Raw genomic sequence first — 230,686 nt, 5'->3', positions numbered from 1 at the left:
TCCATCATTTCAGAAGGAAGGCCGACAGCGACAACGCGACCACCAGCACGAACTGAGTCAACAGCCTGGTTGAAGGCAACTTTAGATACAGCAGTTACGACAGCTGAATGAGCTCCACCATCAGTTTTTTCCTTGATGAGTCCAGGTACATCTTCAACTTCTAGGCCGTTAATAACAATGTCAGCACCTACTTCTTTTGCAAGGGCAAGTTTGTCATTGTTGATATCAACTGCGATAACATGAGCATTGAATACTTTTTTAGCGTATTGAACAGCTAGGTTACCAAGCCCACCAGCACCATAAAGGACAACCCATTGGCCTGGTTCAACTTTGGCCTCTTTAATAGCTTTATAGGTTGTTACGCCAGCACATGTGATAGAAGAAGCTTGGGCTGGATCAAGTCCGTCAGGAACTTTGACGGCATAGTCAGCAGTTACGATACATTGTTCAGCCATACCACCATCTACTGAGTAGCCAGCATTTTTCACTGTACGGCAAAGGGTTTCGCGACCAGTTGTACAGTATTCGCAAGTGCCACATCCTTCAAAGAACCAAGCAACGCTGACGCGGTCACCGACTTTAAGGCTTTTCACATCTGGAGCAATTTCTTTAACGATACCAACACCTTCGTGGCCAAGGACACGTCCTGGTACCTGACCGAAGTCACCATGAGCAACGTGGAGGTCAGTGTGGCAGACACCGCAGTATTCAATTTCTACAAGTGCTTCTCCAGTTTCAAGTGGACGGAGTACTTTTTCTTCAACAGCAACACCAGTGCTTTCTGGATTTACAACAACAGCTTTCATAGCTATCCTCCTTTATATTGACCGAGAACAGGGACAACGGGACTGGATTGATTTTTTCAACAGAGTCGAGTGTGACGAGCTCTCTTGTATTTATATGTGAAGTATATCACAAAAGAAAGCCTTTTCCAAGGTTTTGGAGGCAAAAAGTAGAACAATCGATTAACTGGTTGATGAGACTGTGAAAAGAGCACAAAGACCAGCTCGCAAGCTGGTCAGAATGGACTATAAGAATAAGTCTTGTAGGGTTTTGGCAACACCGTCTTGGTCATTGGTCAGAGAAATTTGCTCATCTGCATAAGGGAGTAGCTCTGGATTGGCATTTTTCATGGCATAGCCCTTCCCAGCAAAAGCTAGCATTTCGGTATCATTGTGTTCATCTCCAAAGGCAATCAAATCCTTTTTATCGCGGTTCATTACCTTGAGCAAGTAGTCCAAGGCAAAGGCTTTGTTGACACCTTTTGGGGTACACTCAAGGATATTGAGCGGACCTCCCCAGGTATTGATAGACAGTTGATGCTGGTAGAAGGCGTTCATTTCTTTTGCCAAGGCATATTTGTCGCTGGCTCTGGTCTGCAGCAGAATACAGTTAGGATCCTTGGTCACCAATTCAGGCTGGAATTGATTTTCAGGCTGGAAAGCTTCTACACCAAATAGTTTGGGATTGGCAATTTCTTCATTGGGATTTGTAATGTAGAATTTTTTACGATATTCTCCAGCGATAAAATCGGCTTGAATGTCCTCTGAACGTCGAACCATATCTAAAAGATATTTTTTGTCTACCGTCAAACACTTTTCAAAATCCCAAACTTGGTCTGGTAAATGAGTAAGGGATCCGTTGAAGTTAATCATAGGAGTGTCTAAGCCCAGTTCACGGTAAAAATCTTTTGACATACGGTAAGGGCGACCTGTCGTAATAATAACCTGATGGCCTTTTTCAGCAACTTTTTTGATGGTTTTTTTGGTAAAGTCAGAAATTTGACTGTCTGAGTTGAGTAGGGTTCCATCCAGATCTAGTGCAATAATTTTTTTCGTCATATGAACCTTTCTAGTGTCTTTCCAGATAAGATGTCTTCTATTATAACAAAAAGCAGACAGAAAAGCAGATTCCAAACAAAAAATGAAATTCCATCAAATTCTTAAATAAATTAAACAAAGATATTGAAAAAGTGAATGATAAATGATATAATTCTATTATTGTTCGTAAAAATTAAAAGGAGATTGATAATGGACAAATTATTTAAACTAAAAGAGAACGGTACAGACGTTCGTACAGAGGTTCTCGCTGGTTTAACGACTTTCTTCGCAATGAGTTATATTCTCTTTGTAAACCCACAAATTCTTTCGCAAACAGGAATGCCTGCTCAGGGTGTATTCCTCGCAACGATTATCGGTGCAGTTGCTGGTACCCTGATGATGGCCTTCTACGCCAACTTACCATATGCTCAAGCGCCAGGTATGGGACTCAATGCCTTCTTTACCTTTACAGTTGTATTCGGGCTTGGTTATTCATGGCAAGAAGCCCTAGCTATGGTCTTCATCTGTGGAATTATCTCATTGATTATTACCTTGACAAATGTTCGTAAAATGATCATTGAATCGATTCCCAATGCTCTTCGCTCAGCTATTTCAGCTGGTATCGGTGTCTTCCTTGCCTATGTAGGGATTAAGAATGCTGGACTTTTGAAATTCACGATTGATCCAGGAAACTATATTGTTGTAGGAGAAGGGGCTGACAAAGCCCAAGCAACGATTGCAGCAAACTCTTCAGCGGTTCCAGGATTGGTCAGCTTTAATAATCCAGCTGTTTTGGTGGCTCTTGCAGGACTTGCCATTACTATCTTCTTTGTTATCAAAGGAATTAAAGGGGGAATTATTCTCTCTATCTTGACAACAACTGTTCTTGCTATTGCAGTTGGTTTGGTAGATTTGTCTAGCATCGATTTTGCTAATAACCATGTTGGTGCAGCCTTTGAAGACTTGAAGACAGTCTTTGGTGCAGCTCTTGGTTCAGAAGGTTTGGGAGCTTTGGTTTCAGATACAGCTCGCTTGCCTGAAACTCTGATGGCCATTCTTGCCTTCTCATTGACAGATATTTTTGATACAATTGGTACCTTGATTGGTACAGGTGAAAAAGTTGGTATCGTAGCGACAAATGGTGAAAATCACCAATCAGCTAAGTTGGACAAGGCTCTTTACTCTGACTTGATTGGTACTTCAATTGGTGCCATCGCTGGTACTTCGAACGTAACGACTTATGTTGAGTCTGCTGCTGGTATCGGTGCAGGTGGACGTACTGGTTTGACAGCTTTGGTTGTAGCTATCTGTTTTGCGATCTCAAGCTTCTTTAGCCCACTTCTAGCGATTGTACCAACAGCCGCTACAGCTCCAATCTTGATTATCGTTGGGATTATGATGTTGGCTAGCTTGAAAAATATCCATTGGGACGATATGTCTGAAGCGGTTCCTGCTTTCTTCACATCTATCTTTATGGGATTCAGCTACTCTATCACTCAAGGGATTGCAGTTGGTTTCTTGACTTACACTTTGACTAAGCTTGTCAAAGGTCAAGCTAAAGATGTTCACGTCATGATTTGGATTTTGGATGCCTTGTTTATCCTTAACTACATCAGTATGGCACTATAAATGCTATAATATAAAAAGGGGTTCTCCCCTTTTTATATTATAGTTACTTGAAAATTGCTTCAAACTAGGTAGGTGATTTTGATTGAATGGTAGGAGTATGATTGATGATAAAAAAGAATATTTGGGATGAAGTATTAAACAGGGGGAAGTGGTTAATAATCTTTCTAGTAGGGCTTTTGTTTTCTCAGTTTCCTTTAGCCCTAGCAACTTTTTTAACTAGCAGAAAATTTCCACTGCTTCAAACGGGACTATTAGTAGGGGCCTTATCTCTTGTGGTTTTAACTGTATTTATAATAGGTGCTAGGAAAACACAGTTGGCTAGTTTTGGTTTATCGTTTTTCAAGGCTAAGGATTTGGCTAGATTGGCCTTAAGCTATCTAGTGATTCTTGCCTTTAATATTCTTGGTGTGGTCTTGCTGCGTTTGATGAATGAAACAACAACCAGCAATCAATCAAATATTAATGATTTGGTCCAGAATAGTTCCTTAATTTCCAGTTTTTTCTTACTGGTTCTAATAGCTCCTATTTGTGAGGAGATTTTATGTCGAGGAGTGATTCCTAAAAAACTCTTTCGTGGTAAAGAAAATGTGGGTTATATAGTCGGTGCTATTATCTTTGCCTTGCTTCATTTACCGACAAATCTACCTTCTCTTCTTATCTATGGAGGTATGTCGATCGTTCTGTCTTGGACAGCCTACAAGACCCAACGTTTGGAAATGTCTATCTTACTTCACATGATTGTGAATGGAGTTTTTTTCTGTTTGTTGGCTCTTGTGGTGATCATGAGTCGGACATTAGGGATTTCTGTTTAATACTCAATGAAAATCAAAGAGCAAACTAGGAAACTAGCCGCAGGCTGCTCAAAACACTGTTTTGAGGTTGTAGATAAGACTGACGAAGTCAGTCACATATATACGGCAAGGCGACGTTGACGCGGTTTGAAGAGATTTTCGAAGAGTATAAGATTATTGACAATTGCTTACTTGTTTCTACTGGGAAAAAGATGAATGCAATCGTGTCCATCTTTTTCTTTTTATGGTAAAATAGAGAAATAATATGGTGAAAAGCCTTGAGGGAGTGACCGATATGTCAAGTAAAGCCAATCATGCAAAGACAGCTATTTGCGGAATTATCAATGTAACCCCAGATTCCTTTTCGGATGGTGGTCAATTTTTTGCGCTTGAGCAGGCGCTCCAGCAGGCTCGTAAATTGATAGCAGAAGGAGCCAGCATACTAGATATCGGTGGAGAATCAACTCGGCCGGGAAGAAGTAGCTATGTTGAGATAGAAGAGGAAATCCAGCGTGTTGTTCCAGTGATTAAGGCTATTCGCAAGGAAAGTGATGTCCTCATCTCTATTGATACTTGGAAGAGTCAGGTGGCAGAGGCTGCTTTGGCTGCTGGTGCCAATCTAGTCAATGATATCACTGGTCTCATGGGTGATGAAAAAATGGCCTATGTGGTTGCTAAGGCTGGAGCGAAGGTGATCATCATGTTTAATCCCGTTATGGTTCGACCTCAGCATCCTAGCTCGCTCATATTTCCTCATTTTGGCTTTGGTCAAGCTTTTACAGAGGAAGAGTTAGCTGACTTTGAAAAAATGCCAATCGAAGAGTTGATGGAGACTTTCTTTGAACGAGCACTAGCGAGAGCAGAGGAAGCTGGGATTGCACAAGAAAATATCCTGTTGGATCCAGGAATCGGCTTTGGTCTGACCAAGAAAGAAAATCTGCTTCTTTTACGGGACCTGGATAAACTACATCAGAAGGGCTATCCAATCTTTCTTGGAGTGTCGCGCAAGCGGTTTGTCATCAATATCCTTGAAGAAAATGGTTTTGAAGTCAATCCTGAGACAGAACTTGGTTTCCGCAATCGAGACACAGCTTCGGCTCATGTAACTAGTATCGCTGCGAGACAGGGTGTGGAAGTGGTGCGCGTGCATGACGTAGCTAGTCACAAAATGGCAGTTGAAATTGCCTCCGCCATTCGTCTGGCTGATGAAGCGGAAAATCTAGATTTAAAACAATATAAATAAGATGAAAGAAATTGAAAATAATCAGTGGATTGCTAACTACGGGGCGGATCAGCCGCATTTTGGCTTGGAACGAATGGTGGAACTGTTAGCTTTGCGTGGCAATCCCCATCTCAAACTCAAGGTCATCCATATCGGAGGGACCAATGGCAAGGGTTCGACCATTGCTTTTTTGAAAAAGATGCTAGAAAAGCTAGGGATGAGAGTTGGTGTTTTCAACTCCCCCTATCTCATTCATTACACAGACCAGATTAGCATCAATGGGGAATCTATCCCAGAAGCGAAGCTAGAAACTCTCATGGCAGACTATCAGTCTTTGCTGGAGGGAGAAGCGGCCGCTAATTTACAGGGCACAACCGAGTTTGAGATTATCACAGCCATAGCCTATGATTACTTTGCCGCAGAGCAAGTAGATGTGACCATTATGGAAGTGGGCATGGGAGGACTTTTGGATAGTACCAATGTCTGCCAGCCTATTTTGACAGGAATTACAACTATTGGCTTGGATCATGTGGTCCTACTTGGTGACACCTTGGAGGCCATAGCAGAGCAGAAGGCTGGTATTATCAAACAAGCTATTCCCTTGGTGACAGGTCGTATCGCTCCAGAAGCTTTGGCTGTGATTGACCGCATTGCGGAAGGGAAAGATGCGCCGAGACTTGCCTATGGGAAAGATTATCAAGTTAGTCATCAAAAGAGTGTGGTTACAGGCGAAGTCTTTGACTATACAAGTGTTGTCAGACAAGGTCGCTTCCAGACTGGTTTGCTTGGTTTGCACCAGATAGAGAATGCTGGGATGGCCATAGCTTTACTTGATACTTTTTGTCAAGAAGATGGTCGAGAGCTAGCAAGCAATGACCTGCTTGCTCAAGCTTTGGAAGAAGCAAGTTGGCCAGGGCGTTTGGAAGTTGTGTCGAGAGACCCCCTGATGATTTTGGATGGGGCCCACAATCCCCATGCTATCAAAGCTTTATTAGCAACCTTGCAAGAACGCTTTGCGGATTATCGTAAGGAAATCCTCTTTACTTGTATCAAAACCAAGGCCTTGGAGGATATGTTGGACTTGCTGGGGGCCATGCCAGATACCGAGCTTACTCTGACACATTTTGACGATAGTCGGGCGACTGATGAAAAAGTGCTTGAAGAGGCAGCTAAGTCTAGAAATCTCAGCTACCAAGGTTGGCAGGATTTTCTAGAGCAGAAATTGACAGATAAAAAAGAAGAGAAACAAACAGTTAGGATTGTCACGGGTTCCTTGTATTTCTTGAGCCAAGTGAGAGCCTATCTGATGGAGAGGAAGAACGAAAATGGATACACAAAAGATTGAAGCAGCTGTAAAAATGATTATCGAGGCTGTAGGAGAAGACGTTAATCGCGAGGGCTTGCAGGAAACACCTGCTCGTGTTGCTCGTATGTACCAAGAGATTTTTTCAGGTCTTGGTCAAACAGCGGAGGAACATTTGTCAAAATCCTTTGAGATTATTGACGATAATATGGTGGTAGAAAAGGATATCTTTTTCCATACTATGTGTGAACACCACTTTCTACCATTTTATGGGAGAGCGCATATTGCCTACATTCCAGATGGTCGTGTGGCAGGTTTGTCTAAGCTAGCCCGTACGGTTGAAGTTTATTCGAAAAAACCACAAATTCAAGAACGTTTGAATATCGAGGTGGCTGATGCCTTGATGGACTATCTAGGTGCTAAAGGAGCCTTTGTTGTCATTGAGGCGGAACATATGTGTATGAGCATGCGTGGTGTCAGAAAACCAGGCACTGCAACCTTGACGACAGTAGCTCGTGGTCTATTTGAAACAGATAAGGACCTTCGAGATCAGGCTTATCGTTTAATGGGACTATAATACTCTTCGAAAATCAAATTCAAACCACGTCAGCTTCCATCTGCAACCTCAAAACAGTGTTTTGAGCAGCCTGCGGCTAGCTCCTTAGTTTACACTTTGATTTTCATTGAGTATAAAAAGAATCCGCTTTGGGCAGATTTTTCTAGAAAGGAATCATTATGGATCAACTGCAGATTAAGGATTTGGAAATTTTTGCCTATCATGGCCTCTTTCCAAGTGAGAAAGAATTGGGGCAAAAGTTTGTCATTTCAGCGACCTTATCTTATGATATGACCAAGGCGGCTACAGACTTGGATTTAACGGCTTCTGTCCATTATGGAGAACTATGTCAGCAGTGGACGACTTGGTTTCAGGAAACGAGTGAGGACTTGATTGAAACGGTAGCCTACAAACTGGTGGAACGTACTTTTGAGGCCTATCCTCTTGTCCAAGAAATTAAGTTGGAACTGAAAAAACCTTGGGCGCCGGTTCATTTGCCATTAGATACTTGCTCGGTAACCATTCATCGTCGCAAGCAACGAGCCTTTATCGCCCTAGGAAGCAATATGGGAGATAAACAAGCAACCTTGAAACAAGCCATTGAGAAAATGCGAAATCGAGGTATCCAAATTCTCAAAGAGTCCAGTGTCTTGACGACGGAGCCTTGGGGTGGTGTGGAGCAAGATAGCTTTGCTAATCAAGTGGTTGAAGTAGAAACATGGTTGCCTGCTCCAGTGCTATTAGAGACCTTGTTAGCCATTGAGTCAGAGATGGGACGGGTGAGAGAAGTGCATTGGGGACCTCGTTTGATTGATTTGGACTTGCTCTTTGTGGAGGACCAGATCCTTTATACAGCCGACCTCATATTGCCTCATCCTTACATAGCGGAACGCCTTTTTGTCCTTGAATCTCTACAAGAAATTGCGCCTCATTTTATCCATCCTACATTAAAGCAACCGATCCGCAACTTGTATAATGCTTTGAAAAAATAGAAAAAACTCTAGTTTTCAGTAGTTTATAACTGAAGGCTAGAGTTTTTAAAATAGGTCATTTTCTTCTGGGAGGAGGATAGTCTCTCTACCGTCCATGTCTAAAACTAGGACTCTGGGGGGATAAAGAGGGTCGAAAGGGTGGTTGAAGTCAAAATCAATAGCTGTAGGGAGGTGTTGACTTGAGAAATGGAAGGTAATTTTTCCTTGGTTATTAAGCAATTGAAACTCAAGTTCTTCTTCCAATTCAAAGACATTTTTTAAGAAATGGTCGATGATATACCAAAAAGAGTCAATAACGTCATCAGGCAAACTGGTAACAATGCCAAAACTAGCAGACCGCATGTGGGTATTGGTAAAAGCCATATCTCTGCTCCCTTTCTTTTCCCTTATCATACAGCAAATAGGATTAAAAATCAAGAAAAGATGATTTTTTGAAAAGGATTTTAGCTACAGGGAAAAAATCCCAAAAATATCCCGAAATTAATAGGTAAATTCCCAAATTAACTTGATTATATGACTTTCAGTTACTTTGAGAAGTTACGGTTTAGAAAAATATTTTTCATATCTATTGACTTTTAGGGGTGAAATTTGGTATTATAGTAGGCGGTATTGTTTACCCCATTTGAAAGGCCCCGGAACCTTCCAAATACTTTTCGATGGGAAGGAACACCCATCACCGTAAACAAAAATCGAACTATATATAGGAGAAATCATGAACAAAACAACATTTATGGCTAAACCAGGCCAAGTTGAACGTAAATGGTACGTAGTTGACGCAACTGATGTACCACTTGGACGTCTTTCTGCAGTAGTTGCTAGCGTACTTCGCGGAAAAAACAAACCAACATTTACACCACACACTGATACAGGTGACTTTGTGATTGTTATCAATGCTGAAAAAGTTAAATTGACTGGTAAAAAAGCAACTGATAAAATCTACTACACTCACTCAAACCACCCAGGTGGATTGAAACAAATCTCTGCAGGTGAACTTCGTTCTAAAAATGCAGTACGTTTGATCGAGAAATCAGTTAAAGGTATGCTTCCACACAATACTCTTGGACGCGCTCAAGGTATGAAGTTGAAAGTATTTGTTGGAGCTGAACACACTCACGCTGCACAACAACCAGAAGTTCTTGACATTTCAGGACTTATCTAAGGAAAGGAACAATAAAGTATGTCACAAGCACAATATGCAGGTACTGGACGTCGTAAAAACGCTGTTGCACGCGTTCGCCTTGTTCCAGGAACTGGTAAAATCACTGTTAACAAAAAAGATGTTGAAGAGTACATCCCACACGCTGACCTTCGTCTTGTCATCAACCAACCATTCGCAGTTACTTCAACTGCAGGTTCATACGACGTTTTCGTTAACGTTGTAGGTGGTGGATACGCTGGTCAATCAGGAGCTATCCGTCACGGTATCGCTCGTGCCCTTCTTCAAGTAGACCCAGACTTCCGCGATTCATTGAAACGCGCAGGACTTCTTACACGTGACTCACGTAAAGTTGAACGTAAGAAACCAGGTCTTAAGAAAGCTCGTAAAGCTAGCCAGTTCTCAAAACGTTAAGAACCAGCTACAATACAGCATTTACAACGCTTCATGGTTCACACCATGGGGTGTTTTTTTGATGATTTTTAGCAAAATTCACACCACTTTTCACACCATTACTTTTTAAGATTACGATAGGCAATCTCTCCAACAGCCATTGGAATGACATTTGAAGTGTTGACATAAGTCTTAGTTGTAATAGTATCACTATGGGTTAGAGCTTCAGAAATAGCTTCAAGTGAAGTTCCTGCTTGTTTAGCTAGAGTTGCGCCTGTATGGCGTAATTTGTGAGGTGTAGCGTGTGTCAGCTCTTTATGTCGCTTTCTAATGCTTTTCATTTTATTGTTCAGATAGTCAGCATGTAAAGGCTTGTTGGTGTTTCCTTTTGTGTCGATATATGTAAAAACAAATTGTTATGGATTACTGATGATGCCAAACTTTGCTAGTTCATATCTTTGTTGTTTTTCCCAAGAGATAAGAAGTTGAAGTAAATCATTAGAAATAGAGAAAAATAGGATAGCAAAAGCTCTATTCAGGAGAAAATGAAGCAAATATTTCCATAATAAAACGCATATTATCAAGGTTGTTCATTTCAATACCTGATAGTATGCGTTTTTAGGATTTTAAAGCCTGATTGCTCAGTCTCTTTTTCATTATAGTTCCGTTTGATTTATAGTTTCATTAATTCTATGGAGATTCATCATTTTGAGTAATAATAGTGCTTCCAGAAGTTATAGATCCCATTACATTCCCAATTTCTATCTTCAAGTGTCTGTATTATATAGTGTGGTCTAAATTCCTCATATCCTGTTAGGATTTGGGTAGAATCATTGATAAGAGACTGTTACAAATCTAGTTAGCTGTATGATTTATGATTATCTACTTTTCTAGCAACCAATCTATGATATTTTTCTTCTCAATTCCATTGTAATTTGCTGTTGGCTGAATCATATCCATTGTTAATAGATATTTTGGGAATTGATCTTTAATGGCTTCTAGTGGTCTGAGTTCTCTTTCTAGTGTTTCTGGAGCAAGGGTTGTTTCACTGACCTGATAATAAGCGTAGTGACCAAGATCTGTTACAACAACAAAATCAACCTCATATTTATCTAAATTACCAACATATACTTGTGAATATCTACGTCTCAATTCCAAATATACAATATTTTCCAAGATATGACCAATGTCTTCTTTGTGGTCTGGTAATAAGAGATGTCGTAAACCTAAATCAACGGGATAATATTTTTCTAAGCGTTGTAATAATGCTCTACCTTTTAAATCAAAACGTGGAACGGAATAAAAAAGTAAACTATCTGTCAAAGTTGTCAAATAATTTTCCAAAGTATTATGGGATATTGAAACATTTTGGCTGACTAGGGTATTGCGAATCTTATTTGTTGATATTAAGCTACCTGTACTACTGAGAAGGGTTCGGACAATACGCTCAATAATAGTAGGATTTGGATTTCCCAATCTAGTTACAATATCATTTAACAGTATTGAGTTATATATTCCTCTGAGATAGTCAATGTTTTCAGCATAAGATGATGTTTGCAATAAGTAAGGGAAAGCACTAAAGAGATAATTGTTAAAAATTTCTGTTGTATTCCGATTCTCTGAGAGAGATTGGCCTGATAGATATTCTTCAAATGACAAAGGAAGAACCTCTATCTCAACATACCGACCAGTCAAGTTTGTTGTTAATTGGCTACTCATAAAGTAGGCGTTAGATCCAGTCAAATAGAGGTCTACATTTGCTAAGATGAATAGACTATCTGCTACCAGTTCAAATTTTTCAACATGTTGAATTTCATCTAAAAAGATATAGTATGTTTTCTCCCCAACTAACTGCTTTTTTATATAAGCGAATAATGTTTGAAAATGTCGCAGGTCATAGTAACTCAAATCTTCGAAATTGATGGATATGATTTGATCTTCGTCTACCCCAGTTGCTAGTAACTCTTCTTTATAGAGTTGAAAGAGAACAGATTTACCAGCTCGTCTAACTCCACTCACAACCTTAATGATTTGTCGGTCACGATGTCTTCTTAGAAAGTATAAATAATGTGGTCTTTTGATATAGTTCATAATAGATACCTCAAAGATAGTATAATACAAATAGAAATTATTTTCAAATATTTAGAAATAATCTGATATTTATTTTATTATTTTTAAATATTTAGAAATAATATCTTTAGAATAGAAAATGACGATAATAAAATCATTTGAACTGACATGAAGTAGCTGTGCGTTTGTTGTTAAACTATTACATCATCTTTGTGATACAGTAGTTCGTATTTTTCGCCTACTTTTTATGATTATGATAAGTGAACCACCAACAGCCATTGGATATAAATTAGAAATGATTATGTTCTCATTTCGGGGAAATGCCCCTGAAAGTTAGTTCTATCAGCCAAATCAAGATTATAATTATCCTTAATAAAACTCTAAGGCTTTTATTCCATCCTTTGGCAATTTGGGCTTCTAGCCTCGGTGCAAACCACCCGTTAGATGGGTGTTATGATTTAAAAACGTCCTAAATTTTTTTGATTGACTAAAATTATTTTATAAAATAGTTTGTTAGATAGTTTTATCTTGAATACTAATAATCAAATGAAAGAAAAAGATAAGAGATACATAAATTCCTTATGTCGGGAAACTTCTCACTAATTTGCTACTTATCCCAACTTTTCAATACATCTCCCGAAATGCTTATAACATCTTGTGTTAAGCGTTTTCGTGTTTTATAATTCTATCATAACTAAAAAAAAGGAGAAGCTATATGTCAGTAGTATTAGCGAGAATTGATCAACGCATGATTCATGGTATTGTGGTAACACAATGGGCGGGGGCTACAAATGCCAAAAGGTTGATGGTAGTAGATAATGAAGTAAGTAAGGACGAAGTCCAAAAGGCTGCTATGAGGATGAGTAAACCTGCAGGAACTGGAATGTCAATTATTGATACAGATACTGCGATTACAAATTTTGCAGATGGCAAGTATGATAATCATAATGTTTTACTAATTGTTCGAGAACCTGAAACATTGGTGGCATTGGTTGAAGGTGGAGTAAAGATACCAAAAGTTAACGTTGGAATAATGTTTGATGGTGAAGGAAAAAAAACAGTCAAGAAGATGGTATCTGTCAATGAAAAAGAAATTGCTGATTTGAAAAGATTAAAAACACTTGGTGTTGAGGTAACATTCCATTTTGTTCCTTCTGATCCAGAGGAAAATTTAGAAAAGTATATTAAATAGGAGATGATACTATGGAAGTGATTCAAGGTTTACTTATTATTTTATTGTCGTTTTGGGTAGTACTAGATCAACAAGGATTGGTACTAAGTACTTGGTTTCCTATAATGGTTTCATTATTTGTTGGAATTATTATGGGAGATATGAAAACAGCAATGATTATTGGTGGAACATTCCAATTGATGGCATTAGGTGTTGCAAACATTGGTGGTTCATCAGTACCAAACTGGGGACTAGCAGCATTAGTAGGTGGTTTTATTGCGATTAAAACAACAAGTAATGTAGAGTCTGCAAAAGCTGTAGCTTTAGCAGTAGGAGTTCCTGTTGGAATGCTTGGGATTCAGTTGGATGTTTTAGCAAAAATACTTAATACATATGTAACCCACGCAGCTCAGAAGGCAGCTAATGAGAAAAAGTTTACTAAGATGAATCGAATTTTTTGGATTGGACCGGTTATTTTTGGTTTATCAACAGCAATTCCGACAGCTCTTTGTGTCATTTTTGGAGATAAAATTGTAAATGTAATTTTGAATAGTGTACCAGAATGGTTCACTAATGGTTTATCTATTGCAGGTAGTATCCTACCTGTTGTCGGAATCGCGATTCTATTACAGGTGATGCCTACTAAAAAATATTTAAGCATGCTTATTGTTGGCTTTATCCTTGCAGCATATTTGAATTTACCAATTTTAGGAATTTCTCTTGCTGGTTTTGCCATTGCATATTACTATTTCACTATGAATAAAAATGTATCAACTGTTGTCTCTTCAACAGTTGCCGGAGCTGAAGAATTTGGAGATGACTTTGATGAATGATGTACAACAAAAAATAACAAAAAAAGATATTCGTAATGCCGCGTTCAGATATATGTTTATGGCATGTAATACTTTTAATTATGAGAATCAACAGGGACCAGCAGTTGTTTATGGATTAAATAAAGTTTTAAGAAAAATCTATCCAAATGATGATGAATATGTTGCATCATTGAATAATCATTTTAAGTATTTTAATACTACTACTTGGATGGCTAATATCTTATTAGGTGCAAGTATAGCAATGGAAGAAAAAGATGGTATTGAATCTTTAGATACGGTACAAAATTTTAAAACTGGTATGATGGGACCACTTGCTGGTGTAGGTGATACCTTAATTTGGGTATTATATCCAACAATCATGGGCTCAATTGCAGCATATATGGGATTAGAAGGGAATCCAATTGGTGCAATAATTTGGTTAGTTTTGAATGTTTTCTTCCTATTTTTCCGATTTAAATTATTTGATATCGGATATGATTCTGGTTTGAAGTTGATAACCGGATTAGGTGAAAAATTAAATATTTTTACTGAATCTGCTTCAATCATGGGTTTAACGGTTGTTGGAGCTTTAATCCCATCTGTAGTTAAAATGAAGATTTCGACAGTATTTACTACAGGAGATGTTAAACTAGTAATTCAAGACGATATTCTTGATAAAATCATGCCAGCGCTATTACCTGCAGTGATGACTTATTTAGTTTACAAATTGTTAGCGAATAAGAAGTTATCCGTAATTCAAATTATTTTTGGAATTATTATTCTATCTTTAATTCTGTCTTACTTTGGCATTTTATCAGTTAATTAAAAGGAGAAAATATGACAAAAGTTATTATTGCAAGTCATCATCATCTTGCAACTGGGATGAAGGATACTATAGAGTACTTAATCCCATCCATTGGAAAAATTGATGTAATTGCAGCTTATATTAATAATGAGCCAATTGAAGACGAAATTTCAAAACTTTTAGAAAGTTATCCCGTTGACGAAAAAGTTCTGATTTTTACAGATTTGCTTGGTGGATCGGTGAACCAAACTTTTATTAGGTATATGAGCAAAAGAAATTTGTTTCTTGTAACAGGGATGAATTTACCAATTATTATGACGCTTTTGTTATCTATTGAGAGCGAAGATTTATCTGAAGATTTAATTAGAAAGTCTATTGATGAAGCAAAGAATCAATTACTTTTTGTGAATGATATATATAATCAAGTGACTGACGAGGATGATGAGTGATGGCAGATGCTTGGTGGAAAAATAGTGTTGTTTATCAAATTTATCCTCAAAGTTTTAAGGATTCAAATGGAGATGGTGTAGGTGACTTGAATGGAATAAAAGAAAAATTACCGTATCTCCATAAGTTAGGAATTGATGTTATTTGGCTTAATCCTATCTATGAATCACCATTGGTGGATAATGGATACGATATCAGTGATTATGAAAGAATCCTATCAATTTATGGGACAATGGAAGATTTTCAAGAATTATTAGCAGAAGCTCATAAATTAGAAATAAAGATTATTCTTGACTTGGTTGTGAATCATACCAGTGATAAGCATTCATGGTTTATTGAATCTAGAAAAAATAAAAATAATCCATATTCTGATTACTATATTTGGAAAGATCCTAAGCCAGATGGTAGCGAACCTAATAATTGGGGTTCCACTTTTGGTGGATCTGCATGGGAGTATGTTCCAGAACGAAATCAATATTATTTACATTGTTTTGCCAAGGAACAACCAGATTTAAATTGGGAAAATCCAACGGTACGTCAAGAAATTCAAAAAATGATGACCAAATGGTTTGATTTAGGAATTGATGGTTTCAGGATGGATGTCATTACATTGATAAGTAAAAGGCAGGACTATCCTGACGCACCGGATGGAGTTCCATACACTAAATCTTATTATGTAGGAGCTTCAAATGGCCCACGAGTTCATGAGTTTTTACATGAACTAAATCAGGAAGTTCTAAGCCGATATAATGTAATGACAGTTGGTGAAGCTCCAAATACAAACAGTGATCAAGCTTTGCAGTATACTCTGCCCGAAAATGAAGAATTGAATATGGTGTTTCATTTTGATCACATGCACTTGGATTATGGTAGATATGGTAAGTTCTCAGATATACGCTTTAAAGTAAGTGATTTAAAATCAGTTTTAACAGAGTGGCAATTGAAGTTAGAAAAAGGGTGGAATTCATTATACTGGAGTAATCACGATCAACCAAGAGCTGTCACTCGATTTGGTGATGATGGTGAATTTAGGGTACAGTCAGCAAAGATGTTAGCTACCTTATTGCATATGATGAAGGGAACTCCGTATGTTTTTCAAGGTGAAGAGTTGGGGATGAAGAATGTTCATTTTGATTCTGTAGAGAATTACAAAGATATCGAGACTAAATATTTTTATGAACTTATGAAGGAAAATGGTGAATCTTCATCTTATATAAATAATTCAATTTATTTAAAATCTAGAGATAATGCGAGAACACCGTTCCCATGGAATGGAAATAAAGAAGAAGGATATGGTTTTTCAAGTGGAAACCCTTGGATACAGTATTCTCCAGACAATTCTTCTATAAATGCAGAAGCCTGTCTTGAAGATTCAAACTCAATTTTTTATTATTATCAAAAATTAATCAGCTTGAGGCGCGATTACCCAATTATAATTCATGGGAAGTATGAATTGATAAACGAAGAAGATAGTGATGTTTTTAGTTATGTACGGGAATATAATAAACAAATTTTATTAATTGTGTGTTCATTCTCTAAAAAACCTACTACCTCGCAAGTGCCATCGAAACTGATTGGTCGTCAAGTAAAACATTTAATTGGAAATTATGAATCAGAACTTAAACAGCTTCCAAAATTTTTTGAATTGAAACCTTTTGAAGGTCAAGTTTTCTTAATAGAACAATAAGGTTGCTTTTGTAAAACGATGAATAGAATCTATTTGACAGTTGTAGTGAGAGTTAATAGTATTAAGATTAGATACTAGATTAAACCCTAATTTTAATAGGGAATTTATAGAATCTATTCACGAGGAACGTATGATATCAAATTTTTCTAAACTTGATATTGTGCGTTTTTTTGATTTGTCTCTTCTATTAATCTATTTATTGAAGACTAATTCAATCAATCATGAGTTCTGTTGTACATAATCTAAAGTGAGAATGTTTTATCTTTAATTCCATGTTTGTTTATGATAGAATTAAATTGTTTTATAGGATTTTCAAATGGATATGCACTTTTAATAACAACACCGATTTTGAAAATAATGATGTAAATAAAAAGGATGAAAAAATGAATTTTGAACAGCATGTTGAAGTTAACTATGATAGTTTAACAATGAGTGAAAAAGAGATGTTGCAGTTCATTGTTCAACATAAAGAATTAATTGTATCAAAAACGATAGTAGAAGTAGGAGAACTTTTATTAACTTCAAAAAGCACTGTTTTGAGATTAGCGAAGAAGATTGGTTTTAGAGGTTTTACAGATATGAGATATTCGATTCAAGATTCAATCTCTAAAACAAAATCAGTGGATAAAATAGACTTGTTATCTCAATTACAAATGGATATACAGAAAACATTTCGATTTGCTACAGAATTAGATTTTTTGCCCATTTTAAAAAAAATTTATGAAGCTTCCCAAGTAATATTGTATGCCACTGGTTTCACTCAAAACAATTTTACGAAAGAGTTGTCAAATGAATTATTCTTAAGTCATCGTCCAAATTATCTTGTTTCAGGGGAAACGAATTTTTCCATGCTAGCTGATAATTTGAATAAAGATGATTTAGTGATAATTACATCATTGAGTGGAAATACTAAAGGGATACAAACAACTATAAATAAATTAAATGCAAAGGGAGTTACTATTATTGGTGTAACGGAGTTTAGCGATAATTTTCTAAAGAATAATTCAACGTATCAATTGTTTTATGAAATTAGTAGAATAGACGAAAATCCAGACCTTGATAGTCGCTCTATGTCTTGCTTATATATTGTATTAATGATTTTGGCAAGAAAGTATAGAGAATTTGTAAATAAGTTAGGTGATTAAAGCTGATCATTCCTGATGTTTTTTATAGCTTAAAATAAAATTATGATTAACCTAAAAAATTTTAAAACGTTTTTAAAATGACTAAAATGATTACAGTACATTAGTTAAAAATGAAAAAGAAATTACATAGAAACATGGTATAATGTAACTAAAGGAGGTAGTATATGTCCTTAGATATAGATAAAGAAAAGATGACAATCATGGGAGTCGCTTTTGAAAATCGGTCCGTTTTTAAGAGTGTTTGGTATGCTTTAAGTACAAATATGATTGAAGGATGGCGACCTACGGTTAGTGATGTTGAAAAATTACGAGATGAAGCTCTTGCTCTGGGGATGGCTTAATGAAGCGTAAATGTTATGATTCTTATGACTATATTGATCCGAATAATTTATATACCTATCCAGATTCTTCAGTTCTAAGAAATAAGCAGGAAGAACGAGATGAACAAAAAGCACGTGAGCTTGAATATCGTATGGTTGCTAGTAAGAGTTTGAAATTATTTATCAATCCTATCCCAGTTTATAGTGTAGAAGATATATTGAAAATTCATCAATTTTTGTTTGAAGATATGTATCATTGGGCAGGTGAATTTAGAAAAGTCAATATTTCAAAAAGTGGTAATGCTTTTATGCCGATTCAGTCTTTCGATACAGCACTTACTTACCTTAATAATTTGATAGATAGATTTCATGACAATGCCAATAGTAGAAAAGAAGTCGTTCACTTATTGGTCGAAATTTTAGATAATCTCAATTATTTTCATCCATTCCGTGAAGGAAACGGTAGAACGCAGAGGGAGGTTATTCGTTCTTTAGCTTTGATGAAAGGTTTTGAATGTGAAATATCAATTGGTGATGATGATGAGATTTATCATTTATATATGGATGGTACAGTTTATGGAGACAAAACTAAATTAACGAAGTTATTTGAAAAAATTCTTTTCAAGTTATGAGTTTATACATTCGACTACCCTGGATAAGAATGCTCTATTGTACTAGAATATTTTATGTAATCTGCACCTTAAAAGTTAGATTTTTTCTATTTAACTTTTAGGTTGCAGTCCATTTTGGTATGGCATGATAGTAAATCTTGTGAGGTTTTGTAGCAAGTATTCAAATAAAAAAGCGCATACTATCAGGAGTGTAAAAAGCTTGATAGTATACGTTTTATCCTATGAAATATTTACTGGATTTTCTTCTCAAACTGACTTTTTAAGAAGTTGCCTTATCAACAATTTCAAATAAGTTTATGGAGCTATCTTTGGAAAAACTGTAGAATTTCAAAAATTACTACAGACCTTGAATTTTACTTATCATTTCAATGATTCAGATTGCTTACATTTTATTTTGATAAGTTTTACGGTAATCTCCAGGAGAAAGTCCAGTCCTTTGTTTAAAAATTTTAGTAAAGTAAGAATAATTATCATACCCCACTTGACAAGATACCTGTGATATCGAGATATTTGTTTGAGATAGAAGAGATTTAGCAGCATTAATGCGCTTATCCGTTATATATTTAACAAGAGTTTCTCCAGTTTCTTTTTTAAAAATTCTAGCTAAATGATCTGCACTGAGATAAACCATATCTGCTAATATAGAACGATTTATATCTTCATAGTAGTGATGATCTATGTATTCGACGATGCGTTGAATACTATTTTTCTGGTTTTCAATGTTTGTTGCAAATTTCTTAGCATGTGACCAGTAATAATCAAAGTAATCCTGAAAAGATTCAATTGAATGAAAGCGTCGTTGGAATAGGAAATCATGAGTGCTATTTTGGAACAGTTTATGTGCCGAAATTCCATTTTGATCTAGATATATTCCTATTTGTTGAGTCCAATCTAGTAAAATTTGTTGTAGCGTGAAAGTAGGAATTTGAGAATTATAGGCAAGTGAATTAATTTTTTCTCTTAATTCATATTCGCTTAAGCTATCTAAAAACGTAATTGAAAGAGTTTCTGTTTTGAAAGAAGTTGGGAAACTATGTGGAACACATGTAATAGTATTCCAATAAGAAACATACTGTTCATTATAAGTGTAGAGTTCTTTGGTATGAAATAAAATATCTGATATTTTATGGCAACTCTTATATATAATATTTGAGTATTTACTAAAATTATTAGAAATTTGAGAATGAATCTCATATGCCAATTTGTCACTACGTTTGGACGAGTCTACTCTAAAGAGACAAACATATTGATCAACCTGGCTTTCCATTTTGAATAGACTTATCAGATTATAAGAAGGTTGTGAAATTCTTTGAAGTTCTCTTTTTAGTTGAGAAGTCCATGATGGAGTTTCTGCAGAATAATCTTCTTCATTAAGATTGATTGTTAAAACTGCAAGGAAAAAATATTTGTGTTTTTGAAGAATAAAAGCTTGTTTGCTTGCTATGTTTTCTAGCTCATCAATGCGAGAAATTTGAGGTTTTCTAAGGTAATCATACCAGAAATTATCTTCTATTTGTAAAAGTGCATCATTTTTCCCGTTTGAGTTATGATTCTCAATTTTACTAATGGCTTTTTGAATAATAAATTCTAATCTTTCAAAATTAATAGGTTTTAGATAGTATTCGAAACTTTGCAATTCAATTGCTTTTTGAGCATAGTTGAAGTCGGCGTAATTGGTTAAGAAAATTGTTTTTATATCATATTTTTCATTTCTAATCCACGATAAGAGTTCGAGACCGCTGCCTTGAGGCATTTCTATATCGCTTATCATGAGATCAATAGGATGTTCGCTAATAATATTTTGAGCTTGAGTGAGGCTATAGGCAACATAAACAGTGTCAATGTGTAGTTTAGCCCAATTTATTTTCTCTCGTAAAGCTTCAATGATAAAACGATCGTCATCAACTAATAAGATGTTCATTATAACCTCCGTCTATAATTTTGTATGGAATAAGTAAAAGAATTTTAGCCCCACCTTCTTCATTATTTTCAAATGTAATAGTATAGTCGTTGGGATATAGAAGATTTAAACGTTCTATGGTGTTCGTTATCCCAATATGATGCCCATCTTCTGTTATTAGAGACTGTTTCTGATTTAGTTTTGATAAAATTTCTTCAGAGAAACCTGGACCATTATCTTCGATACAAATCTGAATATAATCTGAGTTCTCAGTTTTTACTTTTTTTATTGATAGCAAAATTGTAAATAAATCCTGAAATGAAAAACCGTGTTTGATTGTATTTTCAATAAATGTTTGTAAAAGTAATGATGGGACAAGAGTATTTTGTAGGTCATCAGTGTAGTTTAGTGAAAAGTAGATGCTATTTCCATATCGAATTCGTTGTATTTCTAAATAATCTTTAATATGCTGAACTTCATCTTTAAGTTCTGAAAAATCTTGATTAGCCATAAATAAATGACGGAGATAATTTGAAGTTAAGATAGTTAACTCTTCAATTTCCTTATAGTTTTTTGTTTGGAGCATACTATGAATCATTGATAACATGTTTAAGTAGAAATGTGGACGGATTTGGTTCTTAAGATAATTAAGTTCGATCTTCTTAAGTTCTAGTTGTGAATGGTATTCCCGTATTTTTAATTCTTGCATGTCAAATATTACTTTATTAAGTTTATCATTTGCCTTATCAATTTCTAGTATACCTTCAGATATAAAAAATTCAGAAGGGGGGATGGAGTCCCCAAGTTGAGAGAGTCGTTCAGTGAGTCTTGTTATCGGTTTAATCATCCACTGACGAATATACAGGATAATGATGATTGATAAAATGGTGATAATGATAGGAACGGCTGACAAAAATACTTCTAAGAGTGTGATATTTCTAAAGACTTCGGCATAATCGACTAAAACATAAATATCGAAAGGTAAATGCGTTTTTTCATTTTGAGCATGAATCAGGTAGTTTTCGGAGGGTATATTGTTAGGCTCTTTTAGGGAAAGTTTACCATTATTTCCAATATTGAGTTTTCTGAGAGGTTTTAGGATATCTTCTGAAGATATGACGGCATAAATGATTTTTCCTTCGTAATGAACAGATTTAACTAAGTATTCGCTGTTTTTAGTAGTTACATTTTTCCATTTACGGTCACTTATATCACTACGCAATGATTTTAGATTTGATTTTAACAGTAGATAATCTTCATATGGAATATAAAGATTGGAGACATTTATAAAATAATCAGTACTATCGGTTTCTAATAAGAATGTCATATGAGTTTCATTTTGATATTCAAACTCTGCAAAGCTAGTTTGAACTTTTTTGAGATCTTCTTGATAGTCAAGAAACGTTTGTACATGATTTAATTTCTCTAAAGATTCATTATGCGTTATTGTTGAGTACATAAAGCGTTCTACAGAATGCAATTTCTCATTAACAGAGTCAGCATAAATTTCAATTGAACTACGTAGGTGTACTATATTTTGGTTTTTAATAAAATTTCTGGTTATGTCACTCATAGCAATATTGATTAAAATATTTATCAATAGTAGTACAAGTAGGAGTTTAAAGAAAAAATGAATAGAATGTTTTTTTGATAAGTCGTGATTTAATTTCATATACTAGTCTCCTATTAAAATTATAGCACTTTGAAAATATGATATCATGTAACAAAACAGATATGTTTTATTAAGATGTCGGAAAAGTAATAGTTTTTAAAATTAAAAAACTGAAAAATTGATAAACCTAGTCCAAAAAGTTCTATTAAGGGAATTCTATATGGTGTAAAATAATCGTAGAAAATCAGATGGGAGGAAAAACATGAAAGTAGCATCTCAACTTCATAAAATAAAATTAAAGCATAGTATTCCGTTATATATATTACTTTTTCCTTCAATATTGCTATTAATTTTATTTTCCTATATTCCCATGTTGGGACTAATTATTGCATTTAAAGACTATTCACCAGCCAATGGTATCTTTGCTAGTCAGTGGGTAGGATTTAAGTACTTTACTCAATTTTTCTCATCATTCCAATTCGGGACAACTATGTTCAATACATTAAAAATTTCACTTTATAGTATTGTAGTAGGATTCCCCTTACCTATTATACTAGCTATCATTAGTAATCAGTTAAGAGTTGGGAAATTTAGAAAAATATTTCAAGTGACAACTTACTTACCTCATTTTATCTCTACAATGGTTATGTGTGGGATGATCATCTTATTTTTATCTCCTACTAGTGGTTTGTTAGCGAATGTATTTAAGTCTATTGGAATCACTATTCCAGATTTTTTATCAAAACCTAGTCATTTTGCAGGTGTTTATGTTTGGAGTGATGTATGGCAACATATTGGTTGGGATAGTATTATTTATCTAGCAGCGCTTTCTGCAATTGATCCTACATATTATGAGGCTGCAACTATGGATGGTGCTTCTAGGTTACAAAAAATTCGGCATATAGAATTACCATTGCTTTTGCCGACTGCTATGATTTTATTAATATTAAGAGCAGGTAGTTTATTAAGTGTAGGTTTTGAGAAAGTGTTACTACTACAGAATCCACTTAATTTAGCAGGAAGTGAGATAATTTCGACCTATGTTTATAAAGTTGGTATGGTGAATTTTCAGTATAGTTATTCGACAGCTATAGGGTTATTTAACACCGTAGTCAATCTAATAATTTTGTTATCTGTTAACTGGTTCTCAAAAAGATATACTAGAACGGGTCTTTTTTAAAGGAAGGAGTGCTCAAGGTGAAATGGTTTCATAAATCAAGAAAAACAAACTCTGAATTATTATTTGATATAGTTACCTATGGTTTAGCAATTTTCCTTATCCTGTTAATTGTTTATCCGTTATGGTTTGTAGTGATTGCATCTTTTAGTAATCCTTCAGATGTTGCAAACGGGAAGGTATGGTTTATTCCAAGAGAATGGAAATTAGATGGATATTTACGTCTTATTCAACAACCTTTATTTTTGCGTAGCTATTTAAATACAATTTTATATACTGTTGTTGGTACCTTAGTTGCTTTAGTAGTCAATATTCCAGCTGGTTATGCTTTATCTAGAAAAGAATTAGTTGGTAGAAAGTGGATGAGTATTCTATACATAATCCCTATGTTTGTATCAGGTGGCTTGATTCCTACCTACTTAACAGTAAAGAATGTAGGCTTGATTGATACATTTTGGGTAATGGTAATACCTTTTGCAGTTTCATCATACAATATTATTGTTGCTAGAACTTTCTTTAATAATAGTATTCCAGACGGAATGTGGGAGGCTGCACAAATTGATGGATGTGGTACAATTCGTTATTTTATTAAGATAGTCGTTCCTTTATCAAAAGCTATTATAGCAGTTATTGGACTTTGGACTGCAGTTGGTATTTGGAATTCGTGGTTTAATGCTTTAATTTATTTAACGAATGAAAATTTACAACCATTGCAATTAATTTTACGACGTTTACTAATTAGTAACCAAATGTTACAATCGCAAGCAACAGGAGAAGTGGCATCAGATCTTCGTATCAAGGCAGATATGATGAAATATGCAGCAATTGTTATTTCAACCGCTCCGATTATGTTGTTGTATCCCTTTGTTCAAAAATATTTTAATCAAGGCGTAATGATTGGCGCCTTGAAAGAATAGGAGAAAAACATGAAAAATAAATCATTTACATATTTGTTCTTAGGAACAGTTACACTTGCTGGCTTAACAGCCTGTGCAAATTCCAATAATGCGAATAAGGACGATAAGTCTGGAGAAGATTCTTATAAAATCACAACTGTTCGTTGGTCTGACTGGGGAGAAGATTATCATAAAGGTTTTCTAACAGATTCTGCCAAGGAAGCAGGTATTGATGTTAAATGGGACACACTTGTAGCTGCAGATTGGGCAGATAAGAAATCTGTTTTGGTTGCTAGCGGAGATTTACCAGATGCATTTTTAGGTTCAAATGCTTTTACAGATTCAGAAATTGCTCAGAACCAATCTTTGTTTATTCCATTGGAAGATTTAATCAAGGAAAACATGCCTAATTTAACTAAGGCTATGGAGAAAGAACCTAAGATTAAAGCTATGATTACTTCACCAGATGGTCATATCTACAGCCTGCCTAAAAAATTACCAATGCGTCCTACAGTAGCTAATCAGCTATTTATTAATAAAAAGTGGCTAGATAATTTAGGGTTAAAGGTTCCAGAAACTTATGATGATTTAGTAAAAGTACTACAAGAATTTAAGGATAAAGATGCGAACGGAAATGGAGACGCTTCTGATGAAATTCCATTCGGAGCAGGAAACTTTGATCCAACATTCTCATATATTCTACCGTTCAATAATCGTTTAGGTGCAGATAATACGTATGAAATGTCTGTAAAAGATGGAAAACCAGTCTACCTTCGCACAGAAGAAAGTTATAAACAAGGGATTGCAGCAATGCACGAATCTTATAAAAAAGGTTTGATTGATCCGGAAATCTTTACAGAAGATACCTCTATGAGTGTAGCGAAACGTATGGATAAGGGAGTATCTAGAGTAGGTGTTTCTAGTGGTTGGACAGCAGATGCAACGTTTGGCTTACATTCAAGTGAATATATTGCTCTACCTGCTTTAAAAGGTATGGATGGTAAACAATATGTCTTTTCTGATCCAGATCATTACAACTATGGTCGAAATGAAATTTTGATTACAAATAAGAGCAAAAACCCTGCTAAATTATTGAAATGGTTGGATAAATTATATACAGATGAAGCAAGTATTCAGAATTTCTATGGATCATTTGGAATAGCTACTGAAAAGAATGGTGATAAGCTTAAAGTGTTACCTCCTAAAGATGGTAAATCAGCTGATGAATGGGCATGGATTAATTCACTTCGAGATTTTGGTCCTAAATACGTAAGCGATGATATCAATAGTCGCGTAGAAATCGATCAAACACAAGGTGATGGATTGAAATTGAAGATGGACCAAGATTTGAAACAATTTGCGTTGCCAGCTTACCCTAATGTGATTTATTCACAAGAAGAGCTTAACAAATTATCATCAATCTATGTGAGTATTGAATCTTATGTCAAACAACAAGCATCTAAATGGGTAGTTGAAGGTGGCATAGAAAAAGAATGGGACTCATACAAAGAAACTCTTAAGAATATGGGATTGGACGAATTTATGAAGATTCAACAGGAAGCATATAATCGTTACCAAAAAGAAGTAAAAGAGTAATACTTTATATGAACTCTTGGTTGTATAAACAAGGGACTAGCTAATTACAGGAAGCGAGACTGATAACATCAAATTATCTCGCTTCCTTTATTCTAATTTTTAAAGAAATTTGGAAATGTTTTTTAAATAATTTAGGTAATATTTTTGTGCAACTGACATTCTAAAATATAGAGTTAAGACGATTGATTTTATGGAGAATATATTATGCAAAAATTATTTTCATTAGATGGAAAAGTGGTTAGAATTTTAACTTTTTTGACAGATTTAATTATTTTAAATACTCTATTTATTGTTAGTTGTATTCCAATAGTTACAATTGGGGCATCATTAACTTCTCTTACGACAATGTGGTATCGTATTTTAAAAGGTAAAGATACCGATATTGCTTATCATTATTTTCGGATCTTTAGACGAAATTTTAAACAGTCAACTTTTATTTGGTTGTTTATCCTCCTAATAGAATTACTTTTATATGTGAACTATTGTCTTTGGGGCTATTCAAGTTTATTTTCAGAGTATAGTTTATTGTTAGTGTTGCCCTTTTTATTTGTTATAATACTTTTGATGAGTGTTATTTTTCCCTATATTGGTTTATTTAAAGATAATCTAAAAAATAGTATTGTAAATAGCGTATTAATTTGTATGTTAAATCCAATACAAGCTATCATGTTGGTTTTATTTAATATTTCTGTACTGTATATGAGTTTTAGTAGTCCAGAACGAGTTTTAACAGCTATTTACGTATTTACATTTGGGGGATTTGCTTTTTGCGGATTGATGAATGTAACGATAACAAATAAAATGTTTGATAAGGTAAAGAAATTTACTAAAAGGAGGACAACAAATTGAAAATTTTTAAGGGAGAGTTTTATCGAATTTCTGTATTAACAGACAAGCTAGTAAGGCTAGAATACTCTCAAACTGGAAGTTTTGAGGGTAGGACTACACAACTTATCTATAATAGAGATTTTGGCCAAGTTTCGTTAGATTATATCGAGACACCAAACGTACTAGATATTATGACGGAATATTTTCATTTGCATTTTAATAAAGGAGAATTTAACGCCGAAAATTTATTTATAGAATTAAAAGGAAATTTTGCTGTATATGGTAGTCGCTGGTATTTTGGTGAATCTATTGAAACGTTAAAAGGAACAGCTCGGACTCTGGATGAGGCAGATGGAGCCATCCCATTAGAAGATGGAATTATTAGCCGAAATGGTATAGCCTTATTGGATGATTCTCAAGGATTGATTTGGGATGAACAGTCTGGTTATATTGAGAGAGAAAATCAAATTGACCTGTATTTCTTTGCCTATGGGCATGATTATAGAGGAGCAATCAGAGACTTTTACCATTTGACTGGTTCAACACCCTTGTTGCCAAGATATGCTTTAGGAAATTGGTGGAGTAGGTATTGGCCTTATACGTCGGATGAATACTTGGATTTAATAGACAGATTTGAAACAGAGAAAATTCCATTATCTATCGGTGTTTTAGATATGGATTGGCATATAACTGAAATTCCAGCCCGTTTTGGAAGTGGGTGGACAGGATATAGTTGGAATAGAAACTTAATACCTAATCCAGAACAGTTATTGCAACAACTTCATGATAGAAAGTTAAAACTCTCCTTAAATGTCCATCCTGCTGATGGTATACGGGCTTATGAAGAAGCTTATCCTCGAGTTGCCAAACGATTGGGGTTAAATGTAGAACTAGAAGAACCTGCTATTTTTGATTTTTTTAATCCCTCTTTTAGGGAAGCCTACTTTAAAGATGTTCATTATAAGCTAGAAAAGCAGGGAGTAGATTTTTGGTGGATTGACTGGCAACAAGGGACTCAAGGCATGTTGGATCCACTGTGGCTTTTAAACCATTATCACTATCAGGATAGTTGTAAAAATGAAGAAGGTGGCTTGATTTTATCAAGGTATGCAGGTCCTGGAAGTCACCGATACCCTGTTGGTTTTTCAGGGGACACCATTATTAGTTGGAATTCCTTAAGATTTCAACCTTATTTTACAGCGACAGCATCAAATATCGGTTATAGTTGGTGGAGTCATGATATCGGTGGACACATGTTGGGGGATTATGACGAAGAGTTACAAACTAGATGGCTACAGTTTGGTGTTTTTAGTCCGATTACTCGATTACATAGTTCTAGAAGTCCCTTCAATAGTAAAGAACCTTGGTTTTTTTCAGAAACAACATCTAAGATTATGAAGAAATACCTTCGTTTGAGACATCAGATGATTCCATATCTATATACCATGAATGTAAAGACACATGAGGAAGGTGCCCCTTTAATCAGCCCAATCTATTATTTCTACCCAGAGAATGATGAGAGCTATAATGTTCCAAATCAATACTTTTTTGGAACAGAACTGATGGTGGCTCCCATTGTAGAAAAGATGGATTTGGCATTCCAATCTGCAAAAGTGGATGTATGGTTCCCTGAAGGTGAATGGTATGACTTCTTTTCAGAGAAAAAATATACAGGTGGTGTGAAATTAAGTGTTTATAGGGACATTTCGACTATACCTGTGTTTGCTAAAAGTGGTGCAATCATTCCCTTGGTTGGTTCTGAGATAGATATGGGTGTTGATTTACCTGAAGTTGTAGATTGGTATGTATTCCCAGGCAAACAACATTCTTTTGAAATGATTGAAGATCAAAATGGTCAAAGATATAAAACAAGATTATCGATTGATTGGGAAAAGGGAATGGTAGAGTTAGCATTACAAGGAGATCCTAGTATCGTTCCAAGTAATAGAAGACATAGAATTCATTTTAAAGGAACGAATGTGTCTATAATTGAATGGCCAAATAAGAATGATACAGCTAGATTTGAATGCAAAGAAAATAAAATGCCATCTCTAAATGATGAAGTTTTTAGACTACTAAAGACGGCTTCTCTTCCATATGAATTAAAAGATAGATTGTTAAATCAATTCATCAATGCCAAAAATTCTCATGACTTAATGAATATCTTGCATCATCAGAATAAGGAATTGAGAGGACGTTTGTTGGAAATGATATTTACTAGCCAAAACTAATTGAGAAATTTCGTACACAATTTCTATTATTTAATGTGTAATAGTTTTACATCTCTATGCTTATTGACTTGTATTTTAGTAATTACAAGTTTTGCATAGGGATTTTTTTGTTTACTGAAGAGGAAAGGATAAGATAAGTAAGTTTCAAGTTTTGAAATATTTTTTAAACTAAACAAGAGCAAATTTTTAAAGGTGATTTCTCAAAGTAACTTCCACTTGCCTGACCGAAGTAAAAGTTAGTCTGAAATGGATTTTTATGGTGAAATTAAGTATGAGACGTGTGATTTTTTCAGAAAATTTTCTAAAAAAACAGGATTTGTTTGACATTTGTTTGAAAATTCTGTAAAATGAATTATTACATCGCTAAAGGAGAATATATATGGAAAAACAGAAAACATTTTTTGGACATCCTATGGGCTTGTCCACCCTCTTCTTTACAGAGATGTGGGAACGCTTTTCTTACTATGGGATGCGAGCTATCCTACTTTACTATATGTACTATAGTGTGCAAGATGGTGGGTTGGGGATGGATAAGACCACGGCTGCATCGGTTATGGCGATTTATGGCTCACTGGTATTTTTGTCCTCGGTTGTCGGTGGTTTTGTCAGTGACCGTATTTTAGGAAGCCGTAAGACTGTCTTTTACGGTGGGATTCTGATTATGCTAGGGCATATTGCTTTGGCAACACCTTTTGGACAAGTGGCTCTCTATCTTTCTATTGCCTTGATTATCTTTGGAACTGGATTTTTAAAACCCAATATCTCAGATATGGTGGGGGGAATTTATGAGAAAGAGGATGATAGACGGGATGCAGGTTTTAGTATCTTTGTCTTTGGTATTAACTTAGGTGCCTTCGTTGCCCCTTATTTAGTAGGTTATCTAGGTCAGGAAGTCAATTTCCATCTAGGTTTCTCATTAGCTGCCATTGGGATGTTCTTTGGTCTGGTGAAGTATGTTTTAGATGGGAAGAAATACCTGCCTGAATCAAGTCTTTACCCTACTGATCCACTTTCACAGAAGGACCGGCAGACCTTGATTAAACGCTTGCTGATTACACTTGTCATGGTTATTCTTGTGGTTATAGGTTTAGTCTTTACTCACCAGTTTAACGTGGATATGATTGTTAATATCTTTACAGTAATTGCGGTAATCATTCCAATCTACTATTTCTTTAAAATTTTATCTAGTCAGAAAATAACTGCTACTGAGAGATCCCAAGTATTTGCCTACATTCCTTTATTTATCGCTGGAGTACTCTTCTGGTCTATTGAGGAGCAGGGGTCTGTTGTTCTCGCTCTATTTGCGGATGATCAAACTCGACTTTACTTTAATGTATTTGGAAATCAGCTTCATTTTCCATCTAGCTTTTTCCAAAGTATCAACCCACTTTTCATTATGATTTATGTGCCAATTTTTGCTTGGCTGTGGGGGAAAATGGGTAAAAAGCAACCGTCCTCTTCTAAGAAATTTGCTTACGGTTTATTTGCTGCAGGTTTATCCTTCTTGTGGATGATGTTACCAGGGATGCTCTTTGGGACAGATGTTAAGGTCAGTCCTTTCTGGTTGATTATGAGTTGGGCTATTGTGATTGTGGGGGAAATGTTGATTTCGCCTATTGGTCTATCAGTCACTAATAAGCTAGCACCAAAATCCTTCCAAGCACAAATGATGTCTATCTGGTTCTTGAGTAATGCAGCTGCCCAAGCTATCAATGCTCAAATTGTAAAATTTTATACAAGTGAAACTGAAGTGGCTTACTATGGAATTGTTGGAGGAATTACGATTGTATTCGGTATTATCTTACTCTTCTACGTTCCACGTATTGAAAAACTAATGTCTGGTATCAAATAGAGAAAAACTGGAATTTCTGTAGGGATTCTAAAAGTTAGATCAATTATTTATTCAAAGGATTTAGTTCTGTATTGCATAGAGCTAAGTCTTTTTGTTTGATGAAAATTCATGATGTTTATGATATTCCTAGTAGACATTTATTCATTTTTTCTATTTAATACTCAATGAAAATCAAAGAGCAAACTAGGAAACTAGCCACAGGCTTCTCAAAACACTGTTTTGAGTTTGTAGATGAAACTGACGAAGTCAGTAACCATACATATGGCAAGGCGACGTTGACGCGGTTTGAAGAGATTTTCGAAGAGTATAAGTCAAAGCTAATCAAAAAATCTCACTATTCATTAGGTTAAAGGAGACCTAATCAAAGTGAGATTGTAAAATTATAGTAGATTTTGTATTGCCTCTTCAATTTGTTTTGGGTCTGTTTTTGAAGAGAAGCGTTCAAAGACCTGCCCATCACGACCGATGAGGAACTTAGCGAAATTCCATTCGATTCGTTTTCCTAGTGGTCCAGATTTCTGGTCTTTCAACCAAACATAGAGGGGATCTGCCTCCTTACCGTTGACCTTGATCTTGGCAAAACGTGGGAAAGTGGTTTGATAATGTAGGCTACAGAAGGCGTTGATTTCCTCTGCGCTGCCTGGTGCTTGTCCCATAAACTGATTGCAAGGGAAGTCTAAAATCTCAAAACCTTGTTCTTGATAGCGATCATAGAGTTCTTGGAGTCCTTGGTACTGGGGCGTTAAACCACATCCAGTAGCAGTGTTGACAATCAAGAGTACCTTACCACGATAGGCATCTAGTGAGATTTCTTGATGGTCTTGGTTCAAGACTGAAAAATCGTATAGTGAAGTCATTGATTGCTTTTCTCCTTCTGTTTGGTATTTTTAGGAGTCTTCTCCTCTTGTAGTGATAGAAATCCGTAGGTCAGGGTTCCAAAAATGCTTCCGATAATCAGGCCATACATCAGGAAAGGAACACTTTTATCGAATTGCATGAGCAACTTCCCAAAATCTGAAAGAGACATCTGCTGAACGAAGACTTTATGAAAGATGAGTAAGGTAAAGAGGCCAATCTGAAGACCGATAAACACAATCCAGCTTCGGAATTTGATTTGGGCTTTGCTGTAGGTTTTGAGGATGATTTCTGACTTGTCATCTTTTTCCAGATGGAGTTCTTTGACGGCTCTTTGGGTTTTTAAAGTAATGAAAAAAATGAGTCCAGAGTAAATGTAGGGCATGGCATAGCGAACCACATCTATGAAGCGTCCAAAGAACAGATAAAACAAGAAGAGAAAGAAGGAAGAATAAACGATTTGGACCATAGAACGGGCACAAGCCTTGTAGATAATCTCTTGTCGGCATTCATCAAAAGGACCTTGGATGTGAAAGAGATTTCGAAGTAGGCGAGTGGTGAAGTCTTCTTTTTTCATGCTGATAACCTCCTAAATGAGTGGTTTTACTGACTTTCTTTTACGAATTGATAGAGATAATAAAGATAAGTGATAGAAGAAAGGATAGCGATAGTCAGCAGTAAATAATAGTTCCAATTGCCTGAGACGAGCATCAGTTGTGGAAAAGATAGAATTATAAAGTATAGTGCTAAGTTGAGTGTGCGCGTTTTTGGGGAGTTAATCTTTAGATAAGTCAGTCCTTTATTAAGTCCTGGAAAAAAGACTAGCACGAGGAATATCTCTCTGATTGGCAAGTCCCCTGAAACGATGATGAAGATGAGCAGAGAACTGAACAAAAGATGATAGGTAAGTAAAGTTAGTAATGATTTCATAGGGCACCTCTTAATCCTGGTCTTTTTTAGCTCTTGTAATACGAAGTGAGTCGACAATATGTATCATCACTCCGAAAAAGAAAGCTCCCAGTATAGTTTTAAAAATATGTTTTGTATTTAGAAGAGAAGTGATAAAATTTGGATTTTCACTTGTTAGGGTATCAATGAGTGGAATTATAAAAAATATCACTGTTCCATAAATCGAACCTGCTTTCAGACCAGGATAACGTAACTGTTTCTTTTCTTTTTTCATAGTTTCCTCCTAATCCTCATCCGGATCTTTCTTAGTTTTTGCAATGCGACGGGAGATGAGAATCTGTATAACCACTCCAAAGAAGACAGACTGGAGGATACTTGAAAAAATATTTTTAAAAGCGAGAAGTGACTGAAGATAGTCCTGACTCTCACCTAGCAGTATATGGAGAAGAGGGGTTGTAAAAAAACTCATTAATCCATAGACTATCCCAGCTTTCAGACCTGGGTAATGTAGTTGCTTACTTTCTTTCTCACTTAGCATATCTGGTTCAATAGTTGTAATCCCTGTTTTTTGCATTTGGTAGGTGAGATATCCAGCAACGATGAGGGCAATCACTAAAATCAGAGGAGGATAGATTAGAGCCACTAGTTGAGGATATTTATAGGCCAGAAGGAGTGGAATAAGATTTCCGAAAATCATCAGATAAAAGAGGATGATAAAGACTTGGTTACCGATACGATCGGCCTCGCGCCGTTTGTATTCGTCAAGGGGATCAGAAATGCCGTATGTGCGTTTGATCAGTTTTTCAGTAAAGGTTTCTTTTTTCATGAGTTGGCTCCTTTTTTAAAAATCTTCCTCCCAAAAGAGACTGTTGAGGTCAGTTTGGAGGCTGCGGGCGAGATTGAGACAGAGTTCCAGCGTTGGATTGTACTTGTCGTTTTCAATCATATTGATGGTCTGTCTCGAGACACCGATATCCTTGGCGAGTTCGAGCTGGGAAATACCCAATTCCTTGCGAAATTCTTTCACACGATTCATCTGGTCTCCTTTCTGAAGTGTGTCGTATATATTTGACTATATTATATTCTTCTATAGAACGAATGTCAAGCATATTTGACATATTTCTTAAAGAAATCTTACTTGTTTTTGGCCTATTTGTCTGACTAGTGCAAGCTGGTCGGATTTGTGGTAAAATAGATAAGATATGACAAAAGAATTTCATCATGTAACGGTCTTACTCCACGAAACGATTGATATGCTTGACGTAAAGCCCGACGGTATCTACGTTGATGCGACTTTGGGTGGAGCAGGCCATAGCGAATATTTATTAAGTAAATTAAGTGAAAAAGGACATCTCTATGCCTTTGACCAGGACCAGAATGCCATTGACAATGCGCAAAAACGCTTGGCACCCTACATTGAAAAGGGGATGGTGACCTTTATCAAGGACAACTTCCGTCATTTACAGGCACGTTTGCGCGAAGCTGGTGTTCAGGAAATTGATGGAATTTGTTATGACTTAGGAGTGTCTAGTCCTCAATTGGATCAGCGTGAGCGTGGTTTTTCTTATAAAAAGGATGCGCCACTAGACATGCGCATGAATCAGGATGCTAGTCTGACAGCCTATGAAGTGGTGAACCACTATGACTATCATGACTTGGTTCGTATTTTCTTCAAGTATGGCGAGGATAAATTCTCTAAACAGATCGCTCGTAAGATTGAACAAGCTCGGGAAGTCAAGCCGATTGAGACAACGACTGAGTTAGCAGAGATTATCAAGTCGGCCAAACCTGCCAAGGAACTCAAGAAGAAGGGCCATCCTGCTAAGCAGATTTTCCAGGCTATTCGAATTGAAGTCAATGATGAACTGGGAGCGGCAGATGAGTCCATCCAGCAGGCTATGGAGATGTTGGCTCTAGATGGTAGAATCTCAGTGATTACTTTCCATTCCTTGGAAGACCGCTTGACCAAGCAATTGTTCAAGGAAGCTTCAACAGTGGAAGTTCCAAAAGGTTTGCCTTTCATCCCAGATGATCTTAAGCCCAAGATGGAATTGGTATCCCGTAAGCCAATCTTGCCAAGTGCAGAGGAGTTAGAAGCCAATAACCGCTCGCACTCAGCTAAGTTGCGCGTGGCCAGAAAAATTCACAAGTAAGAGGAAAAAATGGTAGATAAGAAAGAAACAACCAGTCAATTCTTGCAGAATCGTATAAAAAAATTCTCACGTGTGGAGAAGGCTTTTTATCTTTCCATCGCTTTTACGGCTCTCGTTTTAGCAGTGAGTATCATCTTTATGCAGACACGACTCTTGCAAGTGCAAAGTGATTTAACAAAAATCAATGCGCAGATAGAGGAAAAGAAGACAGAGCTGGATGATGCTAAGCAGGAAGTGAATGAATTGATTCGTTCCGAGCGCTTGAAAGAAATTGCAGATAAAAAAGATTTGAAATTGAATAATGAAAATATCCGAACAGCGGAGTAAGATATGAAATGGACAGAAAAAATAACCCGATTTGCGATAAAAAATCGTAAATCTCCAGCAAAAAACCGTAGGATAGTTGGCAAGTATCTCAGCTTTTTAGCTGTTGCCCTTTTCGGCCTCTTTTTGGCCAATTTTGCTGTTATTATCGGGAGTGGTAGTAAATTTGGAACGGATCTAGTCAAAGAGGCCAAGAAAGTTCACCAAATAACCCGTACAGTCCCTGCCAAACGTGGGACTATTTATGACCGAAATGGAGTCCCGATTGCTGAGGACGCAACCTCCTATAATGTCTATGCTGTTATTGATAAAAAATACAAATCAGCAACTGGTAAAATTCTTTATGTAGAAGATGCCCAGTTTAATAAGGTAGCAGAGGTTTTCCATAAGTATCTGGACATGGAAGAATCCTATGTAAGAGAGCAACTCTCGCAACCTAATCTCAAGCAAGTTTCCTTTGGTTCGAAGGGCAATGGGATTACATATGCCAATATGATGGCTATTAAAAAAGATTTGAAAGATGCTAGTGTGGAAGGGATTGACTTTACAACTAGCCCTAACAGAAGCTATCCAAATGGACAATTCGCTTCTAGTTTTATTGGTTTGGCCCAACTCCATGAAAATGAGGATGGTAGCAAGAGTTTGCTGGGAACTTCTGGGATGGAGAGTTCCTTGAACAGTATTCTTGCAGGGAAAGACGGTATTATTACCTATGAAAAAGATCGTCTGGGTAATATTGTCCCTGGAACAGAACAAGTTTCCCAACAAACGGTAGATGGCAAGGATGTTTATACAACATTGTCTAGTCCGCTACAATCTTTCATGGAAACTCAGATGGATGCCTTTCTAGAAAAAGTAAAAGGTAAGTATATGACCGCGACCTTGGTCAGTGCAAAGACCGGTGAAATCCTCGCTACCACCCAACGACCTACCTTTAATGCAGATACTAAAGAAGGAATCACTGAGGACTTTGTTTGGCGTGATATTCTTTATCAAAGTAACTATGAACCAGGATCAGCCATGAAGGTTATGACGTTAGCTTCTTCTATTGATAATAATACCTTCCCAAGTGGAGAATACTTCAATAGCAGTGAATTCAAAATAGCGGATGCGACGACTCGAGATTGGGATGTTAATGAAGGTTTGACTACTGGTGGGATGATGACTTTCTTACAAGGTTTCGCTCACTCCAGTAATGTTGGAATGAGTCTACTTGAACAAAAAATGGGAGATGCTACTTGGTTGGATTATCTAAAACGCTTTAAATTTGGGGTTCCAACTCGCTTTGGCTTGACAGATGAATACGCTGGTCAACTTCCAGCTGATAATATTGTTAGTATTGCTCAAAGCTCATTTGGGCAAGGAATTTCAGTGACACAAACACAAATGCTTCGTGCCTTTACAGCTATTGCTAATGATGGAGTTATGCTGGAGCCAAAATTTATAAGTGCTATTTATGATACTAACAATCAGTCTGTACGTAAGTCACAAAAAGAAATAGTAGGAAATCCTGTTTCCAAAGAGGCAGCAAGCACAACTCGAAATCACATGATCTTAGTTGGGACGGACCCTCTATATGGAACTATGTATAATCACTACACAGGAAAGCCAATTATAACAGTTCCTGGACAAAATGTAGCAGTTAAATCCGGTACGGCTCAAATCGCTGATGAGAAAAATGGAGGATACTTGGTTGGTTCTACCAATTATATTTTCTCAGCTGTGACTATGAATCCTGCTGAAAATCCTGATTTTATCTTGTATGTAACGGTTCAACAGCCTGAGCATTATTCAGGTATCCAGTTGGGAGAATTTGCCACCCCAATCTTGGAGCGGGCTTCAGCTATGAAAGAATCTCTCAATCTTCAATCTCCAGCCAAAAATTTAGATAAAGTTACGACAGAATCTTCTTATGCAATGCCTAGCATCAAGGATATTTCACCTGGTGAGTTGGCGGAAGCCTTACGCCGAAATATTGTGCAACCAATCGTTGTAGGTACTGGAACAAAGATTAAAGAGACTTCTGTAGAAGAAGGGACCAATCTTGCACCAAACCAACAAGTTCTCCTTTTATCGGATAAGGTAGAAGAAATTCCAGACATGTATGGCTGGAAAAAAGAGACTGCCGAGACCTTTGCTAAATGGTTGGATATTGAACTGGAATTTGAAGGTTCAGGTTCCGTTGTTCAGAAGCAAGATGTTCGGACTAATACAGCTATCAAAAACATTAAAAAAATTAAATTAACTTTAGGAGACTAATATGTTTATTTCTATTAGTGCTGGAATTGTGACATTTTTACTAACTTTAGTAGGAATTCCGGCCTTTATCCAATTTTATAGAAAGGCGCAAATTACAGGCCAGCAGATGCATGAGGATGTTAAACAGCACCAGGCAAAAGCTGGGACTCCTACAATGGGGGGACTTGTTTTCCTCATTGCTGCAGTTGTGGTGAGTTTCCTCGTCGCTCTTTTTTCGAAACAATTGACCAATAATGTTGGTATGATTTTGTTTATTTTGGTCTTGTATGGCTTGGTTGGTTTTTTAGATGACTTTCTCAAGGTCTTCCGAAAGATCAATGAGGGGCTAAACCCCAAACAGAAATTGGCTCTTCAGCTGCTAGGTGGCGTCATTTTCTACCTTTTTTATGAGCGTGGGGGCGATATGCTCTCTGTCTTTGGCTACCAAGTGCATTTAGGGATTTTCTATATTATCTTCGCTCTTTTCTGGCTAGTTGGTTTTTCAAACGCAGTCAACTTGACAGATGGTATTGACGGTCTAGCTAGTATTTCCGTTGTGATTAGCTTGTCAGCTTATGGAGTTATTGCCTATGTGCAAGGTCAGATGGATATTCTTATGGTGATTCTGGCCATGATTGGTGGTTTACTCGGTTTCTTTGTCTTTAACCATAAGCCTGCCAAGGTCTTTATGGGGGATGTGGGAAGTTTGGCTCTCGGTGGAATGTTGGCAGCTATCTCTATGGCCCTCCACCAAGAATGGACTCTCTTGATTATCGGAATTGTTTATGTTTTTGAAACAACTTCGGTTATGATGCAAGTAAGTTATTTCAAAATGACTGGTGGCAAACGTATTTTTCGTATGACGCCTGTGCATCACCATTTTGAGCTTGGAGGATTGTCTGGTAAAGGAAATCCTTGGAGCGAGTGGAAGGTTGACTTCTTCTTTTGGGGAGTGGGACTTCTAGCAAGTCTCCTGACGCTAGCAATTTTGTATTTGATGTAAGAATGGCACCCTGATGTTTCAGGGTGTTTTTGCATTCTAAAAAATATTGGTCAATTAAAGTCAAATACCTTGACCTTTTCTGACTAATGTAGTATATTATGAACGTAAGGTAAATGAAAGCCTTACTCGAACGCTTATACTCAATAAAAATCAAAGAGCAAACTAGGAAGCTAGCTGCAGGTTGCTCAAAATACTGTTTTGAGGTTGCAGATAGAGTTGACGTGGTTTGAAGAGATTTTCGAAGAGTATTCTTTAAAGTAAAATAGAAAGAGGTGTGTCTATGTTTAATCTAGAAATCTTCAGAAGTAAAGATAGTCTACTCCTGCTTGAAAAAGAAAAACCAGAAATAGTACCTAGAGTAGCCATTTAGCTAGTCTAAATTTTTTAAAACAAAGGTCAAAGATAGTCAATATCGGTAATCATAACTAAGTAAACAAAAAGAGGTAAAGAATATGAACAACAACTTTAATAAATTTAACAACATGGATGATTTATTTAACCAATTGATGGGTGGCATGCGAGGATATAGTTCTGAAAATCGTCGTTACTTGATTAATGGACGTGAAGTGACACCTGAGGAATTCGCTCACTATCGTGCAACTGGTCAATTGCCAGGAAATGTAGAAATCGATGGAGAAATGCAACAACAGGCTTCAGGTATGAAACAAGACGGTGTTCTTGCTAAACTAGGTCGAAACTTGACAGCGGAAGCTCGTGAGGGCAAGTTGGATCCTGTTATCGGACGAAATAAGGAAATTCAAGAAACATCTGAAATCCTTTCACGCCGTACCAAAAATAATCCTGTACTTGTTGGAGATGCAGGTGTTGGTAAGACAGCTGTTGTCGAAGGCCTAGCGCAAGCCATTGTGAATGGCGATGTTCCAGCTGCTATCAAGAACAAGGAAATTATTTCCATTGACATCTCAGGTCTTGAGGCTGGTACTCAATATCGTGGTAGTTTTGAAGAAAACGTTCAAAACTTAGTCAATGAAGTGAAAGAAGCAGGGAATATTATCCTCTTCTTTGATGAAATTCACCAAATTCTCGGTGCTGGTAGCACTGGTGGAGACAGTGGTTCTAAAGGACTTGCGGATATTCTCAAGCCAGCTCTTTCTCGTGGTGAATTGACAGTGATTGGGGCAACAACTCAAGACGAATACCGTAACACCATTTTGAAGAATGCCGCTCTTGCTCGTCGTTTCAACGAAGTCAAGGTAAATGCTCCTTCAGCAGAGGATACATATAAAATTCTTCAAGGAATTCGTGACCTCTATCAACAACACCATAATGTCATCTTGCCAGACGAAGTTTTGAAAGCAGCAGTGGATTATTCTGTCCAATACATTCCACAACGTAGCTTGCCAGATAAGGCTATTGACCTTGTCGATGTAACGGCTGCTCACTTGGCGGCTCAACATCCAGTAACAGATGTGCATGCTGTTGAACGTGAAATTGAGGCAGAAAAAGACAAGCAAGAAAAAGCAGTTGAGGCAGAAGATTTTGAAGCAGCCCTAAACTATAAAACACGTATCGCAGAATTGGAAAAGAAAATCGAAAACCACACAGAAGATATGAAAGTGACTGCAAGTGTCAACGATGTGGCTGAATCTGTAGAACGAATGACGGGTATCCCAGTTTCACAAATGGGAGCATCAGACATCGAACGTTTGAAAGATATGGCTCATCGCTTGGAACACAAGGTGATCGGTCAAGACAAGGCAGTTGAAGCAGTGGCTCGTGCTATCCGTCGTAACCGTGCTGGTTTCGATGAAGGCAATCGCCCAATCGGTAGTTTCCTCTTTGTAGGACCAACTGGGGTCGGTAAGACAGAGCTTGCTAAGCAATTGGCGCTGGATATGTTTGGGACCAAGGATGCAATCATCCGTTTGGATATGTCTGAATACAGTGACCGCACAGCCGTATCTAAGCTAATCGGTACAACAGCCGGATATGTAGGATATGATGACAATAGCAATACCTTGACAGAACGTGTTCGTCGTAATCCATACTCTATCATTCTCTTGGACGAAATTGAAAAGGCTGATCCTCAAGTGATCACTCTTCTCCTCCAAGTCTTGGATGATGGTCGTTTGACAGATGGTCAAGGAAATACAGTGAACTTCAAGAATACGGTGATTATCGCAACTTCAAACGCAGGCTTTGGTTACGAAGCTAACTTGACAGAAGATGCTGATAAACCAGAATTGATGGATCGTTTGAAACCTTACTTCCGTCCAGAATTCCTTAACCGTTTCAATGCTGTCATCGAATTCTCACACTTGAGCAAAGAAGATCTTTCTAAGATTGTAGACCGTATGTTGGTTGAAGTTAACAAGACGCTTTCTAAGAAAGACATTGACTTGGCAGTGAGCGAAGCTGCTAAAGAATACATGACTGAGGAAGGCTACGATGAAGTCATGGGTGTTCGTCCACTCCGTCGTGTGGTTGAACAACAAATCCGTGACAAAGTCACAGACTTCCACTTGGATCACCTAGATGCTAAACACCTAGAAGCTGACATGGAAGATGGTGTTTTGGTCATTCGTGAAAAAGCCTAAGACAAAATTTTGAGAATAAAAAGAAGAGACTGGATAAAAGATTTTGGATTTTATACTCAATAAAAACAAAATAAGAACTAGAGAGTGACTCCATTATAGAAATTTCAACTTTCGATAATATTGATAAATCCAGTAACAAATCTGAGGTGAGATATTGTCTATGTAGATTGATATTTGAATTTAGAAGAGTATTTGGAATTCTTTGTTATGAATTCTGAGAATAAATAGATGAAACAAAAAAGCGAATAAAACAGAACTCTGATTTTCAGAAAACTAGTTTATTCGTTTTTTTATTTACTATTATCTATCTTGGCTTAATTCGAGTATTTCCATCACCTTATGAACAATCATCTTATGCTGTGGGTGTTTCTGAATCTTCAATAACAGTTCCATCATCTCTGTATCTTGTGGGACAGAATGTAGAATAACTCCCATAGCTTTAACCTCTGTGATAAGTCTCGCTATTTATCTTATGGGTTAAGGGGATATATTTTTATTTACTTTAGTTAAAAATAATTTAAAAAAGATTAACAAAAGTATATTTATTTGTGGTATAATTAGGGTAGTGTTTAACAATATTTTAAACATAAATATAAAACAGGAGGCTTTTTATGAATAAAAAGAAAATATTGGGAGTTATATTATTGTCTATTCTTTTTGTGTTGGCTGGTTGTAGCAAGAAAGAATTAAGTAAAATCGAAATGATTGAGGGAAGCTATAATACAGATTTAGGACTTATAACCATAGATAAAGATAAAAAACTAGTTGGTTTTGAGGGGTTTGGTTATATATATTTCAAAGAAGACGCTGACAAATTTGATAAAAGTAAGCTGGAGTATTATTTCGTAAACAATGCTGATAAAAATGAATTAAAAGAAAATGAAGCTATTGTTGCTATTGGTATTGAAGATAAATCTATTTACAAGATACAATGGACAGCTAGTGATAAAACTAAAAAAGTTGACTCTATAACTATTACTATGACTTATACATTAAACAAGAGTCATAGAAAATCACTATATAAAGAGTATTCAGGAGTTAGAATACAAAATAAATAATGTTAGTACAGTTAGGAAAAGCTAAGAGGTTATTAAAATTTCTTTTAGTAATCACATTTCTTATTTTGCTGTCAGGATGTAGAAGTTCTCTAAACCGTATTGAAATTGGAGATGAAATCTATTTTTGGACTGTAGAACAGAATTTAGATACTGAAGAATTTGAATCTGTTAAGGTTACAGGGATAGTCTCACAGGTAGTTGAATATGAAGATTATTATATAGTGAGACTACAAGGAGATATAAGACCTTACCAGATAGATAAAGACAAATTTCACTGATAAAAGGTAAAGTATGAATAAAGGAAAAATTTTAAAGATAACTGAGAACACAGTGTACATAGGTTATGAAGATGGAAGTTTAAAGGAAATTCCTATTGAATCTTGTGACTTTGAGCCTAAAATGGGTGATTATGTAGAGGTTTATGGTGATATTGCTATAAAGGTTGAAGTAAGTAATGAAAGTACCCCAGTTAAAAAATCAGAGGCTAAAGAAATATCATTAGTTAGCAAGATAAACCTGATTTTATTTGTAGTTTTGGCTATGATAATCCTAAGTGCTGCTTTCTATGTGGGAGAAAGCATGTTGAAAGCTACAGCAATATTGTTTTTTGTAGTTTCGGTATTGATGATAGTATTAAATCTTATATTTATTATTATTTCATCTATTAAGAAGAGTGAAGTTAATAAAGAAAGTTCTATCAAGTATTTTATTGTAGGTATTTTAACTGTTATTTTATCCATTGCTTTTGCTCAGTATGTAAATAATACCCCTTCAAATTCAAAGAAGACTACATCACAGAGCACTTCTAAGTCCTCCACGTCGTCATCTAAGAATAGTTCTAGCTCTTCATCATCTTCAAAGGCAAGTAGCTCTACTACACCTTCCTCATCTAAAGAGAGTAGCTCTAGTTCATCTTCCTCAGTACCATCAAAACCTAAGATTACTGTAGACAATGATAAAGCAAATTATGGTGAAGTGGATTATAATAGTTGGAATCATGATGAAGTAGCCGTAAATACTAAAGTAAGAGTATATGGGAAAGTTTTACAAGCTATGGAAGATAGGAAAGCCTATACTCTTCGTGTAGCTATAAATGATGACTATGATAAAATTATCTTAGTTTCTATTCCTTCGGAGTACAATAATAGAGTTATAGCTGAAGATGACCATATAACATTGTACGGACTAGCACAAGGAAGACAAAGTTATGAAACGGTCTTTAAAGCTACAAAAACACTGCCTTATATGGTGGCTTACATGTATGACAATTAGGAGAAGTTATGAATACTTATAAAGTTATTAAAATCGAAGAAACTCTAATCTATTTAGGTAAAGATGATGGAACTTTGCTAAAAGTTGAACACACTTCTTTTAATTTTGTACCACAACTAGGGGATATAGTAGAGGTATATCAATCTGAAGGAACCTATATTATAACTAAAAAGTCTAGTGAAGTTCACACAGAAAAGAAAGAAGAAGAAAAAGGATTTCTGACAGTTAGCAATATTAAGATTTATGCATGGCTTGGAGTTTTTGCTATATTGATATGGCACCCTGTTTTTGCTGTTATCCCCTCAGTAATGTATCGACTTCTAAAAGAAAAAGGAGAGAAAGATAGTGCTACTTTGATATTAGGAGCAACAATATTTGCGACAATCTTAGCAATAATCGTTAGAGTACTTCTAACGCTCTGATAATAGGTAACACGTTTTTTAAGGTAATAGATAAGCACTGGATACTCAGATTCAGTGCTTTCTTTTTTCTTTTTGTTTTTTAATCGACTTCTTCAACAAAGAAAAACATTCTAAAATTACAACCTATACCTCATTCCTTATCTGAATAACGTAACCGTCTACGATTAGATAGATTTAGTATAAATTACACTTTAGGTGCTTTTTAATTTATCACTAGCTATCTTGGCTTAATTCAAGTATTTCTATTACCTTATGAACAATCATCTTATGCTGTGGATGTTTCTGAATCTTCAATAACAGTTCCATCATCTCTGTATCTTGCACCACAGAATAAGGTAAGAAAAAATCACTCAACGGAACTTCCAAGGCATCAACAATCTTCACAAAAGTTTCCAAAGAGATATTTCTGTGGTTATTCTCTATCTGACTGATATAAGGAACACTTAGATTTGTTCTTTCTGCTAGTTCTTGCTGTGTAATCTTCTTTGAAACTCGTAAGTCTCGTATCTGATTACTTATAGTTTCTAATATATCATCCATTCCTTCACCCTCTATGTTAAATCTACTATCTATCTTATAGATTAAACAATCAGGTTTACATTCTCTATGATTTAATATTTGTCAAAAATATATTCTATTGTTAAAGTTTGTGTGATATAATTATAACTGTTAGGAAATATTTCTTTTATTTCATTAAATAAAGTTAAACATCAGGAGGATATATATGCTTAAAAAGCTTAAGGAATTAAGCAAAGAACAAAAGATTATAGGTAGTATTGTACTATTGCTTATCCTCATTTTGTTCTTCACACTATTAACTAGCGGTAGCACTAAACACTCACAAGTTCAAACTAAGGCTAATGATTCCGTCAAACAGTCTTCACAAGTTAAACAGTCTAGTTCTTCTTCCTCTACTTCATCATCCAGTAGTGAAACTAGCTCTAAAATAGAGAAATGGTCTCCAACTGGACATATAGCTGTAGACGCTTATCTAAATACACCACAAATTAAAATCATACTACGAGCCAAAGCAGTGAGAGAGATAGCACACAAACTCTCTAACACAGATAAACTCTACGAAGTTGAAGCTGAGGTAATTGGGATTGAAGAAAAAGATGAATACCGTGAGTACAACATAACAGGTAAGAAGCTTCTGATCCGTACACCTGAATCACTAGCTGTGAAAATAAATGAACTTATGGTCTATACAGGAAACACAGTATCTATAGAGAAATATGATTCAATTGGTAAAGGCTCGTTAGCAATCAGTGAAGTAAGAAAAACAGAGAAAGCACAAGAAGAGGAAAAAGCAAGTATCGAAGCCTCCAAATCAAAAGAGGAGGAAAAGAAAGCATCTTCACGAGAAAAAGAGCAAGAACAAGCTTCATCTCACACTACAACTACTCCTACACAATCGTCTACGCCTGCTACACAATCAAATTTAAGACCGTTCAAAAACTGTAAGGAAGCACGCAAAGCAGGACGTGTAAACATACCTGCTAGTGACCCACAATACGGTCCATGGTTAGATAGAGACAAAGACGGATACGGATGTGATGAATAGTAAAAAAGTTCTTATTCTACTGTCACTACTACTTATTATAATTGTCACATTCACAGCATGCTTAACCACTCAGCCACAAACAGACTACCAGATAGCTGTAAATAGACTTCAAAAGATAAGTTTAGAGGCTGTAGAACAGAAAATACAACATCAAGAAAGCTTTTACCTATACACAGGGAGAGAAAGTTGTCCATACTGTCAAGAATTTGCTCCAAAGCTAGCAAAAGCAGTAGATGAAACCAAGATAACTGTGTATTACTTGGATAGTGAGCATATAGATAAGACAAGTTGGAATAACTTTAAAACAACCGTAGGATTCAAAACAATACCCAATCTCACTTACTTCACAAATGGTACAGTATATGACAGATTACCGAATGCAAGTCAAGCTAATGTTGAAGGGATTGAATTATTTGTAAGTAAGTACAAATATCTAAGGCAAAAATGAGAAGCGATGGACATATAGATTTTAGTGTGAGATCAGGACCTACAGGATATGGTATGAGTGTTTATCCAATTGGCATTACTATAAAATGGGTTGATTCTGATTTAATCAAAAATAGAATCATAGCTGGACAAAGTGCTCCGAATAGCTCCGAACAGGTATTTTACAAAATAGATTAAATCAAAATTAACTTTGATTGAAAATAATGGCATAAAAGAGGATTAGATGAAGTGGTTTAGATTTGTTTAGTTCCTATTTAGAAAATCTTCCTATAATAAAACGCATAATATCAAGATTTTTTAACACTTGATACTATGCGTTTTTCTGGTTTTAAAGCCTTTTTTCCAGCATCTTTTTTACGTTTAAATCACATGGCGTTCAAAGGCATCATCTGAAATCCCTTGTTCAAGGATGAGTTTTGCCCATTCTTTAGCAGAAAAGAGGCTGTGATCCTTGTAGTTTCCGCAAGATTCGATGGTTGTTCCAGGGACATCTTCCCAAGTAGTAGTCTCAGCGATTTCCTTGAGCGAATCCTTGATAACAGCCGCAATTTCAGCGCTGGTATGACGCCCCCACATAATCATGTGGAAGCCTGTGCGACAACCAAATGGTGAACAGTCAATCATACCGTCAATGCGGGTACGGATGAGTTTTGCTAAGAGGTGCTCGATAGTGTGAAGGCCAGCGGTAGGGATTGAGTCTTCGTTTGGTTGCACCAAGCGAATATCATAATTGGAGATGATGTCTCCTTTTGGTCCTGTTTCTTCCCCAATCAAGCGGACATAAGGTGCTTTAACAATAGTGTGGTCAAGTTCAAAACTTTCAACAATAACTTCTTTTGACATGGTAAATCCTTTCAGTTTTCTAATTTCATTATAACACAAAGCTGGCTCCTGAGGCAGAGAGAAAACCTCTCCGAGAGTGGAGAGGTTGAAATATTTATTTACGATACAAGCGGTCGTATTGGTAGTAAGGGTCAAAGGTTACGTTGATACCCAGTTTACGAAGGACATTCTTGTCTTCATCAGTCAAGATGATAGTTGAGTGGGCTTCGCTTCCTTTGAGGTTGCCAAGTTCTTCCATAGCACGAGCAGCATCAGGATTTTCTGTAGCTGTGATAGCAAGTGCAATCAAAATTTCATTTGAATGCAGGCGTGGATTGCGACTACCGAGATGATCGATTTTAAGACCTTGGATCGGTTTGACAACTTCAGGTTCGATTAGTTTTACTTCTTTAGCGATGTCAGCTGATTTCTTGATAGCGTTGATCAAGGCAGCTGCTGTAGGGCCAAAGAGTTCTGAGTTCTTACCTGTGACGATTTCCCCAGTTGGCAATTCAAGGGCTAGGGCTGGTCCGCCAGTTTCTTCTGCTTTTTGGCGTGCAGCAACAGCAACCTTACGGTCTGCAGGTGTGATACTAAGGTCGTTCATAAGCAACTCAATTTTCTTGACAGCAGATTCGCCAACTTTTTCGGCTTTGAAATCAAGAACAGTCTGATAGTAGCGACGAATGATTTCTTGTTTAGAAGCTTCGACAGCAGCCTCATTGTCTGTAATAGCAAAACCAACCATGTTGACACCCATATCTGTTGGAGAAGCATATGGAGATTCACCAAGGATACGTTCCAACATGCGTTTGAGCACTGGGAAAATTTCAATATCACGGTTGTAGTTGACAGTGGTTTCTCCGTAGGTTTGGAGATGGAAGGGGTCAATCATGTTGACATCATCAAGGTCTGCTGTGGCAGCCTCGTAGGCCAAGTTGACTGGGTGATGAAGGGGCAGGTTCCAGACTGGGAAGGTTTCAAATTTAGCGTAGCCAGACTTGATGCCATTGATTTGGTCGTGGTACATATTGGACATACAGGTTGCCAATTTTCCAGAACCAGGTCCAGGAGCAGTTACAACAATCAAGTTTCGACTGGTTTTGATGTAGTCGTTCTTCCCCATACCTTCTGGAGAAATGATGTGATCCATATCTGTCGGATATCCCTTGATTGGATAATGAAGATAAGAATCAATTCCGTTTTTCTCAAGTTGGTTGCGGAAGGCATCTGCAGCGGGTTGGCCAGCGTACTGTGTAATGACCACTGAGCCAACAAAAATTCTCAATTCATTGAATTTATCAATCAAACGAAGAACTTCTTGGTCATAAGAAATGCCTAAGTCACCACGTGCTTTAGAATGTTCGATATTGCTAGCATTAATGGCAATCACAACCTCAACCTGCTCTTTCAATTCTTGCAAGAGCTTGATTTTGTTGTCAGGCTCATAACCAGGAAGAACACGAGCAGCGTGGAAATCTTCTAACATTTTGCCACCAAACTCCAAGTAGAGTTTTCCGTCAAATTGGTTAATGCGCTCCAAAATGTGGTCGCGTTGTAGATTCAAATATTGTTCAGAACTAAAAGCTTGTTTTTTCATTTTTTTACCTCTGACCTCTATTATAATAAAAAATTGGAAGTTAGGAAACTATGGAGTCAAAAAAGAAATTAAAAAGATTAGGCAAACGCTTGCACAAAATTCTAAAAAGCGCTATCATAGACTATAGATTATTAAAATAATGAGGTAAGAAGATGCAAGAAAAATGGTGGCACAATGCCGTAGTCTATCAAGTTTATCCTAAGAGCTTTATGGATAGCAACGGAGATGGAATTGGCGATTTGCCAGGAATTACCAGTAAGTTAGACTATCTAGCCAAGTTAGGAATCACAGCGATCTGGCTTTCTCCCGTTTATGACAGCCCTATGGATGATAATGGCTACGATATTGCTGATTATCAAGCGATTGCAGCTATTTTCGGAACCATGGAGGATATGGACCAACTAATCGAGGAAGCTAAGAAGCGTGATATTCGTATCATCATGGACTTGGTGGTTAATCATACCTCAGATGAACATGCATGGTTTGTCGAGGCCTGTGAAAATCCTGACAGCCCTGAGCGAGACTACTATGTCTGGCGGGATGAACCCAACGACCTAGATTCTATCTTTAGCGGATCTGCTTGGGAATACGATGAAAAGTCAGGTCAATACTATCTCCACTTTTTCAGTAAGAAACAGCCTGATCTCAATTGGGAAAATGAAAAACTTCGCCAGAAAATTTATGAGATGATGAACTTCTGGATTGATAAAGGCATTGGCGGTTTCCGTATGGATGTTATTGACATGATTGGGAAAATTCCTGACGAGAAAGTAGTCAATAATGGTCCGATGCTCCATCCCTATCTTAAGGAGATGAATCAAGCGACCTTTGGAGATAAGAATCTCTTAACAGTAGGGGAAACATGGGGAGCAACGCCAGAGATTGCCAAGCTCTACTCTGATCCAAAGGGGCAAGAATTGTCTATGGTTTTCCAGTTCGAACACATCGGTCTTCAGTATCAGGAAGGTCAGCCTAAATGGCACTATCAAAAAGAGCTGAATATTGCTAAGTTAAAAGAGATTTTCAACAAATGGCAGACAGAATTAGGAGTTGAGGAAGGCTGGAATTCGCTCTTCTGGAACAATCATGACCTTCCTCGTATCGTCTCAATCTGGGGAAATGACCAGGAATACCGCGAAAAATCTGCCAAAACCTTTGCAATCTTGCTTCATCTCATGAGAGGAACTCCTTATATCTACCAAGGTGAGGAGATTGGGATGACCAACTATCCGTTTGAAACACTGGACCAAGTAGAAGATATTGAATCCCTCAACTATGCGCGTGAGGCTCTTGAAAAAGGCGTTCCGATGGAAGAAATCATGGACAGCATCCGTGTCATTGGTCGCGACAATGCTCGTACTCCAATGCAATGGGATGAAAGCCAAAACGCTGGTTTCTCAACAGGTCAACCTTGGTTGGCAGTTAATCCAAACTATCAGGTAATCAACGTTCAAGAAGCGCTGGCAAATCCAGATTCTATTTTCTATACCTATCAGAAGTTGGTTCAAATCCGTAAGGCGAACAGCTGGCTGATTCGAGCTGATTTTGAATTGCTTGAAACGGCTGACAAGGTCTTTGCCTATATTCGTAAAGATGGAGACCGTCGTTTCTTAGTTGTGGCTAACTTGTCCAATGAAGAGCAAGACCTGGCAGTAGAAGGAAAAGTCAAATCTGTCTTGATTGAAAACACCATGGCTCAAGAAGCATTTGAAAAACAGATCTTAGCTCCATGGGATGCTTTCTGTGTGGAATTACTATAAATATTTTTTACAGAAAAATTTAAAATTGAAATCGTATAAAAACAAGGGAGGACTGTATGAAAGACAGAAATCCTTTGTTTTTTTATGACTAAAGTTTATAAACTTTCATTCTCAAAATTTAATTAACTTTACAAATTCCCACTATTTTGGTAAAATAAATCTATGTTACAAAAACTAACATAAAGGAGAAAGAAGATGACTACAAAAAAGCGTATCCTTAGTGCAGGCCTGACTTTTGCGGCTGCTTTGCTTTTAGCTGCTTGCGGACAATCAGGTTCAGATACAAAAACTTACTCATCAACCTTTAGTGGAAATCCAACTACATTTAACTATCTATTAGACTACTACGCTGATAATACGGCTATCATTACCAACCTAGTTGATGGTTTGCTTGAAAATGACAACCATGGAAACCTAGTTCCATCTTTGGCAGAAGACTGGTCTGTTTCGAGCGACGGTCTGACTTATACCTACAAATTGAGAAAAGATGCCAAATGGTTCACAGCTGACGGTGAAGAGTATGCCCCAGTCAAGGCACAAGATTTTGTGACAGGTATTAAGTATGCAGTGGATAATAAATCACAGGCCATTGACTTGGTTCAAAACTCGATCAAGGGCTTGAATGATTATATTACAGGAGCGGATTCTGACTTTTCTAAGGTTGGGGTGAAGGCCATTGACGACCAGACTGTCGAGTATACTTTGACACGCCCAGAACCTTACTGGAATTCAAAAACAACCAATAGTATTCTTTTCCCAGTAAATGAAGAGTTTCTAAATTCAAAAGGGAAAGATTTTGGAACCCTATCTCCAGATAGTATTCTCTACAGCGGACCTTATTTGTTAAAAGATTTTACATCAAAATCATCAATCGAGTATGTGAAAAATCCGCATTACTATGATCATGACAAAGTATCAATTGAACATGTGAAATTGGCTTACTTTGATGGCTCAGACCAAGAATTGACCATCCGTAACTTTGAAAGTGGAGCCTATTCAATCGCTGGGGTTTATCCAAATAGTTCTAACTTCGCCAAGACCAAGGAAAAATATAAGGATAATATCGTTTATAGCTTGCAGGACAAGACTTCTTGGTACTTCAATTTCAACGTCAACCGTAAGGCTTACAACCATACGTCTAAAACGACAGATGAGCAGAAAAAATCAACTGAGACTGCTGTCTTGAATAAGAACTTCCGCCAAGCGGTGAACTTTGCCTTGGACCGCACAGCCTATTCTGCCCAGTCAAATGGGGAAGAAGCAGCTAGCAAGACCCTTCGTAACACCCTAGTACCTCCTACATTTGTCCAAGTTGGAGACAAGACCTTTGGAGAAGTAGTCGCTTCTAAATTGGTCAACTATGGCACAGAATGGTCAGGTATTAACCTGGCAGATGCTCAGGATGCCTATTTTAACAAAGAAAAAGCCCAAGCAAAATTTGTGGAAGCTAAAAAAGAATTGGCAAGTCAAGGTGTGACCTTCCCAATACACTTGGATGTTGCAGTTGATCAGACAAGTAAGAATGCCGTGACAGGTATGAACTCAGTTAAGCAGACCCTTGAGTCAGTTTTGGGTGCTGATAACATTGTCATTGATGTTCAGCAACTTTCAACAGATGATTTTAATAATGTAGCCTTCTTAGCACCGACAGCAGCTGATCGTGACTATGATTTGAACTTTGATGGTTGGGTAGGTGACTACCAAGATCCATCAACTTATCTCAATCCTTTCAATGCAGAGGATGGATTCTACCTCAAGATTTTTGGACTAGATGCCAAGGAAGACAAGGAAAAAATCACTAGCCTAGGTCTGGATACCTACACCAAGATGCTCAAAGATGCAGATCGTGAAAATAAAGATGTAGCCAAACGCTATGAAAAATATGCTGAAGCACAGGCTTGGATGATTGACAATTCTCTGATTATGTCAGCCATGTCAAGTGGTGGTACAGCATCTGTAACCAAAGTAACGCCATTTACAAGAGGGTATTCACTGGTCGGCATCAAGGGTGATGGCAATAACTACAAGTACATGAAACTGCAAAAAGATACTGTGACAACCAAACAGTATGAAGAAGCCAAGGCCAAATGGGAGCAAGAAAGCAAAAAAGCAATCGAAAAAGCCCAAAAAGAAGCAGAAAAACATGTTAAATAGTTAGAAATAGCCTTTTCAAGCAAAATCCTAAAGACAAACATCAGTTTTGGTGCTTGTCTTTTTAAATCACTCGGCTATTGAAAACTGAGAAATGATTTGTTTTGTGCTAAAATAGATTGAAACGAATACTCAATAAAAATCAAAGAGTAACTGGGAAGTTAGCTCAAAGTACAGCTTTGAGGTGGTAGATAGAACTGACGAAGTCAGTTCAAAATACTGTTTTGAGGTTGCAGATGGACGCTGACGTGCTTTGAAGAGATTTTCGAAGAGTATAAAGATCCTCTCTTTTGCTATAGTTAAGGAGATGAGAGGTAAATGATAAGGAAGAGACTATGTACGACTATCTAATCGTTGGTGCTGGTTTGTCGGGAGCAATTTTTGCTTATGAGGCGACTAAGCGTGGAAAAAAAGTAAAAGTTATTGATAAACGTGACCACATTGGTGGAAATATCTACTGTGAGAATGTAGAAGGAGTTAATGTTCATAAATACGGTGCTCATATCTTCCATACTTCTAGTAAAAAAGTTTGGGATTATGTGAATCAATTTGCTGAGTTTAACAATTATATCAACTCGCCTCTAGCTAATTACAAGGGTAGCCTTTATAATCTACCTTTCAATATGAATACTTTCTATGCTATATGGGGGACAAAAACTCCTCAAGAGGTCAAAGATAAGATTGCTGAGCAAACGGCTCACATGAAGGACGTTGAACCTAAAAACTTGGAAGAACAGGCTATCAAGTTGATCGGTCCAGATATTTATGAAAAGTTGATTAAAGGATACACTGAAAAGCAATGGGGGCGTTCTGCGACTGACCTTCCACCCTTTATCATCAAACGTCTACCAGTTCGTTTGACTTTTGATAATAACTACTTTAATGACCGTTACCAAGGAATTCCAATCGGTGGCTATAATGTCATTATCGAAAATATGCTCAAGGATGTGGAAGTAGAACTTGGAGTTGACTTTTTTGCCAATCGTGAGGAATTAGAAGCTTCTGCTGAAAAAGTTGTCTTTACGGGGATGATTGACCAATACTTTGATTATAAATATGGTGAGTTAGAATACCGTAGTCTTCGTTTTGAGCATGAAGTTCTTGATGAAGAGAACTATCAAGGAAATGCAGTTGTAAACTATACAGAGCGAGAAATTCCTTATACTCGTATTATTGAGCATAAACATTTTGAGTACGGAGCACAAGCTAAAACGGTCATTACTCGTGAATACCCAGCTGATTGGAAACGAGGAGATGAACCATATTACCCAATCAATGATGGGAGAAACAATGTCCTGTTTGCTAAATATCAAGAAGAAGCAGCACAGAATGATAAGGTGATTTTCTGTGGACGTTTGGCTGATTATAAATACTACGACATGCATGTGGTCATTGAACGAGCTTTGGAAGTGGTCGAGGAAGAGTTGGGACAATAATGCAAGGATTCCGTTATTTTAGAATCTTTGCTACTTAAGATTTTTAGAAGTAAGGTCAACAAGATTCTTTTCTGCTTATCAGAAGAGAACCTATGTTGGCTTTTTTAGCATAAATGAACAATTTTATTTTTCAGAATATATCAAATATAACAAATAACTCTTAAAATTCAGAAAATTCTATTGACAGGACTTGAAAAAGAGTCTATAATGAATAAAAAAACAAAGGAGAATACTATGAAAACAAGAAAAGTATTGGCTCTTGCGGGAGTAACCTTATTAGCAGCTGGTGTTTTAGCTGCTTGTTCTGGGGGTTCAGGCGCTCAAGGTGAAAAGACCTTTGCATTTACCTACGAGACACATCCAGATAATCTCAACTATTTGACAACTGGTAAGGCAGCAACTTCTGAGATTACTAGTAATGTGATCGATGGACTACTTGAAAATGATAAATACGGGAACCTTGTTCCTTCATTGGCAGAAGACTGGTCAGTCTCTAAGGATGGCTTGACTTATACTTATAAGATTCGTCAGGATGCCAAGTGGTATACATCTGAGGGAGAAGAGTACGCTCCTGTTAAGGCTCAGGACTTTGTAACAGGACTTAAATATGCAACAGATAAGAAAGCAGAAGCCCTTTACTTGGTACAGGATTCAATCAAAGGTCTGGATGCCTATGCCAAAGGTGAAATCACAGACTTCGCTCAAGTCGGGATTAAAGCCCTTGACGACCAAACAATCCAATACACCTTGAACAAACCTGAAACTTTTTGGAACTCAAAAACAACCATGGGTGTGCTTGCGCCAGTCAATGAAGAGTTTTTGAACTCAAAAGGGGATGATTTTGCCAAAGCTACGGATCCAAGTAGTCTCTTGTATAACGGCCCTTATTTGTTGAAATCCATTGTGACTAAATCCTCTGTTGAATTTGCGAAAAATCCGAACTACTGGGATAAGGACAATGTGCATATTGACAAGGTCAAATTGTCATTCTGGGATGGGCAAGATACCAGCAAACCAGCAGAAAACTTTAAAGATGGTAGCCTTACAGCAGCTCGTCTTTATCCAACAAGTGCAAGTTTCGCAGAGCTTGAGAAGAGTATGAAAGACAATATCGTCTATACGCAACAAGACTCTACGACTTATCTAGTAGGGACAAATATTGACCGTCAATCTTATAAACACACATCTAAGACTAGCGAAGAACAAAAGACTTCAACTAAAAAGGCTCTCTTAAACAAGGATTTCCGTCAGGCTATTGCCTTTGGTTTTGACCGTACAGCCTATGCCTCTCAGTTGAATGGAGAAACTGGAGCAAGCAAAATCTTGCGTAATCTCTTTGTTCCACCAACATTTGTTCAAGCAGATGGGAAGAACTTTGGCGATATAGTCAAAGAAAAATTAGTGACTTATGGGGATGAATGGAAGGATGTCAATCTTGCAGATTCACAAGATGGTCTTTACAATCCAGAAAAAGCTAAAGCAGAATTTGCCAAAGCCAAATCAGCCCTACAAGCTGAGGGAGTACAATTCCCAATTCACCTAGATATGCCTGTTGACCAGACAGCAACTACAAAAGTTCAACGTGTCCAATCTATGAAACAATCCTTGGAAGCAACTTTAGGAACTGATAATGTCGTTATTGATATCCAACAATTGCAAAAAGATGAATTGCTTAATGTAACTCTATTTGCCGAAAATGCTGCTGGCGAAGACTGGGATTTATCAGATAATGTCGGTTGGGGTCCAGACTTTGCCGATCCATCAACCTACCTTGATATTATCAAACCTTCTGTAGGAGAAAGTACTAAAACATATTTAGGATTTGACTCAGGGGAAGATAATGTAGCTGCTAAAAAAGTAGGTCTATATGACTACGAAAAATTGGTTACTGAAGCTGGTGATGAGACTACAGATGTTGCTAAACGATATGATAAATACGCAGCAGCCCAAGCTTGGTTGACAGATAGTGCCTTGATCATCCCAACAACTTCTAAAACTGGTCGTCCAATCTTGTCTAAGATGGTACCATTTACAATACCATTTGCATTGTCAGGAAATAAAGGTACAAGTGACCCAGTCTTGTATAAATACCTTGAACTTCAAGACAAGGCAGTTACTGCAGATGAATATCAAAAAGCTCAAGAAAAATGGATGAAAGAAAAAGCAGAATCCAATAAAAAAGCGCAAGAAGAACTCGCAAAACATGTGAAATAAGATAAAAAGAAGTTAGTTGTAAGCTAACTTCTTTTGGTTTATTGAAAATGAGTTGAAACCTCTCTTCACTTTCAAAGATTATGAAGCTAATTTTTTTGTAGAAAAAATCCTGAGTTTTTATTCTCAGGATTTTCTTTCATCTCACTGTTGTGGTTGTTGAACTTGTGGATTTTGTGGCGTTGGTTGTACTGGTTGTGTCGGTTGACCAGCTTGACCAGCTTGTCCTTGGTTAGGATCAGTTGCTGGAGCATTATTGGGTTGTTGTCCAACCGTCGAACTTGCCTGTGTAGTTGTACTTTCAGCTGTTGTAGAGGAATTCTCTACTATTTGCGTTTGTTGTGAACTTTGTTGTGTAGTTTGATTATTCCAAGTATTTTTTGTACTATTTTTGAAGATAAATTCGCCATTTCGGAACAGGCCATCTGGCATCGTCCAATCTTCAGGTTGCTCATCTTCTGATAAATACGATATCATTGAGCGATAAACCTTGGCAGCAACTAGGAAACCATCTCCAACTATTGGAGTAAAACGGTTTGAGTATCCAGTCCATACAGCCATAGAATACTTAGGAGTATATCCTACAAACGATTCATCTGGAGCTACGTAACCAGTGTTTTTGACATATTTTTCGATTTCTTCATCAGTATAGTTAGAAGTACCAGTCTTACCAGCTTGTGGAAGCCATGGTAGGTAGGCACCACGTCCGATACCATAAACTAAGACTGTTTTCATCATTTCGGTCATCATATAGGCTGTAGTCTCTTTCATAGCTCGTGTACCGGCATCAGAAAATTCTTTTTCACTACCATCACTGAAGACTATTTTATTGATATACATTGGTTTATGGTAAATACCACCATTAGCAAAGGCTGCGTAGGCAACTGCCATTTTTTCACTACTTGCACCGTACTGTTTGTTGGATTCAGTTGTGTTACTTGAAATGGCGTTTGCATAATACATGCTTGGATAGTCGATACCAAGACCATTAAGGAAGGTTTTAGCTCTATCTAGACCGACCTTATTCAAAGTCTCAACGGCTGTGACATTTCGTGATTGTTGAAGAGCATACTGGATTGTAATGTTTCCAAAGTAGCCATGATCCCAGTTGTAGAGTGGAGTATCAGTGCCAGGATAGTTATAAGGAACATCATGTACAATAGACGCAGTAGAGTCATAGACTCCATATTCTAAAGCGGGAGCATAGTCAGTGATTGGTTTCATACTAGAACCCCAGTCACGATTGGTTTCAACGGCTTGGTTGATTCCGAAAGATACATTACTTGATTGGTGACGGGCACCTAACTGAGCAATGACTTTACCATTTGTTACATCCACGACCGTAGATGCGACTTGCAAATCATCGTCAGGGTAAGAGACGTATTGATCGGAGTTGTAGATATCCCACAGACGTTTTTGAGCCTCTTGGTCTACATTTGTGTAGACATCCATCCCAGTAGTTAGAAGGTTATAGCCAGTTTCTTGTTCGACTTGGTCGATTACTTCTTTGAGGTAGTTGTCCATATAGGCTGGATAACTATTGGCTGATTTCAAGCTCTGGAGACCATCAGTGATAGGAGTATTAATTGCTTTTTCATACTGTTCTGCACTGATATACTTCTGTCCCTTCATTTCTGAAAGTACCAAGTTACGACGCTCTAGAGCAGCTTCTGGATGGGAATATGGATCATATTGGTTTGGTGCTTGAGGCATTCCGGCTAGGAGTGCTAACTGTGGCAAGCTTAAATCCTTCAAGTCTTTTCCATAGTAATTTTCGGCTGCGGTTTGCATTCCATAGTTACCGTTAGACATGTAGACTTTGTTGATGTAGTAGGTCAGGATTTCTTGCTTGGTTGCTTTTTGCTCTAATTGAACGGCTAGCCAAGCTTCTTGGGCTTTACGTGACAAGGTTTGATCGGCAGTTGAAGTAGAGAAATAAGTTAATTTAATCAATTGCTGAGTCAAGGTTGAAGCCCCTTGGAGCCCTCCTTTCCCTTGGAGGTTTCTCAATGCCGCCCCCATGATACGGATGGTATCAATCCCCCTGTGGTCGAAGAAGCGATGGTCTTCGATAGAAACGATTGCCTTAACCAAATCTGTGGGAATATCATTAGCTTGGGCATTGACGCGGCGTTCAGAACCCAAGTCAGCAATGAGTTGATTTTTATTGTCGTAGATTTTACTAGAGGTTGTTGCAACTAGTTTACTCTCGGATAGGCTAGGAGCCTTGCTAACGTAGTAGAAAAAAACTCCTCCGCCTAAGACAATGGCTGCGATAACCAAGCTTAAGAAGCTAATGCTCAGATACTTGATTAGGCGCAGAATCGTTGGTTTGTTCATCTTGTTTTACCACCTAATAAATGTTCTTTGATAACATTGAGATAGGGAATTTGAGGGAAGGCACCAGCCTTGATTTCATATCCATATTCTCGAATATATCCAAGTGGCATTGATTTTTGTCCCTTATCTTGATGATAGAAGCGAATCAAATCGAATGCCGGCAATAAGTAGGTTTCTTGCTGGGAAGAAAAGTGAAGAAGGACAAAGCAGATTCCTTGTTGGGCAAGGACTTGTTCCATATGCTGAATCTGATGTGGATGAAAATTTTTCATCGGAATCGCACGTTTTTGTTTTGTTTCCTTGGCTTCAAAGTCGATGTAATATCCATTATAAACGCCAGAATAGTCCGTCGTTGAAGCTTGTCGAAAATAGGCTTCAACAATCTTGGCACGACTTCGTTGTGGATAGTCCACTCGTACGATTTGAATAGGGGTTGGTTTCTTATGTATAACAGCCAAGCCCTGAGACAAATAGTAGTCGTTGGTAGCATTGATCATCTTTTCAAAAGACATTCCTCGATTTGCGAAATTTTTGGGTTGAGAAAGAGATGTTTGTCTTTTTTGTGATGAAATTTTATGAGGATAGTTGACCATAATTCTCCTTATTGGTACAATAACATCACTCTATTATATCATAAATTTGCACAGAAAGGGTTAAAAATGACTACAGCTTTGGTTTTGGGCTATTCTGCTTTTGATTTGGGTTTATTTTCAGACAAGGATCCTCGTCTGAAATTGATTAAAAAAGCGATACGTAAAGATTTAGAGGCTATGGCAGCAGATGGGGTGACTTGGCTTGTATTTACAGGGACTTTGGGTTTTGAATATTGGGTTTTAGAGGTTGCTCAGGAAATGAAGACCGAATACGGTTTCCAGTTGGCCACCATTTTTGCTTTTGAAACCCATGGGGAAAATTGGAATGAAGGCAATCAGATGAAACTGAGTCGTTTTAAGCAGGTAGACTTTGTCAAATATGCCTATCCTCGCTATGAACACAAAGGTCAGTTAAGAGATTACCAGCAGTTTTTACTGGAAAATACGAATAGTTCTTATCTTTTTTATGATGAAGAAAATCAAACGAAACTAGCTTATTTTTACCAAAAGATGAAAAATCAAGAGGACTATTTTATAAAGAGATTAACATTTGATCAGCTAAATGAACTTGCTGAAAATTTTTCCGAAAATTGAAGCTTTGACCTTGATTTTTGTTTGGCTTTTTTTATATAATAATACTAGCAAGCGAGAATGGAGAGAGACATGGCAAGTATTATTTTTTCAGCGAAAGATATTTTTGAACAAGAGTTTGGGCGTGAAGTCCGTGGGTATAGCAAGGTAGAAGTTGATGAGTTTTTAGACGATGTCATTAAGGATTATGAAACCTATGCTGCCTTGGTCAAGTCACTTCGTCAGGAAATTGCGGATTTGAAGGAAGAATTAGCTCGTAAACCGCAAGTGAGTTCGGCTCCAAGTCCTAGTCACCCAGATCCAATTGATGTGTCTGCTTCATCTTCTATGACGAATTTTGATATTTTGAAACGCTTGAATCGTCTTGAAAAAGAAGTTTTTGGTAAACAAATTTTAGACAATACTGATTTGTAATTCAGGTCTTGTTACATGCAATTTTTGGATAATCGCGTGAGGAGAATTGCTTCTCATGAGGAAAGTCCATGCTAGCACAGGCTGTGATGCCTGTAGTGTTTGTGCTAGGCGAAACCATAAGCCTAGGGACGAGAAATCGTTACGGCAGTTGAAATGGCTAAGTCCTTGGATAGGCCAGAGTAGGCTTGAAAGTGCCACAGTGACGGAGTCTTTCTGGAAACGGAGAGAGTGGAACGCGGTAAACCCCTCAAGCTAGCAACCCAAATTTTGGTCGGGGCATGGAGTACGCGGAAACGAACGTAGTATTCTGACTGCTATCAGCTAGAGCTGTTAGTGGTAGACAGATGATTATCGAAGGAAGTGGTCCTAGTCACTTCTGGAACAAAACATGGCTTATAGAAAATTGCATATAGGTTGGGGCTGAGAAATTTTCTCAACCTCATTTTTTAAAGTGGACATATAGAAAGGTCTTGCAAGACTGTAACATGAAAAAAGAATTTAATTTAATTGCAACTGTGGCAGCAGGTCTTGAAGCTGTTGTAGGACGAGAAGTACGAGAGCTGGGCTACGATTGTCAGGTTGAAAATGGACGTGTTCGTTTTCAAGGAGACGTGAGAGCTATTATCGAAACCAACCTTTGGCTTCGGGCAGCAGATCGTATCAAAATTATCGTAGGAACCTTCCCAGCTAAGACTTTTGAAGAGCTGTTTCAGGGAGTTTTCGCTTTAGATTGGGAAAATTATTTACCACTCGGAGCTCGGTTCCCGATTTCCAAGGCCAAATGTGTTAAATCTAAACTTCACAATGAACCCAGTGTTCAGGCTATTTCTAAGAAAGCTGTTGTCAAGAAATTGCAGAAACACTACGCCCGTCCAGAAGGGGTTCCTTTGATGGAGAATGGCCCAGAGTTTAAGATTGAGGTCTCTATTCTCAAAGATGTGGCAACTGTCATGATTGATACGACAGGATCCAGTCTCTTTAAACGTGGCTATCGTACGGAAAAGGGTGGGGCTCCTATCAAGGAAAATATGGCAGCAGCTATTTTGCAACTTTCTAACTGGTACCCAGATAAGCCTTTGATTGATCCGACCTGTGGTTCAGGAACTTTCTGTATCGAGGCGGTCATGATTGCTAGAAAGATGGCTCCAGGTCTGCGTCGCTCTTTTGCATTTGAGGAATGGAACTGGGTTAGCGATCGCTTGATTCAAGATGTTCGCACAGAGGCGGCTCAAAAAGTGGATCGTGAGCTGGAACTGGATATCATGGGCTGTGATATTGATGCTCGCATGGTAGAAATTGCTAAAGCCAATGCTCAGGCAGCTGGTGTTGCAGGAGATATTACCTTTAAGCAGATGCGCGTGCAGGATTTACGTTCTGATAAAATCAATGGTGTGATTATCTCCAATCCGCCTTACGGGGAGCGTTTATCAGATGATGCAGGGGTGACCAAGCTCTATGCTGAAATGGGTCAAGTATTTGCACCACTGAAAACTTGGAGCAAATTTATCCTGACTAGTGATGAAGCCTTTGAAAGCAAGTATGGTAGTCAAGCAGATAAGAAGCGTAAGTTATACAACGGAACCTTGAAAGTGGATCTGTATCAATATTTTGGTCAGCGTGTCAAACGGCAAGAGGTAAAATAGAAAGGGATACTCATGAGTAAAAAAAGACGAAATCGTCATAAAAAAGAAGGTCAAGAACCGCAATTTGATTTTGATGAGGCAAAAGAGCTAACAGTTGGTCAAGCTATTCGTAAAAATGAAGAAGTGGAAGCAGGAGTCTTGCCTGAGGATTCCATTTTGGACAAGTATGTTAAACAACACAAAGATGAAATCGAAGCAGATAAGTTTGCGACTCGTCAATACAAAAAAGAGGAGTTAGTTGAAACGCAGAGTCTGGATGATTTAATTCAAGAGATGCGTGAGGCTGTAGAAGAGTCAGAAGCTTCTTCGGAGGAAGTTCCATCTTCTGAAGACATCTTACCATCCTTGCCTCTGGACGATGAGGAGCAAGGCTTGGATCCTCTATTGCTAGAGGATGAAAATCCAACAGAAATGACTGAAGAAGTGGAAGAGGAGCAAAACCTTTCTCGTCTGGAACAAGAAGACTCAGAAAAGAAAAGCAAAAAAGGCTTTGTTTTAACCGCTTTGGCGCTTGTATCAATAATTATCTGTGTCAGTGCTTATTATGTCTATCGTCAAGTGAATCGCTCGACCAAGGAAATTGAAACTTCTCAATCAACTACAGCCAATCAATCAGATGTGGATGATTTTAATACACTTTATGACGCCTTTTACACAGACAGCAATAAAACGGCTTTGAAAAATAGCCAGTTTGATAAACTAAGTCAACTCAAGACCTTACTTGATAAGCTGGAAGGTAGTCGTGAACATACGCTTGCCAAATCGAAGTATGATAGTCTAGCAACGCAAATCAAGGCCATTCAAGATGTCAATGCACAATTTGAGAAGCCAGCTATTGTGGATGGTGTCTTGGATACCAATGCCAAAGCCAAATCGGACGCTAAATTTACAGATATTAAAACTGGGAATACGGAGCTTGATAAAGTGCTAGATAAGGCTATCAGCCTTGGTAAGAGCCAGCAAACAAATGCTTCCAGCTCAAGTTCAAGTCAAACTAGTAGCTCAAGCTCAAGTCAAACAAGCTCAAATACGACCAGTGAGACAAGCCCAAGTAGTTCAAATGCTGCCTCCAATGAGACTAGAAGTTCTCGTAGCGAAGTCAATATGGGCGTATCAAGTGCGGGTGTTGCTGTTCAAAGAAGTGCTAGTCGTGTTGCCTATAATCAGTCTGCTATTGATGATAGTAACAACTCTGCTTGGGATTTTGCGGATGGTGTCTTGGAACAAATTCTAGCGACTTCACGTTCGCGTGGCTATATCACTGGAGACCAATATATCCTTGAACGCGTCAATATCGTTAACGGCAATGGTTATTACAACCTCTACAAGCCAGATGGAACCTATCTCTTTACCCTTAACTGTAAGACAGGCTACTTTGTCGGAAATGGCGCTGGTCATGCGGATGACTTGGACTACTAAGCAGTCGTTACAAAATTCTTTCTTTTCAAAAGTAAAAATGATAAAATAAAACAAATCAAACAAGAGGAGTGTCAAATGACAAAAGCTAACTTTGGTGTCGTAGGTATGGCCGTAATGGGTCGTAACCTTGCCCTTAATATTGAATCTCGTGGTTACACAGTTGCTATCTACAACCGTAGTAAAGAAAAAACTGAAGATGTAATTGCTTGCCATCCTGAAAAGAACTTTGTGCCAAGCTATGATGTTGAAAGTTTTGTAAACTCAATCGAAAAACCTCGTCGTATCATGCTGATGGTTCAAGCTGGACCTGGTACAGATGCTACTATCCAAGCCCTTCTTCCACACCTTGACAAAGGTGATATCTTGATCGACGGTGGAAATACTTTCTACAAAGATACAATCCGTCGTAATGAAGAATTGGCAAACTCAGGTATCAACTTTATCGGTACTGGGGTTTCTGGTGGTGAAAAAGGTGCCCTTGAAGGTCCTTCTATCATGCCTGGTGGACAAAAAGAAGCCTATGAATTGGTTGCGGATGTTCTTGAAGAAATCTCAGCTAAAGCACCAGAAGATGGCAAACCATGTGTGACTTACATCGGTCCTGATGGAGCTGGTCACTATGTGAAAATGGTTCATAACGGTATTGAGTATGGTGACATGCAATTGATCGCAGAAAGCTATGATTTGATGCAACACTTGTTAGGCCTTTCTGCAGAAGACATGGCTGAAATCTTTACTGAGTGGAACAAGGGGGAATTGGACAGCTACTTGATTGAGATCACAGCTGATATCTTGAGCCGTAAAGACGATGAAGGCCAAGATGGACCAATCGTAGACTACATCCTTGATGCCGCAGGTAATAAGGGAACTGGTAAATGGACTAGCCAATCATCACTTGACCTTGGTGTGCCATTGTCACTCATCACTGAGTCAGTATTTGCCCGTTACATTTCAACTTACAAAGAAGAACGTGTACATGCTAGCAAGGTTCTTCCAAAACCAGCTGCCTTCAAATTTGAAGGAGACAAGGCTGAGTTGATTGAAAAGATCCGTCAAGCCCTTTACTTCTCAAAAATCATTTCATATGCACAAGGTTTTGCTCAATTGCGTGTAGCTTCTAAAGAAAACAACTGGAACTTGCCATTTGCAGACATCGCATCTATCTGGCGTGATGGCTGTATCATCCGTTCTCGTTTCTTGCAAAAGATTACAGATGCTTACAACCGTGATGCAGACCTCGCTAACCTTCTTTTGGATGAGTACTTCTTGGATGTTACTGCTAAGTATCAACAAGCAGTGCGTGACATTGTAGCTCTTGCTGTTCAAGCTGGTGTACCAGTGCCAACTTTCTCAGCAGCTATTACTTACTTTGATAGCTACCGTTCAGCTGACCTTCCAGCTAACTTGATTCAAGCGCAACGTGATTACTTTGGTGCCCACACTTACCAACGTAAAGACAAAGAAGGAACATTCCACTACTCTTGGTATGACGAAAAATAAGTAGGTCTGCCATGGGGAAACGGATTTTATTACTTGAGAAAGAACGAAATCTAGCTCATTTTTTAAGTTTGGAACTCCAAAAAGAGCAATACCGAGTTGATCAGGTTGAGGAGGGGCAAAAAGCCCTCTCCATGGCTCTTCAGACAGACTATGACTTGATTTTATTGAATGCTCGTCTGGGGGATATGACAGCCCAGGATTTTGCAGACAAGCTGAGTCGGACTAAGCCAGCTTCGGTCATCATGGTCTTGGACCATCGTGAAGAATTGCAAGATCAGATTGAGACAATCCAACGCTTTGCCGTTTCTTACATCTATAAGCCAGTTATTATTGAGAATCTGGTAGCTCGTATTTCAGCGATTTTCCGAGGTCGGGACTTCATCGATCAACACTGTAGTCAGATGAAGGTTCCAACGTCTTATCGCAATCTGCGTATGGATGTAGAACATCATACCGTTTATCGTGGCGAAGAGATGATTGCTCTGACCCGTCGTGAGTATGACCTTTTGGCTACTCTTATGGGAAGCAAGAAAGTTCTGACTCGTGAGCAGTTGTTGGAAAGTGTCTGGAAGTATGAAAGTGCAACCGAAACGAATATCGTGGATGTCTATATCCGTTATCTACGTAGCAAGCTTGATGTAAAAGGTCAAAAAAGCTACATTAAAACCGTGCGTGGTGTCGGTTACACCATGCAAGAATAGAAAGCAGTTGCAGTTATGTAACTGCTTTTTTGAGGGGTGTTCTATATATTGACATGCAGTTTGGCCTTTGCTATAATCAGTTATGGAGGATAGGTCTAATGAAAATAATAAAAAAATTGATGCAAATCGCATTAGCAGTCTTTTTCTTTGGTTTGCTAGCGACAAGTGCAGTATTGGCGGATGATGCTGATTCAGAAGGTTGGCAATTTGTCAAAGAAAATGGTAGAACCTACTACAAGAAGGGGGAACTCAAAGAAACCTACTGGCGAGTGATTGATGGTAAGTACTATTATTTTGATCCTTTATCTGGAGAGATGGTTGTCGGCTGGCAATATATACCTGCTCCACACGAAGGGGTTACGATTGGTTCTTCTATAAGGCAAGATATTGCTTTTAGACCAGATTGGTTTTACTTTGGTCAAGATGGGGTACTACAAGAATTTGTTGGTAAGCAAGTTTTAGAAGCAAAAACAGCTACAAATGTCAACAAGCATCATGGGGAACAATATAATAGTCCAGCAGAGAAACGAGTCTATTATTTTGAAGATCAACGTAGTTATCACACCTTAAAAACTGGTTGGATTTATGATGAGGGGCACTGGTATTATTTACTGAAGGATGGTGGCTTTGATTCTCGCATCAACAGATTGACTGTTGGGGAGCTAGCACGTGGTTGGGTTAAGGATTTTCCTCTTACATATGATGAAGATAAGCTAAAAGCTGCTCCATGGTATTATCTAGATCCAACAACTGGTATTATGCAAACTGGTTGGCAATATCTTGGTAACAAGTGGTACTACCTCCGTTCATCAGGTGCAATGGCAACTGGCTGGTATCAAGAAGGCTCAACTTGGTATTATCTTGATGCTGAAAATGGTGATATGCAAACTGGCTGGCAATATCTTGGTAACAAGTGGTACTATCTTCGTTCATCAGGAGCTATGGCAACTGGTTGGTTCCAGGTCGGTAGTAAATGGTACTACGCTTATAGCTCAGGTACTTTGGCAGTGAATACCACTGTAGAAGGCTATTCTGTCAATTATAATGGCGAATGGGTTCAATAATGAAAGAGGCGATTGTAAAGGAAACAATCGCTTTTTTTGTGAAAATATAATAAAATAGATAGGAGAGAATAAATACTTGTATGAGAAGATGAGACGGCTTTTTCGTCTAGCAAAAGGAAAAAATGACAAAAAAAGTTGGTGTCGGTCAGGCACATAGTAAGATTATTTTAATAGGGGAGCATGCGGTCGTTTACGGTTATCCTGCCATTTCCCTGCCTCTTTTGGAGGTAGAGGTGACTTGTAAGGTAGTTCCTGCAGCGAGTCCTTGGCGCCTTTATGAGGAGGATACCTTATCCATGGCGGTGTATGCTTCACTTGAACATCTAAATATCAAGGATGCTTGTATTCGCTGTGAGATTGACTCGGCTATTCCTGAAAAACGAGGAATGGGTTCATCAGCAGCTATCAGCATAGCGGCCATTCGTGCGGTATTTGACTACTATCAGGCAGAACTGCCTCATGATGTACTAGAAGTTTTGGTCAATCGGGCTGAGATGATTGCCCATATGAATCCGAGTGGTTTGGATGCTAAGACCTGTCTCAGTGACCAGCCTATTCGCTTTATTAAGAATGTAGGATTTACAGAGCTTGAGATGGATTTATCTGCCTATTTGGTAATTGCCGATACGGGCGTTTATGGTCATACTCGTGAAGCCATCCAAGTGGTTCAAAACAAGGGCAAGGATGCCCTACCGTTTTTGCATGCTTTGGGAGAATTGACCCAGCAGGCAGAAGAAGAGATTTCACGAAAAGATGCTGAGGGGCTGGGGCAAATCCTCAGTCAAGCGCATTTACATTTAAAAGAAATTGGGGTCAGTAGTCCTGAGTCAGATTCTTTGGTTGAAACGGCTCTTAGCCACGGTGCTCTGGGTGCCAAGATGAGCGGTGGTGGGCTTGGAGGCTGTATCATAGCCTTGGCAACCAATTTGACTCAAGCTCAAGAACTAGCAGAAAGATTAGAAGAGAAAGGAGCTGTTCAGACATGGATAGAGAGCCTGTAACAGTACGTTCCTATGCAAATATTGCTATTATCAAATATTGGGGAAAGAAAAAAGAAAAAGAGATGGTGCCTGCTACTAGCAGTATTTCTTTGACTTTGGAAAATATGTATACAGAGACGACTTTGTCACCTCTACCAGCCCATACGACAGCTGATGCTTTTTATATCAACGGTCAGCTACAAAATGAGGTGGAGCATGCCAAGATGAGCAAGATTATTGACCGCTACCGTCCAGTTGGAGAAGGATTTGTCCGTATCGATACTCAAAACAATATGCCTACGGCAGCGGGTCTGTCCTCAAGTTCTAGTGGTTTGTCTGCCTTGGTCAAGGCTTGTAATGCTTATTTTCAGCTTGGATTGACTCGGAGCCAGTTGGCACAGGAGGCTAAGTTTGCCTCAGGATCTTCCTCTCGGAGTTTTTATGGACCACTCGGTGCTTGGGATAAGGATAGCGGGGAAATTTACCCTGTAGAGACAGACTTGAAGCTAGCTATGATTATGTTGGTGCTAGAGGACAAGAAAAAACCAATCTCTAGTCGTGATGGGATGAAACTTTGTGTGGAAACTTCGACGACCTTTGATGACTGGGTGCGTCAGTCTGAGAAGGATTATCAGGATATGCTGGTTTACCTTAAGGAAAATGACTTTGCCAAGGTTGGGGAATTAACGGAGAAAAATGCCCTTGCTATGCACGCTACGACCAAAACTGCGTCACCAGCCTTTTCTTATCTGACGGATGCAAGCTATGAAGCCATGGACTTTGTCCGCCAGCTTCGTGAGCAAGGAGAATCCTGCTACTTTACCATGGATGCTGGTCCCAATGTCAAGGTCCTCTGTCAGAAGAAAGACTTGGAGCATTTATCAGAAATCTTCGGTCAACGTTATCGCTTGATTGTGTCAAAAACAAAGGATTTGAGTCAAGATGATTGCTGTTAAAACTTGCGGAAAACTCTATTGGGCAGGTGAATATGCTATTTTAGAGCCAGGGCAGTTGGCCTTGATAAAGGCCATTCCCATCTATATGAAGGGCGAGATTACTTTTTCTGATAGTTACCGTATCTACTCAGATATGTTTGATTTCGCAGTGGATTTGACGCCAAATCCTGACTATAGCTTGATTCAAGAAACAATTGCTTTAGTGCAAGATTTCCTCGTTTATCGTGAGCAAACCTTGCGACCTTTTTCTCTAGAAATTCGTGGGAAAATGGAACGAGAAGGGAAAAAGTTTGGTCTAGGTTCTAGCGGTAGCATCGTTGTCTTGGTTATCAAGGCTCTGCTTGCTCTATATGATCTTTCGGTTAATCAAGATCTCTTGTTTAAGCTGGCTAGTGCTGTCTTGCTCAAGCGAGGAGACAATGGTTCCATGGGCGACCTTGCCTGTATTGTAGCAGAGGATTTGGTTCTCTACCAGTCATTTAATCGCCAGAAGGTGGCTGCTTGGTTGGAAGAAGAAAACTTGACGACAGTTTTGGAGCGTGAGTGGGGATTTTCCATCTCACAAGTGAAACCAAATCTAGAATGTGATTTCCTAGTGGGATGGACCAAGGAAGTAGCTGTGTCTAGTAACATGGTCCAGCAAATCAAGCAAAATATCAATCAGAATTTTTTAACTTCCTCAAAAGCAACAGTGGCTGCTTTGGTAGAAGCCTTGGAGCAGGAGAAATCAGAAAAAATCATCGAGCAGGTGGAAACAGCAAGTCAGCTTTTAGAAGGTTTGAGCGCAGATATTTACACGCCATCGCTGAGACAGCTGAAAGAAGCCAGTCAAGATTTGCAGGCTGTTGCCAAGAGTAGCGGTGCGGGTGGTGGCGACTGTGGTATTGCCTTGAGTTTTGATGTGCAGTCAACTGAAACCTTAAAAACTCGCTGGGCCGATCTGGGGATTGAGCTCTTATACCAAGAAAGGATAGGACATGACGACAAATCGTAAGGACGAGCATATCCGCTATGCCCTTGAGCAGAAAAATTCCTATAATAGCTTTGATGAGGTGGAGTTGATTCATTCTTCCTTACCTCTTTATGACCTGGATGAAATCGATCTGTCCACAGAGTTTGCTGGTCGAAAGTGGGCTTTTCCTTTTTATATCAATGCCATGACAGGTGGGAGTGAAAAAGGTAAAGAAATCAATCAAAAACTAGCTCAGGTGGCGGAAGCCTGTGGTATTTTATTTGTGACAGGCTCTTATAGTGCGGCTCTCAAAGATCCATCAGATGCCTCTTTTTCTGTCAAGTCTAGTCATCCAAATCTCCTTCTTGGAACCAATATTGGATTAGACAAGCCTGTCGAGTTAGGACTTCAGACGGTAGAAGAAATGAATCCTCTTCTCCTACAAGTGCATGTCAATGTCATGCAGGAATTACTCATGCCTGAGGGAGAAAGGAAGTTCAGAAGCTGGCAATCGAATCTAGCAGACTATAGCAAGCAAATCCCTGTTCCGATTGCCCTCAAGGAAGTGGGCTTTGGAATGGATGCCAAGACCATCGAAAGAGCCTATGAACTAGGCGTTCGAACTGTTGATCTATCAGGTCGTGGTGGCACCAGCTTTGCTTATATCGAAAACCGTCGCAGTGGTCAGCGTGATTATCTTAATCAATGGGGCCAGTCCACCATGCAGGCCCTTCTCAATGCCCAAGAATGGAAAGACAAGGTCGAACTCTTAGTTAGTGGAGGGGTTCGGAATCCGCTGGATATGATTAAGTGCTTGGTCTTTGGTGCTAAGGCTGTAGGACTGTCTCGAACAGTTCTAGAATTGGTTGAAAGCTACACAGTCGAAGAAGTGATTGGCATTGTCCAAGGCTGGAAAGCAGATCTACGCTTGATTATGTGTGCTCTTAATTGTGCCACCATAGCAGATCTGCAAAAAGTAGACTATCTTCTTTATGGAAAATTAAAAGAAGCAAAGGATCAGATGAAAAAGGCGTAACCACCGCCTTTTTTCCATCTTTAGACTGAGGTGACTTTTTTGAATTGTGATAAAATAGAAAGCAGAGGATGAACTTATGAGAAAATTTAAAATCTTTTTATTTATCGAAACCTGTCTTTTGACAGGAGCTCTGATTTTGATGGTTTCAGAGCATTTTTCGCGTTTTCTGCTGATTTTATTCCTCTTTTTGCTTTTGATTCGTTATTACACTGGTAAAGAGGGCAATAATCTTCTTTTAGTGGTGGCAACCATTCTTTTCTTTTTCATCGTCATGCTCAATCCTTTTGTGATTTTAGCTATTTTTGTTGCGGTCATCTACAGCCTCTTTCTTCTTTATCCGATGATGAACCAGGAAAAAGAGCAGACCAATTTGGTTTTTGAAGAGGTGGTAACGGTTAAGAAGGAGAAAAATCGTTGGTTTGGAAATCTCCATCATTTTTCAAGCTACCAGACTTGCCAGTTTGATGATATCAATCTCTTTCGCCTCATGGGCAAGGACACTATTCATCTGGAGAGGGTCATCCTAACCAATCATGACAATGTCATTATCCTCAGAAAGATGGTAGGAACGACCAAAATCATTGTACCTGTAGATGTGGAAGTCAGCCTTAGCGTTAACTGTCTCTATGGTGATTTGACTTTTTTCAACCAGCCCAAGCGAGCCCTCCGCAATGAACACTATCATCAAGAAACAAGAGACTATCTCAAGAGTAACAAGAGTGTCAAGATTTTCTTGACTACTATGATTGGGGATGTGGAGGTGGTCAGAGGATGAAAAAACAAGCTTATGTAATCATTGTCCTCACCTCCTTCCTGTTTGTCTTGTTTTTCTCCCACAGCTTGCTGGAAATCCTTGACTTTGACTGGTCTATCTTTCTGCACGATGTCGAAAAAACAGAAAAATTTATCTTTTTGTTGTTGGTATTCAGCATGTCCATGACCTGTCTCTTAGCCCTGTTTTGGAGAGGTATCGAAGAGCTTTCTCTAAGAAAAATGCAGACTAATCTCAAGCGTTTATTGGCAGGGCAAGAAGTGGTTCAGGTTGCAGATCCAGATTTGGATGCCAGTTTCAAGTCCTTGTCAGGTAAACTTAACCTTTTGACAGAGGCTCTTCAAAAAGCTGAAAATCATAGCCTTGCTCAGGAAGAGGAAATCATCGAGAAGGAACGGAAGCGAATTGCTCGGGATTTGCACGATACAGTCAGTCAGGAGTTGTTTGCGGCCCACATGATTTTATCGGGTATCAGTCAGCAGGCTTTGAAATTGGATAGAGAAAAGATGCAGCCCCAGTTGCAGAGTGTCACAGCTATTTTAGAAACAGCCCAGAAGGATTTGCGGGTCTTGCTCTTGCATTTGCGACCAGTTGAGCTGGAGCAGAAGAATCTGGTTGAGGGAATCCAAATCCTCTTAAAAGAGCTTGAGGACAAGAGTGATCTCAAGGTTGGTTTCAAGCATAATGTAACGAAATTGCCCAAGAAAATTGAGGAGCATATTTTCCGTATCCTGCAAGAGTTGATCAGCAATACCCTTCGCCATGCCCAGGCCTCTTGTTTAGATGTCTATCTCTATCAGACAGATGTTGAATTGCAACTGAAGGTGGTGGACAATGGAATTGGTTTTCAGTTAGGGAGTTTAGACGACTTGAGTTATGGACTGCGAAATATCAAGGAGCGGGTTGAAGATATGGCAGGGACGGTTCAGTTATTAACAGCTCCCAAGCAAGGGATGGCAATTGATATTCGTATTCCCCTGCTAGATAAGGAATGATAAAGGAGTAAAGATGAAAATTTTACTAGTAGATGACCATGAAATGGTCCGCTTGGGCTTGAAAAGCTACTTTGACCTCCAAGATGATGTAGAAGTTGTGGGCGAGGCGTCCAACGGGTCTCAAGGAATTGACTTGGCCTTGGAACTGCGTCCAGATGTCATTGTCATGGATATTGTCATGCCTGAGATGAATGGAATTGACGCGACCTTGGCTATCCTCAAAGAATGGCCTGAAGCCAAGATTTTGATTGTGACTTCTTACTTGGACAATGAAAAAATCATGCCTGTCTTAAATGCAGGTGCTAGGGGCTATATGCTCAAGACTTCTAGTGCAGACGAACTACTCCATGCCGTCCGTAAGGTGGCTGCTGGTGAGCTGGCCATTGAGCAAGAGGTCAGCAAGAAGGTTGAATACCACCGCAATCACATGGAACTACATGAGGATTTGACTGCGCGTGAGCGAGATGTTCTCCAACTGATTGCCAAGGGCTACGAAAATCAGCGTATCGCAGACGAACTTTTTATCTCTCTCAAGACGGTCAAGACCCATGTGTCCAATATCCTTGCCAAACTTGAAGTCAGTGATCGTACCCAGGCGGCAGTCTATGCCTTTCAGCATCGTTTGGTAGGGCGTGAGGAGTTTTAGATGAGCCTAACAGATTTACTTGAGGAGCTAGAAGCAGCAAAAGATCCTAAAAAAGCAGGGCCTATGGAGGCCTATATGCGCCATCAATTTTCCTTTCTAGGTGTTGCGGCGCCAGAAAGAAATAAACTCTATAAAAAATACTTTCCAGAAGCGAAAAAAACAAAGATTATCGATTGGGATTTTGTAGATACTTGCTGGGAAAAAGAGTCTAGAGAATACCAGTATGTGGCCGCCAATTATTTGAAAGCAATGCAGTCTTATCTAAAGGACAGCGATTTGCCTAAGCTAGAGCAGTTGGTTGTTACAAAGTCTTGGTGGGATACGGTGGATATCCTAGATCGAGTAGTAGGGAGTTTGGTGTATGAGAAGCAGGAACTGGAAAAAATAATCCTCCAATGGAGCCTGTCAGACAATATCTGGTTGAGACGCGTCGCTATTGACCACCAGCTGTTAAGAAAAGAGAAGACCAATGTTCAATTACTGGAAAAGATTCTGCTTCATAATTTAAATCAAACAGAATTCTTTATCAATAAAGCCATTGGCTGGGCTCTGAGAGACTACTCCAAAACGAATCCAGCTTGGGTAGCATGCTTCATTGAGAAAAACAAGGAAAGAATGACTGAACTTAGTATCAAAGAAGCGAGCAAGTACCTCTAGCATGATTGAAAAGCGCATTCGTTACTTGAAAAAAGTCGCTCATTTATGTTATAATAGACTGTATTTAAAAAATTTTAAGGAGAAATGACAGAATGTCTGTATCATTTGAAAACAAAGAAACAAACCGTGGTGTCTTGACTTTCACTATCTCTCAAGACCAAATCAAACCAGAATTGGATCGTGTCTTCAACTCAGTGAAGAAATCTCTTAATGTTCCAGGTTTCCGTAAAGGCCACCTTCCACGTCCTATCTTCGACAAAAAATTTGGTGAAGAGTCACTTTACCAAGATGTTATGAACGCTCTTTTGGCAAATGCTTATGAAGCAGCTGTAAAAGAAGCTGGTCTTGAAGTGGTTGCTCAACCAAAAATTGATGTAACTTCAATGGAAAAAGGTCAAGACTGGGTTATCACTGCTGAAGTCGTTACAAAACCTGAAGTAAAATTGGGTGACTACAAAAACCTTGAAGTATCAATTGATGTAGAAAAAGAAGTAACTGACGCTGATGTTGAAGAGCGTATCGAACGCGAACGCAATAACTTGGCTGAATTGGTTATCAAGGAAGCTGCTGCTGAAAACGGTGATACTGTTGTGATTGACTTTGTTGGTTCTATCGACGGTGTTGAATTTGATGGTGGAAAAGGTGAAAACTTCTCACTTGGACTTGGTTCAGGTCAATTCATCCCTGGTTTCGAAGACCAATTGGTAGGTCACTCAGCTGGTGAAACTGTTGATGTTATCGTAACATTCCCAGAAGACTACCAAGCAGAAGACCTTGCAGGTAAAGAAGCTAAATTCGTGACAACTATCCACGAAGTAAAAGCTAAAGAAGTTCCAGCTCTTGACGATGAGCTTGCAAAAGACATCGACGAAGAAGTTGAAACACTTGCTGAATTGAAAGAAAAATACCGTAATGAATTGGCTGCTGCTAAAGAAGAAGCTTACAAAGATGCAGTTGAAGGTGCAGCAATTGATAAAGCTGTAGAAAACGCTGAAATCGTAGAACTTCCAGAAGAAATGATTCACGAAGAAGTTCACCGTTCAGTAAACGAATTCCTTGGAAACTTGCAACGTCAAGGTATCAACCCTGATATGTACTTCCAAATCACTGGAACTACTCAAGAAGACCTTCACAACCAATACCAAGCAGAAGCTGAGTCACGTACTAAGACTAACCTTGTTATCGAAGCAGTTGCCAAAGCTGAAGGATTTGATGCTTCAGAAGAAGAAATCCAAAAAGAAGTTGAGCAATTGGCAGCAGACTACAACATGGAAGTTGCTCAAGTACAAAGCTTGCTTTCAGCTGATATGTTGAAACACGATATCACAATCAAAAAAGCTGTTGAATTGATTACAAGCACAGCAACAGTTAAATAATATTAATAAACAAAAATCCCACCTGATTAGGTGGGTTTTCTTATGCACTATTTTCCAAAAATCTCTTTGAGGTCTGCGTCTGTAATCCCAATCATAGCCGGGATGCTGTCCCAATTTTCTTCGGTCAGGATGTAGGATTGTTCAGTTGCACTTGATGTGGCAGTTTCAGAGATAGCTGGTTGCTTTTCTTCAACATTCTCCAATAAATCACTGAAGCGTTCAATCAGATAGGTTTTTCGGGCAGTTCCGATGTGTTGGGTAGCATAGTCAAAGGCCTGTAATTCGCCTAGTAAGATAAGCTTGCTTTTGGCGCGTGTAATGGCTGTATAGATGAGATTGCGCTCCAACATACGTCGGCTAGCACTGGTAATCGGTAGGATGACAACAGGGAACTCACTTCCCTGAGACTTATGGATACTCATGGCATAGGCCAAACGAATCTTGTACCATTCGTTACGTGGGTAAGAGACCTCGTTGCCATCAAAATCAATGACAATCTCATCTTGCTTCGACTCTGTGTATTTACCAGGGATCAGGTCTGTAATAGCTCCCAAATCTCCATTAAAGACATTAATTTCAGCATCGTTGACCAAATGAATGACCTTGTCGCCCTTACGATAATGGCACTGGGGAGCTTCAAAACTAAGTTGGTCTTTTTGTGGTGGGTTAAGGAGGTCTTGCATGAGCTGGTTGATGGCATCAATCCCTGCCGTCCCTCTGTACATGGGAGCCAGAACTTGGATATCACGGGCAGGAATACCACTTCTGAGGGCAGCGCCTAAGATTTTTTCAATCGTAGCTGGAATATGGCCACTAGCAATTTCAAAGTAGGAACGGTCTGCTTTTTTCTGGGTGAAATCAGCTGGCAAGATACCCTGTCGAATCTGACTAGCTAGGGTGACGATGGTTGATTCTTCGCTTTGCCGGTAAATTTTTTCCAAGCGAGTCTGAGGAATCAAAGGAATATGAAGCAGATCCGCTAGAACCTGTCCAGGACTGACAGAAGGTAACTGGTCGCTGTCTCCCACGATGAGGATTTTACTGTTAGAAGAGATGTTGGAGAAGAGTTGGTTGGCCAGCCAAGTATCCACCATAGAAAATTCATCCACGATGATAAAGTCAGCATCCAGATAATCTTCCAGATGGATGGTATCATCGTCACCTGTCATTCCTAAGTGGCGATGTATGGTAGCGCTAGGCAAGCCTGTCAATTCATTCATGCGTCGAGCGGCTCGTCCAGTTGGAGCAGCAAGAAGAATCGGTAAGTTGCTTTTTTTCCTGAGGTCAAGTCCTTCTAAAAGGGCATAAACAGCGATGATCCCATTGATAACAGTGGTCTTACCAGTACCAGGCCCACCTGTCAGGATAAAGACCTTGTTTTGGATAGCGTCGCAGATCGCCTGTTTTTGAATGTTATCATACTCAATCCCCAGATCTTCTTCGACAGTAGCGATATGTTTTTGAATGGTTTCTAAATCTTGGCTCTTCTGTTTTCCTTTTTCAAGGATACGAACCAAGTGACTGCGGATGCCTTCCTCCGCGAAAAAGAGACTATTATCAAAGATTTTGGTATCAATTTGCTGAACCTTGTCTTCTTCAATCAGGTAGGAGAGTTCTTGGGCAACTTGACTGGGATCCAGTTCTACGGGGCGGGAAGACTCAAGGAGAGTAAGTGTTTGTTCCAGCAAATCCTGTGCTTCAACATAGGTGTCCCCTGTTTCCATACAGGCCTGAAAAAGACTATGAACTAGCCCGGCGCGGAAGCGTTCAGGAGCCTGACTTTCGATGCCTAGTTCCTCCGCTAATTGGTCAGCAATGGTAAAGCCCAAACCCTTGATATCCTCAACCAGCTGGTAGGGATAATTTTCAACCACATCAAGGGTTTCTTCCTTGTAAAAGTCTTGAATCTGAAAGGCTAGTTTGTTGGGAATGCCGTAGTTGGCTAGTTTGGCCAAAACCATCTCCGTTCCGTAGTTGAGACGGAGAGTGGAGACGAAAGCCTCGCGATTTTTGGCAGATAGTCCTGCGATGCCTTCTAACTTTTCTGGGTGTTGCAAAATTTCGTCAATGGTATTATCGCCATAGGTATCCACGATTTTCTGAGCTGTCTTGAGACCAATTCCCTTGAAATGGCTACTTGAAAAGTATTTGACAAGCCCTTTGCTAGTTGGTTTTGCGCGTTCATAACGGCTGATTTGCAGTTGTTCCCCATACTTGGAGTGCTGGACAATTTGTCCCCAAAATGTATAGTCTTCTCCCTCAATCACGTCAGCCATGGTACCAGTGACAATAATTTCAAAATCATCAAAATCTTCTGCGTCCGTATCTTCGATTTCTAGGAGGAGGATACGATAAAAATTGCTGGGATTTTCAAAAATAATCCGTTCAATGGTTCCTGAAAAATAAACTTCCATAAGCTTCCTTTGCATAAATAGGTGAGAGTTAATACTCTTCGAAAATCTCTTCAAACCACGTCAGCTTCCATCTGCAACCTCAAAACACTGTTTTGAGCAACCTGCGGCTAGCTTCCTAGTTTGCTCTTTGATTTTCATTGAGTATAACTTTGTTTCTATCCTAGTTAGACTGGGTAGTGAATAATCATCGTCTCACGATAGAAGAAGAGGCTGAGATTACTGATTCTCGGCCTCTTAGGTCTCTTAAAATGTTCCGATACGGGTGATTGGCCAGAAGCGGAATTTAGCTTCCCCTGTGATATCTTTTGCTTTAAAGGTACCTACGTGGCGGCTGTCGCTCGAAACCAGGCGGTCGTCTCCGAGGAGAAGGTATTCTCCTTCTGGGACAGTAAAGCTAAAGTTGGTGTTATAGTTGACATCAACTGTGAAGGCTTGGGCTTTTTGAGCGATACTTCTAAAGAAAGTGCCTTTATTTCCTTCAAATCCCTTGCCGGAGTAAGTGCTTTGGAGTTTGTCATCCTTGAAGCGTTTGATGTAGTCAGCTAGGTAAGGCTCATCCGTCTCTTTGTCATTGATGTAAAGTTTATCGTTTTCGTAACGGATAGTGTCGCCAGGCATTCCAATCACGCGCTTGACAATGTCCTTATTACCGTCTTCCTCATGGGCTACCACGATATCAAAACGGTCAATAGGGAGGTGTTTGACAACAAAGAGAATTTCGCCATCCGCTAGGGTAGGATCCATGGAGTGTCCTTCTACGCGGACATTACTCCAAAAAAAGATACGGCTTAAAGCTAATAATGACAGAATCAGGAGGAACAATCCCCACTCTTTTAAGAAATTTTTAAATGAATTCATAATTTACCTTTCTAAGCGTTTTTTCGCTTTTTCAGTATTTTTAAAGTGCAGTTTGGCGCAGAAATTGAGTCCCTGCATACCGTAGGCTTGCAAAATCTGACTAGCTACCTTATCAGAAGCCGTTCCAGCTCCACTTGGAAGTTGATAGCCCAGTTCTCGTCCCAAATTTTCAAGATTTTCCAGAAAGAGATCACGCGCAATGATAGAAGAAACTGCGACAGCCAAGTATTTGCCCTCAGCCTTTTCTTCTAAGCTGATAGGATTGCTGAAACGATTGGCCTCTTGTGCCAAGTACTTGTCATAATTTTTAGCACTGGTAAAGGCATCAATCACAATTTTCTCAGGCTGAATGCCTTTTTGAAGAAGGAGATAGATAGCCTGGTTATGGAGGGCTACCTTAACCGAAACAGCATTGTAGCGGTCTCCGATGACTTCGTTGTACTTGCTTGGTGAGAGAAGCAGTGCCTGATGCTGGATTTTTTCCTTGAGAATAGGAGCAATAAGCCGAATCTTTTGGTCGGTCAGAGTCTTGGAATCCCCCACACCGAGTTTTCGCAAGAAGTCATGCTGGTCAGGTGTGACAAAAGAAGCCACAACTGCAAGTCCACCAAAGTAGGAACCATTTCCCACCTCATCTGTCCCAATCAAAGGGAGATTTTGTCCGCTGGTTTCCTCTAAAACCTGATAGCCAAAGAAACGAGCATATTTCTCAGCCCCTTCACCCTGAAGTAAGATCTTTCCAGAAGTATAGATAGAAACCGTTGCTTGAGGTAGTCGCAAAAAGTAGCGAATATAGGGATTCTTGCTGGGAGCCAGACTGGTCTGATAGTGTTCAAGAAAAGCCTGAATCTCCTTTTCGCTTGGTGTGAGTGTTATACTTGCCATAGTTTCTATTGTACCATAAAAGCAGGCAAATTTGTAAAAACTGACAAAATTAGCGAATTTTGGTATAATATCGTGAGGTGAATTTTATGGCAAATCTAAATCGATTCAAATTTACATTCGGGAAAAAATCATTAACCTTGACAAGCGAACATGATAACCTCTTTATGGAGGAAATCGCTAAGGTTGCGACAGAAAAATACCAAGCAATTAAAGAACAAATGCCTAGTGCAGACGATGAAACAATCGCTCTTTTGTTGGCAGTCAACTGTTTATCAACTCAACTCAGCCGTGAGATTGAATTTGACGATAAGGAGCAAGAATTAGAAGAACTCCGTCACAAGCTCGTGACTTGTAAGCAAGAACAGAGCAAGATTGAGGACTCCTTATGATTTCACTCCTTCTTCTATTGGTCTTGGCTTGGGGATTTTATATCGGCTATCGGAGAGGCCTGCTCTTACAGGTTTATTACCTGATTTCAGCCATGGCATCGGCTTTTATGGCTGGCCAGTTTTATAAGGGGCTTGGAGAGCAGTTCCATTTATTGCTCCCTTATGCAAATCCGCAGGAAGGTCAGGGAACTTTCTTTTTCCCATCGGATCAACTCTTTCAGTTAGATAAGGTCTTTTATGCAGGTATCGGCTACTTGCTTGTATTTGGGATTGTCTATAGCATCGGTCGTTTACTTGGTCTCTTGTTACACTTGATTCCTAGTAAAAAACTGGGTGGCAAGTTGTTCCAAGTTTCAGCAGGAATCTTGTCCATGTTGGTGACCTTATTTGTCTTGCAAATGACCTTGACCATACTAGCAACCATTCCCATGGCAGCTATACAAAATCCTCTTGAAAAGAGTATTGTCGCAAAACACATCATCCAGAGCATACCAGTAACAACCAGTTGGCTCAAACAAATCTGGGTGACAAATTTAATCGGATAAAAAGGGCAGGAATTTTCCTAGCCCTTTGTTTACAGATTTGACTCGAATCTATCAGAATGTAAAAAGCTACCACACCTAAACATTCAAAGACAAGGAAATAAAGATGAACAAGAAAATATTAGAGACATTAGAGTTCAATAAGGTTAAGGCTTTGTTTGAACCCCATTTGTTGACCGAGCAGGGCTTGGAGCAATTGAGACAGCTAGCTCCGACTGCCAAAGCAGATAAAATCAAACAGGCTTTTGCTGAGATGAAGGAAATGCAGGCTCTCTTTGTCGAGCAACCGCATTTTACCATTCTCACAACCAAGGAAATCGCAGGAGTCTGCAAGCGATTGGAGATGGGGGCGGATCTCAATATCGAGGAGTTCCTCCTCTTGAAGCGCGTACTTCTTGCTAGCCGAGAACTGCAAAGTTTTTATGCCAATCTGGAAAATGTCAGCTTGGAAGAATTAGCCCTTTGGTTTGAGAAATTACATGATTTTCCGCAATTGCAAGGAAATCTCCAAGCCTTTAATGATGCAGGTTTCATTGAAAATTTTGCCAGTGAAGAATTAGCGCGAATCCGTCGAAAAATCTATGATAGCGAGAGTCAGGTACGCGATGTCTTGCAAGATTTGCTCAAGCAAAAAGCGCAGATGTTGACGGAAGGAATCGTTGCTAGTAGAAATGGTCGTCAGGTTTTACCAGTCAAAAACACCTACCGCAATAAGATTGCAGGTGTCGTGCATGATATTTCTGCCAGCGGAAATACTGTCTACATCGAACCTCGTGAGGTGGTCAAACTGAGCGAAGAAATTGCTAGTCTGCGAGCAGATGAGCGCTATGAAATGCTTCGTATTCTCCAAGAAATTTCTGAGCGTGTCCGCCCTCATGCGGCTGAGATTGCTAATGACGCTTGGATTATCGGTCATCTGGACTTGATTCGTGCTAAGGTTCGCTTTATCCAAGAAAGGCAAGCAGTCGTTCCTCAGCTATCAGAAAATCAAGAAATTCAACTGCTCCATGTCTGCCATCCTTTGGTCAAAAATGCCGTTGCAAATGATGTCCATTTTGGACAAGATTTAACAGCTATTGTCATTACAGGTCCTAATACAGGCGGGAAGACCATCATGCTTAAAACTCTGGGCTTGACGCAGGTTATGGCCCAGTCTGGTTTGCCGATTTTAGCAGATAAGGGAAGTCGTGTTGGTATTTTTGAAGAAATCTTTGCTGATATTGGCGATGAGCAGTCTATTGAGCAGAGCTTGTCTACCTTCTCTAGCCACATGACCAATATTGTGGATATTCTTGGCAAGGTCAACCAGCATTCGCTCTTGCTCTTGGATGAGTTGGGGGCTGGAACAGACCCTCAAGAAGGAGCTGCTCTTGCCATGGCTATTCTGGAAGACCTTCGCCTGCGTCAAGTCAAGACCATGGCGACCACCCACTATCCGGAACTCAAGGCCTATGGTATCGAGACAGCCTTTGTGCAAAATGCCAGCATGGAGTTTGATACTGCGACTCTTCGTCCGACCTATCGCTTTATGCAGGGCGTTCCTGGTCGAAGCAATGCCTTTGAGATTGCCAAACGTCTAGGTCTATCTGAAGTTATCGTAGGGGATGCTAGTCAGCAGGTCGATCAGGACAATGATGTCAATCGTATCATTGAACAACTGGAAGAGCAGACGCTGGAAAGCCGCAAACGCTTGGACAATATCCGTGAGGTGGAGCAAGAAAATCTCAAGATGAACCGCGCTCTCAAAAAGCTCTACAATGAGCTCAATCGTGAAAAGGAAACCGAGCTTAACAAGGCGCGTGAACAGGCTGCTGAGATTGTGGACATGGCCCTCAGTGAAAGTGACCAGATTCTCAAAAATCTCCATAGTAAGTCCCAGCTCAAACCTCATGAAATCATTGAAGCCAAGGCCAAGTTGAAAAAATTGGCTCCTGAAAAAGTAGATTTGTCTAAAAACAAGGTTCTTCAAAAGGCCAAGAAAAAACGAGCTCCAAAGGTGGGAGATGATATCGTGGTTCTCAGTTATGGCCAGCGTGGTACCTTGACCAGTCAACTCAAGGACGGCCGCTGGGAAGCCCAAGTTGGCTTGATTAAGATGACCTTGGAAGAGAAAGAATTTGACCTTGTTCAAGCCCAGCAAGAAAAGCAAGTCAAGAAGAAACAAGTCAATGTTGTGAAACGAACTTCTGGTCGTGGTCCACAAGCCAGACTGGACCTTCGAGGCAAGCGCTATGAAGAGGCTATGAATGAGCTAGATGCCTTTATCGATCAAGCCCTGCTTAACAATATGGCGCAAGTCGATATCATCCATGGTATCGGAACAGGTGTCATCCGTGAAGGAGTTACCAAATACCTAAAAAGAAACAAACATGTCAAGAGTTTCGGCTATGCCCCACAAAATGCTGGAGGCAGCGGTGCAACTATTGTGACTTTTAAAGGATAACAGTATTCTGGACTTTATAAAGTAAAAACTGTTGAACTAATTTTTACTAATAAACACATTGACAAAAGCCAACATTTTTTGTAAAATAAGAATCAATTAAATACCAACACCGAATGAAGTTTAATAGAAGTGGAGAATCGTTTGATTTTCCATGACTGTAAATGGACGGAACTCTGGAGAGACCGTAAAGGCACCGAAGGGGCAAGGCAGGTAACTGCTCAAACTCTCAGGTAAAAGGACAGAGCTAGGATAGACCGCTTTTTAGCATTTATCTAAGCATTCCAGAGTACATGTATCTTGCATGTGCTCTTTCTTTTGGGGTTGAAAAGATAGGAGAAGGAAATGTTAGAATTGCTTAAATCAATCGATGCTTTTGCTTGGGGACCGCCCCTCTTGATTTTATTGGTCGGAACAGGGATTTACCTAACTATTCGGCTAGGGCTCTTGCAGGTTTTGCGTCTGCCCAAGGCCTTTCAGCTTATTTTTATCCAGGATAAGGGACATGGTGATGTATCCAGTTTTGCAGCTCTGTGTACAGCCTTGGCATCAACCGTTGGAACAGGGAATATTATAGGAGTTGCGACGGCTATCAAGGTTGGTGGACCAGGAGCCCTCTTTTGGATGTGGATGGCGGCTTTCTTTGGAATGGCTACCAAGTATGCGGAAGGACTCTTGGCCATCAAATACCGCACCAAGGACGACCATGGTGAAGTAGCGGGAGGTCCCATGCACTATATTCTTCTAGGAATGGGAGAAAAGTGGCGACCACTTGCTGTTTTGTTTGCAGTAGCAGGAGTATTGGTTGCTCTCTTGGGAATCGGAACCTTCACCCAAGTCAACTCGATTACAGAATCCATCCAAAATACAACGGCTATTTCGCCAGCCATCACAGCTCTCGTCTTGTCTGTCTTTGTAGCGATTGCAGTCTTTGGTGGACTCAAGTCTATTTCTAAGGTCTCTACTACCGTAGTTCCTTTTATGGCGATCATTTATATTGTGGGAACCCTTACAGTTATTTTCTTTAATATTGGGAAAATCCCTGCCACAATCGCTTTAGTCTTTACCTCAGCTTTTAGTCCCCTTGCTGCGGTAGGTGGTTTTGCTGGTGCTAGCATTCGAATGGCTATTCAAAATGGTGTGGCGCGTGGTGTGTTCTCAAACGAATCTGGTCTGGGTTCTGCTCCCATTGCAGCTGCTGCGGCTAAGACAAATGAACCGGTAGAGCAAGGTTTGATTTCCATGACAGGAACCTTTATTGACACCCTCATTATCTGTACTCTGACTGGTTTGACCATCTTGGTAACTGGTGTTTGGAGTGGTGATTTGAATGGGGTTGCCTTGACTCAGTCAGCCTTCTCAACAGTCTTTTCACACTTTGGACCTGCCCTCTTAACCATCTTCCTTGTTCTCTTTGCCTTTACAACGATTCTAGGTTGGAACTACTATGGAGAACGCTGTTTTGAGTTTCTCTTTGGTGTTCGTTTGATCTGGCTCTACCGTGTGGTCTTTGTACTCATGGTCTTATTGGGAGGATTTATCGAGTTGGATATGGTCTGGATTATTGCAGATATTGTCAATGCCTTGATGGCTCTGCCAAACTTGATTGCCCTCTTGGTTTTATCACCAGTCGTCATTTCTGAGACTAAAAAGTATTTTGATAAATAATGAAATCACACAGTTCGTGTGATTTTTTTGCCTATAAATGATTTTTATCAAGCTGATATATAATATATATTATGCAAATGATTGGAAGTGTGATAAACTAATACTCAATGAAAATCAAAGAGCAAACTAGGAAGCTAGCCGCAAGCTGTACTTGAGTACGGTAAGGCGACGCTGACGCGGTTTGAATTTGATTTTCGAAGAGTATAATATACAACGAAAATCTTATGAGAGAATAAAGCTTTATCCTAAATAAACTTAGGAATCAGGATTTTATAAGATTTTCCAATAATATTAGTGTTAATAACAAGAAAAGAGGTATCTTATGACAACATTTACAATCCATACAGTAGAATCAGCACCAGCAGAAGTGAAAGAGGTTCTTGAAACAGTAGAAAAAGACAACAATGGCTATATTCCCAACCTAATCGGTCTCTTGGCCAATGCACCGACTGCTTTAGAAGCCTACCGAACTGTCGCATCTATCAACCGTCGCAACAGTCTGACACCTGTTGAGCGTGAAGTGGTGCAAATCACGGCAGCCGTGACCAATGGTTGTGCCTTCTGTGTCGCAGGTCACACAGCCTTTTCCATCAAACAAATCCAGATGAATGATGACTTGATTCAAGCTCTTCGCAATCGTACTCCAATTGAAACAGATCCTAAATTAGACACTCTAGCTAAGTTTACCTTGGCAGTTATCAATACCAAGGGTCGTGTAGGAGATGAAGCCTTAGCTGAGTTTTTAGAAGCTGGCTACACGCAACAAAATGCCTTGGATGTGGTTCTGGGTGTCAGCCTAGCAAGCCTCTGTAACTATGCCAACAACCTAGCCAATACCCCAATTAATCCAGAATTGCAACCTTATGCTTAATTCATATCTGAGCAAAAAATGAAGTCTGAAATAATCGGACTTCGTTTTTTATCCCCTCATTTAAGCGCTTTTATGATATACTGAAACTAACATGATTATTGGAGGTTAGGATGAAAAAACTCCCCTTAGTATTTTCAGGTTGTTTGCTAGGTTTGGCAGGAGCTGGAAATCTTATTTTAGATACGTTGCCGGTTCTGTCCCATCTGTTGAGTCTGACAGGTTTGATTTTGTGGATTTACTTTCTGATTCTGCATCTCTTTAATTGGAAGGAAACCAAGCAAGAATTGACCAAGCCTCCTCTTTTGTCAGGGATGGCCACTTTTCCTATGGCTGGGATGATTTTATCGACCTATGTCTTTCGTGTGTTTCCTCATCTTCCTTTAGTAGCGCAAGGGCTCTGGTGGTTTTCATTTCTCTTGGATTTGGCCTTGATTGCTGGTTTTACCATCAAGTTTGCTTGTCCTGGTCGGAGGGTTCATGCTACTCCAAGCTGGACGGTTCTCTATGTGGGGATAGCAGTGGCAGCCTTGACTTATCCTCTGGTAGGTATCATCGAAATTGCCTATGCGACCTTGAGTTTTGGTTTTCTCTTGACCTTCTATCTCTACCCGCTTATTTATAGCGATTTAAAGAAACATCCACTTCCACTAGCCATGCTTGGACAAGAAGGAATCTACTGTGCTCCTTTCTCTCTACTCTTGGCTTCCCTAGTTCGAGTTGGAGGAACTAGCCTACCGAATTGGGTCTTGATTGTCATGATTTTGGCTTCCCAATCCTTCTTTTTCTTTGTTTTAACTCGCCTGCCCAATATTTTAAAACAAGGCTTTCAACCAGCCTTTTCAGCCCTCACCTTCCCAACCATTATCACAGCTACCTCGCTCAAGATGGCTCAGGGAATCTTGAAACTTCCATTTCTGGATTATCTGGTACTGGCTGAAACTGTTATTTGCCTAATCATTTTGCTCTTTGTATTAGGCGCTTATCTGATTTGGTTACGAAAAAAGGTCTAGCTAGAAATAGCTAAACCTTATTTTTTATGGTTTGATGACTTCAGCTCCACCCATGTATGGACGAAGAACTTCTGGGATGGTCACAGAACCATCTGCATTTTGGTAGTTTTCAAGAATAGCAGCCACTGTACGTCCAACTGCAAGTCCAGAACCATTCAAGGTATGGAGCAATTTCACCTTGCCATCTGCTTCATCACGGTAACGGATTTGGGCACGACGGGCTTGGAAATCTTCTGTGTTTGAACAGCTTGAGATTTCACGGTAAGTATTTTGGGCTGGAATCCACACTTCCAAGTCGTAAGTTTTCGCAGCTGAGAAGCCCATATCTCCAGTAGAGAGAGCAACGACACGGTATGGAAGGTTGAGTTTTTGAAGAATGTTTTCAGCGTTGGCTGTCATTTTTTCCAATTCTTCGTAAGATTCTTCTGGTTTGGCAAATTTAACCATTTCAACCTTGTGGAATTGGTGCAAACGGATCAAGCCACGTGTATCACGACCAGCAGAACCAGCCTCAGAACGGAATGAAGGGCTCATAGCAGTGAAGTAGATTGGGAGGTCTTTACCGTCCAAGATTTCATCACGGTAGTAGTTTGTTAGAGGAACTTCAGCTGTAGGAATAAGGACATAATTGCTGTCGCTGAGTTCAAAAGTATCTTCCTTGAATTTTGGATATTGACCCGTACCAAACATAGAATCATGGTTAACCATGTAAGGTGTGATGACTTCAGTGTAGCCTTCTTTTCCATGTTCATCCAACATAAAGTTGTAGATAGCACGTTCCAAACGAGCACCGAGGCCTTTATAGAAGAGGAAGCGAGCGCCCGTAACTTTACCACCGCGTTCCCAGTCAAGGATACCAAGGTCTTCACCCAGATCCCAGTGGGCTTTAGGTTCGAAGTCAAACTCGCGTGGAGTCCCCCAACGGCGAACTTCCACATTGTCGTCTTCGTCAGCCCCAATAGGAACGCTATCAGCTGGAATATTTGGAAGAGTAGTGGTAAATTCTGTCAATTTAGCATCGATTTCTGCCAATTCAGCATCCAAGGATTTTACTTCAGCAGATAGGGTTTGCATGGCAGCAATCTTGTCATCTGCATTTTCTTTGTTGCGTTTCGCTTGGGCAATCTCAGCAGAAACTGTGTTACGTTCTGCTTTTAAAATTTCAACCTTGACCAAGATGTCACGACGTTTAGCATCGATTTCTTTCATTTCATTCAAGACAGCAGCATCTACACCACGTGTAGCCAATTTTTCTGCGACAGCATCAAAGTCTGTACGAATACGTTTGATATCTAACATAAGAACTCCTTTGTGAAAAAAGCACACCTGACAAAGCGTTGGAGTGGTAGGGCCACGGTTCCATCCAACTTCACAGGTGTGCACTTGATTGTGTATGTAATTGTTACTAACGGTAGAATTTCACCTATCCCTCCTATCTGCTCGCAGCACCCGCAGACTTTCTGAAAGAAGAAGATAACCTACTTATCCGTTCCTATGATTATACTAAAGTTTCTACTTTTTTGCAAATAGATTTTTAAATTTTTGGCTAATTGTCTGAATCAGGGTAGGAAGTTTGACGACCTTGTCATTGCCCAGTTTTTCGCGAGCAATTTTGAGAATGGCACCTGAGTCTTTTGAAGCAAAGAGGAATTTTCCTTTGTCTGTAAAGACTTCGAAGTGGCGACTGATTTTGCGACCAGAAACGTTAGCTCCAATCTGATTGATATGGCTCCAAGGAATCTGGATAAATTGTTCGACATTGACGTCTGGGTAAAATTCTAAGGCCTGATCTCCGACAAGGAATTTCCCAACTTTTCCAGCGATAGAGAGGTAGGAAGTACCTGTCGTGCTGAGAAGCACTGTTTTATTAAGTGATTGGGCCATGGTTAGTCTTCCTTACTTTCACCGAAAAAGGCATTGTAGAGGGCTTTAATAGCTGCTTTCTCTTGGTCTTTATTGACAACAAACATGATAGAAACTTCACTAGAACCTTGAGACATCATCTGGATGTTGATCTTATTTTCAGATAAAGCGCGAGTTGCAGTAGCAGTGACACCAATATGACTCTTCATTTTTTCTCCAACAATCATAATGATAGAAAGGTCGTGTTCGATTTCTGCATGGTCTACTTCAGCCTTCTGAACCAACTGACGCAGGATTTCTTCTTCCTTGATAGGAGTTAGTTCGCGAGAACGGAGGATGATTGAAAGATCGTCGATACCGGTTGGCATATGTTCCCAACCGATGTTAAGATCTTCAAGGATTTGCAGAACCTTGCGTCCAAATCCCACCTCACGGTTCATGAGGTATTTAGACATGTTGATGCTGACAAAGCCTGAGTCACCAGCAATTCCCACAACTGGAAATTCATCATTACTATGTTTTAGAACGATACGAGTACCTGGGTGGTCAGGGTTGTTGGTATTCTTGATAACCAGAGGGATTTTTCCACGGTAGGCAGGAAGAAGGGCTTCGTCATGAAGGACTGAGAATCCTGCATAGGCCAATTCACGCATTTCACGGTAGGTCAACTCAGGGATCGAGTGTGGTTGGTGGATAATACCAGGGTGGGCTGCAAAGATACCATCAACGTCCGTAAAGTTTTCATAGAGGTCAGCTTTGACACCAGCAGCAATGATAGAACCTGTAATGTCTGATCCTCCACGTGAGAAGGTACAGATTTGATTTTCCTTGGTAACTCCAAAGAAACCAGGAATGACAAGGACTTCATTTGCATTTGTCAATTCTTCAATCTTGTCATAACTTGATGGAATGATGCGAGCGTGACCAGGTTCACTTGTGACCACAATACCAGCTTCTCTAGGGTGCACATAGCGTGCATCGATCCCGTTTTGATTAAAGTAGGCAGCAATCAATTTAGCATTGTTATTTTCACCGGCTGCTAGGAAAGTGTCGTAGAGAAATTCATTTTCTTCAATAGGAAGAGTGGCCAAGGCACGAATACTTTTTGAAATTTTTTCTAAAACAGCAGGTTTTAGTCCCAATTCACTAACCATAGTAGCATAGCGGTCGATAATCCAGTTTTGGCTCTTGCTAATATCGTTACCAGCAACATAATCACGGTAGTATTTAATCAAGGCATCCGTAACCTTAGTATCTTCAGCATTGCGTTTTCCTGGTGCAGAAACGACGACAAAACGACGCTCTGAATCGCTTTTAACGATGTTTAAAACTTTTTCTAATTGACCAGCAGAGGCAAGAGAACTACCTCCAAATTTAACAACTTTCATAAGAACTCCTAAAGTAAGTATTTTATACGATTATAGCAGAAAGAAAGCCTTTTTTCAATGAAGAAAATAAGATGTTTTCTAGCCTAAAGCGAGCCTTTCCAATCGGCTGAGACACTTTCAGTCGATTTTTTCTTGCTTTTTGTTCCTAAAAAAGATATACTTTGAAAATAAAATAATTTAATGTTCAATGAAAATCAAAGAGCAAACTAGGAAGCTAGCCGCAGACTGCTCAAAGCACTGCTTTGAGGTTGTAAATAAGACTGACGAAGTCAGCTCAAAACACTGTTTTGAGGTTGTGGATAGAACTGACGAAGTCAGTAACCATACCTACGGCAAGGCGAAGCTGACGTGGTTTGAAGAGATTTTCGAAGAGTATAAACTGCTTATAAAAATAAAAAGGAGCCCTGATGGAACACATTGTTTATCAGCTTGAAGAGGATTTGGCAATCCTTACCTTGAACCGTCCTGAGGTTGCAAATGGCTTTCATATTCCTATGTGTGAAGAAATTTTAGAAGCCTTGACTCTGGCAGAAGAAAATCCAGCTGTGCATTTTATCTTAATCAATGCCAATGGCAAAGTCTTTTCAGTTGGAGGAGATTTGGTAGAGATGAAGCGGGCAGTGGATGAGGATGATATTCCATCATTGACGAGAATCGCAGAACTGGTCAATACGATTTCGTATAAAATCAAACAAATAGCCAAACCTGTTTTAATGGAAGTTGACGGTGCTGTTGCAGGTGCCGCAGCGAATATGGCTGTTGCGGCAGATTTCTGTCTTGCAACGGATAAGGCTAAGTTTATCCAAGCCTTTGTTGGCGTTGGCTTGGCTCCAGATGCAGGGGGAATTCATCTCTTGAGCCACAGTATCGGTGTGACGCGTGCAACTCAATTAGCTATGACAGGTGAGGCTTTGACCGCAGAAAAAGCCCTAGAATGGGGGCTAGTTTACCGCGTTTCTGAAGCTGATAAACTTGAAAAGACGAGAGAACAGCTTCTTAAAAAATTAAGACGTGGTTCAAGTAATTCCTATGCTGCCATTAAGAAGTTGGTTTGGGAGAGCCAATTTAAAGACTGGCAGGATTACGCTACTTTAGAACTGAATCTACAGGAATCCTTAGCTCAAACAGAGGATTTCAAAGAGGGAGTTCGGGCTCATTCGGAGAGAAGACGGCCTAAATTTACAGGAAAATAAAAAAATACTTGCATCATTCTTTGAACTTTGATATAATTCTCTTGTCAAATGTTTTGATTGTAAAAGTTTTTTTGAGAAGGAGGGATATGAAAAATGGACTACCAACGAATTAATGAATATTTAACATCTATATTTAACAATGTCCTTGTCATTGAGGAAGTGAGCTTGAGAGGTAGTCGTTTCAAGGATATCTCCATCAAAGAAATGCATACGATTGATGTGATTGGGAAATTCCCAGACGTGACACCAAGTCAAGTGTCAAAAGAGTTGATGGTGACTCTTGGGACCGTTACGACTAGTTTGAATAATCTCGAACGCAAGGGTTACATTGAACGCATTCGCTCAGAGCAGGATCGTCGTGTGGTTCATCTACATTTGACAAAGAAGGGTCGCTTGGTTCATAGGCTGCATAGACGCTTCCACAAGGCCATGGTTGAAAAAATCATTGATGGTATGAGTAAGGAAGAAATTGATGTTATGAGCAAAGGTTTGACCAATCTTTATCAATTTTTGGAGGATTTGAAATAATGGCTTTTGCAAAAATAAGCCAGGTTGCTCATTATGTGCCAGAGCAAGTGGTTACAAATCACGACTTGGCTCAGATTATGGATACCAATGATGAGTGGATTTCAAGTCGGACGGGAATACGACAAAGGCATATTTCAAGAACAGAATCTACCAGTGATTTGGCTACGGAAGTTGCTAAGAAACTGATGGCAAAAGCTGGAATAATAGGAGAGGAACTGGATTTTATCATCCTAGCTACCATTACTCCAGATTCGATGATGCCCTCTACAGCTGCTCGTGTTCAAGCTAATATTAGTGCAAAAAAAGCCTTTGCTTTTGACCTAACCGCGGCCTGCAGTGGATTTGTATTTGCTCTTTCAACTGCTGAAAAGTTTATCGCTTCCGGTCGCTTTCAAAAAGGCTTGGTGATTGGTAGTGAAACCCTCTCTAAGGCAGTCGATTGGTCAGACCGATCAACAGCTGTGTTGTTTGGAGATGGTGCTGGTGGCGTCTTGTTAGAAGCTAGCGATAAGCAACATTTCCTAGCGGAGAGTCTCAATAGCGATGGAAGTCGTAGCGAGTGTCTGACTTACGGACATTCAGGTCTGCATTCTCCATTTTCAGATCAAGAAAATGCAGATTCATTTTTGAAGATGGATGGACGCGCAGTTTTTGATTTTGCCATTCGGGATGTAGCCAAGTCTATCAAGCAGACTATTGATGAATCTCCTATAGAGGCGACAAACTTGGATTATCTGCTACTGCATCAAGCCAATGACCGTATTTTGGATAAGATGGCTAGAAAAATCGGTGTCGACCGAGCTAAACTTCCAGCCAATATGATGGAATATGGCAATACCAGTGCAGCCAGTATCCCGATTTTACTTTCAGAGTGTGTAGAACATGGTCTTATCCATTTAGATGGTAGCCAGACTGTTCTGCTATCAGGCTTCGGTGGAGGCTTGACCTGGGGCACGCTCATTCTTACAATTTAGGTAATCATGTGGTGAACACATTGTTATAAAAAACTATTTATTTTAAAGGAGTCCTATCATGGCAGTATTTGAAAAAGTACAAGAAATTATCGTTGAAGAACTTGGAAAAGACGCATCAGAAGTAACACTTGAATCAACTTTTGATGATTTGGACGCAGATTCATTGGACTTGTTCCAAGTAATCTCAGAAATCGAAGATGCTTTTGATATCCAAATCGAAGCAGAAGATGACTTGAAAACAGTTGGTGACTTGGTTGCCTATGTTGAAGAGCAAACAAAATAAGAAGAATATAAGATAGAAGGAGTAGGGAAACCCGCTCCCTCTTGTTTAGGCAATAGTTTGATTTTCAAATTATGACAGTATCGAACTATTACGTAAGCAAGAAACGATGGAGGCACTATGAAAACGCGTATTACAGAATTATTGAATATTGAGTATCCTATTTTCCAAGGAGGAATGGCTTGGGTTGCTGATGGTGATCTGGCAGGGGCTGTTTCCAAGGCTGGGGGACTAGGCATTATCGGTGGGGGAAATGCCCCGAAAGAAGTTGTCAAGGCTAATATTGATAAGATTAAATCATTGACGGATAAACCCTTTGGTGTCAACATCATGCTCTTGTCTCCCTTTGTGGAAGATATTGTAGATCTCGTTATCGAGGAAGGCGTCAAAGTGGTTACAACAGGGGCAGGAAATCCTGGTAAATACATGGAACGCTTTCACGAAGCAGGGATTACAGTTATTCCTGTTGTACCAAGCGTTGCCCTAGCTAAACGCATGGAAAAAATTGGTGCGGACGCTGTTATCGCAGAAGGAATGGAAGCTGGGGGGCATATCGGTAAATTAACAACCATGACCTTGGTGCGTCAAGTGGCGGCAGCTGTATCTATCCCTGTTATTGCGGCAGGAGGGATTGCGGATGGTGAAGGTGCTGCGGCTGGCTTTATGCTAGGTGCAGAGGCTGTTCAGGTTGGAACTCGTTTTGTCGTTGCAAAAGAGTCTAATGCCCATCCAAATTACAAGGCCAAGATTTTAAAAGCTAGAGATATTGATACTACGATTTCAGCTCAACACTTTGGACATGCTGTTCGTGCAATTAAAAATCAGTTGACTCGTGATTTTGAAAAAGCTGAAAAAGATGCCTTTAAACAAGAAAATCCTGATTTGGAAATTTTTGAACAAATGGGAGCAGGTGCCCTAGCCAAAGCAGTTGTTCACGGTGATGTGGATGGTGGCTCTGTTATGGCAGGTCAAATCGCAGGCCTTGTTTCCAAAGAAGAAACCGTTGAAGAAATCCTAAAAGATTTGTACTATGGAGCAGCTAAGAAAATACAAGAAGAAGCCTCTCGTTGGGCAGGAGTTGTAAGAAATGACTAAAACAGCCTTTTTATTTGCTGGTCAAGGTGCCCAGTATCTAGGTATGGGACGGGAACTCTATAATCAGTATCCGATTGTCAAAGAAACGATTGATCAAGCCAGTCAGGTACTCGGTTATGATTTGCGTTATCTTATTGATAGGGAAGAAGAAAAACTCAATCAGACCCGCTATACGCAACCAGCTATTTTAGCAACTTCAGTTGCTATCTATCGTTTATTGCAAGAAAAGGGCTATCAACCTGATATGGTTGCTGGTTTGTCTCTTGGAGAATACTCTGCCTTGGTGGCTAGCGGTGCCTTGGATTTTGAAGATGCGGTAGCCTTGGTTGCTAAGCGTAGCGCCTATATGGAAGAAGCAGCTCCTGCTGGCTCTGGCAAGATGGTAGCAGTTCTCAATACGCCAGTAGAGGTCATTGAAGAAGTCTGTCAAAAAGCTTCTGAACTTGGAGTGGTTACTCCAGCCAACTATAATACACCTGCACAAATTGTGATTGGAGGAGAAGTGGTTGCAGTTGATCGAGCTGTTGAACTCTTGCAAGAAGCAGGTGCCAAACGCTTGATTCCTCTCAAGGTTTCAGGACCTTTTCATACCGCTCTCCTTGAGTCTGCTAGCCAGAAACTAGCTGAAACTCTGGCTCAGGTAAGTTTTTCAGATTTTACTTGTCCCCTAGTTGGTAATACAGAAGCTGCAATTATGCAAAAAGAAGACATTGCTCAACTCTTGACGCGTCAGGTCAAGGAACCAGTTCGTTTCTATGAAAGCATTGGGGCCATGCAAGAAGAAGGTGTAACCAACTTTATCGAGATTGGACCGGGGAAAGTCTTGTCAGGCTTTGTCAAAAAAATTGATAAGACGGCTAAACTAGCCAATGTTGAAGATCAGGCGAGTTTGGAAGCCTTGCTAGAAAACGAGTAATCCCTTCTCCCATAAATACAAGAGGAAACAGGAGAAAAGAATGCAACTAAAAAATAAAAATATCTTTATTACAGGTTCGAGTCGTGGAATTGGTCTTGCCATCGCCCACAAGTTTGCTCAAGCAGGAGCCAACATTGTCTTAAACAGTCGTGGTGCAATTTCAGAAGAATTGCTCGCTGAGTTTGCAAACTATGGTGTCAAGGTGGTTCCTATATCAGGAGACGTGTCAGATTTTGCAGACGCTAAGCGTATGGTTGATCAAGCTATTGCAGAGCTGGGTTCAGTAGATGTTTTGGTCAACAATGCAGGAATTACCCAAGATACCCTTATGCTCAAGATGACAGAAGCAGATTTTGAAAAAGTGCTCAAGGTTAACTTGACTGGTGCCTTTAACATGACACAATCAGTCTTGAAACCGATGATAAAAGCCAGAGAAGGTGCTATCATTAATATGTCTAGTGTTGTTGGTTTGATGGGAAATATCGGTCAAGCTAACTATGCAGCTTCTAAGGCTGGTTTGATTGGTTTTACCAAGTCTGTGGCGCGTGAAGTGGCCAATCGCAATATCAGAGTTAATGCTATTGCACCTGGAATGATTGAGTCCGATATGACAGCTGTCCTATCAGACAAGGTCAAAGATGCCATGCTGGCGCAAATTCCTATGAAAGCATTTGGGCAGGCAGAGCAGGTTGCAGATTTGACAGTATTTTTAGCAGGCCAAGATTATCTAACTGGTCAAGTGGTTGCCATTGATGGTGGCTTAAGTATGTAGCAGAAGCTAGAGGTAAAAAAGATGAAACTAAATCGCGTAGTAGTAACAGGTTATGGAGTGACATCTCCAATTGGAAATACACCAGAAGAATTTTGGAATAGTTTGACAACTGGAAAAATCGGAATTGGTCCAATTACAAAATTTGATCATAGTGACTTTGATGTGCATAATGCGGCAGAAATCCAAGATTTTCCTTTTGATAAATACTTTGTTAAGAAGGATACCAATCGTTTTGATAACTATTCTTTGTATGCCTTGTATGCAGCCCAAGAGGCTGTCAACCACGCTAATCTGGATGTAGAGGCTATTGACAAGGATCGTTTTGGTGTTATTGTGGCCTCAGGTATTGGTGGAATCAAAGAAATTGAAGATCAAGTGCTTCGCCTAAATGACAAAGGGCCAAAACGTGTGAAACCATTGACCCTTCCAAAAGCCTTGCCAAATATGGCTTCAGGAAATGTTGCCATGCGTTTTGGAGCAAGCGGTGTTTGTAAATCCATCAATACTGCCTGCGCTTCATCAAATGATGCGATTGGGGATGCCTTCCGCTCAATTAAGTTTGGTTTCCAAGATGTTATGTTGGTAGGTGGTTCAGAGGCCTCTATCACACCTTTTGCTATTGCTGGTTTCCAAGCCCTAACAGCTCTCTCTACTACAGAGGATCCTACTCGTGCTTCGATCCCATTTGATAAGGATCGCAATGGGTTTGTTATGGGTGAAGGTTCAGGGATGTTGGTTCTTGAAAGTCTTGAACACGCCGAAAAACGTGGCGCTACTATCCTGGCTGAAGTGGTTGGTTACGGAAATACTTGTGATGCCTACCATATGACTTCACCACATCCAGAAGGTCAGGGAGCTATCAAGGCCATCAAACTAGCCTTGGAAGAAGCTGAGATTTCTCCAGAGCAAGTAGCCTATGTCAATGCTCACGGAACGTCAACTCCTGCCAATGAAAAAGGAGAAAGTGGTGCTATCGTAGCTGTTCTTGGTAAGGAAGTACCTGTATCATCAACCAAATCATTCACAGGACATTTGCTGGGTGCTGCAGGTGCAGTAGAAGCTATCGTCACAATCGAAGCCATGCGTCATAACTTTGTACCAATGACAGCTGGAACAAGTGAAGTATCAGATTATATCGAAGCCAATGTCATTTATGGACAAGGCTTGGAGCAAGAAATTCCATACGCTATTTCAAACACTTTTGGTTTTGGTGGCCACAATGCAGTTCTTGCTTTCAAACGTTGGGAGAATAAATAAGTATGAATTTAAACGATATTAAAGACTTGATGGCCCAATTTGACCAATCAAGTTTGAGAGAATTTTCTTATAAAAATGGGACGGATGAGTTACAGTTTAGCAAGAATGAAGCGAGACCTGTGCCTGAAGTTGCACCTCAAGTCGCTCCAGCGCCCGTTCTAGCAACACCAAGTCCAGTAGCTCCTACATATGCTCCAGCAGAGACTGTAGCAGAAGAAGTTCCAGCTCCAGCTGAAACAAGTGTGGCTGCTGAGGGAAATCTTGTAGAGAGCCCACTTGTTGGGGTGGCTTACTTGGCTGCTGGTCCAGATAAACCTGCCTTTGTAACAGTTGGTGATAGTGTCAAAAAAGGTCAAACATTGGTAATTATCGAAGCCATGAAAGTCATGAATGAAATCCCAGCTCCTAAGGATGGTGTGGTAACGGAAATTCTCGTCTCTAACGAAGAAATGGTTGAGTTTGGTAAAGGATTGGTACGTATCAAATGATCGATATTCAAGGAATCAAAGAAGCCCTTCCCCACCGTTATCCTATGCTTCTAGTGGACCGTGTCTTGGAAGTGAGCGAGGATACCATTGTTGCCATCAAAAATGTGACCATCAATGAGCCCTTCTTTAACGGCCACTTTCCTCAATACCCAGTTATGCCAGGTGTTCTGATTATGGAAGCCTTGGCGCAAACTGCCGGTGTGTTGGAGTTATCAAAACCTGAAAATAAAGGAAAGCTGGTCTTTTACGCTGGTATGGACAAGGTTAAGTTCAAGAAGCAAGTTGTACCAGGCGACCAATTGGTTATGACAGCGACTTTTGTAAAACGTCGTGGCACCATAGCTGTGGTTGAAGCAAAGGCTGAAGTGGATGGCAAGCTTGCAGCTAGTGGTACTCTTACCTTTGCAATAGGGAACTAAGGAGGTTCTCCATGTTTCGAAAAATTTTAATTGCCAATCGTGGTGAAATTGCGGTTCGGATTATCCGTGCGGCGCGTGAACTGGGGGTTGCGACGGTGGCGGTTTATTCAACTGCTGATAAGGAAGCCCTTCATACGCTTTTAGCAGATGAAGCAGTTTGTATCGGCCCTGGCAAGGCAACAGAGTCTTATCTCAATATCAATGCGGTTCTATCAGCTGCAGTCTTGACTGAGGCAGAAGCCATTCACCCAGGTTTTGGATTTCTCAGTGAAAATTCCAAATTTGCAACCATGTGTGAAGAAGTGGGGATTAAATTTATTGGCCCATCTGGTCATGTTATGGATATGATGGGAGATAAAATCAATGCGCGTGCTCAGATGATCAAAGCTGGTGTTCCAGTCATTCCAGGTTCAGATGGAGAAGTGCATAACTCTGAGGAAGCTTTGATTGTTGCTGAAAAAATTGGCTATCCTGTTATGCTCAAGGCTTCAGCAGGTGGAGGTGGTAAAGGGATTCGTAAGGTTGAAAAACCAGAAGACCTCGTTTCCGCCTTTGAAACTGCCTCTAGTGAAGCCAAGGCTAATTATGGCAATGGTGCCATGTATATAGAACGGGTTATCTATCCAGCACGTCACATAGAGGTTCAAATCCTAGGAGATGAACACGGAAATGTAATTCACTTGGGGGAACGGGATTGTTCTCTTCAACGGAATAACCAAAAGGTTTTAGAAGAAAGTCCTTCGATTGCAATCGGAAAAACGTTGCGCCATGAAATCGGTGCTGCGGCTGTTCGAGCTGCAGAGTCTGTTGGCTATGAGAATGCAGGGACCATTGAGTTTCTGCTTGATGAAGCCAGTGGCAATTTCTATTTCATGGAAATGAATACACGTGTTCAGGTAGAGCATCCAGTAACAGAGTTTGTTTCAGGTGTGGATATCGTTAAGGAACAGATTCGCATTGCGGCAGGTCAGCCTCTGTCTGTTAAGCAAGAAGATATTGTCCTACGCGGTCATGCCATCGAGTGTCGTATCAATGCAGAAAATCCAGCCTTTAACTTTGCTCCAAGTCCAGGTAAGATTACTAATCTCTATCTACCAAGTGGTGGAGTTGGCTTGCGCGTGGATTCAGCAGTTTATCCAGGTTATACCATTCCGCCTTATTATGATAGTATGATTGCCAAAATCATCGTTCACGGTGAAAATCGTTTTGATGCCTTGATGAAAATGCAACGTGCCCTCTATGAATTAGAGATTGAAGGGGTGCAGACCAATGCAGATTTCCAGCTTGACCTCATTTCAGATCGCAATGTCATTGCTGGAGATTACGATACTTCCTTCTTGATGGAAACCTTCTTACCCAAATATCAAGAAAAAGAATAAAATGACTTCAAGAGTTTAAACCGAAAAGGGGAATTAATGGCTCTATTTAGTAAAAAAGATAAGTATATTCGAATCAATCCCAATCGTTCGGTTAGGGAAAAACCTCAAGCTAAGCCAGAGGTTCCAGATGAATTATTCTCCCAGTGTCCAGGCTGTAAGTATACCATTTATCAGAAGGATCTGGGAAGTGAGCGTATCTGTCCGCACTGTAGCTACACTTTTCGTATTTCTGCTCAAGAACGCTTGGCTTTGACGATTGATATGGGAACCTTCAAGGAATTGTTTACAGGGATTGAAAGCAAGGATCCCTTGCATTTCCCTGGTTATCAAAAGAAACTAGCAACTATGCGTGAAAAAACAGGGCTGGATGAAGCCGTTGTGACAGGAACTGCTCTTATTAAGGGTCAGACTGTGGCTCTTGGGATTATGGATTCCAACTTTATCATGGCTTCTATGGGTACGGTTGTAGGGGAAAAAATCACTCGCTTGTTTGAGTATGCGACTGTTGAAAAATTGCCAGTTATCCTCTTCACAGCCTCTGGTGGAGCCCGTATGCAGGAAGGAATCATGAGTCTCATGCAGATGGCTAAGATTTCTGCAGCAGTTAAACGCCATTCAAATGCAGGTCTCTTTTACCTGACCATTTTGACAGATCCAACGACAGGTGGTGTGACAGCTTCTTTCGCTATGGAAGGCGATATTATTCTGGCTGAACCACAGAGCTTGGTCGGTTTTGCTGGGCGTCGTGTCATTGAAAATACGGTTCGTGAAAGCTTGCCTGAGGATTTCCAAAAGGCAGAATTCCTATTGGAACATGGCTTTGTGGATGCTATTGTCAAAAGAAGAGACTTGCCAGATACCATTGCTAGCCTAGTCAGATTGCACGGAGGGGGTCCTAGATGAATATTGCAAAAATAGTCAGAGAAGCGCGTGAGCAGAGTCGCTTGACAACCTTGGACTTTGCGACAGGCATTTTTGATGACTTTATCCAATTACACGGTGACCGTTCTTTTCGTGATGATGGTGCAGTTGTTGGTGGTATTGGCTGGCTTGGTGATCAAGCTGTAACAGTGGTTGGTATCCAAAAAGGCAAGAGTTTACAAGATAACCTCAAGCGGAATTTTGGTCAACCGCATCCAGAAGGCTACCGCAAGGCACTACGTTTGATGAAACAGGCTGAAAAGTTTGGTCGTCCAGTTGTGACCTTTATCAATACAGCAGGTGCCTATCCTGGTGTCGGCGCGGAAGAACGTGGACAGGGAGAAGCTATTGCTCGCAATCTCATGGAAATGAGTGACCTGAAAGTTCCTATTATTGCTATCATTATCGGTGAAGGTGGTTCAGGTGGTGCTCTGGCTTTGGCAGTCGCAGACCGTGTCTGGATGCTGGAAAATTCTATCTATGCCATTCTCAGTCCAGAAGGCTTTGCTTCCATTCTATGGAAGGACGGCAGTCGTGCCATGGAAGCGGCAGAACTGATGAAAATCACTTCGCATGAACTGTTAGAAATGGACGTGGTGGACAAGGTGATTTCTGAAGCAGGACTTTCTAGTAAAGAACTGATTAAGAATGTTAAAAAAGAACTCCAAGCTGAGCTAGCTCTACTTTCACAAAAACCGCTAGAAGAGTTGTTGGAAGAGCGCTATCAACGGTTTAGAAAATACTAATACTCTTCGAAAATCAAATTCAAACCACGTCAGCTTCGCCTTGCCGTACTCAAGTACTGCCTACGGCTAGCTTCCTAGTTTGCTCTTTGATTTTCATTGAGTATAATTCTTTAGAATACGCAAAAACTAGAACTGACTGCCAGTTCTAGTTTTTATGTGGTTCTTACTCTGTGCAGAGGGGAAAGTAAAAAAGTGCTTGGAAGACCAAACACCTTTTCGATTATTCATTTTCTTCAGTTACGAATTGACTGAGCAGTCCGTTGATAAAGCGGGCTGATTTTTGATCTGAAAAATTCTTAGCGAGTTCAATGGCTTCATTGACTGCTACTAGCTGAGGTGTATCAAATGATGTGATTTCAAAGATACCTAAGCGTAGTAAGTTTTTTTCGACCAAGGTCAAGCGTTCAACTGTCCAGCCTGACTTGAGGTGCTGGTTGATTTGTTTATCCAACTCGTCTTTCTGAGCTTGAACACCAGAAACCAAGTTTAGAAGAAAGGCAGGGATTTGCACATCTGCATCTTCACGGTCATGCGTGTAGGCAAAGAGACAAGCTGTTTCCATATCTGTACCGAATTCAAGGCTCATAAGAGCTTGAAAAGCACATTTACGAAGTTCACGTCTAGATTCTAATAATGGACTAGTCATTGAGGAAGTCCTCGTTAAATAAATCTTTCAACTCAGGTTTTGGTGTTTTATCTGGAACGATTCCTGCAACATGGATGTTGACAGCAGCAAGTTCCACATCAGCCATATCTCGGACAGCATCTTTGACTGCTTTTTGAATAGCAAGAGCCACTTTTGGTACTTTCACACCGTACTCAAGGTAGAGGTAGATGTCAGCAGTTAGCTCTTCATTGCTTTCTTTTAAGTAGACGCCGCGACCAAGAGAGAGTTTTGATAGGGTATCAGATACGGATTTATTTGAAAATGAGTGGACACCATCAACTTTAGCAGTTGCGATGGCAATGATTTTTTCAAGTACACGTGGAGCGATAACGATTTCGCCAAATTGTTCTTCAATTCCCATAGAATGACCTCTTTCTAGAGATTAGGCACGAGAAACGTAAGTTCCTTCTGCAGTGTTGATGATCAATTTTTGTCCAGCTTCGATGAAGTCAGGAACGTTGACAACAAGTCCAGTTTCCATAGTTGCTGGTTTACCAGAACCTGTAACAGTAGCACCTTTGATAGATGGTTGTGTTTCAGCGACTGTCAATTCAACAGTAGTTGGTACAGTTACACCGATTACTTCAGTTCCGTAGAATTGGATTTTCACATCAGAGTTTTCAAGGATGTAAAGCAATTCATTTTCAACGTTTACGACTGGGATTTCGTATTGGTCGTAAGTTTCAGTGTTCATGAAGTAGGCAGTTTCATCCATTTTATACAAGTATTGAGCTGGAACAGTTTCGATAATAGCTTGTTCGAATTTTTCTTCTGGACGGTAGCTTGTATCAAATGTAGAACCAGTACGGACATCACGCAATTTCATACGCATGATCGTGTTTCCTTTACCTGGTTTGTGGTGGCTAGCTTCCAAAACGCGGATCAATTTTCCGTCTGCAGTTTCAAATGTCATACCAGCTTTCAATTTGCTTGCTTCAATCATGTTTTTACCTCTTTAATAAATATTATTACTCTTCATTTTACCATAAAATCTTCTGGAAATAAAGCCAAAATAGTTATTGGGAGATGGTAGGGGAGAAAAAAACCAACCTCAGGGCTGGTTTCTTTTACATATTAATCTTCTTTCAACTTCGCTAATTCCTGTGCAAGTAGTTTAAGGGCAACTTGTGGGTTGGCTTGGCCTTTGGTTGCTTTCATAAGGAATCCTGTGAAGGCCTTGTCTGCGTTACGTTTGCCTGACTTGAAGTCGGCAACAGCAGCTTCGTTATCGGCAAAGACTTGGTGGATGATTGGGATCAGGATTTCAGAATCTGAGATTTGAACCATGCCTGCTTTTTCCACGTATTCACGCGCGCCACCGCCATTTTTAGCTAGGTGGACAAAGACTTTTTTGGCAATCTTAGATGAGATAGTTCCGTCTTCGATGATGGCAATCATTTCAACCAAGTTTTCTGGTGTCAACTCGATTTGTTCCAGTGTCTTGCCTTCAGCATTCAAGAATTGAGCGACTTCTCCTTGAAGCCAGTTAGAAACTTGTTTAGCATCGCCACCGAGAGCCACAGCTTTTTCAAAGAAATCAGAAGTGACTTTGTTTGCAGTCAACTGGCTAGCATCGTAGTCTGATAAACCAAGGTCAGATACATAACGCGCACGGCGTTCTTTTGGAAACTCTGGCAACTCTGTCCGCATTTCCTCGATCCACTCGTCTGAAATTTCAAAGAGAGGTAGGTCTGGTTCTGGGAAGTAGCGGTAGTCTGCAGCCCCTTCCTTGACACGCATGAGGATGGTTGCTTTGTTAGCTTCATCGTAACGGCGTGTTTCTTGGCGAATTTGACCACCTGAGCGAAGAATTTCAGCCTGGCGTTGAACTTCGTATTCAAGACCTTTACGAACGTTTGAGAAGGAGTTGAGGTTTTTCAACTCTGTCTTGGTACCGAATTTCTCTTGACCATAAGGGCGAAGAGAGATATTGGCATCCACACGCATCGAACCTTCTTCCATCTTAACATCAGAAATACCAGCGTACTGGATAACTTCCTTGAGGGCTGTTAGATAAGCATAGGCTTCTTCAGGAGAACGCATGTCAGCTTCAGATACAATCTCAATCAATGGCACCCCTTGGCGGTTGAGGTCAACGTAAGAGTAGCCGTCTGTACCGTGGGTGTTTTTACCAGCGTCTTCTTCTAGGTGGGCACGTTCGATACCGATTTTCTTAGTCGTACCGTCTTCTAGCTTGACTTCAATCCAGCCGTTATAACCGATTGGCTCATCAAACTGAGAAATTTGGTAGGCTTTAGGATTATCAGGGTAGAAGTAGTTCTTGCGGTCAAAGTGCATCTTTTTATGGATGTCCATGTTGAGGGCAAGAGCAGCCTTGATACCGGCATCGACAACACCTTTATTGAGAACTGGCAGAACTCCTGGGAAGGACCAGTCAATCACGTTAGTGTTGGCATTTTGGTCATTTCCAAAGTGGGCAGAAGTAGGTGAGAAGATTTTTGAATTGGTGTTGAGCTCTACGTGGACTTCAAGTCCAATGACTGTTTCAAAGTTCATTAGTTGTCACCTCCAAAAATCACGGGTTGTTGTTTGTGGTAGTCTGTTGTCGCCTCAAAAGCAGCAGCAGCTTGGTAAATAGTTTCCTCAGAATACTTAGGACCAATCAATTGCAGACCGACAGGTAGACCTTGAGAGAATCCAGCAGGAATCGAAATCCCTGGAAGTCCTGCCAAGTTGACTGGGATGGTCAAGAGGTCAGCCAAGTACATGGCAACTGGGTCGTGGTTGAGTGAATCCAAGTCATAGGCAACACTTGGAGCAGTTGGACCCAAAATCAAGTCGTAATCCGCGAAGACTTTTTCGAAATCTTGAATGATGAGGGTACGGACCTGTCCAGCCTTCTTATAGTAGGCATCGTAGTAACCTGATGAAAGGCTGAAAGTACCTAGCATGATACGGCGTTTCACTTCTTCACCGAAACCTTGGCTACGGCTGTTTACATAGATTTCATCAAGATTAGTCGCATCTTCTGCGCGGTAGCCGTAACGGATACCATCAAAACGTTGCAAGTTTGATGAAGCTTCTGATGAAGCGATGATGTAGTATACGGCAACTCCGTATTTAGAGTGAGGAAGGCTGACTTCTTCGACGATAGCACCCAATTTTTCAAAGTGTTTGGCTGCATTCAGAATGGTTTCCTTAACCTCTGGGTCAATCCCTTCGCCTAGATATTCCTTAGGTAAAGCAATTTTCATGCCCTTGATGTCTTGACCGATTTTTGAAGTAAAGTCGGCGATTCGGACAGGAGCAGAAGTAGAGTCTTTAGCGTCTTCGCTGGCAATAGCGTTGAGCAAGAGGGCATTTTCCTTAACAGTTGGTGCGAAAGGTCCGATTTGGTCTAATGAGCTACCAAAGGCAATGAGACCGAAACGTGAAACTGTTCCGTAGGTTGGTTTGAGACCAACGATTCCGTTGAAGGCAGCAGGTTGGCGGATAGAACCACCAGTATCAGAACCTAGTGACAAGCGGACTTGTCCTGAGGCTACGGCTGAAGCAGAACCACTTGATGAACCACCAGGAACCTTGGTCTGGTCCCAAGCATTTTTAGTGGCACCATAGTGAGAAGTTTCGCCTGAACCACCCATGGCAAATTCGTCCATGTTGGTTTTCCCAACAACAATCATGCCTTTAGCTTTTGCATTGGCAACGGCTGTTGCGTCAAAGATTGGCTCATAGTTGTAGAGCATTTTTGAGGCTGCAGTTGTGAGAATACCGTCTGTAGAGATGTTATCCTTAACAGCCAATGGAATCCCTGAGAGGACATTATCAGCATCAATTCCAGCTTCATCAATAGCCTTAGCTTGCGCAAGGGCTTGCTCCTCAGCGATGGTGACAAAAGCGTTGATAGCTGTCTCTCGAGACTTGATATCTTCAAGCGTTGCTTGGGTTAATTCTGTTGCAGAAATTTCCTTAGAGACAAGGAGATTGTGCAAGTCTTCAATGGTTTTATTGTTGAAAGTCATTAGGCATCTCCTCCATCGTCTAGGATAGCTGGTACCTTGATATAGTAGTTGTCTTTTTCAGGTACGTTTTTAAACAAGCGATCGCGGTCTGTTCCTTCTTCGGCCACATCAGGGCGGAGTACAGTCTTGCGGTTAGCCATGGTTGTAGTAGGTGCAACACCAGTTGTGTCAACTTCGGCCAGTAACTCAACCATGTCAACAATTTTAGACAAGGTAGTCGCAAAGGCAGCAGTTTCTTCTTCGGAGAATCTTAATTTTGAAAGATTGGCAACGTGTGTTACCTCTTCTTGCGTAATTTTCATCTTGCATCCTTTCGTGAAATGATGATTTTTAGTCTGTTCTATTTTACCATATTTTCCTATAAATAAGGGAGGGGGAAGTGAAAAGAAATAGAAATTGAAAAAAATGCTAAAATCCGATATAATGGAGTGTTGAAAGGAATGGTAAAATCCAATGTAAAAATCATTCTTAGCTATCGAAACAAGAAAAATAGAGAATCAAAGAAAGAGAAATTATGAATATTCAAGAAGAAATTAAGAAACGTCGTACCTTTGCCATCATCTCCCACCCAGACGCAGGGAAAACAACCATCACTGAGCAGTTGCTTTACTTTGGGGGTGAGATTCGTGAAGCTGGTACCGTAAAAGGAAAGAAAACAGGGACTTTTGCCAAGTCTGACTGGATGGATATCGAGAAACAACGTGGGATTTCGGTTACTTCATCTGTGATGCAATTTGACTACGATGGCAAGCGTGTGAATATCCTCGACACGCCAGGGCATGAGGACTTTTCAGAAGATACTTATCGTACCTTGATGGCGGTGGATGCTGCGGTCATGGTCGTGGACTCTGCCAAGGGTATCGAGGCCCAAACTAAGAAGTTGTTTGAGGTTGTCAAACACCGTGGTATTCCAGTCTTTACCTTTATGAACAAGCTAGACCGTGACGGTCGTGAGCCACTAGACCTCTTGCAAGAGTTGGAAGAAGTCTTGGGCATTGCTAGCTACCCTATGAATTGGCCGATCGGGATGGGGAAAGCTTTTGAAGGCTTGTATGACCTCTATAACCAACGCTTGGAGCTCTATAAAGGGGATGAACGTTTTGCTAGTCTTGAAGATGGGGACAAGCTTTTTGGTAGCAATCCTTTCTACGAGCAAGTCAAGGATGATATTGAGCTTTTAAATGAAGCTGGAAATGAGTTTTCAGAGGAAGCTATCCTTGCTGGAGAATTGACACCTGTCTTCTTCGGTTCAGCTTTGACAAACTTTGGTGTTCAGACCTTCCTTGAGACTTTCCTTAAGTTTGCTCCAGAACCACATGGACACAAGAAAACAGACGGTGAAGTTGTGGATCCGTACGACAAGGATTTCTCAGGATTTGTCTTTAAAATCCAAGCCAACATGGACCCTCGTCACCGTGACCGTATTGCCTTTGTCCGTATCGTATCAGGTGAATTTGAGCGTGGCATGAGTGTCAACCTGCCTCGTACTGGTAAGGGGGCTAAACTTTCGAATGTCACTCAGTTCATGGCTGAAAGTCGTGAGAATGTAACCAACGCTGTAGCAGGTGATATTATCGGTGTTTACGATACAGGTACTTATCAAGTTGGAGATACCTTGACAGTTGGCAAAAACAAATTTGAATTTGAACCCCTACCAACCTTTACACCTGAAATTTTCATGAAAGTATCTGCTAAGAATGTCATGAAGCAAAAATCTTTCCACAAGGGAATCGAGCAATTGGTGCAAGAAGGTGCCATTCAGCTTTATAAGAATTACCAAACAGGTGAGTATATGCTGGGAGCTGTTGGTCAGCTCCAGTTTGAAGTCTTTAAACACCGCATGGAAGGCGAGTACAATGCAGAAGTTGTCATGAGCCCAATGGGTAAAAAGACCGTTCGTTGGATCAAGCCTGAGGACTTGGATGAACGCATGTCGTCAAGCCGAAATATCTTGGCCAAAGACCGTTTCGACCAACCAGTCTTTCTCTTTGAAAATGACTTTGCCCTCCGTTGGTTTGCAGACAAGTATCCAGATGTAGAGTTGGAAGAGAAAATGTGACTCAGTACCAACAATTGGAACTAAAGTTCCAAATTGTTGGACGCTAGTCGCTATTTGGCGAACTAGCTAACTGCCTCACTAACTGAGTTTTACAAATGGAATCGATTTGTAAAACTCAGTGTCGTAGTGTAAAAGATAGCCTTACCAAAACGCTTTGCCGTCATAATGGGAAGGAAGCTGCCTAGCTAATTGCCTTACTAACTCATCGGCGAAAAAAGATTGTTTTCATCTCTTCGTGTCGTAATGTGAAAATCGTAAACCGTAATGGGACTTCAATTAAAATTTCCACTGGTATGGTTTTACGAACGAATGGGCGAAAATAATGGTTACGTAGAAACATATGATGGGAATAAAAAGAAATGAGATAAAGAGTGAAAGAAGAGAAAAAAGCGATTATCTTAGGCGCAGGTAATGCTCAGTATGAATAAAGTTGAGACTACGATAAAATCTCTTTGTGTTCATCATGATAATCGGAAGTTTTATATTTTTAATGATGATCTTCCACGAGAATGGTTCCAAGTGATGGAGAAAAGACTAGAAACTTTGAACAGTGAGATTGTGAACGTTCAGATTAACAGTAGGATTCTGAAAGGTTATCGTCTCCCTTTTGAGGGACTTTCTTACGCTCCCTTATTTAGGTATTTTATCCCTAAGTATGTAAGTGAGGTTCGTGTACTGTATTTAGACTCGGATATTATCGTAAGAAAACAGATAGATGAGCTGTGGGACTTGGACTTGACAGGCATCTCCTTAGTAGCAGTTAGAGATGATTTTTATACACCTATTTTCAATGCTGGTTTTTTGTTAATTAACAATGACATGTGGAGAGCAGAAAATGTCACGTAAGATCTGATTTAAGACACAAATAAAAAATCTTCCAATTCTCTGTTTCCGTGTCTGAAGGATTCTTTTCCTTTCGGTTGATAGGCCAGTAGCAGACGATTGATTTGTCTTTCAGAAAGATTGAGTTCGACACAGGCTCGTTTCTTTGTTTTTTTTCATTGGGCAATAGCTGTTATCACAAGATATTTTTTCGTTTCATTCATATTTAGTTGGATCCTTTTCATATGACTATTCTATCAAATGAGACATTTTCACGTTCGATTTACTAAAGACATTATCACATTCGAATCACAATAAATAAAAAAATCTTCCAATTCCCTTGCAAAAATGAAGAAAGTGTGATAACATAGTACGGTATGTGGTGCTAGCACATCCGCTATATTAGATCTAATAGGAGGAAAACACAAATGGCTAAAGTATGTTACTTTACAGGTCGTAAGACTGTATCAGGAAACAACCGTTCACACGCGATGAACCAAACAAAACGTGCCGTAAAACCAAACCTTCAAAAAGTTACTGTTCTTATCGATGGTAAACCTAAAAAAGTTTGGGCTTCAGCTCGTGCTTTGAAATCAGGTAAAGTTGAACGCGTTTAATAATAAAAGTAAGGAGACCTCAGGGTCTTTTTCTTTTGTCAGAGTGAAAAAATCATTTTAAAAGCAGAGTAAATATCCGCTGATACACTATTCTGCTTTTACACTCGGGCTGAAATATGATAAAATAGAGTATCAACTAGTTGAGGTAAAAAGGATGACTGTAAAAATCAATACAAAAGATGGTCAAATCGAACTAACAGATGAAGTGATTGCAACTGTCGTAGGCGGTGCAACAACTGAGATTTTTGGTGTGGTCGGTATGGCTAGTAAAAATGCCCTCAAAGATAATTTTCAAGCCCTTCTAGGTAAGGAAAATTATTCCAAAGGTGTCGTCGTAAAGGCAGCCGAAGATGGCAGCATTGCAGTTGATGTGTATACCGTGTTGAGCTACGGAACAAAGATTAGTGAAGTGTCAAAAAACATTCAAGAGCGTGTTGCCTTTAGCTTGGAAAACCAGCTTGGAATTACTGCTCAGACTGTAAATGTCTACATTCAAAATATCAAAGTTGTAGGAGAATAACCGTGTCAAAAATTACTACTAGCTTATTTCAAGAAATGGTGCAGGCTGCATCAACTCGCTTGAATAAGCAAGCTGAATATGTCAATTCATTAAACGTCTTTCCAGTTCCAGATGGAGATACTGGGACAAATATGGGGATGACCATTGAAAATGGAGCCAAAGAAGTTGCAGACAAGCCAGCTTCTACAGTTGGCGAGGTAGCGAGCATTCTTGCCAAAGGTCTTTTGATGGGTGCGCGTGGGAACTCAGGAGTTATTACATCTCAGCTTTTCCGTGGATTTTCACAAGCTATCAAGGATAAAGACGAGTTAACAGGTCAAGACTTGGCCCTTGCCTTCCAATCAGGTGTGGAAGTTGCCTATAAGGCAGTGATGAAGCCAGTTGAAGGAACGATTTTGACAGTTTCTCGTGGGGCTGCTATCGGTGCTAAGAAAAAAGCTGAGCAAACAGATGACGCTGTTGAAGTCATGCGTGCAGCTTTAGAAGGTGCTAAAACAGCTCTAGCTAAAACGCCAGACATGCTTCCAGTCTTGAAGGAAGTTGGCGTTGTGGACTCAGGTGGTCAAGGGTTGGTCTTCATCTACGAAGGTTTCCTTTCAGCCCTTACTGGCGAATATATTGCATCTGAGGACTTTGTAGCGACTCCTGCCAACATGAGTGAGATGATCAATGCAGAGCATCATAAGTCTGTGGCTGGTCATGTAGCGACTGAGGACATCACATTTGGTTATTGTACTGAAATCATGGTAGCTCTTAAACAAGGTCCAACCTATGCTAAAGATTTTGACTACGACGAATTCCGTAACTACTTGAATGAGCTTGGAGACTCTCTCCTCGTTGTCAATGATGATGAAATCGTCAAAGTCCATGTTCATACAGAAGATCCGGGACTTGTTATGCAAGAAGGACTCAAATATGGTAGCTTGGTCAAGGTAAAAGTTGACAATATGCGCAACCAACACGAAGCACAGGTTGAGAAAGAAGCTACTCAAGTTAGCAAGCCTGCTGAAGAAAAAGAGTATGCTTTGATTGCTGTAGTGGCTGGTAAAGGTCTAGCAGATATCTTCCGTTCTCAAGGTGTGGATTATGTTATCGAAGGTGGTCAAACTATGAACCCTTCAACTGAAGACTTTATCAAGGCTGTTGAACAGGTCAACGCTCGTAACATCATCTTCCTGCCAAACAACAAAAATATCTTCATGGCAGCTCAATCTGCAGCAGAAGTTTTGGAGCAACCAGCAGTAGTGGTAGAAGCTCGTACTCTTCCTCAAGGTTTGACAAGTCTTCTTGCTTTTGATCCAAGCAAGTCCATCGAAGAAAACCAAGAGCGTATGACAGCTGCTCTTAGCGATGTCGTTAGCGGAAGCGTCACAACAGCTGTACGTGATACAACCATTGATGGTTTGGAAATCCATGAAAACGATAATCTTGGTATGGTGGATGGGAAAATTCTCGTGTCAAACCCTGACATGCACCAAACCTTGACAGAAACCTTGAAACATATGTTGGATGAAGATAGTGAAATCGTAACCTTCTATGTCGGTGAAGACGGAAGCGAAGAACTTGCCAATGAAATTGCTCAAGAAATCGCAGAAGAATTCGAAGACCTTGAAGTCGAGATTCACCAAGGCCAACAACCTGTTTACCCATACCTATTTAGTGTAGAATAAGATTAATAAAGGACTGAGAAATCAGTTCTTTTTTCTTTTTTAGTAAATGAAATCGGTATCTTTTTAATAAAAACAAAAATAACATTCATAAATAAACGTTAAAATAGAAAATTCAGAAAATTTCTTCTTTTCTCTTGAAAAATTTTGAAAAAATGGTATGATAGTAACAAGTTATTTTTAAGAGGAAAGAAAGGGGAACAATGGAGAAAATCAGTTTAGAATCTCCTAAGACGGGGTCTGACCTAGTTTTGGAAACACTTCGTGATTTAGGAATTGATACCATCTTTGGCTATCCTGGTGGTGCGGTCTTGCCTTTTTATGATGCGATATATAATTTTAAAGGCATTCGCCACATTCTAGGACGCCATGAGCAAGGTTGTCTGCATGAAGCTGAAGGTTATGCCAAATCAACTGGAAAGTTGGGTGTTGCCGTCGTCACTAGCGGACCGGGAGCAACAAATGCCATTACAGGGATTGCAGATGCCATGAGCGATAGCGTTCCCCTTTTGGTCTTTACAGGTCAGGTGGCGCGAGCAGGGATTGGGAAGGATGCCTTTCAGGAGGCAGACATTGTGGGAATTACCATGCCAATCACTAAGTACAATTACCAAGTTCGTGAGACAGCTGATATCCCTCGAATCATTACGGAAGCTGTCCATATCGCAACTACAGGTCGACCAGGGCCAGTTGTAATTGATCTACCTAAAGACGTATCTGCTTTGGAAACAGACTTCATCTATTCACCAGAAGTGAATTTGCCAAGCTATCAGCCAACTCTTGAGCCAAATGATATGCAAATTAAGAAAATTTTGAAGCAATTATCCAAGGCTAAAAAGCCAGTCTTGCTAGCTGGTGGTGGGATTAGTTATGCTGAAGCTGCTGCGGAACTAAATGAATTTGCAGAGCGATATCAAATTCCAGTGGTAACCAGTCTTTTGGGACAAGGAACGATTGCAACGAGTCATCCACTCTTCCTTGGAATGGGAGGCATGCACGGGTCATTCGCAGCTAATATTGCCATGACAGAGACGGACTTTATGATTAGTATTGGCTCTCGTTTTGATGACCGTTTGACAGGAAATCCTAAGACTTTTGCTAAGAATGCTAAGGTTGCCCACATTGATATTGACCCAGCCGAGATTGGCAAGATTATCAGTGCAGATATTCCAGTAGTTGGAGATGCTAAGAAAGCCTTGCAAATGTTGCTGGCAGAACCTACAGTTCATAACAATACTGAAAAATGGATTGAAAAAGTCACTAAAGATAAGAACCGCGTTCGTTCTTATGATAAGAAAGAGCGTGTGGTTCAGCCGCAAGCTGTTATTGAACGAATTGGTGAATTGACGAATGGAGATGCCATTGTAGTAACAGACGTTGGTCAACACCAAATGTGGACAGCTCAGTATTATCCCTACCAAAATGAACGTCAGTTAGTGACTTCAGGTGGTTTAGGAACCATGGGATTCGGAATTCCAGCAGCAATCGGTGCTAAAATTGCCAACCCAGATAAGGAAGTTGTCTTGTTTGTTGGGGATGGTGGTTTCCAAATGACTAACCAGGAATTGGCTATTTTGAACATTTACAAGGTGCCAATCAAGGTGGTTATGCTGAACAACCACTCGCTTGGAATGGTTCGCCAATGGCAGGAATCCTTCTATGAAGGTAGAACGTCAGAGTCAGTCTTTGATACCCTTCCTGATTTCCAATTGATGGCACAGGCTTATGGCATTAAAAACTATAAGTTTGACAATCCTGAGACCTTGGCTCAAGACCTTGAAGTCATCACTGAGGATGTTCCTATGCTAATCGAGGTAGATATTTCTCGTAAGGAGCAGGTGTTGCCAATGGTGCCAGCTGGTAAGAGTAATCATGAGATGTTGGGGGTGAAGTTCCATGCGTAGAATGTTAACAGCAAAACTACAAAATCGATCAGGAGTCCTCAATCGCTTTACTGGCGTTCTGTCTCGTCGTCAGGTCAATATCGAAAGTATCTCTGTTGGAGCAACAGAAGATCCGAATGTATCGCGCATCACCATTATTATTGATGTAGCTTCACATGATGAAGTGGAGCAAATCATCAAGCAACTCAATCGTCAGATTGATGTGATTCGCATTCGAGATATTACAGACAAGCCTCATTTGGAGCGTGAGGTGATTTTGGTTAAGATGTCAGCACCAGCTGAGAAGCGAGCTGAGATTCTAGCAATTATTCAACCTTTCCGTGCAACAGTGGTAGACGTAGCGCCAAGCTCGATTACCATTCAGATGACAGGAAATGCTGAAAAGAGTGAAGCTCTATTGCGAGTCATTCGACCATACGGTATTCGCAATATCGCTCGTACGGGTGCAACTGGATTTACCCGCGATTAAAAATCCAACTTAAATTTGTTAAACCAGCCTAAAAGGCAATAAATAATAGAAAAGAGAGAAAAACTATGGCAGTTCAAATGGAATACGAAAAAGATGTTAAAGTAGCAGCACTTGACGGTAAAAAAATTGCCGTTATCGGTTATGGTTCACAAGGACATGCGCATGCTCAAAACTTGCGTGATTCAGGTCGTGACGTTATTATCGGTGTACGTCCAGGTAAATCTTTTGATAAAGCAAAAGAAGATGGATTTGACACTTACACAGTAGCAGAAGCTACTAAATTGGCTGACGTTATCATGATTTTGGCACCAGACGAAATCCAACAAGAATTGTACGAAGCAGAAATCGCTCCAAACTTGGAAGCTGGAAACGCAGTTGGATTTGCTCATGGTTTCAATATCCACTTTGAGTTTATCAAAGTTCCTGCGGATGTAGATGTCTTTATGTGTGCTCCTAAAGGACCAGGACACTTGGTACGCCGTACTTACGAAGAAGGATTTGGTGTACCAGCTCTTTACGCAGTATACCAAGATGCAACAGGAAATGCAAAAAACATTGCTATGGACTGGTGTAAAGGTGTTGGAGCAGCTCGTGTAGGTCTTCTTGAAACAACATATAAAGAAGAAACTGAAGAAGATTTGTTTGGTGAACAAGCTGTACTTTGTGGTGGTTTGACTGCCCTTATCGAAGCAGGTTTCGAAGTCTTGACAGAAGCAGGTTACGCTCCAGAATTGGCTTACTTTGAAGTTCTTCACGAAATGAAATTGATCGTTGATTTGATCTACGAAGGTGGATTCAAGAAAATGCGTCAATCTATTTCAAACACTGCTGAATACGGTGACTATGTATCAGGTCCACGTGTAATCACTGAACAAGTTAAAGAAAATATGAAGGCTGTCTTGGCAGACATCCAAAATGGTAAATTTGCAAATGACTTTGTAAATGACTATAAAGCTGGACGTCCAAAATTGACTGCTTACCGTGAACAAGCAGCTAACCTTGAAATTGAAAAAGTTGGTGCAGAATTGCGTAAAGCAATGCCATTCGTTGGTAAAAACGACGATGATGCATTTAAAATCTATAACTAATTAGAAAGCAAAGAATTTTGCTAAAATAGTAGCTTCAACTATTCGTGGGATATTAGATGTACTTATTTAGGAGTTGAAATCATATGAATATTACCAATTTGTTTTCTATCAAGACAGGATGTGATGAAACTGATAGGCAACTGCAAAAATTATTTTTTCAGTTGGATTTACAATTGGGAGAATTGACAGATCAACTAAGAAAATTAGATTCTAATTTTGTTCCTCGTAGTCAATTTGTAGACACGTTGGATTTGAATGATGTAGAATATAAAGAAATTTTAAACTATTTTATCTTCCATCGTAATGAGAGTGAAGAAAGTTTGGCAGAATGGTTATATGATTGGATTTCTACAAATCGTTATGAACTTCCTAAAGAGTTTTCAATTCGTATGGCTCATAAATATCATGAAAGTGTTGCTGAAGTTTTTGGAGATGAATAACTAAAAAAACAGTCATTAGTGACTGTTTTTTATAGAAAAAGAGGTTTTATATGTTAAGTTCAAAAGATATTATCAAGGCTCACAAGGTCTTGAACGGTGTGGTTGTGAATACACCGCTTGATTATGACCATTATTTATCGGAGAAGTATGGTGCTAAGATTTATTTGAAAAAGGAAAATGCCCAGCGTGTTCGCTCTTTTAAAATTCGTGGTGCCTATTATGCTATTTCTCAGCTCAGCAAGGAAGAGCGTGAGCGTGGGGTAGTCTGTGCCTCTGCGGGAAATCATGCGCAGGGAGTAGCTTATACCTGTAATGAAATGAAAATTCCTGCTACTATTTTTATGCCCATTACTACTCCGCAACAAAAGATTGGTCAAGTTCGCTTTTTTGGTGGGGATTTTGTAACTATTAAACTAGTTGGAGATACCTTTGATGCCTCAGCTAAAGCAGCTCAAGAATTTACAGTCTCTGAAAATCGTACCTTTATTGATCCCTTTGATGATGCTCATGTCCAAGCAGGTCAAGGGACTGTTGCTTATGAGATTTTAGAAGAAGCTCGAAAAGAATCGATTGATTTTGATGCTGTCTTAGTTCCTGTTGGAGGTGGTGGTCTCATTGCTGGGGTTTCTACTTATATTAAGGAAACAAGTCCAGAGATTGAAGTCATTGGGGTAGAGGCTAATGGAGCGCGTTCTATGAAGGCTGCTTTTGAAGCTGGTGGTCCAGTCAAACTCAAAGAAATTGACAAATTTGCGGATGGGATTGCTGTGCAAAAGGTAGGACAGTTGACCTATGAGGCAACTCGTCAACATGTTCAAACTTTGGTAGGTGTCGATGAGGGATTGATTTCTGAAACCTTGATTGACCTTTACTCTAAACAAGGGATTGTTGCAGAACCTGCTGGAGCAGCTAGTATCGCCTCTCTAGAGGTTTTAGCTGAATATATCAAGGGGAAAACCATTTGTTGTATCATTTCTGGAGGGAATAATGACATCAACCGTATGCCAGAAATGGAAGAGCGTGCCTTGATTTATGATGGGATCAAGCATTATTTTGTGGTCAACTTCCCACAGCGTCCAGGAGCTTTGCGTGAATTTGTAAATGATATCCTGGGGCCAAATGATGATATCACACGTTTTGAGTACATCAAACGAGCTAGTAAGGGAACAGGTCCAGTATTGATCGGAATCGCCTTAGCGGATAAGCATGATTATGCAGGTTTAATCCGTAGAATGGAAGGTTTTGATCCGGCTTATATTAACTTAAATGGTAATGAAACGCTTTATAATATGCTTGTCTGAGGACTAATAAAAAAATATCATATTATTTGCACAACTGATGTATAGGTGCTATAATGAAGATGAAGAAAGGGGGCGATTCCTATGGTTTTAGGAAACTTATCGTGCAATTCTTACTTCTGTTCATTATAGCACTTATGATGTTTGGCTCAGATTTCCATCCTTCATTTTGATTTCCCATCTATTTTGAAAAGTAAACTCACACGGTCTTTAAGATGTGATTTGCTTTCTTTTTGCTGACAAATATATCATATTAAAAGGATATATGAGCAACTGACTGAGCTTATCTGTCTTGTCATCTTTATTAAGGATGGTTTAGAGAATCGGGTGTTTGGTTTTAGGCTAGCACCTCAATATCCAAATGCGTGATGAGTTTGAATAATATAAGGAATAACTATCTATCAGATGATTTATTGAGGAAGAAAGATAGGAGTTTTTGAGCTAGTGAAGGCTTTGATTTCTAAAGGTTAGGGCTGTCATCTTCAGTTCTTAAATCGAAGAAATAAGCTATCTTACGGAAATAGGGAAGCATTTTTTAAAAGCTTGAATAATTTTGCACCTCAAGAGGGTAATAATACAATATTTTTATTAGCAAATATTTATGGTGTAGAGGCTAGCAAAACCTATATATTATCGGTTTTAAAAAGGAAGTAAGAAAATTCTGAACTAATTATTTTCGTTGAATATATGTTTTTTTATTGACAAAAGTAGTAAAAACGTATACAATTAAATATTGTAAAGAAGAAAATAGGAGAAAAACATGGCTAAGTCAAACTTTGAAAAAGTAGAATCAGTTGTTGGCTGGGTTCGTGATAAGAAAATCACAGGCTACCGTATCTCTAAAGAAACGAATGCGCGTGAAATGTCTATCATTGCTCTGGCGCAGGGTCGTGCAAAAGTAAAAAATATTTCATTTGAAACAGCCCTAGGCCTAATTGATTTCTATGAAAAAAATCATGAAAAATTTGAAGATTAATCTTTGGATAACGGCGGATTCTTGACCCTCAAGTAGTAGAGATAGAGAATCTGCCTTTTCATTTTGAACAGCAAAAAGACTGCACAGTTGATGCAGCCTTTTCTTTTTATTTGAGATAGCGTTGAAGGAACTCTTTTGTACGGTCTTCTTTAGGATTGGTGAAGAGGTCTTCTGGTTTACCTTCTTCAGCAATCACACCTTTATCCATAAAGATAACACGGTGAGAGACATCACGGGCGAATTCCATTTCGTGGGTTACGACAATCATAGTCAAGCCTTCCTGAGCCAGATCCTGCATGATTTTGAGGACCTCTCCAACCATTTCTGGATCGAGAGCTGATGTTGGTTCATCAAAGAGAATGGCGTCAGGATTCATGGAAAGGGCACGAGCGATGGCTACACGTTGTTTTTGACCACCTGAGAGTTGTTTTGGTTTCGCTTGCCAGTAGCGTTCTCCCATGCCGACCTTTTCAAGGTTTTCTTTGGCAATCTTTTCAGCTTCTGTACGTTCGCGTTTAAGAACAGTTGTCTGAGCGACAATTGTGTTTTCAAGCACGTTGAGATTTTCAAAGAGGTTAAAGGATTGGAAAACCATCCCCAACTTTTCACGGTATTGCGTGAGGTCATAGCCTTTTTCGAGGACGTTTTGTCCATGGTAAAGGATTTGTCCATCAGTTGGTGTTTCAAGTAGGTTAATAGAGCGTAGGAAGGTTGATTTTCCGCTTCCAGAGCTTCCGATGATAGAGATTACCTCTCCCTTATGGACGGTGAGAGAAATGTCTTTTAGCACTTCGTTTTGTCCATAGGATTTTTTGAGGTGTTTAATTTCAAGGATTGCTTGGGTCATTATTTCAAATCCTCCGTTTGCATTTGGTTAGCACCTGTAGTATAGGTATCCATGTCCATGCGGCATTCGATGAAGCGTAGGATACGTGTTACGGTGAAGGTGAGGACAAAGTAAATCACGGCGATGATTGTAAATGTCTGGAAGTATTGATAGGTTTGTGTTGCCACGGTATTTCCTGAGAAATAAAGTTCGACAACAGAGATAACGTTCAATACAGATGTATCTTTGATATTGATGACAAATTCATTACCAGTTGCTGGTAGGATATTGCGGACAACCTGAGGTAGGACAATCTTACGCATGGTTTGGTTATGAGTCATACCAAGAGCAGTCGCAGCTTCAAATTGTCCCTTGTCAACTGCCAGGATACCACCACGGACGATTTCAGTCATGTAGGCACCGGTGTTGATTGAAACGATGAAGATAGCAGCTAGTGTACGGTCAAGGTTGATACCGAAAGCTTGGGCAGTTCCATAGTAGATAACCATCGATTGAACAATCATTGGTGTACCACGGAAAATTTCGATATAGACATTGAGGATCCAACCGACTAGTTTTTGTAGGCCGTAGATAGCTTTATTTTCAGAGAGGGGAGCAGTACGGAAAACACCAATGGCAAGGCCGATAATGAGACCTATGATGGTTCCGACGATAGAGATTAAAAGAGTGATACCAGCACCACGCAAGAGTTGTTGCCAGTTTTCAGAAAGAATTTTAGTGACTTGGCTAAAGAAACTACTGCTAGTCTCTTCAGTTGTTGTAGCTTCGGCAGGTTGTTCCTTGATCATACGATCCATCAAGGCAACTTGGTCGTCTTTTGAAATGGTTTCAATGCTGGCATTGATTTGGCTAATACGATTGTCATCTTTACGAAGTCCAATGGCGATAGCTGTATCTTCTTCCCCAGTTTTGAAACCTGGTTCTACTTGAACCATCTTGAACTTAGAGTTAGCAGCTTCAGCAGTCAGTGCTTCTGGGCGTTCAGAAACATAAGCATCGATAACACCAGCCTCAAGTGCTTGGCGCATTTGAGCGAAGTCTCCCATGGCAGTTTCTTTTTTAGCACCTGGGATTTGTGCAATCAAGTCATAAAGATAGACACCTTGTTGAGAAGTGATTTTCGCACCATTAAAGTCATCCAAAGATTTAGCACTTGCGTAGGCAGAATCTTTTTTGATAAGCAAAACTGGTTCGCTAGTGTAGTAACTGCTTGAAAAGGCAATTTCTTGTTTGCGTTCGGCAGTTGGACTCATACCTGCGATAATCATGTCAATCTTACCAGAAGTAAGGGCAGGAACTAGACCTTCCCACTTTGTTTTAACAACCAAAGGTTCTTTCCCTAAATCCTTAGCGATTTTCTTGGCGATTTGAACATCGTATCCGTTAGCATACTGGTTAGTCCCATCGATTTTGACAGCCCCATTGCTATCATCATCCTGAGTCCAGTTAAAGGGAGCATATGCTGCTTCCATCCCGATGCGTAAATATTCATCGGCTTGGGCAACATTGACAAGTCCCAGCATCAGTAAGAGACTTGTGAAAATAGATAAGTATATTTTTCTCATGATTTCTCCTATTTCTAATCTATTAAAAAATAACTGTCTCCTATTTTATCGAAAAAAACTCTATTTTTCAATACAGGTAAGCCCTTACTTGAGAAAAAATGATATAATGATAGCAAAGATAAAAAGGGGGCTTAGTTGATGAAAAAAACTTTTTTCTTATTTGTTTTAGGCTTGTTTTGCCTTCTGCCACTCTCTGTTTTTGCCATTGATTTCAAGATAAACTCTTATCAAGGAGATTTGTATATTCATGCAGACAATACGGCAGAATTTAGACAAAAGATAGTTTATCAGTTTGAGGAGGACTTTAAGGGCCAAATCGTGGGACTTGGACGTGCTGGCAAGATGCCTAGTGGATTTGACATTGATCCTCATCCAAAGGTTCAGGCCGCGAAAAACGGTGCAGAACTGATAGATGTTACGAGCGAAGTGATAGAAGGAGCAGATGGTTATACTGTTAAAATTTATAATCCAGGTCAAGAAGGCGACATAGTTGAAGTTGACCTCACCTGGAACTTAAAAAATTTGCTTTTTCTATATGATGACATTGCTGAATTAAATTGGCAACCTTTAACAGATAGTTCAGGGACTATTGGAAAGTTTGAATTTCATGTAAGGGGAGATAAGGGGTCTGAAAAACTCTTTTTCCATACAGGGAAACTCTTTAGAGAGGGAACGGTTGAAAATAGTAACCTTAATTATACTATTCGTTTAGACAATCTTCCGTCTAAGCGTGGAGTTGAATTGCATGCCTATTGGCCTCGAACTGATTTTGCTAGCGCTAGGGATCAGGGCTTGAAAGGGAGTCGTTTAGAAGAGTTTAATAAGATAGAAGACTCGATTGTTAGAGAAAAAGATCAGAGTATGCAGCTCGTCACTTGGGTGTTTCCTTTGATACTTTCCATTTCCTTGTTATTGAGCGTCTGCTTCTATGTCATTTATAGAAGAAAGACCACTCCTTCAGTCAAATATGCCAAAAATCATCGTCTCTATGAACCACCAATGGAATTAGAGCCTATGGTTTTATCAGAAGCTGTCTACTCGACCTCCTTGGAGGAAGTGAGCCCTCTAACCAAAGGAGCTGGAAAATTCACCTTTGACCAACTTATTCAAGCTACCTTGCTAGATGTGATAGACCGTGGGAATGTCTCTATCATTTCAGAAGGAGATGCAGTTGGATTGAGGCTAGTAAAAGAAGATGGTTTGTCAAGCTTTGAGAAAGACTGTCTAAATTTGGCTTTTTCAGGCAAAAAAGAAGAAACTCTTTCCAATTTGTTTGCGGATTACAAGGTATCTGATAGTCTTTATCGTAGAGCAAAAGTCTCTGATGAAAAAAGGATTCAAGCAAGAGGGCTTCAACTCAAATCTTCTTTTGAAGAAGTATTGAACCAGATGCAAGAAGGAGTGAGAAGTCGAGTTTCCTTCTGGGGGCTTCCGGATTACTATCGTCCTTTAACTGGTGGGGAAAAGGCCTTGCAAGTGAGTATGGGTGCCTTGACTATCCTGCCCCTATTTATCGGATTTGGTTTGTTCTTGTACAGTTTGGATGTTTATGGCTATCTTTACCTCCTCTTGCCAATACTTGGTTTTCTAGGTTTGGTTTTGGCTGTTTTCTATTATTGGAAGCTTCGATTAGATAATCGTGATGGTGTCCTAAATGAAGCAGGAGCAGAAGTATACTATCTCTGGACCAGTTTTGAAAATATGTTGCGTGAGATTGCACGATTGGATCAGGCTGAGTTGGAAAGTATTGTGGTCTGGAATCGCCTCTTGGTCTATGCTACCCTATTTGGCTATGCGGACAAGGTTAGTCATTTGATGAAGGTTCATCAGATTCAAGTGGAAAATCCAGATATCAATCTCTATGTAGCTTATGGCTGGCACAGTATGTTTTATCATTCAAGCGCGCAAATGAGCCATTATGCTAGTGTCGCAAATACAGCAAGTACCTACTCCGTATCTTCTGGAAGTGGAAGTTCTGGCGGTGGCTTCTCTGGAGGCGGAGGTGGCGGCAGTATCGGCGCCTTTTAAAGAGAGCTATCACTGGCTGAAAAAATATGCTATAATGGAAGATAGAAAAAGGAGTAATCTATGTATCTTATTGAAATTTTAAAATCTATCTTCTTCGGTATTGTTGAAGGAATTACGGAATGGTTGCCGATTTCCAGTACAGGTCACTTGATTTTAGCAGAGGAATTTATCCAATACCAAAATCAGAATGAGGCCTTTATGTCTATGTTTAATGTCGTGATTCAGCTTGGCGCTATTTTAGCAGTCATGGTCATTTATTTTAACAAGCTCAATCCTTTCAAACCGACTAAGGATAAGCAGGAAGTTCGTAAGACTTGGAGACTATGGTTGAAGGTCTTGATTGCTACTTTACCTTTACTTGGTGTCTTTAAGTTTGATGATTGGTTTGATACCCACTTCCATAATATGGTTTCTGTTGCTCTCATGTTGATTATCTACGGGATTGCCTTTATTTATTTGGAAAAGCGCAATAAGGCGCGTGCTATCGAACCAAGTGTAACAGAGTTGGACAAGCTTCCTTATACGACAGCCTTCTATATCGGACTCTTCCAAGTTCTTGCTCTTTTACCAGGGACTAGCCGTTCTGGGGCAACGATTGTCGGTGGTTTGTTAAATGGAACCAGTCGTTCTGTTGTGACAGAATTTACCTTCTATCTAGGGATTCCTGTTATGTTTGGAGCTAGCGCCTTAAAGATTTTCAAATTTGTAAAAGCAGGACAGCTCCTGAGCTTTGGGCAATTGTTCTTGCTCTTGGTTGCGATGGGAGTCGCTTTTGCAGTTAGTATGGTGGCTATTCGCTTTTTGACCAGCTATGTGAAAAAACACGATTTTACCCTTTTTGGTAAATACCGCATCGTGCTTGGTAGTGTTTTGCTACTTTACAGTTTTGTCCGTTTATTTGTATAAGAAAAACCTTGAAGGGGCAACTCTTCAAGGTTTTATACTCTTCGAAAATCTCTTCAAACCACGTCAGCTTCGCCTTGCCGTACTCAAGTACAGCCTGCGGCTAGCTTTCTAGTTTGCTCTTTGATTTTCATTGAGTATTAAAATCCAGTCACGGTAATCCCTAGCAGGCGGACACCTCTTTCTTTCTCGCTTAATTCTTCATAGAGTTGTAGGGCTATTTGGCTTATCTGGCTAGCATCCTGTGTTTTTTGAGAAAGACTTTTTCGTTTAGTAAGAGTTGAAAAGTCCTCGTAGCGGATTTTCAGAATGACAATTTTTCCAGATTTTTCTTGTTGATTGAGATTGAGAGCGACTCGTTCTGATAGGAGAGTCAGCTCTTTTTTGATGTCTTCCTCGGCACGGAGAATCTTCCCGTAGGTTTTCTCCTTCCCGATTGATTTACGGATGCGATTGGATTTGACGGGGGAATTGTGAATACCACGAGCCTTTCGATAAAGGTCATAGCCCAGTCTGCCAAAGCGGTCTATTAGGGTTACTTCAGGGACTTCAAGCAAATCAGCGCCGGTAAAAACACCCATTTGATGAAGTCTTTCCACTGTCTTTTTTCCTACTCCATGAAACTTGGAAATATCCATTTGTTTTAGAAAGTCCTCAGCCTGGTCAGGTAGAATCACTGTCAGACCATGTGGCTTTTGATAATCACTGGCCATTTTAGCTAAGAATTTGTTGTAAGAAACGCCAGCAGAAGCAGTTAGATGGAGTTCTTGCCAGATATCCTCTTGAATGAGGCGAGCGATTTTGACCGCTGACTTGATACCGAGTTTATTTTCTGTTACATCCAAATAGGCTTCGTCAATGCTCATAGGTTCTATTAAATCTGTATAGCGCTTAAAAATAGCTCGGATCTGGAGTCCTACAGATTTGTATTTCTCATAATTTCCTGAGATGAAGACGGCCTGGGGACAACGTTCATAGGCTTCCTTAGAGCTCATAGCTGAATGGACACCAAAAGCTCGCGCCTCATAGCTACAAGTGGAAACGACACCACGCCCACCTGTTTGCCGAGGGTTGCTTCCGATAATGACAGGTTTTCCTCTGAGTTTAGGATTATCCCTGATTTCTACCGCAGCAAAAAAGGCGTCCATGTCAATATGGATGATTTTTCTTGACAAATCATTTAACAAAGGAAAAATCAACATGCCTATCCCCCCTTTTTACCGCTTATTTTCTTTTATTATACCCTTTTTTCTGAAAAAAGGAAAAAAGGACTTTATTTTTTCAAAAATATAATACAGTTTGGGATAAAACGCAGACTGTTTTAGAAAAGAAAGTGTAAAAATAGGGATTTATCACTTGTTGAAAACGATTACTGTATGGTATACTTGTATCATGAATGTAACAGATGACTGTTACTAGAAAGAAAAAAGAGGACATTAACATGGTTGTTAAGACAGTTGTTGAAGCACAAGATATTTTTGATAAAGCTTGGGAAGGCTTCAAAGGCGTAGATTGGAAAGAAAAAGCAAGTGTATCACGCTTTGTACAAGCTAACTACACACCTTACGATGGAGACGAAAGCTTCCTTGCTGGACCAACAGAACGTTCACTTCACATCAAAAAAATTGTAGAGGAAACTAAGGCTCACTACGAAGAAACTCGTTTCCCAATGGACACTCGTCCAACATCTATCGCTGATATTCCAGCAGGATTTATCGACAAAGAAAACGAAGTTATCTTCGGTATCCAAAACGATGAACTCTTCAAATTGAACTTCATGCCAAAAGGTGGTATCCGTATGGCTGAAACTACTTTGAAAGAAAATGGATACGAACCAGACCCAGCTGTTCACGAAATCTTTACTAAATACGTAACAACAGTTAACGACGGTATCTTCCGCGCTTACACTTCAAACATTCGTCGCGCTCGTCACGCACACACTGTAACTGGTCTTCCAGATGCATACTCACGCGGACGTATCATCGGTGTTTACGCACGTCTTGCTCTTTACGGTGCAGACTACTTGATGCAAGAAAAAGTAAACGACTGGAATGCAATCGAAGAAATCGATGAAGAAACAATCCGTCTTCGTGAAGAAATCAACCTTCAATACCAAGCATTGCAACAAGTTGTTCGCTTGGGTGACCTTTACGGAGTTGACGTTCGCAAACCAGCGATGAACGTTAAAGAAGCAATCCAATGGGTTAACATCGCCTTCATGTCTGTCTGCCGTGTTATCAACGGTGCTGCTACATCTCTAGGACGTGTGCCAATTGTACTTGACATCTTTGCAGAACGTGACCTTGCTCGTGGTACATTTACTGAATCAGAAATCCAAGAATTCGTTGATGATTTCGTTATGAAACTTCGTACAGTTAAATTTGCTCGTACAAAAGCTTACGACCAATTGTACTCAGGTGACCCAACTTTCATCACAACTTCTATGGCAGGTATGGGTAACGACGGTCGTCACCGTGTTACTAAGATGGACTACCGTTTCTTGAACACTCTTGACAACATCGGTAACTCTCCAGAACCAAACTTGACAGTTCTTTGGACTGATAAATTGCCATACAACTTCCGTCGCTACTGTATGCACATGAGCCACAAACACTCTTCTATCCAATACGAAGGTGTTACAACAATGGCTAAAGACGGATATGGTGAAATGAGCTGTATCTCATGCTGTGTGTCTCCACTTGACCCAGAAAATGAAGAACAACGCCACAATATTCAGTACTTCGGTGCGCGTGTAAACGTATTGAAAGCCCTTCTTACTGGTTTGAACGGTGGTTATGACGATGTTCACAAAGACTACAAAGTATTTGACATCGAACCAATCCGTGACGAAGTTCTTGAATTTGAATCCGTTAAAGAAAACTTTGAAAAATCTCTTGACTGGTTGACTGACACTTACGTAGATGCTTTGAACATCATCCACTACATGACTGACAAGTACAACTACGAAGCTGTTCAAATGGCTTTCTTACCAACTAAACAACGTGCAAACATGGGATTCGGTATCTGTGGATTCGCTAACACTGTTGATACATTGTCAGCTATCAAGTATGCTACAGTTAAACCAATCCGTGATGAAAATGGCTATATCTACGATTACGAAACAATCGGTGAATACCCACGTTGGGGTGAAGATGACCCACGTTCAAACGAATTGGCAGAATGGTTGATCGAAGCATATACTACTCGTCTACGTAGCCACAAACTTTACAAAGACGCAGAAGCTACTGTATCACTATTGACAATCACATCTAACGTTGCTTACTCTAAACAAACTGGTAACTCACCAGTCCACAAAGGTGTATACCTCAACGAAGATGGTTCTGTGAACTTGTCTAAACTTGAATTCTTCTCACCAGGTGCTAACCCATCTAACAAAGCTAAAGGTGGCTGGTTGCAAAACTTGAACTCACTTTCTAGCCTTGACTTTAGTTACGCAGCTGACGGTATCTCATTGACTACACAAGTATCACCTCGCGCTCTTGGTAAGACTCGTGACGAACAAGTTGATAACTTGGTAACAATCCTTGATGGTTACTTTGAAAACGGTGGACAACACGTTAACTTGAACGTTATGGACTTGAACGATGTTTACGAAAAGATCATGTCAGGTGAAGATGTTATCGTACGTATCTCTGGATACTGTGTAAACACTAAATACCTCACTCCAGAACAAAAAACTGAATTGACACAACGTGTCTTCCACGAAGTTCTTTCAATGGATGACGCCTTGGATGCATTGAGCTAATCAAGTTCTTGAATAATGAAATAAGGAACCCTCGGTCAGTCGACCGAGGGTTGTTTTTTGGGATCTTAAATTCCTTAAGTCAGGTACTGAAATGTCTGACCGGGATTCAAAGATACTTGTTGAGTTGCGGGAGGTATTTGATACTCAATGAAAATCAAAGAGCAAACTAGCCGCAGGTTGCTCAAAGCACCGCTTTGAGGTTGTAGATAAGACTGACAAAGTCAGTCACACATATACGGCAAGGCGAAGCTGACGTGGTTTGAATTTTATTTTCGAAGAGTATGAAAATAAAAACACCACACTTTGTAAGACACAAGGTGTGGTTGTATTTTATCTCTTAGACCAAGTTCTCTTCATAAAGAGAAGGAGGATTGGGTAAATCTCCAAACGACCTGCAATCATTGCAAAGGAGAGGAGAATTTTTGAGATGGGACTAAAGATTGAGAAACTAGAAGTGTTTCCTAGGATAGGCCCGATATTATTGAAGCAGCTAAAGACAGCACTGGTAACGACTAGGAAATCATTGCTATCTAGGCTGACAATAAAGATAAGTGCTAGCAAAATCATAGCATAGATGACAAAGTACTTGAGAATCTTATGCTGGGTATCTTTATCAATCACCGTTTTATTAACATGGAGGGTCAAAACACGGTGGGGCGATAGGATTGACAAAATCTGGTTTTTGGCAATTTTTGAAAGGATGAGGCCTCGAATAACCTTGAGTCCACCTGCGGTTGATCCAGCAGAGCCACCGATTGCCATGAGAAAGAGGAGGATAAACTGGGAGAAGAGGGGCCAGTTGGTAATATCTCCATATCCAAAACCAGTTGTTGTAATGATGTTGGAAACTTGGAAGAAGGCCATTTCAAAGCTCTTTGAAAATCCTGGGTAGAGATAGAGGGTATTAAGGCTAATCAAGCCTGTAGAAACCAGCACGATGACCAAGTAAGCCCTAAGCTCTTCATCTCTAAAGAAGGCCTTGATGCGACGGAGCATAAGGAAGTAGTAGAGATTGAAATTTACCCCAAAAACTAGAACTCCTATACTAACTAGATAGGTAATCAGTGAGCTACCATAGTGAGCAATTCCGTCGTTATAGACGGTAAATCCTCCTGTACCTGCTGTTCCCATGGCAATGACAAAACTATCAAATAGGGGCATACCAGCTAGATAATAGATGATGACAAAGAGGGAGAAGAGAGCTAGATAAAGGAGATAGAGAATCTGGGCAGTATTTTTGAGTTTGGATACAACCTTACCGAAGACGGGACCAGGAACCTCAGCCTTCATCACTTCTAGGTGGCTATTCTTGGTATTATCCATAATAGCCAGTGCGAAAACGAGCACTCCCATTCCTCCAATCAAGTGGGTAAAACTTCGCCAGAAGAGGAGGGAACGGCTGAGAACCGAAATGTCGTTCAAGATACTTGCTCCAGTAGTTGTAAACCCAGAACTGATTTCAAAAAAGGCATCGATAACGCTAGGGATTTGTCCAGCAAAAACAAAGGGGAGACCGCCAAAGAAAGACCAAAGGATCCAGCAGAGGGCAACAATTAAGATTCCCTCCTTGGTATAAATACGTTGATTTTTTGGCTTTTGTAAAATTCCTGAACCGCCTAGTAATACGAGAATCCCAATCGTTGTAAAGAGGGCTGTAAAGACTTGGCTCGATTCACGGTAATAGACAGCGACAGACACAGGAACCAAAAGAAGAACGGCTTCAATCAAAAGTAACTTTGAAAGGAGGTAGCGAATCATACTTTTATTCATTTCTTACCTCGCGATCAAGTCATAAATCTTGGTGATGTTTGGCAACAAAGTTGTTACTAGGAGCTTATCTCCAACTTCCAACATATCCTCCCCAGTTGGGAAAATAGTCTTGCCCTTTCGAATGATGGCTGCAATAAGAACCCCTTTTTTCAGTTTGAGTTGAGAAAGAGGTTTGGCAGTCATTTTATTGGCTTCCTTGATATGGAATTGTAGGGTTTCGATTTGGCCATTGGCTAGATGGTGCATGGCTTGAAGGTCTGAATACTGGGCATTAACCCGACCACGAATAAAGTGCATGATTGTATCTACAGCGATGCTTTTAGGTGTGATAATACTTGAAAAATCAGGCGCATTGATAATCTCGAGGAGACTGGTACGATTGACCTTGGTAATATTTTTCTGTACACCTACCCTGTCAAGGAACATAGAGGTAATCAGATTTTCCTCATCGACTCCTGTTAGAGTCGCAACGGCATCATAGTGTTGAGCACTTTCTTCCAGCAGGATATCTTTTGCGGTACCATCTCCTTGAACGATATGAAGATTTGGGAACTTCTCGCTAAAGAAACTAGCGATTTCAGAATTGATTTCAATGACCTTGGTATCGATACGACTGTCTTTGAGAATGCCTAGTAGATAATAGGCAATTCTACCTGCACCGACGATGAGAAGACTCTTCACAGCACGAGACTTGAAATAATTATGGAAGAGCATCATATCAACACGGTTACCAGTGACAAAGATTCTGTCTTTATCCTGTACAGTCATGTCACCGCTTGGGATGATAATTTGATGATCTCTTTCTATCGCACAGACAATGACATTGCCAAATTTTTTCCGAAAATCAGAAATGGGCATTTGGCAAAGACCACTGGAGGATTTAACAGTGAATTCCATCAAGCTGACCCGTCCACCAAAGAAACGTTCGACAGAGAGGGCGTTGGGGAAGTCAATGATATTCGCGATAGCGCGGGCAGCCAAGAGCTCAGGATTAACGATAAGAGAAAAACCGAGAATATTCTTTTCTTTGAAATAAGAGTTAGAATATTCAGGGTTCCGCACCCGAACGATGGTCTCTTTAGCTCCCATTTTTTTGGCTAGAACGGCTGCGATCATGTTCACTTCATCGTATTCAGTCAGGGCGATAAAGATATCACAATCCTGGACACTGGCTTGCTCAAGGATGGTAAAATCGGCCCCGTTACCAAGGATACCCATGATATCAAAGCGATTAACAATATGATTGAGGACAGCTTCGTCTTGCTCAATTAGCAAAACATCATGCTTTTCTGCAACCAAGGAGCGACAGAGGGCAAAACCAACTTTTCCCCCTCCGACAAGGATAATTTTCATATTAAAACCTACTTTTTCATGATGTAACTATCATACCTTTTTTCAAGAAAAAATGCACCTACTAGCTAATAACAAGAGCTTTTAGTGAAAATTTGCTATAAGATAAAACTATACCCTAACCAATTGAAATAGCTATTAGCGACTTTCTCTGAAATATGGTATGATAAAGGATATACAAGGAGATAAAATGAATAATAATTTACTGGTATTACAATCAGACTTTGGTCTGGTTGATGGTGCGGTATCGGCTATGATTGGAGTGGCTTTAGAAGAATCTCCAACCTTAAAAATTCATCACTTGACGCACGATATTACGCCTTATAATATTTTTGAGGGGAGCTATCGTCTCTTTCAGACAGTGGATTACTGGCCTGAGGGAACGACGTTTGTATCGGTTGTCGATCCAGGTGTCGGCTCGAAACGTAAGAGTGTGGTTGCCAAGACTGCAAAAAATCAATACATTGTCACGCCAGATAATGGAACGCTTTCTTTTATCAAGAAACACGTTGGCATTGTAGCTATTCGTGAAATTTCTGAAGTGGCCAATAGACGTCAAAACACAGAGCATTCTTATACCTTCCACGGTCGTGATGTTTATGCTTATACTGGTGCTAAACTGGCCAGCGGTCACATTACTTTTGAGGAAGTGGGGCCAGAGCTCAGTGTAGACCATATTGTAGAGCTTCCAGTCGTAGAGACCATCATTGAAGATCATTTGGTGAAGGGAGCTATTGATATTCTGGATGTGCGTTTTGGTTCGCTTTGGACCTCTATCACGCGAGAAGAATTTTACAAACTGGAACCAGACTTTGGTGACCGTTTTGAAGTGACTATCTATCACGCTGATATGCTGGTCTATCAAAATCAGGTTGTTTATGGCAAATCATTTGCGGATGTGAGAATTGGGCAACCCATCCTTTACATCAACTCTCTCTATCGTTTAGGTCTGGCTATCAACCAAGGTTCTTTTGCCAAGGCCTATAATGTGGGTGTCGGTTCATCTTGGACCATTGAAATAAAGAAAATAGAAGGATAAAATAGGAGAATAAATAGTATGGAAATCAAATTTACAATTAAACAAGTTGTTGCTGTCGGAATTGGCGCTGCCCTCTTTGTCGTCATCGGGATGATCAACATTCCGACCCCTGTTCCCAATACAAGCATCCAGCTTCAGTATGCGGTACAAGCGCTACTTTCTATTATTTTTGGACCGATTATCGGTTTGCTTGTCGGGTTGATTGGTCATGCAATCAAGGACTCTCTTGCTGGTTACGGTCTGTGGTGGACTTGGATTATCGCTAGTGGGCTCTTTGGTCTAGCTGTGGGGCTATTTAGAAAGTACGTTCGCGTGATCAATGGTGTCTTTGACTGGAAAGATATTCTTATTTTTAACCTCATTCAACTACTTGCAAATGCCCTTGTTTGGGGTGTCTTGGCACCGCTTGGAGATGTTGTGATTTATCAAGAAGCGGCAGAAAAAGTATTTGCCCAAGGGATTGTTGCGGGAATTGCTAATGGTGTATCTGTAGCTATTGCAGGAACTCTTCTCTTGCTTGCCTACGCAGGAACTCAAACTCGTGCAGGAAGTTTGAAAAAGGACTAATACTCTTCGAAAATCTCTTCAAACCACGTCAGCTCTATCTGCAACCTCAAAACAGTGTTTTGAGCAACTTGTGGCTAGCTTTCTGGTTTGCTCTTTGATTTTCATTGAGTATAAAATGATGGGGAAGGCTGGGCAACCAGTCTTTTTGCTGTTTATTGATTAGTTAGGCAAGTAAGCTAGGATAGGAATCTTTTTGGCGCTAAGATTTTAAGAGAAGAGACTGCAAGAAGGGGTAGATTTATGATAAAATAGAAGTCTAAGAAGCGAATGAAGAGAGTAAGATGAAAGAAGCTATAATTGAGTGGAAGGATTTCTCTTTCCGGTATAAAACACAACAAGAACCGACCTTGCAAGGGGTAGACTTGACCATTTACAAGGGAGAGAAAGTCTTAATTGTTGGGCCATCTGGGTCAGGTAAATCTACCTTGGGTCAGTGTTTGAATGGGATTATTCCCAATATTTACAAGGGTCAGATGTCTGGAGAATTTGTGATCAAGGGTCAAGCCGCTTTTGATATGAGTGTCTATGATAAATCTCATTTAGTCAGCACGGTTTTGCAGGATACAGATGGGCAGTTTATCGGCTTGTCCGTGGCAGAGGACTTGGCTTTTGCTCTGGAAAATGATGTAACAGGACTAGAAGAGATGAAAAATCGTGTTTATAAATGGGCTGAAAAGCTGGACCTTCTTTCTTTACTGGATCAGCGTCCTCAGGATTTGTCAGGTGGACAAAAGCAGCGAGTCAGTCTGGCTGGTGTCTTGATTGATGAGAGTCCGATTCTCTTGTTTGATGAGCCACTCGCCAATCTTGATCCCAAGTCAGGTCAGGATATTATCGAATTGATTGACCAGATTCATAAGGAAGAGGGGACGACGACCCTTATTATCGAGCACCGTTTAGAGGATGTTCTGCATCGCTCTGTGGATCGGATTGTCTTGATAAACGATGGCCGTATCCTCTTTAATGGGAGTCCTGATCAGTTATTGGCGACTGATTTGTTGACCCAAAATGGAATTCGCGAACCCCTTTATCTAACTACTCTCCGTCAATTAGGTGTGGATTTAGCTAAGGAAGAACAATTAGCAAATCTGGATAACTTGTCTATCTCAAAAGGTCAGGTTCAGTTGCAGAATGAACTGGTAAAAGAAAGCCCAGAATTGCAGTCACTCTTTAGATTAGAGGACGTGTCATTTTCTTATGATGATAGACCGATTTTAAAGTCCCTACATTTGGATATTAAAAAGGGTGAAAAGATTGCCATTGTCGGGAAAAATGGGGCTGGGAAATCAACCCTTGCCAAGGCCTTAAGTAGCTTTATCCAGACGGAAGGTTCTTATCTTTGGAAAGGTCAGGATATAAAAGGAGATTCTGTTGCAGAGCGGGCGGAACGAGTAGGCTATGTGCTGCAAAATCCCAATCAAATGATTTCAACTAATATGATTTTTGATGAGGTGGCTCTAGGACTCCGTTTGCGAGGTGTGGATGAGAAGGAAATTGAAACGAGAGTCTATGAAACCTTGAAAATCTGCGGTCTTTTTGAATTCCGTAATTGGCCCATTTCTGCCCTGTCATTTGGTCAGAAAAAACGTGTCACCATTGCTTCAATTTTGGTCTTAGGAGCTGAAATTATTCTCCTAGATGAACCGACTGCAGGCCAAGACCAGAAGAACTATACTGAGATTATGGAATTTCTTGAAGAACTGCATCAAAAAGGTCATACCATTGTCATGATTACCCATGATATGCAATTGATGCTGGATTATTCTGATCGTGCTCTTGTCATGGTTGATGGAGAATTGATTGCCGATACCGATCCAGCTAGTCTTTTGAGCAATCCTGAGCTGTTAGTAAAAGCCAACCTAAAAGAAACTTCAATCTTCAACTTGGCCAAGAAACTAGACGTGGATCCACTTGCTTTAACGGCATTTTACAAAGAAAGGAGAGAAGGATGCAAGCTAAATTAATTGGTTACCAGCATAGAGATACTGTGATTCATCGCTTGTCAGGAGCTGGTAAACTCCTCTTTTTCATTCTCGTGTCATTGGCTGCCATGATTAGCTATGATACCAGACTGCTTGTTCTGATTGCTATTTTTTCGGTCTTTCTCCTCTATTTGTCAGAAATCCGTTTTAAAGATGTTTCCTTTGTAGCAGTTTTTGCGACGGTATTTGCCGTTTTAAACGTCTTGATGGTCTATCTCTTTTCTCCTGAGTATGGGGTTGGACTTTACGGAGAGAGAAGTGTGATTTGGCAGGGAATCGGGTCCTACACTCTAACCAGCCAGGAGCTCTTTTATCTGCTAAATCTGGCCATTAAGTACCTTTGCACCATTCCTCTGGCTATTATCTTTTTGATGACAACCCACCCTAGTCAGTTTGCTTCCAGTTTAAATCAAATCGGTGTGCCTTATAAGATTGCCTATTCAGTCAGCCTGACCTTGCGCTATATTCCAGATTTGCAGGAAGAATTCTTTACCATCAAGATGTCTCAGGAAGCGCGTGGGATGGAATTATCCAAGAAAGCTTCTCTAATGCAACGAATCAAAGGCAATCTGCGCATTATCACTCCCTTGATTTTTAGCTCGCTAGAACGCATTGATACCATCGCGACCGCCATGGAGCTTCGTCGCTTTGGGAAAGAGAAAAAACGCACTTGGTATAGTTATCAGGCTTTGAAAAAAGGAGACTATCTTACCTTGTTCTTGGCAGCCTTGTTTTTAGTAGCTAGTTTACTACTTATCTTGCAGAATCAGGGACGATTTTACAACCCTTGGAAATAGCTTGAAAAAATTGAAAAAATCAAGTCGTTTCTATTGACAATGATTCTGAAAGTGTTATACTAAGAAAGTAGTTTCGCTGATTTACTTCAAACCTGTTGTGAGGTAAGTTAACGATGCCTTAACCACGCTGTTTGCTGAGCTTGACTCCGGGCAGTGTGGCTATTTTTTTGCAATGGTGAAAGGAAGCAAGTCATGACAAATCACATTGTATTATTTGAGCCACAAATTCCACAAAATACAGGCAATATCGCGCGTACTTGCGCTGCAACCAATTCTCCCCTCCACATCATCAAGCCCATGGGCTTTCCTATCGATGACCGCAAGATGAAGCGGGCTGGGTTGGATTATTGGGATAAGCTAGAGATTTATTTTTACGAGAGTTTGGAAGATTTCATGTCTCAGATGAAGGGAAAACTCTATCTAATTTCGAAATTCGCTGAAAAAGTCTATTCTGAGGTGGATTTATCGACTGACGAGGACCACTATTTCCTCTTTGGACGTGAAGACAAGGGCTTGCCTGAGGACTTTATGCGCGAACATCCTGAGAAGGCTCTCCGTATTCCTATGAATGATGAACATGTCCGCAGTCTCAATGTGTCGAATACCGTCTGCATGATTGTCTACGAAGCCCTCCGTCAACAGAACTTTGCAGGTCTTGAGCTTGTTCATACCTATGAAGTGGATAAATTGAAATAAAAAATGAAAATGAAAATGAACAAAATGCTTGCGCTTGCAAGCGTTTTTTGTTATGATAAAAGAGTCTTCAGGGCAGGGTGTGATTCCCGACCGGCGGTAAATTTGACTATCTATTTTAGCTTTCTCGTCGTTGTCTTGTCTCGATATACTTTAAGTATTATCTTCGACTGCGACGCCTAGATAAATCTAAAATATCTTAGCCAAATAAGTCCGCGAGCGCAAGCTGATGTGGTGAGATTCCACAACCGACAGTATAGTCTGGATGGGAGAAGACGAAAGAATAGCTTTGTCTGTTCTGATAGATTTATAGCTAAACTGTAACCGCTTACTTGAATTTCCTTAATAGAGTGAGAGGGAACTTTTGGGATATAAAAAGTGAGAATAGATAGAGGAATCCTTTCTAACTTCTTCTGATTTTATAGAAAATTGGAGGAACCTGTTATGACAAACACACGTCGACTTTCGACCATTGCAATCTTATCAGCCATCTCATTTGTGCTGATGTACTTTGACTTTCCGCTCTTACCAGCGGCATCCTTCCTCAAGATCGAATTTAGTATCTTGCCCGTCCTTGTGGGTCTGGTGGTCATGGATTTGCCTGCTGCTCTAGGAGTTCTCTTGCTTCGCTCACTCTTGAAATTGCTTCTTAACAGTCAGGGAGTGAATACTTACATTGGCTTGCCGATGAATATCGTGGCTTTGGGAATTTTTGTCATCGTATTTGCTTTGATTTGGAAAAAGGAACGGACAACCCTTCGTTTCCTACTAGGATCTCTAGCTGGAACTATTGGCTTGACCGTGGCTATGTTGGTTCTCAACTATGTTTATGCTGTTCCTTTGTACGCTAAGTTTGCTAACTTTGATATTGGAAAAATTTTGGGACTGTCCAACTACCTAATGACCATGGTATTACCTTTTAACTTGATTGAGGGTGTAATCTTTTCCGTTTCATTCTGGTTGTTGTACGTCCTTTTGAAACCAACCTTAAAACACTATGAAAGATAAACAAACATTTTTAATGAAGGGCAGTTTTGCCCTTTTACTTTTCGTTATTCTTGGCTACATGGTCAAATTTTACCCTGAAACGCTGGTCGGTTTTGACCAACCGATACAGACTGCCGTTCGAGGAGACTTACCAGATTATTTGACTATTCTTTTCCGAGCCATCACACGCTTGATTGATATTCCGGTGATTATCACTTGGGTTGTTATTACAGCTTTTGTCTTTTATCGTAAGCGGTGGAAGATAGAAAGTTTCTTCATGCTGGGAAATCTGGCTTTGGCAGGTCTTTTAATCGTGACCTTTAAAAATATTTACCAGCGCCCACGACCAGCTATTTTACACTTGGTAGATGAGAAGGGATTTTCCTTCCCAAGTGGCCATTCTCTGGCTGTAACCTTGATGGTCGGTTCTCTGATTGTTATTCTTAGTCAGCGGATTAAAGATTCGGTCGAGAGAAAAATCGTACAAATCGTCCTTGGCCTCTACCTAGTCAGTGTGTTGGTATCAAGGGTCTATCTGGGAGTTCATTATCCATCAGACGTTCTTGCCAGTCTCTGTGTGGGCTTGGGAGTCCTGTTTATAGAGTTTCCCTTCTATGACAAGCTCCGCTTCCAATGGCGATTTAAAGGCAAGCAGAAGTGAGTATCGAATTCCCTTGAGGAGAAAGAAATGAAAGTCAATATAAAAGATCTCCATCCGACTCAACTATACTTATCAGAAAAGAAACTAGCAGGCATCCAGACACTTTATCAGTCGGCAGAAATAATCAATGTTGCTCCAATCAGTATTCTTGCGTTCGGAGATTGCTTGTTGATTACAGATGGGCATCACAGGGCTTATCAGGCTTTATTGGCAGGTCGGGATACGATTTCTGCTGAGTGGGATAGAGACGGCGGTGATGAACTATATCATCTCTATGCGCAAGCTTGTGAGGAAAGAAAGATTTACTCTGTTCTGGATTTAAAAAATCATATCTTACCTCAAGGTGAGTATGAAGCAAAATGGTATAACTGGTGTGATGGTTTTAATCAAGCAGCAACTCTCTTATTGAAAAGGAAAGCAGATGAAAGAGATCTTACAAATAGATAATGCACTGCGTCTTGTTCCTTATTGTAAGGTCAATCATTGTGAGGAAGCTTTTGCTTGGTATCAGAATGTGGACTTGGTTTACCTCGTAGATGGGGTGAAGCTTCCTTATAGTCAAGAAACTTTGGAAGCCATGTATTCCTATTTGGATCAGCATGGTGAACTTTTTTGGATTGAAGTCAAGGAGAAGGGAGAATGGTTTCCAATTGGGGATGTTACACTATCTCAGGATAATCTCCCCATTGTGATTGGGAATTCCGCTTACCAACATCGAGGACTTGGAAAAAAGATTCTAAGTACTTTGATTGAATTGGCTCGAGTAAAAGGATGGAAAGAATTGAGAGTCAAGGAAATCTACACCTACAATCATGCTTCTAGGAGGTGTTTCAAGTCGCTTGGATTTGTGGAAAATGGAGCAACAGAAAAAGGAAGGAGTTTTGTACTGAAATTAGTCTAATCCTGCCACTTTCTCCCCCTTAACCTTTGACTATTCCGCAAAATTATCGTAAAATAAAGAGTAAATGATAAAATGAGGTCAGAGTCTGTTCGCTCTGGCGATAGTAGTATAAATGAGGAGAAACGCTTTGGAATTAGAAGTATTTACTGGGCAAGAAAAAAGTGAACTATCTATGATTGAGGTAGCGCGTGCTATCTTGGAACTTCGTGGTCGTGATCATGAGATGCATTTTAGCGATCTTGTAAACGAAATTCAAAACTACCTTGGAACATCAAACAGCGATATCCGTGAAGCCTTGCCTTTGTTCTACACAGAGTTGAACTTTGATGGTAGCTTCATCTCGCTTGGAGACAACAAATGGGGGCTTCGTTCATGGTATGGTGTGGACGAAATTGACGAAGAAATCATCGCTCTTGAAGAAAATGATGACGATGAAGTGGCACCAAAAGCTAAGAAAAAACGCGTCAATGCCTTTATGGACGGCGATTCAGATGCTATTGACTACAATGCAGATGATCCAGAAGACGAAGATGCATACGAAGCAGATCCAGCTCTTTCATATGATGATGAAAATCCAGATGATGAGAAAAATGAAGTGGAAGCTTATGATGCAGAAATCAACGAAATCGCCCCTGATGACTTGGGTGAAGACGTGGATCTCAACGAGGAGGATGACGAGTTCTCAGAAGATGATGCTGAAACCAGCGAGGAATAAAAGTTAGGTATTGACAATTATCCTATTTTTAGGTATCATATTGTTCGGGCACCTCTTTTAGAGGTCGGGGCTCCCTAGTTCTTAGGGAGCTATTTTTGTTTTTTCAAGAAGTTATCTTCTTGTATTTTATACTCAATGAAAATCAAAGAGCAAACTAGGAAACTAGCCGCAGGTTGCTCAAAACACTGTTTTGAGGTTGTAGATAAGACTGACAAAGTCAGGAACACATATCTACGGCAAGGCGACGTTGACGCGGTTTGAAGAGATTTTCGAAGAGTATTAGTTGTGAATCTGGTGCAGTTGTCCCAGATTATTCTTATTAGTAGGGTCTTGTTTTCTATGTCCCCACGTAGTTAGCAAGACCTTGAGCATTTTAGAAAGAGGAATCTATGTCTACGAAATATATTTTTGTAACTGGTGGTGTGGTGTCGTCTATTGGGAAAGGGATTGTCGCAGCGAGTCTGGGTCGTCTCTTGAAAAATCGTGGTCTCAAAGTAACCATTCAAAAGTTTGACCCTTATATCAATATTGATCCGGGAACTATGAGTCCTTACCAGCACGGGGAAGTTTTTGTGACAGATGACGGAGCTGAGACAGATTTGGACTTGGGTCACTATGAACGTTTCATCGATATCAATCTCAACAAATATTCCAACGTGACAACTGGTAAAATTTACAGTGAAGTGCTTCGTAAAGAACGCCGTGGAGAATACCTTGGGGCAACCGTTCAGGTCATTCCTCATATCACAGATGCTTTGAAAGAAAAAATCAAGCGTGCCGCTCTAACGACCGACTCTGATGTCATTATCACAGAGGTTGGTGGAACAGTAGGAGATATCGAGTCTTTGCCATTTCTAGAGGCCCTTCGTCAGATGAAGGCAGATGTGGGTGCGGATAATGTCATGTACATCCATACAACCTTGCTTCCTTACCTCAAGGCTGCTGGTGAAATGAAGACCAAACCAACCCAACACTCTGTCAAGGAATTACGCGGTTTGGGAATCCAACCAAATATGTTGGTTATTCGTACAGAAGAGCCAGCTGGTCAAGGAATTAAAAACAAACTGGCCCAGTTCTGTGATGTGGCACCAGAAGCCGTTATTGAATCGTTGGATGTCGAACACCTTTACCAAATTCCATTGAACTTGCAGGCGCAAGGTATGGACCAAATTGTCTGTGACCATTTGAAATTAGACGCACCAGTAGCAGATATGACAGAATGGTCAGCCATGGTGGACAAGGTCATGAACCTCAAGAAACAAGTTAAAATTTCCCTTGTCGGTAAGTATGTTGAATTGCAAGATGCCTACATTTCTGTGGTTGAAGCCTTGAAACACTCTGGTTATGCCAACGGTGCAGAAGTTAAAATCAATTGGATCAATGCCAATGATGTGACAGCAGAGAATGTGGCAGAGCTTTTGTCTGATGCAGACGGAATTATCGTACCAGGTGGTTTTGGTCAACGGGGTACGGAAGGGAAAATCCAAGCCATTCGCTATGCGCGTGAGAATGATGTTCCAATGTTGGGTGTCTGCTTGGGAATGCAGTTAACTTGTATTGAATTTGCTCGTCACGTTTTAGGTCTTGAAGGTGCCAATTCTGCAGAGCTTGCACCAGAAACAAAATACCCTATCATTGATATCATGCGTGATCAGATTGATGTTGAGGATATGGGCGGAACCCTTCGTTTGGGGCTTTATCCGTCTAAGTTGAAACGTGGCTCTAAGGCAGCGGCTGCTTATCACAATCAAGAAGTGGTGCAACGCCGTCACCGTCACCGCTATGAGTTTAACAATGCCTTCCGTGAGCAGTTTGAGGCAGCAGGCTTTGTCTTTTCAGGAGTGTCTCCAGACAATCGTCTGGTAGAAATCGTGGAAATTCCTGAAAATAAATTCTTTGTAGCGTGTCAGTATCACCCTGAACTGTCAAGTCGTCCAAATCGTCCAGAAGAACTCTACACTGCCTTTATTACTGCAGCGGTTGAGAACAGCAATTAGCAAAATCAGAACCTTTGAGAAGAATCTCAGAGGTTTTTTGCATACAATGATATTGCAGTATATCTGAGTTAGGAGTCCTCTGTATGTACCTGCTACCGTTGAAATCAATAGCGACTCCCTCTTGCCCTGTGCTAGTGAATGGATTTATCAGTATATTGAAGTGAAATAAAATCTGAACAAATTAATTCGGAAAGCCAAATCAATTTCTAGAAATATTTTAGCAGTCAAGGTGTACTGTTATAGATTCAATACACTATACTTTTTTAATTTAATCCACTATATCTGCAGAATACTCTCTCAGTTTCATTCAGCCTAGTCTTGCTTAGGAAAAGCAAAAAGCCATCCCATTCAGGATAGCTTCTTGGTTTTTAGATTTGTTCTGCAAAAACCTTTTCAGCAAGGTTCATAGCGTGGTCTGATACACGAGTGTAGTGTGAGATGATATCGATAAAGTTTACCCCAGCTTGTGTTGAACATTCGCCTTTATTGAGGCGTTTGATGTGGGTTTTTCTGAGAACACGTTCTATCTTATTGATTGCTTCATGACGTTCTACAAGACTGCGTGCTTTTTCAATATCATTGTTTTCCACACTATCCAGAGCATCTTTGATAAAGTCACTAGTTTGGCGGTAAACTTCCTCTAATTCTTTCAAGGCGGCATCAGAAAATTCAACATTTTTCCGTTGAAGATAGTCAGTCAGATTGAGTAGAGCCTCCGCGTGGTCTCCAATCCGTTCCAAATCACGGGAGGAATCAAGGATATTGGTGAGTACTTCGCTTTCTTTTTGACTGAGAGCTTCGCTTGAAAGGGCAATGAGATAACGTGTTAATTGCTCATCGATGGTGTTAATTGCTTCTTCGGTTTTATGCCCTTTTTCAGCAACTTTTTCATCCAAGTCAATGATATACTTATAGGAAAGGTCAAAGGCTTTAGCAGCGTAGTTTCCTAAGTGCAAGAGCTCTTTCTTAGCATTTCCGAGAGCGATAGATGGGGCTTGTTTGATGAAATGTTCATCAAGATATAAGGGTTCGTATTTGACAATCTCGTCCTCTCCAGGAATAATCTTGGTTACAAAGTAAGCCAGAGCTCCGATAAATGGAAATTGGACAATGGTATTGGTAATATTAAAGGTTCCATGAGCAAAGGCGATGGTCATTTCCGGTGCTAGATTTAGCGTAGATTCAAACCAATGAATCAAGCCAGTGAAAGGTACAAGGAAGACAATACAGATAACCGTACCAATCACGTTAAAGGCGACATGGGCACCTGCTACCCGTTTAGCTGCAATATTAGCACCTAAAGAGGCAATGATGGCTGTAATGGTTGTCCCAATATTGTCACCAAATAGAACTGGCAAAGCTCCTTGCAGGTCAATGAGGTTGCTGGCGTAGAGGTTTTGTAAAATCCCGATGGTAGCCGAGGAAGCTTGAATCAGTAAGGTCAAGCCGGTACCGACAAAGACACCCAAAACAGGATTCTTACTTAGCTCAATCATATAGTCTTTAAAGACCTGTAAATCTTTGAGTGGAGCCATTGCGCCACTCATGAGATTGAGGGCAAAAAAGATACCACCGACACCAAAGAGGATGCGTCCGATATTATTGACTGTCCGATTTTTTGTAAAGAAGAGGCAGACAGCACCGATAAAGAGCATAGGCAGGGCATAGTCACCTAGTTTAAACCCAATAAGAAAGGATGTGACTGTTGTCCCAATATTAGCCCCCATGACAATCCCGATAGCCTGACGTAAGGTTAGGAGACCGGCACTGACCAGACCGACTGTGATAACTGTTACACCAGAACTAGACTGAATGAGAGCAGTCATCCCAATACCAACCAGAACTCCAAAGAAAGGATTGCTAGTATATTTGTCAATGTAAAAACGAAGGCGATCTCCAGCAGCTTGTTGCAAACCGTCTCCCATGGTCTTGATACTATATAAGAATAGTCCCAGACCACCTAAAAAGTGAAATAAAATTTCCTGCCAATTAATGGACATTTCTTTTTCCTCCGAAAAATAATAACGGAATTTCTCCTATTCTATTTTAAAGGATAAAAGTAAATCTAACAAGTGTTAAGCTAAGATTTTAGAAAGAAAATTCGGTAGAAAAAGCAAAAATAATAGACTCTAGCATGTCACAAAGATTAAATATCGAAAAATCTTGTGAAATCTTTCCTTATATTTCCAAAGTGTGATATAATAGTTTCGAATAAAATAAATAAAGGGGTTTTTGTAACATGGCAAAACTTACTGTTAAAGACGTTGACTTGAAAGGTAAAAAAGTCCTCGTTCGTGTTGACTTCAACGTACCATTGAAAGATGGTGTAATCACTAACGACAACCGTATCACAGCAGCTCTTCCAACTATTAAGTACATCATCGAACAAGGTGGACGTGCAATTCTTTTCTCTCACCTTGGACGTGTGAAAGAAGAAGCTGATAAAGCTGGTAAATCACTTGCTCCTGTAGCAGCAGACTTGGCAGCAAAACTTGGTCAAGATGTTGTGTTCCCTGGTGTCACTCGTGGTGCTGAATTGGAAGCGGCAATCAACGCTCTTGAAGATGGACAAGTTCTATTGGTTGAAAACACTCGTTACGAAGATGTTGACGGCAAAAAAGAATCTAAAAACGATCCTGAACTTGGTAAATACTGGGCATCGCTTGGAGATGGTATCTTCGTAAACGATGCATTCGGTACAGCTCACCGTGCACACGCATCTAACGTTGGTATCTCAGCAAACGTTGAAAAAGCAGTTGCTGGTTTCCTTCTTGAAAACGAAATTGCCTACATCCAAGAAGCAGTTGAAACTCCAGAACGTCCATTCGTAGCCATCCTTGGTGGTTCAAAAGTTTCAGACAAGATTGGTGTTATCGAAAACTTGCTTGAAAAAGCTGATAAAGTCCTTATCGGTGGTGGTATGACTTACACATTCTACAAAGCACAAGGTATCGAAATCGGTAACTCACTTGTAGAAGAAGACAAATTGGATGTTGCGAAAGCTCTTCTTGAAAAAGCAAACGGGAAATTGATCTTGCCAGTTGACTCAAAAGAAGCTAACGCATTTGCTGGTTACACTGAAGTGCGTGACACTGAAGGTGAAGCAGTTTCTGAAGGCTTCCTTGGTCTTGACATCGGTCCAAAATCTATCGCTAAATTTGACGAAGCTTTGACTGGCGCTAAAACAGTTGTATGGAACGGACCTATGGGTGTATTTGAAAACCCAGACTTCCAAGCTGGTACAATCGGTGTGATGGACGCTATCGTGAAACAACCAGGCGTTAAATCAATCATCGGTGGTGGTGACTCAGCTGCCGCAGCAATCAACCTTGGTCGTGCAGACAAGTTCTCATGGATTAGTACGGGCGGAGGTGCTTCAATGGAACTTCTCGAAGGTAAAGTATTGCCAGGTTTGGCTGCACTTACAGAAAAATAAGATTAACTAAATGAATCAAATAAGAGAGGGATGAAAGTTCCTCTTTTCTTTTGCTTAAAATAAAAACGCTTCCTCTCAACTATTGCTCATAAAATCAGCCAATTTATGATAAAATGGAAATAGAAAGTTGAGATTATGAGTTATTTTAAAAAATATAAATTCGATAAATCCCAGTTCAAACTTGGTATGCGAACCTTTAAAACAGGTATTGCTGTTTTTCTAGTTCTCTTGATTTTTGGCTTTTTTGGCTGGAAAGGTCTTCAAATCGGTGCTTTGACAGCCGTTTTTAGCTTGAGGGAGAGTTTTGATAAGAGTGTTCATTTTGGGACTTCGCGTATTCTAGGAAATAGTATCGGTGGCCTCTATGCCTTGGTTTTCTTCCTAATAAATAGTTTTTTCCACGAAGCCTTTTGGGTGACCTTGGTAGTTGTTCCAATCTGCACCATGTTAACCATTATGACAAATGTAGCCATGAATAACAAAGCAGGGGTTATTGGTGGTGTAGCGGCTATGTTAATCATTACCCTATCGATCCCGAGCGGAGAGACAATTTTGTACGTATTTGCGCGTGTATCAGAAACTTTCATGGGAGTTTTTGTCGCAATTCTCGTAAATTACGATATTGATCGTATTCGGCTCTTTTTAGAGAAAAAAGAAAAATAATGTTACATTTTATAACATTATCAATTGACGTTTGTCTTTTTTTAGACTATAATAGACAGAAAGAAGGAAATTGTAAATGAAGGAAAAAGAATTTCGCCGAAATATGGCTGTTTTTCCTATCGGCAGTGTTATGAAGTTGACCGATCTATCGGCGCGTCAGATTCGTTATTATGAAGATCAAGAGTTGATTAAGCCTGATCGAAACGAAGGGAACCGTCGCATGTATTCCTTGAATGACATGGATCGTCTACTTGAAATCAAAGATTATATCTCTGAAGGTTATAATATCGCTGCCATTAAGAAAAAATATGCTGAACGTGAAGCGAAATCCAAGAAAGCGGTGAGTCAGACTGAGGTGCGTCGTGCACTTCACAATGAACTCCTCCAACAGGGTCGCTTTGCTTCACTACAGTCACCTTTTGGTCGCGGTTAGGCAACCGCAAGTAGTCATACATTAAGGAGAAAACTCATGCCAATCACAGCTGCAGATATTCGTCGTGAAGTCAAGGAAAAAAATGTTACCTTTATCCGTCTCATGTTCTCAGATATTTTGGGAACCATGAAAAACGTCGAAATTCCTGCTACAGATGAACAATTAGATAAGGTCTTGTCAAATAAGGCTATGTTTGATGGATCTTCTATTGAAGGTTTTGTACGTATCAATGAGTCGGATATGTACTTGTACCCTGACTTGGATACATGGACAGTCTTCCCGTGGGGAGATGAAAATGGAAGTGTTGCAGGTTTGATCTGTGATGTCTATACAACAGAAGGAGAACCCTTTGCAGGTGACCCTCGTGGCAATTTGAAACGTGCTCTTCGTCACATGGAAGAAGTGGGATTCAAATCCTTCAACCTTGGTCCAGAACCAGAATTCTTCCTATTCAAACTTGATGAAAATGGAGATCCAACGCTTGAAGTGAATGACAAGGGTGGCTACTTTGATTTGGCACCTACGGATCTTGCGGACAACACACGTCGTGAGATTGTCAATGTCTTGACCAAAATGGGATTTGAAGTAGAAGCGAGTCACCACGAGGTTGCGGTTGGACAACATGAGATTGACTTCAAGTATGATGAAGTTCTACATGCCTGTGATAAGATTCAAATCTTTAAACTTGTTGTTAAAACCATTGCTCGTAAACACGGACTTTACGCAACCTTTATGGCTAAACCAAAATTTGGTATTGCCGGATCAGGTATGCACTGTAATATGTCCTTGTTTGATGCAGAAGGAAACAATGCCTTCTTTGATCCAAATGATCCAAAAGGAATGCAGTTGTCAGAAACTGCCTACCATTTCCTTGGCGGTTTGATCAAACATGCCTACAACTATACTGCCATCATGAACCCAACGGTTAACTCATACAAACGTTTGGTTCCAGGTTATGAAGCGCCTGTTTACATTGCTTGGGCTGGTCGTAACCGTTCGCCACTTGTGCGCGTGCCTGCTTCACGTGGTATGGGAACTCGTCTTGAGTTGCGTTCAGTTGATCCAATGGCAAACCCATATATCGCTATGGCAGTTCTTTTGGAAGTTGGTTTGCATGGTATTGAAAATAAAATCGAAGCACCAGCTCCTATCGAAGAAAATATCTACATCATGACAGCAGAAGAGCGCAAGGAAGCTGGTATTACAGACCTTCCATCAACTCTTCATAACGCTTTGAAAGCTCTGACTGAAGATGAGGTTATCAGAGCGGCTCTTGGAGAACATATCTATACTAGTTTCCTTGAAGCCAAACGAATCGAATGGGCAAGTTATGCGACCTTCGTTTCACAATGGGAAATTGATAATTATTTAGACCTTTACTAATACTAATATAGAAGAAAGATTGTCCGTGAGGATGGTCTTTTTTCTTGTGTTTTATATCGAGATGTGATATATTTTATATAACGAAGTGCGATATATCGAACTGAATAGGAGATGCTTATAAATGGAATTAACGGATAAGATTCGTCGAGTTTATCTTCCCATGACGGAAACGGGCTTTTATATCTTGTTCTGTCTGCAAAAGGAAGGTCATGGGTACAGCATTACGCAAAAGGTCAAGGAGATGACAGATTTGCAAGTTTCGATTAGTCCTGGAACTATGTATGGAACCTTGTCAAAAATGGAAAAGGATGGTTTGATTTCCTTTGTCCGAGAAGAAGAAAAACGGAAAATCTATCAGATCACAGACTTGGGACGAAAAGTCTTAGATATTGAATTGAAGCGTATTGAACGGCTCTATAGAAACAGTCGGGAGGAAGGATGATGGAAAAGAAAATTGTTTATCGAATTTTTACAATTGCGGATTATGAGAGGGAGGCTTTATACCTTAGAAAAATGCATGCTAAGGGCTGGAAACTTAGAAAAGTAAGTTATTCTATCTTATTGTTTGCAGTTAAGTATACTTTTGAAAAGTGTCAGCCTGAGCAGGTATCATATCAGTTGGACTTTTATCCTATGAAAAAATCAGAGAGAGCCTCCTATTTACAATTATTTAAAGACTGTGGCTGGGAGCATATTGCAGACTTTAATGGGTTTTCCTACTTTAGAAAAGCGCATTCTGGAATTGAGTCGGATGCCGAGTTTGAAATTTATAATGACGCGTCCGGGAAGTTAGCTATGGTCAAACGGATTTTAACGAGACGGATGCTTCCTATTTTGCTTCTCTTTTTAGCTCTACTACCGGTTTTCTCAAAGTTTGTCACTGGAGGTAGTTCTTTCAGTTGGGAAGTGTTTTTGATTTTCATAATAGATTGGGTTTTATTGATAGTTTTTGCGATTCAGATTTCTTATATTTTTTGGAGATTGAGTCAAAAGTGGAAAGAATTATCTAATAAATAACACCAGGCATGTTTTCTAATTTTGGGGTAAGACAATGAATAGCAGAGTAGAATTTCGGATTTTCACCATTGTTGATTTGGACAAGGAAGAAGAATATTTGCATGAGATGCACTTGAAAGGTTGGAGATATAGAACGAGTCGTTTTGGTTTTTTCTATTTTGACCAATGTCAACCAGACGATGTCATCTACTATATATATGATTCTAGATTTCTTAAAAAATATAAGCATGAACTGCAAGATTGTAGAAATAGAGGTTGGGAATTGATAGGAGCAGGTTCTTGTTCGATTCTTCGTAAATCGGCTTCTGATTTACTTCCAGAGGATCAAGTCTATATGAGTAAGGGGCTCAGATGGGAAGTTATGCGATATAGACTTCGTTCATGTGCAGCTGCTTTCTTAGGTGGTCTTGTTGTTTGTATGAGTTTGTTTCGAGAAGAACTGTCGCAACCTTTCTTTGTCATTTTTGTTCTATATGCCTTTATGATTTCTTATCTAATCTATGGTTATTTCAGACTAAAAAGGAAATATCAAGTAGATGGAAGGTGAGTTTCTCGGTCTTCAGACCGATTTTTAGCACTCTTGGCAAAAGAGTGCTAATTTTTTGAGTTTTTATCTTGACATTCTCTTTTAAGGGTGTATAATAGAATCATGAGTTAGCACTTGAGTATGTTGAGTGCTAATCGATCAGACAGAGAGGAGTGATGAGGTGGTTACAGAGCGTCAGCAGGATATTTTAAATCTGATTATTGACATCTTTACCAAAACGCACGAACCTGTCGGATCCAAAGCCTTGCAAGAGTCTATTAACTCTAGCAGTGCAACCATTCGTAATGACATGGCGGCTCTAGAAAAGCAAGGTTTGCTTGAGAAGGCTCATACTTCAAGCGGTCGGATGCCAAGTGTTGCTGGTTTTCAGTACTATGTGAAACACTCACTGGATTTTGACCGACTGGCTGAAAATGAGGTTTATGAGATTGTCAAAGCCTTTGATCAGGAATTTTTCAAGCTTGAGGATATTCTGCAAGAGGCTGCTAATCTACTAACAGACTTGAGTGGCTGTACGATAGTGGCTCTGGATGTTGAGCCCAGCAGGCAACGGTTGACAGCCTTTGATATTGTTGTTCTGGGGCAACATACAGCCTTGGCGGTATTTACCCTAGACGAGTCTCGAACGGTTACCAGTCAGTTTCTGATTCCAAGGAACTTCTTGCAGGAGGATTTGCTGAAACTGAAGAGCATCATTCAGGAACGTTTCCTCGGCTACACCGTTCTAGATATTCACTACAAGATTCGGACGGAGATTCCGCAGATTATCCAGCGTTACTTTACAACAACGGATAATGTGATTGATCTCTTTGAACACATCTTTAAGGAAATGTTCAACGAAAATATTGTGGTGGCGGGTAAGGTTAATCTCTTGAATTTTGCCAATCTAGCAGCCTATCAGTTCTTTGATCAACCGCAAAAGGTGGCTCTGGAGATTCGTGAGGGGTTGCGTGAAGATCAGATGCAAAACGTCCGTGTTGCAGACAGTCAAGAGTCCTGTCTAGCTGACCTAGCGGTGATTAGTAGCAAGTTCCTCATTCCTTATCGGGGAGTTGGAATTCTAGCCATTATCGGTCCAGTCAATCTGGATTACCAACAGCTAATCAACCAAGTCAATGTAGTCAATCGTGTTTTGACCATGAAGTTGACAGATTTTTACCGCTACCTCAGCAGTAATCATTACGAAGTACATTAAGATTGAAATCATTAAAGGAGGCGAAAATGGCCCAAGATATAAAAAATGAAGAAGTAGAAGAAGTCCAAGAAGAGGAAGTTGTGGAAACGGTAGAAAAAACAACTCCTGAGAAGTCTGAATTGGACTTGGCAAATGAACGTGCAGATGAGTACGAAAACAAATACCTTCGTGCTCATGCGGAAATGCAAAATATCCAACGCCGTGCCAATGAAGAGCGTCAAAACTTGCAACGTTATCGTAGCCAGGATTTGGCAAAAGCGATTCTCCCTTCTTTGGATAACCTTGAGCGTGCACTCGCAGTTGAAGGTTTGACAGATGATGTGAAGAAGGGCTTGGAAATGGTGCAAGAAAGCTTGATTCACGCTTTGAAAGAAGAAGGAATCGAAGAAATCGCAGCTGACGGCGAATTTGACCATAACTACCACATGGCTATCCAAACTCTCCCAGCAGACTATGAACACCCAGCAGATACCATCGCCCAAGTTTTCCAAAAAGGCTACAAACTCCATGACCGCATCCTACGCCCAGCCATGGTAGTTGTTTACAACTAGGCAATTCTGACGGTTGTAACATACATAATAGAAAACTTGTCCGAAACGACAATAAACTATGAAAGAAAGATAAAAAAGTAGTTCAGCTTTGCAATAGTGAGCGAAGCGAACAAAAGACGATACTCTTCGCCGTGGCGCTATTTGCGAAAACTTTGAGACCTTAGGCTCAAAGTTTAGTCAAAGAGATTGACGAGTCAAGCTCTGACGGCGCCGCCACTTAAGAAGAGTATCTAAAAGAAAAATAGAATATAAAATTTAAGGAGAAAACACATGTCTAAAATTATCGGTATTGACTTAGGTACAACAAACTCAGCAGTTGCAGTTCTTGAAGGAACTGAAAGTAAAATCATCGCAAACCCAGAAGGAAATCGGACAACTCCATCTGTAGTATCATTTAAAAACGGCGAAATCATCGTTGGTGATGCTGCAAAACGCCAAGCAGTTACAAACCCAGATACAGTCATCTCTATCAAATCTAAAATGGGAACTTCTGAAAAAGTTTCTGCTAACGGAAAAGAATATACTCCACAAGAAATTTCAGCTATGATCCTTCAATACTTGAAAGGCTACGCTGAAGACTACCTTGGTGAAAAAGTAACGAAAGCAGTTATCACAGTTCCAGCTTACTTCAACGATGCTCAACGTCAAGCAACAAAAGATGCTGGTAAAATCGCTGGTCTTGAAGTAGAACGTATCGTCAACGAACCAACTGCAGCCGCTCTTGCTTACGGTTTGGACAAGACTGACAAAGAAGAAAAAATCTTGGTATTTGACCTTGGTGGTGGTACATTCGACGTCTCTATCCTTGAATTGGGTGACGGTGTCTTCGATGTATTGTCAACTGCAGGAGACAACAAACTTGGTGGTGACGACTTTGACCAAAAAATCATCGATCACTTGGTAGCAGAATTCAAGAAAGAAAACGGTATTGACTTGTCTACTGACAAGATGGCAATGCAACGTTTGAAAGATGCTGCTGAAAAAGCGAAGAAAGACCTTTCTGGTGTGACTTCAACTCAAATCAGCTTGCCATTTATCACTGCAGGTGAGGCTGGACCTCTTCACTTGGAAATGACTTTGACTCGTGCGAAATTTGACGATTTGACTCGTGACCTTGTAGAACGTACAAAAGTTCCAGTTCGTCAAGCCCTTTCGGATGCAGGTTTGAGCTTGTCAGAAATCGACGAAGTGATCCTTGTTGGTGGTTCAACTCGTATCCCAGCCGTTGTTGAAGCTGTTAAAGCTGAAACTGGTAAAGAACCAAACAAATCAGTAAACCCTGATGAAGTAGTTGCTATGGGTGCGGCTATCCAAGGTGGTGTCATCACTGGTGATGTCAAAGACGTTGTCCTTCTTGACGTAACACCATTGTCACTTGGTATTGAAACAATGGGTGGTGTCTTCACAAAACTCATCGACCGCAACACAACAATTCCAACATCTAAATCACAAGTCTTCTCAACTGCGGCAGACAACCAACCAGCCGTTGATATCCACGTTCTTCAAGGTGAACGCCCAATGGCAGCAGATAACAAGACTCTTGGACGTTTCCAATTGACTGATATCCCAGCTGCACCTCGTGGAATTCCTCAAATCGAAGTAACATTTGACATCGATAAGAATGGTATCGTGTCTGTTAAAGCTAAAGACCTTGGAACTCAAAAAGAACAAACAATTGTGATCCAATCGAACTCAGGTTTGACTGACGAAGAAATTGACCGCATGATGAAAGATGCAGAAGCTAACGCTGAAGCAGATAAGAAACGTAAAGAAGAAGTTGACCTTCGTAACGAAGTAGATCAAGCTATCTTTGCGACTGAAAAGACAATCAAGGAAACTGAAGGCAAAGGATTCGACGCAGAACGTGACGCTGCCCAAGCTGCCCTTGATGACCTTAAGAAAGCGCAAGAAGACAACAACTTGGACGACATGAAAGCAAAACTTGAAGCATTGAACGAAAAAGCTCAAGGACTTGCTGTTAAACTTTACGAACAAGCCGCCGCAGCCCAACAAGCTCAAGCAGGAGCAGAAGGCACACAAGCAACAGGAAACGCAGGCGATGACGTCGTAGACGGAGAGTTTACGGAAAAATAAGATGTTGAGGCGTTAAGAAAACGAAAGAAAAATAGGAAGCCATCGCCTTGTGCGATGCACAAAAGATGGCTTATCTTTTTTCCGAAGTTTTTAGCCGAAACTCAGTTAAGCCTAACTCGGTAAGAATGACTAATCACTAAAGTGATTGTCATTCTACGGCAATCGCTATGGTGACTTGCCTAAACGTCTTACTAGTTCAAAAACAAAGTATAATCGACTTTATTTTTGAACGTCGTAATGATAGGAAGAAATCCAGAGGTTGCAACCCAGCCTCTGTTTTTCGATAAAAAGGACCTAAACCTGATTTATTTGGGGTTTGTCTCATCAATATGACATACAGAAATTGAACCCGATCTAAATCGAAGTTTGATTCAAAATATCAATAGAAAGGAACAATGGTGTTCAGGGAATTGAACACGGGTTCCCATATTTCTTACTCAATATAACAGAAAGGAATTGAACCCGACCTAAATTCTCGGAAAAAAGATAAATCTGCCTAGGAGCATCGCTCCAGCGTCAGATTTCCTATTTTTCAGTCGAATTTTACGGTCTTGGTATCTTGTATGAACAATACTGAATTTTATGATCGTCTGGGGGTGTCAAAAAACGCTTCGGCAGACGAGATCAAAAAGGCTTATCGTAAGCTTTCTAAAAAATACCACCCAGATATCAACAAGGAGCCTGGTGCTGAGGAAAAATACAAGGAAGTTCAAGAAGCATATGAGACTTTGAGTGACGACCAAAAACGGGCTGCCTATGACCAATATGGTGCTGCAGGCGCCAATGGTGGATTTGGAGGCTTCGGTGGTGGAGCTGGCGGTTTCAACGGGGCAGGTGGCTTCGGTGGTTTTGAAGATATCTTCTCAAGTTTCTTCGGCGGAGGCGGTACTTCACGCAATCCAAATGCTCCTCGTCAGGGGGATGACCTCCAATACCGTGTGAATTTGACCTTTGAAGAAGCTATTTTTGGAGCTGAAAAAGAAGTCAAATATAACCGTGAAGCTAGCTGTCGTACATGTAATGGCTCAGGTGCTAAGCCAGGAACAAGTCCAGTCACTTGTGGACGCTGTCATGGTGCTGGTGTCATTAACGTCGATACACAGACTCCGCTTGGTATGATGCGTCGCCAAGTAACCTGTGATGTCTGTCATGGTCGCGGAAAAGAAATCAAAGATCCATGTACAACTTGTCACGGAACAGGTCATGAAAAACAAGCCCATAGTGTACATGTAAAAATCCCTGCTGGTGTGGAAACTGGTCAACAAATTCGCCTAGCCGGTCAGGGTGAAGCAGGATTTAATGGTGGACCATACGGTGACTTGTATGTAGTAGTTTCTGTGGAAGCCAGCGACAAGTTTGAACGTGAAGGCACGACTATCTTCTACAATCTCAACCTCAACTTTGTCCAAGCCGCTCTTGGTGATACAGTTGATATCCCAACTGTTCACGGTGATGTTGAATTGGTTATCCCAGAGGGAACTCAGACTGGTAAGAAATTCCGTTTACGTGGTAAGGGAGCTCCGAGTCTTCGTGGTGGTGCTGTTGGTGACCAATACGTTACCGTTAATGTCGTAACACCGACAGGCTTGAACGACCGTCAAAAAGTAGCCTTGAAAGAATTCGCAGCTGCAGGTGATTTAAAAGTCAATCCAAAGAAAAAAGGCTTCTTTGACCATATTAAAGATGCCTTTGATGGAGAATAAAGTAAAAAGAGCCGATGAGCTCTTTTTGTTTATAGATTTTTTAAGACTTTCCTTAAGTAATGACGGACGGTAGCGCCCTTCTTCGAAGTTCCATACCTAAACTTTGAGCCTAGGTCTCAAAGTTTCCGAACACCTGAAACCAAGCTATTTCAGGTGTTTTCATTACGGCGGAAAGTCTGGGAAAGTCTTCGATTTAGTTATGAAACGGTGAATGATACTCTTCAAAAATCTCTTCAAACCACGTCAGCGTCGACTTGTCGTACTCAAGTACTACCTGCGTCTAGCTTTCTAGTTTGCCCTTTGATTTTTATTGAGTATGAGTTTTCTAAATTATGATGTATAGTTGATGGGATATAACTTGTTTACCTTTTAAAAAAGAGCCGATTGGCTCTTTTTACTTATCTTTAAGTTCCTGTGTTTCTTTGATCACAGCTAGTCTAGTCTGGATATCTTTTTCCAAGACCTTAAACTTGTAAGTCAGGTCTTCTTGGTATTCCTTGATGAGTTCTTTTTGTTGGTCGATGATTTGCAGGCTGTTTTGGATAATATCCACATCATCCTTGATAGCTTGAACGCGGTCAGTGGTATTCAAGACTTCATCTGTGATGGTTTGGCGATTTTTTGTGATCAGATAACTTCCAGCTGCAGCTCCTGCAAATAACAGTAGGTTGGATAATTTCATGGCAACTCCTTAGGCGTTTTTGATAGTTTCAGCAACTTGAGCAAGTTTGTCAAAGTCTGGTTCGTGGGCGATAAAATCAATCTTGAGGTCATCGTCTGCACTGTAGCGAGGCACGAGGTGAACGTGGGTATGAAAGACGGTTTGTCCTGCGATTTCTTCACAGTTGGCAATGATATTCATACCAGCAGCCTTGGTAGCTTTCATGACTTTTTGAGCTACTTTTGGTACTTGGGCAAAGAGTTGGCTGGCGCTAGTAGCGTTCATTTCCAAAAGATTGCGATAGTGTTCTTTTGGCACGACCAAGGTATGTCCTGGTGTCACTTGAGAGATATCAAGAAAGGCAAGAACCTGCTCATCTTCGTATACTTTTGAAGCAGGAATTTCCCCTGCGATGATTTTACAAAAAATGCAATCTGACATAAAATCTACCTCTACTGTATTGAATTTTGATATAATATAGCTACATTATACCAGATTTGGAGAAAATATGTTAGAAATTAAAAACCTGACAGGTGGTTATGTTCATGTCCCTGTCTTGAAAGATGTGTCCTTTACTGTTGAAAGTGGGCAGTTGGTCGGTTTGATTGGTCTCAATGGTGCTGGTAAATCGACGACTATCAATGAGATTATCGGTCTGTTGACACCTTATAGTGGTTCCATCAATATCAATGGCTTGACCTTGCAAGAAGACGCGACTAGCTACCGCAAGCAGATTGGCTACATTCCTGAGACACCTAGTCTGTATGAGGAATTGACCCTCAGAGAGCATATCGAAACGGTTGCTATGGCTTATGGTATTGACCAGAAAGTGGCTTTTGATCGAGTGGAACCTTTGTTAAAAATGTTCCGTCTGGACCAGAAATTAGATTGGTTCCCTGTTCATTTTTCAAAAGGGATGAAGCAAAAGGTCATGATTATCTGTGCTTTTGTGGTGGATCCGAGTCTCTTCATCGTGGATGAGCCTTTCCTTGGTCTTGATCCGCTGGCTATTGCGGACTTGATTCAGCTTTTGGAAGTGGAAAAGCAAAAAGGCAAGTCCATTCTCATGAGTACCCACGTGCTGGATTCGGCTGAGAAGATGTGTGATGCTTTTGTCATTCTTCACAAAGGGGAAGTGCGTGCCAAGGGGAATTTAGCGCAACTGCGCGAAGCCTTTGATATGCCTGAGGCTAGTTTGAATGATATTTACTTGGCTCTGACCAAAGAGGAGGAGCTATGAAAGACTTGTTTTTAAAGAGAAAGCAGGCTTTTCGTAAGGAGTGTCTTGGTTATTTGCGCTATGTTCTCAATGACCACTTTGTCTTGTTCCTGCTTGTTCTGCTGGGCTTTCTAGCCTACCAATACAGTCAACTCTTACAACATTTTCCTGAAAATCATTGGCCTATCCTTTTATTTGTAGGAATTACGTCTGTTTTACTTTTGCTTTGGGGAGGAATTGCCACCTATATGGAGGCTCCAGACAAGCTCTTTCTCTTGGTCGGAGAAGAGGAAATCAAACTCCATCTCAAGCGTCAAACTGGCATTTCCCTAGTCTTTTGGCTCTTTGTACAGACCCTTTTCTTGCTTTTATTTGCGCCCTTATTTTTAGCCATGGGTTATGGCTTGCCAGTTTTTCTGGTCTATGTGCTTTTATTGGGGGTAGGAAAATATTTCCTCTTTCGTCAAAAGGCCAGCAAATTTTTCACTGAAACTGGACTAGACTGGGACTATGTCATTTCCCAAGAAAGCAAGCGCAAGCAAGTCTTGCTTCGTTTCTTTGCCCTCTTTACGCAGGTAAAGGGAATTTCAAACAGTGTCAAGCGTCGTGCCTATCTGGACTTTATCCTAAATACTGTTCAGAAGGTGCCTGGGAAGATTTGGCAAAATCTCTATCTGCGTTCTTATCTGCGAAATGGAGACCTCTTTGCTCTCAGTCTCCGTTTGCTCTTACTTTCCTTGCTGGCACAGGTTTTTATTGAGCAAGCTTGGATTGCGACAGCAGTGGTAGTTCTCTTTAACTACCTCTTGCTCTTCCAGTTGCTGGCCCTCTATCATGCCTTTGACTACCAGTATTTGACCCAACTCTTTCCGCTGGACAAGGGGCAAAAGGAAAAAGGCTTGCAGGCAGTGGTCAGAGGATTGACCAGTTTGGTCTTAGTAGTGGAATTAGTTGTTGGGTTGATTACCTTCCAAGAAAAACTAGCCCTTTTAGCCTTACTGGGAGCTGGTTTGGTTTTACTAGTTTTGTACCTACCTTATCAGGTAAAACGTCAGATGCAGGACTAACATTTCTTATATGACACTAAAAAAGAAGTTGAGTTCAGTTTGTCTCAACTTCTTTTATTTTCTACAGGATAATGGTTGGTCCGTAGAGACTCAACTTGGTCTTGACTTGGTCAAAGTGGAAGCGGTCATAGGCCCGCCAAGCGGCGCGAGTTGGAGCATCTGGATCAAGAGCGCTGAGTCCCATGAGAAGACTGGAAGTCTGGTAAAATTTTTCCAGTTCAATCAAGACTCGATTATCCACTGTTTCAGCCTTGGCTAGAAAACCAAGAATAGAGTTTAATTGCTCCTGAAAGCGGACGTCGTCAGCGGTTGCCTGTTTGCATGCTTGATAGGCTTTGTTTAAGTCAGTAATCAAAGTCTGAGCTCTTTTGATAGGGTCTGTATCTGTCATGAGAATTCCTCCTTTAATCTAGGTGCTAGTTTTGATTCTAGCAACTGTGTTTTGATACTGTTAGTCTATCACTTTTATCTCCTTTTTCACCATAAAATCTTTAATTGCCCTTGAAATTTCCTGAATGATACTGTTAAGATTTTATGATAAAATAGTGGTAAGATTATCATGCTTATTTGAGGAACAAGATACCCTTCAGGAGCGTTAAAGGCCTGTTTAGGATTTGGTGGGCTTGTATCAAAGTATTTTTGCTATTCTCTTTTTAGGAAGAAATCGAAACAAGGAGAGTAAGAAGATGAGAATATTTGTTTTAGAAGATGATTTTTCCCAACAGACTAGGATTGAAACGACGATTGAGAAACTCTTGAAAGAACATCATATCACTCCGAGTTCTTTTGAAGTCTTTGGTAAGCCAGATCAACTGCTGGCAGAGGTACATGAGAAGGGGATCCATCAACTATTCTTTTTGGATATTGAGATTCGAAATGAAGAGATGAAGGGGCTGGAAGTGGCTAGAAAGATTCGGGATCGGGATCCTTATGCCTTGATAGTCTTTGTGACGACTCACTCAGAGTTTATGCCCCTGTCCTTTCGCTACCAAGTGTCTGCTTTGGACTACATTGATAAGGCTCTTTCGGCAGAGGAGTTTGAATCTCGGATCGAGACAGCCCTCCTCTATGCCAATGGTCAAGACAGTAAAAGTCTAGCTGAAGATTGCTTTTATTTTAAATCAAAATTTGCTCAATTCCAGTATCCTTTTAAAGAGGTTTACTATCTCGAAACGTCTCCCAGACCCCATCATGTCATTCTCTATAGCGAGACAGATAGGTTGGAATTTACAGCGAGTTTGGAGGAGATTCTCAAGCAGGAACCTCGTCTCTTGCAGTGCCATCGCTCTTTTCTCATCAATCCTGCCAATGTGGTGCGTTTGGATAAGAAAGAAAAACTGCTTTTCTTTCCCAATGGTGGGAGCTGTATGATAGCGCGTTATAAGGTCAGGGAAGTGTCTGAGGCTATCAATAACTTGCACTGAGTGAGGTGATGGGATGGAATTAGTTTGGAAGATCGTATATGTGTTTTTGCTATCTGGATTGGAATTGTTTATATTTTTTAAGGTGGATGGAATTGTTCTAACTCTGGAGAGAGTCTTTAAAGCTTTTCTTTTTAAGCTACTTTTAGTAGTTATTTTTGTAACGATTAGCTATATAGTAGGAAATAATTACCTATCTTATTTTGTGGAACCCTTGTACGGCATAGGCTTGTCTTTATTACTGTTAAGAGGACTTCCTAAAAAACTCCTTTTCTTTTATGGTCTCTTTCCAATGATATTGGTGAATCTCTTTTATAGAGGTATTTCTTATTTTGTGCTTCCATTTTTAGGGCAAGGGCATGTGTATGATGACCGCTCTTTTATTTGGTTATGTATAAAAATTTTCATTTGCTTTATTTCTCTAGCCTTTTTGAAATGGTTAGACTATGATTTTACTAGTTTGAGAAAGGAGATTCCCGATAAAGATTTTCAAAAGTCCCTGACTAAGATTAACTGGATAATGGGGGCTTACTATCTAGTGATGCAAAGTCTGTCTTATTTTGAATATGTACAAGGTATACAATCAACGACTGTTCGCCATTTCATTCTGGTATTTTATCTACTCTTTTTTATGGGGGTTATCAAGAAATTAGATACCTATTTGAAGGAAAAACTTCAGGAGAAACTGAACCAAGAGCAGACCTTGCGCTATAGAGATATGGAACGCTATAGTCGGCATATAGAGGAACTTTACAAGGAAGTACGGAGCTTTCGGCATGACTATAGCAACCTCTTGACTAGTTTACGTCTGGGCATTGAAGAGGAGGATATGGAGCAGATAAAAGAGGTTTACGACTCTGTTTTAAAGGATTCCAGTGAAAAATTGCAGGACAACAAATATGACCTGGGCAGATTAGTGAATATTCGTGATAAAGCCCTCAAAAGTCTCCTAGCAGGGAAATTTCTAAAAGCCAGAGATAAGAAGATTGTCTTTAATGTCGAAGTTCCTGAGGAGATTCAGGTTGAGGGAATGAGACTGCTTGATTTTCTAACCATTGTGTCTATCCTTTGTGACAATGCTATTGAAGCCACTGCAGAGGCCAGTCAACCTCACGTTTCAATCGCCTTTTTTAAAAATGGAGCACAGGAGACCTTTATCATTGAAAATTCCATCAAAGAAGAGGGCATCGATATTTCTGAAATCTTCTCCTTTGGAGCAAGCTCTAAAGGGGAGGAGAGAGGAGTTGGTCTCTATACCGTCATGAAAATTGTGGAAAGCCATCCTAATATCAGTCTAAATACCACCTGCCAAAATCAAGTCTTTCGTCAGGTTTTAACGGTTCACTTGCTGTAGGTTGATAATTAGAAGATTTGTGAAAAAGAAGTACTGCCTGTAGTCATCAATTAAAATACTATAGTATACGAGGTATATTAAATGAATAAGAAATCCTTTTTTATCATCTGTTCTACGTTGATTATTGCTTCGAATCTTCTCATGATTTCCGTGGTGAACAAGGGAGAAGAAACAGGGGGCAACCTGTTTGTGATTGCTATAGCCTGTGTTTTGCTGCCAGCCTTTTTATATGCAGTTGAAAACAGACTTACTTCAATGGTAAGAGTAGAATCAATACTCCTGATTCAGTTGACAGTTATATCCCTACTCCGTCTTATCAACAGAATAGGGAGGACGCCTGAAATCCTCAACATTATCATTACCCTTATCGCTTTGGCAAGTGGGACAGCTGCTATCCTTGTTGCGATTATGAGAATATATGAGAACATACGGAAGTGAGGGTGAGTAGTTTTCTATTTTGTATTTTCACATTGTCAAGTTCCCCCAGGGCAAGTATGTTTTTCATGCTTGCTTTTTAAATTTTTACAATTCAAGATGTTTTGATGACCATTTATGATTTGGATGGAAAATTTTAAAAAATAGTAGTATACTAACCTTATTAAGGTTGTAATAGGACGAAAGTAAAAAGAGGTATTCCTCGTGAATGCAAAAACAATGTTACAATTGGCTATTATGGTCGCTTAAAGACTTGAGCTTGTGTACTTGGAGGTAATTATGGATTTCAAAAGTTTTCTTATTGTTTTTGTTGTCAGTATGCTTATTTCTTTTATTACTTATTTAATTAGGGGAAAATTTTTAAAATCTCCAAAGAAGAATAAAGATAGATCTAATTAGATAAAAAGATTTTTTATCGCTAGTTTAATCTACAGTGGAGTTTCTTTAATATTGTTTCGCCTGTCAAAATGATATGTGATAGCAGGATAAAAAATCTACAAATTAAGTTGGTATCAATATTGTGTAAAGGGCAAGTATGTTTTTCATGCTTGCTTTTTTAAATTTTTTAACAATTCAAGAGGTTTTGATGACCATTTACGATTTGAGTGATCCAAGAATAAAACGAGTGCTATACTAGCAGTGTAAAGGTTGTAGCTAAACTAAGATAAAGCATATATTTAGGAGGAAATTTTATGAAGAAAAAAATACTTGTCATTTTCATCTTGTATCTGATCATGTCCATATTTCTATATCCGCTTAGGGATAGTGCTTGGTATCATCTATTCTATACCATAGCCTATGTGATTGCGGTTATAATCTATCTTGCTTTAACTAAAAAGAAAGGAGCAAAGAAATGAAAACTTTTCTTGCTAAAAAACGGAACATCTTCCTTGCGAGATTGTTCCTAGGTCAGTTGCCCTTACTTGTCTCCACTTATCTATTTCTATCTCGTCAGTTTTTAAATTTTTCCTTGGTTTTCCAATTTCTCTTAGTGGTTATTAACTTAGCTTCCATTTTGCTCACTGTTTACCTCACTAGGGAAATGAGAATAAGAGAGTTTGAAGATGATGATTTAGTTAGCCCTAAAACCAATCAACTCATGTATATAGGCTTGACAGGTTTTATGTCTATTATTTGTTTGTATAGAGGTGTCACAGCAGGAGAATCCTATCAACAACTAATTGCCTATATTGGCGCTATTCTCTGCTTGATTATCATGCTTCTGCTCATTTGGGGTTTGAAGTATTATAAAAAGTAGAGGAAGGGTTTTCTTCTTAATCTGGGACTAGTCTAAAGCCTGACAGGAGGGGGTCATCCTGTCTTGTAGATAGTAGGAGGATTTCTATGAAAAGACACTCTATTCTTTTCAAAACGAGTGCCATTCTTTCTTATTTGTTTCTATTTTTCGGACTGTCTTGGACAACCCAATTTTGGAGCAATTATTGGGAGTTCTCGTCTTGGGTAGGAAATATTATCTGGATTCGAAACATCATCAGTCTTCTCTTTATCGGTTTGATGGTTTGGATTTTGGTCAGGTCGGGCCATGCTTATCTCTTTCGCATCCCTAGGAAAAAGTGGTTGAGCTATTCTGTTCTGACGGTGTTAGCAGCTGTTGTGCTTATCTGCTTTAACTATCTGACAGCTAAACACGTTCAGGGAACCAATGAAGGGTGGAATTTGTTTATTGCCTATAGTGAGACAAATTTTGCGGAGTTTGGTGTTTACCTAACCTTAATCGTACTAGGACCTCTGATGGAAGAATTGGTATGTAGGGGATTGCTTCAACATGCCTTCTTTAAGAATTCGAGATGGGGACGGGATCTTCTCTTTCCGTCATTCTTATTTGCCTTGCCCCACTTTTCTAGCTTGCCAAGTCTCGCAGATATTTTTGTCTATACGGCAGTGGGCTGTCTATTTGCCTGTCTAACACGTTATACGAAGAGTATCTATCCTTCTTATTCGATTCATATTGTTAATAATATCATCGCAAACTTACCATTTTTGCTCACTTTTCTACATAGGGTCTTGGGGTAAAAAAACAAAGGCTTGCTTTTCAGCCATAGAGGAGGTCATCATGTATAAACACTTATTTTTCCTAGATTCCAAAACCTTAGACTGGTTGACACCTTATATTCTAGTCTTGGCTTCTGACACCATTGCCCTTAATGTTTTTGTGCTAACCTTTGTATCTGTTGTGGCCTTTTATTTCCTAAATCCCATGCTATCTTTAATGGCTATCTTCTTAGGAGCTGGTTATGTGGTCGGATTTTGGTTACTCAAATGGTTTGTTTTGGAAAGACTAGAACTAAAGGATGACTTGTAGGGAAGTTTGGTGGGGAGGATAGTTTTATGGAGTTTTTTGATAAATTTCATGCCTTGTGCTTTGGATTTTTAGTACTACTAATCGTCATTACAGTTCCTTATACGATTAACCATGGGGATTTTTTTCAAAATGAATCTGAATTGATTATTGTAAGTCTTCTTGTAACTTTGGTGAGTATTGCTTATGCTAGAAAGTTTGAAATGATTTCTTTTGGGATGTTAAGCAGGAAACAACTTTTGCTTTTTATTGCAATCTTTCTTCTAAGTGTACTTGAGACGCTGGTGTATATTCATTTTTTCGCTGTTTCTTCTGGCGTGGGAGTTCAACACTTGGCGGAAGTCAGCAGAGGAATTTCTCTGTCTTTGATTTTGACTACCTCAGTTTTTGGACCAATCCAGGAGGAACTCATTTTCAGAGGACTTCTTCAAGGTGCCGTTTTTGACAATTCTTGGTTAGGGCTTGTGCTAACTTCCTCTCTTTTTTCTTTCATGCATGGACCTCCTAATATCTCTTCGTTTATTTTTTATCTACTTGGGGGCTTGTTACTGGGCTTTGCTTATAAAAAGAGCCAAAACCTATGGGTCTCTACTCTAGTCCATATGTTTTACAATAGTTGGCCACTCTTATATTATTTATAAAAATCATGAAAGGTAAGCAGAAGGCGGTGCTTGCCTTTTCTTTCTATAATGATACCCAAGCCAATCCAGAGGCTTTTCTTTGAGAATCAGGTGTGGAGCGGTTGACGAATAGGCCAAAAACTAGTAGAATAGTAAGGAAACTTTATACGGAGGAAAGAAATGGATTTGGGTGATAATGAGCTAACACTGACTCCCATACCTGGGAAAAGTGGCAAAGCTTATATGGGTAGCTATCCTGATGGGAAGCGTATCTTTGTAAAAATGAACACCTCTCCAATCCTACCTGGTCTAGCTAGAGAACAAATTGCTCCACAATTATTATGGAGTCGCCGTTTGGCAGATGGGCGTGATATGTGTGCTCAAGAATGGTTGACAGGCAAGATATTGACCCCCTATGATATGAATCGTAAACAAATCGTCAATATTTTAACCCGCCTTCATCGCTCACGTCCGTTGATGACACAGTTGAGTCGTTTGGGCTATGCCATGGAAACACCTGTAGATTTACTACAGTCTTGGCAGGAAACGGCTCCAGATGCTTTGCGTAAAAATCATTTTATCAGTGAAGTGATGGCTGATTTACGTCAGACTATTCCAGGATTTAGAGAGGACTATGCGACCATTGTCCATGGAGATGTACGACATAGTAATTGGATTGAGACAGACAGTGGCTTGATTTATTTGGTAGATTGGGATTCGGTTCGTTTGACCGACCGCATGTTTGATGTGGCCCATATGCTCTGCCATTATATTCCAGAACATCAGTGGAAAGAATGGTTGACCTACTACGGTTATAAGTATAATCAAACGGTATTAAATAAATTGTATTGGTACGGTCAATTGTCTTACTTGAGCCAGATTTCCAAGTATTATATGAACCAAGATTTAGAAAATGTCAATCGGGAGATTCATGGCTTGCGTCACTTCCGAGACAAGTATGGAAAGAGAAGATGAGAGTTAGAAATCGTAAAGGGGCGACAGAATTACTAGAGGCAAATCCCCAGTATGTGGTCCTCAATCCCTTGGAAGCCAAGGGGAAATGGCGGGACTTGTTTGGCAATGATAATCCCATTCATGTGGAAGTTGGAAGTGGAAAGGGTGCCTTTGTTTCAGGTATGGCTAAGCAAAACCCTGACATCAACTATATCGGGATTGATATTCAAAAGTCTGTTTTGAGCTACGCTTTGGACAAGGTGCTTGAAGTTGGAGTGCCTAACATCAAGCTCTTGTGGGTAGATGGTTCTGACTTGACTGACTACTTTGAAGACGGTGAGATTGATCGTTTGTATCTGAACTTTTCAGATCCTTGGCCTAAAAAACGCCATGAAAAGCGTCGTTTGACCTACAAGACCTTCTTGGATACCTTCAAACGTATCTTGCCTGAAAATGGAGAAATTCATTTCAAGACGGATAACCGTGGCTTGTTTGAGTACAGCCTAGTGAGCTTTTCTCAGTATGGCATGAAGCTCAATGGTGTTTGGCTTGATTTACATGCCAGTGATTTTGAAGGCAATGTCATGACAGAATACGAGCAAAAATTCTCCAACAAGGGGCAAGTTATCTATCGAGTTGAGGCAGAATTTTAAGAAATAGCCTGAAATCAGGCTGTATAAGTGCTTTTGCTTTACATAAGTTGGCAAACGTGCTATACTAAGAGTAAGAATATGAAAAGTGAGGCGGGGAAATATCTTCGCCTCTTGCTTATGAGGAGGTGGACGCAATCGCAACAATCGTAGAATTAGTCAGAGAAGTTGTAGAACCTGTCATAGAAGCGCCTTTCGAACTCGTGGATATCGAGTATGGAAAGATTGGCAGTGACATGATTCTCAGTATTTTTGTAGATAAACCTGAAGGAATTACCTTGAACGACACGGCAGACTTGACAGAAATCATCAGTCCTGTCCTAGACACCATCAAGCCAGATCCCTTCCCAGAACAATATTTCCTAGAAATCACCAGTCCAGGCTTGGAACGTCCTTTGAAAACCAAGGATGCAGTTGCTGGAGCGGTTGGGAAATACATCCATGTCGGGCTCTACCAAGCCATCGATAAGCAAAAGGTCTTTGAAGGAACTCTGTTGGCCTTCGAAGAGGACGAGTTGACCATGGAATATATGGACAAGACACGTAAGAAAACTGTCCAAATTCCATACAGTTTAGTATCAAAAGCACGTTTAGCAGTTAAATTATAGAAAAAGAAAGGATAGCTTTTGAGGATTCAAAAGTGAAGAAAACATGAGTAAAGAAATGCTAGAGGCCTTCCGCATTTTGGAAGAAGACAAGGGAATCAAAAAAGAAGACATCATCGACGCAGTAGTAGAGTCGCTTCGTTCCGCTTATCGCAGACGCTATGGTCAATCAGACAGCGTAGCCATTGACTTTAACGAAAAAACAGGTGACTTTACAGTTTATACTGTCCGTGAAGTGGTTGATGAAGTATTTGATAGCCGTTTGGAAATCAGCTTAAAAGATGCTCTTGCCATTAATTCAGCCTATGAACTTGGTGACAAAATCAAGTTTGAAGAAGCACCTGCTGAGTTTGGTCGTGTAGCAGCCCAATCTGCCAAACAAACCATCATGGAAAAAATGCGCAAGCAAACACGTGCCATCACTTACAATACTTACAAAGAACATGAGCAAGAAATCATGTCTGGTACTGTAGAACGTTTTGACAACCGCTTTATCTATGTCAACCTTGGTAGCATCGAAGCCCAATTGTCAAAACAAGATCAAATTCCTGGAGAAGTTTTTGCTTCTCATGATCGTATTGAAGTCTATGTTTACAAGGTTGAAGACAACCCTCGTGGTGTCAACGTCTTTGTTAGCCGTAGCCATCCAGAAATGATTAAACGCTTGATGGAGCAAGAAATTCCAGAAGTTTATGATGGAACTGTTGAAATCATGAGCGTAGCTCGTGAAGCTGGTGACCGTACGAAGGTTGCCGTTCGTAGCCACAATCCAAACGTGGACGCTATCGGTACAATCGTTGGACGCGGTGGTGCTAATATCAAGAAGATTACTAGCAAATTCCACCCAGCTCGCTACGATGCTAAAAATGACCGCATGGTGCCAATCGAAGAAAATATCGATGTTATCGAGTGGGTAGCAGATCCAGCTGAATTTATCTACAACGCTATCGCTCCTGCTGAGGTTGACCAAGTTATCTTTGATGAAAACGACAGCAAACGTGCCTTGGTGGTTGTTCCAGATAACAAGCTTTCTCTTGCTATCGGTCGTCGTGGGCAAAACGTTCGCTTGGCAGCTCACTTGACTGGTTACCGTATCGACATCAAGTCTGCTAGCGAATTTGAAGCCATGGAAGAAGCTGGTTCGGTAGAATTGGAAGCAGAAAACGATACTATAGAAGAATAAAAGCTGCTAGAGGAGGGAAAGATGAAAACGAGAAAAATCCCTTTGCGCAAGTCTGTCGTGTCCAATGAAGTGATTGATAAGCGTGATTTGCTCCGCATTGTCAAAAACAAAGAAGGGCAAGTCTTTATCGATCCGACAGGCAAGGCCAATGGCCGTGGCGCTTATATCAAACTAGACAATGCAGAAGCCCTAGAGGCGAAAAAGAAGAAGGTCTTTAACCGCAGCTTTAGCATGGAAGTGGATGAAAGCTTTTATGACGAGTTGATCGCTTATGTGGATCACAAAGTGAAAAGAAGAGAGTTAGGACTTGAATAAGCAAAAGATAAGCAATCTCTTGGGACTTGCTCAGCGAGCAGGGCGAATTATATCGGGTGAAGAATTGGTGGTCAAGGCCATTCAAGACGGCAAGGCCAAGATGGTCTTTCTAGCCCATGATGCTGGACCCAATCTGACCAAGAAGATTCAAGATAAAAGTCATTATTATCAAGTAGAAATTGTAACCGTGTTTTCAACACTGGAATTAAGCATAGCAGTCGGGAAATCAAGAAAGGTTTTGGCTGTGACAGATGCTGGATTTACAAAGAAAATGAGGTCTCTTATGGAATAGAAGAGGAGGACATGATTTGTCTAAGAAAAGATTGTACGAAATCGCAAAAGAACTTGGAAAAGAAAGTAAAGAAGTTGTAGCGCGTGCAAAAGAGTTGGGCTTGGATGTGAAAAGCCACTCATCAAGTGTGGAAGAAGCTGTCGCTGCAAAAATCGCTGCCAGCTTTAAGCCTGCAGCTGCTCCGAAAGCAGAAGCAAAACCTGCAGAACCAAAAGCAAGTGCAGAAAAGAAAGCCGAAAAATCTGAGCCAGCTAAACCAGCTGTAGCCAAGGAAGAGGCAAAAGTAGCTGAGCCAGTTGCTCCGAAGACAGAAAAAGTAGCGGCTAAACCGCAAAGCCGTAATTTCAAGGCTGAGCGTGAAGCCCGTGCCAAAGAGCAGGCAGAACGACGCAAGCAAAATAAAGGCAATAACCGTGACCAACAAAAGGGAAATCATCAAAAGAATGATAACCGTAATGGTGGAAAACAAGGTCAAGGCAACCGCGATAATCGTCGCTTTAATGACCAAGCTAAGAAACAGCAAGGTCAGCAAAATCGTGGAAATGAGCGCCGTCAACAAGAGGACAAACGTTTAAATCAAGCGGCTCCACGCATTGACTTTAAAGCCCGTGCGGCAGCCCTAAAAGCAGAACAAAATGCAGAGTATGCACGTTCAAGTGAGGAACGCTTCAAGCAGTATCAGGCTGCTAAAGAAGCCTTGGCTCAAGCTAACAAACGCAAGGAGCCAGAGGAAATCTTTGAAGAAGTTGCTAAGTTAGCTGAACAAGCGCAACAAGCACAGCAAGTTCAAGCAGTGGTTGAAGTCGTCCCTGAGAAAAAAGAACCTGCAGTGGATACACGTCGTAAAAAACAAGCTCGACCAGACAAAAATCGTGATGATTATGATCACGAAGAAGATGGTCCTAGAAAACAACAAAAGAATCGAAGTAGTCAAAATCAAGTGAGAAATCAAAAGAATAGTAACTGGAATAATAACAAGAAAAACAAAAAAGGCACTAACAAGAACAACCGTAATCAGGCTCCAAAACCTGTTACAGAGCGTAAATTCCATGAATTGCCAACAGAATTTGAATATACAGATGGTATGACCGTTGCGGAAATCGCAAAACGTATCAAACGTGAACCAGCTGAAATTGTTAAGAAACTCTTTATGATGGGTATCATGGCCACACAAAACCAATCCTTGGATGGTGAAACAATCGAACTCCTCATGGTGGATTATGGTATCGAAGCCAAACAAAAGGTTGAAGTGGATAATGCCGACATCGAACGTTTCTTTGTCGAAGATGGTTATCTCAATGAAGATGAATTGGTTGAGCGTCCACCAGTTGTAACTATCATGGGACACGTTGACCACGGTAAAACAACACTTCTAGATACCCTTCGTAACTCTCGTGTTGCGACAGGTGAAGCAGGTGGTATCACTCAGCATATCGGTGCCTACCAAATCGTGGAAAATGGCAAGAAGATTACCTTCCTTGATACACCAGGACACGCGGCCTTTACATCTATGCGTGCGCGTGGTGCTTCTGTTACCGATATTACGATCTTGGTCGTAGCGGCAGATGACGGGGTTATGCCTCAGACTATCGAAGCCATTAACCACTCAAAAGCGGCCAACGTTCCAATTATCGTAGCTATCAACAAGATTGATAAACCAGGTGCTAACCCAGAACGCGTTATCGGTGAATTGGCAGAGCATGGTGTTATGTCAACTGCTTGGGGTGGAGATTCTGAATTTGTTGAAATCTCAGCTAAATTCAACCAAAATATCGAAGAATTGTTGGAAACAGTCCTTCTTGTGGCTGAAATCCAAGAACTCAAGGCAGACCCAACAGTGCGTGCTATCGGTACAGTTATCGAAGCGCGCTTGGATAAAGGAAAAGGTGCGGTCGCAACCCTCCTTGTTCAACAAGGTACCTTGAATGTCCAAGATCCAATCGTTGTCGGAAACACCTTCGGTCGTGTCCGTGCTATGACTAATGACCTTGGACGTCGTGTTAAGGTTGCTGGACCATCAACACCAGTCTCTATCACAGGTTTGAATGAAGCACCGATGGCGGGTGACCACTTTGCTGTTTACGAAGATGAAAAATCTGCGCGTGCAGCAGGTGAAGAACGTGCTAAACGTGCCCTTATGAAACAACGTCAAGCTACCCAACGTGTCAGCCTTGAAAACCTCTTTGATACGCTTAAAGCTGGTGAACTCAAGTCAGTTAACGTTATCATTAAGGCTGACGTACAAGGTTCTGTTGAAGCCCTTTCTGCCTCACTTCAGAAAATCGATGTGGAAGGTGTTAAAGTTACCATCGTTCACTCAGCGGTCGGTGCTATCAATGAATCTGACGTGACCCTTGCTGAAGCTTCAAATGCCTTTATCGTTGGTTTCAACGTACGTCCTACACCACAAGCTCGTCAACAAGCAGAAGCTGACGATGTGGAAATCCGTCTCCACAGCATTATCTACAAGGTTATCGAAGAGATGGAAGAAGCCATGAAAGGGATGCTTGATCCTGAATTCGAAGAAAAAGTTATCGGTGAAGCAGTTATTCGTGAAACCTTCAAGGTATCTAAAGTGGGAACTATCGGTGGATTCATGGTTATCAACGGTAAGGTTACCCGTGACTCTAAAGTCCGTGTTATTCGTGATGGTGTCGTTATCTATGACGGTGAACTTGCAAGTTTGAAACACTACAAAGACGACGTTAAAGAAGTTACAAACGGCCGTGAAGGTGGATTGATGATTGATGGCTACAATGATATCAAAACTGATGATGTGATTGAGGCGTACGTCATGGAAGAAATCAAGAGATAATAGAGAAACGATAGCTCATTTGACTCGTCGTCAACAGCGCCTTGATGAACCCTCAGTTCTATCTAAGGCTTGTTTCCTAGATTCAAATGGCTCTAGTTCCTCTATCTAATAAAAATAGCTAGGTCTGCTGGCCTAGCTTTTGGTTCAAAGTAGAGAAAGGAATATCATGGCAAATCATTTCCGTACGGATCGTGTGGGCATGGAAATCAAGCGTGAAGTCAATGAGATTTTGCAAAAGAAAGTCCGTGATCCGCGTGTCCAAGGTGTGACCATCACAGATGTTCAGATGCTAGGTGACTTGTCTGTTGCCAAGGTTTACTACACCATTTTGAGTAACCTTGTTTCAGATAATCAAAAAGCTCAAATCGGGCTTGAAAAAGCAACTGGTACTATCAAACGTGAACTTGGTCGCAATTTGAAATTGTACAAAATCCCAGATTTGACCTTCGTCAAAGACGAATCAATCGAATATGGAAACAAGATTGACGAAATGCTACGCAATCTGGATAAGAACTAAGAAGGAGGGGTACCCCTCTTTTTTTGTGGAGAAAAAGGCAATAAAACATGCTGGCGGAATCTTTCCAGAGTTAAACATTATTAAAAAGCTTTATAAAATTTAACTTGTATGATATTATAGGAAATGAAAAGAGTAAATTTCACAGAAATAGCCAGCAAGACTGGTATCGTCAATATTTTGAAAGTGTAGTTAAACGAGGGAAGATAATATGGGGCCTATCAAAGCTTTTGCTAAAATTTATGGTAATTACTTTTTGACTGTGCAAGGTGTAAAAGTAATGAAAACGATAAAGAAAGATGATAATGCCGTTGTCGGTCTGGGGAAACTTTTTATTGCAGATAAGCTAATGGATACGGCTCGATGGCTCATCAAGCCAGAGGAGAGAGAATGAAATTTTTCTGGGTCTTCTTGCCATTATTTTTATCAAACCGATTATTGGGATTTTGAAATTCTTTTGGATGATCATCTCTTTTGCAGTCCAATTGCTGTTTTACAAGATATTATTTAAGATATTGGATTGGTTCTTTAAACTTATTTAGATGGTAATCCAAGTCTCAGAGAACTAGTAAGTCTTGTACTGCTAGTTTTTTAATCTCTTTCCATATGGTATAATATAAGCAGTAAAATCATTTTAGAACATACAATGGAGGTCGTCATGGACAATATCATCGATGTGTCAATTCCTGTTGCAGAAGTGGTGGACAAGCATCCAGAAGTCTTGGAAATTTTAGTCGAGCTTGGTTTTAAACCCCTTGCCAATCCCTTAATGCGCAACACAGTTGGTCGTAAAGTATCGCTCAAACAGGGTTCTAAGCTGGAAGGAACTCCTATGGACAAGATTGTCCGCACACTGGAAGCAAACGGCTATGAAGTGATTGGGTTAGACTAATGGCAGATGAACGAATTCATGTCCTGCGGGATATTTTGTTAGAATTGCACAATGGTGCCTCTCCTGAGTCGGTTCAGGAGCGTTTTGATGCGACCTTTGCGGGTGTCTCAGCCATAGAGATTTCCCTCATGGAGCACGAGCTGATGAACTCAGACTCGGGCGTCACTTTTGAAGATGTCATGGAACTCTGTGATGTCCATGCCAATCTTTTTAAAAATGCTATTAAAGGTGTCGAAGTAGAGGATACCGAACACCCTGGCCACCCAGTTCGCGTTTTCAAGGATGAAAATCTGGCTCTCCGTGCTGCCTTGATTCGCATTCGGAGATTGTTAGATACCTATGAGTCTATGGAAGATGAAGAAATGCTTGCGGAGATGCGCAAGGGCTTGGTGCGTCAGATGGGACTTGTGGGGCAATTTGATATTCATTACCAACGTAAAGAAGAACTCTTTTTTCCTATCATGGAGCGCTATGGCCACGATTCGCCTCCCAAAGTTATGTGGGGAGTGGATGACCAGATTAGAGAACTCTTTCAAACAGCTTTAGCGACAGCCAAGTCACTACCAGAAGTGTCGATTAGCACTGTAAAAGAAGATTTTGCAGCCTTTGCGACAGAGTTTGAAAGTATGATTTTCAAGGAAGAGTCCATCCTTCTCATGATTCTTCTTGAGTCCTTTACTCAGGATGACTGGCTTCAGATTGCGGAGGAGAGCGATGCTTACGGCTATGCCATCATCCGTCCGTCAGAAAAATGGGTGCCAGAAAGACAGAGCTTTGTTGAGGAAGATAGTGCAGGGGAGCCTGTACAGCTAGATACGGTAGAAGGTCAAATTCAACAAGTTATTGATACGCCAGAAGGTCAGTTTACCATTACCTTTACCCCTAAGGAAAAGGAAGCAGTGTTGGACCGTCATAGTCAACAGGCTTTTGGGAATGGCTATCTTTCAGTCGAGCAGGCTAATCTCATCCTCAATCACCTTCCTATGGAGATTACCTTTGTCAATAAAGATGATATTTTCCAGTATTACAATGACAATGTGCCATCTGATGAGATGATTTTCAAACGGACGCCGTCCCAAGTCGGGCGCAATGTTGAACTTTGTCATCCGCCTAAGTACTTGGACAAGGTCAAGACCATCATGAAGGGGCTTCGTGAGGGAAGCAAAGATAAGTATGAAATGTGGTTCAAGTCTGAGTCGCGAGGTAAGTTTGTTCACATCACCTATGCTGCAGTCCGTGATGAAGAGGGAGAATTCCAAGGAGTGTTGGAGTATGTTCAGGATATTCAGCCCTACCGTGAGATTGACACGGACTATTTCCGTGGATTAGAATAAGGAGAATCAATGAGTTACGAACAAGAATTTATGAAGGAATTTGAAGCTTGGGTTAATACCCAGATTATGATTAACGACATGGCGCACAAGGAAAGCCAAAAAGTCTACGAAGAAGACCAAGACAAGCGTGCCAAAGATGCCATGATTCGCTACGAAAGCCGCTTGGATGCTTATCAGTTCTTGCTTGGCAAATTTGAAAACTTCAAGGCAGGCAAGGGATTCCATGATTTGCCAGATGGATTGTTTGGTGAGCGAAATTATTAAACGAGATAGATTCTTGATTTTTTACTAAAATCTTGATAGAATATTTATATTAAATCCTTGTCAGAGCAGGGGTTTTTTATTGAAAGGATTTTATCATGTCAAAGAAACTCAATCGTAAAAAACAATTACGAAATAGCCTCCGTCGTGCAGGTGCTTTTTCAAGTACTGTGACTAAGGTTGTAGAAGAGACAAAAAAAGTCGTAAAACGTGCAGAACAGTCAGCAAGCCAAGCTGGTAAGGCTGTTTCTAAAAAAGTTGAACAAGCAGTAGAAGCTACCAAAGAGCAAGCTCAAAAAGTAGCCAATTCTGTAGAAGATTTTGCAGCAAACTTGGGTGGACTTCCACTTGATCGTGCCAAAACTTTCTATGATGAAGGCATCAAGTCTGCGTCAGATTTCAAAAATTGGACTGAAAAAGAACTTCTTGCCTTGAAAGGAATCGGCCCTGCTACCATCAAGAAATTGAAAGAAAATGGTATCAAGTTCAAGTAATTTTTCTTGTTCCTTGCATTTCCGTTAAAATCTTGCTACAATAGAGCCATTAGAGGTGTTTTGAGTCCCACATTTTACAGAAAGTGGCGGTGCTGAGAAGTCCACAAATGTGTCAAAACTGGTTGCTAATGGATGAAAAATTGAAATAAAAGTGTATTTTTGTTTTAAAGACGAGAGTTGCGGGCTCTGCCCGAAATTGGGTGGTACCGCGGATAAATACATTCGTCCCTGTCATGTAGATGGCAGGGATTTTCTTTTGCGTCTTAGTAAAAGGAGGTTGTTATGAAGCAATCTTTTAAAACAAGTAAACTCTACTATGGCTTTCCTATCTTCATTTTGGGGTATCAGGATCAGAATTTTGGACACAATATTACGACCTGTAGCTCCTCTTATAGCTTGGGAGATTGGATTGTGATTGGAGTCGTTGCTAGAGAGAATGTCGCAGAGCAGATTAAGCATTATCAGCAGTTCACCGTGAATATCCCTGATGAAAATCTCATGCTCGAGATGGAGCAGGCTGGTTTTATCAGTCATCAGGAGAAATTGGAACACCTGGGGCTAGACTACGATATTTCTGAACAGACTCAGGCACCGATTTTAGAGGCTTGTTCTCTTGTTTTGGACTGTCAGGTAGATCGGATTATCGAGGAAGATGGAATCTGTCATATTTTTGCCAAGATTATCGAGCGACTGGCTAATCCTGAACTCTTGGATGATAAGGGACATTTTAGAAATGAACTGTTTGCCCCAACATATTTCATGGGAGATGGATATCAGCGCGTCTATCGTTATCTGGACAAGCGTGTAGATATTAAGGGGAGCTTCATTAAGAAAGCGAGGAAAAAGGATGGCAAGAACTGAACTGCCAGAACGCTTGGAAACAGAACGTCTCGTTTTACGAGTCCGCACAGTCGCTGATGCTGAGGATATCTTTGATTATGCTAGTCGTCCAGAAGTTTCTTACCCAGCAGGTTTTCCACCTGTCAAGACCTTGGAAGATGAGATTTATTATCTAGAGCATATCCTTCCTGAGCGCAATGAAAAGGATAATCTCCCAGCAGGCTACGGGATTGTCGTCAAAGGAACGGATAAGATCGTTGGCTCTGTCGATTTCAACCATCGCCATGAAGATGATGTGCTGGAAATCGGCTATACCTTACACCCAGACTATTGGGGGCGAGGTTATGTGCCAGAAGCTGCGCTTGCCTTGATTGACTTAGCCTTTAAAGATTTGGGTCTTCACAAGATTGAATTGACTTGTTTTGGCCATAATGTCCAAAGTCAACGAGTCGCTGAGAAGCTTGGATTTACCCTCGAAGCTCGTATAAGAGACCGTAAAGATGTTCAAGGAAACCGCTGTGACAGTCTGATATATGGCTTGTTGAGGAGTGAGTGGGAGGGTTTAGTAACTAAAAGGAACTAATTATGGCAAAAAAAGAAGTAAATACTGATTTATGGGTTCATGAACTTTTAAAGGAAGCAGGAATTCGTGAAAATTTTGATGCACAGGGAAGTAATGTTAAAGAGATTGATGAGGCTCTGAAAACTGCCTCGAAAAAAGGGACTGGAAATTCAGGTTTTCCAGAATACGTTGGAATTGTTAAGGACTTTTTAATCATTATTGAGGATAAACCTGGATTATCAAAACATATCAATTATACAGATGATGACTTAATTGCTGATGATATTAAATCAAATACAGACTATGCGGTTAATGGGGCGGTCTTTTATGCTAAGCATTTAGCAGATAAGGTTAGTTATAAAAAAATTATTGCCGTAGGGATTAGTGGTAATGAAAAAAAACACCGCATTACTCCTGTTTTTGTAAATGAACGTGGTGAGTATTTTGAACTTGCAGACATTGAGACTTTGATTTCCTTTTCAATAGATAATATTGATGAGTATTACGTAAAAGAGATCCTTCAAGAAGAAACCAATTTTGAAAAAGAAACAGCTGAAATTTTAAAAGATGCAGCAACTTTACATAATGATCTAAGAAATTACGGTAATACTGAGGAAAAGAATAAACCACTGATTGTTTCGGGAATCCTGTTAGCATTGAGAGAAACAGAGTATGGAAACTTCTCTCTGGAAAGTTTAACTGGAGATACTGTAAAAACAGATGGCTCAAAGATATATACTGCCATCAAGTCTAACCTTCAGCGTGCTAATGTATCTCCCGAAGTAAAAAAAGATAAATTACTTAGTCAGTTTGCTATCATCAGAGACGATGTGAAAATTAATGAAAAAAATGCTAATCTAGGCAAAACACCTATCAAACACTTTACAGAATTTCTTTATAAGAGTATCTATCAAAGTTTAAGATATAACAGTTCTGCCGAAGATTATCTTGGTCGTTTCTACGGGGAATTTATGTCTTACTCTGGAGGAGACGGTCAGAACTTAGGTATTGTCTTAACACCAAAACATATTACAGAACTTTTTTGTGATTTAGTTGATTTAAAGCCGACAGATAAGGTTTTTGATCCGACTTGTGGTACAGCAGGTTTCCTAATCGCTGCCATGCATGATATGTTAACAAAAGCGGAAAGTGATTATCAACGTGAGCAAATTCGCAAACATCAGCTATTCGGAATAGAGGAGAAATCTTATATGTTTACAATTGCTACGACGAATATGATATTGCGGGGTGATGGGAAAAGCAACCTAGAAAACCAAGACTTTCTGCGCCAAAATTCTAGTAAGCTTCAGCTAAAACAATGCAATGTTGGTATGATGAATCCGCCGTATTCAAGAGGTTCAACAACTAATACTGAATTATATGAAATCAACTTTACAGAACATCTGTTAAATTCTTTAGTTGAAGGGGCTAAGGCTGTTGTCATTGTTCCTCAGTCCACCTTTACAGGGAAGACTAAGTTTGAAAAAGAAGCTAAACAAAACATTTTAAAACATCATACTTTAGAGGGGGTTATCACACTTAATAAGAATACCTTTTATGGAGTAGGAACAAATCCCTGTATTGCAGTATTTACAGCTGGTATACCACATCGTTCGGAAAAAGAATGCAAATTTATCAACTTTGAAAATGATGGTTTTGAAGTTTCTAAACATATCGGTCTGGTTGAAACAGCTACAGCTAAGGATAAAAAACAACACTTGCTTGATGTCTGGTTTGATCGTACGGAAGCAGAAACTAAGTTCTGTGTTCAAACAACGATTGAAGCTGATGACGAATGGCTTCACTCTTTCTATTACTTTAATGATGAAATCCCTTCTGAGGAAGATTTTCAAAAGACAATTGCAGATTATCTAACTTTTGAAGTCAATATGATTACTCATGGAAGAGGTTATCTTTTCGGAATAGAAGAGAAAGAGAATTACCAAGAAATTACCGATACCGAGGAACTTCCGATGGTAGCGGAAAAAGGTGACAAATATGAATGAAATTTATAATTTTGTCCTTTATACGACACCCAATGGTGATGTTAATTTAGATATTCTCTTACAAGATGAAAATCTTTGGTTAACACAAAAAGGGATTTCTGAGTTGTTTGGAGTTTCTAAATCAACGGTTAGTCACCATTTAGCAAATATTTATAGTGATGGCGAGTTAGATAAGCTGGCAACTGTTCGAAAATTTCGAACAGTTCAAAAAGAGGGTAATAGAGCGGTTCAGCGCGAATTGGAGTATTACAATCTTGATGCCATTATATCAGTTGGTTATCGCGTCAACTCAACAAAGGCGACACAATTTCGAATTTGGGCAACTAATACCTTAAAAGAATTTATTATTAAGGGGTTCGTACTTGATGATGAGCGTCTTAAACAGGGACAAACGGTCTTTGGTCAAGATTACTTCCGTGAACTCTTAGAGCGAATCCGTTCCATCCGTGCCAGTGAACGCCGTATTTATCAGCAAATAACCGATATTTTTGCGGAATGCGCTATTGACTACGATAGAAATTCTGAAATCACTAAGAATTTCTATGCTATGGTGCAGAACAAGTTTCATTTTGCTATTACAGGTAATACAGCTGCTGAGATTATTTATCATAAGGCAGATGCTGAAAAGAATCAAATGGGATTAACGACTTGGAAGAATGCACCAGATGGCCGAGTACTGAAATCGGATGTAACAGTTGCTAAGAATTATTTGCAAGAAACCGAAATCCGTCAACTAGAGCGTACCATAACCTCTTACTTCGACTATATTGAAGGTCTGGTTGAGCGACGTAATACCTTTACCATGCAATCTTTGGCAGAAAGTATTGATCGCTTTCTTTCTTTTAATGAATATGACATTCTAGAAGGAAAAGGATCTATTTCTAAAAAACAGGCAGATGAGAAAGCCAGTCAAGAATATGAGAAATTCAACCGTACTCAGAAGATCGTGTCGGATTTTGACAAGCAAATCAAAAAACTAATGGCAGGTGACAAAGATGAGTAAGTTAAAATTGACGGATGTGGAGTGGGGAGAGTTTTTTATCGGTGGTTTAAATGGATTGTTTGATATCACTTCAACAAAAAGTGGTATTGATAAAAATAAACTTAATATTGATGTAGGTTTAATTCCGTATATAACCCGGACTGATATGCAAAACGGAATAAATATGTTTATTACTGATAAACAAAATAATCGATATAATATTGATGAAGGAAATGTAATCACAATAGGCTTGGATACCCAAACCGTTTTTTATCAGCCAACTGCTTTTTATACAGGCCAGAATATTCAAGTTTTAAGAAATAACAATCTAAACAAATATACAGCTATGTTCATAATTCCCTCTATTAAAATTCAAATGCAAAAGTTTAATTGGGGAGGAAATGGTGCGACCCTAGGTCGACTTAATCGAACACGACTTATTCTCCCTATCGATTCCCAAGGTCAGCCTAACTGGCAGTTCATGGAAGATTACATCAAGCAAGAACAGAAGCAACAAGCTCAGAAAATCATTGATTATTATGAGCGAAAATTGATTGAACTAGCTGGAGATGTGGTAGGACTAGATAAGGTAGAATGGAAAACATTTAAGCTAGGAGACATTTTTGATTTAGTTACAAAAAGCAGTAAAGGACTTAATCATTTAGAAAAAAATACATCTGATGGGATTAGCTACGTTGGAGCAACTAATCGCAATAATGGTGTTTTGGATTTTGTGAAGCGAAAAGAAAATCTTATATATTCTGGGAATGCTATTGCTTTCATTCGTAACGGCGAAGGTTCAATGGGGTATAGTGTCTATAAAAAAGAAGACTTTATTGCATCACAAGATATAACAGTGGGATATAATCAATATCTGAATGAATATAATGCTAAGTTTATAACTACAATAGCTGATCAAGTTAGAGGAAAATATAATTTTGGATATAAACGAAACCAAGAAAGATTGAAACGAGAAACTCTAGTACTTCCTTCCGATGAAAAGGGAAATCCAAATTTCCAATATATGTCTGACTTTGTGAAAAAATTAGAACTTGACAAAGTCCAAGAAGTGATAGAATATATATATATATATATATATATCAGAATGATGAACATTCTTAAAGAAAAAGTTTGTGAAATTTCTTGGAAAGATTTCTGGATTGAGGATGTTTGTGAGATTAAATCGGGCGTTCGTTTGACAAAAGCAAATCAAGAAATTGGATTGAGACCATTTGTAGGTGCTAGCGATAGCGATAATGGGGTTACAGCCTTTGTATCTAATAAAAATAAAAGTCTTGATGCAAATGTGCTTGGTGTAAATTACAATGGTAGCGTCGTTGAGAATTTCTATCATCCCTACGAAGCCATTTTTTCTGATGATGTCAAACGATTGAAATGGAAAGATGGAATATACGGAAACAAATATACCTACCTTTTCTTGAAACAAATGATTTTGTCGCAAAAAATCAAGTATGCCTATGGTTATAAATTCAATGGAGAACGCATGAAACGTCAAAAGATTATGTTACCAGTTGCTGAAACTGGATTGCCAGATTATAACTATATGACTTCTTATATGCAAAAACAAGAGTTAGAACAAATTTTTAAGATATTGAACTACTTAAACAAGGAGAACACACATGTCTAAAGAACTTTCACCTAAATACAATCCAGCCGAGGTTGAGGCTGGTCGTTACCAAAAATGGCTTGATGCGGATGTTTTCAAGCCTTCAGGCGATCAAAAGGCTAAGCCTTATTCAATCGTGATTCCACCACCAAACGTAACTGGTAAACTTCACCTTGGTCACGCTTGGGATACGACTTTGCAGGATATTATCATCCGTCAAAAACGCATGCAAGGTTTTGATACGCTTTGGCTTCCTGGTATGGACCACGCTGGTATTGCAACTCAAGCTAAGGTTGAGGAGCGCTTGCGTGGTGAGGGCATTAGCCGTTATGACCTGGGTCGTGAGTCTTTCTTGACGAAAGTCTGGGAATGGAAAGACGAGTATGCCACTACCATCAAGGAACAATGGGGCAAGATGGGGCTCTCTGTAGACTACTCTCGTGAGCGTTTCACTCTTGACGAAGGTTTGTCAAAAGCGGTTCGCAAGGTCTTTGTGGACCTTCACAAGAAAGGCTGGATCTACCGTGGTGAGTTTATCATCAACTGGGACCCAGCTGCACGCACAGCCCTTTCTGATATTGAAGTTATCCACAAGGATGTCGAAGGTGCATTCTACCACATGAACTACATGCTGGAAGACGGTTCACGCGCCCTTGAAGTTGCGACCACTCGTCCTGAGACCATGTTTGGGGACGTTGCCGTTGCAGTCAATCCAGAAGACCCACGCTACAAGGACTTGATTGGTAAAAACGTCATCCTTCCAATCGCTAATAAATTGATTCCAATCGTTGGGGATGAGCATGCTGATCCTGAGTTTGGTACAGGTGTCGTGAAAATCACGCCTGCCCACGATCCAAACGACTTCTTGGTTGGTCAACGTCACAACTTGCCACAAGTCAACGTCATGAACGACGACGGAACTATGAATGACTTGGCCTTCGAATTTGCAGGCATGGACCGTTTTGAAGCTCGTAAGGCAGTCGTTGCCAAGTTGGAAGAAATCGGTGCCCTTGTTAAAATCGAAAAACGTGTCCACAGTGTTGGTCACTCAGAACGTACCGGTGTTGTAGTTGAACCACGCTTGTCTACACAATGGTTCGTTAAGATGGACCAATTGGCTAAAAATGCTATTGCCAACCAAGACACAGACGATAAGGTAGAATTTTACCCACCTCGTTTCAACGATACCTTCCTCCAATGGATGGAAAATGTCCACGACTGGGTAATCTCTCGTCAGCTCTGGTGGGGTCACCAAATCCCTGCTTGGTACAATGCTGAGGGTGAAATGTACGTCGGTGAAGAAGCTCCAGAAGGTGACGGTTGGACTCAGGACGAAGACGTCTTGGATACGTGGTTCAGTTCGGCTCTTTGGCCATTCTCAACTATGGGCTGGCCTGATGTCGACTCAGAAGACTTCAAACGTTACTTCCCAACTTCAACCTTGGTTACTGGTTACGACATCATCTTCTTCTGGGTATCTCGTATGATCTTCCAATCTTTGGAATTCACAGGTCGTCAGCCATTCCAAAACGTCCTTATCCACGGTCTCATTCGTGACGAGCAAGGACGCAAGATGTCTAAATCACTCGGAAACGGGATTGACCCAATGGATGTGATCGAGAAATACGGTGCTGATGCCCTTCGTTGGTTCCTTTCAAACGGTTCTGCACCAGGCCAAGACGTGCGCTTCTCTTACGAGAAAATGGATGCTTCTTGGAACTTCATTAACAAGATCTGGAACATCTCTCGCTACATCCTCATGAACAATGAAGGCTTGACTCTTGAGCAAGCAACTGCTAATGTGGAAAAAGTTGTTAACAAAGAAGCCGGAAACGTTACAGACCGCTGGATTCTCCACAACCTCAATGAAACCATCGGAAAAGCTACTGCCAACTTTGATAAGTTTGAATTTGGTGTGGCTGGTCACATCCTCTACAACTTCATCTGGGATGAGTTTGCGGACTGGTACGTTGAGTTGACTAAGGAAGTTCTTTATAGTGACAACGAAGAAGAGAAAGTCATCACACGTTCTGTTCTCCTTTACACCTTGGACAAGATCCTTCGTCTCCTTCACCCAATCATGCCATTCGTGACAGAGGAAATCTTTGGACAAATCTCAGAAGGTTCTATCGTTACAGCAGAATACCCAACTGTCAACCCAGCCTTTGAAGATCTTGCTGCCCACACTGGCGTTGAAAGCCTCAAAGACTTGATCCGTGCCGTTCGTAATGCGCGTGCGGAAGTGAACGTAGCACCAAGCAAGCCTATCACCATTCTTGTTAAGACTAGCGATAGCGACTTGGAAGCCTTCTTTAACAGCAATGTCAACTACATCAAACGCTTCACAAATCCAGAACACTTGGAAATCGCAACAAATATTCCTGCACCTGAACTGGCTATGTCAAGCGTCATCACAGGAGCAGAAATTTACCTGCCACTGGCTGACCTCCTCAATGTCGAAGAAGAACTCGCTCGTCTCGACAAGGAACTGGCTAAATGGCAAAAAGAACTGGACATGGTAGGCAAGAAGCTCTCTAACGAACGCTTCGTAGCTAATGCCAAACCAGAAGTCGTCCAAAAAGAACGTGACAAACAAGCCGACTACCAAGCCAAATACGACGCGACTGTCGCACGTATTGATGAAATGAAGAAGTTGGTTAAATAAACTATAAGCCTCGGCAATTTGCTGGGGTTTTTGGTATAATATCAATTATAATTATAACAGTTGTGAAAGGAATATTTATGTTTGATACTGTTGTCTTAAATCCTTTAGAGATTAATCTAGATTTCAATAATCCTAGATTTTCAATGTTTGATTTTAATACTGAGGAAGAAATAATTAGATATTTGATTAATTTTGAACAAATTAAAGAGCTCGCATTTCAAATTGTCGAAAATGGTTATAATACAATAGGTGAACGTATTATTGTTTTGAAAAGTGGAACCTCTAGAAAAGTTAGTTATACTGTGTTAGAAGGTAATCGAAGAATTGCTTCACTAAAACTTTTGTTTCAATATTCGTACTTATTAACAAGTTCGGAAAGGAAGAAAATTGAACAATTGAATCTGAACATTCAAGATTTTGAAGTTAGTTGTGACGTAGTAAAAGAAGATACTAGAGATAAGGCTCTTTTTAAGATTAGTGCAAAACATGTAGATGGAATTAAAACATGGAGTGCTACTGATAAAAGGGTATTTTATCATAATCTTTATACCCAATACAGAAAAAAAGGACTATCTAGTGACGAATCTTTAGAAAAAATTAAAAGTATTACTCCGGAAGGAAAAACAGCAATTAGAAATTCAATACAACAATTAAATTATTTAACTGCAGTTCATAATGCAACTAAAATTTATAAATCTGATTTGGAAAAACTAACACATTTAGATACAGATGTGCTAGTATCGAGAGTTTTAAGACCATTGAGTAAGGACTTAAAGCTTGAATTTAATGATGAGTTCCAAGCAATAGTAAAAAATGAAAAAATATATCATGAAATATTAGGATTACTTGGTAAGGCAGTTTGGATTGATAAAAAATTAGATACACGGGTATTTAGTAAACAGGAACAATGGAACAAAATTATTATAGATAACAAAGTAATCCCGGGATTAGCTGAAAAAATTAGAGAATATAAAGCTTTTGAAACAACAGAATCGTTTAATGAGAATACATCAGAAAATTCTTTAGATAATGGCATCAAAAATACTGAAGACAGTCTGAAGGATAATAAAAAAACATCTGATTCACCGAATCAGGAAACAAAATATAAATTTTTTGTTCCTACAACTCAGATAACTATTGGACAAAGGAATTATGATTTGACCAAGTGTATTTTTCTAGTTGACGAAAAAGGTGACCGGATTCCAAAACAAAGTTCTGACTATGCACGAATCTCAGTTAGTTGTTCTCATCAAAATATTGTGATTAAAGATAATATCATTGATTCTATTTCAGAAAATGGTACATATGATATTGAAGTTCAATACAATGGGATTATTAAATATTTTAAAATTTTCTTAAATGTAGATTTTGATAATAAACAACAGGATTATCAAGTGCTATTCGAACAAAATTGGTATGATGAATCTTTGGCAAAATTATCATCTAATACTAATTACTTTAAAATTTATGAAGTAATTAAAAAATTGCAAAATTCGAATGTTTTGTCAATGAATACAGGTGATCACATTATTATTGCATTCCTTTTAAGAAGTTTAATAGAATACAGTACTAAAGCTTATGTTGATTTAGTCGATATAAAACAACCACCAGAAAAATTACCTACTCTTGTTTCAGTCGTTAAAAATCACTTGGTGACAAATAAAAAGCTTTCAAAAACGGAAGCAAAAACTTTTAATAAACACGATATTGATATAGAAACATTGAATGGTTTAATTCACGATTATAAAACTGAAATTAGTATTACTACTATTCAGTCAATTGGTCGGAAATTTAAGAGATATTTTTCTGTTATTTTTAATAGATTGGTAGAAGGAGTAAATAATGGATAATTTTAGCCCATTACGTTATCCTGGAGGAAAAAATAAAACTTACCAATATATTAAATATTTGGTAGAGAATAACAATATTGATACTTATATAGAACCATTTTGCGGGGGAGCCGCAGTAGCACTAAAATTGTTGCTCAATAATGACGTCAAAAAAATAATGTTAAATGATTTTGATAGATCTGTTTATGCGATGTGGTTTTCAATTTTACACGATACTGATTCTTTTATAAAAAAAGTAAAAGAGGCAGTATTTACGATTGAAGAATGGGATAAGCAGCAAGCTATTCAAAGAAACAAAGAAAATGTCGACTTACTTACATTAGGTTTCTCTACATTCTATCTAAATAGAACAAATCGATCAGGAATTATTCAAGCTGGTCCCATAGGCGGCAGAGCCCAAATGGGAAATTATAAAATGGATTGCAGATATAATACAGAAGTATTGATAAATAAGATTGAATTAATTGCTAAAAATAAGAGTAGAATCAATTTGTATAATATAGATGCTATTGAATTTATTAAAAATAATATTAATCGTACAAAACGCTCTCTGACTTTTTTTGACCCACCATATTATGTTAAGGGAAAACAATTGTACACAAATTTTTATGAACACATAGATCATTTAGAATTACGAGACACTATTGACAAATATATGAGTAAACATAAATGGGTTCTTACATATGATTTTCACGAGGAAATCCAAAATATGTACTCAAAATTTGAGCATTTCCCTTATATGTTAAACTATAGTGCAGGTAATTCAAAAAAAGGAATAGAATATATATTTTTTAGTGAAGAATTATCATCAGCTAAAATCAACGAGTATTTACATATTTTGTAAATAAAATATTAACCTAAGATTAGCTAGTTCAAACAATAATTGATGATTTTTTAGATTTCGAAATTTGTAAGCTAGCAATAGAGTAAAGGGAATTTTTTATAATTTCTAAGGAACTATTCAATGGATTTGCATTTGATTAAAATGATACACTAGAATGGTTAGTCAACATTCTAGAAACCAGCTTACTACACAACAAACCATCTATGTTCGAACCGCTCTGAGAAGTACAACATTGCAGTTTCTTCTCAGGTGTTGGGGGATTTGAACAAACCAACGAGTTCAGAGTGGTGTATCCTATGAGTTTGATAAGTATGCAAGCTAGAATTATTCATTTAATCAAACCATTCATCCAAAAGGCATTACAAATGAGTGCATGGGATGTTGAGTATAACTCTTTTATTACTTCTTCATAGAACTTATTATGAATGTTTTTTATAGTTCACCCCAATTTCACCATTTACCGATGACACAGAAAAACAATTGAAAGGATATTTCTATGCAACCAACTTACAACATTGACAACCCAAACTTGTCTTATGAAGCTAAGCGTGACTTATGGCGGATAGGTTTTGGTCTGCAGAAAGTTGACAATCTAGTGCCATCAGCGTATATGGAATCTTTGGCTGAGAAACAGTCCCGGGGTGAACTGACTTACGAGCAGGTTTATGAAGATGCAACGGCTTATCACCATACTATTGATGCAAGCACGGAAGAGGCAGACTTGGTTTCTCTACGTATTGTAGAACTATTGTCTCGAAGAGGCTTTAGCTTTAGTCCTGCGACCTTACTTGCTATTCATAAGGAGTTGTTTCAAGATATATTTGAACCCTCTATTCCGGTGGGGCAATTTCGTCAGACCAATATCACAAAGAATGAACCTGTTTTGAATGGTGAAAGTGTTGTGTACTCTGATTACTCCATGATTCAAATGACCTTGGATTATGATTTTAATCAGGAAAAACAAGTTGCATATGCGACACTAACTCAGGCGGATGTGGTTAAACAAATCCAGCATTTTATTTCAGGAATCTGGCAGATTCATCCATTTCGCGAAGGAAACACTCGGACAGTAACGGTCTTTTTGATTCAGTATCTTCGTGAGTTTGGTTTTGATATTGATAATACACCATTTCAGCAACATGCCAAGTATTTTCGTGATGCCTTGGTATTAGATAATGCAAAGATTTTACAGAGACGTCCTGAGTTTTTAACAGCTTTTTTTGAAAATCTCTTGCTCGGTGGTCAAAATGATTTGTCTTCAGAAAAAATGTATTTAGATTTGGACCTTGATCTTTCATAATCCTAATACTAAGTAAACATTGAATTTTAGGAAAAAATGAAGTAAATATTCTCACAAGAAAACGTATATTATCAAAGTTTTAGGTGTTGCTTGATAATATGCGTTTTTTGAATTTTATAGACTGCTCGTTTAAACTCTATTTACCTCGTACCTTCCGGAGCGAGACGGACTATTAGTTGCATACAAAATGAGTATATTCGGATTTTATTTTCGTGTACAATTTCAGCTATTCTTGTTATAATCAGCCTATAGGAATCAAGGAGGTGACTCTTATGGCTGTTTTTGTGTCTTTGGATGGAATTGTGGTAGAAGTACTTGATGTCTTTTCTTCTTTTAATGGGGATAGTGAGTTTTTCTTGTGTAAACGTCTTAAAGACAAGAGTCAGTTTGTTATGGAACGCTCTCAGTTCGAGGAGATGTTCCAACTTCAACGTAGTCGCTTGACGACGCAAGAAAAATTACAATTGTTTACCTCCGTGTTTGCTGGCCGTTATGATGTTTATGCTAAGAGTTTTATCAATGATCAAGGGAAAATTCAGTATTTTCCATCCTATGATTATGGTTGGAAGCAGTTGCCACCTGAAAAACGGAGTTTCCAGACATTGACGGATTCCGTTTTGAAATCTCATTTTCGTGGGGAGACAGCTATCGGTATCTTTCCTATGCACTTAGATGATAGCTGTTATTTTTTGGTACTTGATTTGGATGAAGGAGATTGGAAAGAAGCTGGTTTAACCATTCGAAGAATAGCCAGGGAACGCCAGATGGAAGCCCATTTAGAGATTTCTCGTTCGGGTCACGGACTCCATATTTGGTTCTTCTTTGAGGAAGCGATTCCGAGTCGAGAGGCTCGCTTGTTTGGAAAGAAACTGTTAGAACTGGCAATGCAGGAAAGTATGCAACTGTCCTTTGATTCTTTTGATCGCATGTTTCCAAATCAGGATGTTCTTCCTAAAGGTGGATTTGGTAATTTGATTGCCCTTCCTTTTCAAGGAGAAGCTTATCATCAAGGGCGAACGGTCTTTGTGGATGAACATTTTCAGCCTTATGAAGACCAATGGAGGTATCTACAAGAAATTCAGAGGGTTTCAACTGCTAAAGTGGCACTGTTAATCCAAGAGGAGTTAGGTAAGGAAGAATTGGATAAGGAGTTGAAGGTCGTCTTATCCAATATGATCCAACTTGAAAAATCGTCTGTGACACCCAAGACACTGTTTTTCTTGAAAAATATGGCTTCATTTTCTAATCCCGAATTTTATTTAAAGCAGGCTATGCGACAACCAACCTATCAAATTCCTGAGCGAATGTATTTATTTGGAGAATCCGATCATTATTTATGGCTACCAAGAGGTTTACTGTATCCATTGCAAGATAAATTTAAGCAGGTATCTGTGGAAGATAGGAGAAAGGTACAGAGGTCTATTAGAGTGGAATTTAAGGGAGAACTCACTTTTGAGCAAGAGTTAGCCCTGTCAGATATGATTTCCAAAGAAAATGGTTTACTCCATGCGGAGACTGGTTTTGGGAAGACCGTTTTAGGTGCTGCTCTCATCTCTGAACGGAAGACAAAAACAATTATTCTAGTTCATAATAAGCAACTCTTAGACCAATGGCTGGATCGTTTAAACCGTTTTCTGACTTTCGAAGAGGCAGAAGCTACCCGTTATACACCATCAGGTCGTGAAAAGGTAATCGGCTATGTTGGGCAGTACGGTGGGACTAAGAAATGGCTGAGTAAACTGGTTGATGTTGTTATGATTCAATCTCTATTTAAGTTGGAAAATAGTCAAAGTCTTTTGGATGAGTATGAGATGATGATTGTGGATGAGTGTCATCATGTCTCTGCCTTGATGTTTGAAAAAGTTGTTGCTCAGTTTAGAGGGAAGTATCTTTACGGTTTAACGGCTACGCCTGAGCGTAAGAATGGTCATGAGCCTATTGTTTTTCAGAGAGTTGGTGAGATACTCCATACTGCTGATAAGAGGGAAACGGATTTTAAACGGCAATTGCAATTAAGATTCACTTCTTTTGGTCATTTGGAGATTGAAAAGACCAAAGCAAGTAATTTTATACAGCTTAGTGATTGGATTGCTACTGACTCAGTGAGGAATCAGTTGATTCTCAAGGATATTCTAGCCCAAGTGGCAGAAGGACGAAATATCTTGGTTTTAGTTAATCGAATTCAACAGATAGATGTCTTTGAAAAGTTATTGAAAGAGAAAGAGGTTGATGACTGTTACATTATTAGCGGAAAAACCAAAGTCCGAGAGAGAACAAGTTTACTGAAGAGATTAGAACAGCTAGATAAAGGGTTTGTTTTGTTGTCTACTGGAAAATACATTGGCGAAGGTTTTGACTTACCTCAGTTGGACACGCTTATCTTGGCAGCACCTTTTTCTTGGAAAAATAATTTAATTCAGTATGCAGGTCGGATTCATAGAAACTACAAGGATAAGTCTTTGGTACGGATTTTCGATTATGTGGATATTCATGTTCCTTATTTAGAAAAGATGTTTCAGAAACGACAAGTAGCTTATCGAAAGATGGATTATCGTGCCATCGAGGGTGAGGAGAAACAATTCGTTTATGTTGATAGTAGATATGAGAAGGTGTTGAGAGAGGACTTAGCAGGGGAAAGACAGGAATGTATGCTTATTTTACCTTATGTGCACCAGACAAAACTGATGAAATTTCTAAAAGAATTTAGGATTAGTCAAATTGAGATATGTATACCAGAGACGGTTGCAAATAAAGCATGGCTAGACCAGTTGAAGAGCCAGAAAATTAAAGTATCTTTTACTCAATCGAAAATAGTAACGCCTATTCTTTTGGTAAACAAGACCATTGTTTGGTATGGTGCAATGCCATTATTAGGGAAGGTAGATGAAAAGACCATATTACGTTTGGAATCAGCTAGTATAGCTTCTGAACTAGTGGCAGGTTTACGATAGAGAAAACTTTTAAAAATTCCTATGTATGATTTTCATTTTTTAGTGAGGCTGTTGCTATTATCACATTCGAAGCACACAAAATAAAAAAATTTCTACAAGTACTTGACAAATAGATTGAAATATCTTAAAATGAAAATGGTTACAGAGTTATTAATTATTTAAGCTTCATGTCACCATTAAAAATTGAAATAAAAGGATGTTATCACTAATACAAGTGAGCAGGAACCTATTTAATCACATCGGAAGAAGTTTCTTGATGTTTTTAAGTAGGTTCCTTTTATTTTAAAAGGGAAATTTTATGATCATAAAACGAATACTAAACCACAATGCTGTAATTGCGCAAAGTAAAAAAGATATCGATATTCTTCTTTTTGGAAGGGGAATAGCTTTTGGAAGAAAAATTGGAGATAAAGTAAATCCAATTGATATTGAGAAAAGTTTTTTTCTCAAAAATAGAGATAATATGACCCGTTTTACAGAGATGTTTATTAACGTTCCTTTGGAGTTGGTGTACATCACCGAAAAAATAATTAATCTAGGTAAAATAACATTGGGTAATAATTTTGATGAAATTATCTATATTAATTTAACGGATCATATTTCTTCGAGTATAGAACGTTATAAAGAAGGAGTTATTATTTCGAATCCCTTACGTTGGGAAATCTCGAAATATTATAAAGAAGAATTTGAGCTTGGGAAAAGGGCTTTACAAATAATAAAAAAAGAGTTAGGTATTGAACTTCCAATTGACGAAGCTGCATTCATAGCGCTACATTTTGTTAATGCTAATTTAGAAAATAATTTTCAAGAGTCGTATAAAATCACTGAAATAATTATGGGAATTGAGAAAATCATTCAAGATTTCTATTGTACTGAGTTTAACCAAGATTCTATTGATTATTATAGATTCATAACTCATATAAAATTATTTGCCCATCGCTTGGTTGAAAATACAACTTATTGTGACGATGATGATGAAGACTTGTTAGCATTAATGAAAAATAAATATCCTAGAGAATATGAATGTGGTGAACAGGTGGCAATGTTTATACAAACTGAGTACAATTATTTGCTGACTTCTAGTGAATTAGTTTATTTGATGGCTCATATTCGTCGCTTAACAAAAAATTTAGATTAATAGAATAGGAGAATACCATGAGTTATAAAGATACGGTACAAAAAATCCTCGATGTAATTGGAGGCGAAAAAAATGTCAATAGAGTTACCCATTGTGTAACACGTTTAAGATTAGAATTAAAAGATGAAAATTTAGTCAATGATGATGATGTGAAGAAGATACCAGGTGTAATAGGTATTATGAAAAAGAATGGGCAATATCAAATTATACTTGGTAATGATGTAGCCAATTATTATAAAGAATTCATTAAACTTGGCAATTTTGAAACAGATTCAGTTGATCAAGGGCACAAAGGGAATATTTTAGAAAGAATCATTGAGTATATCGCTGGTTCCATGACTCCAATCATTCCAGCAATGTTAGGGGGAGGTATGTTGAAAGTCTTGGTAATCATTTTACCAATGCTTGGTATATTGCAATCAGATTCTCAGACTATTGCTTTTTTGACATTTTTTGGGGATGCTCCATATTATTTCTTACCGCTGTTATTAGCTTATTCTGCATCACAAAAATTAAAAGTAACATCTACATTAGCTATGTCTGTAGCAGGTGTACTTCTCCATCCAAATTTTGTTCAAATGGTGCAATCAGGGAATCCTCTTAGTTTATTTGGTGCACCTGTGACACCAGCTAGTTATGGTTCATCAGTCATTCCAATTCTTATTATGGTTTGGTTGATGAAATATATTGAAAAAATGATTGCTAAATTAACACCAGCTGTTACTAAGAGTTTTTTGCAACCTACGCTAGTATTATTAGTATCAAGCTGTATTGCCTTAGTTGTAGTCGGACCTATTGGAGTAATTGTTGGTGAAGGATTATCAAATCTAGTTGGGCAAATGTATGGTGTAGCTGGATGGCTTACATTAGCTATTCTTGGTGCTATTATGCCATTTATTGTTATGACTGGAATGCATTGGGCTTTTGCACCTATTTTTTTGGCGGCATCTATTGCTACTCCAGACGTATTAATTCTTCCAGCAATGTTAGGGTCAAACTTAGCTCAAGGGGCTGCTTCGATGGCTGTTGCATTAAAGAGTAAAAATAATAATACAAAACAAATTGCTTTTGCAGCAGGTTTCTCAGCTTTACTTGCAGGAATTACCGAACCTGCATTATATGGTGTGACTTTAAAATATAAAAAACCGCTTTATGCAGCTATGATTGGTGGTGGATTAGCGGGATTATTTGCAGGTCTTACTAGTGTTAAAGCCTATCTATTTGCTGTCCCATCTTTGATAGCGTTGCCTCAATTTATTTATTCTGATGTACCATCAAATATTGTAAATGCTTTAATTGTGGCGGTCATTTCGGTTGTTATTACCTTTGTCTTGGCTTATATATTTGGAATCGATGAAGAAGAGAGTTCTAGCCATTTAGAAGTTGAGGCTAGAGTTTCAAATAAAAAAATGGTATTTTCTCCTATATCAGGAGAAATCATTCCGTTAAGTGATGTCCAGGATAAAACATTTTCAGATAAACTTATTGGAGACGGAGTAGCGATTATCCCAAATGAGGGTAAGGTTTATGCACCATTCGATGGGAAAATTACAAATATTTTTCCGACTAAGCACGCAATTGGATTGAAGAGTGATGAGGGTATTGAGTTACTAATTCATATTGGATTAGATACTGTTGAGCTAAAAGGTCAAGGTTTTATTAGTCATGTAGAAGAAGGAGACAGAGTTTTCAAAAATCAGTTGATTTTTGAAATGGACTTAAATTTAATCAAGAGTAAAGGCTACGAAACAGTTACACCAGTAATTGTAACGAATACCAACGATTTTCTAGATGTATTAGTATTACCTAATAATCAGACAATCGAGCATTCTAAGGAATTACTGGTAATATTATAATGGAGGAAAGTTATGACCATTTTTCCAGATGATTTTCTTTGGGGTGGAGCTGTTGCAGCTAATCAAGTAGAGGGAGCATATAATGAAGATGGTAAGGGATTATCAGTTCAGGATGTGTTACCCAAAGGTGGATTAGGAGAAGCAACAGAAAATCCTACAGAAGATAACTTAAAATTGTTAGGTATTGATTTTTATCATAAATATAAGGAAGATATATCCTTGTTTTCTGAAATGGGCTTTAATGTTTTTCGTACTTCTATTGCATGGAGTAGAATTTTTCCAAAAGGAGATGAGGAAGAACCTAACGAAGCTGGTTTGAAATATTATGATGAATTGTTTGATGAGCTACATGCTCACGGGATAGAACCACTTGTAACTCTTTCACACTATGAGACTCCATTATATTTAGCAAGAAAATATCATGGATGGGTTGATAGGAGAATGATTCATTTTTATGAAAAATTTGCTCGAACAGTTTTAGAAAGGTATAAAGATAAAGTTAAATATTGGCTTACATTTAACGAAGTAAACTCTGTTTTGGAATTACCGTTTACTAGTGGAGGAATAGATATACCTAAGGAGAATCTTTCGAAACAAGAATTATATCAAGCTATACATCATGAATTAGTCGCCTCGAGTTTGGTTACAAAAATTGCTCGTGTGATTCATTCAGAGTTTAAGGTGGGGTGTATGGTATTAGCTATGCCAGCTTATCCAATGACTCCAAATCCCAAAGATGTATGGGCGACTCATGAGTATGAGAATCTAAATTATCTATTTTCAGATGTGCATGTTAGAGGTTATTATCCGAATTATGCAAAAAGATATTTTAAGGAACATGACATTAACATAGAGTTTGCAGCTGAAGATGCAGAGTTATTAAAAAATTATACTGTAGATTTTTTATCGTTTAGCTATTACATGAGTGTGACTCAATCTGCTCTTCCAACACAGTATAATTCAGGACAAGGGAATATTATTGGTGGTTTAGTAAATCCTTATTTAGAGTCTTCTGAGTGGGGATGGCAAATTGATCCAATTGGACTACGTATAATTTTAAATAGATATTATGACCGTTATCAAATCCCATTATTTATAGTGGAAAACGGATTAGGTGCTAAAGATCAACTAATAAAAGATGAACTTAATAACTTAACCGTCCAAGATGATTATAGAATTCAGTATATGAAAGAACATTTATTGCAAGTTGCTGAAGCTCTACAGGATGGTGTTGAAATTATGGGCTATACGTCTTGGGGATGTATTGACTGTGTTTCTATGTCCACTGCACAACTTTCTAAAAGGTACGGTCTCATTTATGTTGATCGAAACGATGATGGAAGTGGTACATTCAATCGATATAAGAAAATGTCCTTTACTTGGTATAAAGAAGTGATTGAATCAAATGGAGAATCCTTATTCAAATAGTTTGTTTATTGATGATTAGATATTATCACGGTTAAGGCAACATCTCATTAAATATGAAATAAAGAGGTTTGGAAGACATCAAATTCTAAACCTCTTTATTTTATAGGGGGATTAATTAATTTAATTTTGTTACAGAAATTATAAATAGTTGATTTAGATAAGAATAAGCTAACAAGCAGAAGTGAGATAGGTCTTGCAAGAATGGTAAAAATCTGATAAACTAAGTAGTAATTGAATAGAAATCTGCAAGACTAGTAACTCAAGGGAAGTATATCAGGGAGGAGAGCCGTGACTGTAAGCTCTCTATATGAAAGCTGGGTGAATTCACTTGCGCATGGATTTAGAAATGAAGGTCTGACTTGTCAGATGAAAACGGATGGTACCGCGTGTCAACGCTCCGAGTGGAGTTTTTGGCATGTGGTTTTCTTTTTATCTACGAGCGACTGATGGAGGAATTATGTCAACTATTGAAGAACAATTAAAAGCGCTTCGTGAAGAAACGCTGGCTAGCTTGAAGCAGATTACTGCTGAAAATGAAAAAGAGATGCAAGATTTGCGTGTCTCTGTCCTTGGTAAAAAGGGTTCGCTCACTGAAATCCTCAAAGGGATGAAAGATGTTTCTGCTGAGATGCGTCCAATCATTGGGAAACACGTCAATGAGGCTCGTGATGTCTTGACAGCAGCCTTTGAAGAAACAGCTAAGCTCTTGGAAGAAAAGAAAGTCGCTGCACAGTTAGCTAGCGAGAGTATCGATGTGACGCTTCCAGGTCGTCCAGTTGCTACTGGTCACCGTCATGTTTTGACACAAACTAGTGAAGAAATCGAAGATATTTTCATTGGGATGGGTTACCAAGTCGTGGATGGTTTTGAAGTAGAGCAAGACTACTATAACTTTGAACGTATGAACCTTCCCAAAGACCACCCAGCTCGCGATATGCAGGACACTTTCTATATCACAGAAGAGATCTTACTCCGTACCCATACGTCTCCTGTTCAGGCGCGTGCCATGGATGGCCATGATTTCTCTAAAGGTCCTTTGAAAATGATCTCACCAGGGCGTGTGTTCCGTCGTGATACGGACGATGCGACCCACAGTCACCAATTCCACCAAATTGAAGGCTTGGTTGTTGGGAAGAACATTTCTATGGCAGACCTTCAAGGAACCCTTCAATTGATTGTGCAAAAAATGTTCGGTGAAGAGCGTCAAATTCGTTTGCGTCCATCTTATTTCCCATTCACAGAGCCATCTGTTGAGGTGGATGTTTCTTGCTTCAAGTGTGGTGGAGAAGGCTGTAACGTATGTAAGAAAACTGGTTGGATCGAAATTATGGGAGCTGGTATGGTTCACCCACGTGTCCTTGAAATGAGTGGTATCGATGCGACTGTTTACTCTGGATTTGCCTTTGGTCTTGGTCAAGAACGTGTAGCTATGCTCCGTTACGGAATCAATGATATCCGTGGATTCTACCAAGGAGATGTCCGCTTCTCAGAGCAGTTTAAATAATGATTAGAAAAGTAGAAATGGCAGATGTTGAGGTGTTGGCTAAAATTGCTAAACAAACCTTTCGTGAAACATTTGCTCATGATAATACGGAAGAGCAGTTACAGGAATACTTTGAAGAGGCTTATAGTCTGAGAGTTTTGTCAATTGAGTTGGAAAATCCAGAATCCGAAACCTATTTCATTATGCATGAAGAGGAGATAGCTGGTTTTCTTAAAGTCAACTGGGGAAGTGCTCAAACTGAGAGAGAATTAGAGGATGCTTTTGAAATTCAACGCCTCTATGTTCTACAAAAATTTCAAGGATTTGGACTAGGTAAGCAACTGTTTGAATTCGCTCTTGAACTTGCTACAAAAAATAGTTTTTCTTGGGCTTGGTTAGGTGTTTGGGAGCATAATACAAAAGCTCAAGCGTTTTATAATCGATATGGTTTTGAAAAATTTAGCCAACATCATTTTATGGTTGGTCAAAAAGTAGATACGGATTGGTTACTGAGAAAGAAATTAAGGTAAGAAGATGATTCTTCTATTGAAATGATAGGAAAGGAAAAGAACCAGAGTGGCAACTGTCATTCTGGAGAACTAAATTATGCTTGTATCTTATAAATGGTTAAAAGAATTGGTGGACATTGATGTGCCATCACAAGAGTTGGCTGAAAAAATGTCAACTACAGGGATCGAGGTAGAAGGTGTCGAATCACCTGCTGCTGGTCTCTCAAAAATTGTCGTCGGTGAGGTCTTGTCTTGCGAAGATGTGCCAGAAACTCACTTGCATGTCTGTCAGGTTAATGTGGGTGAAGAAGAAGCCCGTCAAATCGTCTGTGGTGCACCGAATGTGCGTGCAGGCATCAAGGTCATGGTGGCACTTCCGGGAGCTCGCATTGCTGACAATTACAAGATCAAAAAAGGGAAAATCCGCGGTCTTGAGTCACTTGGGATGATCTGTTCACTTGGTGAATTAGGAATTTCTGACTCTGTTGTACCGAAAGAATTTGCAGATGGCATCCAAATCTTGCCTCAAGATGCTGTTCCTGGAGATGAAGTCTTCTCCTACCTAGACTTGGATGATGAAATCATCGAACTGTCTATCACACCCAACCGTGCAGATGCTCTTTCTATGCGTGGGGTGGCTCACGAAGTGGCAGCTATCTATGACAAGGCAGTCAACTTTAAAGAATTTACTCTTTCAGAAACTGACCAAGCTACAGCAGATGCTCTTTCTGTAGAGATTGAAACAGATAAGGCGCCATACTATGCGGCCCGTATCTTGGACAATGTGACTATCGCACCAAGTCCACAATGGTTGCAAAACCTTCTCATGAATGAAGGAATCCGTCCAATCAATAACGTAGTGGACGTGACCAACTACATCCTACTCTACTTTGGTCAACCAATGCACGCCTTTGACTTGGATACCTTTGAGGGGAGTGACATCCGTGTGCGTGAAGCGCGTGCTGGTGAAAAATTAGTGACTTTAGATGGTGAAGAACGTGACTTGGAAACAAATGACTTAGTCATCACTGTCGCAGACAAGCCAGTAGCCCTTGCAGGTGTTATGGGTGGAGAGGCTACAGAAATCTCTGAAAAATCTAGTCGTGTTGTCCTTGAAGCTGCAGTCTTCAACGGAAAATCAATCCGCAAGACCAGTGGTCGCCTCAACCTTCGTTCTGAGTCATCTTCTCGCTTTGAAAAAGGCATCAATGTGGCAACAGTCAATGAAGCCCTTGATGCAGCGGCTAGTATGATTGCAGAACTTGCAGGTGCGACGGTGCGTAAAGGCATCGTTTCAGCAGGTGAACTTGATACCTCTGATGTGGAAGTTTCTTCAACGCTTGCTGATGTTAACCGTGTCCTTGGTACAGAACTTTCTTACGCGGATGTAGAAGATGTCTTCCGTCGTCTTGGATTTGGCCTTTCTGGAAATGCAGATAGCTTTACAGTCAGAGTCCCACGTCGTCGTTGGGATATCACTATCGAGGCAGACCTCTTTGAAGAAATCGCTCGTATCTATGGTTATGACCGCTTGCCAACCAGTCTTCCAAAAGACGATGGGACAGCTGGTGAATTGACAGCGACACAAAAACTTCGACGTCAAGTTCGTACCATTGCTGAAGGGGAAGGTTTGACAGAAATTATCACCTATGCTCTAACAACTCCTGAAAAAGCAGTTGAGTTTACGGCTCAACCAAGTAACCTTACAGAACTTATGTGGCCAATGACAGTGGACCGTTCTGTCCTCCGTCAAAATATGATTTCTGGTATCCTTGATACGGTGGCTTATAACGTAGCTCGTAAGAACAAAAACTTGGCCCTTTACGAGATTGGAAAAGTCTTTGAACAAACAGGTAATCCAAAAGAAGAACTTCCAAATGAAATCAACAGCTTTGCCTTTGCCTTGACAGGCTTGGTTGCTGAAAAAGATTTCCAAACAGCAGCAGTTCCAGTTGATTTCTTCTATGCTAAGGGAATCCTAGAAGCGCTATTTGCTCGTTTGGGACTAGAAGTGACCTATACAGCAACATCTGAAATCGCTAGCCTTCATCCAGGTCGTACAGCAGTCATTTCACTCGGTGACCAAGTTCTTGGTTTCCTTGGCCAAGTGCATCCAGTCACCGCTAAGGCTTACGATATTCCAGAAACGTATGTAGCTGAGCTCAACCTTTCAGCCATCGAAGCTGCCCTTCAACCTGCTGCTCCATTTGTAGAAATCACGAAATTCCCAGCAGTCAGCCGTGACGTTGCCCTTCTCCTCAAGGCAGAAGTGACTCACCAAGAAGTTGTGGATGCAATCCAAGCTGCCGGCGTAAAACGTTTGACAGATATCAAACTCTTTGACGTCTTCTCAGGCGAAAAATTGGGACTTGGTATGAAGTCAATGGCTTATAGCTTGACTTTCCAAAATCCAGAAGATAGCTTAACGGACGAAGAAGTCGCACGCTACATGGAAAAAATCCAAGCGTCTCTCGAAGAAAAAGTCAATGCAGAAGTGCGTTAAACGATAGTATGATACAAATTCCCCCTCTAGTTTATGAACACTAGAGGGGTGATTTTATATAATACTCAATGAAAATCAAAAAGCAAACTAGGAAGCTAGCCGTAGGTTGCTCAAAACACTGTTTTGAGGTTGTAGATAAGACTGACGAAGTCAGTAACCATATGTCTAAGGTAAGTCGACGCTGACATGGTTTGAAGAGATTGTCGAAGAGTATAAAATAATTAAAATGTGATTTCTGTAAAAATACATCTATGATCAGAGTTTTGAAAACTTACAATGTCTAAATTTTTAACATAGTAGTGGTTTTTAGGCAATAAAATATGATCTATTGTTGCATTAAAAAGTTTTGGACTTTGGCTATTCCAAGTTCCTCTTTCAAAAGGTGGAAGTGCATTTAATGCGTCCCTATGAGAGCTTATTTTTGCAAGTGCTCCATGACGCATAGTTGCATTAAAATCACCTGCAATAATAGCCTTTGGATATTTTGAAGCCAGTTGATTATGAATGATATTTAAGTCTTGCTTCCAGATTTCCATTAAACCTGGCAGAGGAGGAGCAGTATGCAAAGCAATGATATCTGGTATATTTTGTTTTCTCGAATGTAATAGAATTGTCCCAAACCGTGTTGTATGGAAAGTTTTAGCTTCTGTATAGAAACCATAACTTTTCTTGACAATCACAGTCACAGGAGCTATTCCACTGTCAGTAGGTGGAGAAGTAAAAATATCATAGTTGGCCATAGAAAGTCCAACTTGATGAAACAATAGTTTGATTCTCTGGTTTTCTTGCTCACCTCTGATATTGGTAGCTAGTTCAGGGAATATAGCAATATCGGCATCAAAATGGCTAAAAATTCGCTCAATATGTTGTGCTTCTATTGATTAGCGATGTTCCAAGTTACTAATTTTAAGGTTTTAGTCTTATTTGATGTGGAAGAAAGGGTTTTATCTGTTCCGAATAATAGTAATATGAGCGATAATAAGAGCAAAATGCCAGAGTAAAACCGTATTTGTTTATTTTTCTTGTAAAAAGATAGGGAAAAAAATACGAAACTTAAAATAGGAAGCCATAGTTGCAGTAGCTAAGGGGAAGGCATAAATCTGTGCCAAGATAGGTCTGGTAGATAGCCAAATATTAAGATTAGAAGATGGGAAAAAAGAATAAGCTATGATAGGGATAGCGAAGAGAATGACAGAAAGGGCAGAAAGAAATGTTTTAATCATTGTATGAGTACCTCAATTTGCAATGGTTGCTCGGAGCTAATGTGACTTTGTGACTTTACTTGATTGATATTCTTTTTCTTGTCTTCCTCATAGATTAAGTACAACCCAAGTAAAAAAGTCCAATTTAAGATTGAAATGATTAAAAGGCACAGAAATGCAAGACAATTATACTACAAAAGGCAAACATTTGACAATCGATAGTCGTTGCTTAATCGAACGATGGAAAAAAGAAGGAAAATCAAATAGAGAAATTGCCTCTCTATTTGGAAAAGCTCCTCAAACATCCATACTGAAATCAAGCGTGGGACAGTCCGAAAATGTCTTGGGAAAGGGGGGTAAAGAGCTTTACTCTGCCGACTACGCTCAACAATTTTATGAAAATAATCGCAAGCGCTCGGTCAAGAAATCAAGCTTGACCAAGGAACTAAAGGAAAAGATTCTCCACTATCATAACCAAAAATTTTCGCCTGAAATGATGGTGATGGCTAAGGGCGTTAACGTGGGAATTTCAACCATTTACTATTGGATTCATCATGGAAAATTAGGATTATCAAAACAGGATCTGCTCTATCCTAGAAAAGGAAAAGCGCTTAAGAAACAAGCTAGTTCCAACTTTAAACCCGCTGGTCAATCTATCGAATCATAATTCGCTCATTATACATAGACGTAAAAGAAAGAGGGCTAAGTGATGGAGAATAGTGCTATTGGGAGTAACTGGAAGGATGTCCGATCTCAACTCTTTACAAAGGAGGAAATTCTTGAAAGTGATATGCGAGTGGCTATCATGAGTGAGCTGATTGAGGCTAGGCATGACCAAGGAATCAGCCAGAAAAAGCTGGAAGAATTCAGTGGAGTAAGCCAGCCTGTCATAGCTAGGATGGAAACAGGCAAGACAAGTCCTCAGTTGGATACAGTCTTGAAAGTTTTAGCCAGTTTAGGAAAGACACTAGCAGTCGTCCCCCTCGAACAGGAAAAGAGTTGATTAGAGTAGACTCATACTCAATGAAAATCAAAGAGCAAACTAGGAAACTAGCCGCAGGCTGTACTTGAGTACGGCAAGGCGACGTTGACGCGGTTTGAATTTGATTTTCGAAGAGTATTATAGTCTTTTCTAATAACAAGTCATAGTCGCTTATAAGAATTACTAATAACACGTTTTACCAGTCTAACTAAAATACAGCTATAAAACAAGCTACACAAAGGATTTGAGGCATTTGTCTCAAGTCTTTTTCTTTTGTCTAAAACGGAGATATAGTTTCAAACTATATCAAAGCCTAATTTTTTACAATTATACAGACGCTTTCTTTTCTGTTAAGATAGTTTCAACAACAAATTTTGGAGGACACATCATGTCAACTACAATCATCGGTTTCCCTCGTTTGGGCGAATTCCGCGAATTAAAATTTACAACTGAAAAATACTTTAGAAAAGAAATCTCAGAAGAAGAACTCTTGGCAGCCGCAAAAGACTTGCGTGCTAAACACTGGAACATCGTCAAAGAAAAAGGAATCACTGAAATTCCATCAAATGACTTTTCTCACTATGACAACTTCCTAGATGCAGCTTTCCTTTTCAACGTGGTACCTGCTTCAGTTCAAAACTTGGACTTGTCTGACCTTGAGCGCTACTTCGCTTTGGGACGTGGTTACCAAGGAGAAAAAGGAGATGTTCGCGCCCTTCCAATGAAGAAATGGTTCAACACCAACTACCACTACATCGTTCCTAAATTTGAAAAAGACACTCAAGTAAAATTGGCAGGTCACAAGATTTTCGATGAATTCCAAGAAGCAAAAGAACTTGGATTGAACACTCGTCCTGTCCTTGTAGGTCCATTCACTTTCCTTCAATTGTCAGACTTTGAAGAAGGTGTGAAAGCAGAAGACTTCGTAGATAGCTTAGTGGCTGCTTACCAAGAAGTTTTTGCTAAATTGGCAGAACTTGGTGCGACTCGTATCCAATTGGATGAAGCTGCTCTTGTCAAAGATTTGACAGCTGAAGAAAAAGCTCTCTTCTTGAACCTCTACAACAAACTCTTGGCTGACAAAAAAGGTCTTGAAGTCTTGCTTCAAACTTACTTCGGTGACGTTCGTGACGTCTACGCTGACCTTGTAAACTTGCCAGTAGATGCTATCGGTCTTGACTTCGTTGAAGGTAAGAAAACTCTTGAACTCGTTAAAGGTGGTTTCCCAGCTGATAAGACTCTTTATGCAGGTATTGTCAATGGTAAAAACATCTGGCGTAACAACTACGAAAAGAGTTTGGCTGTTCTTGAACAAATTCCAGCTGAAAACATTGTCTTGACAAGTTCATGCTCACTTCTTCATGTGCCATTTACAACTGCTAATGAAGAATTTGAATCAGCAATCTTGAACCACTTTGCCTTTGCGGTTGAAAAATTAGATGAGATCCGTGATTTGGATGCTATCCGCAATGGTCAAGGTGAAGAAGCACTTGCAGCTAACAAAGAACTCTTTGCGACTGAACGTGTGGGTGAAAATGCTGAACTCCGTGCGCGTATCGCTGATTTGACAGACGCAGACTACACTCGTTTGCCAGCCTTTGCAGAACGTGAAGCCATCCAAGAAGAAACTCTTAAGCTTCCAGCTCTTCCAACAACAACTATCGGTTCATTCCCTCAAACCAAGGAAGTTCGTGCCAAACGTTTGGCTTACCGTAAAGGTGAATTGTCTCAAGAAGAGTACGACGCTTTCCTTGCTGAAACGATTGACGAATGGATCAAGTGGCAAGAAGATATTGACTTTGATGTCCTTGTTCATGGTGAATTTGAGCGTAATGACATGGTTGAGTACTTCGGTCAAAACTTGTCAGGTTACCTCTTCTCTAAAAATGGTTGGGTACAATCATACGGTATGCGTGGGGTTAAACCACCAATCATCTGGGGTGATGTCACTCGTCTCAACCCTATCACTGTTAAATGGTCTAGCTATGCACAAAGCCGTACAAACAAACCTGTTAAGGGTATGTTGACTGGACCTGTTACCATCCTCAACTGGTCATTCCCACGTGAAGACATCTCTATCAAGGATTCTACTCTTCAAATCGCCCTTGCTATCAAGGATGAAGTGCTTGACCTTGAAGCTGCTGGTGTGAAAATCATCCAAATCGACGAGGCTGCTCTTCGTGAAAAATTGCCACTTCGCCGTAGCGACTGGTACGAAGACTATCTTGACTGGGCTATTCCTGCCTTCCGCTTGGTACACTCAACAGTAGCGCCAGACACACAAATCCACACTCACATGTGTTACTCAGAATTTACAGATATCATCCCAGCTATCGATAACATGGATGCAGACGTTATTTCCTTTGAGGCTAGCCGTTCAAACCTTGAAATCTTGGACGAACTCAAAGCGAAAAACTTCCAAACAGAAGTAGGACCTGGGGTTTATGATATCCACTCTCCTCGTGTGCCAAATGAAGGCGAAATCGACAATACAATCGAAGCCATCCTTGCTAAAGTGCCAAGCAAGAAAGTTTGGATCAACCCAGACTGTGGTTTGAAAACACGTGGTATTCCAGAAACAAAAGAAAGCTTGATCCGCCTTGTTGAAGCAGCGAAAGCTGCGCGTGAGAAATTGTAAGATAAGGATTTCTCAAGAAGCGCTGTTTGGTCAATCTGCCTGTTTCACTTGGATTCTAGGAATCCAGCTAACGAAAAAAATCAACTAGAAAAGGATAATGACTATGTCACGCCAAACACCGTCACTCTCATTTGAAGTGTTCCCTCCCAACCCAGCCGTGGGTAATGATAACATTATTTCTGCTCTTCAAGATATGCAGGAGTTGGCTCCTCACTTTATCAGTGTAACTGCCAGCAATAATAAATTTAATATCAAGGAAACGACGGTTTGTTTGGCTGACTTTATCCAAAATGACTTGGCGATTCCGACTATTGCCCACTTGCCAGCTATCTATTTGACTAAGGACAAGGTTGCTGAAACTATTGCAGACTTGGACAAGGTTGGAGTGCAGAAAATCTTGGCTCTTCGTGGGGATATTATTCCAGATGTGGAACCACAAAAGGATTTCCGCTACGCAACTGACTTGATTGAGTTCATCAAGGAGCAAGCCCCTCACTTTGATATTGTTGGCGCTTGCTATCCAGAAGGACATCCAGATTCACCAAATCAGATTTCAGATATTCAAAATCTTAAGAAGAAAGTGGATGCAGGTTGTTCGAGCCTTGTAACTCAGCTTTTCTTTGACAATGAGCGCTTCTATGATTTCCAAGACAAGTGTATCTTGGCTGGGATTGATGTTCCAATTCATGCAGGGATTATGCCAATTCTGAATCGAAGTCAGGCTCTCCGCCTCTTGAAGACTTGTGAGAATATCCATCTTCCACGCAAATTCAAAGCCATTTTAGACAAGTATGAGCATGACCCTGAGTCGCTCAGAGCAGCAGGACTTGCCTATGCAGTGGACCAAATCGTGGACTTGGTAACTCAGGATGTTGCAGGTGTTCATCTCTACACCATGAACAATGCAGAAACAGCAAAATACATCCACCAAGCAACTCATGCCTTGTTTAATCATCAGTCTCTAGGATAATAAAAAGCAAACCATTCTTCTCAAGTGAGGGGAATGGTTCCTTTTTCATGGTAAAGACCGCACTTTTTAAGAAAAATATGATAAAATAGACTCTGTACGTACTTGATACAAAGATGAGGGTATTTAGGTTGTAGAAGTTTGTTTAAAGTTGATTATTTTTTAAACAAAATCTAATAATGTGTGTCTCAAAAAACACGAACAGAGTGAGTATTTAAAAGATATTTCACGCTATCGTGGTATCTTAGATGATAACAATATTATTATCTAAGACGGGATTTTTGAGAGTAAAATAGTTCGGGAAACTATTTTAGCCTGAGCATAGAAATGAAAAGGCGAAGTAATTAAAAATTACCATTGAAATTCCATTGGATTTCTAAAATCATCCACTGGATAATTTTACCTCCCGTCCGCACTATTTCAGGGAAATATCAAAAAGATACTTAATTGAATTTTGGCCTCATTTCTTAGGAAAAAAGATAAGCTTCCTAGCACTCATCGAGTGCGGCGTCACCTTCCTATTTTTCTACAGAAATGTTCGGCAAGCCGAACCGTCCAAAATATCTTGTGTAACTGAACACGCCTACAACTCTGTGGAAAAAGATAAATCTACCTAGGAGCATTCGCTCCGTCGTTCGATTTCCTATTTTCCTTTGAGTTGCTTAACGGCTTAGTATCTTGAGTAATTGAACCCGGCCGAAAAGCTGTGTAAAAAAGATAAACTGTCTTGTCTTCATCGAAGACTTCGTCAGTTTCCTATTTTTACTTTGCTTTTGACGTCCTTGGTATCTTGAGAATTGAACACGCCTACAACTCTTTGGAAAAAGATAAATCTGCCTAGGAGCAGTCGCTCCGTCGTTCGATTTCCTATTTTCCTTTGAGTTGCTTGACGGCTTAGTATCTTGATTTTTGTAGGCAAGGCGTATAATTTTATCAATCCAAAGGGGATTAAAATGACAAAACATGTGTTTCAAACGACTTTTGCGGGTCGTGAGTTAATTGTAGAGACTGGTCAGGTTGCTAAGCAAGCAAATGGCGCAGTTGTCGTGCGTTACGGTGAGTCAACTGTCTTGACTGCTGCCGTGATGTCTAAGAAAATGGCAACTGGAGATTTCTTCCCTCTTCAAGTCAACTACGAAGAAAAAATGTATGCGGCTGGGAAGTTTCCTGGTGGCTTTATGAAACGTGAAGGACGTCCTTCAACAGATGCGACTTTGACAGCGCGTTTGATTGACCGTCCAATCCGTCCTATGTTTGCGGAAGGTTTCCGTAACGAAGTGCAAGTGATTAACACTGTGCTTTCTTACGATGAAAATGCATCTGCACCAATGGCTGCTATGTTTGGTTCATCCTTGGCGCTTTCTATCTCAGATATTCCATTTGACGGACCAATCGCTGGGGTACAGGTGGGCTATGTAGATGGTCAAATCATCATCAACCCTAGTCAAGAACAGGCAGAGCAATCTCTTCTTGAATTGACAGTAGCTGGGACTAAACACGCTATCAACATGGTAGAGTCTGGTGCTAAAGAATTATCAGAAGAAATCATGCTGGAAGCGCTCCTTAAAGGGCACGAAGCGGTCAAAGAATTGATTGCCTTCCAAGAAGAAATCGTTGCTGCTGTCGGTAAGGAAAAAGCAGAAGTGGAATTGCTTCATGTGGACGCTGACTTGCAGGCTGAAATCATCGCAGCCTACAACAGCGACCTTCAAAAAGCAGTTCAAGTAGAAGAAAAATTGGCTCGTGAAGCTGCAACTCAAGCAGTTAAGGACCAAGTAACTGCCGTTTACGAAGAAAAATATGCAGACCACGAAGAATTTGACCGTATCATGCGCGATGTGGCTGAAATCTTGGAACAAATGGAACACGCTGAAGTGCGCCGTTTGATCACAGAAGACAAGGTGCGTCCTGATGGTCGTAAGGTCGATGAAATCCGTCCTTTGGATGCGGTTGTTGACTTCCTTCCTCGTGTGCACGGTTCAGGTCTCTTCACTCGTGGACAAACGCAAGCCCTTTCTGTCTTGACCTTGGCTCCGATGGGAGAAACTCAAATCATTGATGGTTTGGATCCAGAGTACAAGAAACGCTTTATGCACCACTATAACTTCCCTCAATATTCTGTAGGGGAAACAGGTCGTTATGGTGCGCCTGGTCGTCGTGAAATTGGTCACGGTGCTCTCGGTGAGCGTGCCCTTGCTCAAGTCTTGCCAAGTTTGGAGGAATTCCCATACGCTATCCGTTTGGTAGCAGAAGTCTTGGAATCAAACGGTTCTTCATCTCAGGCTTCTATCTGTGCGGGAACTCTTGCCCTTATGGCTGGTGGGGTGCCAATCAAGGCGCCAGTAGCTGGTATTGCTATGGGACTTATCTCAGATGGAAATAACTACACAGTCTTGACAGATATCCAAGGTTTGGAAGACCACTTTGGAGACATGGACTTCAAGGTTGCAGGTACTCGTGACGGGATTACAGCCCTTCAAATGGATATCAAGATCCAAGGGATCACTGCAGAAATCTTGACTGAGGCTCTTGCCCAAGCCAAGAAAGCCCGTTTTGAAATTCTTGATGTGATTGAAGCAACCATTCCAGAAGTTCGTCCAGAATTGGCTCCAACTGCTCCGAAAATTGATACGATCAAGATTGATGTGGACAAGATTAAGATTGTCATCGGTAAGGGTGGAGAAACCATCGACAAGATTATCGCTGAAACAGGCGTTAAGATTGATATTGACGAAGAAGGAAATGTATCTATCTACTCGAGCGACCAAGGTGCTATCAATCGTGCTAAAGAGATTATTGCTGGTTTGGTTCGTGAAGCTAAGGTGGATGAAGTTTACCGTGCTAAGGTTGTTCGTATCGAGAAATTTGGTGCCTTTGTTAACCTCTTTGACAAGACAGATGCTCTTGTTCATATATCTGAGATGGCTTGGACGCGTACCAATAATGTCGAAGACTTGGTAGCAATCGGGGATGAAGTTGATGTTAAGGTTATCAAGATTGATGAAAAAGGACGTGTGGATGCTTCTATGAAAGCCCTTCTTCCTCGTCCTCCAAAACCTGAACGTGACGAAAAAGGTGAGAAGTCTGAGCGTCCTCATCGCCCACGTCATCACAAGGACCACAAACCTAAGAAAGAATTTACAGAAACACCAAAAGATTCAGAATAAGAAAAGGAGAAATGTATGGGATGGTGGCGCGAAACCATTGATATCGTAAAAGAAAATGATCCAGCGGCCCGCACCACTTTGGAGGTTTTGCTGACTTATCCAGGTGTCAAGGCCTTGGCGGCCCACCGTCTTTCACATTTTCTCTGGAAGCATGGCTTCAAACTCCTGGCTCGTATGCACAGTCAGTTTTGGCGCTTTTGGACTCAGATTGAGATTCATCCAGGTGCCCAGATTGATTCAGGTGTCTTTATCGACCACGGTTCAGGCTTGGTGATTGGAGAAACAGCGATTGTTGAAAAGGGTGTTCTCCTTTACCACGGAGTAACTCTTGGTGGAACAGGGAAAGACTGTGGCAAACGCCATCCGACCGTTCGAAAGGGAGCTCTCATATCAGCTCATGCCCAGGTTATCGGACCAGTGGAAATTGGTGAAAATGCTAAGGTCGGTGCAGCAGCAGTTGTCGTGGCAGATGTACCTAGTGATGTGACGGTTGTTGGTATTCCTGCCAAGATTGTCCGCCTTCATGGTAAGAAAGACGAGCCGGTCATTCATGAGGTTGAAGAAAAACGAGAGTATTACGTCAATAAACTCGAGCAGGCTAAAGAAGCTAGTCACAGATCGTCTGGGTTGTAGAGGATACCTATATGATTCAAGTAAGAAACAAGTTAAGCCAAGAGGAGCTATCTGAGGCGAAAAAACTAATTAACTGTTGTCAAAACTACGACGGTACCTATCGTGATCCCTATCTCTCTAACATGCTTAATTTTGCCCCAAACATGCCCGCCTTTTTCCTTTATTATGAAAAAGGCGAACTTGTTGGTTTATTAACTGTCTATGCAGATGACCAAGATGTGGAAGTGACGATACTGGTTCATCCAGTTCATCGCCGTCAGGGGGTTGCGCGTGCATTGTTTACTAGTTTTGAGAGAGAAACAGCTTCTTTTCCGATTCATTCAGTTACTTTTCAGACAGAGCGTGTTTTTCTAGACCGCCATCCTGATTTTATCAGCAACTGGGGATTGGTCGAGGATGAAGAGACAGAAACTTGGTTAGGTAAGGATAGAAAACCTTATCCGTTAGCAAATATTTCCAATCTTGAAGTTTTGTTAGCAGATAGTTCGTATCAGGATCAAATTAGTCAGTTAAAATTTCAGGCATTCTCAGAGGAACATGAGTCTAGAGAGATTGTGGATAGATATGTCGCTGAAGCTCTGAAGGATCCAGAAAGTCGCTTATATATTTTATTAAAAGACGGTCAGGTTATTGGAACGTGCACGGTAGATTTATCGACTAATACGAATTACTTCTACGGTTTAGCAATATCTGAACCTGAACGTGGGAAAGGCTATGGAAGCTACTTAGCAAAATTCCTTGTCAACCAACTGATTGAGCAAAATGATAAGGAGTTCCAAATTGCAGTAGAGGATAGCAATGTAGGTGCCAAACATTTGTATGAAAAAATTGGCTTTGTCAAACAGACTCAGGTGGTTTATCTGAATGAGAAAGGAGCAAGGGATTCCGAAGTGTAGAGAGATTCGGACTGAAATTCAATTGAACTCTTAGTGATGAAACTAACTGTTCTCGGATTTTGGCTTTCCTGACTATTATTTTATGATTAAAATCTACGACACCATGTCTCGTGATTTGCGAGAATTTGTCCCGATTGAGGACGGCAAAGTAAAGATATATGTTTGTGGGCCAACCGTGTACAACTATATCCACGTGGGGAATGCCCGTTCGACGGTGGCTTTTGATACCATTCGTCGCTATTTTGAGTATCGTGGTTATGAGGTTGCCTATATTTCCAATTTTACGGATGTGGATGATAAGATTATCAACCGTGCCAAGGAGGAAGGTATCACGCCTCAGGAGGTTGCGGACAAGTACATTGCTGCCTTTCGTGAGGATGTGACGGCCTTGGGCGTGAAACCTGCGACTCGCCATCCGCGTGTGGTGGAGTTTATGGCTGACATTATCCGCTTTGTGGGAGACTTGATTGAAAAAGGTTTTGCTTATGAGAGCCAAGGAGATGTCTATTTCCGTGTGGAAAAATCTCACAACTATGCCAAATTGGCTAATAAAACCTTGGAAGATTTGGAGCTGGGTGCTTCAGGTCGTACCGATGAAGAAACAGCTCGTAAGGAAAATCCTGTAGACTTTGCCCTATGGAAAGCTGCCAAATCAGGCGAGATTTCTTGGGATAGTCCTTGGGGATCTGGTCGTCCGGGCTGGCATATCGAGTGTTCGGTCATGTCGACAGAGATTTTAGGTGATACCATTGATATTCACGGTGGTGGAGCCGACCTAGAGTTTCCACACCACACCAATGAAATTGCCCAGTCTGAAGCCAAAACAGGCAAGATCTTTGCCAACTACTGGATGCATAATGGCTTTGTCAACATCGATAATGTCAAGATGTCCAAGTCCTTGGGTAACTTTATCACCGTGCATGATGCCCTTAAAACTCTTGATGGGCAAGTACTTCGTTTCTTCTTTGCGACTCAACACTACCGCAAGCCAATCAACTTTACGGAAAAGGCGGTGCGCGATGCAGAGACCAATCTCAAGTATCTGAAGAATACTTATGAGCAACCATTTACAGGAAACGTGGATGCCCAAGACTTGCAAGCCTTTAAAGACAAGTTTGTAGCTGCTATGGATGAGGATTTCAACTCTGCCAACGGTATTACAGTAGTCTTTGAAATGGCCAAATGGATCAATTCTGGCAACTATGATGCATGTGTTAAGGAAGCTCTTGCGGCTATGTTAGAGGTCTTTGGAATTGTCTTTATTGAGGAAGTTTTGGATGCAGAGATTGAAGACTTGATCCAAAAACGCCAAGAAGCGCGTGCCAATCGTGACTTTGCGACAGCGGACCAGATCCGTGACCAATTGGCTGCTCAAGGGATTAAGCTCCTTGACACCAAGGATGGAGTGAGGTGGACACGTGATTGATGTCAATCTCATTAACGGGATTGCGCTAGCCTTTGAAGGAGATGCGGTGTATTCTATGTATATTCGTCGTCACCTCATCCTCAAAGGTATGACAAAACCCAATAAACTCCACCAAGAGGCGACCAAGTATGTCTCAGCCAAGGCTCAGGCTCGCCTGATTTCCCTCATGTTAGAGGAGCAAGTCCTGACGGAAAAAGAAGAAGAAATCTACAAACGTGGTCGCAATACCAATAGTCACACAAAGGCTAAAAATGCTGATGTAGTGACTTACCGTATGTCCACAGGTTTTGAAGCCGTGATAGGCTATCTCCATATGACTGAAAATCTAGAACGTCTTGAGAGCTTGATTTCGTGGTGCATCCAAAAAGTGGAGGGCTAGGACATGATGGCAAAAGAACTACAAGACTGGTTTCCTGAGGCTCAGATTTCAGACCAACCAGTAGAGAAAGAGGGTTATCTCACTCTTCCTTTAGCTTCTCAACAGTGGATTTTGCTGGAGGAAGCTGGGCTCAGTGAGCGTGAAAAGCAGTTGGTTGCTCTTTTGACCCAGCAGGAGCAGGCTCGTTCGCTCAATCCTTGGTATTCTTATCTGATTGAGGGGAAGGGACAGGCACCACAAACTTTTAAAAAGATTCAGTTGGTTTATTGCCATCTTTCCTATTTTCAACAGGAAAATCTAGCTTCTTGGCTGGATATGATGCGGACCCTTTTTCCTAACTGTCAGACGGTGATTCAGGTTGGAGCTCAGGATTATGTTTTCGTGCTTCAACAAGACAAATACACCTCTGTACGAGCTATTTTAAGTGATACGATTGAAGCGGTTGAGTATGACTTTGGACTGCGTCTATCTATCATGTTAGGACAGGTTTGGTCTCAGACGGGGCATCAAGCCCTATCAGACTTGATTAAAGCGGAGCGGGATTTATTTAAGACTTGGTGGCGTCAGGGTCATCAAGGTGTTCATACTTTTTCTCAGCTCTATCTTTGGAGTATGGGAGAAAGACTCGTGGACTTGAGAGTAATCAAGGAATGTCTACACCAGATGATTTTGGATCAAGATCAGATTCAGGAAATCATCCTCTCTCTTTGGGAAAATAGTGCTGTTCTCACTAAAACAGCCCAGAAACTCTATCTGCACCGCAATTCTCTCCAATACAAGATTGATAAATGGGAAGAGTTGACAGGGCTTCAGTTGAAAGAGTTGACCGACCTGACCTTGTGTTATCAATTGATTTTAGGTTCTTTGTCAACTATAGTTGGTTTGTAAAGAAGTTAATATTTGGAGAAGAGGATTGCCATCTTCTCCATTTTTATGTGCAGAGTTATAGTGGATTGATGCTGGGAAAGTACACTGTGACTGCTAAAATATTCCTAGAACTTGCTTTGATTTTCCTAATCTATTCATGTAAAATTTATGTTATTTCACTATAGTTGTTTGATTTTTGTTTAGTATTAGAAGATTGAAAATCAATGAATAAATCTACCAGCAGATGACTCAAAACGTCCTTTTGAAGCTCTAGGTAAGGCAAAGTTGACGTAGTTTGAAGAGGTTTTCGCATAGTAGGAACATCCAATTTTGGTGTGTTTACTTATGGAGTTTTTCCTAGTGATACTTATATTTAGACACAAAACTATAGCTTGAGAGCTAGTCATTTTCAGATAAGATTTAACTCTTCCTAATACTGGGTTTTGTTTGCTTTTCAGAGTCCTTTTCTACTAGAAACTGGGATGTATCCTATTTATAGGAGTAATCGCTAGAAATATGGTAGAATCAAAAAAAGAATCAGCTGCTTTTTTATGTAAATTTCAACCTGTGAAGTCTAAAAATTTTTAACTTTCTCCTTTCTTTTCCGAATAAATAGATAGTAGCAGTGAATCTAGCAAACCTAGATTAAAAAATGTGCTATAATAGAAGGAGGAAAAGGATGATTCTAAGACATCCGGGCATCAGCCCAACCAACGATTTGGTTGCTAAGAAAATCTTTAGTAATCCAGAAATCACTTGTCAATTTATTCGCGATATGCTGGACTTACCAGCTAAAAATGTGACGATTTTAGAGGGAAGCAATATTCACGTCTTGCCTTCCCTGCCTTACTCAGCGCAGGATTTTTATACCAGTATAGATGTTTTAGCTGAACTAGATAATGGGACCCAAGTAATCATTGAAATTCAAGTTCATCATCAGAATTTTTTTATCAATCGCCTGTGGGCTTACCTGTGTAGTCAGGTCAATCAAAACCTAGAAAAAATTCGTCAGCGAGAAGGAAATACTCACCAGAGTTATAAACACATTGCACCAGTTTATGCTATCGCAATTGTGGACAGCAATTATTTCTCAGATGATTTGGCTTTCCACAGTTTCAGTATGCGAGAGGACACGACAGGTGAGGTCTTAACCATCACCAATAATGGACAAGAAAACCATCTGGTTAAGATGGCATTCTTGGAATTAAAAAAATACAGAGAAACCAGCAAAGATAGCATTCGCAAACCGTGGTTGGAGTTTTTCGGTAACAAACCCTTTACCCAGCACCCCGAGCGAGCCATCAGCCAAGCAGATCAACTGCTGGACTACAAAAGCTGGTCCGAGGAGGACAGGAAAATGTTTAGCCAACTACGTATGCGTGAAGAACAAGCCTTGTTAGCGCAGGACTATGCCTTGGAACAAGCGGAGGAAAAGGGCTTAGAACGTGGTCTTGAACGTGGTCGGGCAGAGGGTTTAGAGCGTGGTCGAGCTGAGGGGATTGAACAAGGTATCGAAAAAGGTTTAGAACAAGGACTTGAACGTGGGAAAGTTGAAGGAAGTTTGTCTATGCTACTAAATCTGGTTCGTCAAGGTCTTCTGACACCTGAGGTTGCCAGCCAGCAGTTGGGAATGACTGTCTCTGAGTTTGAAGAATTATTAAAAGACCATCATAAATAAGAACTAAAAAAATACAGAGAAACCAGCAAAGATAGCATTCGCAAGCCGTGGTTGGAGTTTTTCGGGAATAAACCCTTTACCCAGCACCCCGAGCGAGCCATCAGCCAGGCAGACCAACTGCTGGACTACAAGAGCTGGTCCGAGGAGGACAGGAGAATGTTTAGTGAACAACGCAGACGCGAAGAACAAGCCTTGTTAGCGCATGACTATGCCTTGGAACAAGCTGAGGAAAAAGGGTTGGAACGTGGTCGTGCAGAGGGTTTAGAACGTGGACGAGCTGAGGGAGTTGAACAGGGATTGGAGCGCGGGAAAGTTGAAGGAAGGGAAGAAGGAAAACTTTTTGCCTTTCTGGATATGGTTCGTCAAGGTCTTCTAACACCTGAGGTTGCGAGTGAGCAATCAGGCATGACCGTGGCTGAGTTTGAGGCACTATTGAAAGAGCATCATAAATAAGAACTAAAAAATACAGAGAAACCAGCAAGGATAGCGTTCGCAAGCCGTGGTTGGAGTTTTTTGGTAATAAGCCCTTTACTCAGGAACCCGAGCGAGCCATCAGCCAGGCAGACCAACTGCTGGACTACAAGAGCTGGTCCGAGGAGGACAGGAAGATGTTTAGTCAACTACGTATGCGTGAAGAACAAGCCTTGTTAGCACAGGACTATGCCTTGGAACAAGCTGAAGAAAAGGGTTTAGAGAGAGGTCTTGAACGTGGTCGCGCAGAGGGTTTAGAGCGTGGACGAGCTGAGGGAGTTGAACAGGGACTGGAGCGCGGGAAAGCTGAAGGAAGGGAAGAAGGAAAACTCTTTGCCTTTCTGGATATGGTCCGTCAAGGTCTTCTAATATCTGAAGTTGCCAGTAAGCAGTTGGGGATGACCGTCGCTGAGTTTGAGGCGCTTTTGTAAGTTAGGGGATGTATCTAGCTTTTCTCTTAAAATCTTATCAGAGTGCTAGGAAACTTACATTATATTTCACGATTTTCAGCAGAATGGTTCTGCTGATTTTATATAGAAAAAATGGCGGATTTTATCTTTCTATAGATAAGGTCTGTTTTTTATTTATATTAAATTTAAAATATTATCCATAATAAGGTTGATAGATAAGGGTGTGCATATATATATATATATATATAATCGCAAGAAAATACTGTTATATCGGCTTTTTTGTTACTTTTTTAGCGTCTCCACGAGACTGCTAAAAACTTCGCGTTTTGCTGTTCAAATTTGCGAAAATAGGATATAATAATACTATCTCAGAATTTGTCTTTTGACAAGTGTGGGAATAAAAAGAAACATATCCTTTCTTTAAATACCTAAAATATTTAAGGGGGGGGTATTTTTTGGTACCTCCAGAAAGGGAAAACGAGAGGTAAGATAATGAGAAAATCATATCGTGATGATAATGGTGAAAAAATTTACCGTTACTCAATAAGGAAATATCATTTTGGGGCTGCTAGTGTTGCAGTGGCGGCTCTGATGTTCTTTGCGAATGGGGTGCAAGCGCAGGCCCCTGCAGTGTCTCCAGTAACAGCTAGTGATGTAGTTGCTGGACCTTCTGGAAATTCAGATGAGGATCCACAGGACTCAGATGAGGAGAGTCCTGAGAAAACGGCAGTAGTTGAACAACCTGTTGCCCTCAAATCAGCAGGAGAATCTAGCGCTCCAGAAGCTAAAACTGAAGAAGGAAGTCAAGAAGAATCAGAAGCTGAAGTTAAAAGTCCTCAGCCTGAGACTAAGATAGATGAGAACGCAGAAGCTTCTCAAGTGGCGAAGGAAAAAGATCAGGAAGTATCAGCGCCAGTAGCTGACACAAGTGCAGCCAAATCGACACAAAGCACCCTAGAAGCTTTGTTGGCAAGTTTGACCTTAGACTCTATGAAGGCTCTCCACACTGAAGTGGAAGAAGGTCTCGCAAAGGCTAAGGCGGTCTTAGAGAATCCAAAAGCGACGCAAGCACAGGTTGATGAGCAAGTCAAACTCATGGAAGACCTGACTCGTCGGGTCAAGGAAGCTTTGTCACCTCAAGTTTCCACTCCTCCAGTCTTAGAAAAAGCAGGTCTGACAAACACTAGGCTGGCTGCTCCAGAGGGGACTGTACTAACTCCAAAGGAAGCTGTTACAAAAGTCCTAGAGAAGAATCCTGTAGCATCAACTAATGGAGAAGTTAGGACTCCATCAACTAAACTTTCAAAGTCAGAAGTTAGTGATAATCAGAACAAAGAAAAATTAAAAACGCTCTCAAAAGATTTATCTGCCTATCTGACACAGGCGAATGAAATCACACGTCCTGAGACTAAGAAACTTTTAGAAGGAGTAGAAGAAATTGTTAAATCAATTGAAGCTAGTGTATTACAACCTCAGTTAACACCAGCTGAAATTGAAGAACTCCTCAAAAAAGGAAAGCAAGCTGAGAAGAAACTTGCCTTAGCACTTACTCGTGAAAACTCTGGTAAACGGGATTTGCGAAATAGCAAACCCATGAAATTAGGGTCAGACTTTAGAGCTAATCCGACTGGTCTTAATACAAAAAGAGCCTATATTGTTAAAAATGGTGATGGTTCTGGATTGCCTGCCGAGACTTATTTGTATGCATTGAGAAGAAACATTAATGACAAACCTAGAGAAGAGAATTTAGTGCAAGTAAGTGATGCAGTGGCTGAAGCTAAGGTTACTGTTACAAACTTGGGTAATGGTGATTTCAAATGGGATTTGATTTTTAATAGTAGTACAAAACAAGGTCACCAAAATGCATTTTATTGGTTTACTTTACCGAAAGGACATACTATTACACAAACATTGGCAGTTACTAGGACACATGGGGGACATACCAAATCATTCGTTAGTGGAAGTCGTAGTTTTAACGAGGAATGGGGAGAGAGAATAAAAGAAACGATACAAGCAGGAAGAGCAACTTATGGTTCTGCTGCAGGTCCGACAGATTTTAATTCTAATTTCAATAGTCTTAGAGATGTGACGAATACTACTTTTATAGCTAAATCTGGTCAGAGTCAGAGAGTTGGAGATACTCCTACTGATAGTCAGAATTCAGATGGGTATTACTACCTAGGTCCTACTATAAATAAATTCCGTCAATGGCCACCTGAAACAGCAGTTTCTAAAGAAGTGGTAGATAGAGCAGATAGGAATATAAAAGGATTACATGAGAATTCTGAATTATTATATCACTTTACTTTGAGCGATGGAGAAATAAGGATTTCTTATAAAACACATACAAACAACCAGTATGCGCCTCTTTACTATGGAGCAGGTATGAGATCAGTTGAGCATAGTACGGCTCATATGTACTTCATGGCGAGAGGTTTACAAGAAAAGCCGAATGCTCCGACAGTTACACCTAATAATGAGGGGACAGTAACAGTGAATCCTTATTCTGGCCAAAATCAAAACGTGGATATGGTAGGAATCTCTTATAGGAATCAAGATAATGAAGAGAAAACGATAACCCTAACACGTAACCCTAAAGACAGAACGTGGACTAGTAGTGGGGATGGTAAGGATGGAATTCAAATCAATGGAAATTCATTCTCAGTAAAAGCAGGGTATGCTAAAGCTGGAACAGAAGTTAGTGCCATATCTTACTTTGGGAATAGTGATGCTAGTGATAGACATAAAGCGACTGTGCCAACAGACACACAACCTCCTGTAGTCCGTATAAATGGTGTTACATTGCCTGAAACTAGCCCGTCAGATGCTATCTATACAGTAACTCAAGGTGAGCGATTTGCACCAAATTTAGAAGCTTTCGATAATACAGGAAAGATTACTAAATTTGAAATCGGAGGAGACCCTCTTCCAACAGGTGTTAGTGTGTCAAGTTCCGTATCATCTACAGCTAACTATACTGAAACTAGTCCATATCGCCCTACATTTACAGGAAATGTTCCTAATAATTTTACTCCTGGATCGTATACACGTACTATCACGGTGAATGATGGGAAAACAGGTGATAAAATATATCATTTCAAATACAAAGTTCTTCCTAAGGCGCCAATGGTTACTACGGAAACAAAATACAATGGAACTTTAGTGTCGACTGACCGTAGCATTTCAGGAACGGGTCATCCAGGTGCGACGATTACAGTAACATTGCAGAATGGAACAACGGGAACAACAACTGTTGGGCCAAATGGTCAGTGGACTTATCGCTTAAAAGATTCCGAAATGTTGACGCAAAATGACAAACAAGATGCGACTACAAAATCTGAGAACCCAGTGAAGATTAAACAATCCTTGAATGAAGCGGAATCAGCTGAAACGAGAGTTAACGTCAAATTAGCTAGAGCAATCTCTATTAATACACCGGTTCAAGCAGGGCGTGATATTACCGTTAAGATCCCTCATGATGCTGGATTATTCTATGTACAGGTAAAAAGAGATAATCGAACGGTATACCAATATGATATAAAAAAAGTAGATGGAAATTGGAAACTAATAGGGACAGGAAATGCTCAACATACTGATTTAATAGTACAGGATGGTAATACCGTTTCTGAAAAAATATTGACCTTCCGTATTAAGGATAAAAAGAATAATATTCCGTTTACGCTTGCTGCAAATGATGATGTAACAATGAGGGTACATTATGATAATGATGCTGGAAATCCATCTGATCCGGCTAATGAAAATGGTGGGTGGGTTACTGCTGCCAAACCAACCAATATTAATCCAACCATCAATGTAAATGAACCAAATAGACATAATTACACAGCTGATGGTAGCCTGACAATAGCAGGATTGAAAGGTCTTGTGACAGCAACAGACCAAGAAGATGATGCAGACAAAACAGTAGGTCGTACTGCTAAGGAAAACTTAACTGTAACAGTTAAACAAGGAAATCAAGTTGTTAATCTAGGAAATGGCTACCTAAAAAAAGGTAACTATACTTTAACGTATGAAACAAGAGATGCGGCAGGTGTAAGTGTAACAAAAGAACATACAATTACAGTTTCATCACTTGCAGAGGCCTATGCGAACGATATTGTATATCCAACTGATAAAGTAGAATATGGTAATAATGATGTTACAAGTGGTAACTTTACGAAAAATATCAAAGGTAGTTTTGCTGAAAAGCTAAAACAAGTCAACCAAACGTTAAAAGGGAATCCTAAGTTTACAGCAGGGACAACAGATGAAACGAATAAAGTTGTCAAAGTGACTTTCTCTGATGGTTCAAGTATAGATGTTTCTCATGATAAAGTGGCTAAACCAACGGCGCCGGTAGTAACACCAAAAGGAGCGTATGCAGATTCACTAGACTCAACAGAGCGTAGTATTTCAGGGACTGGTATTGCAGGAGCAACTGTTAAGATTACGTTACAAAATAATAAAGAAGTTACAACAACAGTAGGAACTGACGGGAATTGGAAGTATGACTTAAAGGCTGGTGAAATATTAACTCAAAATAAATTAGCAGATAACACTAGTGGTTACAACGGTAAACAAGTAATAGTTAAGCAAGTTTTTAATAATGTAGAATCTGATACGACGAGTAAAGATGTTCTGATTGGATTCCCTACTTTAGAAAATAGTGTTGCTGCGGGTCGTGATATTAACTTTACGTTACCTAAAGATGTAGGATTAGCCTACATTCAAATGAATGATTACAGAGAAGAAATAACAGTTAAAAAAGAGAATGGAACATGGAAACTTGGCGGGAATTTTGCGGGTAAATTAAACTTAGAAATAGTTTCACAAGCGAATCCTTCAATTACGAAATTCCATATTAGTGTTAAAGACCCTAAAACGGAATCAAATATTCCTTTCAGATTACAAGCTGGAGAAAATAAACTTCGCTTACGTATGCACAAAGCGGATACTGCAGGAAATTCAGTTGGAAATTCTTCACAAATTTATGTAGGTGAAAATCAGACACGTGCTGATTGGGTACGTGCAAATGTAACTAATACAAAACCAACAATTACAAATAAAGTCGACAGTAAAAATACTTATGTAGCTAGTGACAAATTAACAAGAGCGAAACTTTTGGAATTAGTGGTTGCCACAGATGTTGAGGATGATAATAATAAAACTGTAGGTCAAACGGCTAACCAAAAACTAACAGTGACTTCTATTACTAAAGACGGTAAAACCTTCAATCTCAACGATACGGATTATCTAAAAAAAGGTAGCTATGTAGTAACGTACGGTACAAGTGATGCTGCTGGAACAGCTGCGGATTCTATCACACGTACGATTGAAGTTAAATCAATTGCAGATGTTACGACAATTAATTTAAATCAAAAAGAGACTTTCAATGCGTCAGATGTTGCGGATAATGGTTTCACAGATGCTGTAAGAGGCAGATTTGTTGAAAAAATTAAACAACAAAATCAAAACTTGCCAACAACTGCTCGAGTAGAGAAAATGACGGATGCCGGTTTTGGAAACGTAGCTAAGATTACTTTTGAAGATGATTCTTACAAAGTTGTAACAGGAACAGAAATTGCAGTGCCAGTAGCGCCAACGTTTACAGGTTCGAGAGAATTTGGAAATGACTTAGGTTCGATAGAGAGAAGAATTGCAGGAACAGGTATTCCAGGAGCAACTGTCAAGATTGCGCTACAAAATAATAAAGAAGTAACAACGAGAGTAGGTGCAAACGGAAATTGGGAATATGAACTTCGAAATGATGAATTATTAACTCAAAATGAGAAACAAGATGCGAAGACAAAAGCGGCTAAAGGTGTTTCAATTAAACAAGAAATAAGTGGAATGACTTCGGCTTCAACGCTTGTTAAGGTTCGTTTAGGAGAAGCCAAATTTGAAGAAACTCCAGTTCAAGCAGGACGTGATATTGTTGTTCGTGTACCGCATGATGCTAGCCGTTTCTATGTCATCATTGCAAGTAAAGACAGAAGTAAGTATCAGTATGGAATTAACAAAACGGATAATGGATGGCAAGTAGAAGAACAACATCAACCTTCAGGAAGTAGCACATTTACAGCTACTGGAAAAACAACAACTGACTTTACGGAAGAAAGAAGTACAAATCCAGCTGAGAAAGTATTTAAATTACACATTAAAGATACTCATACAAAAAATGATATTCCGTTCACTATTCCTTCGTCTAATAATAGTGTAATTGCTCGTGTTCACTATGATAATGAGGCAAATAATCCTTCTGGTGATTATGCAAGAGCAACAGCAACGAATACCTTACCAACAATAGATAAAAAACCAGATACTAAAGAGGTTTATCATGCTGATGGGACTTTAACTTTAGCTGCATTGAAAAATCTTGTTACTGTAAGCGATGCAGAGGATACCCCAGCTCAAGGACAGCCAAAAACTGTTGGAGAAGGAACTTTAACTGTAAGTATTCAAAAAGATGGGGAAACTATAACGTTAGGAAATAATGACTATCTAAAAGAAGGAACTTATACAATTACGTATAGTGCTGTTGATGCTGCAGGAAATTACAATAATCAGGGAAATGTTCAGGCGGTTACAAAACAAATTACAGTAACGGTAAAATCTCTTAAAAATGTTTATGAAAGTGGGATTAAAAACACATCTGTTGTGTTGCAAAAAGACGATATTCAAAATGGTGAATTAACACAAGCTGCAAAACAAAAGTTAGTAACAGAATTACAAAAAGTCAATACTCAATTGCCAACCAATACAATAATAACAGTAAGTAAAGGAAATGATGTTAATAATACTGTTGAAGTGACCTACTCTGATGGTACAAAAACGCAAATGCCATTAAATAGATTGGCAACTATTAATAGACCAACAATTAATGGAACGTTGACAGATGCTGATCGCACGGTATCAGGTACAAGTTTACCGAATGCGACAGTAACACTTACTTTACAAAATGATAATAGCATTACTACTACTACAGCTAATAGCAATGGTGAGTGGAGTGTTAGTTTACAAAATGGACAATATCTTCGAAAAAATGACGCTTCGAACACAAAAACATTAAATGTAAAACAAACATTTAAAAATCTGGAGAGCGGAATAACATCTGCAAATATTGCAGAAGGAAGAACATTCGAAGGACTTTCGTTGAAGTATCTTGCAGGAAGTTCTGTAACAATTTCGCCTACAACTGCATTAGTATATAAAGAACAAAATAATAAAAAATCTTTACCGAATTACTTAACGGTTGAATGGAAAACTGCTCCAAACACAACAACAGTAGGTGATAGCACTGCAACATTAGTTGTGAAAGAAAAAAATGTTGATAATACAACTACGAAACTAACAGAAGTAACTGTACCTGTTACAGTATATCCAACAGCTGTGGCGAAACAAAGTTCATTCCCAACTGTATTAGAAAAAGATCATAATCCAACAGATGGTGTGAAACCTACAACTCCACTACCACAAGGAAAGGACGCAGCAAATTATATTCAATTTAAAAATGAAAATAATGGAAATATAAATAAACCTGATGATGTGACAGTTGGATGGGAAAGCAAGCCGGTTACTACTACTCCAAATCCTAATCAAACTGGACGTGTTAAAATTACATATATAATCACAAATGCTGACGGACAAGAGGTTAGCAATAGTGTGTATGTTGATGTAAAAGTCCCTGTTTTACACGTTACACCGATAAAGACAGAAGTAGTTGCGACGTTTGGAGGAAACTTTGAAAGTACATCTAACAATTCTTCTACATATTATAATCATAATGGTAATGATAGTTGGACTTCTTCAGTTTGGAAATCTTCATCTAATAACTACTATTCAGAGTATGCAACATATACTAGAAGCGCTGATAAACAAAAAGCAAATTACCTAGGAAAAGTTAAAGATAGAATTCGAGCTTATGTTTCGGATACAAAATCTCAGAATTGGAATCTGTATGAGGAATTTGATGTAACGTTTACTGTTAAACCAATAACGCCGACAGTAGAAGGTGCTACAACCAGTGCAACAAGCTTGACAGTAAACAACGTGAATAGTGGAACAACTGTAGAGCTTTACGATGTAACTGACACCACTAAAGATCCTGTTAAGATTGGTGAAAAAGTAGTGGCTAAAGAAGGCAACTACGATAAGAAAGATAATATTTCAGTTCCGTTAACTCAAGGTCAAACTCTTGCTGCAGGTAGAAAAATTATCGCCAAAGTTGTGTATACTTCCGGTAACGATAAAACAGAATCTGATAACAGTTCAGAAGTCGTTATTAAACATCCGAAACCAGCAGAGTTGACGTCAACGACGAAAATGAATGGTGAAACAGAAATCAATATACCGACTGATGCTGATGAAGTAATGTTTAGTATTTCGAAAGATAATGGATCTGCGACTAAAGTGGTAGCGAAAAAATCAGAAAATTGGTCATTATCGAATGGACTTATATCAAAATCTCCAGATAACACATGGAAATTTGGCTCTCATGAAGATGGAACATACACAATAACAGCGGTAGCTACAGCTGGAAATGGTGAAACGAAGAGTGATGAAACTACAACAGTAATCACATCAAACTCACATAAAGTTACAAAAGTAGACATCATTAAGAAACCAACAGACACGTTGAGTGGAGACGATCTTCATACAACAAAAGGAATTGTTGGAATCGTAGATAACGGAACGAAAAAAGATTATGACCAAGCAGGAATCACATCTGTAACCTCAGTAGGGCAATTACCAAGTCTAACGCCAGGAAGCAATAGTGAAGTTCCAGTATTGATAACTTATGAAGATGGCTCAAAAGAAAACACAACCGTAACCTTGAAAGTAACGCAAACAGAGCCAGTAGCGCCAACGGTAGGACAATGGCAAAATGGTAATCTGAAAGTAACCCCAGATACAAACAACGGAGGAGATCGGATCGAGATACCGTTGAAAGAAGGCGGACCAGTCGTTGTCAAGAAAGGCGAAGACGGAGAGTGGAAAGTAGAAGGAAACCATCCAGAAGTTAAGGTAACAAACGGATCTATAGAAGTCCCAGCGGACAAAGTAGAAGATGGTGTGAAGGTAACAGCCAAATCAGGAGAAGGCGACTTTGAAAATAGCAAAGAAAGCGGAGCGTACACAAAACAAACGCATACTCTTGAGAAAAAAGACATAATCAAAAAACCAACAGACACGTTGAGTGGAGACGATCTTCATACAACAAAAGGAATTGTTGGAATCGTAGATAACGGAACGAAAAAAGATTATGACCAAGCAGGAATCACATCTGTAACCTCAGTAGGGCAATTACCAAGTCTAACGCCAGGAAGCAATAGTGAAGTTCCAGTATTGATAACTTATGAAGATGGCTCAAAAGAAAACACAACCGTAACCTTGAAAGTAACGCAAACAGAGCCAGTAGCGCCAACGGTAGGACAATGGCAAAATGGTAATCTGAAAGTAACCCCAGATACAAACAACGGAGGAGATCGGATCGAGATACCGTTGAAAGAAGGCGGACCAGTCGTTGTCAAGAAAGGCGAAGACGGAGAGTGGAAAGTAGAAGGAAACCATCCAGAAGTTAAGGTAACAAACGGATCTATAGAAGTCCCAGCGGACAAAGTAGAAGATGGTGTGAAGGTAACAGCCAAATCAGGAGAAGGCGACTTTGAAAATAGCAAAGAAAGCGGAGCGTACACAAAACAAACGCATACTCTTGAGAAAAAAGACATAATCAAAAAACCAACAGACACGTTGAGTGGAGACGATCTTCATACAACAAAAGGAATTGTTGGAATCGTAGATAACGGAACGAAAAAAGATTATGACCAAGCAGGAATCACATCTGTAACCTCAGTAGGGCAATTACCAAGTCTAACGCCAGGAAGCAATAGTGAAGTTCCAGTATTGATAACTTATGAAGATGGCTCAAAAGAAAACACAACCGTAACCTTGAAAGTAACGCAAACAGACTCTTGAGAAAAAAGACATAATCAAAAAACCAACAGACACGTTGAGTGGAGACGATCTTCATACAACAAAAGGAATTGTTGGAATCGTAGATAACGGAACGAAAAAAGATTATGACCAAGCAGGAATCACATCTGTAACCTCAGTAGGGCAATTACCAAGTCTAACGCCAGGAAGCAATAGTGAAGTTCCAGTATTGATAACTTATGAAGATGGCTCAAAAGAAAACACAACCGTAACCTTGAAAGTAACGCAAACAGAGCCAGTAGCGCCAACGGTAGGACAATGGCAAAATGGTAATCTGAAAGTAACCCCAGATACAAACAACGGAGGAGATCGGATCGAGATACCGTTGAAAGAAGGCGGACCAGTCGTTGTCAAGAAAGGCGAAGACGGAGAGTGGAAAGTAGAAGGAAACCATCCAGAAGTTAAGGTAACAAACGGATCTATAGAAGTCCCAGCGGACAAAGTAGAAGATGGTGTGAAGGTAACAGCCAAATCAGGAGAAGGCGACTTTGAAAATAGCAAAGAAAGCGGAGCGTACACAAAACAAACGCATACTCTTGAGAAAAAAGACATAATCAAAAAACCAACAGACACGTTGAGTGGAGACGATCTTCATACAACAAAAGGAATTGTTGGAATCGTAGATAACGGAACGAAAAAAGATTATGACCAAGCAGGAATCACATCTGTAACCTCAGTAGGGCAATTACCAAGTCTAACGCCAGGAAGCAATAGTGAAGTTCCAGTATTGATAACTTATGAAGATGGCTCAAAAGAAAACACAACCGTAACCTTGAAAGTAACGCAAACAGAGCCAGTAGCGCCAACGGTAGGACAATGGCAAAATGGTAATCTGAAAGTAACCCCAGATACAAACAACGGAGGAGATCGGATCGAGATACCGTTGAAAGAAGGCGGACCAGTCGTTGTCAAGAAAGGCGAAGACGGAGAGTGGAAAGTAGAAGGAAACCATCCAGAAGTTAAGGTAACAAACGGATCTATAGAAGTCCCAGCGGACAAAGTAGAAGATGGTGTGAAGGTAACAGCCAAATCAGGAGAAGGCGACTTTGAAAATAGCAAAGAAAGCGGAGCGTACACAAAACAAAGTCACAGTGTGACTACAAATACACTAGTCAAACCATACAAACAAAATGTTACAGATAATGATTTGTTAGACGCTGTAAATGCTGAACACAAACAGTCTGCTAAGTTGAAAGATGGAACAAGCTATCCTACAACAGATGGTTTCCATGATATTGAACTTACAGTGACATATGAAGATGGTAGTACGGAAAATGTACCAGTGAAATATAAAATCACAGATGCTTCTAAAGGGACTATCGACCAAGCAGCTAAGGCTAAGAAAGATGAGATTGATAAGCGTACCGACTTGACGAAAGAAGAGAAGGACAAAGCGAAATCTGATGTTGAAACAGCAGCAGAAAAAGCTAAGAAAGCTATTGACGACGCGACAACTAACGATAAGGTAGATGAAGCGAAGAATAATGGCAATACAGCTATCGATAACATCAACCCAACTGGCGATAAGAAATCTGACGCTAAGAAAGAAATCGACAAAGCGGCTGAAGCTAAGAAAGATGAGATTGATAAGCGTACCGACTTGACGAAAGAAGAGAAGGACAAAGCGAAATCTGATGTTGAAACAGCAGCAGAAAAAGCTAAGAAAGCTATTGACGACGCGACAACTAACGATAAGGTAGATGAAGCGAAGAATAATGGCACTACCGCTATCAATAATATCAATCCAACTGGCGATAAGAAAGCAGCAGCTAAGAAAGAAATCGACAAAGCAGCTGAGACTAAGAAAGCTGAGATTGATAAGCGTACCGACTTGACGAAAGAAGAGAAGGACAAAGCGAAAACTGATGTTGATACAGCAGCAAAAGACGCTAAGAAAGCTATTGACGACGCGACAACTAACGATAAGGTAGATGAAGCGAAGAATAATGGCACTACCGCTATCAATAACATCAATCCAACTGGTGATAAGAAAGCAGCAGCTAAGAAAGAAATCGACCAAGCAGCTAAGGCTAAGAAAGCTGAGATTGATAAGCGTACCGACTTGACGAAAGAAGAGAAGGACAAAGCGAAAACTGATGTTGATACAGCAGTAACTGTCGCTAAGAAAGCTATTGACGACGCGACAACTAACGATAAGGTAGATGAAGCGAAGAATAATGGCAAACAAGCTATCGATAATATCAATCCTCAGCCTGCTCCTCGTCCAAATCCAACTCCACGTCCTGACGACAGTGCTAACACCAACAGCGGTACTAATGCCGATAACGGTGCTAACACGAACAACGGCGGTACTACCACCCCTGCTGACAGCAATAGCAACAGTGTGACACCAGGTAACAGTGGCAACACTCCAGTCCCTAGTGTGACGACAGACGATAGTAGCAACACCACCCCTGCTACTCCATCATCTACTGTTGGACAGGCTCAAGCAAGTACTCCAGCTCAAGAAACACCAGTTTCTACATCTACTTCAAACAATTCAGGCACTCCAGTGACTCCTAGTGAGACTCGTTCTGTTGACAAGTCTGAACTTGCTCGATTGGTTGAAGAACTGGAAACTCGTTTGAAAGACTTGGATGGTATTGATCAATCTGTCATCGACGCTGCGAAGGTCATTCTCGGAGAGGGTCAAGAAGCCCTTAGAAATGCTGACTTGACAGAGGCAGGCTTGAAAGAGATGACTGACAAGGTCAAAGAAGCACTCGAATCCTTGAAAGGCAAGCAAGCGACTAAGGATGAAGAAGAAACGAAACAAACAAGGAAAGAGCAAGGTCATCTTCCATACGGTACGATGATTGGCAGCCTTCTCGCCCTTCTTGGTCTCCTTCTCTTCCTCATCGCGCGTCGTAAGAAAGAGTCAGAACTCAAGAAATTGACCAAGGAATTAACTAAGGTTCTTCAAGACGGTGACCTTACAAGTGTAGATGCGAAAGTCCTTGATCAAGCACGAGAAGCTCTCGCTCAAGCAGTTGTCTTCCTAGCCAATGAGAAAGAGTCTGACCACACAGAAGATGAGTTGATTGATAAACTCAAAGCTATTCTTACTCAGTTAAGATAAGTTAAGCTTAGACTAGTCGGAAACTAGCTAGAATAGTACTCGAAAGAGCAACGGTGAAAGCCGTTGCTCTTTTTGATATTTTTTTGTATTTCATAAACATTTCATATTTGGATTTTATAATAGTCTTACAAATATGGAGGTGACAAATGAATCCAATCCAGAGAGCTTGGGCTTATGTCAGCAGAAAACGACTGAGAAGTTTTATTTTATTTCTGATTTTATTGGTCCTATTGGCTGGAATTTCAGCCTGTTTGACTCTGATGAAGTCCAACAAAACAGTGGAAACCAATCTTTACAAATCACTCAACACATCTTTTTCTATTAAGAAGACAGAGAACGGTCAGACTTTCAAGTTGTCAGACCTAGCATCTGTAAGCAAGATTAAGGGACTGGAAAATGTTTCTCCTGAACTCGAGACGGTTGCAAAACTAAAAGACAAGGAAGCAGTGAGTGGCGAGCAGAGCGTTGAACGTGATGATTTGTCAGCTACGGACAAGAACCTGGTTAGCTTAACAGCTCTGGATGATTCATCCAAGGATGTGACCTTTACCAGCTCGGCTTTCAATCTAAAAGAAGGGCGACACCTTCAAAAAGGGGATTCAAAGAAAATGATCATCCACGAAGAGTTGGCTAAGAAGAACGGTCTTTCCCTTCATGACAAGATTACCTTAGATGCTGGTCAGTCAGAAGCTGGTAAAGGACAAACTGTTGAGTTTGAAATCGTCGGAATCTTCTCTGGTAAAAAACAAGAGAAATTTACAGGCTTGTCTTCCGACTTCAGTGAAAACCAAGTCTTTACAGACTATGAAAGTAGCCAAAGCCTTTTGGGAAATGGTGAATCTCTAGTCAGTGCAGCTCGCTTCTATGTAGAAAATCCTAAGGAAATGGACGGACTCATGAAGCAGGTAGAAAACTTGGCCTTGGAAAATCAAGGCTACCAAGTTGAGAAGGAAAACAAGGCCTTTGAACAAATCAAAGACTCAGTTGCAACCTTCCAAACCTTTCTGACCATTTTCCTTTATGGGATGTTGATAGCTGGAGCTGGAGCCTTAATTTTGGTCTTGTCTCTCTGGTTGAGAGAAAGGGTCTACGAAGTGGGAATTTTACTTGCACTTGGCAAAGGCAAAAGCTCGATCTTCCTACAATTCTGTTTAGAGGTGCTGTTGGTATCTCTCGGAGCTTTGCTTCCATCCTTTATCGCTGGAAATGCCATTACATCCTATCTGCTCCAAACACTACTAGCAAGTGGAGAACAGGCAAGTTTACAAGACACGCTAGCTAAAGCAAGCAGTCTATCAACTAATATCCTATCATTTGCAGAATCCTATGTTTTTCTAGTTCTGCTTAGTTGCTTATCAGTAGTCCTTTGTTTCGTATTTCTATTTAGAAAATCACCTAAAGAAATTTTATCATCCATTAGTTAAGAAGGAGAAATCATGACTTTATTACAATTACAAGACCTTACTTACCGTTATAAGAACACTGCTGAAGCAGTCCTATATCAGATCAATTATCATTTTGAACCCGGGAAATTTTACAGTATTATTGGAGAATCAGGAGCGGGGAAATCCACTCTCTTGTCCCTACTTGCTGGTTTAGATAGTCCTGTTGAAGGTTCTATCCTTTTTCAAGGAGAGGATATTCGTAAGAAGGGCTATTCTTACCATCGTATGCACCATATTTCCTTGGTTTTTCAAAATTATAACTTGATAGATTATCTTTCTCCACTGGAAAATATCCGCTTGGTTAACAAAAAGGCAAGCAAGGATACACTGCTTGAGCTTGGTTTGGATGAAAGTCAGATCAAGCGGAATGTTCTCCAGTTATCAGGTGGCCAACAACAACGTGTTGCCATTGCTCGTAGTTTGGTCTCAGAAGCTCCAGTTATTCTAGCTGATGAGCCAACGGGAAATTTGGACCCTAAAACTGCTGGAGATATTGTCGAACTGCTCAAATCACTTGCCCAGAAAACAGGTAAATGTGTCATTGTCGTAACTCACAGCAAAGAAGTGGCACAAGCGTCAGATATTACACTTGAGTTGAAGGATAAGAAACTGACTGAAACTCGCAATACTACGAAATAATATGAGTTTTTTCTGTTATACTCTTCGAAAATCAAATTCAAACCACGTCATCGTCGCCTTACCGTACTCAAGTACAGCTTACGGCTAGCTTCCTAGTTTGCTTTTTGATTTTCATTGAGTATCAGAACTATAAAATAGAACAACATCTAGAAAGGGAACCTATGTTACACAACGCATTTGCCTATGTTACAAGGAAGTTTTTCAAATCGATTGTCATCTTCCTGATTATTCTCCTCATGGCGAGCTTGAGTTTGGTCGGCTTGTCAATCAAGGGAGCTACTGCCAAGGCTTCTCAGGAGACATTTAAAAATATCACTAACAGCTTCTCCATGCAAATCAATCGTCGCGTTAATCAAGGAACGCCACGTGGTGCTGGGAATATCAAGGGTGAGGACATCAAAAAAATCACCGAAAACAAGGCCATCGAGTCTTATGTTAAACGTATCAACGCTATCGGAGATTTGACTGGCTATGACCTTATCGAAACGCCAGAAACTAAGAAAAATCTGACACCTGACCGTGCCAAACATTTTGGAAGTAGCTTGATGATTACAGGTGTCAATGACTCCTCTAAAGAAGACAAGTTTGTCTCTGGTTCTTATAAGCTGGTCGAAGGTGAGCACCTAACAAACGACGACAAGAACAAGATCCTCATGCACAAGGACTTGGCAGCCAAACACGGCTGGAAAGTAGGGGATAAGGTCAAGTTGGACTCTAATGTCTATGATGCAGACAATGAAAAAGGTGCCAAGGAAACAGTTGAAGTGACAATCAAGGGACTCTTTGATGGCCACAATAAGTCGGCAGTAACTTACTCACAAGAACTCTATGAAAACACAGCTATCACAGATATCCATACGGCTGCAAAACTTTATGGATACACAGAAGACACAGCTATTTATGGGGACGCAACCTTCTTTGTAACAGCGGACAAGAACTTGGATGATGTCATGAAAGAGTTGAATGGCATAAGTGGTATCAACTGGAAGAGCTATACACTGGTGAAGAGTTCGTCTAACTATCCAGCCCTTGAGCAATCCATCTCTGGTATGTACAAGATGGCCAACCTCCTCTTCTGGGGTAGCTTGAGTTTCTCAGTCCTTCTCCTTGCCCTCTTGCTCAGCCTTTGGATCAATGCCCGTCGCAAGGAAGTGGGAATTCTCCTCTCTATCGGTCTCAAGCAGGCAAGTATCTTGGGACAATTCATCACTGAATCCATCTTGATTGCCATTCCTGCTCTCGTTTCTGCTTACTTCCTAGCCAACTACACAGCTCGTGCAATCGGAAATACTGTCCTTGCCAATGTGACTTCAGGTGTTGCCAAACAGGCTAGTAAGGCGGCTCAGGCCTCTAACCTTGGTGGTGGTGCAGAAGTAGATGGCTTTAGCAAGACCTTGTCGAGCCTAGATATTTCCATTCAGACATCAGACTTTATCATCGTCTTTGTCCTTGCTTTAGTTCTAGTGGTTCTCGTTATGGCGCTTGCATCAAGCAATCTCCTCAGAAAACAACCAAAAGAACTTCTGCTGGATGGTGAATAATACTGATGCTAGACTGAAAAATGAGGCTAGCAACTGAAAGTTTTAAAATGATAAATAAATCCGAAAGCAGTGGTGAAAATCATTGCTTTCAGTTGTTTTCTTTGTACTTTAGTACTTAAATATGATATACTAAGGTTATGGAATTTATTAGAAAGGAGTTTCGCAACTTATATATGGAATTGTGCATAAAAATCTATAGAAATCTTATCTTGAAAATAGATAGATAAATCTGTAGAAGCCTATCCATATCGCAAACATAGGCTAGTAGACCTAGGCAGGGTCTACTTTGGAAAATATAGAATAGTGAGGAAAAATAAACATTATGAGACAAACAAATGTTAGAGGAAGCTTGTCCCTCCGTGGTTTTAGAAAATTGAGAACTGGTGCAATTGTTGCGACAGGTGTGATTCTACTGGGTCTGGGCTTTTTAGCTCCAACTGTGTCAGCAAGTGAACAAGATGGTGTCTGGGTAGCCAGAACAGTTGAGGAAGTGAAAGCTGATCTTCAAAAAGAAGGTGATTTATTTAAGTATGTCATTAAGTGGGGAGATACATTAAGTGTTATCAGCGAAGCAAGCAATATCCCTGTAGATGTACTCCAAGAAATGAATCAAGCTTCAGGCAAGAATTTATTCTTACCGCACAATGAATTGTACTTTACTGAAGCTGAAACAGTTTCAGATACAGTCACAAAACACAAGATTGTCATCAAAGAAAGTGGTGCAAGTGGCGAAGTTCGCACTTACGAAGTCTTACTCAAGAAAGATCAGGAAACAAAAGCTGTTACCTTTGAATTAACAGATGTCACTGAGAAAGTTGAAAAAATGACTGTGAACTATAGCCCAGTCTATCAGCCTGTATCAGCTCCAGTAGTGGAAAGAGCGAAAGAATCGGGTGAAAAGCCTGCCTCAGAAGCACCAGCAGAGACAAGCCCAGAAGTTAAAGAAGAAACAGAAGCTCCAGCAGAATCAACTGAAGCAAAAGCAACAGAACCAGAGGTAGCGAAACCAGCTACACCAAAAGCGGAAACTCCAGCAGAATCAACTGAAGCGAAAGCAATAGAGCCAGAGGTAGCAAAACCAGTTACACCAAAAGCAGAAGCTCCAACAGAATCAACTGAAGCAAAAGCAACAGAACCAGAGGTAGCAAAACCAGCTACGCCAAAAACGGAAGCTCCAGTAGAATCAACTGAAGCAAAAGCAACAGAACCAGAGGTAGCGAAACCAGCTACACCAAAAGCGGAAACTCCAGCAGAATCAACTGAAGCGAAAGCAATAGAGCCAGAGGTAGCAAAACCAACTGAATCAAACGCAGAAGCTGCAACAGAATCAACAGAAGCTTCAGGAACTTCAGCAGAAACAACACCTGACGGAACAGTGGAATCAGAATCAGCTCCAAAAGAAAATGCACCAGAAAGAATAAGTTCAGAAGCTTCGGGAGAAGAAACAGGTGCAACAGTAGAGACAGGCACAACAACAGAAGAAGGAACTTCAGGGGGAACAGGAGAAGCTTCAGAAGCACCATCAGGAGATGAAGGAAAAGAAGAAAAAGAAACTGAAGAAGCAGGAACAGAAGTTAAACCGGCTCCAAACGAAGCGAAAGAAACTGAAGAATCAGAAGCCAACCCAACACCTAAAGAAAATGTAACAGAAGCACCAGCAGAAGCTTCAGGAGAAACAGAAGGAGATTCAACAGAATCACCTGAAGCAGAAGGAAGTGTAGACTCAACACCTAAAGAATCTACAACCGAAGGAAAAGAGTCAGCAGAAGGAGTACCAGGAACAGTGGACTCAGCGCCAGCTCCAAAAGAAACTGAAGAAGCAGGAGCAACAGCAGAAGAAACCCCAGCTCCAAAAGAAAATAAAACAGAAGGAACTACACCAGGTGCAACAGCAGAAGCAGGGGAAACAACAGGAGAAGCTTCAGGAACAGCAGGGGAATCAACTGAACCGAAAGATAGTGTAGAATCAACACCTGAAGGAACAGGTTCAGAAGAAGCAGGAGCAACAGGAGAAGCTTCAACAGGATCAACTGAAGCAAAAGCAACAGACCCAGAGGTAGCACCAAAAGAAGCTGAAGAACCAGGAACATCTGAAATTACAGAACCAGCAACAACAGCGCCAGCAGCAGACTCTACAAGTGAGGATACTAACGAGAGTAAATCAGAAAAACCAGTAGCAGAAGAAACAACAGTCACAGAAGAACAGCCGGCTACAGACGGTACGGCTTCATCAAGTGCAACAAGTAATTCAGCTGACTCAAGTTCATCAACTGAATCTTCATCAACTGCCTCTGAAGGTGAGTTAACAGCTACGCAACCAGCTGTAGAAGCAGGGACAGGTTCAGAAGTAGCTACACCAGGTGCAACAGCAGAAGAGTCATCAGAATCAGGTTCAGCAGCTACAGAAAGCGAAGAAACAGCTCCAAAACCAAGTGATTCAACATCGTCACCGGTAACCCCAAGTGAAGA

Annotated in this window: 202 protein-coding genes, 1 other RNA gene, 7 pseudogenes and 2 riboswitches (2 of these 212 running past the window's edge); of the genes and pseudogenes, 168 read left to right on the top strand and 42 right to left on the bottom strand. The window is 39.9% G+C overall.

Annotation, left to right across the window (positions count from 1 at the left end; genetic code table 11):
• Both adhP and OC530_RS03830 read right to left on the bottom strand, forming a co-directional pair.
• On the bottom strand, positions 1-806 hold the 5' portion of the coding sequence (gene adhP / locus OC530_RS03835) for an alcohol dehydrogenase AdhP (protein ID WP_000649185.1). Its footprint begins 214 nt before the window's first position; 806 of the gene's 1,020 nt are visible here — the first part of the coding sequence; it begins with the start codon at positions 804-806; the stop codon falls past the left edge of the window.
• A gap of 222 nt (positions 807-1,028) precedes the next feature.
• Positions 1,029-1,841, bottom strand: a complete 813-nt coding sequence (locus OC530_RS03830; protein ID WP_262079642.1) for a Cof-type HAD-IIB family hydrolase — start codon at positions 1,839-1,841, stop codon at positions 1,029-1,031.
• 189 nt (positions 1,842-2,030) lie between these two features.
• Here OC530_RS03830 and OC530_RS03825 point away from each other — a divergent pair, with 189 nt between their 5' ends.
• From OC530_RS03825 to folB, 6 genes are all read left to right on the top strand, one after another.
• Complete coding sequence (locus tag OC530_RS03825; protein ID WP_262079640.1) at positions 2,031-3,449, top strand: NCS2 family permease; 1,419 nt, start codon at positions 2,031-2,033, stop codon at positions 3,447-3,449.
• A 104-nt stretch (positions 3,450-3,553) separates the two neighbouring features.
• Positions 3,554-4,261, top strand: coding sequence for a type II CAAX endopeptidase family protein (locus OC530_RS03820; protein WP_262079638.1), 708 nt, complete (start codon positions 3,554-3,556; stop codon positions 4,259-4,261).
• A 244-nt stretch (positions 4,262-4,505) separates the two neighbouring features.
• A complete protein-coding gene (folP, locus tag OC530_RS03815; RefSeq protein WP_262079636.1) occupies positions 4,506-5,483 on the top strand; it encodes a dihydropteroate synthase in 978 nt (325 codons plus the stop codon).
• A 1-nt stretch (position 5,484) separates the two neighbouring features.
• A complete protein-coding gene (locus tag OC530_RS03810) occupies positions 5,485-6,807 on the top strand; it encodes a folylpolyglutamate synthase/dihydrofolate synthase family protein (RefSeq protein ID WP_262079634.1) in 1,323 nt (440 codons plus the stop codon).
• The gene (gene folE / locus OC530_RS03805) at positions 6,788-7,342 is read left to right on the top strand and encodes a GTP cyclohydrolase I FolE (RefSeq protein WP_000380921.1); all 555 of its coding nucleotides are present in this window, start codon (positions 6,788-6,790) and stop codon (positions 7,340-7,342) included. The genes OC530_RS03810 and folE overlap by 20 nt, the downstream gene beginning before the upstream one ends.
• Before the next feature lie 158 nt (positions 7,343-7,500).
• Positions 7,501-8,313: a dihydroneopterin aldolase gene (gene folB / locus OC530_RS03800; RefSeq protein ID WP_262079631.1), complete on the top strand. Its 813-nt coding sequence runs from the start codon at positions 7,501-7,503 to the stop codon at positions 8,311-8,313.
• 45 nt (positions 8,314-8,358) lie between these two features.
• Here the strand turns inward: folB and OC530_RS03795 are convergent, their stop codons facing one another.
• Positions 8,359-8,676 carry a DUF960 domain-containing protein gene (locus OC530_RS03795; protein ID WP_000886035.1) on the bottom strand — a complete coding sequence of 106 codons (318 nt, stop codon included), beginning with the start codon at positions 8,674-8,676 and terminating at the stop codon, positions 8,359-8,361.
• A 349-nt stretch (positions 8,677-9,025) separates the two neighbouring features.
• Between OC530_RS03795 and rplM the strand changes: the two genes are divergently transcribed.
• Positions 9,026-9,472 carry a 50S ribosomal protein L13 gene (rplM, locus tag OC530_RS03790; protein WP_001044624.1) on the top strand — a complete coding sequence of 149 codons (447 nt, stop codon included), beginning with the start codon at positions 9,026-9,028 and terminating at the stop codon, positions 9,470-9,472.
• 18 nt (positions 9,473-9,490) lie between these two features.
• On the top strand, positions 9,491-9,883 hold the full coding sequence (gene rpsI / locus OC530_RS03785) for a 30S ribosomal protein S9 (protein WP_000075964.1): 393 nt from the start codon (positions 9,491-9,493) through the stop codon (positions 9,881-9,883).
• Between the two features lie 98 nt (positions 9,884-9,981).
• Here the strand turns inward: rpsI and OC530_RS03780 are convergent.
• A pseudogene (locus OC530_RS03780) lies at positions 9,982-10,374 on the bottom strand (tyrosine-type recombinase/integrase); the annotation flags it as partial.
• Positions 10,375-10,744: 370 nt separating this feature from the next.
• Positions 10,745-11,953, bottom strand: a complete 1,209-nt coding sequence (locus tag OC530_RS03775; protein WP_262079623.1) for an ATP-binding protein — start codon at positions 11,951-11,953, stop codon at positions 10,745-10,747.
• Positions 11,954-12,647: 694 nt separating this feature from the next.
• Here OC530_RS03775 and OC530_RS03770 point away from each other — a divergent pair.
• The 8 genes from OC530_RS03770 to OC530_RS03735 all read left to right on the top strand — a co-directional run bounded on the left by OC530_RS03770 (position 12,648) and on the right by OC530_RS03735 (position 18,951).
• The gene (locus OC530_RS03770) at positions 12,648-13,124 is read left to right on the top strand and encodes a PTS sugar transporter subunit IIB (protein ID WP_172931947.1); all 477 of its coding nucleotides are present in this window, start codon (positions 12,648-12,650) and stop codon (positions 13,122-13,124) included.
• Positions 13,125-13,135: 11 nt separating this feature from the next.
• Positions 13,136-13,936 (top strand): PTS sugar transporter subunit IIC, encoded by an 801-nt coding sequence (locus OC530_RS03765; RefSeq protein WP_112444304.1) that lies wholly within the window; start codon positions 13,136-13,138, stop codon positions 13,934-13,936.
• Positions 13,929-14,741: a PTS system mannose/fructose/sorbose family transporter subunit IID gene (locus OC530_RS03760; protein WP_262079621.1), complete on the top strand. Its 813-nt coding sequence runs from the start codon at positions 13,929-13,931 to the stop codon at positions 14,739-14,741. Before OC530_RS03765 ends, OC530_RS03760 begins: the two co-directional genes overlap by 8 nt.
• An 11-nt stretch (positions 14,742-14,752) precedes the next feature.
• The gene (locus OC530_RS03755; protein ID WP_050242554.1) at positions 14,753-15,169 is read left to right on the top strand and encodes a PTS sugar transporter subunit IIA; all 417 of its coding nucleotides are present in this window, start codon (positions 14,753-14,755) and stop codon (positions 15,167-15,169) included.
• Complete coding sequence (locus OC530_RS03750) at positions 15,169-16,854, top strand: alpha-glucosidase (protein WP_262079618.1); 1,686 nt, start codon at positions 15,169-15,171, stop codon at positions 16,852-16,854. Before OC530_RS03755 ends, OC530_RS03750 begins: the two co-directional genes overlap by 1 nt.
• Before the next feature lie 383 nt (positions 16,855-17,237).
• Positions 17,238-17,999, top strand: a complete 762-nt coding sequence (locus OC530_RS03745) for a MurR/RpiR family transcriptional regulator (protein ID WP_172931949.1) — start codon at positions 17,238-17,240, stop codon at positions 17,997-17,999.
• 164 nt (positions 18,000-18,163) lie between these two features.
• A complete protein-coding gene (locus OC530_RS03740; protein WP_000050754.1) occupies positions 18,164-18,340 on the top strand; it encodes a hypothetical protein in 177 nt (58 codons plus the stop codon).
• Entirely contained in the window at positions 18,340-18,951 is a 612-nt protein-coding gene (locus OC530_RS03735; protein ID WP_172931950.1) for a Fic family protein, read from the top strand. Before OC530_RS03740 ends, OC530_RS03735 begins: the two co-directional genes overlap by 1 nt.
• A 382-nt stretch (positions 18,952-19,333) precedes the next feature.
• Here OC530_RS03735 and OC530_RS03730 read toward each other — a convergent pair whose 3' ends face one another.
• Together OC530_RS03730 and OC530_RS03725 are read right to left on the bottom strand one after the other, a co-directional pair.
• The gene (locus tag OC530_RS03730) at positions 19,334-20,872 is read right to left on the bottom strand and encodes a response regulator (RefSeq protein WP_262079612.1); all 1,539 of its coding nucleotides are present in this window, start codon (positions 20,870-20,872) and stop codon (positions 19,334-19,336) included.
• Positions 20,853-22,523, bottom strand: a complete 1,671-nt coding sequence (locus tag OC530_RS03725; protein WP_262079610.1) for a histidine kinase — start codon at positions 22,521-22,523, stop codon at positions 20,853-20,855. The genes OC530_RS03730 and OC530_RS03725 overlap by 20 nt, the downstream gene beginning before the upstream one ends.
• A gap of 202 nt (positions 22,524-22,725) precedes the next feature.
• Between OC530_RS03725 and OC530_RS03720 the strand changes: the two genes are divergently transcribed.
• The 7 genes from OC530_RS03720 to OC530_RS03690 all read left to right on the top strand — a co-directional run bounded on the left by OC530_RS03720 (position 22,726) and on the right by OC530_RS03690 (position 31,393).
• Positions 22,726-23,643 (top strand): sugar ABC transporter permease, encoded by a 918-nt coding sequence (locus OC530_RS03720; protein WP_172931953.1) that lies wholly within the window; start codon positions 22,726-22,728, stop codon positions 23,641-23,643.
• Between the two features lie 17 nt (positions 23,644-23,660).
• The gene (locus OC530_RS03715; protein ID WP_000870790.1) at positions 23,661-24,557 is read left to right on the top strand and encodes a carbohydrate ABC transporter permease; all 897 of its coding nucleotides are present in this window, start codon (positions 23,661-23,663) and stop codon (positions 24,555-24,557) included.
• Between the two features lie 9 nt (positions 24,558-24,566).
• A complete protein-coding gene (locus tag OC530_RS03710) occupies positions 24,567-26,132 on the top strand; it encodes an extracellular solute-binding protein (RefSeq protein ID WP_262079604.1) in 1,566 nt (521 codons plus the stop codon).
• A gap of 204 nt (positions 26,133-26,336) precedes the next feature.
• Entirely contained in the window at positions 26,337-26,981 is a 645-nt protein-coding gene (locus tag OC530_RS03705; protein ID WP_262079602.1) for a YesL family protein, read from the top strand.
• Positions 26,978-29,191 carry a TIM-barrel domain-containing protein gene (locus OC530_RS03700; RefSeq protein WP_262079600.1) on the top strand — a complete coding sequence of 738 codons (2,214 nt, stop codon included), beginning with the start codon at positions 26,978-26,980 and terminating at the stop codon, positions 29,189-29,191. The genes OC530_RS03705 and OC530_RS03700 overlap by 4 nt, the downstream gene beginning before the upstream one ends.
• 379 nt (positions 29,192-29,570) lie before the next feature.
• Positions 29,571-31,043 (top strand): peptide MFS transporter, encoded by a 1,473-nt coding sequence (locus OC530_RS03695; protein ID WP_262079599.1) that lies wholly within the window; start codon positions 29,571-29,573, stop codon positions 31,041-31,043.
• 164 nt (positions 31,044-31,207) lie between these two features.
• Complete coding sequence (locus OC530_RS03690) at positions 31,208-31,393, top strand: hypothetical protein (protein ID WP_262079597.1); 186 nt, start codon at positions 31,208-31,210, stop codon at positions 31,391-31,393.
• A 30-nt stretch (positions 31,394-31,423) separates the two neighbouring features.
• On the opposite strand, the gene OC530_RS03685 is transcribed toward OC530_RS03690, so the two are convergent.
• Genes OC530_RS03685 through OC530_RS03660 form a run of 6 tightly spaced genes read right to left on the bottom strand, consistent with a single transcriptional unit; the run spans position 31,424 to position 33,843 of the window.
• On the bottom strand, positions 31,424-31,900 hold the full coding sequence (locus OC530_RS03685; RefSeq protein WP_262079595.1) for a glutathione peroxidase: 477 nt from the start codon (positions 31,898-31,900) through the stop codon (positions 31,424-31,426).
• On the bottom strand, positions 31,897-32,475 hold the full coding sequence (locus OC530_RS03680) for a DUF3278 domain-containing protein (RefSeq protein ID WP_262079593.1): 579 nt from the start codon (positions 32,473-32,475) through the stop codon (positions 31,897-31,899). Before OC530_RS03680 ends, OC530_RS03685 begins: the two co-directional genes overlap by 4 nt.
• Before the next feature lie 26 nt (positions 32,476-32,501).
• Entirely contained in the window at positions 32,502-32,828 is a 327-nt protein-coding gene (locus tag OC530_RS03675) for a hypothetical protein (protein WP_262079591.1), read from the bottom strand.
• 10 nt (positions 32,829-32,838) lie between these two features.
• The gene (locus OC530_RS03670; RefSeq protein WP_262079589.1) at positions 32,839-33,081 is read right to left on the bottom strand and encodes a hypothetical protein; all 243 of its coding nucleotides are present in this window, start codon (positions 33,079-33,081) and stop codon (positions 32,839-32,841) included.
• A 9-nt stretch (positions 33,082-33,090) separates the two neighbouring features.
• Positions 33,091-33,633 (bottom strand): DUF3278 domain-containing protein, encoded by a 543-nt coding sequence (locus tag OC530_RS03665; RefSeq protein ID WP_262079587.1) that lies wholly within the window; start codon positions 33,631-33,633, stop codon positions 33,091-33,093.
• A gap of 15 nt (positions 33,634-33,648) precedes the next feature.
• A complete protein-coding gene (locus OC530_RS03660) occupies positions 33,649-33,843 on the bottom strand; it encodes a helix-turn-helix transcriptional regulator (protein WP_001082472.1) in 195 nt (64 codons plus the stop codon).
• Between the two features lie 166 nt (positions 33,844-34,009).
• On the opposite strand from OC530_RS03660, the gene rsmH reads away from it, so the two are divergent.
• The 5 genes from rsmH to OC530_RS03635 all read left to right on the top strand — a co-directional run bounded on the left by rsmH (position 34,010) and on the right by OC530_RS03635 (position 41,083).
• Positions 34,010-34,960 carry a 16S rRNA (cytosine(1402)-N(4))-methyltransferase RsmH gene (rsmH, locus tag OC530_RS03655; protein WP_000159402.1) on the top strand — a complete coding sequence of 317 codons (951 nt, stop codon included), beginning with the start codon at positions 34,010-34,012 and terminating at the stop codon, positions 34,958-34,960.
• A gap of 9 nt (positions 34,961-34,969) precedes the next feature.
• The gene (gene ftsL / locus OC530_RS03650) at positions 34,970-35,287 is read left to right on the top strand and encodes a cell division protein FtsL (protein ID WP_000227824.1); all 318 of its coding nucleotides are present in this window, start codon (positions 34,970-34,972) and stop codon (positions 35,285-35,287) included.
• A 3-nt stretch (positions 35,288-35,290) separates the two neighbouring features.
• Entirely contained in the window at positions 35,291-37,543 is a 2,253-nt protein-coding gene (gene pbp2X / locus OC530_RS03645; RefSeq protein ID WP_262079580.1) for a penicillin-binding protein PBP2X, read from the top strand.
• A 1-nt stretch (position 37,544) separates the two neighbouring features.
• Complete coding sequence (mraY, locus tag OC530_RS03640; protein ID WP_049513567.1) at positions 37,545-38,525, top strand: phospho-N-acetylmuramoyl-pentapeptide-transferase; 981 nt, start codon at positions 37,545-37,547, stop codon at positions 38,523-38,525.
• 452 nt (positions 38,526-38,977) lie between these two features.
• On the top strand, positions 38,978-41,083 hold the full coding sequence (locus OC530_RS03635; RefSeq protein ID WP_262079577.1) for an ATP-dependent Clp protease ATP-binding subunit: 2,106 nt from the start codon (positions 38,978-38,980) through the stop codon (positions 41,081-41,083).
• A gap of 300 nt (positions 41,084-41,383) precedes the next feature.
• Here the strand turns inward: OC530_RS03635 and OC530_RS03630 are convergent, their stop codons facing one another.
• Positions 41,384-41,518 carry a hypothetical protein gene (locus OC530_RS03630; RefSeq protein ID WP_262079575.1) on the bottom strand — a complete coding sequence of 45 codons (135 nt, stop codon included), beginning with the start codon at positions 41,516-41,518 and terminating at the stop codon, positions 41,384-41,386.
• A gap of 176 nt (positions 41,519-41,694) precedes the next feature.
• Between OC530_RS03630 and OC530_RS03625 the strand changes: the two genes are divergently transcribed.
• From OC530_RS03625 to OC530_RS03615, 3 genes are all read left to right on the top strand, one after another.
• The gene (locus OC530_RS03625; RefSeq protein WP_001035221.1) at positions 41,695-42,141 is read left to right on the top strand and encodes a hypothetical protein; all 447 of its coding nucleotides are present in this window, start codon (positions 41,695-41,697) and stop codon (positions 42,139-42,141) included.
• A gap of 291 nt (positions 42,142-42,432) precedes the next feature.
• Positions 42,433-43,413, top strand: coding sequence for a hypothetical protein (locus OC530_RS03620; RefSeq protein ID WP_262079572.1), 981 nt, complete (start codon positions 42,433-42,435; stop codon positions 43,411-43,413).
• Positions 43,414-43,421: 8 nt separating this feature from the next.
• Positions 43,422-43,835, top strand: coding sequence for a hypothetical protein (locus OC530_RS03615; RefSeq protein ID WP_262079570.1), 414 nt, complete (start codon positions 43,422-43,424; stop codon positions 43,833-43,835).
• A gap of 213 nt (positions 43,836-44,048) precedes the next feature.
• Here OC530_RS03615 and OC530_RS03610 read toward each other — a convergent pair whose 3' ends face one another.
• Positions 44,049-44,375 carry a helix-turn-helix transcriptional regulator gene (locus OC530_RS03610; protein ID WP_262079568.1) on the bottom strand — a complete coding sequence of 109 codons (327 nt, stop codon included), beginning with the start codon at positions 44,373-44,375 and terminating at the stop codon, positions 44,049-44,051.
• A 184-nt stretch (positions 44,376-44,559) separates the two neighbouring features.
• On the opposite strand from OC530_RS03610, the gene OC530_RS03605 reads away from it, so the two are divergent.
• Complete coding sequence (locus OC530_RS03605; RefSeq protein ID WP_262079566.1) at positions 44,560-45,399, top strand: excalibur calcium-binding domain-containing protein; 840 nt, start codon at positions 44,560-44,562, stop codon at positions 45,397-45,399.
• Positions 45,392-45,847: a thioredoxin family protein gene (locus tag OC530_RS03600; protein ID WP_262079565.1), complete on the top strand. Its 456-nt coding sequence runs from the start codon at positions 45,392-45,394 to the stop codon at positions 45,845-45,847. Before OC530_RS03605 ends, OC530_RS03600 begins: the two co-directional genes overlap by 8 nt.
• 359 nt (positions 45,848-46,206) lie before the next feature.
• Here OC530_RS03600 and OC530_RS03595 read toward each other — a convergent pair whose 3' ends face one another.
• Both OC530_RS03595 and OC530_RS03590 read right to left on the bottom strand, forming a co-directional pair.
• The gene (locus OC530_RS03595; protein ID WP_000032547.1) at positions 46,207-46,689 is read right to left on the bottom strand and encodes an S-ribosylhomocysteine lyase; all 483 of its coding nucleotides are present in this window, start codon (positions 46,687-46,689) and stop codon (positions 46,207-46,209) included.
• A 94-nt stretch (positions 46,690-46,783) separates the two neighbouring features.
• Positions 46,784-48,268 (bottom strand): DUF1846 domain-containing protein, encoded by a 1,485-nt coding sequence (locus tag OC530_RS03590; RefSeq protein WP_262079563.1) that lies wholly within the window; start codon positions 48,266-48,268, stop codon positions 46,784-46,786.
• A 152-nt stretch (positions 48,269-48,420) separates the two neighbouring features.
• Here OC530_RS03590 and OC530_RS03585 point away from each other — a divergent pair, with 152 nt between their 5' ends.
• The 4 genes from OC530_RS03585 to OC530_RS03570 all read left to right on the top strand — a co-directional run bounded on the left by OC530_RS03585 (position 48,421) and on the right by OC530_RS03570 (position 55,829).
• On the top strand, positions 48,421-50,028 hold the full coding sequence (locus OC530_RS03585) for an alpha-glucosidase (protein WP_262079561.1): 1,608 nt from the start codon (positions 48,421-48,423) through the stop codon (positions 50,026-50,028).
• A 195-nt stretch (positions 50,029-50,223) separates the two neighbouring features.
• Complete coding sequence (locus tag OC530_RS03580) at positions 50,224-52,182, top strand: peptide ABC transporter substrate-binding protein (RefSeq protein WP_262079559.1); 1,959 nt, start codon at positions 50,224-50,226, stop codon at positions 52,180-52,182.
• Positions 52,183-52,514: 332 nt separating this feature from the next.
• Positions 52,515-53,615, top strand: coding sequence for a UDP-galactopyranose mutase (gene glf / locus OC530_RS03575; RefSeq protein WP_262079557.1), 1,101 nt, complete (start codon positions 52,515-52,517; stop codon positions 53,613-53,615).
• Between the two features lie 234 nt (positions 53,616-53,849).
• The gene (locus OC530_RS03570; RefSeq protein ID WP_112444345.1) at positions 53,850-55,829 is read left to right on the top strand and encodes a peptide ABC transporter substrate-binding protein; all 1,980 of its coding nucleotides are present in this window, start codon (positions 53,850-53,852) and stop codon (positions 55,827-55,829) included.
• 141 nt (positions 55,830-55,970) lie between these two features.
• Here OC530_RS03570 and pbp1a read toward each other — a convergent pair whose 3' ends face one another.
• Both pbp1a and recU read right to left on the bottom strand, forming a co-directional pair.
• Positions 55,971-58,166 (bottom strand): penicillin-binding protein PBP1A, encoded by a 2,196-nt coding sequence (gene pbp1a, locus OC530_RS03565; protein ID WP_112444348.1) that lies wholly within the window; start codon positions 58,164-58,166, stop codon positions 55,971-55,973.
• Positions 58,163-58,759: a Holliday junction resolvase RecU gene (gene recU / locus OC530_RS03560; RefSeq protein ID WP_261078539.1), complete on the bottom strand. Its 597-nt coding sequence runs from the start codon at positions 58,757-58,759 to the stop codon at positions 58,163-58,165. The genes pbp1a and recU overlap by 4 nt, the downstream gene beginning before the upstream one ends.
• 66 nt (positions 58,760-58,825) lie before the next feature.
• Between recU and OC530_RS03555 the strand changes: the two genes are divergently transcribed.
• From OC530_RS03555 to tig, 17 genes are all read left to right on the top strand, one after another.
• Positions 58,826-59,353: a DUF1273 domain-containing protein gene (locus OC530_RS03555; RefSeq protein ID WP_262079551.1), complete on the top strand. Its 528-nt coding sequence runs from the start codon at positions 58,826-58,828 to the stop codon at positions 59,351-59,353.
• Between the two features lie 69 nt (positions 59,354-59,422).
• Positions 59,423-59,764, top strand: a complete 342-nt coding sequence (gene gpsB, locus OC530_RS03550) for a cell division regulator GpsB (RefSeq protein ID WP_262079549.1) — start codon at positions 59,423-59,425, stop codon at positions 59,762-59,764.
• Positions 59,765-59,784: 20 nt separating this feature from the next.
• An RNA gene (rnpB, locus tag OC530_RS03545) (RNase P RNA component class B) lies at positions 59,785-60,165 on the top strand.
• Positions 60,166-60,249: 84 nt separating this feature from the next.
• Complete coding sequence (locus OC530_RS03540) at positions 60,250-61,407, top strand: class I SAM-dependent RNA methyltransferase (RefSeq protein WP_262079547.1); 1,158 nt, start codon at positions 60,250-60,252, stop codon at positions 61,405-61,407.
• A 12-nt stretch (positions 61,408-61,419) separates the two neighbouring features.
• A complete protein-coding gene (gene mapZ, locus OC530_RS03535) occupies positions 61,420-62,826 on the top strand; it encodes a mid-cell-anchored protein MapZ (protein WP_262079546.1) in 1,407 nt (468 codons plus the stop codon).
• A 75-nt stretch (positions 62,827-62,901) separates the two neighbouring features.
• Positions 62,902-64,326, top strand: coding sequence for an NADP-dependent phosphogluconate dehydrogenase (gndA, locus tag OC530_RS03530; protein ID WP_000158778.1), 1,425 nt, complete (start codon positions 62,902-62,904; stop codon positions 64,324-64,326).
• An 11-nt stretch (positions 64,327-64,337) separates the two neighbouring features.
• Positions 64,338-65,027, top strand: coding sequence for a response regulator transcription factor (locus OC530_RS03525; RefSeq protein ID WP_033689345.1), 690 nt, complete (start codon positions 64,338-64,340; stop codon positions 65,025-65,027).
• 98 nt (positions 65,028-65,125) lie between these two features.
• Positions 65,126-66,091 carry a choline-binding protein CbpF gene (cbpF, locus tag OC530_RS03520; protein WP_262079542.1) on the top strand — a complete coding sequence of 322 codons (966 nt, stop codon included), beginning with the start codon at positions 65,126-65,128 and terminating at the stop codon, positions 66,089-66,091.
• 122 nt (positions 66,092-66,213) lie between these two features.
• Entirely contained in the window at positions 66,214-67,092 is an 879-nt protein-coding gene (gene mvk, locus OC530_RS03515; protein ID WP_262079540.1) for a mevalonate kinase, read from the top strand.
• Positions 67,074-68,027 (top strand): diphosphomevalonate decarboxylase, encoded by a 954-nt coding sequence (gene mvaD / locus OC530_RS03510; RefSeq protein WP_262079539.1) that lies wholly within the window; start codon positions 67,074-67,076, stop codon positions 68,025-68,027. The genes mvk and mvaD overlap by 19 nt, the downstream gene beginning before the upstream one ends.
• A complete protein-coding gene (locus tag OC530_RS03505) occupies positions 68,014-69,021 on the top strand; it encodes a phosphomevalonate kinase (protein WP_262079537.1) in 1,008 nt (335 codons plus the stop codon). The genes mvaD and OC530_RS03505 overlap by 14 nt, the downstream gene beginning before the upstream one ends.
• Positions 69,005-70,015 (top strand): type 2 isopentenyl-diphosphate Delta-isomerase, encoded by a 1,011-nt coding sequence (gene fni / locus OC530_RS03500; RefSeq protein WP_262079535.1) that lies wholly within the window; start codon positions 69,005-69,007, stop codon positions 70,013-70,015. Before OC530_RS03505 ends, fni begins: the two co-directional genes overlap by 17 nt.
• Before the next feature lie 76 nt (positions 70,016-70,091).
• Positions 70,092-70,790, top strand: coding sequence for a cell wall-active antibiotics response protein LiaF (gene liaF, locus OC530_RS03495; RefSeq protein ID WP_084929911.1), 699 nt, complete (start codon positions 70,092-70,094; stop codon positions 70,788-70,790).
• Entirely contained in the window at positions 70,787-71,782 is a 996-nt protein-coding gene (locus OC530_RS03490) for a sensor histidine kinase (protein WP_262079533.1), read from the top strand. Before liaF ends, OC530_RS03490 begins: the two co-directional genes overlap by 4 nt.
• 13 nt (positions 71,783-71,795) lie before the next feature.
• Positions 71,796-72,428: a response regulator transcription factor gene (locus OC530_RS03485; RefSeq protein ID WP_112444370.1), complete on the top strand. Its 633-nt coding sequence runs from the start codon at positions 71,796-71,798 to the stop codon at positions 72,426-72,428.
• Positions 72,429-73,085: a DNA alkylation repair protein gene (locus tag OC530_RS03480; RefSeq protein WP_262079531.1), complete on the top strand. Its 657-nt coding sequence runs from the start codon at positions 72,429-72,431 to the stop codon at positions 73,083-73,085.
• A gap of 92 nt (positions 73,086-73,177) precedes the next feature.
• A complete protein-coding gene (tig, locus tag OC530_RS03475; RefSeq protein ID WP_262079529.1) occupies positions 73,178-74,461 on the top strand; it encodes a trigger factor in 1,284 nt (427 codons plus the stop codon).
• A gap of 47 nt (positions 74,462-74,508) precedes the next feature.
• Here the strand turns inward: tig and OC530_RS03470 are convergent, their stop codons facing one another.
• The 3 genes from OC530_RS03470 to rnhC form a co-directional block, all read right to left on the bottom strand.
• Positions 74,509-76,875: an ATP-dependent RecD-like DNA helicase gene (locus OC530_RS03470; protein WP_262079527.1), complete on the bottom strand. Its 2,367-nt coding sequence runs from the start codon at positions 76,873-76,875 to the stop codon at positions 74,509-74,511.
• A 243-nt stretch (positions 76,876-77,118) separates the two neighbouring features.
• The gene (gene lepB, locus OC530_RS03465; RefSeq protein WP_001083986.1) at positions 77,119-77,733 is read right to left on the bottom strand and encodes a signal peptidase I; all 615 of its coding nucleotides are present in this window, start codon (positions 77,731-77,733) and stop codon (positions 77,119-77,121) included.
• Positions 77,734-77,736: 3 nt separating this feature from the next.
• Positions 77,737-78,618, bottom strand: a complete 882-nt coding sequence (gene rnhC, locus OC530_RS03460; RefSeq protein ID WP_262079522.1) for a ribonuclease HIII — start codon at positions 78,616-78,618, stop codon at positions 77,737-77,739.
• Between the two features lie 86 nt (positions 78,619-78,704).
• Here rnhC and zapA point away from each other — a divergent pair, with 86 nt between their 5' ends.
• The 6 genes from zapA (at position 78,705) to OC530_RS03430 (ending at position 85,538) form a co-directional block, all read left to right on the top strand.
• Complete coding sequence (gene zapA, locus OC530_RS03455) at positions 78,705-79,007, top strand: cell division protein ZapA (protein WP_000002019.1); 303 nt, start codon at positions 78,705-78,707, stop codon at positions 79,005-79,007.
• A complete protein-coding gene (locus tag OC530_RS03450) occupies positions 79,004-79,552 on the top strand; it encodes a CvpA family protein (RefSeq protein WP_023936318.1) in 549 nt (182 codons plus the stop codon). The genes zapA and OC530_RS03450 overlap by 4 nt, the downstream gene beginning before the upstream one ends.
• Positions 79,553-79,655: 103 nt before the next feature.
• Entirely contained in the window at positions 79,656-81,992 is a 2,337-nt protein-coding gene (locus tag OC530_RS03445) for an endonuclease MutS2 (RefSeq protein WP_262079516.1), read from the top strand.
• A gap of 163 nt (positions 81,993-82,155) precedes the next feature.
• Positions 82,156-82,244: riboswitch (glycine riboswitch) on the top strand.
• 90 nt (positions 82,245-82,334) lie between these two features.
• Entirely contained in the window at positions 82,335-83,657 is a 1,323-nt protein-coding gene (locus OC530_RS03440; protein ID WP_173233469.1) for a sodium:alanine symporter family protein, read from the top strand.
• A gap of 322 nt (positions 83,658-83,979) precedes the next feature.
• Complete coding sequence (locus tag OC530_RS03435; protein WP_050223066.1) at positions 83,980-84,528, top strand: carboxymuconolactone decarboxylase family protein; 549 nt, start codon at positions 83,980-83,982, stop codon at positions 84,526-84,528.
• 110 nt (positions 84,529-84,638) lie between these two features.
• A complete protein-coding gene (locus OC530_RS03430; RefSeq protein ID WP_262079514.1) occupies positions 84,639-85,538 on the top strand; it encodes a TDT family transporter in 900 nt (299 codons plus the stop codon).
• Between the two features lie 24 nt (positions 85,539-85,562).
• On the opposite strand, the gene serS is transcribed toward OC530_RS03430, so the two are convergent.
• The 3 genes from serS to OC530_RS03415 all read right to left on the bottom strand — a co-directional run bounded on the left by serS (position 85,563) and on the right by OC530_RS03415 (position 88,789).
• Positions 85,563-86,837: a serine--tRNA ligase gene (gene serS, locus OC530_RS03425; protein ID WP_262079512.1), complete on the bottom strand. Its 1,275-nt coding sequence runs from the start codon at positions 86,835-86,837 to the stop codon at positions 85,563-85,565.
• 213 nt (positions 86,838-87,050) lie between these two features.
• On the bottom strand, positions 87,051-87,422 hold the full coding sequence (locus OC530_RS03420) for a DUF956 family protein (RefSeq protein WP_262079511.1): 372 nt from the start codon (positions 87,420-87,422) through the stop codon (positions 87,051-87,053).
• 2 nt (positions 87,423-87,424) lie between these two features.
• Positions 87,425-88,789: an aspartate kinase gene (locus tag OC530_RS03415; protein ID WP_262079510.1), complete on the bottom strand. Its 1,365-nt coding sequence runs from the start codon at positions 88,787-88,789 to the stop codon at positions 87,425-87,427.
• 187 nt (positions 88,790-88,976) lie between these two features.
• Here OC530_RS03415 and OC530_RS03410 point away from each other — a divergent pair, with 187 nt between their 5' ends.
• From OC530_RS03410 to OC530_RS03345, 14 genes are all read left to right on the top strand, one after another.
• Positions 88,977-89,222 carry a hypothetical protein gene (locus OC530_RS03410; RefSeq protein ID WP_262079508.1) on the top strand — a complete coding sequence of 82 codons (246 nt, stop codon included), beginning with the start codon at positions 88,977-88,979 and terminating at the stop codon, positions 89,220-89,222.
• Positions 89,197-89,982, top strand: a complete 786-nt coding sequence (locus tag OC530_RS03405; protein WP_262079506.1) for an enoyl-CoA hydratase — start codon at positions 89,197-89,199, stop codon at positions 89,980-89,982. The genes OC530_RS03410 and OC530_RS03405 overlap by 26 nt, the downstream gene beginning before the upstream one ends.
• A gap of 93 nt (positions 89,983-90,075) precedes the next feature.
• The gene (locus OC530_RS03400; protein WP_164227000.1) at positions 90,076-90,510 is read left to right on the top strand and encodes a MarR family transcriptional regulator; all 435 of its coding nucleotides are present in this window, start codon (positions 90,076-90,078) and stop codon (positions 90,508-90,510) included.
• Entirely contained in the window at positions 90,510-91,484 is a 975-nt protein-coding gene (locus OC530_RS03395) for a beta-ketoacyl-ACP synthase III (RefSeq protein WP_164226999.1), read from the top strand. The genes OC530_RS03400 and OC530_RS03395 overlap by 1 nt, the downstream gene beginning before the upstream one ends.
• 58 nt (positions 91,485-91,542) lie before the next feature.
• Positions 91,543-91,767, top strand: coding sequence for an acyl carrier protein (locus OC530_RS03390; protein WP_000257838.1), 225 nt, complete (start codon positions 91,543-91,545; stop codon positions 91,765-91,767).
• Positions 91,768-91,884: 117 nt separating this feature from the next.
• Positions 91,885-92,859 carry an enoyl-[acyl-carrier-protein] reductase FabK gene (gene fabK / locus OC530_RS03385; RefSeq protein ID WP_112444397.1) on the top strand — a complete coding sequence of 325 codons (975 nt, stop codon included), beginning with the start codon at positions 91,885-91,887 and terminating at the stop codon, positions 92,857-92,859.
• Positions 92,852-93,775, top strand: coding sequence for an ACP S-malonyltransferase (fabD, locus tag OC530_RS03380; RefSeq protein ID WP_262079502.1), 924 nt, complete (start codon positions 92,852-92,854; stop codon positions 93,773-93,775). The genes fabK and fabD overlap by 8 nt, the downstream gene beginning before the upstream one ends.
• A 40-nt stretch (positions 93,776-93,815) precedes the next feature.
• Positions 93,816-94,547, top strand: coding sequence for a 3-oxoacyl-[acyl-carrier-protein] reductase (gene fabG, locus OC530_RS03375; protein WP_262079500.1), 732 nt, complete (start codon positions 93,816-93,818; stop codon positions 94,545-94,547).
• 21 nt (positions 94,548-94,568) lie between these two features.
• Complete coding sequence (gene fabF, locus OC530_RS03370; protein ID WP_262079499.1) at positions 94,569-95,804, top strand: beta-ketoacyl-ACP synthase II; 1,236 nt, start codon at positions 94,569-94,571, stop codon at positions 95,802-95,804.
• 2 nt (positions 95,805-95,806) lie between these two features.
• Positions 95,807-96,292, top strand: a complete 486-nt coding sequence (gene accB, locus OC530_RS03365; protein ID WP_262079497.1) for an acetyl-CoA carboxylase biotin carboxyl carrier protein — start codon at positions 95,807-95,809, stop codon at positions 96,290-96,292.
• A complete protein-coding gene (gene fabZ, locus OC530_RS03360) occupies positions 96,289-96,711 on the top strand; it encodes a 3-hydroxyacyl-ACP dehydratase FabZ (protein WP_000565515.1) in 423 nt (140 codons plus the stop codon). Before accB ends, fabZ begins: the two co-directional genes overlap by 4 nt.
• An 11-nt stretch (positions 96,712-96,722) precedes the next feature.
• The gene (accC, locus tag OC530_RS03355; protein ID WP_262079491.1) at positions 96,723-98,090 is read left to right on the top strand and encodes an acetyl-CoA carboxylase biotin carboxylase subunit; all 1,368 of its coding nucleotides are present in this window, start codon (positions 96,723-96,725) and stop codon (positions 98,088-98,090) included.
• 36 nt (positions 98,091-98,126) lie between these two features.
• The gene (gene accD / locus OC530_RS03350) at positions 98,127-98,993 is read left to right on the top strand and encodes an acetyl-CoA carboxylase, carboxyltransferase subunit beta (RefSeq protein ID WP_173217937.1); all 867 of its coding nucleotides are present in this window, start codon (positions 98,127-98,129) and stop codon (positions 98,991-98,993) included.
• A complete protein-coding gene (locus tag OC530_RS03345) occupies positions 98,990-99,757 on the top strand; it encodes an acetyl-CoA carboxylase carboxyl transferase subunit alpha (RefSeq protein WP_173217935.1) in 768 nt (255 codons plus the stop codon). The genes accD and OC530_RS03345 overlap by 4 nt, the downstream gene beginning before the upstream one ends.
• A 220-nt stretch (positions 99,758-99,977) precedes the next feature.
• Here OC530_RS03345 and nusB read toward each other — a convergent pair whose 3' ends face one another.
• From nusB to gatC, 6 genes are all read right to left on the bottom strand, one after another.
• On the bottom strand, positions 99,978-100,403 hold the full coding sequence (gene nusB / locus OC530_RS03340; RefSeq protein WP_173217933.1) for a transcription antitermination factor NusB: 426 nt from the start codon (positions 100,401-100,403) through the stop codon (positions 99,978-99,980).
• Positions 100,396-100,785: an Asp23/Gls24 family envelope stress response protein gene (locus OC530_RS03335; RefSeq protein WP_000510575.1), complete on the bottom strand. Its 390-nt coding sequence runs from the start codon at positions 100,783-100,785 to the stop codon at positions 100,396-100,398. Before OC530_RS03335 ends, nusB begins: the two co-directional genes overlap by 8 nt.
• A 21-nt stretch (positions 100,786-100,806) precedes the next feature.
• Positions 100,807-101,367, bottom strand: a complete 561-nt coding sequence (efp, locus tag OC530_RS03330; protein WP_000568643.1) for an elongation factor P — start codon at positions 101,365-101,367, stop codon at positions 100,807-100,809.
• 131 nt (positions 101,368-101,498) lie between these two features.
• Positions 101,499-102,941, bottom strand: a complete 1,443-nt coding sequence (gatB, locus tag OC530_RS03325) for an Asp-tRNA(Asn)/Glu-tRNA(Gln) amidotransferase subunit GatB (RefSeq protein ID WP_173217931.1) — start codon at positions 102,939-102,941, stop codon at positions 101,499-101,501.
• Positions 102,941-104,407 (bottom strand): Asp-tRNA(Asn)/Glu-tRNA(Gln) amidotransferase subunit GatA, encoded by a 1,467-nt coding sequence (gene gatA / locus OC530_RS03320; protein WP_173217929.1) that lies wholly within the window; start codon positions 104,405-104,407, stop codon positions 102,941-102,943. Before gatA ends, gatB begins: the two co-directional genes overlap by 1 nt.
• Positions 104,407-104,709: an Asp-tRNA(Asn)/Glu-tRNA(Gln) amidotransferase subunit GatC gene (gene gatC / locus OC530_RS03315; RefSeq protein ID WP_173233489.1), complete on the bottom strand. Its 303-nt coding sequence runs from the start codon at positions 104,707-104,709 to the stop codon at positions 104,407-104,409. Before gatC ends, gatA begins: the two co-directional genes overlap by 1 nt.
• 212 nt (positions 104,710-104,921) lie before the next feature.
• Between gatC and OC530_RS03310 the strand changes: the two genes are divergently transcribed.
• Positions 104,922-106,466, top strand: coding sequence for a peptide chain release factor 3 (locus OC530_RS03310; protein WP_173218060.1), 1,545 nt, complete (start codon positions 104,922-104,924; stop codon positions 106,464-106,466).
• A 420-nt stretch (positions 106,467-106,886) separates the two neighbouring features.
• Positions 106,887-107,312: a glycosyltransferase gene (locus OC530_RS03305; RefSeq protein WP_225904793.1), complete on the top strand. Its 426-nt coding sequence runs from the start codon at positions 106,887-106,889 to the stop codon at positions 107,310-107,312.
• 38 nt (positions 107,313-107,350) lie between these two features.
• Here the strand turns inward: OC530_RS03305 and OC530_RS03300 are convergent.
• Positions 107,351-107,512, bottom strand: a pseudogene (locus OC530_RS03300) (ISNCY family transposase); the annotation flags it as partial.
• A gap of 204 nt (positions 107,513-107,716) precedes the next feature.
• Between OC530_RS03300 and rpmB the strand changes: the two are divergent.
• The 10 genes and pseudogenes from rpmB to OC530_RS03250 all read left to right on the top strand — a co-directional run bounded on the left by rpmB (position 107,717) and on the right by OC530_RS03250 (position 116,267).
• Positions 107,717-107,905, top strand: a complete 189-nt coding sequence (gene rpmB / locus OC530_RS03295; RefSeq protein WP_001140948.1) for a 50S ribosomal protein L28 — start codon at positions 107,717-107,719, stop codon at positions 107,903-107,905.
• A gap of 154 nt (positions 107,906-108,059) precedes the next feature.
• Positions 108,060-108,425: an Asp23/Gls24 family envelope stress response protein gene (locus OC530_RS03290; RefSeq protein WP_050089938.1), complete on the top strand. Its 366-nt coding sequence runs from the start codon at positions 108,060-108,062 to the stop codon at positions 108,423-108,425.
• Positions 108,426-108,427: 2 nt separating this feature from the next.
• Entirely contained in the window at positions 108,428-110,095 is a 1,668-nt protein-coding gene (locus tag OC530_RS03285; protein WP_173233490.1) for a DAK2 domain-containing protein, read from the top strand.
• Positions 110,096-110,295: 200 nt separating this feature from the next.
• On the top strand, positions 110,296-111,996 hold the full coding sequence (locus OC530_RS03280) for an acetolactate synthase large subunit (protein ID WP_050244608.1): 1,701 nt from the start codon (positions 110,296-110,298) through the stop codon (positions 111,994-111,996).
• Positions 111,989-112,465 carry an acetolactate synthase small subunit gene (gene ilvN, locus OC530_RS03275; RefSeq protein ID WP_001253803.1) on the top strand — a complete coding sequence of 159 codons (477 nt, stop codon included), beginning with the start codon at positions 111,989-111,991 and terminating at the stop codon, positions 112,463-112,465. Before OC530_RS03280 ends, ilvN begins: the two co-directional genes overlap by 8 nt.
• A gap of 65 nt (positions 112,466-112,530) precedes the next feature.
• Positions 112,531-113,553, top strand: a complete 1,023-nt coding sequence (ilvC, locus tag OC530_RS03270) for a ketol-acid reductoisomerase (protein WP_000290683.1) — start codon at positions 112,531-112,533, stop codon at positions 113,551-113,553.
• Between the two features lie 83 nt (positions 113,554-113,636).
• The gene (locus OC530_RS03265; RefSeq protein ID WP_262079462.1) at positions 113,637-113,993 is read left to right on the top strand and encodes a ketol-acid reductoisomerase; all 357 of its coding nucleotides are present in this window, start codon (positions 113,637-113,639) and stop codon (positions 113,991-113,993) included.
• Positions 113,994-114,043: 50 nt separating this feature from the next.
• Entirely contained in the window at positions 114,044-115,294 is a 1,251-nt protein-coding gene (gene ilvA / locus OC530_RS03260; RefSeq protein ID WP_000952975.1) for a threonine ammonia-lyase IlvA, read from the top strand.
• A gap of 528 nt (positions 115,295-115,822) precedes the next feature.
• Positions 115,823-115,945 (top strand): annotated as a pseudogene (locus OC530_RS03255) (SPFH domain-containing protein); the annotation flags it as partial.
• A gap of 106 nt (positions 115,946-116,051) precedes the next feature.
• On the top strand, positions 116,052-116,267 hold the full coding sequence (locus OC530_RS03250) for a hypothetical protein (protein ID WP_001130036.1): 216 nt from the start codon (positions 116,052-116,054) through the stop codon (positions 116,265-116,267).
• A gap of 106 nt (positions 116,268-116,373) precedes the next feature.
• On the opposite strand, the gene OC530_RS03245 is transcribed toward OC530_RS03250, so the two are convergent.
• Both OC530_RS03245 and OC530_RS03240 read right to left on the bottom strand, forming a co-directional pair.
• Positions 116,374-117,114 carry an amino acid ABC transporter ATP-binding protein gene (locus OC530_RS03245; RefSeq protein WP_000189477.1) on the bottom strand — a complete coding sequence of 247 codons (741 nt, stop codon included), beginning with the start codon at positions 117,112-117,114 and terminating at the stop codon, positions 116,374-116,376.
• On the bottom strand, positions 117,114-118,679 hold the full coding sequence (locus OC530_RS03240; RefSeq protein WP_262079451.1) for an ABC transporter substrate-binding protein/permease: 1,566 nt from the start codon (positions 118,677-118,679) through the stop codon (positions 117,114-117,116). The genes OC530_RS03245 and OC530_RS03240 overlap by 1 nt, the downstream gene beginning before the upstream one ends.
• A 138-nt stretch (positions 118,680-118,817) precedes the next feature.
• On the opposite strand from OC530_RS03240, the gene OC530_RS03235 reads away from it, so the two are divergent.
• Together OC530_RS03235 and OC530_RS03230 are read left to right on the top strand one after the other, a co-directional pair.
• A complete protein-coding gene (locus tag OC530_RS03235) occupies positions 118,818-120,707 on the top strand; it encodes a DUF2207 domain-containing protein (protein ID WP_262079449.1) in 1,890 nt (629 codons plus the stop codon).
• Positions 120,708-120,767: 60 nt separating this feature from the next.
• Entirely contained in the window at positions 120,768-121,613 is an 846-nt protein-coding gene (locus tag OC530_RS03230) for an undecaprenyl-diphosphate phosphatase (protein WP_023945368.1), read from the top strand.
• 137 nt (positions 121,614-121,750) lie between these two features.
• On the opposite strand, the gene dinB is transcribed toward OC530_RS03230, so the two are convergent.
• Positions 121,751-122,812 carry a DNA polymerase IV gene (dinB, locus tag OC530_RS03225; RefSeq protein WP_262079445.1) on the bottom strand — a complete coding sequence of 354 codons (1,062 nt, stop codon included), beginning with the start codon at positions 122,810-122,812 and terminating at the stop codon, positions 121,751-121,753.
• Between the two features lie 239 nt (positions 122,813-123,051).
• Here dinB and pflB point away from each other — a divergent pair, with 239 nt between their 5' ends.
• On the top strand, positions 123,052-125,376 hold the full coding sequence (gene pflB, locus OC530_RS03220; RefSeq protein ID WP_020901544.1) for a formate C-acetyltransferase: 2,325 nt from the start codon (positions 123,052-123,054) through the stop codon (positions 125,374-125,376).
• Between the two features lie 330 nt (positions 125,377-125,706).
• On the opposite strand, the gene OC530_RS03215 is transcribed toward pflB, so the two are convergent.
• Complete coding sequence (locus OC530_RS03215) at positions 125,707-127,146, bottom strand: TrkH family potassium uptake protein (protein ID WP_262079443.1); 1,440 nt, start codon at positions 127,144-127,146, stop codon at positions 125,707-125,709.
• A gap of 3 nt (positions 127,147-127,149) precedes the next feature.
• Positions 127,150-128,499: a Trk system potassium transporter TrkA gene (trkA, locus tag OC530_RS03210; protein ID WP_173233504.1), complete on the bottom strand. Its 1,350-nt coding sequence runs from the start codon at positions 128,497-128,499 to the stop codon at positions 127,150-127,152.
• A 187-nt stretch (positions 128,500-128,686) separates the two neighbouring features.
• Between trkA and OC530_RS03205 the strand changes: the two genes are divergently transcribed.
• The 11 genes from OC530_RS03205 (at position 128,687) to OC530_RS03155 (ending at position 138,835) form a co-directional block, all read left to right on the top strand.
• The gene (locus OC530_RS03205; RefSeq protein ID WP_112444429.1) at positions 128,687-129,535 is read left to right on the top strand and encodes an S-adenosyl-l-methionine hydroxide adenosyltransferase family protein; all 849 of its coding nucleotides are present in this window, start codon (positions 128,687-128,689) and stop codon (positions 129,533-129,535) included.
• Between the two features lie 18 nt (positions 129,536-129,553).
• Positions 129,554-130,102: an ECF-type riboflavin transporter substrate-binding protein gene (locus OC530_RS03200; protein WP_000403160.1), complete on the top strand. Its 549-nt coding sequence runs from the start codon at positions 129,554-129,556 to the stop codon at positions 130,100-130,102.
• Positions 130,103-130,383: 281 nt separating this feature from the next.
• Complete coding sequence (locus OC530_RS03195) at positions 130,384-132,066, top strand: ABC transporter ATP-binding protein (protein WP_173233506.1); 1,683 nt, start codon at positions 130,384-130,386, stop codon at positions 132,064-132,066.
• Positions 132,051-132,881, top strand: coding sequence for an energy-coupling factor transporter transmembrane protein EcfT (locus OC530_RS03190; RefSeq protein ID WP_084923254.1), 831 nt, complete (start codon positions 132,051-132,053; stop codon positions 132,879-132,881). Before OC530_RS03195 ends, OC530_RS03190 begins: the two co-directional genes overlap by 16 nt.
• 192 nt (positions 132,882-133,073) lie before the next feature.
• Positions 133,074-133,577 (top strand): tRNA (cytidine(34)-2'-O)-methyltransferase, encoded by a 504-nt coding sequence (locus OC530_RS03185; protein WP_000181388.1) that lies wholly within the window; start codon positions 133,074-133,076, stop codon positions 133,575-133,577.
• A gap of 59 nt (positions 133,578-133,636) precedes the next feature.
• Positions 133,637-133,855, top strand: a riboswitch (FMN riboswitch).
• A 163-nt stretch (positions 133,856-134,018) separates the two neighbouring features.
• Positions 134,019-134,582 (top strand): ECF transporter S component, encoded by a 564-nt coding sequence (locus OC530_RS03180; protein WP_156012675.1) that lies wholly within the window; start codon positions 134,019-134,021, stop codon positions 134,580-134,582.
• Positions 134,572-135,222, top strand: a complete 651-nt coding sequence (locus tag OC530_RS03175) for a phosphatase PAP2 family protein (protein ID WP_112444438.1) — start codon at positions 134,572-134,574, stop codon at positions 135,220-135,222. Before OC530_RS03180 ends, OC530_RS03175 begins: the two co-directional genes overlap by 11 nt.
• 27 nt (positions 135,223-135,249) lie before the next feature.
• On the top strand, positions 135,250-135,669 hold the full coding sequence (locus OC530_RS03170) for a chromosome partitioning protein ParB (protein WP_173217898.1): 420 nt from the start codon (positions 135,250-135,252) through the stop codon (positions 135,667-135,669).
• Between the two features lie 4 nt (positions 135,670-135,673).
• The gene (locus OC530_RS03165) at positions 135,674-136,123 is read left to right on the top strand and encodes a GNAT family N-acetyltransferase (RefSeq protein WP_173233514.1); all 450 of its coding nucleotides are present in this window, start codon (positions 135,674-135,676) and stop codon (positions 136,121-136,123) included.
• A gap of 127 nt (positions 136,124-136,250) precedes the next feature.
• The gene (gene rpoE, locus OC530_RS03160; protein ID WP_173233508.1) at positions 136,251-136,838 is read left to right on the top strand and encodes a DNA-directed RNA polymerase subunit delta; all 588 of its coding nucleotides are present in this window, start codon (positions 136,251-136,253) and stop codon (positions 136,836-136,838) included.
• A gap of 389 nt (positions 136,839-137,227) precedes the next feature.
• Positions 137,228-138,835: a CTP synthase gene (locus OC530_RS03155; RefSeq protein WP_173233510.1), complete on the top strand. Its 1,608-nt coding sequence runs from the start codon at positions 137,228-137,230 to the stop codon at positions 138,833-138,835.
• Positions 138,836-139,203: 368 nt separating this feature from the next.
• Here OC530_RS03155 and OC530_RS03150 read toward each other — a convergent pair whose 3' ends face one another.
• Positions 139,204-140,835 (bottom strand): Na/Pi cotransporter family protein, encoded by a 1,632-nt coding sequence (locus tag OC530_RS03150; protein ID WP_112444448.1) that lies wholly within the window; start codon positions 140,833-140,835, stop codon positions 139,204-139,206.
• 239 nt (positions 140,836-141,074) lie between these two features.
• Between OC530_RS03150 and OC530_RS03145 the strand changes: the two genes are divergently transcribed.
• From OC530_RS03145 to dnaJ, 11 genes are all read left to right on the top strand, one after another.
• Entirely contained in the window at positions 141,075-142,271 is a 1,197-nt protein-coding gene (locus OC530_RS03145; protein ID WP_001096743.1) for a phosphoglycerate kinase, read from the top strand.
• Between the two features lie 135 nt (positions 142,272-142,406).
• Positions 142,407-142,934 carry an aromatic acid exporter family protein gene (locus tag OC530_RS03140; protein ID WP_000119914.1) on the top strand — a complete coding sequence of 176 codons (528 nt, stop codon included), beginning with the start codon at positions 142,407-142,409 and terminating at the stop codon, positions 142,932-142,934.
• Between the two features lie 76 nt (positions 142,935-143,010).
• Positions 143,011-143,367 (top strand): transcriptional repressor GlnR, encoded by a 357-nt coding sequence (glnR, locus tag OC530_RS03135; RefSeq protein ID WP_173262073.1) that lies wholly within the window; start codon positions 143,011-143,013, stop codon positions 143,365-143,367.
• A gap of 36 nt (positions 143,368-143,403) precedes the next feature.
• Positions 143,404-144,750: a type I glutamate--ammonia ligase gene (glnA, locus tag OC530_RS03130; RefSeq protein WP_262079412.1), complete on the top strand. Its 1,347-nt coding sequence runs from the start codon at positions 143,404-143,406 to the stop codon at positions 144,748-144,750.
• A gap of 121 nt (positions 144,751-144,871) precedes the next feature.
• Positions 144,872-145,192: a PadR family transcriptional regulator gene (locus tag OC530_RS03125; protein ID WP_031233152.1), complete on the top strand. Its 321-nt coding sequence runs from the start codon at positions 144,872-144,874 to the stop codon at positions 145,190-145,192.
• Positions 145,192-145,767 (top strand): DUF2812 domain-containing protein, encoded by a 576-nt coding sequence (locus tag OC530_RS10200; RefSeq protein ID WP_314515092.1) that lies wholly within the window; start codon positions 145,192-145,194, stop codon positions 145,765-145,767. The genes OC530_RS03125 and OC530_RS10200 overlap by 1 nt, the downstream gene beginning before the upstream one ends.
• A 34-nt stretch (positions 145,768-145,801) precedes the next feature.
• Complete coding sequence (locus OC530_RS03115; protein WP_173234427.1) at positions 145,802-146,314, top strand: DUF2812 domain-containing protein; 513 nt, start codon at positions 145,802-145,804, stop codon at positions 146,312-146,314.
• A 160-nt stretch (positions 146,315-146,474) separates the two neighbouring features.
• The gene (hrcA, locus tag OC530_RS03110) at positions 146,475-147,509 is read left to right on the top strand and encodes a heat-inducible transcriptional repressor HrcA (RefSeq protein ID WP_262079407.1); all 1,035 of its coding nucleotides are present in this window, start codon (positions 146,475-146,477) and stop codon (positions 147,507-147,509) included.
• Between the two features lie 26 nt (positions 147,510-147,535).
• Entirely contained in the window at positions 147,536-148,060 is a 525-nt protein-coding gene (gene grpE / locus OC530_RS03105; RefSeq protein ID WP_262079406.1) for a nucleotide exchange factor GrpE, read from the top strand.
• 270 nt (positions 148,061-148,330) lie between these two features.
• Positions 148,331-150,154 carry a molecular chaperone DnaK gene (dnaK, locus tag OC530_RS03100; RefSeq protein WP_173234430.1) on the top strand — a complete coding sequence of 608 codons (1,824 nt, stop codon included), beginning with the start codon at positions 148,331-148,333 and terminating at the stop codon, positions 150,152-150,154.
• A gap of 563 nt (positions 150,155-150,717) precedes the next feature.
• Entirely contained in the window at positions 150,718-151,857 is a 1,140-nt protein-coding gene (gene dnaJ / locus OC530_RS03095) for a molecular chaperone DnaJ (RefSeq protein WP_173234432.1), read from the top strand.
• A 394-nt stretch (positions 151,858-152,251) separates the two neighbouring features.
• Here dnaJ and OC530_RS03090 read toward each other — a convergent pair whose 3' ends face one another.
• The gene (locus OC530_RS03090) at positions 152,252-152,539 is read right to left on the bottom strand and encodes a hypothetical protein (protein WP_173234434.1); all 288 of its coding nucleotides are present in this window, start codon (positions 152,537-152,539) and stop codon (positions 152,252-152,254) included.
• Positions 152,540-152,548: 9 nt separating this feature from the next.
• Positions 152,549-152,959 (bottom strand): HIT family protein, encoded by a 411-nt coding sequence (locus OC530_RS03085; protein ID WP_050275810.1) that lies wholly within the window; start codon positions 152,957-152,959, stop codon positions 152,549-152,551.
• A gap of 67 nt (positions 152,960-153,026) precedes the next feature.
• On the opposite strand from OC530_RS03085, the gene OC530_RS03080 reads away from it, so the two are divergent.
• Entirely contained in the window at positions 153,027-153,758 is a 732-nt protein-coding gene (locus OC530_RS03080) for an ABC transporter ATP-binding protein (RefSeq protein WP_173234436.1), read from the top strand.
• Positions 153,755-154,804, top strand: a complete 1,050-nt coding sequence (locus tag OC530_RS03075) for an ABC transporter permease (protein ID WP_173234438.1) — start codon at positions 153,755-153,757, stop codon at positions 154,802-154,804. Before OC530_RS03080 ends, OC530_RS03075 begins: the two co-directional genes overlap by 4 nt.
• Positions 154,805-154,865: 61 nt before the next feature.
• Here the strand turns inward: OC530_RS03075 and OC530_RS03070 are convergent, their stop codons facing one another.
• The gene (locus OC530_RS03070) at positions 154,866-155,195 is read right to left on the bottom strand and encodes a hypothetical protein (RefSeq protein WP_004261043.1); all 330 of its coding nucleotides are present in this window, start codon (positions 155,193-155,195) and stop codon (positions 154,866-154,868) included.
• A gap of 295 nt (positions 155,196-155,490) precedes the next feature.
• Here OC530_RS03070 and OC530_RS03065 point away from each other — a divergent pair, with 295 nt between their 5' ends.
• The 36 genes from OC530_RS03065 to pheT all read left to right on the top strand — a co-directional run bounded on the left by OC530_RS03065 (position 155,491) and on the right by pheT (position 195,807).
• The gene (locus OC530_RS03065; protein WP_262079396.1) at positions 155,491-156,228 is read left to right on the top strand and encodes a LytTR family DNA-binding domain-containing protein; all 738 of its coding nucleotides are present in this window, start codon (positions 155,491-155,493) and stop codon (positions 156,226-156,228) included.
• Between the two features lie 13 nt (positions 156,229-156,241).
• Complete coding sequence (locus OC530_RS03060; protein WP_262079395.1) at positions 156,242-157,579, top strand: sensor histidine kinase; 1,338 nt, start codon at positions 156,242-156,244, stop codon at positions 157,577-157,579.
• Between the two features lie 81 nt (positions 157,580-157,660).
• A complete protein-coding gene (locus OC530_RS03055; RefSeq protein WP_262079393.1) occupies positions 157,661-158,017 on the top strand; it encodes a hypothetical protein in 357 nt (118 codons plus the stop codon).
• 850 nt (positions 158,018-158,867) lie between these two features.
• Positions 158,868-159,272, top strand: coding sequence for an immunity protein (locus OC530_RS03050; RefSeq protein ID WP_262079391.1), 405 nt, complete (start codon positions 158,868-158,870; stop codon positions 159,270-159,272).
• Between the two features lie 86 nt (positions 159,273-159,358).
• On the top strand, positions 159,359-160,048 hold the full coding sequence (locus OC530_RS03045; protein WP_262079389.1) for a CPBP family intramembrane glutamic endopeptidase: 690 nt from the start codon (positions 159,359-159,361) through the stop codon (positions 160,046-160,048).
• A gap of 40 nt (positions 160,049-160,088) precedes the next feature.
• Positions 160,089-160,337, top strand: coding sequence for an immunity protein BlpZ (blpZ, locus tag OC530_RS03040; protein WP_262079387.1), 249 nt, complete (start codon positions 160,089-160,091; stop codon positions 160,335-160,337).
• 26 nt (positions 160,338-160,363) lie between these two features.
• Positions 160,364-160,975: a type II CAAX endopeptidase family protein gene (locus OC530_RS03035; protein ID WP_262079385.1), complete on the top strand. Its 612-nt coding sequence runs from the start codon at positions 160,364-160,366 to the stop codon at positions 160,973-160,975.
• A 159-nt stretch (positions 160,976-161,134) separates the two neighbouring features.
• Entirely contained in the window at positions 161,135-161,929 is a 795-nt protein-coding gene (gene ccrZ / locus OC530_RS03030; protein WP_000363005.1) for a cell cycle regulator CcrZ, read from the top strand.
• A complete protein-coding gene (gene trmB / locus OC530_RS03025; RefSeq protein ID WP_001266094.1) occupies positions 161,926-162,561 on the top strand; it encodes a tRNA (guanosine(46)-N7)-methyltransferase TrmB in 636 nt (211 codons plus the stop codon). Before ccrZ ends, trmB begins: the two co-directional genes overlap by 4 nt.
• 125 nt (positions 162,562-162,686) lie before the next feature.
• Positions 162,687-163,166, top strand: coding sequence for a ribosome maturation factor RimP (gene rimP, locus OC530_RS03020; RefSeq protein ID WP_001808691.1), 480 nt, complete (start codon positions 162,687-162,689; stop codon positions 163,164-163,166).
• A 43-nt stretch (positions 163,167-163,209) separates the two neighbouring features.
• Complete coding sequence (gene nusA, locus OC530_RS03015; RefSeq protein WP_262079379.1) at positions 163,210-164,346, top strand: transcription termination factor NusA; 1,137 nt, start codon at positions 163,210-163,212, stop codon at positions 164,344-164,346.
• A gap of 21 nt (positions 164,347-164,367) precedes the next feature.
• Positions 164,368-164,661, top strand: coding sequence for an RNase P modulator RnpM (gene rnpM / locus OC530_RS03010; protein WP_000857561.1), 294 nt, complete (start codon positions 164,368-164,370; stop codon positions 164,659-164,661).
• Entirely contained in the window at positions 164,654-164,953 is a 300-nt protein-coding gene (locus OC530_RS03005) for a YlxQ-related RNA-binding protein (protein ID WP_001041392.1), read from the top strand. Before rnpM ends, OC530_RS03005 begins: the two co-directional genes overlap by 8 nt.
• 16 nt (positions 164,954-164,969) lie before the next feature.
• Positions 164,970-167,768, top strand: a complete 2,799-nt coding sequence (gene infB / locus OC530_RS03000) for a translation initiation factor IF-2 (protein ID WP_262079375.1) — start codon at positions 164,970-164,972, stop codon at positions 167,766-167,768.
• A 166-nt stretch (positions 167,769-167,934) separates the two neighbouring features.
• Positions 167,935-168,285, top strand: a complete 351-nt coding sequence (gene rbfA / locus OC530_RS02995; RefSeq protein WP_262079373.1) for a 30S ribosome-binding factor RbfA — start codon at positions 167,935-167,937, stop codon at positions 168,283-168,285.
• Between the two features lie 208 nt (positions 168,286-168,493).
• Entirely contained in the window at positions 168,494-168,676 is a 183-nt protein-coding gene (locus tag OC530_RS02990; RefSeq protein ID WP_262079371.1) for a hypothetical protein, read from the top strand.
• A 264-nt stretch (positions 168,677-168,940) separates the two neighbouring features.
• Positions 168,941-169,174, top strand: coding sequence for a DUF1858 domain-containing protein (locus OC530_RS02985; RefSeq protein ID WP_000368739.1), 234 nt, complete (start codon positions 168,941-168,943; stop codon positions 169,172-169,174).
• Entirely contained in the window at positions 169,174-170,508 is a 1,335-nt protein-coding gene (locus tag OC530_RS02980; RefSeq protein WP_262079369.1) for a DUF438 domain-containing protein, read from the top strand. Before OC530_RS02985 ends, OC530_RS02980 begins: the two co-directional genes overlap by 1 nt.
• Positions 170,509-170,517: 9 nt before the next feature.
• The gene (locus OC530_RS02975; protein ID WP_044791619.1) at positions 170,518-170,772 is read left to right on the top strand and encodes a DUF1912 family protein; all 255 of its coding nucleotides are present in this window, start codon (positions 170,518-170,520) and stop codon (positions 170,770-170,772) included.
• Between the two features lie 95 nt (positions 170,773-170,867).
• A complete protein-coding gene (locus OC530_RS02970) occupies positions 170,868-171,263 on the top strand; it encodes a helix-hairpin-helix domain-containing protein (protein WP_000038635.1) in 396 nt (131 codons plus the stop codon).
• Positions 171,264-171,545: 282 nt separating this feature from the next.
• Positions 171,546-172,124 carry a flavin reductase family protein gene (locus tag OC530_RS02965; RefSeq protein ID WP_262079364.1) on the top strand — a complete coding sequence of 193 codons (579 nt, stop codon included), beginning with the start codon at positions 171,546-171,548 and terminating at the stop codon, positions 172,122-172,124.
• Positions 172,111-172,686 (top strand): GNAT family N-acetyltransferase, encoded by a 576-nt coding sequence (locus OC530_RS02960; RefSeq protein WP_262079362.1) that lies wholly within the window; start codon positions 172,111-172,113, stop codon positions 172,684-172,686. Before OC530_RS02965 ends, OC530_RS02960 begins: the two co-directional genes overlap by 14 nt.
• A 2-nt stretch (positions 172,687-172,688) precedes the next feature.
• Positions 172,689-174,671, top strand: a complete 1,983-nt coding sequence (locus tag OC530_RS02955) for an SAM-dependent methyltransferase (RefSeq protein WP_262079359.1) — start codon at positions 172,689-172,691, stop codon at positions 174,669-174,671.
• Positions 174,664-175,674: a RhuM family protein gene (gene rhuM, locus OC530_RS02950; RefSeq protein WP_262079357.1), complete on the top strand. Its 1,011-nt coding sequence runs from the start codon at positions 174,664-174,666 to the stop codon at positions 175,672-175,674. The genes OC530_RS02955 and rhuM overlap by 8 nt, the downstream gene beginning before the upstream one ends.
• Positions 175,667-177,301: a restriction endonuclease subunit S gene (locus OC530_RS02945; protein ID WP_262079355.1), complete on the top strand. Its 1,635-nt coding sequence runs from the start codon at positions 175,667-175,669 to the stop codon at positions 177,299-177,301. Before rhuM ends, OC530_RS02945 begins: the two co-directional genes overlap by 8 nt.
• The gene (locus tag OC530_RS02940) at positions 177,294-179,945 is read left to right on the top strand and encodes a valine--tRNA ligase (protein WP_262079352.1); all 2,652 of its coding nucleotides are present in this window, start codon (positions 177,294-177,296) and stop codon (positions 179,943-179,945) included. The genes OC530_RS02945 and OC530_RS02940 overlap by 8 nt, the downstream gene beginning before the upstream one ends.
• A gap of 77 nt (positions 179,946-180,022) precedes the next feature.
• Positions 180,023-181,795, top strand: a complete 1,773-nt coding sequence (locus OC530_RS02935; RefSeq protein WP_262079350.1) for a hypothetical protein — start codon at positions 180,023-180,025, stop codon at positions 181,793-181,795.
• The gene (locus OC530_RS02930) at positions 181,788-182,639 is read left to right on the top strand and encodes a DNA adenine methylase (RefSeq protein ID WP_218756992.1); all 852 of its coding nucleotides are present in this window, start codon (positions 181,788-181,790) and stop codon (positions 182,637-182,639) included. The genes OC530_RS02935 and OC530_RS02930 overlap by 8 nt, the downstream gene beginning before the upstream one ends.
• Before the next feature lie 496 nt (positions 182,640-183,135).
• Positions 183,136-183,939, top strand: coding sequence for a Fic/DOC family protein (locus OC530_RS02925; RefSeq protein ID WP_262079342.1), 804 nt, complete (start codon positions 183,136-183,138; stop codon positions 183,937-183,939).
• Positions 183,940-184,211: 272 nt separating this feature from the next.
• Positions 184,212-186,890: a TOTE conflict system archaeo-eukaryotic primase domain-containing protein gene (locus OC530_RS02920; protein WP_262079340.1), complete on the top strand. Its 2,679-nt coding sequence runs from the start codon at positions 184,212-184,214 to the stop codon at positions 186,888-186,890.
• Between the two features lie 298 nt (positions 186,891-187,188).
• Complete coding sequence (gene licT, locus OC530_RS02915; RefSeq protein ID WP_000584532.1) at positions 187,189-188,028, top strand: BglG family transcription antiterminator LicT; 840 nt, start codon at positions 187,189-187,191, stop codon at positions 188,026-188,028.
• Positions 188,029-188,045: 17 nt separating this feature from the next.
• A complete protein-coding gene (locus OC530_RS02910) occupies positions 188,046-189,884 on the top strand; it encodes a beta-glucoside-specific PTS transporter subunit IIABC (RefSeq protein ID WP_262079335.1) in 1,839 nt (612 codons plus the stop codon).
• Positions 189,885-189,896: 12 nt separating this feature from the next.
• Positions 189,897-191,312: a glycoside hydrolase family 1 protein gene (locus OC530_RS02905; protein WP_262079331.1), complete on the top strand. Its 1,416-nt coding sequence runs from the start codon at positions 189,897-189,899 to the stop codon at positions 191,310-191,312.
• A gap of 457 nt (positions 191,313-191,769) precedes the next feature.
• Entirely contained in the window at positions 191,770-192,816 is a 1,047-nt protein-coding gene (gene pheS, locus OC530_RS02900; protein ID WP_112445101.1) for a phenylalanine--tRNA ligase subunit alpha, read from the top strand.
• Positions 192,816-193,325 carry an N-acetyltransferase gene (locus tag OC530_RS02895; RefSeq protein WP_262079328.1) on the top strand — a complete coding sequence of 170 codons (510 nt, stop codon included), beginning with the start codon at positions 192,816-192,818 and terminating at the stop codon, positions 193,323-193,325. The genes pheS and OC530_RS02895 overlap by 1 nt, the downstream gene beginning before the upstream one ends.
• Positions 193,326-193,401: 76 nt before the next feature.
• A complete protein-coding gene (gene pheT / locus OC530_RS02890) occupies positions 193,402-195,807 on the top strand; it encodes a phenylalanine--tRNA ligase subunit beta (RefSeq protein ID WP_262079326.1) in 2,406 nt (801 codons plus the stop codon).
• Positions 195,808-196,028: 221 nt separating this feature from the next.
• Here the strand turns inward: pheT and OC530_RS02885 are convergent.
• Positions 196,029-197,030: pseudogene (locus OC530_RS02885) on the bottom strand (endonuclease/exonuclease/phosphatase family protein).
• A 154-nt stretch (positions 197,031-197,184) separates the two neighbouring features.
• On the opposite strand from OC530_RS02885, the pseudogene OC530_RS02880 reads away from it, so the two are divergent.
• From OC530_RS02880 to OC530_RS02790, 19 genes and pseudogenes are all read left to right on the top strand, one after another.
• Positions 197,185-197,670: pseudogene (locus tag OC530_RS02880) on the top strand (transposase); the annotation flags it as partial.
• 48 nt (positions 197,671-197,718) lie between these two features.
• Positions 197,719-198,012: a helix-turn-helix transcriptional regulator gene (locus tag OC530_RS02875; RefSeq protein WP_112445038.1), complete on the top strand. Its 294-nt coding sequence runs from the start codon at positions 197,719-197,721 to the stop codon at positions 198,010-198,012.
• A 367-nt stretch (positions 198,013-198,379) separates the two neighbouring features.
• Entirely contained in the window at positions 198,380-200,629 is a 2,250-nt protein-coding gene (metE, locus tag OC530_RS02870; RefSeq protein ID WP_262079323.1) for a 5-methyltetrahydropteroyltriglutamate--homocysteine S-methyltransferase, read from the top strand.
• Positions 200,630-200,732: 103 nt separating this feature from the next.
• A complete protein-coding gene (gene metF, locus OC530_RS02865; RefSeq protein WP_262079321.1) occupies positions 200,733-201,599 on the top strand; it encodes a methylenetetrahydrofolate reductase [NAD(P)H] in 867 nt (288 codons plus the stop codon).
• A 950-nt stretch (positions 201,600-202,549) separates the two neighbouring features.
• Complete coding sequence (pnp, locus tag OC530_RS02860) at positions 202,550-204,763, top strand: polyribonucleotide nucleotidyltransferase (RefSeq protein WP_262079319.1); 2,214 nt, start codon at positions 202,550-202,552, stop codon at positions 204,761-204,763.
• Between the two features lie 15 nt (positions 204,764-204,778).
• A complete protein-coding gene (gene cysE / locus OC530_RS02855) occupies positions 204,779-205,396 on the top strand; it encodes a serine O-acetyltransferase (protein WP_172931214.1) in 618 nt (205 codons plus the stop codon).
• An 11-nt stretch (positions 205,397-205,407) separates the two neighbouring features.
• On the top strand, positions 205,408-206,292 hold the full coding sequence (locus tag OC530_RS02850) for a GNAT family N-acetyltransferase (protein ID WP_262079314.1): 885 nt from the start codon (positions 205,408-205,410) through the stop codon (positions 206,290-206,292).
• A gap of 82 nt (positions 206,293-206,374) precedes the next feature.
• On the top strand, positions 206,375-207,718 hold the full coding sequence (gene cysS, locus OC530_RS02845; RefSeq protein WP_262079312.1) for a cysteine--tRNA ligase: 1,344 nt from the start codon (positions 206,375-206,377) through the stop codon (positions 207,716-207,718).
• Entirely contained in the window at positions 207,711-208,097 is a 387-nt protein-coding gene (locus OC530_RS02840; RefSeq protein WP_050111512.1) for a Mini-ribonuclease 3, read from the top strand. Before cysS ends, OC530_RS02840 begins: the two co-directional genes overlap by 8 nt.
• Positions 208,098-208,100: 3 nt before the next feature.
• Complete coding sequence (locus OC530_RS02835; protein ID WP_112445051.1) at positions 208,101-208,985, top strand: helix-turn-helix domain-containing protein; 885 nt, start codon at positions 208,101-208,103, stop codon at positions 208,983-208,985.
• A 658-nt stretch (positions 208,986-209,643) separates the two neighbouring features.
• Positions 209,644-210,642 carry an Rpn family recombination-promoting nuclease/putative transposase gene (locus OC530_RS02830; protein WP_112445053.1) on the top strand — a complete coding sequence of 333 codons (999 nt, stop codon included), beginning with the start codon at positions 209,644-209,646 and terminating at the stop codon, positions 210,640-210,642.
• A pseudogene (locus tag OC530_RS02825) lies at positions 210,643-211,095 on the top strand (hypothetical protein); the annotation flags it as partial. It abuts the gene before it with no gap.
• A pseudogene (locus OC530_RS02820) lies at positions 211,092-211,544 on the top strand (hypothetical protein); the annotation flags it as partial. The pseudogenes OC530_RS02825 and OC530_RS02820, both read left to right, overlap by 4 nt.
• Positions 211,545-212,015: 471 nt before the next feature.
• Positions 212,016-221,495 (top strand): Ig-like domain-containing protein, encoded by a 9,480-nt coding sequence (locus OC530_RS02815; RefSeq protein ID WP_262079305.1) that lies wholly within the window; start codon positions 212,016-212,018, stop codon positions 221,493-221,495.
• Positions 221,496-221,529: 34 nt separating this feature from the next.
• Complete coding sequence (locus OC530_RS02810) at positions 221,530-224,592, top strand: DUF1542 domain-containing protein (protein ID WP_262079303.1); 3,063 nt, start codon at positions 221,530-221,532, stop codon at positions 224,590-224,592.
• Between the two features lie 146 nt (positions 224,593-224,738).
• Complete coding sequence (locus OC530_RS02805) at positions 224,739-226,016, top strand: ABC transporter permease (protein ID WP_262079301.1); 1,278 nt, start codon at positions 224,739-224,741, stop codon at positions 226,014-226,016.
• A gap of 12 nt (positions 226,017-226,028) precedes the next feature.
• Positions 226,029-226,676, top strand: a complete 648-nt coding sequence (gene vex2, locus OC530_RS02800) for an ABC transporter ATP-binding subunit Vex2 (RefSeq protein ID WP_049512209.1) — start codon at positions 226,029-226,031, stop codon at positions 226,674-226,676.
• Between the two features lie 161 nt (positions 226,677-226,837).
• Positions 226,838-228,217 carry an ABC transporter permease subunit Vex3 gene (gene vex3 / locus OC530_RS02795; protein WP_173234546.1) on the top strand — a complete coding sequence of 460 codons (1,380 nt, stop codon included), beginning with the start codon at positions 226,838-226,840 and terminating at the stop codon, positions 228,215-228,217.
• A gap of 322 nt (positions 228,218-228,539) precedes the next feature.
• Positions 228,540-230,686, top strand: the 5' portion of a protein-coding gene (locus OC530_RS02790; protein ID WP_262079297.1) for a hypothetical protein. It continues 2,254 nt past the right edge of the window; the window shows 2,147 of its 4,401 coding nt (coding positions 1-2,147); it begins with the start codon at positions 228,540-228,542; its stop codon lies off the right edge, out of view.

Source organism: Streptococcus sp. Marseille-Q5619 (assembly GCF_946901205.1).
Taxonomy (GTDB): domain Bacteria; phylum Bacillota; class Bacilli; order Lactobacillales; family Streptococcaceae; genus Streptococcus.
The sequence above is the reverse complement of the archived record's forward strand: the minus strand, read 5'-3'. Positions and strand labels throughout refer to the sequence as shown.

Excerpts from the sequence above, each read along its gene's own strand:
- OC530_RS03590 (WP_262079563.1), bottom strand. The coding sequence starts at position 48,268 with ATGAAAAAACAAGCTTTTAGTTCTGAACAATATTTGAATCTACAACGC.
- recU (WP_261078539.1), bottom strand. The coding sequence starts at position 58,759 with ATGGTCAACTATCCTCATAAAATTTCATCACAAAAAAGACAAACATCT.
- OC530_RS02850 (WP_262079314.1), top strand. The coding sequence starts at position 205,408 with ATGATTCAAGTAAGAAACAAGTTAAGCCAAGAGGAGCTATCTGAGGCG.
- OC530_RS02930 (WP_218756992.1), top strand. The coding sequence starts at position 181,788 with ATGGATAATTTTAGCCCATTACGTTATCCTGGAGGAAAAAATAAAACT.
- OC530_RS03310 (WP_173218060.1), top strand. The coding sequence starts at position 104,922 with ATGAATATTCAAGAAGAAATTAAGAAACGTCGTACCTTTGCCATCATC.
- gndA (WP_000158778.1), top strand. The coding sequence starts at position 62,902 with ATGACAAAAGCTAACTTTGGTGTCGTAGGTATGGCCGTAATGGGTCGT.
- ilvC (WP_000290683.1), top strand. The coding sequence starts at position 112,531 with ATGGCAGTTCAAATGGAATACGAAAAAGATGTTAAAGTAGCAGCACTT.
- OC530_RS03035 (WP_262079385.1), top strand. The coding sequence starts at position 160,364 with ATGGAGTTTTTTGATAAATTTCATGCCTTGTGCTTTGGATTTTTAGTA.
- rnhC (WP_262079522.1), bottom strand. The coding sequence starts at position 78,618 with ATGGCAAGTATAACACTCACACCAAGCGAAAAGGAGATTCAGGCTTTT.
- OC530_RS03440 (WP_173233469.1), top strand. The coding sequence starts at position 82,335 with ATGTTAGAATTGCTTAAATCAATCGATGCTTTTGCTTGGGGACCGCCC.
- OC530_RS03410 (WP_262079508.1), top strand. The coding sequence starts at position 88,977 with ATGAAAATCAAAGAGCAAACTAGGAAGCTAGCCGCAGACTGCTCAAAG.
- OC530_RS03670 (WP_262079589.1), bottom strand. The coding sequence starts at position 33,081 with ATGAAAAAAGAAAAGAAACAGTTACGTTATCCTGGTCTGAAAGCAGGT.
- OC530_RS03680 (WP_262079593.1), bottom strand. The coding sequence starts at position 32,475 with ATGAAAAAAGAAGACTTCACCACTCGCCTACTTCGAAATCTCTTTCAC.
- OC530_RS02935 (WP_262079350.1), top strand. The coding sequence starts at position 180,023 with ATGTTTGATACTGTTGTCTTAAATCCTTTAGAGATTAATCTAGATTTC.
- OC530_RS03200 (WP_000403160.1), top strand. The coding sequence starts at position 129,554 with ATGGAAATCAAATTTACAATTAAACAAGTTGTTGCTGTCGGAATTGGC.
- lepB (WP_001083986.1), bottom strand. The coding sequence starts at position 77,733 with ATGAATTCATTTAAAAATTTCTTAAAAGAGTGGGGATTGTTCCTCCTG.
- OC530_RS02910 (WP_262079335.1), top strand. The coding sequence starts at position 188,046 with ATGAGTTATAAAGATACGGTACAAAAAATCCTCGATGTAATTGGAGGC.
- OC530_RS03290 (WP_050089938.1), top strand. The coding sequence starts at position 108,060 with ATGACTGTAAAAATCAATACAAAAGATGGTCAAATCGAACTAACAGAT.
- OC530_RS02945 (WP_262079355.1), top strand. The coding sequence starts at position 175,667 with ATGAGTAAGTTAAAATTGACGGATGTGGAGTGGGGAGAGTTTTTTATC.
- zapA (WP_000002019.1), top strand. The coding sequence starts at position 78,705 with ATGGCAAATCTAAATCGATTCAAATTTACATTCGGGAAAAAATCATTA.
- pflB (WP_020901544.1), top strand. The coding sequence starts at position 123,052 with ATGGTTGTTAAGACAGTTGTTGAAGCACAAGATATTTTTGATAAAGCT.
- rplM (WP_001044624.1), top strand. The coding sequence starts at position 9,026 with ATGAACAAAACAACATTTATGGCTAAACCAGGCCAAGTTGAACGTAAA.
- OC530_RS03795 (WP_000886035.1), bottom strand. The coding sequence starts at position 8,676 with ATGGCTTTTACCAATACCCACATGCGGTCTGCTAGTTTTGGCATTGTT.
- cysS (WP_262079312.1), top strand. The coding sequence starts at position 206,375 with ATGATTAAAATCTACGACACCATGTCTCGTGATTTGCGAGAATTTGTC.
- gatC (WP_173233489.1), bottom strand. The coding sequence starts at position 104,709 with ATGAAAATTACGCAAGAAGAGGTAACACACGTTGCCAATCTTTCAAAA.
- OC530_RS03235 (WP_262079449.1), top strand. The coding sequence starts at position 118,818 with ATGAAAAAAACTTTTTTCTTATTTGTTTTAGGCTTGTTTTGCCTTCTG.
- OC530_RS03150 (WP_112444448.1), bottom strand. The coding sequence starts at position 140,835 with ATGTCCATTAATTGGCAGGAAATTTTATTTCACTTTTTAGGTGGTCTG.
- OC530_RS03585 (WP_262079561.1), top strand. The coding sequence starts at position 48,421 with ATGCAAGAAAAATGGTGGCACAATGCCGTAGTCTATCAAGTTTATCCT.
- OC530_RS03540 (WP_262079547.1), top strand. The coding sequence starts at position 60,250 with ATGAAAAAAGAATTTAATTTAATTGCAACTGTGGCAGCAGGTCTTGAA.
- OC530_RS03390 (WP_000257838.1), top strand. The coding sequence starts at position 91,543 with ATGGCAGTATTTGAAAAAGTACAAGAAATTATCGTTGAAGAACTTGGA.
- OC530_RS03065 (WP_262079396.1), top strand. The coding sequence starts at position 155,491 with ATGAGAATATTTGTTTTAGAAGATGATTTTTCCCAACAGACTAGGATT.
- OC530_RS03775 (WP_262079623.1), bottom strand. The coding sequence starts at position 11,953 with ATGAACTATATCAAAAGACCACATTATTTATACTTTCTAAGAAGACAT.
- accB (WP_262079497.1), top strand. The coding sequence starts at position 95,807 with ATGAATTTAAACGATATTAAAGACTTGATGGCCCAATTTGACCAATCA.
- OC530_RS02980 (WP_262079369.1), top strand. The coding sequence starts at position 169,174 with ATGGCAGATGAACGAATTCATGTCCTGCGGGATATTTTGTTAGAATTG.
- OC530_RS02830 (WP_112445053.1), top strand. The coding sequence starts at position 209,644 with ATGATTCTAAGACATCCGGGCATCAGCCCAACCAACGATTTGGTTGCT.
- OC530_RS03710 (WP_262079604.1), top strand. The coding sequence starts at position 24,567 with ATGAAAAATAAATCATTTACATATTTGTTCTTAGGAACAGTTACACTT.
- serS (WP_262079512.1), bottom strand. The coding sequence starts at position 86,837 with ATGTTAGATATCAAACGTATTCGTACAGACTTTGATGCTGTCGCAGAA.
- OC530_RS03050 (WP_262079391.1), top strand. The coding sequence starts at position 158,868 with ATGAAAACTTTTCTTGCTAAAAAACGGAACATCTTCCTTGCGAGATTG.
- OC530_RS03770 (WP_172931947.1), top strand. The coding sequence starts at position 12,648 with ATGTCAGTAGTATTAGCGAGAATTGATCAACGCATGATTCATGGTATT.
- vex3 (WP_173234546.1), top strand. The coding sequence starts at position 226,838 with ATGTTACACAACGCATTTGCCTATGTTACAAGGAAGTTTTTCAAATCG.
- mvaD (WP_262079539.1), top strand. The coding sequence starts at position 67,074 with ATGGATAGAGAGCCTGTAACAGTACGTTCCTATGCAAATATTGCTATT.
- rsmH (WP_000159402.1), top strand. The coding sequence starts at position 34,010 with ATGACAAAAGAATTTCATCATGTAACGGTCTTACTCCACGAAACGATT.
- OC530_RS03660 (WP_001082472.1), bottom strand. The coding sequence starts at position 33,843 with ATGAATCGTGTGAAAGAATTTCGCAAGGAATTGGGTATTTCCCAGCTC.
- OC530_RS03180 (WP_156012675.1), top strand. The coding sequence starts at position 134,019 with ATGACAAACACACGTCGACTTTCGACCATTGCAATCTTATCAGCCATC.
- OC530_RS03620 (WP_262079572.1), top strand. The coding sequence starts at position 42,433 with ATGAATAAAGGAAAAATTTTAAAGATAACTGAGAACACAGTGTACATA.
- glnR (WP_173262073.1), top strand. The coding sequence starts at position 143,011 with ATGAAGGAAAAAGAATTTCGCCGAAATATGGCTGTTTTTCCTATCGGC.
- OC530_RS03395 (WP_164226999.1), top strand. The coding sequence starts at position 90,510 with ATGGCTTTTGCAAAAATAAGCCAGGTTGCTCATTATGTGCCAGAGCAA.
- OC530_RS02925 (WP_262079342.1), top strand. The coding sequence starts at position 183,136 with ATGCAACCAACTTACAACATTGACAACCCAAACTTGTCTTATGAAGCT.
- mapZ (WP_262079546.1), top strand. The coding sequence starts at position 61,420 with ATGAGTAAAAAAAGACGAAATCGTCATAAAAAAGAAGGTCAAGAACCG.
- OC530_RS03085 (WP_050275810.1), bottom strand. The coding sequence starts at position 152,959 with ATGTCAGATTGCATTTTTTGTAAAATCATCGCAGGGGAAATTCCTGCT.
- OC530_RS03055 (WP_262079393.1), top strand. The coding sequence starts at position 157,661 with ATGAATAAGAAATCCTTTTTTATCATCTGTTCTACGTTGATTATTGCT.
- OC530_RS02990 (WP_262079371.1), top strand. The coding sequence starts at position 168,494 with ATGGGGCCTATCAAAGCTTTTGCTAAAATTTATGGTAATTACTTTTTG.
- OC530_RS03625 (WP_001035221.1), top strand. The coding sequence starts at position 41,695 with ATGAATAAAAAGAAAATATTGGGAGTTATATTATTGTCTATTCTTTTT.
- OC530_RS03635 (WP_262079577.1), top strand. The coding sequence starts at position 38,978 with ATGAACAACAACTTTAATAAATTTAACAACATGGATGATTTATTTAAC.
- OC530_RS03605 (WP_262079566.1), top strand. The coding sequence starts at position 44,560 with ATGCTTAAAAAGCTTAAGGAATTAAGCAAAGAACAAAAGATTATAGGT.
- OC530_RS02940 (WP_262079352.1), top strand. The coding sequence starts at position 177,294 with ATGTCTAAAGAACTTTCACCTAAATACAATCCAGCCGAGGTTGAGGCT.
- gatB (WP_173217931.1), bottom strand. The coding sequence starts at position 102,941 with ATGAACTTTGAAACAGTCATTGGACTTGAAGTCCACGTAGAGCTCAAC.
- OC530_RS03735 (WP_172931950.1), top strand. The coding sequence starts at position 18,340 with ATGAAGCGTAAATGTTATGATTCTTATGACTATATTGATCCGAATAAT.
- efp (WP_000568643.1), bottom strand. The coding sequence starts at position 101,367 with ATGATTGAAGCAAGCAAATTGAAAGCTGGTATGACATTTGAAACTGCA.
- OC530_RS03075 (WP_173234438.1), top strand. The coding sequence starts at position 153,755 with ATGAAAGACTTGTTTTTAAAGAGAAAGCAGGCTTTTCGTAAGGAGTGT.
- cysE (WP_172931214.1), top strand. The coding sequence starts at position 204,779 with ATGGGATGGTGGCGCGAAACCATTGATATCGTAAAAGAAAATGATCCA.
- gpsB (WP_262079549.1), top strand. The coding sequence starts at position 59,423 with ATGGCAAGTATTATTTTTTCAGCGAAAGATATTTTTGAACAAGAGTTT.
- ccrZ (WP_000363005.1), top strand. The coding sequence starts at position 161,135 with ATGGATTTGGGTGATAATGAGCTAACACTGACTCCCATACCTGGGAAA.
- OC530_RS03185 (WP_000181388.1), top strand. The coding sequence starts at position 133,074 with ATGACAAATCACATTGTATTATTTGAGCCACAAATTCCACAAAATACA.
- fabZ (WP_000565515.1), top strand. The coding sequence starts at position 96,289 with ATGATCGATATTCAAGGAATCAAAGAAGCCCTTCCCCACCGTTATCCT.
- OC530_RS03725 (WP_262079610.1), bottom strand. The coding sequence starts at position 22,523 with ATGAAATTAAATCACGACTTATCAAAAAAACATTCTATTCATTTTTTC.
- OC530_RS03140 (WP_000119914.1), top strand. The coding sequence starts at position 142,407 with ATGAGTTATTTTAAAAAATATAAATTCGATAAATCCCAGTTCAAACTT.
- OC530_RS03470 (WP_262079527.1), bottom strand. The coding sequence starts at position 76,875 with ATGGAAGTTTATTTTTCAGGAACCATTGAACGGATTATTTTTGAAAAT.
- OC530_RS03580 (WP_262079559.1), top strand. The coding sequence starts at position 50,224 with ATGACTACAAAAAAGCGTATCCTTAGTGCAGGCCTGACTTTTGCGGCT.
- OC530_RS03750 (WP_262079618.1), top strand. The coding sequence starts at position 15,169 with ATGGCAGATGCTTGGTGGAAAAATAGTGTTGTTTATCAAATTTATCCT.
- OC530_RS03115 (WP_173234427.1), top strand. The coding sequence starts at position 145,802 with ATGAATAGCAGAGTAGAATTTCGGATTTTCACCATTGTTGATTTGGAC.
- licT (WP_000584532.1), top strand. The coding sequence starts at position 187,189 with ATGATCATAAAACGAATACTAAACCACAATGCTGTAATTGCGCAAAGT.
- fni (WP_262079535.1), top strand. The coding sequence starts at position 69,005 with ATGACGACAAATCGTAAGGACGAGCATATCCGCTATGCCCTTGAGCAG.
- fabD (WP_262079502.1), top strand. The coding sequence starts at position 92,852 with ATGACTAAAACAGCCTTTTTATTTGCTGGTCAAGGTGCCCAGTATCTA.
- ilvA (WP_000952975.1), top strand. The coding sequence starts at position 114,044 with ATGTTAAGTTCAAAAGATATTATCAAGGCTCACAAGGTCTTGAACGGT.
- OC530_RS02805 (WP_262079301.1), top strand. The coding sequence starts at position 224,739 with ATGAATCCAATCCAGAGAGCTTGGGCTTATGTCAGCAGAAAACGACTG.
- folB (WP_262079631.1), top strand. The coding sequence starts at position 7,501 with ATGGATCAACTGCAGATTAAGGATTTGGAAATTTTTGCCTATCATGGC.
- OC530_RS03070 (WP_004261043.1), bottom strand. The coding sequence starts at position 155,195 with ATGACAGATACAGACCCTATCAAAAGAGCTCAGACTTTGATTACTGAC.
- fabF (WP_262079499.1), top strand. The coding sequence starts at position 94,569 with ATGAAACTAAATCGCGTAGTAGTAACAGGTTATGGAGTGACATCTCCA.
- OC530_RS03265 (WP_262079462.1), top strand. The coding sequence starts at position 113,637 with ATGAATATTACCAATTTGTTTTCTATCAAGACAGGATGTGATGAAACT.
- dnaK (WP_173234430.1), top strand. The coding sequence starts at position 148,331 with ATGTCTAAAATTATCGGTATTGACTTAGGTACAACAAACTCAGCAGTT.
- nusB (WP_173217933.1), bottom strand. The coding sequence starts at position 100,403 with ATGACTAGTCCATTATTAGAATCTAGACGTGAACTTCGTAAATGTGCT.
- OC530_RS03430 (WP_262079514.1), top strand. The coding sequence starts at position 84,639 with ATGAAAAAACTCCCCTTAGTATTTTCAGGTTGTTTGCTAGGTTTGGCA.
- OC530_RS03090 (WP_173234434.1), bottom strand. The coding sequence starts at position 152,539 with ATGAAATTATCCAACCTACTGTTATTTGCAGGAGCTGCAGCTGGAAGT.
- dnaJ (WP_173234432.1), top strand. The coding sequence starts at position 150,718 with ATGAACAATACTGAATTTTATGATCGTCTGGGGGTGTCAAAAAACGCT.
- tig (WP_262079529.1), top strand. The coding sequence starts at position 73,178 with ATGTCTGTATCATTTGAAAACAAAGAAACAAACCGTGGTGTCTTGACT.
- OC530_RS03405 (WP_262079506.1), top strand. The coding sequence starts at position 89,197 with ATGGAACACATTGTTTATCAGCTTGAAGAGGATTTGGCAATCCTTACC.
- OC530_RS03570 (WP_112444345.1), top strand. The coding sequence starts at position 53,850 with ATGAAAACAAGAAAAGTATTGGCTCTTGCGGGAGTAACCTTATTAGCA.
- accC (WP_262079491.1), top strand. The coding sequence starts at position 96,723 with ATGTTTCGAAAAATTTTAATTGCCAATCGTGGTGAAATTGCGGTTCGG.
- OC530_RS03810 (WP_262079634.1), top strand. The coding sequence starts at position 5,485 with ATGAAAGAAATTGAAAATAATCAGTGGATTGCTAACTACGGGGCGGAT.
- OC530_RS03435 (WP_050223066.1), top strand. The coding sequence starts at position 83,980 with ATGACAACATTTACAATCCATACAGTAGAATCAGCACCAGCAGAAGTG.
- OC530_RS03250 (WP_001130036.1), top strand. The coding sequence starts at position 116,052 with ATGGCTAAGTCAAACTTTGAAAAAGTAGAATCAGTTGTTGGCTGGGTT.
- mraY (WP_049513567.1), top strand. The coding sequence starts at position 37,545 with ATGTTTATTTCTATTAGTGCTGGAATTGTGACATTTTTACTAACTTTA.
- accD (WP_173217937.1), top strand. The coding sequence starts at position 98,127 with ATGGCTCTATTTAGTAAAAAAGATAAGTATATTCGAATCAATCCCAAT.
- cbpF (WP_262079542.1), top strand. The coding sequence starts at position 65,126 with ATGAAAATAATAAAAAAATTGATGCAAATCGCATTAGCAGTCTTTTTC.
- rpmB (WP_001140948.1), top strand. The coding sequence starts at position 107,717 with ATGGCTAAAGTATGTTACTTTACAGGTCGTAAGACTGTATCAGGAAAC.
- OC530_RS03730 (WP_262079612.1), bottom strand. The coding sequence starts at position 20,872 with ATGAACATCTTATTAGTTGATGACGATCGTTTTATCATTGAAGCTTTA.
- OC530_RS03445 (WP_262079516.1), top strand. The coding sequence starts at position 79,656 with ATGAACAAGAAAATATTAGAGACATTAGAGTTCAATAAGGTTAAGGCT.
- OC530_RS10200 (WP_314515092.1), top strand. The coding sequence starts at position 145,192 with ATGGAAAAGAAAATTGTTTATCGAATTTTTACAATTGCGGATTATGAG.
- rhuM (WP_262079357.1), top strand. The coding sequence starts at position 174,664 with ATGAATGAAATTTATAATTTTGTCCTTTATACGACACCCAATGGTGAT.
- OC530_RS03490 (WP_262079533.1), top strand. The coding sequence starts at position 70,787 with ATGAAAAAACAAGCTTATGTAATCATTGTCCTCACCTCCTTCCTGTTT.
- rnpM (WP_000857561.1), top strand. The coding sequence starts at position 164,368 with ATGAAAACGAGAAAAATCCCTTTGCGCAAGTCTGTCGTGTCCAATGAA.
- OC530_RS02985 (WP_000368739.1), top strand. The coding sequence starts at position 168,941 with ATGGACAATATCATCGATGTGTCAATTCCTGTTGCAGAAGTGGTGGAC.
- liaF (WP_084929911.1), top strand. The coding sequence starts at position 70,092 with ATGAGAAAATTTAAAATCTTTTTATTTATCGAAACCTGTCTTTTGACA.
- OC530_RS03240 (WP_262079451.1), bottom strand. The coding sequence starts at position 118,679 with ATGAGAAAAATATACTTATCTATTTTCACAAGTCTCTTACTGATGCTG.
- OC530_RS03450 (WP_023936318.1), top strand. The coding sequence starts at position 79,004 with ATGATTTCACTCCTTCTTCTATTGGTCTTGGCTTGGGGATTTTATATC.
- metF (WP_262079321.1), top strand. The coding sequence starts at position 200,733 with ATGTCACGCCAAACACCGTCACTCTCATTTGAAGTGTTCCCTCCCAAC.
- pheS (WP_112445101.1), top strand. The coding sequence starts at position 191,770 with ATGTCAACTATTGAAGAACAATTAAAAGCGCTTCGTGAAGAAACGCTG.
- OC530_RS02815 (WP_262079305.1), top strand. The coding sequence starts at position 212,016 with ATGAGAAAATCATATCGTGATGATAATGGTGAAAAAATTTACCGTTAC.
- dinB (WP_262079445.1), bottom strand. The coding sequence starts at position 122,812 with ATGTTGATTTTTCCTTTGTTAAATGATTTGTCAAGAAAAATCATCCAT.
- OC530_RS02960 (WP_262079362.1), top strand. The coding sequence starts at position 172,111 with ATGGCAAGAACTGAACTGCCAGAACGCTTGGAAACAGAACGTCTCGTT.
- OC530_RS02835 (WP_112445051.1), top strand. The coding sequence starts at position 208,101 with ATGATGGCAAAAGAACTACAAGACTGGTTTCCTGAGGCTCAGATTTCA.
- OC530_RS03505 (WP_262079537.1), top strand. The coding sequence starts at position 68,014 with ATGATTGCTGTTAAAACTTGCGGAAAACTCTATTGGGCAGGTGAATAT.
- OC530_RS03720 (WP_172931953.1), top strand. The coding sequence starts at position 22,726 with ATGAAAGTAGCATCTCAACTTCATAAAATAAAATTAAAGCATAGTATT.
- OC530_RS03760 (WP_262079621.1), top strand. The coding sequence starts at position 13,929 with ATGAATGATGTACAACAAAAAATAACAAAAAAAGATATTCGTAATGCC.
- OC530_RS02895 (WP_262079328.1), top strand. The coding sequence starts at position 192,816 with ATGATTAGAAAAGTAGAAATGGCAGATGTTGAGGTGTTGGCTAAAATT.
- OC530_RS03420 (WP_262079511.1), bottom strand. The coding sequence starts at position 87,422 with ATGGCCCAATCACTTAATAAAACAGTGCTTCTCAGCACGACAGGTACT.
- mvk (WP_262079540.1), top strand. The coding sequence starts at position 66,214 with ATGACAAAAAAAGTTGGTGTCGGTCAGGCACATAGTAAGATTATTTTA.
- OC530_RS03190 (WP_084923254.1), top strand. The coding sequence starts at position 132,051 with ATGCAAGCTAAATTAATTGGTTACCAGCATAGAGATACTGTGATTCAT.
- vex2 (WP_049512209.1), top strand. The coding sequence starts at position 226,029 with ATGACTTTATTACAATTACAAGACCTTACTTACCGTTATAAGAACACT.
- OC530_RS03745 (WP_172931949.1), top strand. The coding sequence starts at position 17,238 with ATGAATTTTGAACAGCATGTTGAAGTTAACTATGATAGTTTAACAATG.
- OC530_RS03555 (WP_262079551.1), top strand. The coding sequence starts at position 58,826 with ATGACTACAGCTTTGGTTTTGGGCTATTCTGCTTTTGATTTGGGTTTA.
- OC530_RS02970 (WP_000038635.1), top strand. The coding sequence starts at position 170,868 with ATGTCAAAGAAACTCAATCGTAAAAAACAATTACGAAATAGCCTCCGT.
- OC530_RS03230 (WP_023945368.1), top strand. The coding sequence starts at position 120,768 with ATGTATCTTATTGAAATTTTAAAATCTATCTTCTTCGGTATTGTTGAA.
- OC530_RS03080 (WP_173234436.1), top strand. The coding sequence starts at position 153,027 with ATGTTAGAAATTAAAAACCTGACAGGTGGTTATGTTCATGTCCCTGTC.
- trkA (WP_173233504.1), bottom strand. The coding sequence starts at position 128,499 with ATGAAAATTATCCTTGTCGGAGGGGGAAAAGTTGGTTTTGCCCTCTGT.
- OC530_RS03740 (WP_000050754.1), top strand. The coding sequence starts at position 18,164 with ATGTCCTTAGATATAGATAAAGAAAAGATGACAATCATGGGAGTCGCT.
- folE (WP_000380921.1), top strand. The coding sequence starts at position 6,788 with ATGGATACACAAAAGATTGAAGCAGCTGTAAAAATGATTATCGAGGCT.
- OC530_RS03755 (WP_050242554.1), top strand. The coding sequence starts at position 14,753 with ATGACAAAAGTTATTATTGCAAGTCATCATCATCTTGCAACTGGGATG.
- OC530_RS03245 (WP_000189477.1), bottom strand. The coding sequence starts at position 117,114 with ATGACCCAAGCAATCCTTGAAATTAAACACCTCAAAAAATCCTATGGA.
- glnA (WP_262079412.1), top strand. The coding sequence starts at position 143,404 with ATGCCAATCACAGCTGCAGATATTCGTCGTGAAGTCAAGGAAAAAAAT.
- OC530_RS03335 (WP_000510575.1), bottom strand. The coding sequence starts at position 100,785 with ATGGGAATTGAAGAACAATTTGGCGAAATCGTTATCGCTCCACGTGTA.
- OC530_RS03145 (WP_001096743.1), top strand. The coding sequence starts at position 141,075 with ATGGCAAAACTTACTGTTAAAGACGTTGACTTGAAAGGTAAAAAAGTC.
- OC530_RS03280 (WP_050244608.1), top strand. The coding sequence starts at position 110,296 with ATGGAGAAAATCAGTTTAGAATCTCCTAAGACGGGGTCTGACCTAGTT.
- OC530_RS03480 (WP_262079531.1), top strand. The coding sequence starts at position 72,429 with ATGAGCCTAACAGATTTACTTGAGGAGCTAGAAGCAGCAAAAGATCCT.
- trmB (WP_001266094.1), top strand. The coding sequence starts at position 161,926 with ATGAGAGTTAGAAATCGTAAAGGGGCGACAGAATTACTAGAGGCAAAT.
- OC530_RS02920 (WP_262079340.1), top strand. The coding sequence starts at position 184,212 with ATGGCTGTTTTTGTGTCTTTGGATGGAATTGTGGTAGAAGTACTTGAT.
- pheT (WP_262079326.1), top strand. The coding sequence starts at position 193,402 with ATGCTTGTATCTTATAAATGGTTAAAAGAATTGGTGGACATTGATGTG.
- nusA (WP_262079379.1), top strand. The coding sequence starts at position 163,210 with ATGAGTAAAGAAATGCTAGAGGCCTTCCGCATTTTGGAAGAAGACAAG.
- OC530_RS03615 (WP_262079570.1), top strand. The coding sequence starts at position 43,422 with ATGAATACTTATAAAGTTATTAAAATCGAAGAAACTCTAATCTATTTA.
- OC530_RS03830 (WP_262079642.1), bottom strand. The coding sequence starts at position 1,841 with ATGACGAAAAAAATTATTGCACTAGATCTGGATGGAACCCTACTCAAC.
- rbfA (WP_262079373.1), top strand. The coding sequence starts at position 167,935 with ATGGCAAATCATTTCCGTACGGATCGTGTGGGCATGGAAATCAAGCGT.
- fabG (WP_262079500.1), top strand. The coding sequence starts at position 93,816 with ATGCAACTAAAAAATAAAAATATCTTTATTACAGGTTCGAGTCGTGGA.
- pbp1a (WP_112444348.1), bottom strand. The coding sequence starts at position 58,166 with ATGAACAAACCAACGATTCTGCGCCTAATCAAGTATCTGAGCATTAGC.
- OC530_RS03125 (WP_031233152.1), top strand. The coding sequence starts at position 144,872 with ATGGAATTAACGGATAAGATTCGTCGAGTTTATCTTCCCATGACGGAA.
- metE (WP_262079323.1), top strand. The coding sequence starts at position 198,380 with ATGTCAACTACAATCATCGGTTTCCCTCGTTTGGGCGAATTCCGCGAA.
- OC530_RS03215 (WP_262079443.1), bottom strand. The coding sequence starts at position 127,146 with ATGAATAAAAGTATGATTCGCTACCTCCTTTCAAAGTTACTTTTGATT.
- ftsL (WP_000227824.1), top strand. The coding sequence starts at position 34,970 with ATGGTAGATAAGAAAGAAACAACCAGTCAATTCTTGCAGAATCGTATA.
- OC530_RS03665 (WP_262079587.1), bottom strand. The coding sequence starts at position 33,633 with ATGAAAAAAGAAACCTTTACTGAAAAACTGATCAAACGCACATACGGC.
- folP (WP_262079636.1), top strand. The coding sequence starts at position 4,506 with ATGGTGAAAAGCCTTGAGGGAGTGACCGATATGTCAAGTAAAGCCAAT.
- pnp (WP_262079319.1), top strand. The coding sequence starts at position 202,550 with ATGACAAAACATGTGTTTCAAACGACTTTTGCGGGTCGTGAGTTAATT.
- OC530_RS03400 (WP_164227000.1), top strand. The coding sequence starts at position 90,076 with ATGGACTACCAACGAATTAATGAATATTTAACATCTATATTTAACAAT.
- ilvN (WP_001253803.1), top strand. The coding sequence starts at position 111,989 with ATGCGTAGAATGTTAACAGCAAAACTACAAAATCGATCAGGAGTCCTC.
- OC530_RS03170 (WP_173217898.1), top strand. The coding sequence starts at position 135,250 with ATGAAAGTCAATATAAAAGATCTCCATCCGACTCAACTATACTTATCA.
- OC530_RS03045 (WP_262079389.1), top strand. The coding sequence starts at position 159,359 with ATGAAAAGACACTCTATTCTTTTCAAAACGAGTGCCATTCTTTCTTAT.
- OC530_RS03155 (WP_173233510.1), top strand. The coding sequence starts at position 137,228 with ATGTCTACGAAATATATTTTTGTAACTGGTGGTGTGGTGTCGTCTATT.
- OC530_RS03345 (WP_173217935.1), top strand. The coding sequence starts at position 98,990 with ATGAATATTGCAAAAATAGTCAGAGAAGCGCGTGAGCAGAGTCGCTTG.
- OC530_RS03695 (WP_262079599.1), top strand. The coding sequence starts at position 29,571 with ATGGAAAAACAGAAAACATTTTTTGGACATCCTATGGGCTTGTCCACC.
- OC530_RS03595 (WP_000032547.1), bottom strand. The coding sequence starts at position 46,689 with ATGTCAAAAGAAGTTATTGTTGAAAGTTTTGAACTTGACCACACTATT.
- OC530_RS03690 (WP_262079597.1), top strand. The coding sequence starts at position 31,208 with ATGAAAATCAAAGAGCAAACTAGGAAACTAGCCACAGGCTTCTCAAAA.
- gatA (WP_173217929.1), bottom strand. The coding sequence starts at position 104,407 with ATGACTTTCAACAATAAAACCATTGAAGACTTGCACAATCTCCTTGTC.
- OC530_RS03060 (WP_262079395.1), top strand. The coding sequence starts at position 156,242 with ATGGAATTAGTTTGGAAGATCGTATATGTGTTTTTGCTATCTGGATTG.
- OC530_RS03765 (WP_112444304.1), top strand. The coding sequence starts at position 13,136 with ATGGAAGTGATTCAAGGTTTACTTATTATTTTATTGTCGTTTTGGGTA.
- OC530_RS02955 (WP_262079359.1), top strand. The coding sequence starts at position 172,689 with ATGGCAAAAAAAGAAGTAAATACTGATTTATGGGTTCATGAACTTTTA.
- OC530_RS03600 (WP_262079565.1), top strand. The coding sequence starts at position 45,392 with ATGAATAGTAAAAAAGTTCTTATTCTACTGTCACTACTACTTATTATA.
- OC530_RS03175 (WP_112444438.1), top strand. The coding sequence starts at position 134,572 with ATGAAAGATAAACAAACATTTTTAATGAAGGGCAGTTTTGCCCTTTTA.
- fabK (WP_112444397.1), top strand. The coding sequence starts at position 91,885 with ATGAAAACGCGTATTACAGAATTATTGAATATTGAGTATCCTATTTTC.
- OC530_RS03610 (WP_262079568.1), bottom strand. The coding sequence starts at position 44,375 with ATGGATGATATATTAGAAACTATAAGTAATCAGATACGAGACTTACGA.
- OC530_RS02965 (WP_262079364.1), top strand. The coding sequence starts at position 171,546 with ATGAAGCAATCTTTTAAAACAAGTAAACTCTACTATGGCTTTCCTATC.
- glf (WP_262079557.1), top strand. The coding sequence starts at position 52,515 with ATGTACGACTATCTAATCGTTGGTGCTGGTTTGTCGGGAGCAATTTTT.
- rpsI (WP_000075964.1), top strand. The coding sequence starts at position 9,491 with ATGTCACAAGCACAATATGCAGGTACTGGACGTCGTAAAAACGCTGTT.
- OC530_RS03820 (WP_262079638.1), top strand. The coding sequence starts at position 3,554 with ATGATAAAAAAGAATATTTGGGATGAAGTATTAAACAGGGGGAAGTGG.
- OC530_RS02905 (WP_262079331.1), top strand. The coding sequence starts at position 189,897 with ATGACCATTTTTCCAGATGATTTTCTTTGGGGTGGAGCTGTTGCAGCT.
- OC530_RS02875 (WP_112445038.1), top strand. The coding sequence starts at position 197,719 with ATGGAGAATAGTGCTATTGGGAGTAACTGGAAGGATGTCCGATCTCAA.
- OC530_RS03825 (WP_262079640.1), top strand. The coding sequence starts at position 2,031 with ATGGACAAATTATTTAAACTAAAAGAGAACGGTACAGACGTTCGTACA.
- OC530_RS03630 (WP_262079575.1), bottom strand. The coding sequence starts at position 41,518 with ATGGGAGTTATTCTACATTCTGTCCCACAAGATACAGAGATGATGGAA.
- OC530_RS03685 (WP_262079595.1), bottom strand. The coding sequence starts at position 31,900 with ATGACTTCACTATACGATTTTTCAGTCTTGAACCAAGACCATCAAGAA.
- OC530_RS03675 (WP_262079591.1), bottom strand. The coding sequence starts at position 32,828 with ATGAAATCATTACTAACTTTACTTACCTATCATCTTTTGTTCAGTTCT.
- blpZ (WP_262079387.1), top strand. The coding sequence starts at position 160,089 with ATGTATAAACACTTATTTTTCCTAGATTCCAAAACCTTAGACTGGTTG.
- OC530_RS03195 (WP_173233506.1), top strand. The coding sequence starts at position 130,384 with ATGAAAGAAGCTATAATTGAGTGGAAGGATTTCTCTTTCCGGTATAAA.
- grpE (WP_262079406.1), top strand. The coding sequence starts at position 147,536 with ATGGCCCAAGATATAAAAAATGAAGAAGTAGAAGAAGTCCAAGAAGAG.
- OC530_RS03305 (WP_225904793.1), top strand. The coding sequence starts at position 106,887 with ATGAATAAAGTTGAGACTACGATAAAATCTCTTTGTGTTCATCATGAT.
- OC530_RS03485 (WP_112444370.1), top strand. The coding sequence starts at position 71,796 with ATGAAAATTTTACTAGTAGATGACCATGAAATGGTCCGCTTGGGCTTG.
- OC530_RS03415 (WP_262079510.1), bottom strand. The coding sequence starts at position 88,789 with ATGAAAGTTGTTAAATTTGGAGGTAGTTCTCTTGCCTCTGCTGGTCAA.
- OC530_RS03705 (WP_262079602.1), top strand. The coding sequence starts at position 26,337 with ATGCAAAAATTATTTTCATTAGATGGAAAAGTGGTTAGAATTTTAACT.
- OC530_RS03525 (WP_033689345.1), top strand. The coding sequence starts at position 64,338 with ATGGGGAAACGGATTTTATTACTTGAGAAAGAACGAAATCTAGCTCAT.
- OC530_RS03205 (WP_112444429.1), top strand. The coding sequence starts at position 128,687 with ATGAATAATAATTTACTGGTATTACAATCAGACTTTGGTCTGGTTGAT.
- OC530_RS02975 (WP_044791619.1), top strand. The coding sequence starts at position 170,518 with ATGAGTTACGAACAAGAATTTATGAAGGAATTTGAAGCTTGGGTTAAT.
- pbp2X (WP_262079580.1), top strand. The coding sequence starts at position 35,291 with ATGAAATGGACAGAAAAAATAACCCGATTTGCGATAAAAAATCGTAAA.